Source organism: Galbibacter kalidii (assembly GCF_026241135.1).
Classification (GTDB): Bacteria; Bacteroidota; Bacteroidia; order Flavobacteriales; family Flavobacteriaceae; genus Galbibacter.
The window spans coordinates 1-169,996 of record NZ_JAPFGA010000009.1 but is presented as its reverse complement, the minus strand read 5'-3'; the positions used below and the strand labels follow the sequence as shown (position 1 = coordinate 169,996).

Annotated in this window: 148 protein-coding genes and 2 tRNA genes; 52 read left to right on the top strand and 98 right to left on the bottom strand. The window is 38.6% G+C overall.

The genetic code is table 11. The annotated features are described in order from the left end of the window. The first annotated feature begins 405 nt into the window (after positions 1–405). Complete coding sequence (locus OOZ15_RS11165; RefSeq protein WP_265956490.1) at positions 406–756, top strand: DUF6686 family protein; 351 nt, start codon at positions 406–408, stop codon at positions 754–756. Positions 757–839: 83 nt separating this feature from the next. Here OOZ15_RS11165 and argS read toward each other — a convergent pair whose 3' ends face one another. From argS to OOZ15_RS11135, 6 genes are all read right to left on the bottom strand, one after another. Continuing rightward, complete coding sequence (argS, locus tag OOZ15_RS11160) at positions 840–2,750, bottom strand: arginine--tRNA ligase (protein WP_265956489.1); 1,911 nt, start codon at positions 2,748–2,750, stop codon at positions 840–842. Between the two features lie 115 nt (positions 2,751–2,865). Next, the gene (locus OOZ15_RS11155; protein ID WP_265956488.1) at positions 2,866–3,084 is read right to left on the bottom strand and encodes a hypothetical protein; all 219 of its coding nucleotides are present in this window, start codon (positions 3,082–3,084) and stop codon (positions 2,866–2,868) included. Positions 3,085–3,121: 37 nt separating this feature from the next. Next, on the bottom strand, positions 3,122–3,703 hold the full coding sequence (locus OOZ15_RS11150) for a YdeI/OmpD-associated family protein (protein WP_265956487.1): 582 nt from the start codon (positions 3,701–3,703) through the stop codon (positions 3,122–3,124). A gap of 57 nt (positions 3,704–3,760) precedes the next feature. Next, positions 3,761–5,317: a TlpA family protein disulfide reductase gene (locus OOZ15_RS11145; protein ID WP_265956486.1), complete on the bottom strand. Its 1,557-nt coding sequence runs from the start codon at positions 5,315–5,317 to the stop codon at positions 3,761–3,763. Between the two features lie 170 nt (positions 5,318–5,487). Continuing rightward, positions 5,488–6,054, bottom strand: coding sequence for a hypothetical protein (locus OOZ15_RS11140; protein WP_265956485.1), 567 nt, complete (start codon positions 6,052–6,054; stop codon positions 5,488–5,490). A gap of 59 nt (positions 6,055–6,113) precedes the next feature. Further along, the gene (locus OOZ15_RS11135) at positions 6,114–6,410 is read right to left on the bottom strand and encodes a hypothetical protein (RefSeq protein WP_265956484.1); all 297 of its coding nucleotides are present in this window, start codon (positions 6,408–6,410) and stop codon (positions 6,114–6,116) included. Between the two features lie 286 nt (positions 6,411–6,696). Here OOZ15_RS11135 and OOZ15_RS11130 point away from each other — a divergent pair, with 286 nt between their 5' ends. The 3 genes from OOZ15_RS11130 to OOZ15_RS11120 all read left to right on the top strand — a co-directional run bounded on the left by OOZ15_RS11130 (position 6,697) and on the right by OOZ15_RS11120 (position 9,087). After that, positions 6,697–7,332 (top strand): MOSC domain-containing protein, encoded by a 636-nt coding sequence (locus OOZ15_RS11130; RefSeq protein WP_265956483.1) that lies wholly within the window; start codon positions 6,697–6,699, stop codon positions 7,330–7,332. A 415-nt stretch (positions 7,333–7,747) separates the two neighbouring features. Continuing rightward, a complete protein-coding gene (locus OOZ15_RS11125; RefSeq protein ID WP_265956482.1) occupies positions 7,748–8,143 on the top strand; it encodes a hypothetical protein in 396 nt (131 codons plus the stop codon). A 20-nt stretch (positions 8,144–8,163) separates the two neighbouring features. Further along, positions 8,164–9,087 (top strand): AraC family transcriptional regulator, encoded by a 924-nt coding sequence (locus OOZ15_RS11120; RefSeq protein ID WP_265956481.1) that lies wholly within the window; start codon positions 8,164–8,166, stop codon positions 9,085–9,087. 239 nt (positions 9,088–9,326) lie between these two features. Here OOZ15_RS11120 and OOZ15_RS11115 read toward each other — a convergent pair whose 3' ends face one another. After that, a complete protein-coding gene (locus OOZ15_RS11115) occupies positions 9,327–9,926 on the bottom strand; it encodes a T9SS type A sorting domain-containing protein (RefSeq protein ID WP_265956480.1) in 600 nt (199 codons plus the stop codon). Between the two features lie 231 nt (positions 9,927–10,157). Between OOZ15_RS11115 and OOZ15_RS11110 the strand changes: the two genes are divergently transcribed. Continuing rightward, the gene (locus tag OOZ15_RS11110) at positions 10,158–11,033 is read left to right on the top strand and encodes an AraC family transcriptional regulator (protein ID WP_265956479.1); all 876 of its coding nucleotides are present in this window, start codon (positions 10,158–10,160) and stop codon (positions 11,031–11,033) included. A gap of 5 nt (positions 11,034–11,038) precedes the next feature. Here the strand turns inward: OOZ15_RS11110 and OOZ15_RS11105 are convergent, their stop codons facing one another. Next, positions 11,039–11,809, bottom strand: coding sequence for a S1/P1 nuclease (locus OOZ15_RS11105; RefSeq protein WP_265956478.1), 771 nt, complete (start codon positions 11,807–11,809; stop codon positions 11,039–11,041). 323 nt (positions 11,810–12,132) lie between these two features. Between OOZ15_RS11105 and OOZ15_RS11100 the strand changes: the two genes are divergently transcribed. From OOZ15_RS11100 to OOZ15_RS11065, 8 genes are all read left to right on the top strand, one after another. Further along, a complete protein-coding gene (locus tag OOZ15_RS11100) occupies positions 12,133–13,479 on the top strand; it encodes a serine hydrolase (RefSeq protein WP_265956477.1) in 1,347 nt (448 codons plus the stop codon). 2 nt (positions 13,480–13,481) lie between these two features. Continuing rightward, the gene (locus OOZ15_RS11095) at positions 13,482–14,294 is read left to right on the top strand and encodes an HAD family hydrolase (RefSeq protein ID WP_265956476.1); all 813 of its coding nucleotides are present in this window, start codon (positions 13,482–13,484) and stop codon (positions 14,292–14,294) included. A gap of 61 nt (positions 14,295–14,355) precedes the next feature. Continuing rightward, the gene (locus tag OOZ15_RS11090; protein WP_265956475.1) at positions 14,356–16,209 is read left to right on the top strand and encodes a M61 family metallopeptidase; all 1,854 of its coding nucleotides are present in this window, start codon (positions 14,356–14,358) and stop codon (positions 16,207–16,209) included. Between the two features lie 356 nt (positions 16,210–16,565). Then, positions 16,566–17,429, top strand: a complete 864-nt coding sequence (locus tag OOZ15_RS11085; RefSeq protein ID WP_265956474.1) for a sigma-70 family RNA polymerase sigma factor — start codon at positions 16,566–16,568, stop codon at positions 17,427–17,429. Positions 17,430–18,283: 854 nt separating this feature from the next. Further along, positions 18,284–18,958, top strand: coding sequence for a LytTR family DNA-binding domain-containing protein (locus OOZ15_RS11080; RefSeq protein ID WP_265956473.1), 675 nt, complete (start codon positions 18,284–18,286; stop codon positions 18,956–18,958). A gap of 90 nt (positions 18,959–19,048) precedes the next feature. Then, the gene (locus tag OOZ15_RS11075; protein ID WP_265956472.1) at positions 19,049–20,248 is read left to right on the top strand and encodes an acyltransferase family protein; all 1,200 of its coding nucleotides are present in this window, start codon (positions 19,049–19,051) and stop codon (positions 20,246–20,248) included. Between the two features lie 127 nt (positions 20,249–20,375). Further along, entirely contained in the window at positions 20,376–21,035 is a 660-nt protein-coding gene (rpe, locus tag OOZ15_RS11070) for a ribulose-phosphate 3-epimerase (RefSeq protein WP_265956471.1), read from the top strand. Then, entirely contained in the window at positions 21,035–22,006 is a 972-nt protein-coding gene (locus OOZ15_RS11065; protein WP_265956470.1) for a YpdA family putative bacillithiol disulfide reductase, read from the top strand. Before rpe ends, OOZ15_RS11065 begins: the two co-directional genes overlap by 1 nt. Positions 22,007–22,181: 175 nt before the next feature. Here the strand turns inward: OOZ15_RS11065 and OOZ15_RS11060 are convergent, their stop codons facing one another. The 5 genes from OOZ15_RS11060 to OOZ15_RS11040 form a co-directional block, all read right to left on the bottom strand. Next, the gene (locus tag OOZ15_RS11060; RefSeq protein ID WP_265956469.1) at positions 22,182–22,982 is read right to left on the bottom strand and encodes a zinc-dependent peptidase; all 801 of its coding nucleotides are present in this window, start codon (positions 22,980–22,982) and stop codon (positions 22,182–22,184) included. A 140-nt stretch (positions 22,983–23,122) separates the two neighbouring features. After that, complete coding sequence (locus OOZ15_RS11055; RefSeq protein WP_265956468.1) at positions 23,123–24,085, bottom strand: sugar phosphate isomerase/epimerase family protein; 963 nt, start codon at positions 24,083–24,085, stop codon at positions 23,123–23,125. 148 nt (positions 24,086–24,233) lie between these two features. Beyond that, a complete protein-coding gene (locus OOZ15_RS11050; protein WP_265956467.1) occupies positions 24,234–25,739 on the bottom strand; it encodes a RagB/SusD family nutrient uptake outer membrane protein in 1,506 nt (501 codons plus the stop codon). A gap of 53 nt (positions 25,740–25,792) precedes the next feature. Continuing rightward, positions 25,793–28,918, bottom strand: coding sequence for a SusC/RagA family TonB-linked outer membrane protein (locus tag OOZ15_RS11045; protein ID WP_265956466.1), 3,126 nt, complete (start codon positions 28,916–28,918; stop codon positions 25,793–25,795). Between the two features lie 493 nt (positions 28,919–29,411). Then, positions 29,412–30,554: an MFS transporter gene (locus OOZ15_RS11040; protein ID WP_265956465.1), complete on the bottom strand. Its 1,143-nt coding sequence runs from the start codon at positions 30,552–30,554 to the stop codon at positions 29,412–29,414. 111 nt (positions 30,555–30,665) lie between these two features. Here OOZ15_RS11040 and OOZ15_RS11035 point away from each other — a divergent pair, with 111 nt between their 5' ends. Next, positions 30,666–32,573 (top strand): glycoside hydrolase family 97 protein, encoded by a 1,908-nt coding sequence (locus OOZ15_RS11035; RefSeq protein WP_265956464.1) that lies wholly within the window; start codon positions 30,666–30,668, stop codon positions 32,571–32,573. An 83-nt stretch (positions 32,574–32,656) separates the two neighbouring features. On the opposite strand, the gene OOZ15_RS11030 is transcribed toward OOZ15_RS11035, so the two are convergent. The 13 genes from OOZ15_RS11030 to OOZ15_RS10970 form a co-directional block, all read right to left on the bottom strand. Beyond that, positions 32,657–34,276, bottom strand: a complete 1,620-nt coding sequence (locus OOZ15_RS11030) for a sodium:solute symporter (RefSeq protein ID WP_265956463.1) — start codon at positions 34,274–34,276, stop codon at positions 32,657–32,659. A 4-nt stretch (positions 34,277–34,280) separates the two neighbouring features. Beyond that, positions 34,281–35,471 (bottom strand): aldose epimerase family protein, encoded by a 1,191-nt coding sequence (locus OOZ15_RS11025; RefSeq protein ID WP_265956462.1) that lies wholly within the window; start codon positions 35,469–35,471, stop codon positions 34,281–34,283. A gap of 61 nt (positions 35,472–35,532) precedes the next feature. After that, positions 35,533–37,041 carry an L-arabinose isomerase gene (araA, locus tag OOZ15_RS11020; protein WP_265956461.1) on the bottom strand — a complete coding sequence of 503 codons (1,509 nt, stop codon included), beginning with the start codon at positions 37,039–37,041 and terminating at the stop codon, positions 35,533–35,535. A 250-nt stretch (positions 37,042–37,291) separates the two neighbouring features. Then, entirely contained in the window at positions 37,292–37,993 is a 702-nt protein-coding gene (locus tag OOZ15_RS11015; protein ID WP_265956460.1) for an L-ribulose-5-phosphate 4-epimerase, read from the bottom strand. Between the two features lie 91 nt (positions 37,994–38,084). Beyond that, entirely contained in the window at positions 38,085–39,749 is a 1,665-nt protein-coding gene (locus OOZ15_RS11010; protein ID WP_265956459.1) for a ribulokinase, read from the bottom strand. Between the two features lie 193 nt (positions 39,750–39,942). After that, on the bottom strand, positions 39,943–41,976 hold the full coding sequence (locus OOZ15_RS11005; protein WP_323053882.1) for an alpha-L-arabinofuranosidase C-terminal domain-containing protein: 2,034 nt from the start codon (positions 41,974–41,976) through the stop codon (positions 39,943–39,945). 62 nt (positions 41,977–42,038) lie between these two features. After that, a complete protein-coding gene (locus OOZ15_RS11000; RefSeq protein WP_265956458.1) occupies positions 42,039–44,081 on the bottom strand; it encodes a glycoside hydrolase family 127 protein in 2,043 nt (680 codons plus the stop codon). A 2-nt stretch (positions 44,082–44,083) separates the two neighbouring features. Continuing rightward, entirely contained in the window at positions 44,084–45,082 is a 999-nt protein-coding gene (locus OOZ15_RS10995) for an arabinan endo-1,5-alpha-L-arabinosidase (protein WP_265956457.1), read from the bottom strand. A gap of 11 nt (positions 45,083–45,093) precedes the next feature. Further along, positions 45,094–46,107, bottom strand: coding sequence for a glycoside hydrolase family 43 protein (locus OOZ15_RS10990; protein ID WP_265956456.1), 1,014 nt, complete (start codon positions 46,105–46,107; stop codon positions 45,094–45,096). Positions 46,108–46,155: 48 nt separating this feature from the next. Then, positions 46,156–47,661: an arabinan endo-1,5-alpha-L-arabinosidase gene (locus OOZ15_RS10985; RefSeq protein WP_265956455.1), complete on the bottom strand. Its 1,506-nt coding sequence runs from the start codon at positions 47,659–47,661 to the stop codon at positions 46,156–46,158. Positions 47,662–47,720: 59 nt separating this feature from the next. Continuing rightward, positions 47,721–49,274 carry an alpha-N-arabinofuranosidase gene (locus OOZ15_RS10980; protein ID WP_265956454.1) on the bottom strand — a complete coding sequence of 518 codons (1,554 nt, stop codon included), beginning with the start codon at positions 49,272–49,274 and terminating at the stop codon, positions 47,721–47,723. A gap of 235 nt (positions 49,275–49,509) precedes the next feature. Beyond that, complete coding sequence (locus tag OOZ15_RS10975; RefSeq protein WP_265956453.1) at positions 49,510–51,063, bottom strand: RagB/SusD family nutrient uptake outer membrane protein; 1,554 nt, start codon at positions 51,061–51,063, stop codon at positions 49,510–49,512. A 16-nt stretch (positions 51,064–51,079) separates the two neighbouring features. Beyond that, on the bottom strand, positions 51,080–54,151 hold the full coding sequence (locus OOZ15_RS10970; protein WP_265956452.1) for a SusC/RagA family TonB-linked outer membrane protein: 3,072 nt from the start codon (positions 54,149–54,151) through the stop codon (positions 51,080–51,082). A gap of 422 nt (positions 54,152–54,573) precedes the next feature. Here OOZ15_RS10970 and OOZ15_RS10965 point away from each other — a divergent pair, with 422 nt between their 5' ends. Next, the gene (locus OOZ15_RS10965) at positions 54,574–55,263 is read left to right on the top strand and encodes an NUDIX hydrolase (RefSeq protein ID WP_265956451.1); all 690 of its coding nucleotides are present in this window, start codon (positions 54,574–54,576) and stop codon (positions 55,261–55,263) included. 244 nt (positions 55,264–55,507) lie between these two features. On the opposite strand, the gene OOZ15_RS10960 is transcribed toward OOZ15_RS10965, so the two are convergent. Then, positions 55,508–56,539 carry a LacI family DNA-binding transcriptional regulator gene (locus OOZ15_RS10960; RefSeq protein WP_265956450.1) on the bottom strand — a complete coding sequence of 344 codons (1,032 nt, stop codon included), beginning with the start codon at positions 56,537–56,539 and terminating at the stop codon, positions 55,508–55,510. A 497-nt stretch (positions 56,540–57,036) separates the two neighbouring features. Between OOZ15_RS10960 and OOZ15_RS10955 the strand changes: the two genes are divergently transcribed. Next, entirely contained in the window at positions 57,037–58,206 is a 1,170-nt protein-coding gene (locus OOZ15_RS10955; RefSeq protein ID WP_265956449.1) for a DKNYY domain-containing protein, read from the top strand. Positions 58,207–58,249: 43 nt separating this feature from the next. Beyond that, positions 58,250–59,143, top strand: a complete 894-nt coding sequence (locus OOZ15_RS10950; protein ID WP_265956448.1) for a DKNYY domain-containing protein — start codon at positions 58,250–58,252, stop codon at positions 59,141–59,143. A gap of 1 nt (position 59,144) precedes the next feature. Here OOZ15_RS10950 and OOZ15_RS10945 read toward each other — a convergent pair whose 3' ends face one another. Both OOZ15_RS10945 and OOZ15_RS10940 read right to left on the bottom strand, forming a co-directional pair. Beyond that, positions 59,145–60,062, bottom strand: coding sequence for a polysaccharide deacetylase family protein (locus tag OOZ15_RS10945; protein WP_265956447.1), 918 nt, complete (start codon positions 60,060–60,062; stop codon positions 59,145–59,147). Positions 60,063–60,250: 188 nt separating this feature from the next. Beyond that, on the bottom strand, positions 60,251–62,221 hold the full coding sequence (locus OOZ15_RS10940; RefSeq protein ID WP_265956446.1) for an aconitate hydratase: 1,971 nt from the start codon (positions 62,219–62,221) through the stop codon (positions 60,251–60,253). Between the two features lie 676 nt (positions 62,222–62,897). Here OOZ15_RS10940 and OOZ15_RS10935 point away from each other — a divergent pair. Then, positions 62,898–63,356, top strand: a complete 459-nt coding sequence (locus tag OOZ15_RS10935) for a COG2426 family protein (RefSeq protein ID WP_265956445.1) — start codon at positions 62,898–62,900, stop codon at positions 63,354–63,356. A 31-nt stretch (positions 63,357–63,387) separates the two neighbouring features. On the opposite strand, the gene OOZ15_RS10930 is transcribed toward OOZ15_RS10935, so the two are convergent. The 16 genes from OOZ15_RS10930 to mraZ all read right to left on the bottom strand — a co-directional run bounded on the left by OOZ15_RS10930 (position 63,388) and on the right by mraZ (position 80,580). Further along, positions 63,388–64,272: an IS982 family transposase gene (locus OOZ15_RS10930; protein WP_265956444.1), complete on the bottom strand. Its 885-nt coding sequence runs from the start codon at positions 64,270–64,272 to the stop codon at positions 63,388–63,390. 149 nt (positions 64,273–64,421) lie between these two features. Further along, a tRNA-Arg gene (locus OOZ15_RS10925) sits at positions 64,422–64,498 on the bottom strand. 36 nt (positions 64,499–64,534) lie between these two features. Beyond that, positions 64,535–64,984 carry a GatB/YqeY domain-containing protein gene (locus tag OOZ15_RS10920; protein WP_265956443.1) on the bottom strand — a complete coding sequence of 150 codons (450 nt, stop codon included), beginning with the start codon at positions 64,982–64,984 and terminating at the stop codon, positions 64,535–64,537. 98 nt (positions 64,985–65,082) lie between these two features. Beyond that, entirely contained in the window at positions 65,083–67,041 is a 1,959-nt protein-coding gene (ftsZ, locus tag OOZ15_RS10915) for a cell division protein FtsZ (RefSeq protein ID WP_265956442.1), read from the bottom strand. 59 nt (positions 67,042–67,100) lie between these two features. After that, entirely contained in the window at positions 67,101–68,444 is a 1,344-nt protein-coding gene (gene ftsA, locus OOZ15_RS10910) for a cell division protein FtsA (RefSeq protein WP_265956441.1), read from the bottom strand. Positions 68,445–68,447: 3 nt separating this feature from the next. Next, positions 68,448–69,167 carry a cell division protein FtsQ/DivIB gene (locus OOZ15_RS10905; protein ID WP_265956440.1) on the bottom strand — a complete coding sequence of 240 codons (720 nt, stop codon included), beginning with the start codon at positions 69,165–69,167 and terminating at the stop codon, positions 68,448–68,450. Continuing rightward, the gene (gene murC / locus OOZ15_RS10900) at positions 69,151–70,506 is read right to left on the bottom strand and encodes a UDP-N-acetylmuramate--L-alanine ligase (protein WP_265956439.1); all 1,356 of its coding nucleotides are present in this window, start codon (positions 70,504–70,506) and stop codon (positions 69,151–69,153) included. The genes OOZ15_RS10905 and murC overlap by 17 nt, the downstream gene beginning before the upstream one ends. 7 nt (positions 70,507–70,513) lie before the next feature. Beyond that, on the bottom strand, positions 70,514–71,605 hold the full coding sequence (gene murG, locus OOZ15_RS10895; RefSeq protein WP_265956438.1) for an undecaprenyldiphospho-muramoylpentapeptide beta-N-acetylglucosaminyltransferase: 1,092 nt from the start codon (positions 71,603–71,605) through the stop codon (positions 70,514–70,516). Next, entirely contained in the window at positions 71,592–72,791 is a 1,200-nt protein-coding gene (locus OOZ15_RS10890) for an FtsW/RodA/SpoVE family cell cycle protein (protein ID WP_265956437.1), read from the bottom strand. The genes murG and OOZ15_RS10890 overlap by 14 nt, the downstream gene beginning before the upstream one ends. 12 nt (positions 72,792–72,803) lie before the next feature. After that, a complete protein-coding gene (gene murD, locus OOZ15_RS10885) occupies positions 72,804–74,138 on the bottom strand; it encodes a UDP-N-acetylmuramoyl-L-alanine--D-glutamate ligase (RefSeq protein WP_265956492.1) in 1,335 nt (444 codons plus the stop codon). After that, positions 74,135–75,376 (bottom strand): phospho-N-acetylmuramoyl-pentapeptide-transferase, encoded by a 1,242-nt coding sequence (gene mraY, locus OOZ15_RS10880; protein WP_265956436.1) that lies wholly within the window; start codon positions 75,374–75,376, stop codon positions 74,135–74,137. Before mraY ends, murD begins: the two co-directional genes overlap by 4 nt. Before the next feature lie 32 nt (positions 75,377–75,408). Further along, on the bottom strand, positions 75,409–76,872 hold the full coding sequence (locus OOZ15_RS10875) for a UDP-N-acetylmuramoyl-L-alanyl-D-glutamate--2,6-diaminopimelate ligase (protein ID WP_265956435.1): 1,464 nt from the start codon (positions 76,870–76,872) through the stop codon (positions 75,409–75,411). Then, positions 76,869–78,878 (bottom strand): penicillin-binding protein, encoded by a 2,010-nt coding sequence (locus OOZ15_RS10870; RefSeq protein ID WP_265956434.1) that lies wholly within the window; start codon positions 78,876–78,878, stop codon positions 76,869–76,871. Before OOZ15_RS10870 ends, OOZ15_RS10875 begins: the two co-directional genes overlap by 4 nt. A gap of 3 nt (positions 78,879–78,881) precedes the next feature. Further along, positions 78,882–79,199 carry an FtsL-like putative cell division protein gene (locus OOZ15_RS10865; RefSeq protein WP_265956433.1) on the bottom strand — a complete coding sequence of 106 codons (318 nt, stop codon included), beginning with the start codon at positions 79,197–79,199 and terminating at the stop codon, positions 78,882–78,884. Positions 79,200–79,217: 18 nt separating this feature from the next. Further along, positions 79,218–80,114 carry a 16S rRNA (cytosine(1402)-N(4))-methyltransferase RsmH gene (gene rsmH, locus OOZ15_RS10860; RefSeq protein WP_265956432.1) on the bottom strand — a complete coding sequence of 299 codons (897 nt, stop codon included), beginning with the start codon at positions 80,112–80,114 and terminating at the stop codon, positions 79,218–79,220. After that, entirely contained in the window at positions 80,101–80,580 is a 480-nt protein-coding gene (gene mraZ / locus OOZ15_RS10855) for a division/cell wall cluster transcriptional repressor MraZ (protein ID WP_265956431.1), read from the bottom strand. The genes rsmH and mraZ overlap by 14 nt, the downstream gene beginning before the upstream one ends. Positions 80,581–81,035: 455 nt before the next feature. On the opposite strand from mraZ, the gene OOZ15_RS10850 reads away from it, so the two are divergent. Both OOZ15_RS10850 and yihA read left to right on the top strand, forming a co-directional pair. After that, positions 81,036–81,800, top strand: coding sequence for an alpha/beta fold hydrolase (locus OOZ15_RS10850; protein WP_265956430.1), 765 nt, complete (start codon positions 81,036–81,038; stop codon positions 81,798–81,800). Positions 81,801–81,811: 11 nt separating this feature from the next. Continuing rightward, positions 81,812–82,414 (top strand): ribosome biogenesis GTP-binding protein YihA/YsxC, encoded by a 603-nt coding sequence (yihA, locus tag OOZ15_RS10845; protein WP_265956429.1) that lies wholly within the window; start codon positions 81,812–81,814, stop codon positions 82,412–82,414. Between the two features lie 14 nt (positions 82,415–82,428). On the opposite strand, the gene OOZ15_RS10840 is transcribed toward yihA, so the two are convergent. From OOZ15_RS10840 to gldB, 3 genes are all read right to left on the bottom strand, one after another. Further along, positions 82,429–82,899: a DUF4252 domain-containing protein gene (locus OOZ15_RS10840; protein ID WP_265956428.1), complete on the bottom strand. Its 471-nt coding sequence runs from the start codon at positions 82,897–82,899 to the stop codon at positions 82,429–82,431. 73 nt (positions 82,900–82,972) lie between these two features. After that, positions 82,973–83,308: a gliding motility protein GldC gene (gldC, locus tag OOZ15_RS10835; protein ID WP_265956427.1), complete on the bottom strand. Its 336-nt coding sequence runs from the start codon at positions 83,306–83,308 to the stop codon at positions 82,973–82,975. Beyond that, on the bottom strand, positions 83,308–84,264 hold the full coding sequence (gldB, locus tag OOZ15_RS10830; RefSeq protein ID WP_265956426.1) for a gliding motility lipoprotein GldB: 957 nt from the start codon (positions 84,262–84,264) through the stop codon (positions 83,308–83,310). Before gldB ends, gldC begins: the two co-directional genes overlap by 1 nt. Before the next feature lie 269 nt (positions 84,265–84,533). Here gldB and nadE point away from each other — a divergent pair, with 269 nt between their 5' ends. Both nadE and OOZ15_RS10820 read left to right on the top strand, forming a co-directional pair. Next, complete coding sequence (gene nadE / locus OOZ15_RS10825; RefSeq protein WP_265956425.1) at positions 84,534–85,322, top strand: NAD(+) synthase; 789 nt, start codon at positions 84,534–84,536, stop codon at positions 85,320–85,322. A gap of 162 nt (positions 85,323–85,484) precedes the next feature. Then, the gene (locus OOZ15_RS10820; RefSeq protein WP_265956424.1) at positions 85,485–86,114 is read left to right on the top strand and encodes a response regulator; all 630 of its coding nucleotides are present in this window, start codon (positions 85,485–85,487) and stop codon (positions 86,112–86,114) included. A gap of 32 nt (positions 86,115–86,146) precedes the next feature. Here the strand turns inward: OOZ15_RS10820 and dnaG are convergent, their stop codons facing one another. The 20 genes from dnaG to OOZ15_RS10720 form a co-directional block, all read right to left on the bottom strand. Next, positions 86,147–88,150 carry a DNA primase gene (dnaG, locus tag OOZ15_RS10815; RefSeq protein ID WP_265956423.1) on the bottom strand — a complete coding sequence of 668 codons (2,004 nt, stop codon included), beginning with the start codon at positions 88,148–88,150 and terminating at the stop codon, positions 86,147–86,149. A 79-nt stretch (positions 88,151–88,229) separates the two neighbouring features. Beyond that, positions 88,230–89,207 (bottom strand): polyprenyl synthetase family protein, encoded by a 978-nt coding sequence (locus tag OOZ15_RS10810; RefSeq protein WP_265956422.1) that lies wholly within the window; start codon positions 89,205–89,207, stop codon positions 88,230–88,232. Between the two features lie 193 nt (positions 89,208–89,400). Then, positions 89,401–90,447, bottom strand: coding sequence for a dual-specificity RNA methyltransferase RlmN (gene rlmN, locus OOZ15_RS10805; RefSeq protein ID WP_265956421.1), 1,047 nt, complete (start codon positions 90,445–90,447; stop codon positions 89,401–89,403). Positions 90,448–90,571: 124 nt separating this feature from the next. Beyond that, complete coding sequence (locus OOZ15_RS10800; RefSeq protein ID WP_265956420.1) at positions 90,572–91,834, bottom strand: alginate export family protein; 1,263 nt, start codon at positions 91,832–91,834, stop codon at positions 90,572–90,574. A 43-nt stretch (positions 91,835–91,877) separates the two neighbouring features. Then, complete coding sequence (locus OOZ15_RS10795) at positions 91,878–92,708, bottom strand: ABC transporter ATP-binding protein (protein ID WP_265956419.1); 831 nt, start codon at positions 92,706–92,708, stop codon at positions 91,878–91,880. A 6-nt stretch (positions 92,709–92,714) separates the two neighbouring features. After that, positions 92,715–93,563 (bottom strand): ABC transporter ATP-binding protein, encoded by an 849-nt coding sequence (locus tag OOZ15_RS10790; protein ID WP_265956418.1) that lies wholly within the window; start codon positions 93,561–93,563, stop codon positions 92,715–92,717. A 28-nt stretch (positions 93,564–93,591) separates the two neighbouring features. Further along, positions 93,592–94,698, bottom strand: a complete 1,107-nt coding sequence (locus OOZ15_RS10785) for an ABC transporter permease (RefSeq protein WP_265956417.1) — start codon at positions 94,696–94,698, stop codon at positions 93,592–93,594. Between the two features lie 16 nt (positions 94,699–94,714). Then, positions 94,715–96,100 carry a CmpA/NrtA family ABC transporter substrate-binding protein gene (locus OOZ15_RS10780; RefSeq protein ID WP_265956416.1) on the bottom strand — a complete coding sequence of 462 codons (1,386 nt, stop codon included), beginning with the start codon at positions 96,098–96,100 and terminating at the stop codon, positions 94,715–94,717. A 237-nt stretch (positions 96,101–96,337) separates the two neighbouring features. After that, a complete protein-coding gene (locus tag OOZ15_RS10775; protein WP_265956415.1) occupies positions 96,338–97,099 on the bottom strand; it encodes a Crp/Fnr family transcriptional regulator in 762 nt (253 codons plus the stop codon). A 252-nt stretch (positions 97,100–97,351) separates the two neighbouring features. Continuing rightward, entirely contained in the window at positions 97,352–98,401 is a 1,050-nt protein-coding gene (gene queA, locus OOZ15_RS10770) for a tRNA preQ1(34) S-adenosylmethionine ribosyltransferase-isomerase QueA (protein ID WP_265956414.1), read from the bottom strand. Positions 98,402–98,692: 291 nt separating this feature from the next. Then, positions 98,693–99,922, bottom strand: a complete 1,230-nt coding sequence (locus OOZ15_RS10765; protein WP_265956413.1) for a 3-phosphoshikimate 1-carboxyvinyltransferase — start codon at positions 99,920–99,922, stop codon at positions 98,693–98,695. Between the two features lie 76 nt (positions 99,923–99,998). After that, positions 99,999–100,325, bottom strand: a complete 327-nt coding sequence (locus OOZ15_RS10760) for a nucleotide pyrophosphohydrolase (protein ID WP_265956412.1) — start codon at positions 100,323–100,325, stop codon at positions 99,999–100,001. 1 nt (position 100,326) lies between these two features. Continuing rightward, positions 100,327–102,342 (bottom strand): DUF3858 domain-containing protein, encoded by a 2,016-nt coding sequence (locus tag OOZ15_RS10755; protein ID WP_265956411.1) that lies wholly within the window; start codon positions 102,340–102,342, stop codon positions 100,327–100,329. Between the two features lie 23 nt (positions 102,343–102,365). Beyond that, the gene (locus OOZ15_RS10750) at positions 102,366–104,270 is read right to left on the bottom strand and encodes a DUF3858 domain-containing protein (RefSeq protein WP_265956410.1); all 1,905 of its coding nucleotides are present in this window, start codon (positions 104,268–104,270) and stop codon (positions 102,366–102,368) included. Positions 104,271–104,489: 219 nt separating this feature from the next. Next, positions 104,490–104,942: a D-aminoacyl-tRNA deacylase gene (gene dtd, locus OOZ15_RS10745; protein WP_265956409.1), complete on the bottom strand. Its 453-nt coding sequence runs from the start codon at positions 104,940–104,942 to the stop codon at positions 104,490–104,492. A gap of 114 nt (positions 104,943–105,056) precedes the next feature. Next, a complete protein-coding gene (gene rsgA / locus OOZ15_RS10740; RefSeq protein WP_265956408.1) occupies positions 105,057–106,007 on the bottom strand; it encodes a ribosome small subunit-dependent GTPase A in 951 nt (316 codons plus the stop codon). A 104-nt stretch (positions 106,008–106,111) separates the two neighbouring features. Continuing rightward, on the bottom strand, positions 106,112–107,194 hold the full coding sequence (locus OOZ15_RS10735; protein WP_265956407.1) for a bifunctional 3-deoxy-7-phosphoheptulonate synthase/chorismate mutase type II: 1,083 nt from the start codon (positions 107,192–107,194) through the stop codon (positions 106,112–106,114). Between the two features lie 12 nt (positions 107,195–107,206). Continuing rightward, entirely contained in the window at positions 107,207–108,067 is an 861-nt protein-coding gene (locus OOZ15_RS10730) for a prephenate dehydrogenase (protein ID WP_265956406.1), read from the bottom strand. 1 nt (position 108,068) lies between these two features. Then, on the bottom strand, positions 108,069–109,217 hold the full coding sequence (locus OOZ15_RS10725; RefSeq protein ID WP_265956405.1) for a pyridoxal phosphate-dependent aminotransferase: 1,149 nt from the start codon (positions 109,215–109,217) through the stop codon (positions 108,069–108,071). Continuing rightward, entirely contained in the window at positions 109,214–110,041 is an 828-nt protein-coding gene (locus OOZ15_RS10720) for a prephenate dehydratase (RefSeq protein ID WP_265956404.1), read from the bottom strand. Before OOZ15_RS10720 ends, OOZ15_RS10725 begins: the two co-directional genes overlap by 4 nt. Before the next feature lie 473 nt (positions 110,042–110,514). Between OOZ15_RS10720 and pncB the strand changes: the two genes are divergently transcribed. The 4 genes from pncB to OOZ15_RS10700 all read left to right on the top strand — a co-directional run bounded on the left by pncB (position 110,515) and on the right by OOZ15_RS10700 (position 114,982). Continuing rightward, a complete protein-coding gene (pncB, locus tag OOZ15_RS10715) occupies positions 110,515–111,699 on the top strand; it encodes a nicotinate phosphoribosyltransferase (RefSeq protein WP_265956403.1) in 1,185 nt (394 codons plus the stop codon). A gap of 146 nt (positions 111,700–111,845) precedes the next feature. Continuing rightward, positions 111,846–112,334: a 5-(carboxyamino)imidazole ribonucleotide mutase gene (gene purE, locus OOZ15_RS10710; protein WP_265956402.1), complete on the top strand. Its 489-nt coding sequence runs from the start codon at positions 111,846–111,848 to the stop codon at positions 112,332–112,334. A 90-nt stretch (positions 112,335–112,424) separates the two neighbouring features. After that, positions 112,425–114,461, top strand: a complete 2,037-nt coding sequence (locus OOZ15_RS10705; protein WP_265956401.1) for a M3 family metallopeptidase — start codon at positions 112,425–112,427, stop codon at positions 114,459–114,461. A 74-nt stretch (positions 114,462–114,535) separates the two neighbouring features. Then, a complete protein-coding gene (locus OOZ15_RS10700) occupies positions 114,536–114,982 on the top strand; it encodes a hypothetical protein (RefSeq protein ID WP_265956400.1) in 447 nt (148 codons plus the stop codon). Positions 114,983–115,026: 44 nt separating this feature from the next. Here the strand turns inward: OOZ15_RS10700 and OOZ15_RS10695 are convergent, their stop codons facing one another. From OOZ15_RS10695 to kynU, 3 genes are all read right to left on the bottom strand, one after another. Further along, a complete protein-coding gene (locus OOZ15_RS10695; protein ID WP_265956399.1) occupies positions 115,027–115,398 on the bottom strand; it encodes a rhodanese-like domain-containing protein in 372 nt (123 codons plus the stop codon). A gap of 107 nt (positions 115,399–115,505) precedes the next feature. After that, entirely contained in the window at positions 115,506–116,186 is a 681-nt protein-coding gene (locus tag OOZ15_RS10690; protein ID WP_265956398.1) for a 2'-5' RNA ligase family protein, read from the bottom strand. Between the two features lie 133 nt (positions 116,187–116,319). Continuing rightward, the gene (gene kynU, locus OOZ15_RS10685; protein ID WP_265956397.1) at positions 116,320–117,594 is read right to left on the bottom strand and encodes a kynureninase; all 1,275 of its coding nucleotides are present in this window, start codon (positions 117,592–117,594) and stop codon (positions 116,320–116,322) included. 90 nt (positions 117,595–117,684) lie between these two features. Between kynU and OOZ15_RS10680 the strand changes: the two genes are divergently transcribed. Further along, positions 117,685–118,326: an O-methyltransferase gene (locus tag OOZ15_RS10680; protein ID WP_265956396.1), complete on the top strand. Its 642-nt coding sequence runs from the start codon at positions 117,685–117,687 to the stop codon at positions 118,324–118,326. On the opposite strand, the gene OOZ15_RS10675 is transcribed toward OOZ15_RS10680, so the two are convergent. The 3 genes from OOZ15_RS10675 to gpmI form a co-directional block, all read right to left on the bottom strand. Beyond that, positions 118,319–118,858, bottom strand: a complete 540-nt coding sequence (locus OOZ15_RS10675) for a phosphatase PAP2 family protein (RefSeq protein WP_265956395.1) — start codon at positions 118,856–118,858, stop codon at positions 118,319–118,321. The genes OOZ15_RS10680 and OOZ15_RS10675 overlap by 8 nt on opposite strands. A gap of 2 nt (positions 118,859–118,860) precedes the next feature. Next, entirely contained in the window at positions 118,861–119,133 is a 273-nt protein-coding gene (locus OOZ15_RS10670) for a Sec-independent protein translocase subunit TatA/TatB (protein ID WP_265956394.1), read from the bottom strand. Between the two features lie 304 nt (positions 119,134–119,437). Continuing rightward, positions 119,438–120,952 carry a 2,3-bisphosphoglycerate-independent phosphoglycerate mutase gene (gpmI, locus tag OOZ15_RS10665; protein ID WP_265956393.1) on the bottom strand — a complete coding sequence of 505 codons (1,515 nt, stop codon included), beginning with the start codon at positions 120,950–120,952 and terminating at the stop codon, positions 119,438–119,440. A 575-nt stretch (positions 120,953–121,527) separates the two neighbouring features. Between gpmI and OOZ15_RS10660 the strand changes: the two genes are divergently transcribed. Then, entirely contained in the window at positions 121,528–121,929 is a 402-nt protein-coding gene (locus OOZ15_RS10660; RefSeq protein ID WP_265956392.1) for an ankyrin repeat domain-containing protein, read from the top strand. Between the two features lie 84 nt (positions 121,930–122,013). On the opposite strand, the gene OOZ15_RS10655 is transcribed toward OOZ15_RS10660, so the two are convergent. The 5 genes from OOZ15_RS10655 to OOZ15_RS10635 form a co-directional block, all read right to left on the bottom strand. Beyond that, positions 122,014–122,826 carry an SH3 domain-containing protein gene (locus OOZ15_RS10655; protein WP_265956391.1) on the bottom strand — a complete coding sequence of 271 codons (813 nt, stop codon included), beginning with the start codon at positions 122,824–122,826 and terminating at the stop codon, positions 122,014–122,016. Between the two features lie 43 nt (positions 122,827–122,869). Next, positions 122,870–123,637: a M48 family metalloprotease gene (locus OOZ15_RS10650; RefSeq protein WP_265956390.1), complete on the bottom strand. Its 768-nt coding sequence runs from the start codon at positions 123,635–123,637 to the stop codon at positions 122,870–122,872. Between the two features lie 134 nt (positions 123,638–123,771). Further along, entirely contained in the window at positions 123,772–124,497 is a 726-nt protein-coding gene (locus tag OOZ15_RS10645; RefSeq protein ID WP_265956389.1) for a M15 family metallopeptidase, read from the bottom strand. Beyond that, complete coding sequence (locus tag OOZ15_RS10640; protein WP_265956388.1) at positions 124,494–124,937, bottom strand: GNAT family N-acetyltransferase; 444 nt, start codon at positions 124,935–124,937, stop codon at positions 124,494–124,496. Before OOZ15_RS10640 ends, OOZ15_RS10645 begins: the two co-directional genes overlap by 4 nt. Positions 124,938–124,956: 19 nt before the next feature. Beyond that, positions 124,957–125,244, bottom strand: a complete 288-nt coding sequence (locus tag OOZ15_RS10635) for a GNAT family N-acetyltransferase (RefSeq protein ID WP_265956387.1) — start codon at positions 125,242–125,244, stop codon at positions 124,957–124,959. 526 nt (positions 125,245–125,770) lie between these two features. Here OOZ15_RS10635 and OOZ15_RS10630 point away from each other — a divergent pair. Together OOZ15_RS10630 and rluF are read left to right on the top strand one after the other, a co-directional pair. Beyond that, positions 125,771–125,843, top strand: a tRNA-Gly gene (locus tag OOZ15_RS10630). Between the two features lie 142 nt (positions 125,844–125,985). Next, positions 125,986–126,717 carry a 23S rRNA pseudouridine(2604) synthase RluF gene (gene rluF, locus OOZ15_RS10625; protein WP_265956386.1) on the top strand — a complete coding sequence of 244 codons (732 nt, stop codon included), beginning with the start codon at positions 125,986–125,988 and terminating at the stop codon, positions 126,715–126,717. Positions 126,718–126,719: 2 nt separating this feature from the next. Here rluF and pepE read toward each other — a convergent pair whose 3' ends face one another. Further along, entirely contained in the window at positions 126,720–127,421 is a 702-nt protein-coding gene (gene pepE, locus OOZ15_RS10620) for a dipeptidase PepE (RefSeq protein WP_265956491.1), read from the bottom strand. 115 nt (positions 127,422–127,536) lie between these two features. On the opposite strand from pepE, the gene OOZ15_RS10615 reads away from it, so the two are divergent. The 5 genes from OOZ15_RS10615 (at position 127,537) to OOZ15_RS10595 (ending at position 133,232) form a co-directional block, all read left to right on the top strand. After that, positions 127,537–128,283 carry a carboxypeptidase-like regulatory domain-containing protein gene (locus tag OOZ15_RS10615; protein WP_265956385.1) on the top strand — a complete coding sequence of 249 codons (747 nt, stop codon included), beginning with the start codon at positions 127,537–127,539 and terminating at the stop codon, positions 128,281–128,283. Positions 128,284–128,427: 144 nt separating this feature from the next. Further along, positions 128,428–128,928, top strand: coding sequence for a DUF6702 family protein (locus tag OOZ15_RS10610; protein ID WP_265956384.1), 501 nt, complete (start codon positions 128,428–128,430; stop codon positions 128,926–128,928). Positions 128,929–128,990: 62 nt separating this feature from the next. Then, positions 128,991–131,297: a M1 family metallopeptidase gene (locus OOZ15_RS10605; protein WP_265956383.1), complete on the top strand. Its 2,307-nt coding sequence runs from the start codon at positions 128,991–128,993 to the stop codon at positions 131,295–131,297. 336 nt (positions 131,298–131,633) lie between these two features. Then, positions 131,634–132,455: a type I methionyl aminopeptidase gene (gene map / locus OOZ15_RS10600; RefSeq protein ID WP_265956382.1), complete on the top strand. Its 822-nt coding sequence runs from the start codon at positions 131,634–131,636 to the stop codon at positions 132,453–132,455. A 6-nt stretch (positions 132,456–132,461) separates the two neighbouring features. Then, positions 132,462–133,232: a class I SAM-dependent methyltransferase gene (locus OOZ15_RS10595; protein ID WP_265956381.1), complete on the top strand. Its 771-nt coding sequence runs from the start codon at positions 132,462–132,464 to the stop codon at positions 133,230–133,232. A gap of 6 nt (positions 133,233–133,238) precedes the next feature. Here OOZ15_RS10595 and OOZ15_RS10590 read toward each other — a convergent pair whose 3' ends face one another. Together OOZ15_RS10590 and OOZ15_RS10585 are read right to left on the bottom strand one after the other, a co-directional pair. Then, positions 133,239–134,246 carry an FAD:protein FMN transferase gene (locus OOZ15_RS10590; RefSeq protein ID WP_265956380.1) on the bottom strand — a complete coding sequence of 336 codons (1,008 nt, stop codon included), beginning with the start codon at positions 134,244–134,246 and terminating at the stop codon, positions 133,239–133,241. A 16-nt stretch (positions 134,247–134,262) separates the two neighbouring features. Then, positions 134,263–134,622 (bottom strand): DUF8840 domain-containing protein, encoded by a 360-nt coding sequence (locus tag OOZ15_RS10585; RefSeq protein WP_265956379.1) that lies wholly within the window; start codon positions 134,620–134,622, stop codon positions 134,263–134,265. Positions 134,623–134,832: 210 nt separating this feature from the next. Here OOZ15_RS10585 and OOZ15_RS10580 point away from each other — a divergent pair, with 210 nt between their 5' ends. After that, on the top strand, positions 134,833–136,662 hold the full coding sequence (locus OOZ15_RS10580) for a vWA domain-containing protein (RefSeq protein ID WP_265956378.1): 1,830 nt from the start codon (positions 134,833–134,835) through the stop codon (positions 136,660–136,662). A 110-nt stretch (positions 136,663–136,772) separates the two neighbouring features. On the opposite strand, the gene nqrF is transcribed toward OOZ15_RS10580, so the two are convergent. Genes nqrF through OOZ15_RS10550 form a run of 6 tightly spaced genes read right to left on the bottom strand, consistent with a single transcriptional unit; the run spans position 136,773 to position 142,700 of the window. Further along, on the bottom strand, positions 136,773–138,065 hold the full coding sequence (gene nqrF, locus OOZ15_RS10575; protein ID WP_265956377.1) for an NADH:ubiquinone reductase (Na(+)-transporting) subunit F: 1,293 nt from the start codon (positions 138,063–138,065) through the stop codon (positions 136,773–136,775). Positions 138,066–138,087: 22 nt separating this feature from the next. Continuing rightward, complete coding sequence (gene nqrE / locus OOZ15_RS10570) at positions 138,088–138,702, bottom strand: NADH:ubiquinone reductase (Na(+)-transporting) subunit E (protein ID WP_265956376.1); 615 nt, start codon at positions 138,700–138,702, stop codon at positions 138,088–138,090. Between the two features lie 27 nt (positions 138,703–138,729). Then, on the bottom strand, positions 138,730–139,452 hold the full coding sequence (locus tag OOZ15_RS10565) for an NADH:ubiquinone reductase (Na(+)-transporting) subunit D (RefSeq protein WP_265956375.1): 723 nt from the start codon (positions 139,450–139,452) through the stop codon (positions 138,730–138,732). A gap of 7 nt (positions 139,453–139,459) precedes the next feature. Further along, complete coding sequence (locus OOZ15_RS10560) at positions 139,460–140,185, bottom strand: Na(+)-translocating NADH-quinone reductase subunit C (protein ID WP_265956374.1); 726 nt, start codon at positions 140,183–140,185, stop codon at positions 139,460–139,462. A gap of 2 nt (positions 140,186–140,187) precedes the next feature. Beyond that, positions 140,188–141,345, bottom strand: a complete 1,158-nt coding sequence (locus OOZ15_RS10555) for an NADH:ubiquinone reductase (Na(+)-transporting) subunit B (RefSeq protein WP_265956373.1) — start codon at positions 141,343–141,345, stop codon at positions 140,188–140,190. An 11-nt stretch (positions 141,346–141,356) separates the two neighbouring features. Further along, positions 141,357–142,700, bottom strand: a complete 1,344-nt coding sequence (locus OOZ15_RS10550; protein WP_265956372.1) for a Na(+)-translocating NADH-quinone reductase subunit A — start codon at positions 142,698–142,700, stop codon at positions 141,357–141,359. Positions 142,701–142,860: 160 nt separating this feature from the next. On the opposite strand from OOZ15_RS10550, the gene OOZ15_RS10545 reads away from it, so the two are divergent. The 4 genes from OOZ15_RS10545 to OOZ15_RS10530 all read left to right on the top strand — a co-directional run bounded on the left by OOZ15_RS10545 (position 142,861) and on the right by OOZ15_RS10530 (position 147,028). Further along, positions 142,861–144,117, top strand: a complete 1,257-nt coding sequence (locus OOZ15_RS10545) for a type IX secretion system plug protein (RefSeq protein ID WP_265956371.1) — start codon at positions 142,861–142,863, stop codon at positions 144,115–144,117. A gap of 235 nt (positions 144,118–144,352) precedes the next feature. Next, the gene (gene apaG, locus OOZ15_RS10540; protein ID WP_265956370.1) at positions 144,353–144,739 is read left to right on the top strand and encodes a Co2+/Mg2+ efflux protein ApaG; all 387 of its coding nucleotides are present in this window, start codon (positions 144,353–144,355) and stop codon (positions 144,737–144,739) included. An 89-nt stretch (positions 144,740–144,828) separates the two neighbouring features. After that, positions 144,829–146,454 carry an L-glutamate gamma-semialdehyde dehydrogenase gene (pruA, locus tag OOZ15_RS10535; protein WP_265956369.1) on the top strand — a complete coding sequence of 542 codons (1,626 nt, stop codon included), beginning with the start codon at positions 144,829–144,831 and terminating at the stop codon, positions 146,452–146,454. A gap of 313 nt (positions 146,455–146,767) precedes the next feature. After that, positions 146,768–147,028, top strand: a complete 261-nt coding sequence (locus OOZ15_RS10530; RefSeq protein ID WP_265956368.1) for a hypothetical protein — start codon at positions 146,768–146,770, stop codon at positions 147,026–147,028. On the opposite strand, the gene rsmG is transcribed toward OOZ15_RS10530, so the two are convergent. After that, positions 147,029–147,670, bottom strand: coding sequence for a 16S rRNA (guanine(527)-N(7))-methyltransferase RsmG (gene rsmG, locus OOZ15_RS10525; RefSeq protein ID WP_265956367.1), 642 nt, complete (start codon positions 147,668–147,670; stop codon positions 147,029–147,031). Between the two features lie 157 nt (positions 147,671–147,827). Here rsmG and OOZ15_RS10520 point away from each other — a divergent pair, with 157 nt between their 5' ends. Both OOZ15_RS10520 and OOZ15_RS10515 read left to right on the top strand, forming a co-directional pair. Next, positions 147,828–148,934 carry a fatty acid desaturase family protein gene (locus OOZ15_RS10520; RefSeq protein ID WP_265956366.1) on the top strand — a complete coding sequence of 369 codons (1,107 nt, stop codon included), beginning with the start codon at positions 147,828–147,830 and terminating at the stop codon, positions 148,932–148,934. A gap of 17 nt (positions 148,935–148,951) precedes the next feature. Next, positions 148,952–150,139 (top strand): pyridoxal phosphate-dependent aminotransferase, encoded by a 1,188-nt coding sequence (locus OOZ15_RS10515; RefSeq protein ID WP_265956365.1) that lies wholly within the window; start codon positions 148,952–148,954, stop codon positions 150,137–150,139. A gap of 86 nt (positions 150,140–150,225) precedes the next feature. Here OOZ15_RS10515 and creD read toward each other — a convergent pair whose 3' ends face one another. From creD to OOZ15_RS10490, 5 genes are all read right to left on the bottom strand, one after another. After that, on the bottom strand, positions 150,226–151,575 hold the full coding sequence (gene creD, locus OOZ15_RS10510; protein WP_265956364.1) for a cell envelope integrity protein CreD: 1,350 nt from the start codon (positions 151,573–151,575) through the stop codon (positions 150,226–150,228). 23 nt (positions 151,576–151,598) lie between these two features. Then, positions 151,599–151,922 (bottom strand): hypothetical protein, encoded by a 324-nt coding sequence (locus OOZ15_RS10505; RefSeq protein WP_265956363.1) that lies wholly within the window; start codon positions 151,920–151,922, stop codon positions 151,599–151,601. Then, positions 151,919–152,629 carry a DoxX family protein gene (locus tag OOZ15_RS10500; protein ID WP_265956362.1) on the bottom strand — a complete coding sequence of 237 codons (711 nt, stop codon included), beginning with the start codon at positions 152,627–152,629 and terminating at the stop codon, positions 151,919–151,921. Before OOZ15_RS10500 ends, OOZ15_RS10505 begins: the two co-directional genes overlap by 4 nt. A 121-nt stretch (positions 152,630–152,750) precedes the next feature. Continuing rightward, positions 152,751–153,047: a winged helix-turn-helix domain-containing protein gene (locus tag OOZ15_RS10495; RefSeq protein ID WP_265956361.1), complete on the bottom strand. Its 297-nt coding sequence runs from the start codon at positions 153,045–153,047 to the stop codon at positions 152,751–152,753. Between the two features lie 29 nt (positions 153,048–153,076). After that, positions 153,077–153,688, bottom strand: a complete 612-nt coding sequence (locus tag OOZ15_RS10490) for a hypothetical protein (protein WP_265956360.1) — start codon at positions 153,686–153,688, stop codon at positions 153,077–153,079. A 483-nt stretch (positions 153,689–154,171) separates the two neighbouring features. Here OOZ15_RS10490 and OOZ15_RS10485 point away from each other — a divergent pair, with 483 nt between their 5' ends. Then, positions 154,172–154,342 (top strand): hypothetical protein, encoded by a 171-nt coding sequence (locus OOZ15_RS10485; protein ID WP_265956359.1) that lies wholly within the window; start codon positions 154,172–154,174, stop codon positions 154,340–154,342. A gap of 52 nt (positions 154,343–154,394) precedes the next feature. Here OOZ15_RS10485 and OOZ15_RS10480 read toward each other — a convergent pair whose 3' ends face one another. Beyond that, positions 154,395–156,551 (bottom strand): hypothetical protein, encoded by a 2,157-nt coding sequence (locus tag OOZ15_RS10480; protein ID WP_265956358.1) that lies wholly within the window; start codon positions 156,549–156,551, stop codon positions 154,395–154,397. 450 nt (positions 156,552–157,001) lie between these two features. Continuing rightward, positions 157,002–157,391, bottom strand: coding sequence for a winged helix-turn-helix transcriptional regulator (locus OOZ15_RS10475; RefSeq protein ID WP_265956357.1), 390 nt, complete (start codon positions 157,389–157,391; stop codon positions 157,002–157,004). 93 nt (positions 157,392–157,484) lie between these two features. Here OOZ15_RS10475 and OOZ15_RS10470 point away from each other — a divergent pair, with 93 nt between their 5' ends. The 4 genes from OOZ15_RS10470 (at position 157,485) to porT (ending at position 160,690) form a co-directional block, all read left to right on the top strand. Beyond that, positions 157,485–158,156, top strand: coding sequence for an NAD(P)H-dependent oxidoreductase (locus OOZ15_RS10470; RefSeq protein ID WP_265956356.1), 672 nt, complete (start codon positions 157,485–157,487; stop codon positions 158,154–158,156). Further along, positions 158,143–158,619 carry a DUF1097 domain-containing protein gene (locus OOZ15_RS10465; RefSeq protein WP_265956355.1) on the top strand — a complete coding sequence of 159 codons (477 nt, stop codon included), beginning with the start codon at positions 158,143–158,145 and terminating at the stop codon, positions 158,617–158,619. The genes OOZ15_RS10470 and OOZ15_RS10465 overlap by 14 nt, the downstream gene beginning before the upstream one ends. A 628-nt stretch (positions 158,620–159,247) precedes the next feature. Beyond that, the gene (gene ubiE, locus OOZ15_RS10460) at positions 159,248–159,979 is read left to right on the top strand and encodes a bifunctional demethylmenaquinone methyltransferase/2-methoxy-6-polyprenyl-1,4-benzoquinol methylase UbiE (RefSeq protein ID WP_265956354.1); all 732 of its coding nucleotides are present in this window, start codon (positions 159,248–159,250) and stop codon (positions 159,977–159,979) included. Positions 159,980–160,012: 33 nt separating this feature from the next. Further along, positions 160,013–160,690, top strand: coding sequence for a type IX secretion/gliding motility protein PorT/SprT (gene porT / locus OOZ15_RS10455; RefSeq protein WP_265956353.1), 678 nt, complete (start codon positions 160,013–160,015; stop codon positions 160,688–160,690). Between the two features lie 7 nt (positions 160,691–160,697). On the opposite strand, the gene OOZ15_RS10450 is transcribed toward porT, so the two are convergent. Next, positions 160,698–161,423: a TrmH family RNA methyltransferase gene (locus OOZ15_RS10450; protein WP_265956352.1), complete on the bottom strand. Its 726-nt coding sequence runs from the start codon at positions 161,421–161,423 to the stop codon at positions 160,698–160,700. 43 nt (positions 161,424–161,466) lie between these two features. Here OOZ15_RS10450 and tamL point away from each other — a divergent pair, with 43 nt between their 5' ends. The 3 genes from tamL to accD all read left to right on the top strand — a co-directional run bounded on the left by tamL (position 161,467) and on the right by accD (position 166,062). Next, entirely contained in the window at positions 161,467–164,010 is a 2,544-nt protein-coding gene (tamL, locus tag OOZ15_RS10445) for a translocation and assembly module lipoprotein TamL (RefSeq protein WP_265956351.1), read from the top strand. A 74-nt stretch (positions 164,011–164,084) separates the two neighbouring features. Continuing rightward, complete coding sequence (gene fbaA / locus OOZ15_RS10440; RefSeq protein ID WP_265956350.1) at positions 164,085–165,152, top strand: class II fructose-bisphosphate aldolase; 1,068 nt, start codon at positions 164,085–164,087, stop codon at positions 165,150–165,152. A 52-nt stretch (positions 165,153–165,204) separates the two neighbouring features. After that, positions 165,205–166,062 carry an acetyl-CoA carboxylase, carboxyltransferase subunit beta gene (gene accD, locus OOZ15_RS10435; RefSeq protein ID WP_265956349.1) on the top strand — a complete coding sequence of 286 codons (858 nt, stop codon included), beginning with the start codon at positions 165,205–165,207 and terminating at the stop codon, positions 166,060–166,062. 75 nt (positions 166,063–166,137) lie between these two features. On the opposite strand, the gene OOZ15_RS10430 is transcribed toward accD, so the two are convergent. After that, the gene (locus tag OOZ15_RS10430; RefSeq protein ID WP_265956348.1) at positions 166,138–167,019 is read right to left on the bottom strand and encodes a hypothetical protein; all 882 of its coding nucleotides are present in this window, start codon (positions 167,017–167,019) and stop codon (positions 166,138–166,140) included. Between the two features lie 150 nt (positions 167,020–167,169). On the opposite strand from OOZ15_RS10430, the gene rpsO reads away from it, so the two are divergent. Together rpsO and OOZ15_RS10420 are read left to right on the top strand one after the other, a co-directional pair. After that, a complete protein-coding gene (gene rpsO / locus OOZ15_RS10425) occupies positions 167,170–167,439 on the top strand; it encodes a 30S ribosomal protein S15 (RefSeq protein ID WP_265956347.1) in 270 nt (89 codons plus the stop codon). Positions 167,440–167,644: 205 nt separating this feature from the next. Then, positions 167,645–169,840 carry a polyribonucleotide nucleotidyltransferase gene (locus OOZ15_RS10420; RefSeq protein WP_265956346.1) on the top strand — a complete coding sequence of 732 codons (2,196 nt, stop codon included), beginning with the start codon at positions 167,645–167,647 and terminating at the stop codon, positions 169,838–169,840. Positions 169,841–169,996: the final 156 nt, after the last annotated feature.

Below are 169,996 nucleotides of genomic sequence, written 5' to 3'. Positions count from 1 at the left end.
CGATCGGAGAACTCCAGAAGGTTTTGCCCTTTAAATATGTCCATTTTTTAATATATTTACTATGATTGAAGATACGTATTTAAATACTGACCTCTAAAGTTTTAAACGAGTTCTATATTAACAAAAGAAAGGACGCTTTATTGTAAAGCGTCCTTTCACCACGTGAATTAATAAAGCAACTAATTTATTCAATCAGCTCATGGCTATAGAGCCGATTAAACACTTTCAATCTAAACAGATTGCACACAAATCAAATGTCTCCATCCAATATCTCTTGTTGGTAAAGTGATAGCGGCAACAAAAAATTGCTGTTGATTTTGAACAAATATACAAGTTATTTTTATTCAATCTAAATAAATTTTATATTTTTGTACGAACACAACGAAAACTTAATAAACGATGAGTATGTGCAAGAAACTCCAAATACTGAATCGATCTAAAAATGGTTTGTTGATATACTGTAAGCACAACCAAATGTATCAGTTGTTATACAACAATCTCAATTTTAATTTTACAGAAGATGAATTTGAAAGCTTTCACAAATATCTTTTCAATGTGGAAGTGGAATATTGGGAGGAGGAGTTCAAACATTCCATATATGATAAAAGAATCCCTATCCCCACCATACAGTCCAATTTGTTACTCTTGCTTAACAAACAGGAAGTTACCGAATTAAAATCCTTGATAAAACTGAATCCGTTTATGTATAAAAAACTGGAATTCAGCGATATCAATTATAAATTATTCCCAAACTGAAATTGTTTTTCATGTTTGAGTTTGTTTAGTTAGTTTGATTTAACTGCTTTAAAGAACAAATCTTTAAAGCAGTTTTTTTTGATTTACATCCGTTCAGGAACTTGGATTCCAAGCAGACTTAATGCATCGGCTATCACCTCTCCTACTTTTTTGGATAATTGTACTCGGAAGATGCGTTCCTTATCATCTTCAGTACCGAGGATGGACACATTCTGATAAAAAGAATTAAACGCTTTTACCAGATCATACACATAATTCGCCACCAAAGCCGGACTGTAACTTTCTGCCGCCAATTGAACGACTTCAGGGAAGAGTTGTAATTGTTTGATCAATTCTTTTTCTTTTTCATGAAGTGGATAACCTGTCATTTCCTGATTGTAATCAAAATCGGATTTTCTTAAAATAGACTGTATCCTCGCATAAGTATATTGAATAAAAGGCCCTGTATTCCCCTGAAAATCGATTGATTCTTTGGGATCGAACAAAATACGTTTCTTAGGATCCACTTTCAGGATGTAATATTTTAAAGCACCCAAACCAATCGTTTTATACAATTCCTGTTTTTCTACAGTAGTAAAACCGTCGAGTTTCCCCAATTCTGAAGCAATCTCTCCGGCAGTTTCGGTCATTTCCACAATAAGGTCATCGGCATCGACAACGGTTCCTTCCCTACTCTTCATTTTTCCACTTGGCAGATCGACCATTCCATAGCTTAAATGATACAGGTTTTCTGCCCAGCTGAATCCGAGTTTTTTCAGAATAAGGAACAAAACTTTAAAGTGGTAATCCTGTTCGTTTCCAACTGTGTATACCATTCCGCCTACATCCGGGTGATCTTTCACCCTTTGTATGGCCGTCCCGATATCCTGCGTCATATAAACCGCTGTTCCATCAGCTCTCAATACTATTTTTTCGTCCAGGCCTTCGTCCGTAAGGTCGATCCAAACCGAACCGTCTTCTTTTTTGTAGAAAATCCCACGTTCCAATCCGTCTGCCACCACATCTTTCCCCAACAAATAGGTATCGCTTTCATAATAAAGCTTGTCAAAATCAACCCCCAGGTTTTCATAGGTTTCGCTAAAACCTTTATACACCCAGCCATTCATTTTTTTCCACAGCGTCACCACTTCTTCATCGCCGGCTTCCCATTTTCTCAGCATTTGAAAAGCTTGAGAGCTTAAACTTGTAAACCCGGCTGCAACGGTAAACATAGTTTTTTCTAACTCTTTTGCTTTTTTCAGGGATTCAGCTGTACCCGACTTCAAATTAGATTCAATCTCAGAATTCAAATTCAGAATTGCTTTCTTATTCTGGCTTATTAAATTTTGAGGTAACTCGTTCTTACGAAATTTATCAAAATATAATTTTGCTTCTTTTTTTAATTCTTGGTCAAATTTCACATAATAATTCCCAACCAACTTATCCCCTTTCAATCCGGTAGATTCAGGAGTCTCACCATTGCCAAACTTTTGCCAAGCGAGCATGGATTTACAGATATGGATACCCCGATCGTTGATGATCTGGGTTTTATAGACTTTCTTTCCCGATGCTTTCAAAATCTCCGCTACTGAATAGCCCAAAAGGTTATTCCTGATATGTCCAAGGTGTAAAGGTTTGTTGGTGTTGGGTGAAGAATATTCCACCATCACGGCTTTACCATCTGCTTCGGGTGTTGTAAATCCGTATTTAGATTCTTTTTTTATGTTGTTGAAGAAATCGAGGAAAAAACCATCGGCTATCACTAGGTTCAAAAAGCCTTTGACCACATTGAATTTTTCAATTTCAGCCACATTGGCTGTCAAATAAGCACCAATCTCCTCCCCAATATGCTGCGGATTCCCTTTTACGGTACGCAACATGGGAAACACTACAACGGTAATATCGCCTTCAAACTCCTTTCGGGTGGCCTGTAACTCTACCGTTTCCAGTTCCTTTTCAAAAATTGAACGGACAGCTTCCTGAACTTGGGTCGTAATCGTATTGTGAATGCTCATTTTGTTGAAAAATTTGGGTGCAAAGATAAGGTTTATAGTTCAAGGTTCAATGCTTAAGGTTTGAGGTTTTTTTGGAGTCGGGAGTCGGAGTACAAAGTTAAAAAATCAACTTTATTCAGGGACGCACATACTTCTCCTTTAAATTTTTGTAAACCTCCTCGGCACTTGTACAAGCCTCAACAGGAACATCATTTTGTTTTATAAGAAAAGCCTTTTGCTCTTCCGTCAATTCAAAATCCGTTTCATCTATTTTATACTTGGCACCTATGAGTTCCAAAAATTCCAAGAAGAAAGACATCTTGTTTTCAGGTATAGAAACATTAAAAGTTGTCATTGCAAAACAGTTTATTATCAAAGATAAGGATAAAATTTTACCGATCATTCAACCCCTTCCCTTTGAGGATATGCGGCGCATATTTCTCTACTCTTGCTGCTCGGGTTTTGGATTGTTTGGCTCCGGAAAAGTACAGCAGGTAACCTCTTTTTCGTCCCGGGGTCAGGGCTTCGAAGGCAGCTTTTAGATCGGGGTTTTTATCCAATGCCTGTTGAAACTCCTCAGGAATATCGAATTCCTTAGTCTTTTTCATGGGGACTTGCAGACCGGCTTTTTCCGCCTCAATGGCCTCAAAAACATAGGTTTTGATCGTCTTTTCCAGCTCCACAATCTCTTTAACATCAATAAACCGTATCTGGCGCGCCGCTTGTACATTTTCTGTCTGCTGAACGAGAATGCCCTCAGTGTCCTTTAACAAAGCCCCTTTGTGGAACAACAAAGCACAATAATCTTTGAATCCGTGCATCAAAAGAATGTTGTTTCCTTTATACGTATAACAAGGTTTCCCCCACTTCAATTCTTCGGTGAGTCCGGTGTCGAGGATAATTCTTCGCAATTGTTTATAGGCTTCCTGCCATTTTGTGGCTTTATCAAAAAACCAGTCTACTTTTGGGTTCATGTTGTGGTTTACTTTTTATTAAGACTTATGTAACGGTTAACGGTGTTGGTAACTGGCTTAATGTTCATTCATTAATTTTATCAATTGTTCTTTTGCTCCTCTTCCAGGTCGATTTGCAAATCCATTTATCAAATCTCCATTCGGATTATAAATTAAATAATGTGGTATTGTTTTAATCCCTAAATCTTCAATAACTTTAGAAACATTCCCGTTTTCTATAAAGTAATTCTGACTTTTTAAAATGCCGTCATACTCTATTGCTTTTTTCCAGTTTTCTTTTTTGTCATTTAAACTCATATAAATAAATTCGATGTTTTCATTTTTGAATTCTTTTTTGAGTTTATTTGATTCTGGCATTGCCTTTCGGCAAGGTATACACCAACTTGCCCAAAAATCGATGTATAACCATTTTCCTTTGTTATTTTTTAAAACATTAGAAAAAGCAGTTGTATCGTTTTTTAAGTTGGTTAAAATTAATTTATCAGACTTATCAAAATCTAATTTATAATATTTCTCTAGTCTATTTAGTCGTTCTCTATTTGTTGTGTTTTCCTGTAATTTTATAAAATATTTTTCTTTGTCTTTAACTCTAAAATTTTGAACAATTCCCTTATAAGCATCGAATAATAAATAATTTTTAGCCGTTTGATTAAACCTCTTGTCTTTTAAAATAGAATCAAAGCGAATTCTGGAATCTATATAGGATCCACCTGAATTTCCATTGTTGTTTTCTTCTATGTATCCCAGATTGTATTTCGAAATATTATTTAAATAGTTCCGGAAGAATGAAAATTTCATTAATGAGTCTGTTTTGGATAAATCGAACCCGAAGTTTTGTTCAATGGCTTCTTTATTATTCAAAGCTCTATTTTGTTCTAACCATTTCTCTATATTTTTAAGTTTTTTATGTCTTTCCATTAGCATCTTCAAAGCATCTATTCTGTAATTGTAATTCACCTCTGTAATTATGTTTGAATTGTATAAAGAGTCTAATAGTTGAACTTCTTTTGTATAATCATTATTTGCCTTATTATAATAATCAATGGAATTTTGTTCGTAATTTTTAATGTCATTGTTCAGAAAAAGATTTCCAAAAATTAAGTAATGGCTTGTATACTTGTTCTCGAATAATTTTTTAAGCCTGTAATTATTGTAATTTAGCTCTACACCATTTACTTTTCTATTTGTTATCGCTGCTTTTGGAATATTGTGATTATAGTTAAAAACCACTGTATCTCCATTTTTGACTAAAAATGTTTCTTTTATAGAAGTAAAAAAGTTGTGTGTTGACAATTCAAGATATTCAGTATAGCACTCTATTACGATTGTGTCAGGAATATTTGGCTTTGGCAACCAAGTTTGCTCATTGTTCATATAGTCTAAGTAAGTGAAACCATTTTTATCATATGATGCTTTGGGGCCTAAACTATCTTTTAGTTTTTTACCAACACTGTCCTGTTTTAATATATGAACATATTTTGAAGGTGCATTTACAGAAATCAGAACAACTTTATCTGGCTTGATATCCTTAGTCTCAATATTCTTGTGCTCTTCCTTGCAAGAAAACATTAAAACAATAAGTAGAAATATAAATGTATTTGGATTGAATTTCATTTTTTTTAGCTTGTTGCCAACGGTTAAGTGGTTAAGTATTATCTTCAGTTACAGGTTTTTATGCGTTAATTTTCGGTTTGGTCACTGGTTTTAGCAATTCCGAGTGGATTCTAGCCTGCCCTGAGCTTGTCGAAGGGTAGTCGAATACGCCGTAATTGCGGTTAGCATTATTAGACTTTGTTTTTATATTCTTTTATTATTCTATCATCCCAAACTTGAGCCTCTATGTACCTGTCATATTTTAGTCTTTCTTCAGTCAGACATTTTTCCTCAGAAGGTAGTCCATATTCTCTTATCAAATTATTTATCTCACTCAACAAGAATACTTGTCCGTTGTAGTCCTTTCTATATGTTGCTAGCTTGGGTTCATCATAAAATTGAAATGACACCATGCTGTCGGGATAAGTAAAACTAATATGTTCAGCCTCAAAGTCAGATAATGGTATTTTTATAACACTAGGGTTTACATACCACAATTTTGCCCATTCACATTCGCCTAATGTAAAATAGAAAGGGTCAATTCTGTTCGGTTTACCACCTTTTAGAATAAACTGTTCCCTAATTCTATTTTCTAATGAAAATCTTAAATCAATGTAATTATTAGGTCTTTTACTGTTCAATCCTTCTGAGATTTGGTTTTGAACGGCCACAGCTTTTTCATATCCACATTCGGTAATATTCCGAAATGGACCATTATCAAGTTCGTAATAATGATATAAAAATTTTGGGATGGTCATTTAGTTTGTTATTAATAAAGCCTAGCTAATTTATATACACAATGGCACATATATTCCTTTCAAATATAACCATTTTCTTTAGGTTGATAAAAGAAGTTTTTAGCCAAAAAGGTGTTCCGTTTAGGTTCAATCATGATATTTTTAGGTGAAAAGGTGAAACGTTTAGCTTCCATCGTTAAAGTTTTAGGTGCTGTAGCTAAAATTTTAACCCAAAGACCCAAAGTTTTAGGTTCGGAACCTAAACGTTTAACTAAATAACCTAAAAATATCATGTTTTGACCTAAAAATTTGGGTTCATGACCTAAAAGCTTCGTGAAATAACCGAAAAGGATGACTTCTGGACCTAAAAAGTCCATCAAAAAGCCTAAAGATTTAGCTGATTGACCTAAAAACTTTATTAAATAACGTAAAAGACACCCTTAAAGAGCTACGCTCGCAAACCTCGCAGCAAAATATATTTTGCCGTATTTGCCAGCGCGACAAGCCGGCCCATTCGCTAAATTAGTCCGCAGGACTAATTATTAACGCTCTGTCCTCCTCAAGGGGACAATCGCATATTTTCCCAAAAAAACTTTCACAAAAAGAATCATAAAAAAACACTTGATTTTTTATACACTTCATTTTTAACTGTAATTTTACAGCATGAACGTTACTGCTGTCAATATCGCTAAACCAAGGGTGGTTTCCTGGAAGGGAAAAGAAATAAAAACGGGAATCTACAAATACCCTGTTTCCATCCCTATCCTGCTCGAAGAAACCGATGTAAAAGGCGACACGGTCGTCGATAGAAAATATCACGGTGGAAAAGACATGGCCTGTTATCTTTTTTCGGCCGACCATTATCCATACTGGAAAGAAAACTATCCCGACCTGGATTGGAACTGGGGGATGTTCGGGGAAAATATCACCATAGCGGGTTTTGATGAAACAGCCATCTGTATTGGCGATATCCTGAAAATAGGTAATGCTATAGTACAGGTATCACAGCCCAGACAACCCTGTCTTAAACTCGGGATTCGGTTTAACGACCAAAAAGTGCTAAAAGATTTTATCGCTTATGCCCGTCCGGGGGGTTACCTACGTGTGCTCCAACCGGGAACGGTATCAAAAGATGCTGAAGTGACCATTTTGGAAAAAGACCCCCGACAATTGAGCCTTAGCGAAGTCTTTCAAATGCTCTATAAGCCCACGGACATCAAAACCTTGGAAAACGCTATATTACACCCGCATTTGGCAGAAAGCTGCAAAAATAATCTTCGAAAGATCTTGTCTCGTTAGGTGAAGTAGGATAAAATCACTTCAACTCATGTGTCGCAGTTGTCGCACGCTGGTGTGAGCATCTTGCTCGTACCTTAATTTATAACATAATTAACATGAGCGTGACGCCTGTCTGCCGACAAATACAGGCTCGCATTAGCTGGGAGGTCTCGACTGCGCTCGACCTGACAGTGTTAATTCAGATAACTTATTTTCAATCCAACTGACGTGATTTTTAATTAAGGAACATTTGTAACGCAAAATTTTATATCTTTAAAAAGCAAACCTTCCGGAAAAATAAGTTACACACATGAAACACCCATGATATAGTTTATAAAGCAGACCTAACTATCAACAGAGTCTACCTCAATTACAACTAGGAATTATTGGAAAGGGTGTTCCATGTGACCTGTGGAAAACAAATAAAAAAACACACATGAAACCTTTATTTGAAAAGCTAAAATTGGAAAAACAAAAGGAGATTCTCATTCTGAATGAGCCTGATGGTTTTTCTGAGGAATTGGCCAAGTTGGTCGATATCGACATTATTGAATCGCTTATCCAAGTGAATAAAATTGAGTTCGCTTTGGTTTTTGTGTCCACCATCAAAGAATTTGAACGCCAATCTGCCACCTTACTTCCAAAATTAAAAGATGATGTGGTGTTGTGGATTGCGCATCCGCGGCAAAAATCAAAGACTTTAAAAACAGACATTACCGACGACTATCCGTGGATGCCTTTGATCAAAAACCGATATGATCAAGTGGGAAAACTAAAGATCAACTCCGATTGGGAAGCGCTACGGTTTCGGAAAGTGGAGTATATTAGGTAGTGAGTTTTATACCATCAACAATGCCTTCTTATAAAAAAGAGATCCCAACAGACCATAAAAACAAAATCAACAGGGTTTTTCAATACATCGACGAAAACCTGGATGGTGATCTGTCTTTAAACACGGTATCAAAAATTGCTTTCTTCTCCCCGTTTCATTTTCACAGGATATTCAAAACCATTACCGGGGAAACCTTAAACGAATATGTGACAAGACGGCGAATAGAACGATCGGCCTCTATCCTATTGCACAAAAAGAATATCAGCATTACTGAGCTATCCCTCCGAAACGGATTTACCAACAACGCTTCATTTACCCGGACGTTTAAAAAGTTTTACGGTGTAAGTCCGACAACCTTCAGAAAACAAAATCCGAATAAGTTCAGTAAAATTCGTCAGCTAAAAAGCAAGAATGGTCAAGAATATCCTGATTTTGAAAAATACATTTGTGTCATTAACAATCTTAAAAAATGGATTACAATGAACGCAAAAATCAAAATTGTGGAAATGCCAAAATTAGAACTGGCTTATGTTTCCTGTATCGGACCTCAAAATCTTGGAAATGCTTATGAGAAACTCATGAAATGGGCAACGCCAAAGGGATTGCTTGACGATGAGCAAACCAAAATGGTCACCATCTACCACGACAGTTTTAAAATAACAGCAGCAGACAAAGTAAGGATGAGTGCTTGCATACTCTTAAATGAACCTACGGAAACTGATGGGGAAATCGGACTAAGCTCTATAGACCAAGGAAAATGTATTGTTGGCAGTTTTGAGATCGGCCTTCATGAGTTTGAAAAATCCTGGACGGGATTGTTCCTTTGGATGAATGAAAATGGGTATAAAAAAGCGGAGCGCAATCCTATTGAAATCTATCACAACAATTTTAACGAGCACCCAGAGAAGAAATGTATGGTGGATCTTTGTATTCCTATTCAGTAAGGTGTGTTTTGCCACAGATAATTTTATTGAGTTACACCAGATAGACAACACAAAAACTAATGCTTCTCTGTGGTCTTTGCGACTTCGTCGTCTGAAGCTATGAACACAAGGTAGTAAAACTTAACCCTGCCTTTGCTGGCTGGCAGGCGCAAGGAGCGCTAAGCACCAACAACTGAGACCAATAAAAAAGGGGAGTTCTAACACCTCCCCTTTCAAACTATAAATCTAACTAACTCTGATTACAAACTAACCGTCTTGTAAAATATGTTTCCTTTGTGTTTAACTTCAAATCGGTAGATACCTTTATCTACTCTAGAGAAGTCGAATCTTTTTCCTAAGCTTTTTTTCCCTTGTAATACTTCTTTGTATACCAGTTCACCAGTATTATCGTTGTAGACCTTAATACCTACAGGCGATCCATCTATGCTCAACATGTTCATGCTAAGAAAATTGTTATCGCTTCTGAAATAAGGCTTGTAAGTAACTTTTTCTTCTTTTCTTTTTACAATAGTCTTGTCATCAGTAAAAACTACTGCTACTTTTTCGATCTTAGTTTCGCTTTCTACCACAAAATAGTAAGTCCCTGTTGGCAATCCGCTAAAATTATAACGCTTTACACTTGTCGGTAGTTCTTTATACTTATAGTTGTATAACACCTCTCCTCTCGCATCTACAAAAGAGATACTTAGAGGTTGATCGATCTTTTCTATATGCAAATCAACAGTTCTACTGTCATCACTTTTTACGGAAAGGTAAAAATCGTTGGCTCTTGTGGTCGCTAGAGTTGCAATACTTAGTAAAACAACTAGCATGCTGTTTTTAATAATTTTTCTCATCATTTTGCAATTTTTAAATAGTTAAACAATTAACTTGTAATTACACTACAAAGCTATGGCACAAACCCAAAGCAAACTACATCTGAATTTTCTAGTTTATGTACTATTTTACCATTACTCAAACATTAACATTAAATTCACGTTAAAATAACACATATTTAAGGTAATATTCTATACATTGCGCACCTTTATAAAACGTATATTAATAACACCCACAACTAAATACGTTATAATATGAACATAAAGAAGCCCGCATTAGAAGTCATTAACCCAAGCTTTGGGAGCTCTTTTTCTTTTATCAAATACAAAGAGAATCAGAACCAAAACACATCATATTGGCATTATCATCCGGAAATTGAGCTGGTCTATGTAAAAGGTGGAGCCGGAAAAAGACAGATAGGAAGTCATATTTCTTATTATACTGATGGGGATTTAATATTGATTGGGTCTAATCTGCCACATTGCGGATTTACCGATAAATTCACTGGAAATGAAGATGAAGTCGTGATTCAAATGCTGCCTGATTTTTTAGGTGCTGAATTGATGTCGAAACCCGAAATGAACAATATCAATCTCTTGTTTAAACGCTGTAAAGGTGGATTGGCTTTTACAGGAAAGACCAAAGAGGTGTTGGGAGAACAAATCGAAGCCATGGAGAACATGAACAATTTTGATCGTCTACTCGCTTTTCTTTCCATCCTTAACGAACTGCAACTATCCAAAGAATATCAAATCCTGAATGCTGAAGGTTATTCCCTGCAAGCCGATGTGCAAGACAACGACCGCATCAATGTGGTGTTCAACTATGTAAAAACCCATTTCCAGGAGCAGATCCCGTTAGAGGAAATTGCCAATATTTCCGGAATGACCGTGCCTTCTTTTTGCCGTTATTTCAAACAGATCACCGGAAAGACCTTTACACATTTTGTAAATGAATACAGATTGGTTCACGCTTCTAAACTCTTGGCTGAAAAGCCAATTGGAATTACTGAAATATGTTATGAAAGCGGATTTAACAACTTTTCATATTTCAACAAATCGTTTAAAAAATTCACCGGAAAGTCGCCATCACAATACCGAAACGAGTTAAAAACGGTGATTACGGATTGATAAAACTAAAACAACTCATTTAAAATTTCGGCAAGGCGCAGTCCGCCTTTTTCAAGTTGGCTTCTAACAAGATCAAAATGGTCATACATATAGCGATAACCCAACTTTTCCCCAATTTCTACTGAAGCATAGACTTTTTTGGTTATTTGCCGGGTTTCATCTACCCAATCCAATAAGTCTCCGGAAACTATGGCTTTTTTCTGTGCTTTGGAATATACGGGAAGGTTGGTTGCCAATTCGGTATAGCTCATTCCGTAAAAATCGATCATGTCACTATCCCATAATCGGTGTAGATTAGTACCTTTATTAAACCAACGCACTTGAATATCGTTTCCACCTTTATCTTCTGCCCTTCCCACATGCATGGGCTGGTGTAGATCACCCATAAAATGAACGAGCAACTTCAGGTAGAAAGCCCTGTCTGCTTTTGAAGCCTCTTTATCTTTGATTATGGCGATACACTTTTCTATCGCGACAACAATATCTCCGTATTCACTTGGCGTTTCTTCTCCGTATTTTTTTCCGAAGGGAAAATTCACATAATGCCAAGGTCCGAATTCCTTAAAACGGTCATCAGATTTGATATCGTCTGCATAATTGGCCACCAAAGCCAAGCTTTGCCCGTCCAACAGTTTAGCTATTTTCCGTTGGGTTCTTCTGTTTAAGTGTTGTTCAGCCACTTCGCCAACCACCCTATGACCTGTTTTGCCCCAAAACGGAGTGTTTGCTATAGTTTGTTGAACGCACAAAAGACAAATAATAAGTAAAAATCGCATCGGTTTAATTTTTTTCAAAAGTAAAACACTCCACTTTAAGTTTATGAACTCGTTTAAACTTTTTTCAATTGGCTATACTATGTGTTTCTTATAAATGAAATACGTTATATACACGCTATATATACGGCATATATGCGCTATAAATACGCTATAACTATGCTTAATCCATTGCTTTATACTAGTATACAGGTGTCTTATGATCAAAAATGGCCGATTATCTGTCTCATGAACAACTTTTTTATGTATACAACAGGTTTTTACATAAAAAACCTTATTCTCAATAGTGTTTATTACCTTTGCGTTCTTAAGAATTGAACATCCTAATGAACAGTATTAAACATCCCGCCATCTTTGCGGTATTTATATTCTTTTTTTCTATTGGAACTGCACAAATCCCGAAGGAAGTAAAAAAAGAAATACAATATCGTGTCAAAAACAAAATTAATCCCTCTATTGCTATAGGCCTCTCTGATTCTACCGGGACTCATTTTTATGTACACGGTTATAAAAATCTTGAAACACAAGTAAAAGCCGATGAGAATACGTTGTATGAAATCGGTTCTATTACTAAAACCTTTACCGCTTTATTGTTGGCCAAATATGCTACAGAAGACAGCATTGACATCAATGACGCAGCCAATCTATTTTTACCGGATTCCATAGATCTTACCGATAAAAATGGTGTTGAAGTAAGTTTAAAGAGTCTTTCAACACATTCATCGGGTCTTCCTCGCCTTCCGGGAAACATGGGTACAGCTTCCAATCTTGATCCCTATGTGGATTATACACGCGAAAATATGTTTGCATTTTTAAGTCATTACATCCCCCGTAGTGTCGACAAAAACTTTATGTATTCCAATCTCGGAGCAGCTTTATTGGGCGAAATCCTTTCCATCTATAAAAACAAACCTTATAAAGAACTGCTTCAGGAAGACATATTGACTCCTCTGGATTTACAACATACTTTCCTTACTGTTCCCAACAGTCAAAAATCGAATTTTGCCAAAGGTTATATGGGAGATCAGCAAGTCTCGCATTGGAATTTTAAGGCTATTGCCCCTGCCGGTGCATTGAGAAGTAGTATCAAAGACCTGGTAAAATACGGGAAAAGCTATCTCGATCCTGAAAATCCGTTGCTTGAAGCTCAAAAATTAACTACAAGCCTTCAGTTTAAGGATGAGAAAGGGCTAGAGCACGGGCTCGGATGGTTTATCGAGCAAAACATCATCGCTCACGGAGGTGGTACAGGTGGATTCAGGACTTTCCTGGCAGTCGACCTGAGTGGTAAGCGGGTGATTGCCATTATGACCAATTCGGGCTCCAGTCCGGCAGAAGACATTGCTAAATATATAATCGACCCTAAAAGAAGTCCGCTAGACGTGGCCAAAGAAGAAGTTGCTATCACTCCCGAGGAATTACAGGATTATGAAGGCAAATACATTAACGACGGACTTGGCCTCTCCTATAATTTCACCATAAAAGAAGATGATATGCATGCACAACTTTCCGGACAACCGGAATTCCCCATCTATTATGAAGGGGATTATACCTTCTTTTATAAAGTGGTCAAAGCAAAAATCGTTTTTGAACGCGATGAAAACAACACCGTTGTGGGATTAATGCTACACCAAAACGGACAGGAAATCCCCTTTATAAAAACCAATCTATAAACATGTACAAAATTATTTTTAGTGATATCGACGGGACGCTTTTAAATTCCGATCGGGATATCTCAGTATCAACTATCCAACAGGTTGATCGATTGAAAGAAAAAACCCCATTTATTTTAGTCTCGGCCAGAATGCCCCGACAGATGTACCACCTGCAAGAACGACTGAACATCCTCGGGAGTCCGCTTATTGCCTTCAACGGCGCACTTATTACCCAAGACGACAAGGTGATTCATTCTACTGAAATTCCTATGGAACAGATAGAAACTCTGGTGGATTATAACGAGAACACTTCCGAAGAAAAATTCCATATCGGCCTTTTTCACAACAACGAATGGTATGTTGAAACCATGGACTACTGGGCAAAACGGGAAATGAACAACACCAAGGCCAAGCCTGAGATCATGAGCAATCGCGATGTGGTCCAAAAATGGAAACAAGAACAAAAAGGAGCACACAAAATCATGTGTATGGGCAGTGGCGAAACTGTTGAAAAGGCTTTTCAATATCTGAAAGAAAATTTTAACAATTCGTTACATTTATATCGATCTAAAGACACTTATATTGAGATCGCAAACAAAGAAGTTTCCAAATTAACCGGAATCACTAAACTGTTGGAGCATTTCTATCCGAAAATAAACCTTTCGGAGGTGGTTGCTTTTGGCGATAACTACAACGATGTGGAGATGGTCCGTGCTGTGGGTCACGGAGTCGCTGTTAAAAATGCAAGGGACGAGGTTAAAAAAGTAGCCGATGCCATTACAAATCACCACAAAGAAAATGGTGTCGCCAAATATTTGGAAAAACTGTTTTAAAAGAATTCAACAAAAAAATTAATAATATAAGATGGAAGCCGTCTTAACGAGAAATTCGAATATGAAAAAAATAACCTTTTTAATTTTTGCTGCCATAATTGCAGCCTGTACCCCAAAAGTAAATGATCTGGCAACAGCAACCGCTGTAGATGTAAACATAGATCTTGTAGAAGTAAACAATGATAAAGTACATGTAGTGACGAATCCGGGGCGTTTTACTACTGAAACCGTTAATTTCCACATTCCGAAGACCGTTCCCGGCACATACAGCAACAATAACTACGGAAAGTTTGTTGAAAATGTGACCGCTTATGATTATGACAACAAACCCATGCAGGTTTCTGCTGTGGATGAAAATACGTGGAGCATTGCCAATGCTACGCATTTGGATCGATTGGAATATGACGTCAACGATTCTTTTGATACGGAAACCGAATATGAAGAACCTGTCTTCTCCCCTGCCGGAAGTAACATAGAAGCCAACGAGAATTACTTTTTAAACCTCCATATGTTTGTAGGGTATTTTGACGATCTAAAGGAACGTCCATACCAACTTACTTTCAGTTATCCTGCTGGATTTAAATCTGCTACTTCCTTGGAGAAAGTAGAAACAAAAAAAGAAAACACAGATACTTTTATCGCCAACCGTTATTTTGAAGTGACCGACAATCCGGTGATGTATTCAAGACCCGATTCGCAAAGCTTTACGGTCAACGATATTGAAGTAACACTATCCGTTTACTCTCCGAGCAAGATCTATTCGGCTTCGAGTATCAAAAACGAAATGGAAAAAATGATGAAGGCCCAAAAAACATTTTTAGGAGCCATCAACGCCACAAAAAAATACCACATCCTGTTATTCCTCGGTGATATGGGCGAAGGAGCCCCTACCGGATTTGGCGCTTTAGAGCACCACACCAGTACCACCGTGGTGCTTCCCGAGACCATGCCAAAAGAAGCCTTGGTAGAAACCATGACCGATGTAGTTTCGCATGAGTTCTTTCATATCGTGACCCCGCTGTCGGTTCATTCCGAAGAAATTCAATATTTTGATTACAACGATCCAAAAATGTCACAACACCTGTGGATGTATGAAGGTGTAACCGAATATTTTGCCAATCTGTTTCAAATAAATCAGGGGCTTATCGATCAAAATGAATTTTACAACAGGATCGTTGGCAAGGTTCAAAATTCAAAACGATATGACGACGAGATGTCTTTTACAAACATGAGTAAGAATATCCTTGTAGCGCCTTACAAAGAAAATTACGCCAATGTGTATGAAAAAGGGGCTTTGATCGGGATGTGTCTCGATCTTATCATCCGCGAACAAAGTAATGGTGAAAAAGGGATTTTATGGCTGATGAAACGACTATCTGAAGAATATGGAGTGGACAAACCTTTTAAGGATGAAGAACTGCTGGAAAAAATTGTTGCGCTCACCTATCCTGAAGTGGAAACATTCTTCAACACACATGTCGTGGGAGATACTCCGATTCCATACGAGGATTATTTCAGTAAAGTAGGATTAACGCTAGATAGCGGAATGGCGCCTTGCGGTTTTTTCCTTAACGGACAAATTCCTTTTATTGATGTAAATCCGCAAACCAAGGCTGTTTTTGTCAGAAATACCGAGCTGAACACTTCCATGGAAGAAATCGGACTTCAAACCGGGGACATCATCAAATCGGTTAACGGAAAAGCTTTTACCATAGAGGCAATCCGTGATGTGGTCATCAGTTCCATGGCATGGCAAGCTGATACAGCCCTCAACCTAGTGATAGAAAGAGATGGAGAAGAAATAACCCTTGAAGGAAAAGTTGGGATTCCACAGGTTGAAAAAACACAGCTTATAGAAGTGGAAAGTGCCCCTGATGAGCAAGTGCAATTGCGAAATGTTTGGTTGAAAGGCTAGAAAATTTAAACACTTGTCAGTTCGAGCGCAGTCGAGAACTAATTACCAGTTGAAATCAATAAGGTTTCGACTGCGCTCAACCTGACACTATAATAATTAAAGCAACTTTAGTCCTCCATTTCAAGCCAGACCACACTTTTCACACCTCCCCAAAAAAATTTTTTTACTTTTTTTGTAACATTTCCTCATCATCTTACGTATAATAACTTGTACACCCGATTACTCAAACACCTTGGGGGCATCCCGGTAGTTATCGGGATCACGAGGTATTCAAACAAACCTTAATTCTTTCGATGCAAAGCATCGGGGAATTAAACCCACTTAGTGGGATTAAAAACAGTGAGGAGAGAAAATAGATGAGACAGCTCAAAATTACGAAGCAGGTAACCAATAGGGAGACTGCATCTTTAGACAAGTATCTTCAGGAAATTGGTAAAGTTGACCTTATTACGGCCGACGAAGAGGTAGAACTGGCACAGCGTATCAAAGCCGGTGACCAAATTGCCTTGGAAAAATTGACCAAAGCCAATTTGCGTTTTGTGGTTTCTGTTGCTAAGCAATATCAAAACCAAGGATTAACTTTGCCCGATTTGATCAATGAAGGGAACCTAGGTCTTATTAAAGCTGCGCAACGTTTTGATGAAACACGTGGTTTTAAATTCATTTCCTATGCTGTATGGTGGATTCGTCAATCTATCCTACAGGCTTTGGCAGAACAATCGCGTATTGTACGCCTGCCTTTGAACAAAATCGGTTCGATCAACAAAATTAACAAGACCTACGCCTTTTTGGAGCAGGCACATGAAAGGGTCCCTTCGGCAGCAGAAATTGCCAAAGAACTTGATATGTCTATCAATGATGTAAAGGAATCCATGAAAAACTCAGGACGTCACGTTTCTATGGACGCACCTTTGGTTGAAGGAGAAGATTCTAACCTTTATGACGTATTACGAAGTGGAGAATCACCAAATCCGGACAAAGATCTTTTACACGAATCATTGCGTACCGAAATTGAAAGAGCCCTGGAAACATTAACTCCCCGTGAAGCTGATGTGATCCGTCTTTATTTTGGTTTGGGTGACCAACACCCGATGACGCTGGAAGAAATAGGCGAGACCTTTGATCTAACCCGTGAACGTGTGCGTCAAATTAAAGAAAAGGCTATCAGACGTTTAAAGCATACATCGAGAAGTAAAATCCTAAAAACTTATTTGGGATAATCAACTTTTATTTATTTTTTTGTATTTTACAACTGTAAGAACACAATCAACTGCCTTGGGATAACCCAAGAGGTATATAAAAAAACAAATAAGTCTTAGCCCATTTTATCGGGGAAACTTGCCTAACGGCAGTCAGGTAAAACCCACTTAGTGGGTAAAGACACAAAAATATAGACAGTAACAACAGTTTATCATAACTGTTCGTTTTTTGATTGATGAATAAACTCCGGCTGATTACCGGAGTTTTTTCTTTAACCTGCTAAATGTCTTATCCCCTACCAATTCCGTCTTAAATGAATTTTACCTGTTCATTTTTTCCATTGATAAAAAAACGAACCAAAAAAATCTAGGCTGACGATAAAAACATAAGAAAATACTACGGAATCCCCAGCCACAGATAAAAATAACTCATTCCGCCTCAGGGCGGAACTCAAACAGATTTTTATCTTCTTGCCACCACTGCTTCCTTGATTTTCAATATTTTTATCGTAGACCGAAACCAAACCACATATATTGAAACTTCATCAAAATCTCAACAAACTCAGTATGTTTAAAAAATTTAATAAAAACGTTTTGGACGCTATTGATCTCTAACATATAACTTTGTGAGCTTTCCCGGATATTTCTCTTATTTTTGTAGTTGTCTTTATTACAAAAAAACAATCTATTACTTCACAAGTTTGAAAAATAATATCATCAAATTTTTATTACAGCCCTATCCATTCTACTATGAAGGGAAAAGCTTAAAAATATTAATTGTTCTATTTTTTTTGATGACCTTCCTTTTTAATTATGCCTTCGAACCTTTTAATGTAGAGTATTCAGAGCACAAAATGAACTATTTCTGGGTGTCAATGATTCATTCATTAACTCCAGCTATTGTTCTTTACCTTCTATCTATAGTTGGAAAAGTATTCAGACTAGAGGATAGATGGAACGTTGGGAAAGAAGCAATTTTAATTTTCTTCTTTTTTCTGATTGTAGGCTTAATACAATTTTTGATTCGAGATATTATTTATGATAATGCAAACAATTGGTCTTGGGATTATTTGTTTGAAGAAATTAGAAATACATTTTTAGTAGGTCTCTTATTTATCACAATCTTAATCCCAATAAATTTTGCCAGATTAAACACTAAAAATACTAACAGTGCTAATACTCTGAACAATAACATTAAAAATAATCCTCATGTAATAAAACGGGCAAATAATAATATAAAAATTAACGATTTAGAACTAGACATAAACCAATTTATGTTTGCAAAATCAGAGGGTAACTATTTAGAAATATATCTTTATAAACGAAATCCAAATAAAGTATTGATAAGGACTACATTAAAGAATGTGGAAACTCTTTTAAAAACATACCCAAATATAATTAAAACACATCGTTCTTATCTAGTAAATTATAACTACATAGAAAAAATTAATGGAAATGCTCAGGGTTATCAACTTCATATTAATAAATATATCGTGCCTGTTTCAAGAAATATGATTACAAATTTTAACTTGAGCATGAAACGATTATAACAGGCCTTGTCAACCATCACAAAAGTTTGTCAACCATCACAAACTCTACGTTGTCAATTTTCATGAACTTATCTTCGCCAAAAATAAGGAATGAAAACAACTAGATATTATTACATTGATTCATTAAGAGTACTAGCCATTTTAATGATGTTCGTTTATCATGTTTTTATGGTTTTTGTCGCAGAATGGGGATGGCATATCAAAAATTCCCAGACGAGTAATCTCCTATTGGAAATTAATTATTGGATGGCATCTTTTAGAATGCCTTTATTATTCTTTGTTTCTGGATATATCTCTTATATTCTTATGAAACGATTAAACTGGAAAGTATTTACAATTCAGAGATTTAAACGTTTGATAATCCCAACAATTATTTGGACTTTTATTCTTGTAGCTCCTCAAATATATTTTGAACGAAAATTAGAAGGAATTGACCAAAGTTATTTTGAATTTTATCAGTCGTTTTTAGAATTTAAATGGTGGCCTAATGGAAACTTCCATTGGTTACATTTATGGTTCATCCCCTATTTATTTTGTTACAATATATTGTCCATCCCATTATTTTATGCTTTGCAGAAAAATAATAAGTTTACAAAAACCTTAAGTTCTTTTTTCCGAAGGCCTATTTCAGTATTTATTTTCGTTTTTATAGCCATCCTTCCCTATACATTTTTATCTGTTCATTATGAAACCACATACGATTTAATAAATGATACAGCAAGACATTCATTTTTCATATTCTTTATTATTGCTGGCCTACTATTCTTAAAATTTCAACATGTAATGGAATTACTTCAATCAAAACGGCATCTATTTTTAAGTTTGGCATTTCTGTCTATCCTGTTAATTAACGCCTTACGATGGAATGGTTGGGAACCTTTTGATGTTTGGGAGAATTGGATTGAAAAACCTCAAACCTATTTTTTTATTAGCCTAGTGAATTTTAACTCTTGGATGTGGGTATTTGCCAGCTTGGGATATGGAAAAAGATATTTAAACAAAAGCAGTAGAATACTCAATTACATGAATACAGCAGTATATCCATTTTATATTTTACATCAGACTGTAATTGTTATTATTGCTTATTATGTAGTTGGCACTAAAGATGAAGTTTCATTAAAGCTTTTATTTTTAATAATCGTATGCTTCTCTATTATCGTCACAACCTATCATTTGTTCATTCGCCCATACAATACAATGAGGTTTCTATTTGGAATGAAAAAAAAGTCTATTAAAACAGACATCAAGGAAAGCTCTAAAAACTACACCGTATATAAAATAACTAGTTAGTTGATTAATCAAAGTTTATTCTTATTTTTAATTTTGTTATTATAACTGAAAAGTTTATGCCGCTTTATGAGCTACTTTTCATATAAAAACCGTGAATCAACACAGTTTAATTATATAGCAGCACGATATGAGTAAAAAAATAGTAGCCCCATCACTTTTAGCAGCAGATTTTGCCAATTTACAGCGCGATATCGAAATGGTGAACAACAGTGAAGCCGACTGGTTTCACCTCGATGTGATGGACGGTGTTTTTGTGCCGAATATTTCGTTTGGAATGCCGGTTATAAAAGCAATCGCTAAACATGCCAACAAAATACTGGATACTCATTTGATGATCGTTGACCCTGACAGGTATATAAAAGCATTTGCCGATCTGGGCGTTCACCATCTAACGGTTCATTATGAAGCTTGTACGCATCTGCACCGCACTTTGCAAGCCATAAAAGCTGAAGGCATGAAAGCCGGTGTCGCCCTCAATCCGCATACCCCTGTCAACGTTTTGGAAGATGTTATCAAAGATGTTGACATCGCCTTGATCATGAGTGTAAACCCTGGTTTTGGCGGACAAAGTTTTATCGACAACACTTATAAAAAGGTCAAACAACTGAAAGAGATCATCGTCAAAAACAATGCTTCTACACTTATTGAAATAGACGGTGGTGTAAACATCGACAATGCAAAAAAACTAACTGATGCAGGTGCTGATGTTTTGGTAGCCGGAAGTTTTGTTTTCAGCAGTAAAGATCAGTTAACGACCATCAAAGAATTAAAAGACACGATTTCTTAATGCAACACATAGATTTAATCATTATTGGAGGAGGTCCCATAGGCATAGCCTGTGGTTTGGAAGCCAAGAAGAAAGGAATTGATTATTTGATCATTGAAAAAGGTCCCATTGTAAATTCCCTTTTCAACTACCCCATGAACATGCAGTTTTTCTCTTCTTCGGAAAAATTGGAGATCGATGAGATTCCTTTTATCAGTAAAGAAGCCAAGCCAAAAAGGAACGAAGCCCTGGAATACTATCGTAGGATCGTTACTTCAAACCAGCTCAATATCAACCTTTTTGAAAAAGTGCTTTCGGTTGAAAAAGAAACCGGGAATTTTAAAATCAAAACGGAAAAAGAAACTTACACCTCCCAATATGTCGTTGTGGCTACCGGATTTTATGACATCGCCAATACTATCGAGGTTCCGGGTGAAGATTTGTCTAAAGTTGCACATTACTACAAAGACCCTCACTTCTACTCCATGCAAAAACTGGCTGTGATTGGAGCGAGCAATTCTGCCGTAGATGCTGCTTTGGAATGCTACCGAAAAGGAGCCGATGTCACCATGATCGTGAGAGGCCCAGAAATTGGTCCTCGCGTAAAATATTGGGTAAAACCCGACATTGAAAATAGGATTGACGAGGGAAGCGTCAAGGCTTTTTTCAATACAACGGTAAAAGAGATCAAAGACGACAGTTTGGTTTTAAACACTCATGAAGGCGAAAAAACCATTGAAAATGATTATGTTTTAGCGCTTACAGGCTACAAACCCAATTTTAATTTTCTGAAAAAAATGGGGATTCAATTATCAGAAGACGGGAAATTCTATCCGCAATACAACGAAGAAACTATGGAGACCAATGTCAAAGATTTATACCTGGCCGGAGTTATCTGTGGAGGAATGGACACGCATCTGTGGTTTATTGAAAATTCAAGGGTTCATGCGAAAATGATTCTTAGTGATATTGAAAGTAAAGTGAAAAAATGAACTGAGGCTAAAAAGCCGTTGGTGAATTTGATTTGTCAGTCTGAGCCTGTCGAAGACATATTGAATTTCAGTAAATTATACTTCGACAGGCTTTAGTATGACATCTATATTTGCAGTTTTTTAGATCTCATCAAATTCCAAAAGTATAATTCAACACAAGTAAAGCTTAAAGTGATTAAACTTCAGTCATTTCAAAATTCATCATTTTTTTGATAATCTCGAACAATTCGGGAAATTCCTTTTTGAATTGTGCCGGAGTTTCAATAAAATGCTCTAAACATACCGCAAAGAATTCAAACTCACTCGTATATGCATATCTTCTCAAATAATTGGATTCCCTGATTTTCCCTGTGTAGCTTTTTGTACTGAGCAGGCGTTTTATTTTTTTAATTCCATCAGAAAACAACAAGGAACTGGAATCACTTCGATGTAAGGCACTGTAATTTATAGCATGTGCAAATTCGTGAACCGCTAAGTTGATATTGTCCTTTTCATTCCCCAAACCCTTTAAAAAATCTTCCCAAGAAAATACAATGGCCTTCACCAGAGGATTGAATTCCCCTAAATGAAATTCCTGATTGATCGCTGAAAAATAGGAATTTGGATAAATGATTACTTTTTCTATGGATCTTATGAGATAAGTCCGCATTCCGAAGGACAGCATCACCGAGACCGAAGCCACTAACAATTTCACCTCCCGGGAAACCTTAAAACCTCCGAGGCCTATAAATTCCTTATCGCTGATGAATACCTGCACCCGGTGACCAAAAACCTTTTGCTTATGGTGGCTTAATTTATTGTAAAAAGAAAAATTGGAAGCTATGACCTTAATATCCTCGGGTGCCAGTTTTTTTAGGTAGATATGATCGTGAACAATCAACGGCTTACCGTAGATTCTGGAATAAGCAAGGTCTGTGAGGTTAAAACCCCAATACGTAAAAAGCAAGACTACGGGCAGTCCAAGTAGTAGAGGCACAATCATATTCTGAAAATACTACATTTTTACTGAATATGAAACAGTTAGCCTGTATTTTATCATTTTCAACAGACAAAATACAGGCTATTTTTTTGAGGAACTCCCCACGCCATGCTATCGAATGTTCTGCGCTTAAACGGTCATCCCAATTCTTTTCCTACTTTTATCAAAAGATCCCTGGTAAGTTCAATCCCTTTTTCTTCTGAAGCTTCGTTTCCTTCATACTCAATCCCCACAAATCCGGTGTATCCAGAATCTTTAACCATTTTCATCATTTTGAGGTAATCGGTATGGGTTTCATTTCCTTCAGCATCAAAATCATGGGACTTTGCACTAACCGCCTTTGCATAAGGAAGCATCTCTTTTACCCCTTTATATCGATCGTATTCTTTAAGACATGAATAATCCGGTCCGTGTTCTATGCAGAAGTTACCAAAATCGGGCAATGTCCCACAATTGTCCAATCCCACTTCTTTCATCACACCGCCCAACCAAGCTCCGTTGGACGAAAAACCTCCGTGGTTTTCCACCAAAATATTGATGTCGTGTTGTGAAGCAAACTCAGACAATTTGGAAAGGGAGTCCGCTCCTGCTTTAGAAGCTTCCTCCATCTCTTCTCCGCCAGCCAAATTCACACGAATGGCATGGCATCCCAAATATTTTGCGGCTTCTACCCATTTGTAATGATTTTCTATAGCCTGAATCCTTTTCTTTGTATCTGGATCAGCCAATTGTCCTTCCCCGTCGATCATGATCAGTACATTTTCCATACCTTCAGAAGAGGCGCGATCGTTCATTTGGTCCAAATAAGCTTTGTCTTCAGCTTTATCAGCAAAAAATTGATTTACATATTCCAGACCTTCGCATCCCAAATTCTTGGCTTTCGCTGCAAAATCCAGATTGTCCATAGCTCCTGATTTCAACGCTCTGTGCAATGACCACTGTGCTAGTGAAAGTTTAAAAAACAAGGGGGCATCGGCTTCAATATCAGCTACAATTTCTTCTGTAGTTTTCCTTTTTTGCTCTTTACAAGCCATAACACCCAGAAACGACAATGCCAAGCCGGTTTTGGCTGTTGCGTTTACAAATTGTCTTCTTTTCATATTATTTGAATTGATTAGTTATCTCTTTTACTTAAGACTAAAACTAAGACATTTATCCATAGTGAACAAACCTCCATTTATTTTTGAATCCATAAAACACAAAAGGGCTTTGGATCTTCAAAGCCCTTTTGATAATTACTAACTGCAATTAATATCCGGGATTTTGTGTCAAATTCGGGTTAATATCAATTTGCTCTTGCGGAATGGGCATTAAATCCCTTCCACTAGGTACTGTTACTCCAAACTCCTCTTGCAAATATCTTTCATGTTCTCCAGTTCTTCTGAACAACCACCATAAAGAAAATTCACCCACGAGTTCGTGTCTGTATTCATCGATAATGACATCTATCATATTCCCGCTAGGCTCATCGGTCAATCCTGCTCTATTTCTTACCTGCATCACATAATCCATCGCTGTGGCGTTGTCGCCTAATCTATGGTAACATTCAGCCAAACTCAACAGCACTTCCCCATATCTCATAAAAATAAGGTTTCTACCTCCAAAAATGTTAGGTCCTGACCATCCATCAACCGTAGGGTTTCTCCAGGTTTTCACACCATAATACCCTTCTCTTCCCGGTAAGCCGTCGATTCCCAACCAAGGTTCATCGATAGTCCCGCATGTATTAATCCCGCCGAAATTCTCTTGAATGTTTGGATAATCCGATATATTGATCAATGGATCGGGATGTTCATCTCCAGGGCCGATCACCGTGGCCAATTTTCTTTCATCCCCACTTTCAAAAGAATCGTACAATGCTTTAGCTGCCGCAGAATAACCACCTCCATTGGCAATTTCATTGGGCATGGTAAACGATTGAAGGAAAGTTACATTATCGGTATGTCCCCAACCAAGGTCACCTTCACTATCATACAACTGAATTTCAAAAATAGATTCTTTCCCATTCTGATTATCGTATGCGAAAATGTCCAAAAACTCTTCTTCCAAAGTATAATGACCTTCCAAGGCTTCAAAAGCCTCGATAGCTTTTTCATATTCCCCTAACCACATATAGGCACTTCCCATATAAGCATAGGCAGTTCCTTTGGTAACACGACCTAAATTTTCAGCATCATAGCTCCATGGTAAGACTTTTACAGCCTCTTGCATATCCAAAACTATTTGCTGGAACACTTCATCTTGAGTATTTCTAGGGGCAAATGCATCAACATTTCCTCCTGCCGGTTCCACAACAATGGGAACGCCACCAAAATTTGAAGCCAACAAGCTGTACAAAATACCCCTTATAGCATAACATTCCCCCATAAGCCTGTTTCCAAGTTCGGCATCTATATCACCTCTTTCAACAGCTGGTAAAAGATTATCTAAAGCTGTATTGGCCCTTCCTATACCTTTATAGTTTTGAATCCACATATTATTGAATGCAGGAAAGGTTGTTGGAATTTCAAAAGTCTGAAAGAAGGTATCAGCTCCTATATTTAGAAAATCCTGTGTTAAGAAGTTTGCAGGATAGAATACCGCTTTTGTCAAATATTCTATCGGACTCCCTTGAAAAGTATCATATACTCCTGTTACTGATGCAACAGCTGTTTCTTCTGATGAAAAAATAACTTCGTCACTTAAGCCATCATATTTTTGATCTTGCAAAAATTCTTCAGAACAACCAGAAAGACACAGGATAAACCCTGCCATTAGCATTCTGATTATATTTCTTTTTTTACTTTTTATATACATGACTCTGTTTTTTAAAATTGTAAATTAACACCTAAGGTGAATGATTTTGTAATTGGATATGCTCCAAAGTCTACTCCCCTGGTCTGTACACTGGAGTTTCCGTTAACATCGGCTACTTGACCAATTTCCGGATCCCATCCACTATAATCCGTCCAAGTGATCAGGTTCTGTCCGCTTACATAAATTTTTGCTGAACTCATGCCGATAGCATCAACAACAGTAGATGGCAAATTGTATCCTATCCTAAGATTTCTCAACCTTAAATAAGAACCATCTTCCACAAAATGGTCTGAAACCCTATTGTTTTTATTAGGATCGGATACTACAGCTCTGGCATAAGTACTTGAAGGATTTTCCGGAGTCCATCTGTTGTTGTAATAATCTACCCCGATATTGGTATAGGCATTATCTAGACCATAACCGCCGGCTCTTTCCAGTTCGTTCCTTACGAAATTTAGAATCTCATTCCCATAAGTCCCATAAAAGTCGAGCATCAACTCAAAGTTTTTATAACTACCGGTGAAATTCAAACCTCCATAAAAATCGGGAATCGGACTTCCTATCACCTCTCTGTCATCCCCGTTAACAACACCATCTCCGTTAAGGTCTTTAAACTTCCTATCTCCGGGCGCTGTTTCAGCAGATTGATATACCCCTTCCGGAGCGCTACTGTTCAAAGCATCAATTTCTGCTTGGGTTTGAAAAATCCCATCTACCCTGTATCCGTAGAACGTTCCTACATTACCTCCTACATAAGATCGGGTAAAGCCTAACCAATCATCGACAAAATCAGGAACGAACTCAAACGATTCTGTTTTATATTCCAAGTCTTCTACTAATGCTGTCACCTCGTTATCAACTGTGGTAAAATTTGCAGAGACATCCCACTTGAAATCGCCTTCCATTTTTCTGTAGCCTACCAAAAGCTCCCATCCTTGATTTACTACGTTTCCTCCATTAACTGCTTTGGATGTAAATCCTGTTTGTGAAGGAATAGGCAGGTCGATCAAAAAGTCTTTCGCTTCTCTTCTAAACCAATCGGCCGTGAAATACAAGTGCCTGTCCAACAACTCCCCTTCTACCCCTATATCTGTTTGCACTTGGGTTTCCCATTTTAAATCCGGGTTTGCCAAAGAAACAGGCTGTACTCCTTGCACAGGTGTATTTCCAAACACATATCCTGCATCGTCGGCAGCAGATCCATTGTTATAATAGGCTAAGTATTGAAAAGGAGCGATTCCTAAGAACGATCCGGTTTCTCCCCAGCTTCCACGGAGTTTTAAAACATCAAACGGACTGTCCTGCATAAAACTTTCTTCGTCTATGTTCCAACCCAATGCAAAAGACGGGAACACTCCATATAAATTGTTTTTCCCAAATCTATCTCCGTTTCCATCTCTTCGCACCGTTGCCGTTATATAATATTTCTGATCAAAATTGTAATTCAATCTCGCAAAAGTACTCGCCAGCGTACTTGTCCCCCATGTACCAGATTGGTCTGAAATCGTTTCGGCTTGAGAAAGATCTCTGATATCGTTATTCAAAAACCCCCTACTGTCTACAAACACATTTTTGTATTTATTCTGTTGTGATGAAGCCCCTACCAAAACACCAACAGTATGTTTTCCTATTTCTTTGTTGTACTCTAAGAGTCCTTCCAAAACATATTCGTTGGAGGTGTTTTGACTGATATTGTATTGTGCAGTTGGGTTTTGATCATTGTTACTGCTCCCCCTATCGAAAGTTGGAACAAAATTCCATCCGGCGAAGTTTTGAGAATTGAACCCGAAATTCACTTTAGCGGTAAAATCCTTTATAAAATCATATTCCACACTAAAATTACCCAAAACAACATTTCTTGAATTGTCATTGTCTTGCTGAAGAGCCTGAGCAAGTACATTCACACTCTGACTGATCAAACCTGAATCTGTAAATGCCCCATAATTTCCTTGTCCGTCATACGGCAGGTTAGTTCCTGTTCTATCATCCAAATAAGGCACATTGGCAAACACTTTGTTCAAATTGTAGTATCCTTGTCCCAGATTTTGGTAGCTTTCACTATATGTATATTTAAGATTTGCTTTTGCCCTGAATTTTTCAGACAGATCATAACTAACATTCATGCCGACATTATACCTTTTAAAAGAAGAAGCGACCACAACCCCATCTTCTTCCAGAAGCCCGGCAGAAAATGCAGCTCTTAACTTATCACTTCCTCCCAACACGCTTACACTATGCCCCATTCTGAAAGCATCATTAAAAGCATAGTCTTGCCAATTTACATTGGTCAAGGCATTTGGGTTGCTCCATTCATCCATAATTTCTTTGCCTTGGGAAGTTCCCAATTCTGAAGCAAACTCGGCAAATTGTTGAGCATTTAAAACATCAATATTTTTTGGTGCAGTTCGTATTCCTGTCCACGAATCTACAGATACCGATAGTTTGTTTGGTGTACCTTCTTTTGTCTGGATGATGACCACCCCATTACTTGCCCTCACACCATATAGAGCAGATGCTGAAGCATCTTTCAATACTGATATGGTTTGAATATCGTTTGGGTTTAAAAACGAAATATCCTGAGTAGGAAACCCATCAACAACATATAAAGGTGCAGTATTCCCAAATGAACCTGTTCCCCGTATACTTACAGAAACCGATGCTCCCGGAGCCCCCGAATTTTGTGTTACCTGAACACCACTGGTCTTACCCTGAAGTGCTTGTTCGACATTGTTTGCAGGAAAACTATTGATATCGTCAGATTTTACAATCCCAACAGCTCCTGTTAAATCCTTTTTAGTGGATGTTCCATAAGCAACGACCACTACTTCACCAAGCTGTTCAAAATCCTCTTCCAATACCACATCGATTGTTGATTTTCCTGTAACAGCTACTTCTTTCGATACAAAACCGACAAATGAAAACACCAAAATTGCATCTTCATTTATACTATTAATGGTGTAATTTCCATCAAAATCAGTGCTTGTACCCTGCGCAGTACCTTTAATCAGCACATTCGCACCGGGAATCGGAGCTCCCTCTTGATCAACTACCATACCGGTAACTGTCTTTGTTTGTGCCCAGGCTGATTGTAATAATCCGAAGAATAGTACAATACCAAAAAGTTTAATTTTTGACATACAAATGTTTTTTTAATTAATAAAGTTGATTGATCCTGTGGATTCTAAAAACAAACCCGTTATCTATATAGCTGTGAAAGAAGAAATACCCTAAAAACAACAACAGCAGTAAGTTAAACACTTTCAAAGAGGCATTGCTCTAGCAGCAATACCCCCTCAAAAGTTAAGTGCTAACTTATAAAACAAAGTAAATCATTGTTAGCCGACAGCCTATATAAAAGGGATTCATTTTACAGCTGATAGGCTAACTAATTCAAACTTTAATTATTGCGCTTCAAGAGAGTACGTCTCAAGAAACAGCTATATGAAGCTATTATTCACAAAATGAACAATAACAATTAACTAACAACAAAAGTAGTTTCAGAAAGACCTTATTTTTAATACTATTTTGTCATTCTATTGACAATTTCATAAAATTACTGTGCTGATATTGTGATTTTTGGAATTGGAGGCAGAATTTTTATCGAAAATCTAGAAGAAATTGGTCGTCATATTACAACTCCACATCCTGACGTTTAAAGAAACTTCGTGAAATAGGAATAAGCATCAATCCAGCGATCACAAACACTAAAAAGGCGCGCTGTAATCCAAAACTATGTGAGAGATAGCCTATTAATGGCGGACCGACAAACATGCCTGTGATACCATAAGTAGCTATGATAGATATAGCCATCCCAGGGGAATATTTTTTGGATTGTCCTGCCAACATAAAGGTCATAGGGATCACTGCCGAAGTACCAAAACCTACCAAACAGAACCCAAGCATAGCCGTCCAAAAATACGGAAAGACAATAGCTGTGAGCATTCCGATTGCAATAAGTACGGCACAAATAACATAGGTTTTTTTCAATCCGATTTTTTCAACAAATACGTCGGAAAAAAAACGGGACAAGGCCATACATCCCATAAAAATAAGATAGCCATAAGTGAATACATCGGCTTTCACCACCTCTTTGAAGTAGAGCCCACTCCAATCGAACATCCCACCTTCACATACGGCGGCAAAAAACACCAAAAGCCCTAAAAACAGTATAAAGGTATCAGGTTTTCCGAGAATGAGTTTGTTTCCTGCCGTTGAAATATCGTTTTTCAGCAAAAACCGGAATACCCATAAAGTTACCAGTACGGAACAAACAGCAATAATAAGCATATGGGCGGACAAACTCATGTCCAATTTTATCATTAAAGTTGAAACAGTAACACCCGAAAGGCCTCCTAAACTCCAAAGTCCGTGAAATGAACCTACTACCTTTTTCTTATACAGTTTTTGAAGGTTAATGGATTGTGTATTCATCGCGATATTCACAATACGCATGGAGAAGGAGAAGACGCAAATGCTCAATACAAAAAAGACTATGGAATCTACATAACCAATGCTGAACAATGCCAGACACATCGACAGCAAGGCAAATAACATCGGGATACGGGTCTCAAAACGGGACACCAACCAACTTGAAATCGGTAACCCAGCAAATGAACTCAATGGCATTGCTATCAAAATTGTGCCCAGTTCAGCATCATTAAGATTGTAAAGCTCTTTTAGCGTCGGAATACGCGATGTCCAAGACGCAAAATTGATTCCCGACAGGAAAAAAAATGCACTTAGTGCAATGCGATGTTGAGTGAGTTTGTTCATAGCTATCCAAAAAACAGATTGCAAAAGTAGGAATAATGATTCTTCTTCGGTTTGATTTTTTTAAACTTAACAAATTGATTATATTTATAAGTGTTAACCAAACATTTAAAAATGAAAAAATCACTTTACCTCCTCATTGGGCTATTGATATTGTCCTGTTCCCACAAAAAAAGTGAATATTTAAGCAGCCCAGACAATTCGCTTTCGGTGGAAGTAAACACCAAAGAAAACCACCTGTATTACCGGGTGTTTAAACACGACAGTCTCGTTCTCGACACTTCATCCTTGGGAATTCTGCAAGAAAATGCCGATTTCTACAACGGACTTAAAATCCTGAATATTGCTACGGAAGAATATACAGACAGCTATACCATGCTTCAAGGAAAGCAAAAGAAGATTGATTATCATGCCAATCAGTACACCATAGCGTTGGAAAATGAAAACAATCAGAAAATGAATGTTGTTTTCAACCTTTCAAACGACGGGATCGCCTTTAAATATGTCTTTCCTGAATCATCTTCAAAACTGAAAAAAATTGTTGATGAAAAAACCACGTTCAATTTTACAGCAAATACCAAAAGTTGGCTGCAACCTATGTCCAAAGCCAAAACCGGTTGGCAAAGTACCAATCCGTCCTATGAAGAACATTATCAAATGGGTGTTCCTGTAAACATCACTTCAGAAATTGGCGAAGGTTGGGTCTTTCCTGCCTTGTTTAAAGCTGAAAATACTTGGGTATTGGTTTCAGAAACCGGACTGAAAAATAATTATTGTGCTTCCCACCTAAAATACAACGAAGAAGCACAATCTTTGAAAATAACCTTCCCCCAATCAGAAGAAGCATTACCCAATGGTGCACTAAATCCGGAATCTACTACGCCTTGGGAAACCCCTTGGCGTATTCTTGCCATCGGGGATCTAAAAACCATTACTGAAAGCACTTTAGGCACTGATTTAGCTGAAAAAGCCATCGATATGGACACTTCTTTCATAAAAGGCGGTTTTTCTTCGTGGAGTTGGGTCTTACTGAAAGATGATTTCACCAATTATGAAACCTCAAAAAAATTCATTGAATACGCTGCTGATATGAATTGGCCTTATTGTCTAATTGATGCCGATTGGGATCGAAAAATAGGTTATGACCGAATGAAAGAACTGGTCGATTATGCCAAAACGAAAGACGTAAAAGTATTGGTTTGGTACAATTCCGCCGGAAGTTGGAATACCACACCCTACACCCCAAGAGATAAATTGGTCACTGCTGAAAATCGAGTGTCAGAATTCAAAAAACTGAATGAAATAGGCGTTTCGGGAGTGAAAATCGACTTTTTTGGCGGTGACGGTCAGTCTGTAATTGCCTATTACCACGATATTTTGCAGGATGCTACCAAGCATAAATTGTTAGTGAATTTCCACGGAGCCACCCTCCCCCGAGGCTGGCAACGCACCTATCCCAACCTATTGACCGTGGAAGCCATAAAAGGCGAAGAATTTATCACATTTGAACAAGAAAATGCAGATAAACAAGCCTCACATTCTGCGCTTTTACCCTTTACCCGAAATGTGTTTGACCCGATGGATTTTACCCCGATGGTGTTGGATTCCATTCCGAATATCACAAGAAAGACCACACCAGCTTTTGAATTGGCATTGCCCATTTTGTTCCTGTCCGGAATTCAACATATTGCCGAAATCCCTGAAGGGATGAACAAACAACCCGATTATGTGGTTGACTACCTTAAAGACATTCCTGTGAACTGGGATGAGTCCAGATTCATCACCGGATATCCGGGCAAGGATGTGGTGATGGCAAGACGTTTTAACGACATCTGGTTTGTGATAGGCATCAACGGGGAAAACAAGAAAAAAGAAATCACAATTGACCTGTCTTTTCTAAAAAACAAAAAAGGGTTTTTCATTACCGATTCAGGGGCGGGCTTTAGCAAGCAAGATATTGAAAGTGATTCGATAACTTCCATAACTCTACAACCTCATGGTGGGTTTGTGATGAAGTTTTAGTATTAAAAAACCCTTCAAGATACTTGAAGTATCTTGAAGGGTTAAAATAAATATTCAATCAACTTAAAACTTCTTTTACTTCTTTACTTCCCGTTAAAGAAAATCATCACTGCTATCACAACAGCAACTACCAAAATGGAAATGGTAATGTCTTTCCAGTTGTAACTGCTTCTATTATTGGATTTTTCTTCTTCAGAAATGGTACTGAAAGTCAAATTCTTCACTTTTTCTTCAGAAGGGGCTTGTGTAAGCCAACTCACGGCAACAATCAATATTACACAGAAGAGGAAGAACCACGAACTGAAGGTGAGGAAATTCATATCAGCAAATTGATATACCAAACTGCTTTCAGCAAACGAATCTTTTGTTATCTCCAACACAATACGCACTGCTCCCACAACAAGCCCTGAAACCAAGGTAACAAAGGCACCTGTTCCGTTGATTCGTTTAAAGAAAATTCCCAGTAGGAACACTGCCGTAATCGGAGGCGCAATATAAGACTGCACACTCTGCAAGTATTCATATAGTACTCCTGAGATATTTGCCATAATCGGAATCCAGATTATACCGATAATTACAATAAAAAAGGTGGTGATCTGTCCAGTTTGCACCAATTTCTTTTCGGGTGTGTTGGGTCTTAATTTTTTATAAATATCTACCGTAAACAAGGTAGAACACGAGTTGAACACCGAGGCCAACGAACTCATCAATGCAGCTAATAATCCTGCAGCTACGAGTCCGCGTAAACCGGATGGCAACAAATTACTCATCAGCACCGGAAAGGCTTCATCAGGAGAATCCCACTCCAGTTCGCCACGCATCTTCAATGTCAAGGCGATAATTCCCGGAATCAAGAACAAAAATACCGGAAGTAATTTCAGCAAAGCGCCAAAAATAGTTCCGCGCCTACCTTCTTTTATGTTTTTGGCTGTAAGTACACGTTGAACGATATATTGATCGGTACACCAATACCAAATCCCAACAATGGTACTCGCTGTCAATAGCGGGAACCATGGAAAATTAGGATCGTCCATAGAGCGCCACATATTAAGGTATTCCGGAGTTACGGTCTCAGTCATACTTTCCCATCCGCCTACTTTGTCTAAACCAATGACGGTCAGTACAGCCGCACCAATAACCAGCAAGATGGCTTGGAGTGTTTCGGTATAGACCACGGCTCGCATTCCTCCCAAAATAGTATAAATTCCGGTAAGTATCACGGTTGCTAAAGCTCCTGTCCAAAAGTTAATTCCTAATAAAGCAGAAACCACAATTCCACCTGCATAAATGGTCACCGATATTTTGGTCAATACATAAGCTATGATGGAAAATACGGAAAGTACCCAACGCGAACGTGCATCAAAACGTTTTTCCAAAAATTCGGGCATGGTAAACACTCCGCTGCGAGCATAAAACGGCAGGAATATCCAACCGAGCATCAATACCACCCAGGCTTGGATTTCGTAAATTAGCATCGGTAGTTTATCACCCGCACCTGCTCCGGCAAGACCAACCACGTGTTCTGAACCGATATTGGACGCAAAAATAGATGCGCCAACCACAAACCAGCCCACATTACGTCCGGCAAGGAAATAATCTTCGGTGGTACTGTTTTTCTTTCGGATAACCCACACGGCAATCCCTGCTAGCAAGAGGAAATAGAATCCAATTGCTATCCAATCAAAAGTATCTAATGTCTTCATTTGTTTATTTCACTGAAAATTTAAAAGAGGTTTTGGTTTTATATGTTTCCCCGGGATTTAAAATTACTGTTGGGAAATCTGTTTGGTTAGGCGAATCTGGATAATGTTGTGTTTCCAGACAAAAACCTGTTCGATGTGCATAAGTGCCGCCATTTTTTGCAGGTAAAGTTCCGTCTAAAAAGTTTCCGGTATAAAACTGTATTCCGGGTTCATCTGTATAAACTTCCATAAAACGACCACTTTCCTTGTGATAAGCAGAGGCTGCAAAGCGCATTCCTTTATCTTGATCATTCAACACCCAACAATGGTCATAGCCTTTACCACGCTTAAGTTGTTCGTCTTCAGCATTGATTTCTTTACCAATGGTTTTGGCAGTAATAAAATCAAAAGGCGTATCAGCAACTTTGGTCAATTCCCCGGTAGGGATTAAGGTTTCATCCACAGGTAAAAAAGCATCAGCATTGATAACCACCTCATGATCCAAAATATCTTTTGAGAAATCTCCGGACAGGTTAAAGTAAGAATGCTGTGTTAGATTAACCACTGTCTTTTTATCAGTTTCGGCCTCATAACTCACATTAAGCGTATTGGAATCATCCAAGGTGTACACTACTGTAGTTTTAAGATTCCCCGGATAGCCTTCTTCCATATCCTTGCTCAAATAACTGAGTTGTAATGAAACGGATTCCTCGTTTTTGATTTGAGTGGCTTCCCAAACTACTTTATCAAAGCCTTTTTCTCCACCGTGTAAATGATTTTTCCCATCATTTTGAGCCAATGTATATTCCTTTCCGTCGATAGAGAATTTTCCATTGGCTATCCTGTTTCCATAACGGCCAATCAATGCTCCGAAATATGGGCTGCTCTTCAAATAAGACTCTAAGGAACCATATCCCAATACCACATCTTCAATTTTACCCGATTTATTCGGTATTTTTAAGGCGGTGATAATTCCGCCATAAGTAATGATACTGACCTCCATCCCATTACTGTTTTCCAAGGTGTATTCATCAATCTCTTCCCCGGAAGGTAATTTTCCAAAAGCAGATTTACTTATTTCAAGTGATTCGGCATCAACAACTGATTCCTGATCTTCTTTGCCTTCTTTTTTCTTTGTTTCGTTTTTACACTGAACGCATAAAAACACAAAAGTGATGGCGGCAATACTACCCAGAATTCGTTTTAATGTTTTCATATTTTATGGATTAATTAGTAATGATAAGGCGTAAAATATTGCGCCTGTACTTATATTAAAATTATAATTTATGTTGAAACAAATGATAATATGCTTCATTAGCATTCATTGTATTTTTAAATTCCCTAACAGATGTTTTTTCATCTATTACGAGTAATTCAATACCAGCAATATCGGCAAAATCTTCCATAAATTCAGTGGTCAAGGCTTGGGTATACACCGTGTGATGTGCCCCTCCCGCTAAAATCCACGTGGTAGCGGCTATGTCTAAATTAGGTTTGGCATCCCACAACACGCGGGCTACAGGCAGTTTTGGTAAATCACCCATGGGCTCTACGGCTTCCACTTCGTTTACAATCAATCGGAAGCGGTTGCCCATATCTACCAAAGAGGCGTTGATAGCATTTCCGGCAGGGGCATTGAACACTAAACGTACAGGATCTTTCTTCCCACCAATTCCCAACGGGTGTACTTCGCAAGACGGTTTTGCATCAGCAATAGACGGACAAATTTCCAACATATGCGATCCCAAAACATAGGATTTTTGTGGTGTAAAATGATAAGTATAATCTTCCATGAACGAAGTTCCACCTTCCAACCCGTGTGCCATCACTTTCATTACACGCAGCATTGCTGCTGTTTTCCAATCTCCTTCAGCTCCAAAACCGTAGCCATCGGCCATTAGGCGTTGTGCCGCGATACCGGGCAATTGTTTCAGTTCACCTAAATTTTCAAAGGTATCGGTAAAGGCTTTAAATCCGCCTTCATCCAAAAAGGCACGCAAGCCCAATTCAATTTTAGCAGCTTCAACTAAGGAATCTCGTTTTTCACCGCCTTCTTTTAGGCTATCAGCTAAATTATAATCCGATTCATAAGTTTTTAAAAGTGACCTAAGCTCAGCCTCGCTCACTGCATTTATCTTTTCTACCACATCTGCTGAATCATAACCGTTTACAGACATTCCAAAACGGATTTGCGCCTGCACTTTATCACCTTCGGTTACGGCTACTTCGCGCATATTATCTCCGATACGGGCAACTTTCAGGTTTTTCATTTCGTCCCAACCCAAAGCCACACGCGACCAATTACCTATTTTCTTTTCTACACGCTCTTCCTGCCAATGACCTACCACTACTTTACGTTTTTTGCGCATTCGGGACATCATAAAACCAAATTCCCTATCGCCGTGAGCCGATTGGTTCAAATTCATAAAGTCCATATCGATATTCTCCCAAGGAATTTCAGCATTGAACTGGGTGTGCAAATGACACAAAGGTTTGTTGAGGATACTCAAACCGGAAATCCACATTTTTGCAGGTGAAAAAGTATGCATCCATGCCACAATACCGATACATTTTTTTGATGTATTGGCCGCTTCGCACAATGCTGTAATTTCCGAAGGGGTTTTTACTGTAGGTTTGAATACTATGCTTACAGGGATGTGTTTTGAATTGTTTAACCCTTCAGCAATTTGTTTTGAATTATTCGCTACTTGTTTTAGGGTTTCCTCTCCGTAGAGATGCTGGCTTCCAGTGACGAACCAGATTTCTTTTTGGGATATGTCTATCATGTTTTAAGTTATTCGTTATTGGTGATTAGTTAATTGGTGATTTTTCAGCATATTTAAGTTAGCCGAGACACTCAATCAACTAATTTTTCTTTATCAATTACTCTTTTTTTACTCTTAATTCTATTCAGCCCTCACAGGTTTTCCCGACGTTTCAGTACGGGACAAGTGGAAACCTGTGAGGCTTCCAATAGCGTAAAGCTTTACGCCTCTACTTTTCATTATTAATTATTCATTTTTCACTATACATTCATTACTGTCCGTAATAGGCGTCTTTGCCGTGTTTACGTTCGTAATGTTTTTTTATGAGTGAATCTTTTAATCGCGGGGCTTCAGGATTTATCTGAAGGGTGAGATATGCCATTTCGGCTACCACTTCCAATACTTTGCTGTTGTAAACCGCTTTCGCTGCATTTTTTCCCCAAGCGAAAGGTCCGTGATTGCCCAAAAGCACCATTTCCACTTCTTTATGTGAAATATTTTTGTCTTTAAAACAATTGATGATCTGAATCCCGGTATTGTGTTCGTAATTCCCTTGAATTAAATCGTCGCTCATTGGCGGCGCACAAGGAATATCGGCTGTTAGGTGATCTGCATGCGTGGTTCCGAAAATAGGAATATCGCGTTGTGCCTGTGCCCAAGCCACGGAATAGGTAGCATGTGTATGGGCTATCCCACCAATATCGTCCCAATTCTTATACAAATAGGCATGTGTTTTAGTGTCGGACGACGGACGCATTGTGCCTTCCACAATATTGTTCTCGTAATCCAAAATCACGATATCTTCGGGTTTTAACTTTTCATAGGGGACACCACTGGGTTTGATGGCAAACACGCCATTGTCCCTGTCCGCCGCACTTACATTACCGAAAGTGTAGACTACCAACTCTAAAGCATTAAGCTCCATATTGGCTTCGTAGCACTCTTCTTTTAAGGATTTGTATTTTGTGCTCATATTTTTTTCTTTTTTTTCTTTTTGAGTCCTTACCTAACTTCCCCTAAGAAAAGGGATTTTTCTCCCCTCCTTTGGAGGGGTTGGGGGAGGATCATGTTATACTTTCAACAAAACCTCCCAAAGTTTTATAGGATTCCATCAACGTTTCATACTCCTGAACCTCATCGTATTGCGGGAAATATTCCGCTTCAAACGGACTTCCCATCACTTGGGCGGCTTCTATCACGTTTTTATATATTCCTGCCGCTACGGCCGCATAAATAGCAGCGCCCAAAGCTGGGGCTTGATCAGATTCGGCTACTTTTATGGGGCGGTTCAGCACGTTGGCCAAAGTTTGCATGATAAAAGGTGATTTTCGTGCGACACCACCAATCCCAATAACCGATTCAATTTTCACCCCTTCGTTTTCAAAGCGCTCCACAATCATTTTGGAACCAAAACAAATGGCATTGACCAAGGCCTTAAAAATATGCGGGGCTTTAGTTCCCAATGAAATGCCCGTAAAGGCACTTTTTAATTCCTGATTTGCGTCGGGAGTACGGCGACCGTTCACCCAATCCAAAGCTACAGGAATAGCTTCGGATAGTGGAATTTGTTCTGCTTGTGCCGTTAATTTCCTGATGAAATTCGTATCTATTTCCGTTTGTAATTGCTCTTTTTGTTCTTCGGAAAGCAAGTCTGATTTCATTACCAAATTATCGATAGGCCACGATAGTAAATTCTTAAACCAAGCCAAGACATCACCAAAGGCCGATTGACCGGCTTCCAAACCTATCAGACCGGGAATAACTGATCCATCTACCTGACCGCAAATCCCTTTTACGGTCTTATCACCAAGCACTTGAGGGGATGAAATCATAATATCACAAGTGGATGTTCCCATCACCCGCACTAAGGCATGTTCATCTATTTTTGCACCTACGGCACCGGCATGGGCATCAAAGGTTCCCACGGCGATAACAGTCTGGGTAGTCAAGCCCAGTTTGGCTGCCCATTCTTTATTTAAATGTCCTGCGATATCATCTGAGGTGAACGTATCATCATATAAATTTCCTCGTAATTCCGCCAGATACGGGTCCAATTGCGAAAGGAAATCCTCAGATGGCAATCCGCTCCAGCTTTCGTGCCACATGGCCTTATGACCAGCTGCACAACGGCTACGCTTAAAGGTTTTCAAGTCTTTATGATCCGCCAAGAGATAAGTGATATAATCACAGTGTTCCATCCATGTGTGCGTGGCTTTTTTCACCGCTTTGTCTTCCCTGGCTACGTGTAGGATCTTTGCCCAAAACCACTCCGAAGAATAAATCCCACCTTCATATTTGGTATAGTCTTCCCCTCCCCATGTACGGGCAAGTTCATTAACTTCATTGGCTTCCTTTACTGCGGTATGGTCCTTCCAAAGTACCATCATCGCATTCGGATTTTCCTTAAAATCATCGACCAAAGCCAAAGGCGTTCCATCGGCTGTCAGCGGCATCGGTGACGAACCTGTAGTGTCGATACAAATACCCACCACAGTTTCAGGTTTAACCTCACTCTCTGAAATTACTGATTTTATAGTGTGTTCCAGTCCTTCGATATGGTCTAATGGATGCTGTCGGAATTGGTTTTTGCCCGCATCACAATATTTCTGCTCTTTCCATCGCGGATACCAATAGACTTCTGAGGCCAATTCGCCACCGTTCTGAACATCTATCAACACCGCTCGAACTGAATCAGAACCATAATCTAATCCTATAACGTATTTTTTCATTTTCTTTTTCCTTAATCCCTGTAAGGTTTTGTACAACTACTCCCCTTACACCTAACTTTTTATCTCTTGTTTCTTATTGAAAACAAATATAGTTATTTGCAAGTGTATTCAAAACACTTAATATTATTTTTTATTTAAACTTCATCATTTCACCAGACCCGACAGGTTTTGAAAACCTTTCAGGTCTAAAAAATTAAATTATATTCACCTTAATCACAGTCATCGATTGTGCCGGAAGCGCCAGATTTATCGCCCCATCTTCTGTTTTAAATTCTTCTGACTTCGGACTGATATTTTCAGGAGCTTCGAATGAATTTTCGCTATCCAGGTCTTCGTGATGAAGCGTGATAATCGTTCCTGTGTTTGCTACAGAACCCCCATTAGGCTTCATCTCTACTTTTTGTTCTGATGATGAAGTGTTCACCACTTTAATAATCAATTCGCCTGTATTTTGATCTTTTACTGCGGAAGCGTATAAATTATGTTGACCAGTTAGCGGTTTTCCATCTTCAGTAATGGAAAGTAAATCGGTTCCGGCATTGGTAGCGTATAATTTTTGCACCTGATAATTAGGTGTCCCGACAGATTCCAAATTGTTAAACCAAATCATATCCGGTGTCCACTGCCAACCATCAACATGTGCCATCAAAGGTGCGTAAGAAGTGAGATGAACCACCTCTGCATTCCGTTCCAATCCGGTCATGAAAGCCGCTTCTGATAGAGCAGCATCCCAACTATTTTTGTTTTCAGGACTGGCAATTGCCACAGTTTGAGCGGCATATTCCCCGGCAAATACTTTAGGTCCGTTACGGTCGTAGTCATCATAACGTGTTGCGTTTTCCCTGAACCATTTTGGTGGTTTGTAGTAGTGTTCGTCCACAATCTCGGCCTTCATTTCTTTAAGTTGTTCCCAACCGTATTCAAAATAATCCCCTTCAGGGAAGGGTCCGCTACCGGAAACAATCACGATATTAGGATATTTTTCTTTTATCGCTTTTTCAAACACTTTGTAACGTTCAATATAGACTTCGCCCCATTGCTCGTTTCCAATTCCGATATATTTCATGTTGAATGGCTCAGGATGTCCCATATCGGCACGTACTTTACCCCACGGAGTGGATGTATTTCCGTTAGCAAATTCAATTAAATCCAAAGCGTCTTGCACATAAGGGTCGAGCTCGTCCATCGGCACCAATTCTCCTGTATTGAACTGACAAGCAATTCCGCAACCCAAAATCGGCAATGGCTCGGCTCCCATATCTTCCGACAATTGGAAGTATTCAAAAAATCCAAGTCCGAAGCTTTGATAGTAATCAGGAGTTGGACGGTGAGAAAACTCGGTATTCCAACGGTTAACTAGGATTTCCCTGTCTGCAACAGGACCCACTGTTTTTTTCCATTGATAACGTCTCGCCAAGGTTCGTCCTTCTACAATACACCCACCGGGGAAACGCAAAAATCCTGGGTTCATATCATCCAAGAGTTGTACAAGATCTTTTCGCAAACCATTTTTTCTGCCTTTCCAAGTATCTTCAGGGAAAAGGGAAACCATATCCAAATCGATAGTTCCGGTACCTTCAAAAGTAATCTTCATTTTGGCTTTCATCTCGGTTTTGGTGGCACTGAATTGTTTTTCGTAAGTCTTCCATTCCGAAACATCAGGAGCAACCGTAGTTTCACCAATCACATTGTCTAATGAATCTACCAATTGAAATTTGATGTTTTTAATATCATCTTTACCTTTTTTCGCTTTCAAAGAGAGGTTGTACTTCTCCCCTTCTTTTACCCCCATACCGCGAAACCCTTCGTTGATGAGTACATAACCTTCATCATTTTTTACCGCTACGCGAGCGTAATTACGATTTGTATTTTCTCCAGCATACTGCACAATACTCATTATACCCGATTCATTATTGAATGAATGACGGTTACTTTTGGGTTCCACCCAACCAGTTTTGGGCAAAGTAAATTCAAAAGAGCGGTTTTTGATCATTTCGGCATAGAGACCACCATCAGCAGCAAAATTGATGTCTTCAAAAAAGATTCCGTACATCGTAGGCTGAATCTCGATCCCCGTATCTTTAAGATCGACTACTAACTCGGCTGTTTCCATAGGAACAACTGCTTCCAGATTGTCAGTGTTCTTTTCTGTATTTTCTTTACAACTGTATACCCCTCCTATCAGCAAGACGGCTATCACAGTATATTTTAAAATTGATTTTTTCATCTATTTGGTTTTATTAGTTGATTTTAAACCTTCAAGGTTTTGAAAACCTTGAAGGTTTGGTGTTACTCTTTATCTTCAGGAAGCCATACCTTCATTTTCCCGGTACCGCGATTTGACCAAGCGTAATACGGAATAGCTTTTAGTTTTTTATTTGAAATGGTATTGACACCGTTTAAAATAGTTTCTTCTTGAACTGAAAACGCATCCGACTCTGAAACAGAAATTGCATCAAATTCAGAATTGTCGATTTCTTCTACAGCATAGACCAAGGGCCCATATTCTAAGGCCAATTTGTCTTTATCTTCTGTTACTTTTTCACTGGCTTTTACCGTTCTCACTTCCATTGGGAAATTCAATTTCACTTCATCAGAAGACTTCCATGCTCTATTGACCACAAAATAGCCGTCTTCAATCTTTGCTTCCACTTTCTCACCATTAATGGTCAGTGTGGGTTGTTGTATCATTTCATCAGTATAAGTATACAAATTGCTAGGCAACACTTGGTTACGACTCCATCCCGGAATACGGAATTTCACAGTCATTTCGGTGTCATCTTCCGACGTAATATTCAAAGATATTGCTCCATCCCACGGATAATTAGTTTGTTGGGTAAGCTGAACTTTTTTTCCATTGAAATCAATTTCAGCTTCGCTGGAAGCATATAAATTCACAAAAACGGCCTCATCAGATTTAGAATAGATCAAGCCCGGCATGGAAGGGATAAAACGAATTATATTGGTCGGGCAACACGAGCAATCAAACCAATCTTTTCGGGTGGTAGCTCCCTGATTAAATTTATAAACCCCATCCGATTCCAATGCATTGGGATAGAAAAAATGAGTACCATCCAAAGACAAACCGGAGATCAATCCGTTGTACAATGTGCGTTCGATCACATCAAAATAGGCAATATCCCCGGTAAGGTTGTGTAATCGGTGATTCCAATACACATCACCAATGGAAGCACATGTTTCGTTATATGCCGTCAGGTTGGGTAATTCGTAGTTATCGCCAAAGGCTTCGCCTTCATGTTTGGCACCGATACCTCCGGTGAGGTACATTTTCTTTTCCACCATGTTATCCCAAAGTTTATTTACTGCCCCCAGATATAAACTGTCCTCTTGTAAAGCGGCAACATCGGTCATAGCGGCATACATATACATCGCTCTAACAGCGTGACCTACCACCTCATCTTGTTCAACAACAGGAAGGTGGTCTTGTGAATAAGGACCGAAAAGTTCGTGATTATCAGGATTTCCACGGTTGTCTAAAAAGTATTTAGCAAGTTTCAGATAGTCTTCCTTTTCTGTGATTTGATAAAGTTTGATCAATCCGGTTTCAATAATTTGATGTCCGGGAACAGCAGGTATTTTTCCTTCAGCATCACCAAAAGTTTCTACCATTAAATCGGCATTTTTTAAGGCGATGTCTAAAAAGTTTCGTTTTCCGGTAGCTCTATAATGTACTGCAGCTGCTTCGTATAAATGTCCGGCATTATACAATTCGTGACTCATAAAAAGCGCTTCCCAGCGTTTCCCTTCTTTTACCTCTACCCAAGGTGCTGGTGGTTTGGCGGGATTGATCGTACGCCAGGTTGTCAAATATCCGTCGGCTTCCTGTCCTACTTTTATGATACCGATAAAGGAATCCAACAGTTTTTCCAGGGGTTTATTTGGTGCACTGATAAGTGAGTTGGACGCCCCTTCAATAATTTTATACACATCGGTGTCGTCAAAAGGCATGGCTCCTTTTACTTCACCCTCTAGTTGTCCGCCGGCCATCAGGAAATTCTCAAAACGACCTTCTTCCTCACATTTGGCGATGGCATAATCGATGGTTTTTTCTTGAACACGTTTAATGATAGGCAACCAAAACTCATCGGTTACTTTTACGTGTTGAATGTCCACCGGTTGAATTGAATATCCGGTTTTTTCTTCCGTTTCTGTTTTTGCTATTTCATTTTTATCGGTTTTGCATGATAAAAAACTAAACATCAACAATAAAAACAGCAAAGCTTTTAGGTCTCGACTGCACTTCGACAAGCTCAGTGTAACAAACTCAGTGTGACAATAATTATACGCTATAAGTTTTTTTAATATCTTCATAATCAATCTAATGGTTTTACGGTGGGCCAACCATCCACCCAGGTGATTTCCTTTACTATTAATTTTGGTGCGCCTTTGTCATTGGCATCATAGGCGTGACTGAAATAGTAATCTTTTCCGCCTGCCTGTCCGGTAGGCAGGTTGAAGTGATATACGCTGTTGTGGCCAATGCCATACCAGTTTTCGTTACCTTCAATTACCAAGGTGCCTCCACCTTGATTCAGTTCTTTTCCTTCTTTATCCACATAGGGTCCTGTTGCGGTTTCAGACCTGCCCACGACCACTTTATAGGTACTTTTTTCACGTCTGCAGCACAAATCCCACGACAGGAACTGATAGTAGTATCCATCTTTTTTAAATATAAAAGGGGCTTCAAGGGCTGCGTTTCCGGGATCTTTGTCGTCCAGTTCAAAATCTCTTTCACGACGGGCAATGGTATGCCATTCCTGTGGTTCGGCAACGGATTTTAAATCCGAAGTGAGTTTTACCATTTTCAGACCATCCCAAAACGAACCGAACGCCAACCAAGGCGTATCTTCTTCATCAAAAATCAAATTGGGGTCTATGGCATTCCATAAATCCCTGTTGGGAACAGATTGTATGACGATCCCATGGTCTTCCCATTTATAGTTTTCATCCTTTGGATTCAAAGTTGCGTTGGTAACCAATCCGATGGCCGAGGTATTTTTTGCAAAAGCAGACACCGAATAATACACATAATATTTTCCGTTGTGAAATGCTACATCGGGCGCCCAAATATGATTGTTGAAATCGGGGACTACTTTATCTGTCCATTTTGGTTTTTCAGCAAAAATAGCCGGGGCTTTTTCCCAGTTGATCAAATCTTTTGAAGTATAGGATGCTATTCCCTTTCCTGTACAGAACAGGTAATAGGTGTCATCCTGTTGAATGACCACAGGGTCGTGGACGATAGGTTTGTCTTGTGCAAAAGAATATATCGCACAAAACAAGAAAATGTATGTAATTAAAAACCGCTTCATTATTTATATGGTTAATTCTGAATTCCTTCTGATGTCATTATCACCCTTTTTAGAGTACCGTCCGGATTATAGTATAGACGATCGATACAAACCGATCTTCTAAAGCTTCCTCCGTTGGTTTCTATACTACCGTTGTGATATATGAAATAGTCTTTCCCTTTAAATTCAATAATCGCTTGATGATTGGTGTTACTGTTTCCGGCTACTTCATTGAGTATTCCTTTAAATTCCCAAGGCCCGGTAATCGATTTGCTCATGGCATAGGCTGTTTTTTCCGGAAAGCCGTAAGCATAAGAAAGGTAATACCAATCCCCTTTTTTATGTATCCAGGGAGCTTCGGTGAATTTTGGTAAATCTATCGTTTGTATCGAACCATCGAGTTCTATCATATTATCTTTCAGTTTTGCATAATAGCATTGGGTATTTCCCCAAAACAGATAAGCTTGTCCGTCGTCGTCCATAAAAACCGTAGGATCGATGTCATCCCAACTGATATCGGTATGCTCGGTAGTCATATCGTTGGTAATAAGTGCTTTTCCAAGTGCATCATTAAAAGGTCCGGTTGGGGAATCTGATACGGCCACTCCAATAGCTTTTCCATGTACAGAAGCATGCTCGACCGTAACATACCAATAAAACTTCCCGTCTTTTTCTATGACTTCTGCCGCCCAGGCGTCTCCTTTTACCCATTCAAAATCTGATGGCTTTAGAGGCACGGGGTGTTCTTTCCAATTCACCATATCAGCGGATGAAAAGACCAGCCATTCGTTCATTTTGTAAAAGTTAAAGTCATCCGGTGCTTCATCGTGTCCTGTATAAAGATAGACCGAATCGTTATGCACCAATGCTGCCGGATCGGCTGTAAATTTATCCCGGATCACAGGGTTGTTGTATGAAACCGGTTTGGCATTGGCATTGGTTTCTGTTTCTACGGATACATCCTCTTGTTTTACTTCTTTTTCATTTTTACATGAAAGGAGCAACAATGAAATTACAATCGTGTATTTTATAATATTTTTTTGCACTTTTATTAATTTTAGCAATACTGAGACGCATAATTATGCGTCTGTACATTAATTTATTTTTTTGCCCCAAATGGCAGTTCCGTCATTGTTTAAACCTGATAACAGAATGGTACTTTCCACCTGATTTTCCCAATCCCTGCCTCGTTCTACATGCAATTTATCTGTAAAACCGTTGGCCCAAGCAAGTGTTAGCCAAGGAGCATTGTATGTCCAATTGTTATCACTATTGCCATTGATGGAACCATCGGCATTCAGTTCTAAATTAATTGCCGTTTGAAAATCCGGCGAGGTTTGTTCGTTGTCATATCCAGGCACTACGTTATATCCTAAAATGATCTGTTCGTAATTCCCTATTAAATCTTCATTAGTAATATCGGTTTGTTCCACTCCTGCATAACGCTCAGGAGATACAATAGGCCAGCCGTCTTTCGTCCAGTGCATTTTACGCACGTGCAGCACCATATAAAAGCTATCCTCTCCCGGTCGTCCCTGATGTGACATATAGAATTGTCCGTTGCCATCATCAAAAATCCCCGGGTGCGATACCCCTTGCCAACCCGAATGTCCATTGAATTGATACGGCGCTAAAATCATCGGTCCGTTGTCTTCTTCAATATTGAGGTCATTCCCTGCAAAATCGTAAAAAGGTCCGTCAGGGTTATCACTTCTACCTACGCGCACATTGTATTTTGTCTGTAACCAATCGTAGGCGATAAACAGGTAATATTTGTCAAATTCGGGATTGTAAATAATTTCAGGGCCTTCAATATTTCCGTTAACCGTTTCACCGGTAAAGCCCCGTTGTGCCACCCGCACACCTTTGTCGCCCGAGGTCATGGCCAAACCGGATGAAGGATTCAATTGCAGTTTATAAATTCCGTCCCAAGCAGAACCGTAGTACATCCAATGGTTTCCGGCAGCGTCAACAATTACTGATGGGTCTATAGCATTGGTCTGAACGGTGGCATCGTCTTTTGATGTCACGACCAAGCCCTGCTCTGTCCACGGACCAAGCGGGGATGAGGCCGTTGCCAAACCAATAGTACTCAACCTCGGTGTGGAAGACGACAAGGAATAATACAAACGATATTCTCCATTGACTTCCATAATATAAGGTGCCCAAAGTGCATTAAAAGGTTCGCCCCCATTGTTTTTGATGAAAGTGCTACCCTTTTCAGGCAGGCCATCGAACACCCAACCAACAAATTCCCATTCAATTAAATCATCAGACTTGCGAATTTGCACACCCGGACGTATTTCAGCTCCGTAGGCCACATCAGTATTGTAACAATAATACGTACCTCCAGACTTGATAATCGACGGATCGTGAACATTGTACGGACCCCATTCATATACATTTTCAACCGGAGCCAAATTGGGATACGTATCCGTTATCGAATTGATCTCAAAGCCCACATTTTCTTCCCCGTTGTTTTCGACAGGTTCGATTTCTTCCTCACTATTATTTATCACCGGAGGTGTTTCGTCTTTGGAACACCCCACAAGCAAACAAATAATGGCAATGATCAGGTATGTAAAATTGTATTCATTCATTTTTTCAGATTGTCAACCAATTCAAACCTTCAAGGTCTTGAAGACCTTGGAGGTTTAGATTATTTAGCTTCGAGAACCACTACCGATAAGGGTGGTAATGTCAAACTCAATTTTCCTTTTTTCAGTTTAAAATCCTTAAATTCTGAAGGCGTAATTTTTTCAGGATTATCAAAAGTATTGTGGTCTTGTAACTTATCGGATTTTAATATTAATCCTGAAGCATTTTTGATACCCAGATTTGTTACATCCAACTCTATTGTGTTTTCCTTTTCAGCATCGATATTCGTCAAAGAAATATGTGTTTTCCCCTCTTTTTTTGAAGCAGAGATAGAAACCGCGGGTAAACTTTCACCGTTGAATTCATATTTAGGCGATTCAAACTCCACAGGAATCAAAGTTGCATCCTGATGCACATTATACATTTTCATAACATGATAGGTAGGTGTCAACAGCATTTTGTTGGTTTCGGCATCGGTCAAGATTACGGCCTGCAACACATTAACGGTTTGTGCCAGATTGGCCATTTTTACCCGATCTGCACGATTATTGAAAATATTGAGCGTAACCCCAGCAATCATTGCATCACGCATGGTATTTTGCTGAAACAGTGGAGTTCCGTTAGGTCCTTTATCTGTATCATACCAGCCTCCCCATTCGTCTACTACCAAAGCGATTTTGTTTTCAGGGTCGTATTTGTCCATAATGGCTGTGTGCTTTTCTATCAACTCTTCCATTTTAAGGGCTTCTGTCATAGTCTTGAAATAATGTTCTTCTTCAAAACCTGTCGACGAACTCTTGTTGTTCCAATCAATAACGGAATAATGATGAAGCGCCATCCCTTCTAAAAGATTATGCTTAATGTTCTTCATCAACACTTCAGTCCATTTATAATCCGAACTGGATGCTCCTGAAGCTATACGGAATATACCACTTTCGTTGGACCATCCGGAAAGGAAGGTAGCATACTTCCTATACTCATCTGAGTAGTATTCCGGTGTCATATTTCCGCCACATCCCCAAGCTTCGTTACCTATTCCCCAGTATTTTACATTCCAAGGTTTTTCCCTGCCGTTCTTTTTCCTCAGGTCTGACATCGGACTTTTACCATCATGATTGGTGTACTGCACCCAGTCTATCAGTTCCTGAACCGTACCACTTCCTACGTTACCTGCGAGGTAAGGTTCGGTTTCCAGGACTTCGCACAAGTTTAGAAAATCATGCGTACCAAAACTGTTGTCTTCTGTTACCCCACCCCACCAACGATTGACGATGGTTGGTCGATCTTCTTTTGGTCCTATACCATCTTTCCAGTGATAGGTATCGGCAAAGCAACCGCCCGGCCATCTCAGGTTAGGTATTTTCAAATCTTTTAATGCGACGATAATATCATTCCTAACCCCATTTGTATTGGGAATATCACTGTCTTCACCTACATAAAATCCGCCGTAGATACACCGTCCGAGGTGTTCTGCAAAATGACCATAAATGTGTTTGCTGATTGTTGGAGCCTCTTCGGATGGCTTTAATTCGACTGTGGTTGTTTTTTGCGCAATCGACAGTTGACTGGTCATAAGAGCAACCAACATCGTAACTGTAATTTTTCTCAAATTCATAAGCTGTTGTTTGTGAACAAAGACCGCATTTAATCTGCGGTCTTTGAAATTATAAAAACTATTTGAAACTAAATTAAAATAAATGTTTCATATACACATGATTTGCAAATTTTTAACAATCAATCAATTAAAAATTTAAAATCAATCTATGGAACTCACCATAACAATCTTTATTCACACGTACCTACCTATTAGACAAGGTTTATATAGGTGAAATTTATGGCTCGCTTCATTATCAATACCCAGGGTTTTGCTCTACAGGAAACGGGTTGTTATCTATTTCTCGCTGTGGGATAGGGAAATATTCCCTTCCCTCAACATAGGTTTCAAATTCCGGGTCTCTTGTTTCTAACCATGTCAGTTTGGACGGGTCGTCCAGCCATCCCCATCGACGGATATCGTCAAAACGATGACCTTCCAAACCAAATTCCAAAAAGCGTTCATGTGCTATTTGATCACGCATTTGCTGCTGACTCATATTGGCAAACTCAGTTGTTCGGTCGGGAAGATTTACTCTGTTTCTTACCCGTTGAATATAAGGTGCCGCATCTGCAGTTCGGTCGAGTTCATTAAGCACTTCAGCATACATCAACAATACATCTGCATAACGCATTAAACGTTCATTGATACCTGACCGCCAATCAAACTCATCGGGATATGTACCGTCTGAGTTTTGGTATTTAGCACAAAATAAATCATTTATATCAGCTGGACTGTTTGCATATACAGTTGCAAAATCATGCCCATATAGCATATCGCCACCGTCATAAAAAATAGTAGCATTCAAACGAGGGTCGACATCACCACTCACCGTAGCCTCTTCATGAAACTCGTCAAACAAAACCCAAGTAGGTTGTACATCAACATAACCAAACCCCCTAGGTCCATAAGTAATGGCACGTGCAGTGGTTTTACTCCAACTAGAACCTGGAGCTCCTACCCAACCCAAGTCGAGACCTCCTACATCACGGTCAAACTGAATTTCGAAAACAGATTCCATGTTGTTTTCGTTTTTGTCGGTAAAATTATCGCGATAGTTGGGTACTAAATCGTAAACTCCAAGGTTCATAACCGCTTCAAAAGCTGTCTTCGCCCCTTCGTAATCGTAAGTAAACAATTTGGCTTTGCCCAAATAACCCAAAGCAGCTCCTTTGGTGGCACGCCCTACCTGACCAGCATCTAAACCTGACACATCTGTATAGGATACAGGCAACAATTCGGCCGCAGCTTCAAAATCGGCAATAACCTGCGCCCAACCTTCTGCTTGTGTTTTTTGTTCGTGATATATTTCGGTAGTATTTGGCACCGGCACGTTATTGAACATTTTCACAGCGTGCATCAGAAGCAAACCTCTTAAAAAATAAGCTTGACCCAACACCCTATTTTTTAGGCCCTGATCTTCCATTTCTATATCCGGCACATGCTCCAAGACCTGGTTAGCCCTGTACATGCCAATGTAATAGTCTCTAAAGCCCCAACCGTAAATATCATCCAGCGCTACACTGGAATTAAATTTACCTATATTGGCCATAGCTCCCCACGGGCTATTGCTTCGGGTGTCGTCCGATTTGGTATCAATCATAATCTGGGTACTGCGCAAATAGGTGCCGTCGTAATAAAAAGCTTGGTATACTGCATTGACTCCTTTAAAGGCATCCAGATCTGTTTTCCAGAAATTCCCGGAATCCATCTCATTAGGGTTCAATTGTAACAAGTCGTCTTCCTTAACGCAGCCACATAAAACAAGTACTGCCAGAACAAGACTCATTGAAATTATTTTATTTTTCATTTTAATATTTTTTTTGTTAAAACTTAACTTCTAAACCTAAAGCCAAGGTTCTTGGGTTAGGGAATGATCCGTTATAAAATCCTCTAGAAAAAAGGCCATCACTCATAAAATCAGGGTCGTATCCTTTAAAACCATCGGTAAGCACAAAGAGGTTTTGTCCAGAAACATACACTCGAGCTCCACTGAAAAACTTGGTATTCTCTACTGGGATATTATACCCCAACTGAATATTCTGTAATTTCAGAAAGTCGCCATTCTCTACCCAACGATCAGAATCCCTCTGATTAGAATTAGGATCTCCAATAACTGGTCTTGGAATGTTTGTATTGGTATTCTCCGGTGTCCAGTAATTTAACATATCGGTATGGTGATTAGTATAGTCACCTATCATGACTGCACGGTAGGTAGCATTAAAAATTTTATGCCCCGCAGCTCCTTGAAAGAAAAACGAGAAATCAAAATCCTTGTAATTGGCACTGAAGTTAAGGCCGTAGCTTACTTTAGGAATGGTACCGCCCAAAAAAGTCCGGTCGTCATCGGTAATCAAACCATCATTGTTTAAATCCTTAAATCGAATGTCACCGGGTGCAGCATCAGGCTGATCGGCATGAGTATCAATTTCTTCTTGATTTTGAAAAATACCATCGGTAACATAGCCATAGATTTCACCGGCTGAACGACCTACTGCTGTTCGAGCCGCAGCACCAGGAATGGGTCGTCCATCTTCTCCAATCTTCAGCACTTCGTTTTTAAGCGTACCTACATTGGCAGAAATACTGTATCCGAAATCTTGTTTTTTGTAGTTCCTGTAAGTCAAGGCAAATTCAAGCCCCGTGTTGCGTACTGTTGCAGCATTGGTAGTTACAGAAGGATTAGCCCAGTCTTCCGGATCAATTGCTCCTGTTGAAAAAGGCAAGGGAAAATTAGCCAAGAGGTCTATAGATTTTTTAACAAAATACTCGGCTGAAAACTCAAGTGAATTATTAAAAAAACTGGTTTCTACTGCAACGTTGGTCGATTCGGTATCTTCCCACTTAATATCAGCATCTTTAATTTCCAAGGCCGTGGTTCCCTGCGCAAGTTCGCCACCAAAGGTAGCATGGGCAAACGAGTTTACAGTAGTGTAAAATTGGTACGGGCTAATAGTATTGTTACCCAACTGGCCATACCCCCCTCTTAGCTTTAAAGTATTCCACCATTCGGGCAAGTTGATAAAGTTTTCGTTATGCAGTTTCCAAGCTCCGGAAACAGAAAAATAGTTACCTGTGTTGTTGTTTGGAGCAAACAAAGACGATTTATCCTGACGGAAATTAGCGGTTAAAAAATACCTGTCGTCAAAAGAATAGTTTAAACGGCTAATGTAAGACAAGTACACTTCGGCACTTTCATTTTCAGAGGCATCCCTATTATCGGCATATTGCAGTTTGGGAATGGCCAAGTCTCCATAACCTACACCACGCGAAACGTGATTGTAATAGTCAGACCGCTCTTGCAACCAACCCAACAAAACATCTATATTATGTTTATCTCCCAATACAGTTTGATAAGAAAGTGTATTGTTAACAATGGTACGCTTAAGGTTTCCACTAGTAACATCTAGCGAAGCTTCATCATTTGTAGTACGATGATACCAATCTAAGTAACTAGGTGGTATAAAATAACGAGTCCCCCAATCTAATCTATCAGCACTAACATTAAGTTTATATTTTAACCCTTTTACTATTTCATATTCTCCCCAAACATTTCCTAAGAATCTGTTTCTTAGGTTTTCATTTGTGATTAAATTATTGAATCCTATAACATTCAATGTTATCGCCTTGTGGATAAGTTGGTCAGGACCCCCATAGCCTCCCAAATGCGTTTCGTCATATACTGGAATAGTGGGTATGTTTTGCAATAAATTTATAACTGAAGAAGTTCCTTCATTATACTCATTAAAGTTTTCTTTGTCTGATTGGGTATAAGAAATTTTGGCTCCGTACTTAAATTTACCCTTCTCCCCGCCAAGGTTCAAATTTGTAGAAAGCCTCGTATAAGCTTGAGGGGTTTTAAAGTAACTGGTATTTTTAAAATAATCCATATTTAAGCTATAATTCATAGCCTTTGCCCCACCAGTAAACGTAAGGCTTTGATTTTCTACCATTGCAGTACGAAAAGCAGCATCTTGCCAATCAGTATCTATATTACTAACATAATTCTCGCTAGTAGGATCGTTGGCCGGTGCTATAGCAATACCAGCATTGGTTTCAGCTACATTGGTTATTTCTTGATATTGTTCTCTGTTAACCAATGATAACTTTTTAGGGACATTCTGCATACCAGTCATTGATTTGTACGTAATGCCTATCTTTCCTTCCCTACCTTTTTTAGTAGTAATAATGACTACCCCATTAGCACCTCGAGCACCATATATGGCAGCTGAAGAAGCATCTTTTAATACTTGTATGGATTCGATTTCCCCTGTAGCAAAATCATAAGGATCATCTACAATCACACCATCTATAACGAATAATGGGTTATTATTGGCAAACGAGGTAATCCCTCTAATTTTAATATTCACAAAGCCTCCCGGCTCTCCTGATGATTGTACTGTAACTCCCGGTGCTTGCCCCTGAAGCATTTTGGCCACATCATAGGTCACTGTCTTCTTGGCATCCTCAACATCAACCACACTAACCGATCCGGTCAGGTCTGATTTCCTTTGAGATCCATATCCAATCACAACCACCTCATCCAAAGAAGCAAAATCTTCTTCAAGAGAGACGTTGACTGTCGTTGAGCTCCCAACGGTAGCCTCCAGGGTCTTAAAACCGATATATGAATATACCAGTACATCCCCCTGCGATGCCTGAATGGTGTATTTACCGTCAAAATCGGTTGCTATACCTATGCTTGTCCCCTTTACAATCACGTTTACCCCCGGAAGCGGTTCTCCTGAAGAAGCAGAAGTGACCACTCCTGTAACAGATTGTGATTGCTGAGCTTGTACGCCCACCAAAGGGATGAAGAAAAGAGCCATTATAAAAATCCGAATCCATCGGATTTCTACAAGACTCTTCATTTTCATGAGTTTGTTTGTTCTTTTCATATTAGTTAGATTAAGATTATAAGTGTTGTTTTTACATTTACAATTTTATTAAGATTTATTTAAATAAACAAATATTTTATTAACAATATCTTAATATTTATCTCATAAAATAAACATACGTCAATAACGACGCCACTTTTGCGAGGTGCAAAAAATCTGGTTTTTGGGTGTTCTTTACTGGTTTTTACCCTAAATTTGATTAAAATCACACCTAAAAAAAACTAAAAAACGTCAAATAAGTTAGTTTTTAACACTTATTTTGAATAAAGCTTGATTTTTTCACATCTATTTTCTTTTAACAGAGTTAGCTACCTAATAATCATCATTATGTTCATTTCATCAGTTTGTTTTTATTGTTATTAGGCATTTCATAAAAAATGAGTAAGTTTACATTTCGATATTATTAGATTAAGCTCACCCCTATGTTAAACAGCTACGATAAAGAAGACAAGGTTCTTCTGGCAGTCGATTGTATTATATTCGGATTTGATAAGGAAGACCTTAAAATATTATTAATTAAGCGGGATTTTGAACCGGAAAAAGGAAAGTGGTCCTTAATGGGTGGTTTCTTAAAACGCCATGAGACCCTTGACGATGCTGCCAACAGGATCTTGCATCATTTAACCGGTTTTCACAATATTTACCTGGAACAGCTTTACGGTTTCAGTAAGGTTGACCGTGACCCTGTAGAACGTACAATCTCTGTGGCCTACTACGCTTTGATCAATATCGAGGAACACAACGAAGAACTCATCGAACAATATTCCGCAAAGTGGTTTAGTGTTTCCAAGGCTCCAAAATTGATTTTTGACCATGATAAAATGGTGCATCACGCTATACGAAGATTGCGATACAGGACTTCCAACAAGCCCATAGGGTTTGAACTTTTACCAGAGAAATTCACCATGAGGCAGCTTCAGAAACTATATGAAGCTATTTTGGATGAAGAATTGGATAAGCGTAATTTCATCAATAAAATAAACAGTCTGGACATTCTTATAAAACTGAAGGAAAAAGACATGACCTCTTCCAGAAAAGGCTCTTTCCTCTACAAGTTTGACAAGGAAAAATATGACAAAAAAGTTGAGAACGGATTTACTTTTAAAATATAAGGACCTAATCCTCCTTTAAAAAAACTTGAAATTCTTCTTTTCTGATTTTCAACATACTGAATTTGCTGAGGTTTTGATAAAATTTCAACGTTTGTGGTTTGGTTCGGGCCTACGATAGGACCAAGCGTTAAAAAACATCCAGTGGATGTTTTTAGCGACGGGGGCCAGCCGGCGCGAGGGAATAATGACTCAGGCGGAATGAGTTATTTAGGACAGAATTGGTCAAACACATAATAAATTTAAGCTAAGTATTTATCTGCTTTGAGGACTCCCTGACAATCAAAGAAGACTTTAGTTCAATTTGCTTATTGGTCACTTCTTCTTTTTTATTTTTTATAAGATGAAGTATTAACTCCATAGCCTCTTCAGCCATGGCTTTGGTAGGTTGTGCAACCACTGTTATCGTCGGACTATAGGTTTTGAACAATTCGTTGTCATCGAAAGTGATGATCCCCATCTTATTTATTAGATCGGAAGATTTTTCCTTGATGACCTCTAAACCTGACTGCAATAAATAATTGGTTGCAAACAAAATGGCATCTATATCTGGATTTGTTTTTAAAAAATCTCTAATATATCCCCCACTATTGCCTTTTATAGCATCCTGAAAAGGAATTTGAAGCGTATACTCGGGTAAATTATGCTCTTTTATGGCCAATCTGTATCCTTTCAGACGATCTTCCATTTGTGATTGTGAAACGTCAATGGTGATATAAGCAATATTTTTAAAACCGTTTTCTACAAAATGGCAAACAGCCATATGGCTGGCGTCATTATTATCAGTAATGACATGATTGGCATTCAGTCCGGGAAAATATCGGTCTAACAAAACCACAGGAATATGCTCTTCTATCAGTTGGTTTATAGTGTTTTGAATACCGGGAGAGGAAACCAATATAAAACCGTCTACCTGTCTTATTTTAAACAGGTTGATCAATTCAACCGATTTTTTATCATCATTATCATTGCTACAAAACAGTACTTTATAGCCTTTTTTATAGGCTAAATCTTCAATAAGGCGAGCTAATTGTGCAAAGAAAAGGTTGGAAATGTCCTCAACCATAAAAACCAGAATCTTAGACTCCCCGGTTCGTAAACTTTGGGCGATTTGGTTAGGCGTGTAATTTACCTTTTTTACATGTGCTAAGACCTTTCCGATGAGCTCTTTAGAGATGTGTTTTTCTTCTGCCTTGCCGTTTAAAACAAATGAAACGGTTGTTACAGAAATATTAAGATCGGACGCAATGTCCTTTATAGATACTCTTTTCTTTTTCATTATCTTTTTAGTATATGAAGGTGCTTACATCAGACTGGAGAAGGTTATGCAGCTGTACCTCTTTTATAGGGATCGGCTAAATATAGCAATTTTTCATTAATATCATAAGATCTGTTATACCAAGTGAGTATTATACTCTTTGAAGTGTGATTGAAGGCTTTTTTGAGTTGCATCCGCCTCAGGCGGACGGAAGGAGAACCTGCCTGCCGGCAGGCAGGAAAGACAAAAAGCAGGATCAAAAGAGCAATTTTATAGTCAATTAAGGAAAGTTTAAATCACATTCTTTAACCTGCATTTCAATAGCCAACTTAGTGGGATTAAGAAAATATTTGTAATTTCACTGCCAAGGAAAAAGGAAAACCCAGTTTTAGGGTTTTATTTTTCTACATATATACTTCTTAAAGCGTCTATAAAGAGTAATATCTTCTTTTATAACATCCCCCCTCCGCTTATAGATGTAGATTTTTATTGTAAAATCTAAACCATTATTGCTTGTGATGAATTTCATAACAAATCATCCCTATTTATCTATAACTGTAATTGTACTTATCATGAATTTTACCATTAAAAAATTAACCCGATCCAAACATTCCCCTCTCGTCTATCTATTATTATTTCCATTTACCGTGATAACCCAGGCTTGCAGTCCGTTCTCGGGACCGGTAGACGAGTCTGTTTCCGATTCCTATTATTATTCAAAAAACAAAAAAGAAATCTATTACTGTCAGATGGGCAACTGGTTTGAATTGGGCGAAACAAAACTAAATGCCGATGCTGAAACTTTTAAGGTGCTAGCCCTAGATTTTGGAAAAGACAAAAACCATTTATACTTCAAAGAAAATGTCATAGACGAAGAAGTGGATGTTGCTTCATTTTCCGTGGTAGAAACCATTGGTTACTGTATCGACAAAGAGCATGTCTATATTCCATATGATTATACTCCTTACAAATATGAATACGGAAATAGACGGGATAAGCATTTATGGAAAATTGAAAAAGCCAACCCTAAAACCTTTGAAAAAATAGACAGTGATTGGTCAAAAGACGATAAGCATTACTATTATGATTATCATCTCATTAATGTTGATTACAGCTCTTTTGAGGTTTTGAATAAAAGCTTTGCCAAAGACAAGGACACGGTTTATCAGTTAAAAAATCCCACATTGCTCCCTACCCCTGCCATAGACCCAGCCACCGCCAAGACATTGAACGATCGCTATATTAGCGATAAAAACAACATCTATGATTTTCAGGAATATGTCGACGGAGAAAGAGTAGACTCACTAACCGCTTTTTCTTATAAAAATCTTGACGGTCTCAAAATCTTAAAAGATGAATATCTTGTGTTGGATGACAAAGTGATTTACGACGGGTTTGAAATCGGCACGGTTGACATCCCTTCTTTTCAAGTTGTTCATGAATCTTATGCCAAAGACAAGGAACGTGTTTTTTACCTGGGAAAAATGATTGAAAATGCAGATCCCAACACTTTTGAAATATTTGAAACCCCATATTTTTCCAAAGATAAAAATCATGTCTATGTCGACGGAAAAATCTTAAAAGAGGCTGATGTGGAAACTTTTGGACCTGCAGAAGGCAAATATTCTCTTGTATATCGAGACAAAAACCATAAGTATGGTAGAGGAGGAATAATCAATTACAACTAAATCCCTAGCATAAAATCACCAACCTTAATGTTTAATTCATAAAATGAAATTCTTAACCGATCATCCCTACTTATTACTAATCTTAATCATTATTGTTGTGAATTATATCATAAAAAAAATAATTCGGGACAAACATTCTCCCCTCGTCAGTGTTTTTTTGTTTTTTATTGCTGTGATGACCCAGGCATGCGATCAGTTTTCAAATCGGGTAGACAAATCTGTTTCTGTTTGCTATTACTATTCAAAATCGGGAAATGACATCTGTTTTAGACGTCAGGGGAATTGGTTTGAGGATCTCCCAATCCCAAAAATAAAATTAAATGCTGATGTTGAAAGTTTTAAGGTGATAGACCTACACTTCGGCAAGGACAAAAACTATTGGTACTTCAAAGAAAACAAAATTATAGACAAGGAAGTAGATTTCCCTTCGTTTACCGTGGCAGTAGGTGAACGTTTCTGTTATGACAAGAACAATGTATATGTCCCTCTTGACTATCTAGATTACAAGAGTCACCTCACCCGTCTTAGGGAAAAACGATTGGTCAATATTAAAGCCAACCCTAAAACCTTTAAAAAAATAGACCGTTATTGGGCAAAAGATGACAAACATTATTTCTATGATTTTTATCGTGTGCAAGCTGATTACGATTCCTTTGAGATTTTGAACAAAACCTATGCAAAAGACAAAGAATATGTTTTTATCTTTTCAGGGTTCCATTATTTTGGGAAAATCATTGAAAATGCAGATCCTAATACCTTTGAGATATTTGAAGATTCAGGTTATTCCAAAGACAAAAGTCATGTTTTTTACTGGGGGAAAATTTTAAAGGAAGCCGACCCAGCTACTTTTGGGCCTTCAGAAGGCAAAAACACTTCACTCTTCTATCAAGATAAAAACCACAAATATATTGAAGCAGAAATTATAGACGAAGAATGAGCTATTCCTTCAATAATTTGTCTTTGATTTCTTTCCAGCTTATCAGTTTTATATTTTCTTCTTCAAGGATTGTTTTACACTGATCACTGGTAAAAAAGTCAAAATCATCTTGTCTCCATTTAGCCCCCCAATACTTATTGTTGATGGTTATTTGTTGCATTTCACTGTCATTGTATGCCGTATGAATAATGAGCGCTCCTACGCTGGGCTTCAATTCCCTTATAATAGTTTTATATCGTTTGGCAAGTCCGCCTTCCTCATCAAAATCTTGGGGACTAGCACCATAAACATTATCCAAAACAATGTCTTTTTCTGTAATTTGTGCCTCATATTCGGGAGCTAGCCCTCTTGAAGTGACCATAACGGGAATATTATACTCCCTTCCTAATTGCAGATACAGCTTAAAGTATTTTAATTCGGAAAAAACCAGGCATCCCATGTGAATATCCAAATGGGAAGGGGCAATCCCGTTTGCTATGGACAAATCTATTTGAGCACGCAACTCTTTTTCAACATCTTCATAGGTAGCGTTATTCCCCAAATCATCACAATTATCATAAAAATATCCATTGGAATCCACCAAACTTGGAGCTTCTGTAACAGGTCTCCACTTGTAGTTGTCCCACTCACTGGTTAGGGCGAGATGTATCCCAATATCTGTTTCTGGATGTGTTCTCTTATATTCGGCAACTTCCAAAAACCAAGGTGAAGGGACGATTAAACTTGCAGAACTCACCAAACCATTTTCCATTGCCGTAAAACTTGCATGATTTTCAGAATGGGACACGCCCAGATCATCGGCATGGATGATAAGCAGTTTATCGTCTTTTGAATAGCCTAACCGTTCTGCTAGTGTAGAGGTTTGAGAAAACCCCAATAAAGGAATCAGAAATAAAAATAGAAAGATTGGTGGTTTCATGATTGGTTGATTTTAATGATGATTTAAAGTTACACAATTCATTTTTTAAAGGATTTGGAAAGTATAGCAACAATAGAATATTAGCAGTTTTTTCAGGATTGTTTTTGAATAAACTGTTTGCACTGCTTTATATAGTTTTTCCGTGGAGGTTAAAGATCAAGTATGAATTCTGTTATAATTAAATATGTTTAGCGGTTTAATTTTTCTTTAAAATCCCTAATAATCCCCCCTTTTAGAAGGATTTCTATCTGTCGATCACTCATAGTATGCCTGGCTTTAAATTCAAACAGGCTCCCTGATGCACTACTTACGTTTATAAGGATGTTATTTCTGTTTTTTATATAAGTCCTTAAATTTTTAAAACCTAGCATATTTCCTTGTTCTATTTTATTATAATCTTCCTCATTCACAAATTCAAGGGGAAGTATGCCAAAGTTTATCAGGTTTTGCCATGCAATTCTTGCGTATGATTTGGCTATTACACATACCTGCCCCAGGTATTTTGGGGCTAAAGCTGCATGTTCCCTGCTCGAACCTTGTGCATAATTTTCTCCTGCAATTACAACATGCCCCCCATGTGCCGGTTTAGACTTAATTGCTCTTTCATAAAAAGTAGTATCTATAACCGAATATGTATACTTGCTAATTTCCGGAATATTGCTCCTAAATGGTAAAACATCTGCTCCTGCTTTTAGAATTTCATCTGTAGAAATATTATCTCCCATTTTTAATAATACAGGTATGTCATATTCATCCGCTATAGGCGAAAAATCAGGTAATTCCTTTATATTAGGGCCTTTCTTCAACTGTACTTCAGACCCGTCTTCAAGAGGTGCTACCAAAAGATCAGTATTTATGATTTCTCTTTCCGGGCTTGTATATTTAGAATATTGTATATTCAATAATTTCCCTAGATCCCTAGGGTCGGTGATCTTCCCTGTTAATGCTGATGCAGCTGCTGTTTCAGGACTGCACAAATATACTTGATCATTTTCAGTTCCCGATCTGCTTGGGAAATTCCTTGGCATTGTCCTTAAACTTATAGTATTTGAAGATGGAGCCTGTCCCATCCCGATACACCCCATACATCCCGATTGGTGAAATCTAGCTCCTGCTTTAATTAAATTTGCAAAACTACGGTTCTTGATCATATTTTGAATAAGCTGCCTCGATGTCGGGTTGATATCAAATGACACCTCATTATTAACTGTTCTGTCTTTTACTATATACCCGGCTATCCAAAAGTCCCGTAGTCCGGGGTTGGCAGATGATCCTATTACTACCTGGTTAACAGGTCTTCCGGACACCTCTTTTACAGGGACCACATTTCCCGGGCTGGAGGGTAGCGCAATTAAAGGTTCTAACTCATCCAGGACAATTTCTTCATTATGGTCATATTTACAATCCTTATCTGAAATAATTTCAACCCAGTCTTCAGACCTTCCCTGGGCCTTTAAAAAGCGATATGTTTCATCATCACTGGGAAAAACTGTACTGGTAGCACCTAATTCTGCTCCCATATTAGCAACAACATGCCTATCCATGGCACTAAGATTTTTTAATCCGTCACCATAATATTCTATAATCTTGCCAACACCTCCCTTAACTCCATGTCTCCGTAGCATTTCGAGAACGATGTCCTTGGCGCTTACCCACTCGGGAAGATTCCCTGTAAGTTTCACTCCCATAATTTCCGGCATTTTTACATAATAAGGTTCTCCGGCAATAACCGAGGCTACATCCAACCCGCCTGTGCCTATGGCAAGCATTCCAAGGGATCCGGCAGCACAACTATGACTATCAGAGCCCACCAACGTTTTACCGGGGATTCCGAAGCGCTCCATGTGGACAGGGTGGCTTACGCCATTGCCGGGACGGCTATACCATAAACCAAACCGTTGAGCCGCCGTAAAAAGAAATAAATGGTCGTCGGCATTCTTATGGTCGGTTTGTAATAAGTTATGGTCTACATATTGAACTGCTATTTCTGTTTTAGCCCTTTTTAGACCCATGGCTTCTAGCTCAAGCTGAACCAAGGTTCCTGTTGCATCCTGTAAAAGAGCTTGATCTATCCTTATCCCTATTTCCTTTCCGGGGATGAGTTCACCCTCAATAAGATGTGCGTTAATCAGTTTCTGGGTTACATTGAATGGATACATGGTTTTCTGTTATTTTTAACTGAATGAAAAATCAGGAAATTTCTTTCTTATACTGTTCCGTAAACGTAATGAGGATATTAAAATTAGGCTGGGGAGTTCCTTTTAAAGTTAAGAAAATTATCTGGATATTTTTTGTTTCTGTTGAATAATTCATCAAACAAATCATTCTCTAATGAATTATTATGCTAGTGTTATTGACGCTTTTTTAAACTAAAGCAATCCGTAATAAAAGAATATCAGGAAATATATAACACTATTTGTGTAAAGGTTTTTAATTTTGTTTTACATATCAGCTTATAATTGAAGCTGCTTAACTTGACCTAACGAAGCTTTTTGCAATTGGCATCCGATCTGGACAATAATATTCTAATTATTCATAACAGTCAATGAAATCATGGCTATAATACATACGATTAACAGCTATTTACATAAAGAAAAAAAGAGGCCAAATCTCAAAAATTGAAAAAGAAAACACTCTTATTTTAGGATATAAAACAATTAAAGAATTTGAAATAAATATGTATAATCAGAAACTGGCAGCCTGGCCCCTCAACTAATTGTCCAATTTTTTGTTGCAAGTCCGTGTGGCCTTCCCTGAAAATGTTAAATAACACATAAATGATATTGTCGCTAACAGACGGATATTTTTAATTCCTATTTTTGCAAAAAAATCACTTTGATAGCAGAAATATTAATTGCCGCTTTATGGAGTATTTCTCCTTTAGGAGAGGCAAAAGTTGGAATTCCATACGCTATTTTTAATAATGTAAATATTTATATTTCATTTATAGTTTGTTTTTTAGCCAATGTGTTGGTATACCCCGTTATGACATTTTTTTTAGACCATTTAAATCATTCTCTGTTAAAATGGAAATTTTATAAAAAGGGGGCTATTAAAGTGGCTCAACGGGTTAAGGCTAGGGCAGGTTCCAACATTACCAAATTCGGCTTTTGGGGAATTTTAATTTTTGTAATGCTGCCAATACCTGGAACTGGAGTATATGCGGGCACTATCGCTTCTTCCTTATTCAAGATGCCTTACCAAAAAGCTTTTTGGGCTAATACTATTGGAATTTTTTTATCATGTATCATTGTTTGGGGAATGGCTCTAGCAACGTATCGCGGTATAAGTTAACGTGAGTTCGATTTAAGCCACGATTCTTTGATCAATGATTTCCAAGGTTTAAGGAAGGTTTTTTATCAAAGAACGAATAGGCTATTAATCCAGAAAGCAGGTTGGTGATAAAATTTTCAAAGCTCCTGTGTCTTGTGTGTTCCACTTGACACTGATTTTTGATCTCATCGTTTACGGTTTCAATCAAGGCTTGCTTCTTGAGCATGATCTTGTCCTGTAAAAGCATTAGGCAGTTTTTCATATTCTTTCTGATCTTGGTTACTAAATGTACTCCATCTACAAAGAGTTGCTCAAACAAATCCTTTCCTATATAACCTTTGTCGCCATATATTTTCCCAAAGACCCTCTTATGGAAATTGAGGTTCTTCAGTGGTTCCCTGTCATCTACGTTTCCTTGAGTGAGCATAAAATCCAGGATCTCCCCTTTGTCATTGACAATCAAGTGCAGCTTAAACCCAAAAAACCAACCTATGGAACACTGTCCCTTAGTAGCCATGCCCTTAAAGGTCTTGTGCTGCTTCTCCCTTTTAATATGGCAGGCCCGTAAAGGGGTAGAATCTATGAAGGAGATCCCTGTACAACGTCCCAAACAACAAGTTTTTAGAAAAATGGCTATAGGAAGCACTACTTTTTGCTGTAACTCTACAAAACGGTTATAGGATACGGTTTGTGGAAATTCCCCTTTCATATGAACCCTCACGTAATATAGGTAAAAGCGTTTTAGGTTCCTAAACTGCTTATGGTGAAACAGATCCATAATGGTCATAACTTCACTATCGGACAGTTTTGCTTTGCGGTTTCTCTTTTTGGTTTGTCTATCCCGTTGAAGGGCAGATTTATGGGTCGCTTTTTCAAATTCTTTGCAAAATTCATCGATAAGATAAAAAATTTCGGTAATTTTATCAGTAGAAATCATACGCAGAAAGTTTAGTTATAAAATTGAAAATCAGTACTTTAATTTACTAAATTTTCTGCTTTTTCTTCCTGAATATCTCTCTTTTTTATCTCGAACTCACGTTAAAAATAAAAAAGAGGACAATTCCCTGAAAATGGACTTGTCCTCGATGGTGACCCCGGCAGGATTCAAACCTGCAACCCTCAGAGCCGAAATCTGATGCGCTATTCAGTTGCGCCACGGGGCCTTATTCCTGCGGTGATAGCAGGAATCTATTTATCGTTTATGAAAGTCGTTGTTTTACAACCGTAGAGATCGTTTTTCCATCCGCTCTTCCGGCCAATTCTTTGGAAGCCATTCCCATCACTTTCCCCATGTCTTTCATGCTTTCTGCTCCGGTTTTGGAAATAATTTTGTCTACGATCTTGCCTATTTCATCTTCACTGAGTTGTTCCGGCAGGAATTTCTCAATAACAGCTGCTTGTGCCAATTCCGGTTCGGCCAAATCAGCTCTACCTTGTTCTTGAAAAATCCCGGCACTATCTTTTCTTTGCTTTACAAGTTTTTGCAACAATTTGATCTCCTCTTCTTCAGACAAGCCGTCTTTAGTAGCCGCATTGGTCTTAGCAAGTAAAAGCTCAGACTTCACTGCTCTCAATGCCTCTAAAGCCACAGAATCTTTTGTCTTCATTGCCTCTTTCATGGCTGTCATTATTGTATCTTGTAAACCCATAACTGTATCCTTGTTATAATACTGTGCGAAGATAAAAAAATAACCCGAAACCTTTTTAAAAAGATTCCGGGTTTTCTCAGCTATTATTACAAATGCTATTAATCTACATTGTCATGGAGAAAAGAATTATTACTTCTCAATTGTGTTTCTTCATTACTGTCTGAGCCTACACTCATTCTCGAAGATTGATCCGCATCATTTTTATCTTCCAAGTCTATCCCCATTCTTTTATATGCGGGTTGCTTTTCAATTTCTTCGATTTTCGAAGCATTGTTGTGAAACTTGTAGTTGAAATCCTTCAATTTTTTCCTGCGTTCCTCCGCCCTACTTTTTAAGTTCTCTTCAATAGAACTGTTCATAGGGTCTATTTCTTCAGACTGCGGTTTTTCTGAAGGCTTTTCTTCTACCACTTTCTTTTCAAAAGCCAATTCTTCTTCTACCTCTTCCTCTTCTTGTTTGGCCTTGGGTTTTGCATTGGTCAACTGATCTTCCATCTCCATATAATCGTCAAGGCTGTAACGCTTGGTTCCACCTTCTGAAACCTCGGTTATCGGAACAACTTCCACCGGATCTTTCACTTCATAATCGTCTACCTTATCGGTAAGATCGAATGTCACCGTTCGTTCTTCTTCCTCTTCTTCTTCATTGGTGTTCAACGGCATATCAAAAGATAAAGTGGTCTGTTTTTTATCCTTTGGTTTCAATATTTCCGGATCTACCACATCGATATCCTTGATCTTTGCTGTGGTGTCGATGATGACAAAATCATCTTCTTCAACAGAAATTTCATCATACACCACGTTGATATTCTTGATCAATTCTGAAGTTGGTATCAACTCCATTTTATTTCCCTCCTCCTCTTCGGGCTCTTCAACCAAAGTGTGTTTAATTACTTTTTCCTGTTTATGCTCTTTTTTTGCAACAGGCTTTGGTTCTTCATCATTACTGATATTCGATATAGGTTTTGAAGCATTTTTAGGAGTTAAATCGTGAACAGCTTTTTGTTCATCTTCCAAGGTGTGGATAATTTTTTTGGCTTCGGTATTAACTATTTCATGTTGCTGCTCTGGGTTAAATCCCGTTGCAATAACCGTTACGGCAATAGCTTCTCCTAAGCTTTCATCTTCACCAACACCCATGATGATGTTTGCATTATAACCGGCTTCAGTCTGAATATGATCGTTGATATCTCCTATTTCGTCCAGGGTAATTTCTTCAGCTCCCGAAACAATTAGTAGCAGTACATTTTGGGCGCCTGAAATTTTGTTATCATTTAGTAGTGGAGAGTCCAACGCTTTCATAATGGCTTCAGGGGCACGGTTGGATCCTGTGGCAGTGGCCGATCCCATAATGGCAGTCCCACTGTTGGAAAGTACCGTTTTTGCATCCCTCAAGTCAATATTCTGGGTATAGTGGTGGGTAATTACTTCTGCAATACCTCTTGCGGCTGTTGCCAACACTTCATCAGCCTTAGAGAAACCGGCTTTAAAACCGAGGTTTCCATACACTTCCCTTAGTTTGTTGTTGTTGATCATAATAAGCGAATCCACATGGGAACGCAATTTTTCAACCCCTCTTTGTGCTTGTTCATTACGCATTTTCCCTTCAAACTGAAAAGGGATGGTCACAATACCCACAGTGAGTATGTTCATGTCTTTAGCAAGTTTGGCTATAACAGGTGCCGCTCCGGTTCCTGTTCCACCTCCCATACCTGCTGTAATGAAAAGCATTTTGGTATTGGTGTCCAACATGGCCTGTAATTCTTCTAAGCTTTCAATAGCTGCTTTCTCCCCTACCTCCGGGTTGGCTCCTGCGCCAAGTCCTTCGGTAAGCGATACCCCCAACTGTACTTTGTTGGGAACGCCACTGTTTTGCAACGCTTGTGAATCGGTGTTACAAACCACAAAGTCTACTCCGTTTATTCCTTGTTGAAACATGTAATTGATCGCGTTACTACCGCCACCGCCAACGCCAATAACCTTGATCACATTACTTTGGTTCTTCGGTAAGTCGAATGAGATGTCTCCCATATCTTTCTTATCTTTCTTGCTACTCATAATAATACTTTTTACCCTGTTTATGCTATTTAATACTTACACTTTCCCGGAAAGAGCCATTATTCGGCATTATCCAAGAAATCTTTTAACTTCTCTGACCATTTCTCAAGAAAGCTTTTACGCTCTCTTGGCGGTTCAGTTGTTTGGGGCGTTGATTCGTTATCTTCGGTTTGTTCTTGCTGTGTTTCTTTTTTCGCTTCCTTCTTTTCGGTTTTAATGGAAGGACTCGGATTGTTTTTCTTCTGCTGCTCAATAGCATTGATAACCAATCCCACTGCAGTGGCATATACCGGGCTGGCCACTTCAGTATCGGAATCACCGGCCAGGTGTTCATTCGGATATCCTATTCTGGTATCCATTCCGGTGATGTATTCCACTAACTGCTTTAAATGATTGAGCTGACTCCCTCCTCCTGTCAACACAATACCGGCAATCAGTTTTTTCTTTTGTTCTTCATGCCCGTAATTTTTGATTTCCATATACACCTGTTCGATAATCTCTACCACTCTGGCATGAATGATCTTCGACAGGTTTTTCAGTGTTATTTCTTTAGGCTCCCTCCCTCTCAATCCGGGGATGGAAACAATCTCGTTGTCTTTGTTTTCTCCCGGCCAGGCTGAACCGAATTTCACCTTCAGGAGCTCTGCTTGTTTTTCTATGATAGAGCAACCTTCTTTGATGTCTTCGGTAACCACATTTCCGCCAAAAGGAATCACTGCCGTATGCCTGATGATCCCGTCTTTGAAAATAGCTAAATCGGTTGTTCCTCCTCCTATATCGATCAAAGCCACACCGGCTTCTTTTTCTTCCTGACTCAACACCGCATTGGCAGCGGCAAGAGGCTCTAATGTGATCCCTGCCAGATCCAAACCTGAGCTTTTCACACATCTTCCGATATTCCTGATGGAAGAAACCTGCCCTACAACCACATGAAAATTGGCTTCCAAACGTCCACCATACATCCCAATGGGTTCTTTGATCTCTGCTTGTCCGTCTACCTTATATTCCTGTGGCAACACGTGGATGATCTCTTCTCCCGGCAACATCACCAACTTATAAACTTGATTACATAATTTATCCAAGTCTTCTTCATTGATCACTTCTTCAGAATCTGATCTGGTGATATAATCACTGTGCTGTAAACTTCTGATGTGCTGTCCGGCAATACCCACCACACAATCCTCTATTTTAAGTCCGGAAACACTTTCTGCTTCCTGAACCGCTTGTTGTATCGATTGAATGGTTTGTGTAATATTGTTTACCACACCTCTGTGTACCCCTAAACTTTTGGATTTGCCGACACCCAATATCTCAAGTTTACCATAATCATTCTCACGGCCAATCATCGCCACTATCTTAGTGGTCCCTATGTCTAATCCTACAGCGTATCTAGTAACTTCCATAATTTATTTTTTGGTACACACAACCTGATTCTCAAAATTGAGGTTTACAACCTTATACTGATCTAGCGTTTTATCGTGTAATCCCTTCTGATAAAATGCTTTGAAATTATTGAATTTAGATTCCAGATTGTCAACCTTCCCTACTTTCAAAATAAAGCCTTCGGTTCGCATTTTCAATTCAAAGCGATCTCCCTCTTGGTGAATCCCGATAACATTCTTCTTCAAAAATTCATCGCCTCTTATGAATTTTGCCAGTTCGTACAATTCAGACAAGTTCTTTTTTATTCCGGAACCGGTTACCAAAGGCACTCTGGCTGAATATACAGGAGACAATGACATCTCTTTGCCTTGACTGTCTACGTAAAACGATTGTTGTCCTTCAACCCTCACTATAGGCGTGCGCTGAAGTATTTTTGCTCCAACTTCCCCATTTATAGATACATACACATCTGCCTTCCGAACCATCTCGTTGGCATTGAGTGTTTTCTCCATTTTATTCAAAGCTAATTTTTCTTTGGATACGCTCGAAGTGGTGTCTTCATTTTGTATCAACAATTTATTAACTGAATTTCTGGTGATAAACAAACCACCATCATCCAGATATTCAATCTGACAACTCTTGCTCGACATGCGTTTATCATTCCTCTTGTTTGAAAAGGAATATAAGAATCCCAACAGGAGGAAAACTGCCAATAATTTTATGTAACTACTGTATTTTCTCACTTAACGTCTTTTTTATGGAATTAACTTCTTGTCCAATATCTCCCGCGCCAATACTCAAAAAAACCTGTGAAGTACTTTTTTTCAATACTTCCGGAAGTTCTTCTTTGGTCACCTTCTGTTTGTCGGGATGTTTTATCATCCCAAGCAACCAGTCGGATGTGACTCCTTCCATAGGTTCTTCTCTGGCAGGGTAAATGTCCAGTAAAATAATTTCATCAAAACAAGCTAAGCTCTTTGAAAATTCAGGGGCAAAATCTTTTGTTCTCGAAAACAGATGTGGCTGAAAAATAGCCGTTACCCTTTTGTTGGGGTGTGCACTTCTAACGGCTTCATGAACAGCGTCAATTTCTGTAGGATGATGTGCATAATCATCGATATAAACCAGGTTTTTCTCATTGATCTGATAAGAAAACCTTCTTTTTATTCCTTTAAAACTAGATAGCGCGTCGGCAAGGCGGCTTAGGGGGGTACCTATAGTTGCCGCCATCGCCAATGCTGCTAATGCGTTCAACAAGTTGTGTTTTCCAGGCTTGTTAAACCGAACTCCTTCAATGAATTCTGTAGGAGTTTTTAAATCAAAATGGTAGGTTGAGTCAGTTATCTTTATATTGTTGATTGTATAATCTGATTTGTCTTCTATTCCGTAGGTGATTCCGTCAATCGGAAGTCCGCTTTTCACAAAAAGCTTCCCTTTGGACTTTAGTTTTTTAGTGAATTCAACAAAGGCCTCTTTTATACCAACTTCATCACCGTAAACATCCAAATGATCGGCATCCATAGTAGTGATACATGCCACAGTTGGCGATAGGTGTAAAAACGAACGGTCAAATTCGTCGGCTTCTACAACGGTATATTTATTCCCTTCAATAATAAAATTGGTGTTAAAATTTTCTGAAACACCTCCTAAAAAGGCTGTTATGGGAGTGCCGGTCTCTTTCAAAATATGGGCTAAAATGGCACTCGTTGTTGTTTTTCCGTGAGTTCCTGCCACTGCAAAGCAATAGGTGTCTTTGGTGATCAAACCTAAAACCGCAGCTCTTTTTTGAATCGTAAAGCTGTTTTCAGAAAAATAAACATACTCCTTATGTGTTTTGGGTACAGCAGGAGTATAAACAACTAAGGTGTTTTCTTTATTTGTAAAAACTTCAGATATTTTCTCGATGTCTTCTTCAAAATGAACGTCTATCCCAATCGCTTGCAGCCCGTCTGTTATATCGGTAGCGTTGCGGTCGTAGCCGGCAACATTTTTTCCAATGAATTTAAAATAACGCGCCAAAGCAGACATACCAATGCCTCCTATGCCTAAAAAATAAACGTTATTTATCTTGTTTAAATTCATCTTTCCTTTATTCCTTTATTAATTTTTCAATGGCATCCACAATATCTTTTGTGGCATTTGGCAAAGCCATTTTTTTGAAATTCGCTCCCAACTCCTTTTGTTTTTCTTCAGAAGTCAATACTGACAAAAATTGAGATTCGAATACCGAATCAAGCTCGTTTTCTTTTATCAAAATTGCGGCCTGATGATCGACCACTGCCTGCGCATTTTTGGTTTGATGGTCTTCCGCAACATTGGGTGACGGAATGAAAATAACCGGTTTCCCTACAATGGCGAGTTCAGAAACCGAACTGGCCCCAGCACGGGAAATGATCATATCTGCCGATGCATATGCCAAATTCATATCGTTGATAAAAGCTTTTACTTTTATTGATTTGCTATCGTATTTTTTGTACTCTTCGTAATACAGTTTCCCGCATTGCCATATAAGTTGTACGTTCTTTTTCTTAAAAAAGTTCAGCTTTTTTTCGACCAATTCGTTAATTTTTCGAGCGCCCAAACTTCCACCCATGACAAACAGTGTTTTACGATTGTCATCCAACTCAAAAAATTTTAACCCTTCTTCTTTTTTATCCGTTATTTCCAACAGATCTTGACGGACCGGATTTCCTGTTTTCACGATTTTATCCGCCGGAAAAAAACGCTCCAAACCATCATAGGCCACAAAAATCTTCTTCACATCCTTTGCCAACCACTTGTTGGTAATTCCAGGGAAGGAATTTTGCTCTTGCAACACACAAGGCACTCCTTTTCCCGCAGCGGCTTTCAATAGTGGACCACTTGCATAACCCCCTGTTCCTATGGCGATATCAGGCTTGAATTTCTTCACTATTTTTTTGGCCTTCCATATACTGCTGATCAGTTTAAAAGGAAACATCAAATTCTTCAGCGTAAGCTTTCGCTGGATTCCGGAAATCCACAAGCCTATGATCTCATAACCGGCTTGCGGGACTTTCTCCATCTCCATTCTATCCCGGGCTCCCACAAACAAAAACGAAGCCTCCGGATAGCGAAACTTAAGCTCGTTTGCTATTGCAATGGCCGGGTATATATGTCCCCCGGTTCCTCCTCCCGATATGATAAACCTATAATTGCTCACTTAAAATATCCAACGGATTTTGACTGTTCAACTCTTCTTTAATTTCCTTTTCCTCCTGCCTTTTTGCACTTACACTTAAGACGATTCCTATGGCAAGACAAGTCATCCAAATAGACGTTCCCCCGCTACTTATCAAGGGGAGTGTTTGGCCGGTCACCGGAAACAACTCCACCGCAACAGCCATATTGATAAATGCCTGTATAACTATGGGCAAGCCAACGGCTATGACCAGCAGTTTCCCAAAGGTAGATTCTGATTTATGGGCTACAATCACAAGCCTAAACAACAAAAGCAGGTATATCAGCACCAAAATCAAGCCTCCTACGAGTCCATATTCTTCGATGATAATCGCATAAATAAAGTCGGACGAACTTTGGGGCAGGAAATTCTTCATAACACTTTTTCCGGCACCAACACCTACAACCCCTCCGGTTGCAATGGCAATTTTGGCTCTTTCTATTTGATAATCGGCTTCTGTATCTTCAGCATCTGTAAAATTTTCAATCCTGCTAATCCATGTATCTACCCTGTTTGGAAACAATCCCGGAAAGGCTTTTGCCGTCAACACAAACATAGTGAGTGCCAATAAGCCTGCACCAACAATCCCCAATATATATTTCCACGGATAGCCTCCAACAAAACACAACAAAAGCACCATAAAAAAGATAATAGCTGTGGTCGATAAGTTCGCAGGAAGGATCAAAATCAACACCAAAAAAACCGGTAGCCACAACGGTACAATGGTTTCCTTAAACCCAACTTTAGTGTCTTTTATTTTTGAAAGGTATCTCGCTACATGGACCAGCAGAACGATTGATGCCAAAGTGGATGTCTGGAAAGTAATCCCTACAAGCGGCACTTGAATCCATCTACTCGCATTGGCCCCTCCTATGGTAGTGCCCTGAGCAAGGGTGATAATCAATAACAGAATTACGATAGGCATCGCTATAATGGACAGTCCTTTAAAATATCGATACGGAATTTTATGAACGGCATAGATAATCCCCAATCCGAGGAACAACAGCATGGCGTGTTTCAACAAATATCCAAAGGTAGTTCCGTTACCGACCACATACACCAAATTGGTACTGGCGCTGTAAACCGGCAAAAAGGAAAACAGGGCCAACAAGCCTACAACGGCCCAAATGGCTTTATCACCTTTAATATTTTTGAATAATTCCTTCACTTTCTTTTGTTTCTATAGATTTCGAATTGCTTCTTTAAACTGATTTCCCCGGTCTTCATAATTTTTAAAAAGATCAAAAGAAGCACATGCCGGAGACAGCAACACCGTATCACCTCTTTCAGCAACTTCACTACTGATCTTCACAGCATCATGCATCGATGTAGTTTCTACAACAAAATCGACTACACTTCCAAAAGTCTCAATGATCTTGGCATTATCAAGTCCTAAACAAACAATAGCCTTTACTTTTTCTCTTACCAACGGCATCAAAGGCAAGTAGTCGTTCCCTTTGTCTTGCCCCCCAACAACCCATATGGTAGGTGTATTCATGCTGTCTAATGCATAAAAAGTCGCATTGACATTGGTCGCTTTGGAATCGTTGATATATTCAACATTTTGAATTTTCAACACCTTTTCCAATCGGTGTTCTGCACCTTGAAAATTCTCCAAACTTTCCCTGATGGTCGCTTTTCTTATTTTAAGTAATTGCGCCGTCGTTGAAGCCGCCATTGCGTTCTTCAAGTTGTGCTTTCCTTCTAATGTTAAAGTATCTGTCGACATTTCTATTTGCTGTTTATCTATGTTAATTATAATCTTGCCTTTTTCTATATATGCACCGTTTTCAATCTTTTTATTAAGAGAAAACGGCAATAATCTTGATTTCACGGGATGCTCTTCCAACCATTTTGTGATCACCTCGTCATCGGCGTCATAAATAAGGTAATCGGCTTCCGTTTGGTTCATTGCTATCCTGAATTTGGAGGCGATATAATGTTCAAATTGGTAATCATATCGATCCAAATGATCGGGCGTAATATTGGTGATCACTGCAATGTGGGGTTTGAACGTTTCAATACCATCCAACTGAAAACTACTGATCTCAAGCACATAAAAATCCTTATCCTCTTCTGCCACCATTTGTGCAAAGCTGTCGCCTATATTTCCTGCCATTCCTACATTCAATCCGCCTTGCTTCAAAATATGGTGGGTCAACATGGTGGTTGTGGTTTTTCCGTTACTTCCTGTAATCCCCACGATGGTTGCATCGGTATAAAGTGATGCAAATTCAATTTCAGAAATAACCCTCACGCCTTTTTCCCTGAGTTTTTTCACCAAGGGAACACTATCGGGTATTCCGGGGCTTTTCATCACCAGATCTGCATTCAGAATTTTATCTTCTGTATGCATTTCTTCTTCCCAATCAATCTCAAAATTTTTAAGAACGTCCTTATACTTTTCTTTTATTTTTCCTTTATCTGAAAGGAAAACTTCAAACCCTTTTTTCTTCCCCAGTACGGCTGTTCCTATGCCGCTTTCTCCGCCGCCTAAAACTATCAAGCGCATCATCTCACTTTTAAGGTTACAATGGTAACTACCGCCAAGAGGATTCCGATAATCCAAAAACGGGTTACTATTTTACTTTCGTGATATCCTTTCTTCTGATAATGGTGATGCAGGGGCGACATCAGGAAAATTCTTCTTCCTTCGCCAAATTTCTTTTTGGTGTATTTGAAATAGCCCACTTGTAAAACCACAGATAGGTTTTCAGCCAGAAATATTCCGCAGAGAATAGGAATCAACCATTCTTTTCTGATGGCAATGGCTATAACCGCAATAATCCCGCCTATAGTCAAACTTCCCGTATCTCCCATAAATACTTGTGCCGGAAAGGTATTATACCACAGAAATCCGACCAATGCTCCCACAAAAGCGGCAATATAAATCGTAATTTCACCAGCTCTTGGGATATACATAATGTTTAAATAGTCTGAAAAGATAATGTTACCCGAAACCCATGCAAAAATCCCCAGCGTGAGCACGATAATCGCCGATGTTCCTCCTGCCAATCCGTCGATTCCATCAGTGAGATTGGCTCCGTTTGATACTGCGGCGATGATAAAAATCACGATCGGAATAAAGATCAACCAAGCATAGTCCTTATAATCATCTCCCATCCATGCCAGCAACTCGGAATAATCAAATTCATTATCCTTGACAAACGGGATGGTGGTTTTGGTTGATTTTTGTTCTTCGCCATAGGTGGCTTGTGCTGCTGCAATGTTTGTGTTTTCTGTGATCACCTCAATATCAGGCGATTTCAACTCTTCTTTTATGGTTACTTCCGGATGGAAATACAAGGTTACTCCCACAATAATCCCGATACCGATTTGTCCCAGAATCTTAAATCTTCCTTTTAAACCCTCCTTGTCTTTTTTAAATATCTTGATGTAATCGTCTACAAATCCAATGAGTCCCATCCAAATGGTGGTAATGATCAACACAATGATGTAGATATTGTCCAGCTTGGCAAAGAGCAATACAGGAATCAAAGTAGACATGATAATAATGATCCCTCCCATGGTTGGGGTACCTGCTTTTTGAGCCTGACCTTCGAGCCCTAATTCCCTTACACTTTCCCCTATTTGTTTTCTTCTCAAGAAATTGATGATCCTTTTACCATAGATCGTCGAAATCAACAGTGACAGAAGAACAGCAGCAGAAGCCCTGAACGTGATAAACTGAAACAGTCCCGCTCCCGGCAGATCATAATTCTTATCTAAAAATTCAAACAAATAGTATAACATATCAAGTTTTTATTGATCCGCCCGAGGCGGCATCATTTTTTAATATGTGTTAATAATTCTTTTACAATCTTCATATCGTCAAAATCCTTTCGAACTCCGTTTACCTCCTGATAGGTTTCATGCCCTTTTCCGGCAATCAGGATAATATCGTTGGTCTGCGCAAACTGGCAGGCGGTCTTTATGGCTTGTTTTCTATTTGTGATAGAAACTGTCTTTTTAAAATTCTGAGGTTCTACACCCTGCTCCATTTCTTCGATGATCTTCTCGGGATCTTCCGTCCTCGGATTATCTGAAGTAAAAATGGCCTTTGTACTCAAGGTCGAAGCGATATTCCCCATCACCGGACGCTTTGTCTTGTCGCGATCACCACCACAACCCACTACTGTGATCAAACTTTCATTTCCGGTGCGGATGGCATTGATGGTCTCCAAAACATTTTTCAACGCATCAGGCGTATGTGCATAATCCACAATGGCAGTTATCTTGTTTTCTGAAATAAAATATTGAAACCGTCCACCCACACTTTCCAACTCACTTATATATTGAAGTGTTTCCAGGGTTTTGAGCTCAAAAAGATCTGCCACTGCATAGATTGCCAACAAATTGTAGGCATTAAAACTTCCGATTAATTTCGACCAAACTTCATTTTCATCAATTTTCAGCAACAACCCTGTAAACTCATTCTCCAAAATCTGCGCTTTATAATCCGCATACGATTTCAAGGCATAGGTTATTTTTTTAGCCTTGGTGTTTTGTAACATAACCAGGCCATTCTTATCATCAATATTCACTAATGCGAATGCCGAACCCGATAATTCATCAAAAAATCTTTTCTTGGTATCCCTGTATTCAGCAAAAGTGTTGTGATAGTCTAAATGATCATGTGTCAAGTTGGTAAAAACCCCCCCCGAAAAATGCAATCCGGCTGTACGTTCCTGATGAATTCCATGCGAACTCACCTCCATAAAGCAATATTCGACACCGGTATCGTTCATCAGGCTTAAATAATTGTTGATGGTGATAGAATCCGGCGTGGTGTGTGTGGCTTTATACTCCTTTCCGTCCACCAATACTTTTACTGTTGAAAGCAATCCTACTTTATATCCTGCTTTTTTAAACAATTCATAAAGCAAGGTCGCTACTGTGGTTTTACCGTTGGTTCCTGTTATTCCGACCAACTTTAGGTTCTGCGACGGGTTCTTATAAAAATTGGCCGCCATTATAGCCAAGGCCCTATGCGAATTTTCAACCTCAACATAGGTCACTCCATTGACCAATTGTTCCGGTAATTTTTCACAAATAACAGCTATGGCTCCCGCCTCTACAGCCTTGGTTATATAATCATGTCCGTCTGAAACAGTTCCATGTATTGCTACAAAAACATCGTCTAAAGACACTTTTCTCGAATCAAAATGAATATCATTAACGTGGGTTGCCGTATTCCCGACCACCGCATTGATATTCACCTTATACAATATGTCTTTCAACAACATCATGATAATTGTAATACAATTGTTTGATTCGACTTTATACTTTCTCCGCTTTTAACGGATTGGCTTTTTACTTTTCCGGCACCCTCGCCTTCAACTTTTACTCTCAACCCCATGTTCTCTAGAAGGGAAACTGCATCCATTCCACTCATTCCTTCTACATTTGGCATTTCCTTATACTGCTTTCTCAGCTTGGCATAATAGGCTTCGTAATCTTTTTCAACTTCATCTCGTTCTTTATCCAACTCCTCGATGGTATCTATCAAAGGTGAGTTGGTATATATTTTTTGTGCGATGCTTTTAAATACAGGTCCGGAAACATCGGCTCCGTAATACCCCACACTTTTATCCGGTTCGTGGATCACCACAATACATGAATATTTCGGATTGTCGGCAGGGAAATAACCTGCAAAACTCGAGATGTAGTTCAACTTGCTTTTATCCCTGTAATCTTTCTGACAAGTACCGGTTTTTCCAGCCATGGAAAAATTGGGCGAATACAGGCCGTGACCTGTTCCGTGTTCACTCTCCACCACATTTTCAAGCATTGCCTTTACTTTTCTAATGGTTTCCTTGGAACATATCGACGGATTGAGCACTTCTTTATCAAACTCATAAATAACCTTATCCCACTCCCTAACTTCTTTGATCAAACGCGGTTTTACCATTTCACCATCATTCGCTACCGCATTGTAAAAAGCAAGCGTTTGTAGAGGCGTAAAGGAAACCCCATAACCATAGGCCATCCACTGTAACGCAATACCACTCCACCTACTTTTATCATTAGGATGCGGAATAATAGGTGTTCCTTCCCCTTTAATTGGTAAACCCAGCTCTTCGTCAAGCCCCATATTGTAAAGACGGTTAACGAATTTTTCAGGTTGATTTCTATAATAGCCATCTATGATTTTCACCATCCCAACATTGGAAGATTTTTCCAGCACTTCAGAAACTGAAATTTTCCCGTAACCACCATGCTTTGAATCGCGTACTTTTTTCCCATAAAAAGAAATCACTCCTTTTTCAGTATCGATCACATCACTTGTGTCTACTGCATTATCTTCCAAAGCAGCGATCATAGACATCAACTTAAAGGTAGAACCCGGCTCATGCGATTCTCCAATCGCATAATTCAAGCGTTCGTAATATTTTCCACTTTTTGTCCTCCCAAGATTTGATATGGCCTTTATCTCTCCGGTTGCCACTTCCATCACCACCACTGAGCCGTGGTCGGCCTTATATTTCTCTAACTGACTCAACAAAGCATGATGTGCTATATCCTGAATATTCACATTGATGGTGGAAACCACATCATAACCGTCTTTAGGTTCAACCTCATTATAATCTGTAATGGGTTTCCACTGTCCTTTTGCGATTTTCTGTTTTAGCCTGTGGCCTTCTTTTCCTCTTAAATAATCCCCAAAAGCACCTTCCAATCCAACACGGGTGTAATACCCTTGGTCATCCACACGCTCGTAGCCCACACTGCGGTGTGCCATTCCTCCCAACGGATATTCACGTTTGGTTTCCTGCTCTACGATAATCCCCCCTTTATACGGACCTAAATTGAAAAGCGGAAAATTCTTTACCCTGATATAATCGGTATATCCGAGATCACGTGCAATCAGCAAATACCTGTTTTTATTGGTTCTGGAAATACGTAAAAGGTTTTGGTAATAAGAAGACGGTCTTCCAAGCACTTTCGACAAAGAATCTGATAAGGGTTTGATGTGCTCTTCAAAAACTTTGTGTTGCGGTGTCACCGCATCAAAACGAATATCGTATTTGGTCACCGAAGTTGCCAACAGACTCCCGTTATCAGAATACAGATTCCCCCTTTTGGGTTCGATTGTGAAGTTTTTAATGGTACGTTGTTCTGCCAGATCCCTATATTTTTCTCCATCTGCCACTTGAATGGTAATCAGTTTTACCACCACAGCCAAAGCGAAGAAAAACATACATCCGGCTACAAAATACAATCGGCTTAATATGTTTTTATCGGTAATTGGCATTTTCTATTTTTTATCGGCTACCATTATTTTTTTCGGCGGAACCAACGAAGGTTTTAAACCCGATGCTGATACTCTCGCCCCTACATTTGATTCTAATTTTACTTGCTGTACTTTGGTTCTGACATCTACAAACTCACTTCTGAGCTCCAGCACCTCATCATTCAATTTTGCCAGTTCATGCACTTTCTTGTCGGCCCGGTGTGCACTGGATATCATAACCACAGCCAACACAGACACAAAAAGCATAAAGCGCCAATTCTTAACAGAATCTTCGCTTACCAAAAATTTTCCTTTCAATAAATCCAATATCCCTTTCTTCATATCGCTGCTTTTTCTTTTCTACAATCTTTCTGCAATCCTCAGTTTTGCACTTCGTGCCCTGTTGTTTTCTTTTATTTCTTCTTGGTTTGGCGTTATCAGTTTCCCTACTTTTTTAAAAGGAACATCTATATTCCCGTAAAAATCCTTTTCAGGCTCCCCTTCGAATTCCCCACTCCTTATAAATCGTTTTACCAACCGATCTTCCAGTGAATGGTAGCTTATCAAACTCAGCCGACCTCCTTTTTTCAACATTTCCGGTGTTTGCAATAAAAACTCTTTCAACGCCTCCACCTCTTGATTTACCTCGATCCGTATCGCTTGATAAATTTGCGCCAGAATCTTATGTTCTTTGTGTTTTGGCAAAAATCTACGCAACACACTTTTCAACTCTTCTGATGTTTTTATTGGCTGCTCCGTTCTTTTCTCAGCTATGGTTTTGGCAATTGCCCCGGCATTTCTCAACTCTCCATACAAACCCAACACGCTTCTCAGATCAGCTTCTTCATAATCATTGACCACTTCTAAAGCTGAGATTGGGTTCTTTTTACTCATCCTCATATCGAGCCCAGCATCAAACCGTGTTGAAAAGCCCCGTTCTGCTACATCAAACTGATGTGAAGAAACCCCGAAGTCACCTAAAATTCCATCGACCTCTGTGACCTTATAAAACTTCAAAAAACGCTTCAAGAACCTGAAATTCTGTCCGATCAATACAAACCGCTCATCATCTATCGCGTTCTCCGCCGCATCTTCATCCTGATCAAAAGCGAACAGTCTTCCATGTTCTCCAAGTCTTTTCAAAATCTCCCTGGAGTGTCCGCCACCCCCAAAAGTGACATCCACATACACCCCATCTTCTTTTATATTCAAACCATCGACCGTCTCTTTCAGTAATACCGGATTATGATACTCCATCTTCATTTTCATTTACATCAAATCCGCCCATTACATCCTCCGCCAAATCGGAGAAAGAATCTGCTCCCGCATCAAGCACATCATAATATTGTTGCTTATCCCAAATCTCAATTCTGTCTATCGATTCAGAGAGCACTACTCCTTTTTCAATACCAGCATAGACCATCAAGTTCTTCGGAATAGAAAGCCTTCCACTCCCATCGATCTCAACCACTCTCACCCCAGCAGTAAACTGACGTATGAAATCGTTGTTTTTCTTGATAAAGCGATTTAATTTTCCAACCTGCTTCATTTCCTTTTCCCAAGCTGCCATGGTGTACACCTCAAGACATTTTTGAAAAATAGAGCGTTTTAACACCAATCCATCTTGAAGAATGGGCGCTAATTTGGCACGCAAAGAAGACGGCACCATGATGCGCCCTTTGCTATCTGCCTTACACTCATATTCTTCTGAAAAATGGATCACTAACGGCTTTGTTTTAATGTTAACTTTCCAAATATAGAGAATTATTTACCACTTTTTACCACTTTTTGTCACTTTTTACCACTTTGTTGATAAATTCCATGGTTTTATAGATAAACTGCCGTAAATCCAATAGTTATAAAATTGTTAATAACCCTTTTCACTATGCTCAAATGGTAAAAAATCATACTTTTACGATTTTCAACGAAGTATGTTTTTCAGGCAACAATCAACTGTTTCGGGGCATCCCAATAGTTATCGGGACAAGAGGTAATCAAACAAATTTACTTTGGCTCATATCAACATGACCCCGACGGTTCGGGGGGAGAAAACTTGCCTGGTGCCTGCCAGCCAGCAAAGACAGGGCTGTCAGGTTAAACCTACTTAGTGAGATTGAAATAGTTTATTATAAGTTCGAAATACCTATATTTGTTTCGAAGAAATGTAACTAACCCTTAATGATACACGATTTAAAGAAGGAAGGTAAATACACTTATCTGGAGGTTGGAGAGGGAACCCCCATTATTGTATTGCACGGCTTAATGGGTGGATTGAGCAATTTTGATGCTGTTGCCGATCATTTTTCGGCTAACGGGTATAAGGTATTGATCCCGGAATTGCCTATTTACAGCATGCCTCTACTTAAAACTAATGTTAAGAATTTCGCTAATTTTTTAGAGGAATTTATTGAATATAAAAACCTACATCAGGTTATTCTCCTCGGGAATTCCCTTGGAGGTCATATCGGACTTCTACATACAAAGCTTTTTCCACAGAAGGTAAAAGCGCTTGTTATCACCGGAAGCTCTGGCTTGTATGAAAACGCCATGGGAGATGGCTACCCCAAAAAAGGCGATTATGAATTTATCAAGAAAAAAAGTGAGGATGTTTTTTACGATCCTGCTGTAGCTACCAAAGAGATTGTCGATGAAGTTTTTGAAACCGTAAACGACAGGAAAAAATTGGTCAAAACACTTGCCATTGCCAAAAGTGCCATTAGACACAACATGGCCAAGGATCTGCCACATATGCATACTCCGACATGTATTATATGGGGGGAAAACGACAACGTAACCCCACCGAGTGTTGCTGAAGAATTTCACGAACTCCTACCCGATTCCGATCTTTATTGGATTGATAAATGCGGACATGCACCAATGATGGAACATCCAAACGATTTCAATACAATCCTCAATGGTTGGTTGAAGGAAAGAAAATTTTAAAAAAACGACCTATGCAGATCAAGTCCGCTACTTTTGTCATAAGTAATTCGGATGTAAAAAAGTGTCCCAATGAGCCTATTCCCGAATATGCTTTTATTGGCAGGTCGAATGTTGGAAAATCTTCGCTCATTAATATGCTTACCGAGCGGAAGCACTTAGCAAAAACGTCGGGGAAACCCGGAAAAACACAGCTTATCAATCATTTTAAGATCAATGAGCGTTGGTATCTAGTCGATTTACCGGGCTATGGCTATGCGAAGGTTTCTAAAAAACTAAAAAATACATTTCAGAAATTTATCACTCAATATTTTGAACACCGTCAGCAGTTGGTTTCAGCATTTGTACTAATCGACATCCGTCACGAACCTCAAAAAATTGATATGGAATTCATGCAGTGGTTGGGAGAAAATCAAATTCCGTTTTCCATTATTTTTACCAAAGTTGATAAATTGAAACCAAAGGCTATCGAACGTCAGGTTCAGCAATATTTAGAAGTAATGACTGCAGAAATTTGGGAAGAAGCGCCTAATTGTTTTGTCACCTCCTCATCTACCGGGTTGGGACGTGAAGAAGTACTAAATTATATCGATCAGATCAATCAAGAAATAAAATAAGCTGTCGATAAAAATCAGTGTGCGTCTACCACTGCTCGATTTACCAATCGGTCTATATCCTTAAATTTAATATTTCCTTCAGCACTGATAATCACAAAATCATCACTTCCACCAACTTTAAAAATAAGCTCACGAACCTTATTTCTCTTTTTGTAAAAATACAGATTTATGGTTTCCCCTTTATCGTTAATGTAAAAAAGCGACTCATAGCCTTTTCTTTTGACAAACCGTTTAAAATCCGCATCCAGTTCAGCTGCATTTTCTTCATTTCCGACCAAAATCCTGTATTTGGAAATTCCTCCTACAACTTGTTTCAGCTCTTTCATATCTTCTTTATCAACAAAAAAACTAGCCAAAAAATTGGAAGCACTTAAAGAAAAAGCAATTGCTTCTTTATTTTCTTTTCTAAAAGAATCATAGGGCGTAGAAGCACCACAGGACACTAGAAAAATACAGGCAAACGCAAGGAAAGTTAATTTTTTCATCACAAAAATGTTACGGGTTACAATTTTATGACGAATGTGTCGGCGTTTTGTTACACAGCCTTAAAAATCAATATTATTTCTTCAACTCCAGCTTTTCAGCAAAATAATCACAAAAATCCCTCATCGTAGCCGTCATTTTTTCATCCTGTGTCGCTCTATAGTAGGTATCACTCAACGACACCAGAGTTTGATGAAGAAAGACTTTCATTTCATCGACCGGCATATCTTTAGTCCAAAGATCGATTTTCAGGGTTTCCTGCTGCTTGCTATCCCAAACTGAAAGTAGAAACGCTTTAGCAGCTTCATTTTCCACACCTCCATCTTGGGCTGTCCAATGCAGTTTTTCAGGGATTTTATTTTCGTCGAGTTCAACAGAAAGTTTTATATCAGATTTATGTGTTTTAGCCATTATTTTTCTGGTTTGTATTTCGAATTATTAAAAATTTCTTCAGCCGGGGTATTCAACATTTGCTGCAAAGATACTTCATTATTTTCCATATATGCATTCACGATCTGCCAACCTATAAATTGTCCCAATCGCCCCGGTGATTCATTGTCGAGCTGTAAATAAAACTTGGAAAATGGCGCCGGATGAATAAAGCGTTCCGACAGTTTGGAATCGGTAGAAAAGAGCAATTCCCGCTCTACAAAATACCGCCATATGTAGTTTTCGTTGGTCAAGACCCATTGATATTCCCCTTCCGTATAGCCTATTTTATTTTCATTAGGTAAATGAGGGACAAACAAATCGACCACATAATATAACTTACCGTAATATATCATCTGGGCGAGAAAAGTTCGACTCCCCGGTGGGCGCACTTTACTTTTGGCTATAGTCTTCGATATATCAACAGGGATTTGATCTGCGATAAAATTTTTCTTGATATAGTTTTGTATCCCGTCATAGAATCGGTGTTCGGCTCCTAAATAATTATCCAAGCCCAACAACAGCAAATTGTCTGCATAAATAACCCTATTCTTATAATCTACATCAGAAATAACGGTAACAATCTTAGGCGGATCAAAATCGGGGAAGTAATATTTTATATGCTGAAAAACAGACTTGTATTCACTTTTATCATCTTCAAAACCGGAAAATACCTTGTTGATTTCCGTAGATATTTCCTGCTGAAGTGTATCCTTCATTCGGTTGACCCACACACTGTCAGGATACTGTTCAGGAAACAAATAGGGATATGTGTTTTTTAATTCCGGGAGATTTGATGGCGTTGCCCTGGCAAATGCCTCATCAAATCTGTCTATCTGCACATCGACATCAATTTTTGCGATTTCGCTCTCCACTCTGCCTTTTCCAGTACATGCCATTAGCAAAACTGCAATAAATAAGCCCAAAATTTTCCTCATATACATAAATTTAAAACCTTTGATATTTTCGCTTTTTATAAATTTCAAAATCTGTTATATTTCCCCTGAAATAAATAATTTGAACATAAGAAACCCAGCATAATTTTTTTATTGCATTTATGTATATTTACAACGACTGAATTATGCCGAATTGCTTGCAAAGTTAATCGAATCTGAAAATTATAAACGATTATATTGTCATTTCTGAATTTGAAACCGTAAGCCTTCAAAAAGCAACTTCATATTCAGAAACCTAAAAAAACGAATACATGAAAACAGAACAGGTTATAGATCACATTGTAGATTGGTTAAAAAGTTATGCTGAAAAAGCTAATATGAATGGATTTATCATAGGGGTTTCCGGTGGAATCGACTCGGCGGTCACTTCTACCCTATGCGCCAAAACGGGCTTGGACTTGTTATGTTTAAAAATGCCTATTCATCAGGCAGAAAATCAAGTCAGCAGAGCCAATAATCACATCCAGTGGTTACAAAATAATTTCCCAAACGTTTCCACTACACAAGTAAACCTCACTCCTGTTTTCGATAGTTTGGTCGAGGCTTTTCCTGCGGTTGACAACGAAGAGGATCGATTTATGGCACTTGCCAATACCAGGGCAAGACTCAGGATGACCTCACTATATTACTTTGCGGCTCTTCACAAGTATTTGGTAGCCGGAACAGGTAATAAAGTTGAAGATTTTGGTGTTGGTTTCTACACCAAATACGGTGATGGTGGTGTAGACCTGAGCCCCATTGCTGATCTCTTAAAAACAGAAATCTACGAAATAGCCCGCATATTGGATGTAAACGAAGAAATTCAAAAAGCAGCACCTACAGATGGACTTTGGGGTGATAACCGAACCGATGAAGACCAAATTGGGGCTTCTTATCCGGAACTGGAGTGGGCTATGAAAATGGCCGATGAAGACAAAAAATCCTCTGATTTTGAGGGTCGTAAAAAGGAAGTATTCGACATTTACACAAGATTCAACAACAACAATAAGCATAAAATGATCCCTATTCCAGTATGTGAAATCCCCGTTCACATGAAATAATGAACAGATACTCGAAAGTTCGTACTTAATTTTTGGTTAATCGCTATTTTTATATACATTTAGCCAGTTAACCCTAAAAGACATACTTACCAAACTCAAGAGGGCATTTTACATGCCAGCCCCTGTTATGGCTTACTCATAATTAATTTTAAAACAGTCATTATGGTTAAAGTTCTTGTGGCTGACAACCACCCAATAGTAAGAATAGGTCTTGAAACAACTCTAAACGAAAGTAATGAAGTTGAGGTAATCGCTAGTGTAAGCACAACGTCTGAATTGTTTTCCATACTCTCTATAAAACAGCCTGATATCATCCTGCTTGAAATGGATATACCAGAGGTGAATGGTATCACTGCATTAAGAAAGTTGAAAAAAGATTTTCCAAACAGCAATGTGTTGATTTTTAGCGCACAGGCTGAAGATGTTTATGCACTTAGCACTTTACGTGCAGGTGCTTCTGGCTATGTTTCTAAAACAGCATCGATAGACACATTATTGAGCGCTATCAAAAAAGTAGCCGGTGGCGGAATGTTCATCACCAACGAACTGGCACAACGCCTTGCTTTTGATGAAAGCACCAACAAACCCAGAAAATTATTCAGGAAATTATCGACTCGGGAAGTGGAAGTACTCAAGCTCTTGTCACTTGGAAAACGCAACAAACAAGTTGCAGAAGAACTTGGACTTAATGAGAAAACTGTAAGCACATACAAAGCGCGTTTGATGCGAAAACTGAATGTTGATAATATGGTTGATATGCTGCAACAAGCAAAAGCCCTTGAGCTATACTAATATCTCCCTCCACCACACATCCAAAGAAAGACCTAATTGTAAAAGGTAGTATTGGTGACCAATCCAAATTTGTAGGATAGCACTTTCCTTAATTCCCAGTAATTTTTTACTTCCTCAAGTTGATCTGCTCCGGCATTGTTATTTACACCAATCGCTTCTTGAATATCATCCACCAACATATTTAGTAATTTCAGTCGTAGCATAGAGATGGTTTGAAAAACCCACAATCTGACAGACATATCTTTTTGTTTTACCAAAATGTCTTTGCTTTCCCAGTCTGATAATGCATATTTTTCCTCATTCATAAGGATATCGACAACAACGGCATTTTGTTCTTGTGTTAGTTTCTGAAGGAAATCATCCATTTTTAAAACACCCCCTACATTCAATATCTCGATCAAGATGCGATAAATATCCCTGAAATTCTCATTAGCAAATTCAGTTTCATCGGCCTGCAAATCCAAAAATATTTTTTCATAAACCTTCATCTCAACCTCGACTTCTTTTTCGACCATGTTGCCTTCTTCATCCTCTTCCAGCAAAACATCGTTAAAAGATTCTGTTTTGTCTCCGTGAAACAACAGGATAGCTATAATGGACTTTTCGAGTTCATCAAGCTGATTTACCTTTTCTGCAACAGTCTCCCCACTGTGTTTTACCACATTTAGCGCATTCTTTTTGCGTTCCTGTCGGTGTTTTTTATTGGCATCAGCAAGTTCTTTCTTCCCCATTTGTGCCAAGGTGTTATACAGAACCTCTTCAGAAATATCCATGATACGGGAACATTCCTGAATATACACCTCCCGCTGTATACGATCGGGAATTTTAAAGATGCTGTTGACCATCTCGCGAATGGTTTCTGCCTTTTTTATCGGATCGTTTTTAGCCTCATTGGCCAACAGCGACGCCTTGAAACTAATGAAATCCGTTGCATTTTCCTCCAAATACCCCACCAACTCCTCATGATCGTGTTCACGGGCAAAACTATCAGGGTCATGTCCCTCGGGGAAAGTGCAGACTTTAACGTTCATTCCTTGTTCAAGGATAAGGTCTACACCACGTAAAGAAGCCCTTAATCCGGCCGCATCACCATCAAAAAGAACTGTTATGTTTTTTGTAAGCCTGTTGACCAAACGGATCTGATCAGGTGTTAAGGCTGTTCCACTGGAAGCTACTACGTTTTCAATCCCAGTTTGATGAAACTGAATAACATCGGTATATCCTTCCACTAAATAACAATTATCCTGTTTGGCAATAGCCTGTTTTGCATGATAAATGCCGTAAAGCACCTTACTCTTGTGGTAAATATCACTTTCGGGGGAATTCAGGTATTTGGCTGCTTTTTTATACGAAGTCAATATACGTCCGCCAAAACCTAACACGCGTCCGCTCATGGAGTGAATGGGAAACATTACCCGTCCTTTAAAACGGTCGAACATTTTTTTATCGGCTCCCGGAGCACCTTCCTTGACAATGGTCAACCCTGTTTTTTCCAAAAACTCCAGTTGATAACCTTTTCCCAGCGCTTCCTTGGTAAAAACATCCCACTGGTCCAGGGAATACCCCAACTTAAATTTCTCGATGGTTTCCTTTGTAAAGCCTCTTTCCTTGAAATAAGTACCCCCAATGGCTTTTCCAGATTCTGTATTCAGTAAAGTATTGTGGAAATATCCCTGAGCATATTCAGAAACCAAAAACATGCTTTCGCGCTCACTGGCTTTTACTTTGTCTTCATCGGTCTGCTCGGTTTCCTCGACTTCAATATTGTATTTTTTAGCGAGGTATTTTATGGCTTCTGGATAGGTATAATGTTCGTGTTCCATTAAAAAAGCCACAACATTGCCTCCTTTTCCACTACTGAAATCTTTCCATATCTGTTTTACCGGGGACACCATAAAACTCGGTGTGCGCTCATCAGTAAACGGACTCAAACCTTTAAAATTAGAACCCGATTTTTTTAATTGCACAAAATCACCAATCACCTCTTCTACACGAGAAGCGTCAAACACTTTATCTATGGTTGATTTTGATATCAAAAGAGTACAGTTTTAGGTTATAAAAATACAGATTTGTTTTTTCTTCTCATGAAAGAGAAACCTATAAAATACAATGTGATTACTTTTTGCGTTCGATCACATAATCCACCATCAATTCCAAGGCTTCTTTATAGGGAGAATCGGGATATGTTTTTAAAATATCCAAAGCTTCTTGCTTAAAAGCCATCATTTTTTGGGTGGCATATTCCAATCCGCCGCTTTCTTTCACAAAAGCGATCACTTCTTTTACCCGCTTTTTGTTTTTATTGTGTGTTTTTACTGAATTGATCAACCAATCCCGTTCTTTCTTAGCCACTATGTTTAAAGTATAGATAAGCGGCAAGGTCATTTTTTGTTCTTTGATATCGATACCTGTCGGTTTTCCGATCGGACCATTAGTATAATCAAAAAGGTCATCTTTTATCTGAAAAGCCATTCCGATCAACTCTCCGAATTTCCGCATTTGCTCCACTTGTTCGGAGTCCGGATGAACAGAACAAGCACCAAGACTACAGCAAGCTGCAATCAAAGTGGCTGTTTTTTGACGAATGATCTCATAATATACCTCTTCAGTAATATCCAGCTTACGCGCTTTTTCAATTTGCAACAATTCTCCTTCACTCATTTCACGAACGGCTACGGATATGATTTTCAACAAATCGAAATCTTCATTGTCGATGGAAAGCAATAGACCTTTAGAAAGTAAATAATCACCGACCAAAACTGCAATTTTGTTTTTCCAAAGAGCATTGATGGAGAAAAAGCCCCTACGGCGATTACTGTCGTCAACAACATCATCATGCACCAAAGTAGCTGTATGAATCAGCTCGATAACACTGGCACCACGGTATGTACGTTCGTTTACTTTTCCTTCAGCCACCATTTTGGCTACCAAAAAAACAAACATGGGCCGCATTTGTTTCCCCTTTCGGTTAACAATGTAGTAGGTAATACGATTGAGTAAGGCTACTTTTGAAGACATGGACTCGTGGAACTTTTTCTCAAAAAGCTCCATTTCCAGGCGTATAGGTTCTTTGATTTGCTCTACTATCTTCATTGAAGGCGTAAAGATAGTATTTATCTGTTATTTGTGAATAGTAAATTCAGAATTGAGTAGAAAAGCACAGGTTGTTTATGGTTTATGCTGATTAGATTCCTGCCCTACCTACGGCAGGCAAGTTGCATAGGAATTATTTCTCTCACTGTGGAAGGAAACATTGATATTCCTGCTTTCGCAGGAGTTCAGGAATTTATGACTTGTTTGCTAATTGTCCGCAGGCGGCATCGATATCCTTCCCTCTGGAACGGCGCACAGTAACCGTAATACCATTTCTCTCCAAGAGCTCTTGATACATATCGATTGCTTTGCTATCGGCTTGTTTGAAGTGGTCATCACCTATGGGGTTGTATTCGATTATATTGACTTTGGAAGGTGCAAACCTGCAGAACTTCACCAAGGCTTCCACATCCTTCTGCTTATCATTAATCCCCCTCCACACTACATATTCATAGGTGATTCGGCTTTTGGTCTTGTTGTACCAATATTCCAAAGCTTCCCTAAGATCTTTCAGCGGAAAAGTAGCATTAAAAGGCATGATGGAAGTACGCACCTCATCAATAGCAGAGTGCAATGAAACCGCCAATTTGAATTTTACTTTACTGTCGGCCAGTTTTTTGATCATTTTCGGCACTCCGGAAGTAGACACTGTGATTCGTTTAGGAGACATCCCCAATCCGCCGGGAGGCGGAGAAGTGATTTTATCAATAGCAGCCAACACATTTTTGTAGTTCATCAATGGCTCGCCCATTCCCATAAAAACGATATTGGACAAAGGTTTGTCAAAATACAAACGGCTTTCGTTATCAATCGCTACCACTTGGTCATAGATCTCATCCGGATTTAAGTTTCGCATACGCTTTAACCTTGCTGTTGCGCAAAATTTGCAATCCAAACTACAGCCCACCTGACTGGAAACACAAGCAGTTGTTCGTGTGGGCGTGGGTATCAAAACCGATTCTACAATAAGGTCATCATGTAATCGTACGGCATTTTTTATCGTTCCATCGTTACTGCGCTGCATTTGATCGACCCTGATGTTGTTGATCACAAAATTATCCTCTAGCATTTGGCGGGTTTCTTTTGAGATATTGGTCATTTCATCAAAAGAATAGGTCGCTTTTCCCCACAACCATTCATACACCTGATTTCCACGAAAGGCTTTATCCCCTTGAGCGACGAAAAAGTCTCTAAGTTGTTCCTTGGTTAGTGCGCGAATGTCCTTTTTTGTTGTTTGCATGGGTGCAAAGATACGGTTTCTTCTAATTAAGAATTAAATACTTTAGCCTAAAAGAATCCTGCCCCCCAACCCCTCTGAGGGGAGACGATTACCTCGCCTCCCCTTTGAGATAATTGGTCTTGTACTAATTTAAAAACTTAGGTTTCACAACCAACATGACCCAAGCCCAATTTTGTGGATCGGCAGCGGCTTCTTCGGTTATTCCTTTCAACTCATACATACCATCAGTTGCAAACATTTGAGAATAGCCTAAGGCCAAACTATAATTTTTAAACTTCTTCTTATACACTACATCTACCTCTGTGCCTAAAGATTTTTTACCGCTTGACAGTTCTTGTTCTCCGCTAAAATTTAAAGCTTTTACAAGAAGATTTGACGTCTCATTTAATGTAATATTAGTACTTAGATGAACATCGAATAAGCCAATGCTGTTTGCATGGTTCCCCACATAAAAATAATCCATGAACCCATTGAATTTATGATTTGTTCCGTACAGAGGAAAAAAGGCCCCTGTTTTACCGGCATCGGCATCATTCCCGCTGATAATTTCCAGTCCACCGCCTAATGCTATTTTTTCTGAAGCTTTGTATGATACATCCAAGCTTAAAAGGTAGGCGCCTTCCACATCGATTTCCCCTTGTCTTTTTCCAGTCTGAATAAAAGCATTTGCAGCCATCCCCAAACGACCTGTTTTATAATTTAAATGTGTCCCCATAGTTTGTAAATTGCTAACGCCGTCTTCTTCTTGAAAACCATTATTCAAGAACAACAAACTGCCCGAAAAGTTTTCCCAAGCTTTTTTCAAGTATAGGTATTGCATGGTTTTATATGAAAAAAATCCAGTGGTATTATAAGTCGTTCCGCTATTGACAAAACCTGTCGGATGAGAATAATCTTGGTTGAATGCCAGCCCTAAATCCAACATGAATTTTTCTTTTTTATATCGAATCAATGCGGCATCATGATTTCGTCCTTGTTGAGCCCAGTTTAATCCGCCAAAAATACGTTGGTCATCATAAGAAATGACTTGACGCCCCAATTTAGTAGAAAACCCTTCTCCTAAGGTTATTTCTGCCCATGCTTGAAAGACGGCAAAAGAATTATTCTGATCATAAGGCAATATCTGTCTGTTTTCACCCCACACCATTACATCTTGCAGGCTCAGGTAAAATTTATAAGCCCCTATGTCATAGCCTGCATTTAAGCGTATTCGGGTTGACACACCAAAACCTGCATCGGTAGAATCAGCTATAATATTACCAAAACCATGGCGGTATTCTGTTCTTGGGCGAAATTCGCCATCTAAGGTAAATTGTGCTTGTGTTAATTGTAAACACCCTAATAATAAAAGGCATAGAACGGCATATTGTTTTTTCATTTTTTTCATTTTTCTGTTTTTTTAAGGTTGGATTAATTTGTTTTTGTAGTAATTAATGTTCTAAAAAGTCGATGAGATGTTTTCTGTATTTGTAGTAATTATCGTGTTCTAAAATTGCTTTTCGTGTTCTTGGGCGTTCAAAATCAATGTTAAGCGTATCTCCTATTTTGGCTTCAGGTCCGCTAGTCATCATCACTACCCTGTCGGCCAAAAAGATGGCTTCATCCACATCGTGGGTAATCATTACTGCCGTGATTTTTTCTTTGTTCCAAATTTCAATGAGAATGTCCTGAAGCTCACCTCTGGTTAATGAATCCAACATTCCAAAGGGTTCATCCAGCAATAATACTTTTGGTTTTATGGCAAAAGCCCTGGCAATCCCAACTCTTTGTTGCATCCCTTGGGAAAGCTCTGAAGCCTTTTTATGAAAAGCGCTTTCCAGTCCAACTTTTTGAAGATAGTATTTTGCAATATCCGTACGTTGCGTCTTGGTAGCATGCGGAAATACTTGATTTACACCCAATAATACATTTTGAAGCGAAGTCATCCAGGGCATTAAACTTGGGGATTGAAAAATAACACCTCTATCGGGTCCCGGACCCTTAATTTGCTTTCCTAATACAGATATATTTCCGCCGGAAATCGCATTAAGGCCTGCAATCATTGAGAGCATGGTTGTTTTACCACAACCCGAATGTCCAATAATAGTAACAAACTCGCCTTTCATTACTTGAAGGTTTAAATCTTTCAGTACAACATAATCCCCTTTAGGCGTAGGATATACCTTTTTAAGGTCAACTAAATCCAGCATAATCTTGGAGGGGTACACAATACCATTCTCGGCGCTGATACCTATATTGTTATTTATTGTTTTTGTATGCATTTGTTCTTATTTAAAGTGTCCTACAAAATTTTTAGGGCTTAAGTCCGGTAATTCATATTCCTTTTCAGATTCTGATTTCCGCTGGTTCCCTATATCCATTAAATATTCAATCACAGCATTTCTGGTTCGCTTAAAATCGGGGTTATCGTTCAGCCCTGTTTTATCCCTTGGCCGGTCAATATTTATTTTAAATTCTGGACCTAAAGTAGCGTTTGGTCCCGGGCGTAATGGTATAATCCGGTCTGCCATATAAATTCCTTCATCCACATCATTGGTAATGAGTAAAGCCGTACACTTTTCTTTTTCCCAGATATTTAAAATTTCATCTTGCAAATTCCCACGTGTCAAGGCATCAAGAGCCCCTAAAGGTTCGTCCATAACAATCATTTCAGGTTTCATGGCCAATGCCCGGGCTACTGCCACCCGTTGACGCATACCCCCGGACAATTCTGCGGGACGTTTGTTCAGGGCAGGAGTCAAATTGACCATCTCAACATATTTGCTCACGATTTTGTTCAGGGTTGATTTTTTCTCCTTCGGAAAAGACTCTTTTACAGCCATGTACACATTTTGTCCTACCGTTAACCATGGAAGCAATGAGTAATTTTGAAAAATAACACCCCGTTCATGACTTGTTCCTACTACGGCTTGACCTTTAAAGAGTACTTCTCCTTTTGTAGGTTGCAGAAGTCCATTGACGAGATTTACCAGCGTTGTTTTTCCGCTACCTGTAAAACCAACTATCGCAACAAACTCTCCTTCTTCAATAGATAAATTAATATTGGAAAGTACTTCGGTGGCACTATTGCCCTGTCCATAAGTTTTTGATAAATTATTTAGTTCTAAGTATGCCATTTCTGATTGTTGTTAAGCAGTGAAGTCATTAAACCCCATCATTTTTATTAAAAGACACCATATTTTGAATAGTCAACATCATTCGGTCCAAAAGAAAACCGATACCGCCAATCACGAACATGGCAACAATGATTTTTGAATTTGAATCTATAGCTCCATTTTGAAATTCTTCCCAAACAAAAGATCCCAAGCCCGGACTTTGTGCCAACAGTTCTATAGCAATAAGTACCATCCAGGAGACAGAAAGCGTAATTCTTAAACCGGTAAAAATCAAAGGCAATGAAGAAGGTAATATTACTTGATAGACCTTTTTAAAAGTGCCCAACTTCAATACTTTAGCCACGTTTATATAATCTTTGTCTACCGAAGCTACCCCCATGGCGGTATTGACCAATGTTGGCCACATAGCACACAAACCAACACTTATAAAAGAAATGATAAACGCGCTGTCGGATTGTGAATCTTTGGTTAATGTTTTAACAATCATAAAAACCAAGAGCAACCAAACTACGGGTGACACAGGCTTGAATATCTGAATTAACCAATTGGCCGAACTCCTTAAGGTTTTGCTAAGCCCTATAACTATTCCTATTGGAACGGCTATAATAAAGGCTAAAAGAAATCCTGCAAAAACGGTTTTTAAACTTGTTAGTATTTGATCGACAAACGAAGGTCTTCCCGTATAAGTGATAGGATTTTTCCCCTCGGCTAATCGTTCTGCATTGATCGTTGCCGTTTTTTCCTTAAACGCTTTTTTATTGGCTCTAATAGCATAATGGTCTTGCAGCAAAGTTTTATAAGAAGCCCAAACCTGAGCAGGTGATGGTAACGTATTTGGCTGGCAACTGACATCGCCCGACGCAATACAGGCTTTCATGGCATCAGCGGCTTGTTGTCCTTGTTCGCTTAATGCTTTCTCAATTTTATAATTGGCTTCAATAGTGTATAAAGATTTGGCTCCCATGTGCCACAACCCTATAAATATGAGTATAGAAGCTATAGGCACCATTACTTTTCTCAAGAAGTTTTTAAAATCTTCTTTTTCGATCTTTCCTGTAAATATCGATTTTAATGTTCCCAAAAAACCTGATCCCATAAACTTGGTCAGTTTTCCTAATGCTATGCTTTGCTTCATCTTTCCGTTGGTTTTATTATTTATCTTTATTTCCTATGGAAAAGCTGTTAATATATCCTATGGGGTCTTTGCCATCGTAAGCATTGCCGTCAATAAAATGGGTAGTTGCAGGTTTGTAACCATTGGTATTTGGAATATCTTTGGCTTCGATATGCCCCTCTTCCACTAATAGATCGGCTGCTTTTTTCCATATATCAGGTCGATAAATATCTTTAATCGTTTCATCGTACCACGCTTTGGGTTTGGCTTCCGGAATTTGTCCCCAGCGACGCATTTGCGTTAAAAACCAAATACCATCAGAATAGAAAGGATAGGTTGCGTGATGTTTGTAGAACACATTAAAATCGGGCATTTCTCGTTTATCCCCTTTTTCATATTCAAAAGTCCCTGTCATAGAATTGGCCAGCACCACTTCGTCTGCTCCAACATATTGGGACATGGATAATATTTTTACGGCCTCTGCCCTGTTTTTAGGATTGTCTAACCATTTACCTGCACGAATCAATGCTTTAGTAACCGCAATAGCCGTATTTGGATTTTCCTCAACAAACTTTTTGGTCATGACAAATACTTTTTCCGGATTATTCTGCCAGATATCGTAGTTTGTAACCACCGGTACTCCAATACCTTTAAAAACGGCTTGTTGGTTCCAAGGTTCCCCTACGCAATATCCATAGATAGTTCCTGCCTCAAGAGTTGCAGGCATTTGTGGTGGTGGTGTTACCGATAACAATACATCGGCATCAATTTGTCCTTGTACATGATCAGAAGTGTACATTCCGGGATGAATTCCTGCAGCTGCTAACCAATATCTTATTTCATAATTGTGGGTCGATACCGGAAATACCATTCCCATTTTGAAGGCTTTTCCATTGCTCCTGTATTCATCAATTACGGGTTTTAATGCATCGGCTTTTATAGGATGTATTCGCTTTCCGTCAGCATCTTTTTGAACATTAGGTTTCATTTTAGACCAAACATCATTCGATACGGTAATGGCATTTCCATTTAAATCCATTGAAAAAGGAGTTACCAAAGCTGCTTGCCTTCCAAACCCGGCTCCAGCTGCAATAGGTTGTCCGGCCAGCATATGAGATCCATCTAATTGACCATCGATAACGCGATCTAAAACATTTTTCCAATTGGATTGTGCTTCAACAGACACAAATAAGCCCTCGTCTTCAAAAAAACCTTTTTCTTTGGCTATGGCCAAGGGTGCCATGTCGGTTAATTTAATAAACCCGAAAGTCAATTGAGGTTTTTCAATCTCTAAAGTTTTAGTAGCTGAAGTTTCTATAACTTCTTTTTCAGAGGTTGTTTTTTTAGACCCTTTTCCGCCGCAAGAAAATAATAGTAATACAACGGACAATAATAATGTTGATTTTGTGATTGGTGAGTTCATATGTTTACTTTTTTAAGTATTAATACTTATTTGAAGCAAAAGTATAAGTAGAAACTCTCCTATTCAATGATAATAACCATGTAAACACCTCTTTTTACAACATAAAAAAAGCTGCCATAAAACATGTTTTTAAAATAAAGTACTGATTATTAATTTCTTATGATTTGTTAGGAAATAAAAATTGATACGTACAGATACGTACTATGAGTAAGGAGACAAGATAAAAACCAGTGTTTATCAACTATCTAGAAAATAGTTGTGTTCACTAATTTCATTTTTAAGAAGTTGAAGATCAGTAATCCCAATTTTTTTGCCTTTGGCCATCAGAAGGTTTTCTTTTTTTAAAACCGATATTACCCTAATGACTTGTTCTTCGGTCGTGCCTGCATAATCAGCATATTCTTTTCGGCTTAAGGTAAGATTGAGAAAACCGTTGGTAACACCAAACTTTCTATGTAAATACAAAACACTATCTATGACCCGCTCTCGAACCGTCATCTGTGATATGGTTTTCACTTTATTCTCGCTTCTGTTGAGTTCATTGGCGTAAAAAAGCATCAGGTCGTAAGCAAATTTCGAATGGCTCAATAAGGTTTGTTGTAGATTATCTTTAGAAAAATAGCATAATTCTGAGTCCTCTAAAGCAATGGCTCCAATGGAGTAGTATTCCTCTGTCCCAAATCCTCTATGTCCTATGATCTCACCGGCTTTAGCAAGCCTGACGATTTGCTCCCTTCCATTAATACCTGTCCTGAATACTTTTACACATCCTTTGAAAAGGAAAAACAAACCGTTTACGGGAGCGCGTTCTATAATGAATTGTTGTCCCTTCTTACATCGAATATTATTCTTTTTACTTATCAGATCACAACCTTCTAAAGCACTTAAGTTTCGTTTGATTAAGCATTCATGGTTTTCACAATTATGGCAAGATGTATTATTCAAGACACGTTGCTTTCTTTTGGGAAGCGTAATTGTATTTATTGATTCCTTTTCCACTTATCAATATTTTAAACCTTGAATACCAGTTTTCTAAAAACAAATATAAGTATTGATACTTAGAATCAGATGAAAGGCACGTATTTTTAAGGCATCCTTGATTTAGGAGATAAAATTGATGAAATTCAGAATTATGAACTCCTATTTTTAAAAAAGTACAAACGAAGTGATTACGATAGTAGTTGTTCAATAAATAAAAAACCTGCCTACTAATATAGACAGGTCTCATTATTTAACTTAATAATATAGTTTTTATAAAATAAGCATGGCGTCTCCATAAGAGTAGAACTTATACTCTTTTTTGATGGCTTCTTTGTATGCTTTCATTACAAAATCATGGTCTGCAAAAGCAGAGATCATCATCAACAATGTTGATTTTGGAGTATGGAAATTGGTCACCATACAATTGGCGATGCTAAACTCGTAAGGAGGGAAAATAAATTTGTTGGTCCACCCTTCATACGGATTCAATGTCAAGTCTGATGACACAGAACTTTCTAAAGCCCGCATAGCCGTGGTTCCTATAGCACAAACTTTCCTTTTGCTTTTCTTGGCATTGTTAACCTTGGCTGCTGCCTTTTCATCAATAAACAACTCTTCGCTATCCATTTTATGTTTAGACAGATCCTCTACCTCTACCGGGTTGAATGTCCCAAGACCGACATGCAAAGTAACTTCAGCAAAATCGATCCCTTTTATCTCCAACCTTTTCAGTAAATGTTTAGAAAAGTGAAGTCCGGCCGTTGGCGCTGCTACTGCACCTTCTTTTTTGGCATAGATGGTTTGATAACGCTCTTCGTCATCCGGTTCAACATCCCTTTTTATATATTTTGGAAGTGGTGTTTCTCCAAGTTCATTCAGTTTTTTTCTGAATTCTTCATAAGAGCCATCGTATAGAAAACGAAGTGTTCTCCCTCTTGAAGTAGTGTTATCGATCACCTCAGCGACCAAACTCTCGTCTTCTCCAAAATATAATTTATTTCCAATTCTAATCTTTCTCGCTGGGTCTACCAAAACATCCCATAGACGCTGATCTTCATTCAATTCCCTCAACAAGAATACCTCAATCCGAGCTCCGGTCTTTTCTTTGTTACCAAACAAACGAGCGGGAAAAACCTTAGTATTATTAAGCACCATAACATCTCCTTCATCAAAATAATCAATAAGGTCCTTGAACAATTTGTGCTCAATCTTTTGTTCTTTCCTATGCAATACCATTAACCGTGCTTCGTCACGGTGTTCAGATGGATATTCAGCTAACAATTCTTTTGGAAGATCAAAACTAAAATGTGATAATTTCATGTGTTTATATTCATTTGTTTTCAACAATCCGTATGCACAAATAAAAAACCGATATTCTAAAAATCGTTTGTGATCTTAGAAAAATCGGCAACTATTTTGCACTGGTACTGTTTGGATTCAAATCTGTTATAAATAATTAATGCAGGCACTTACAAATGAAACTACCTACACTTGTATTTTTTACGAATTGCAAATATACAATATGGAAATAGGGGTTGTCAAGGAAAACAACAATTATTTATAAAATTGTTGCAGATAACGCTTTGAAAATCAATTCTAATATTGGGTATTCTACAAATTCTCAACTGTTATCTCCAAGGCCTCCATATCTTTCCAAAAATCGGGATAGGATTTTGATACTACTTCAGCATCGTTGATAACAATAGGCGCCCTTAAAGCCAAAGGAGCAAAAGCCATCGCCATTCTATGGTCGTTATAAGTATCGATGCCTACTTTTTCATTGATGGTTTTCGAGGGTTCTAAAAATAATTCTTTATCGGTTACTTTAATATCTGCCCCCAATTTTGAAAGTTCGGTTTTTAAGGCTTCCAAGCGGTCGGTTTCCTTGATTTTCAAGGTATGCAAGCCTGAGAGCTCACATTTTAACCCCAAACCAAAACAGCTCACTGAAATTGTCTGTGCAATATCGGGAGCATTGGCCAAGTCAATCTTTATGGTTTTGTTTAAGTCTGCTTCAGCCGTTTTTTTCAAGCTAATCGTATGTCCGTCGAAGCTGGTTTCCACACCAAACTGTTTATAAATCTCCTGTAAAACACTATCCCCCTGTAAACTGTTTTCCTTGTAGCTGGACAAACTGATTTCCGAACCTACATCGCACAAGGCCACAATACTGTAAAAATAGGAAGCCGAACTCCAATCTGATTCCACTACAATGGTTTTCTTCGGATTTTCGGTCATTGGGGCTACCGTGATTACATTGCCTTCAAAACGGGTCTGCACCCCTATTTCATTCAGTAAAGCCAAGGTCATTTTTATATACGGGACTGAAGTGATTTTCCCTTCCAAGGTGAGTTCTAAGCCATTTTCCAAAGTTGGCGCCACCAACAACAAGGCTGAAATATATTGACTGCTCACATTGGCTGCCAACGACACTTTGTGTTTTGTTATTTTTTTCCCTTTGATATTTAAAGGCGGATAACCTTCGTTCAATTCATATTCCACATCTGCTCCTAACTGACGTAAAGCCTCCACCAAAATCTTTACCGGACGTTCTTTCATACGTTTCGAGCCTGTTAACGTCACTTCCCGTCCCGCTTGTGTAGCAAAAAAAGCAGTGAGAAAACGCATGGCTGTTCCCGCATGGTGGATATCCACTTCCCCCTGCTCTACCTTCAATCCTTCTTCCATGACCCGGGAATCATCAGAGTTTGAAAGGTTCTCAATGCTGATATTTGGATACAATGCTTGGAGTAATAACGCTCGGTTACTCTCACTTTTTGAACCTGTGATTTTTATATTTTGGGACAGTTTTGTTGTTGAAGATTGAAGGTGTAAATCCACTTACTTTGTTTTTAAATGAAACGAAGGTGTAAATTTAAAAAAGATTCCCGCAAAAGCGGGAATCAGAACATAACATTTATTTAAGCTTTTCGTTATTGTGGTGCCTGTCGTGGTCGCGTTTTGCTTTTTCATCCATTTTTTTTTCAAAAGCAGCTTGCAGATCGATCCCGGTTTGATTGGCCAAGCACAAGACTACAAAAACCACATCGGCCAGTTCTTCGCCCAAATCTTTGTCCTTGTCGCTTTCTTTTTCACTCTGCTCACCATACCGACGGGCTATAATTCGGGCCACTTCACCTACTTCTTCTGTAAGCTGTGCCATATTGGTCAACTCGTTAAAATAACGAACGCCGTGTTCTTTTATCCATTTATCAACTTCCAGTTGTGCGTTTTCAATGTTCATTTTATATCTGACTGAGTACTATTTTTTCTGTTTCCTTTTCAACCACTGTGCTAAAGTACTGCTTTATTGTCTCATAATAAAGTGATGGAACGATTGCAGTATTAATTTCAAAATCCACGAGCAATTGTATTACTCCGGCACTTTCAGCCACATGATACAAGAAATTTCCTATGTTGTCCGGCAGGGCCAACTTAACAGGTTCGGGCATCGATTCTATTTTATACCCCTCAGGTATTTTCACATTGATCCTTAATTGATCTTTTGTAGGGTATGAAAAATCTATTGGGAATTCCCTTTTTTCCAATTTAAAGGGATTCTCTTCTTCCGTATAAAAAAGCAGTGGCGAAAGATACATTTTATCCCCAATCATATCACAGGCGCTCTCTTTATAAAAACCAAATTGCTCTACTACCGGTTTTTGAATGTCTAATTTGTTGTCAACTTTATAATCATTCACTTCTATTCCACCCAATTTGTTCTCCAATGATTCCAAATATTCTTCTCCATCAATATGATTGTTCCTTGCTCTAAAATTAAACGCATTATGATCAAAATACTGACGTCTTATCTTACCCTCTACATCACCTTCTTCTGAAAGATTCACATTCATAAACACCAAACGTTTGGACACATGCTTGGGAGTAAGGTCTATCTGCATGGAGTTCCCGTCTTTTCTAATTATTCTCCCCATCCAATTCAATGCACGCTCAGGCAATATATTTGGAGATGCATATTTATCAGTAGCATCCATGGTCACCCAAGCATCATTTATTTTTGCCACTGCTATCACATAATTAAATCCGTCTTGAGTTGGAAACAGTGGAATTCCATGAGAACGTGTACTCACCAACACAGGATAGGCTTCAACTCCGGCATAATTCAGCATAGATGTGAGCATCAAATTGATATCAGCTACATTGCCAGTACTTTCTTTATATGCTTTTCTAACTCCGTTGTCACAAGTAAAACCATTGTTCTTGTTCCATGCCATTTTATTTTTAACAAAAGTATAGATCAATCCTATTTTCTCACTTGTATTACTTGCTTTGGCCATCAAGGCATCTATAGCGCTTTCATAATATCTCGTTTTTTTCAATTCATCACCAAAGCCATCATACTCATATATCTTTTTTGCAACAGCTTCCCAAGTAGTGGAATAATATTCAGTAGATTCATTCGGAAACTTGACATAGGAAAGCTCAAAATCTATACTCGCTCTGTAGTTGTCGATATTGTTGACATAGGGTTCATCTTTCAATGCTGGGACATCTTCTACGGAAATGCTATTCACATTAATTATATAGGATACCTTATTATTGCTAAAACTGGTAGGTCCAGAAGACCATCCCGATGGCTGTCTGTTTTTGGTCGTAAAATTAATAGATCCGTTCTTAGCACTTTTATCAACCTTAAAAAGATAAAATCCTTTTACCTGGGGTTTAAAGTAAAAATATTCGGGGAACTCAAATTTCGCATCCAGTTTATCAACCGGAATTTCACGCTGAATCTGAACTTCACGAACATTGGTAAGGAAAGGGGATATGATTTTGTATTCATATTCTATCACGCTCCCTTCTTTCAAATTAGGAAACGTAAATGTTTCACTGTTCCAATACTGAGATTCTTCATTTTCAAAGATTCCGTCTTTTGACAATTTGGTATCCTTGACCTTGCCTTTTTCTAAATTATAGGTATATCCTTTTATAGAAGAAATTTTTTCCTTATCGCTATCTCCGTTATACAAAAACACCTTGTCTGTTCCATAACCAAATCCTTTTTCATCATATATCTTGATTCTTTTATGAACTGTAGTAATCAACATGAATCCCTGATTTTGGAAATATTCAACATAAGAGCGATGATCTTCATATAAAACAGATGCAACAGCTGAAGAATCTTTCTTATGGACTTTGGACTCAAGCTCTTCTTTGGATACCTTTCCAAACTTATAATTCTGTGCGACAATGACATTTACTGTTAAAAGACAGAACAATAGTAGTATGATCGTTTTTTTCATTTTAGGTAGTAGTTTAGGTTGTTTTAAGATTGTTGTTTTATCAAGACAATTTTTTGATTTTCCAGTTTAGCGGTTTTTCTTCTGAACGTCCTATATGAATCGTAATCTCCTTTTGAGTAACTCCCTTTTCTCAATAAGAACTGTTTACGGTATAGAAGTTCATTATCGTTCATTTTACTGATCTCGTATTCGTATGTACCAAACTCATTTTCTATCTTTTCCCCTTCAGACATGGCTTCAATAGTGTAACCTTTGGGAAGTTTGATAGTAATACTATCTTTATACATATACCCTCTTTGTATCTCGAATGGGGTTGTCCTGTTTCGGTATCGATCCGGAACATAAGAATTGCGATCGAAGGCGTTTATATTAAAAATAATGCGGTCTCCTGAAATAGAAGCGTATTTTTCCGCAGAGAATTTTACATTTTCTGAAAATGAAATCGAATCCTTATCATTTTCAAATTCAAAAGACGCTATCGACATATTGTTGATGTAGTTCCAATATTGCTTATAGAACTTATCAATGTCTTCTTGTGATCTTGTTTCCAGATAAAAATGGTTGTCATAAAGCACCCCTTTTGTCAAGATATCCACCTCTGCATCTATGGATCCGTCTTCATTCAATTGAAACATACCCTGATTGACCATGAGGTTATCTTCATTCAGATAGGAAGCGGTTTTTACGATTTCACCTCCCTCTGGTTTCATCACCAAAACATTCCTGTTATCAGTAAAATCACCTATGAAATTAAACGGAAGCAGCCTCGAAGTACAATCTATCCAACAATAATTATCGTTGTATGGAATGGCCAATATCGCATGATTCCCTTGTTCAAGGGAAGCAAATTCCGTTTCAAAATCCACAATTTCGCTTCCGGCTTCCACATGAGTGTAATAAGACTCAATCCCTACTTCGGCCAACAAAGATCTGGTATAATTGGTAAGTCCTTTACAGTCACCATATTTTACCCTATCCACTTCTTCAGCAGTTATGGGTTGTATTCCTCCAATACCCACTTGCACACTTATATAGCGGGTTTGTTCTTGAACAAATTCGTATATCTTCTTCGCTTTTAAATACGGATCGTCAATGTCTTTTACCAGTGCTTTTGCTTTGGCTACTGTACTTTCAGGAAGTTGATCCCTGTTGATCAGTATTTTATCATACATCCATTTTCCCAGTTCGCTCCAATTGCCTGCATACCCTTCTACTCCGTCAATATTAAAATGATTTGAAGTAATTTGTAGTTTTGGGGCAATTTTCGGGAATTCCGGAGCCAATTCTTCACTTTTTATGGCTGGCAAGGATCTTGCTTTGTATATAATACTGTTGGTTGTTATCTCTTTTTCAATATCATAAGCTTCAAGGTTGTCTTCTTTCAGTAAGAGTTCCATATCAGACTCATTATAGACGATGTGGAGATCACTCTTTTCGACACTCAAATTATATCCGCTGATAAAATACCAATTTGGAATGAAAACTGTGTTTGCAGTCTTTACTGTGCTTACAAATTTTATAGTGTACGGATAGAAAGTCGGTGTGTAATCGTAATATAAAACCCTCGAATCTGAATACAGCGTACCGTTAGAAACTGCACTTCGGTCTTTGAAATCCCTCTTTTTTATTCTTTTTACAACATTCCCTATTCGGTCATAGACCACAGCCTCAATAGATTTTATCGACCGTTCTTTGTCATAGCCTTCACCAATTCTAACATACCTATTTCCTGCTTTGTTAAAAACAGTAATCACATATTCTTTAGTGATTTCCATGTCTTTATATGAAGAAATCTCTATGTGCATACTATCCTGTCTAACGATAGCATCTGCATCTTTTTTCAGTTCGTCTTTAAATAAAATAGACTGATATTCCGAATCCTGTGAAAAGGAATAACTCACGACGGCTATATAGCAAACTATAGCCATGAAATATTTAAGAAGCATTCAGGTTAGGTATTGTTTAGGTTTTAAAAATAAACAAATTTTCCTAAATAAAAAGAAAATAGGTGTTAACTATCTATCAACTCCCTCGGGTCAAGCCTGTCTGCCGACAAAGGCAGGCCCACAAATTATTAAAACAAAAAAACCTTATTTCTTCTCGATGCAGTCCCGATGGTTCAGGTAAATTAAACCCACTTAGTGGGATTAATGCCGATTTTTTGTATCAATTATTATGGTTACAGGACCATCATTCAGCAGGGATACTTTCATATCTGCCCCAAATTCTCCCGTGCCTACTTTTTTTCCAAGCCCTGTTTCCATTTCTTGAACAAAAGCTTCATAAAGTGGAATAGCAATATCCGGTTTTGCAGCTTTGATATACGATGGCCGGTTCCCCTTTTTAGTAGAGGCATGCAAAGTAAACTGACTCACCACGATAACATCCCCATCAACATCTTTTACAGAGTGATTCATCACTCCATTCCCGTCGTTGAAAATCCGTAATCCGCATATTTTCTTCACCAACCAGGTGATGTCTTCTTGACCATCTGCATTTTCAATTCCGAGTAGGATAAGTAATCCCTTATCAATAACTGATCTTTCTTTTCCGTTTATGGTGACACTGGCCTGACTTACCCGTTGTATAACTGCACGCATTTGTTGTGTTAAATGTTTATGATCCCCTCCCAACCTCCCGCCTGAGGCGGGGAGGAGTTAGGGCAAATTAGTTTTTATAATCTCCCTCCCTTCGGGAGGGGTTAGGGGAGGGCTTTAATTCTCTCCGTAAATATCAGTTCTGTAATTTTCGTCTTCCCCTTCCAGTATTTGCAAATAACTCTTGTATCTGCTCCATGCGATCTCATTGTTTTCAAGCGCCGCTTTCACGGCACATTTCGGCTCATCTATATGCAGGCAATTGTTGAATTTACACGCGCTCTTACGCTCAAAAAATTCCGGGAAATAATCACCAATCTCATATCGTTCCATGTTGACGATTCCAAAACCTTTTATTCCCGGTGTATCGATAATGCGAGCATCGAAGCTAAGATCATACATCTCTGCAAAGGTCGTGGTGTGAAGTCCTTGTTTGTGTTGTTCGGATATTTCGGCCGTCTTCAATTTCAGAGTCGGCTCCAAACAATTGATCAAAGTAGATTTTCCTACTCCGGAATGCCCCGAAAAAATGCTTGTCTGCCCTATCATCAATTCTTTTACCTGATCCAAATTCTTTCCTGTTTTTGCTGAAACCCCTATGCAGGTATAACCAATGTTTCTATAAACTTCTGTCAGGTATTTTACATCGGAAAGTTCTTCTTCAGTATATGTGTCAATTTTGTTAAAAAGCAAGACCGGTCTAACATCATAAGCTTCTATAGTCACTAAAAAACGATCGATAAAATCAGTAAAGGTCACCGGATCTTTTAAGGTAATCATCAAGAATGCAATATCAATATTTGCAGCAATGATATGTGTGCGTTTGGAAAGGTTGACCGATTTCCGGATAATATAATTTCTCCGGTCGTGAATGTCTGTAATGACCCCCCGCGTTTCATCGCCCACAGTTTCCAGATTGAATTCCACCACATCACCCACTGCAATCGGATTGGTACTTTTTATCCCTTGCATCCTGAACTTCCCCTTTATCCTACATTGATAAAAAGTGCCCTCTTCAGCTTTTACATTATACCAACTTCCGGTTGATTTATATACGATTCCTGTCATTTATGATGTATAATCATTTGCTGTTGCAAATTAACAACTTTCTGCTGTATAAATTAAAAAAGGCAACTCAAAGAGCTGCCTTTAACATAATCTGTGCTTTTATTTTAAGCATTAATAATCTTCTCCTGATGATTGATTGATTCCTGATGGATGGCTTTGAAAATACGCAAGATAAATTCTTCGCTCAAGCCCTTTTCTTCACCTTCAAGAATCATTTTTCCTAAGATTTCATTCCATCGTTGCGATTGTAATACCGCTACGTTTTTTCTCTTTTTCAACTGTCCGATCTCATCGGCAATCTTCATACGTTTGCCCATGTTCTCCACCAAACCGTTATCGATCACATCGATCTGAGCTCGTAGATTGCTCAATTTGCTTTTATATTCAGCTTCTTCATTGGTTTCTTTTCTGATTTTCAAGTCTCTCATGATACCTTTCAAAGCCGTTGGTGTTACTTGTTGAGCCGCATCACTCCACGCATTGTCCGGATCAAAATGGGTTTCTATCATCAAACCGTCATAATTCAGGTCCAAAGCTGCTTGTGACACGTCAAAGATCATATCCCTTTTTCCGGTAATGTGTGAAGGATCACAAACCAAAGGCAAATCAGGGAATTTGTTCTGCAATTCGATCGCTAACTGCCATTCCGGAATGTTACGGTATTTTGTTTTCTCATAAGTAGAGAATCCTCTGTGAATTACCCCAAGTTTTTTGATATTTTTCTTATACAAACGCTCGATACCACCCAACCACAAAGAAAGATCCGGGTTAACTGGGTTTTTAACCAATACGATCTTATCGGTTCCTTCCAAAGCATCAGCAATCTCCTGAACAATAAACGGACTCACCGTAGAACGCGCTCCGATCCACAACAAATCTACATCGTGCTCCAATGCCAGTTCGACATGGTTTCTGTTTGCCACCTCGGTAGCTGTTTTAAGTCCGGTTTCTTCTTTTACTTTCTGAAGCCATTTTAATCCTATTGAGCCTACGCCTTCAAAATTCCCCGGTCTGGTCCTCGGTTTCCATATTCCCGCTCGGTAGTAATTTACGTCGCTATCTTTGAGCTCGTGTGCGATTTTTAAAACCTGTTCTTCCGTTTCTGCGCTACATGGGCCCGCTATAACCAACGGATGGTCTAAGTTCATCTCGTCTAACCATGTTCTAAGTGCTGCTGAATTTTCCATTTTTTAATTTACTTATGAAGTTTTGATTGAAATTCCTTTTAATATTTCCTTAATTCTGTTTGTATCTGCCATTTCCTTATAAATGGCATCAAAGTTGCCTGCCTCCATCAACTCTTTGAATTTTTGAAGGTTGGCGATATATTCATCTAATGTTTCTATTACATTTTCTTTATTGTGTTCAAAAATAGGCTGCCACATTTCGGGCGAACTTTTTGCCAGACGCACCGTACTTTCAAATCCACTACCGGCCATATCAAAAATATCCCTTTCGTTTTTTTCCTTTTCAATAACCGTTTTCCCCAGCATAAACGAACTTATGTGTGATAAATGCGACACATAAGCGATGTGCTTGTCGTGCGATTTAGGTTCCATATAGCAAATGCGCATCCCCAAATCATTAAAAATCCCAAATGCTTTTTCCTGAAGTTTGAAAGCGGTTTTTTCCACTTCACAAACAATATTGGTCTTTCCCCGGAATAACCCCTCGACAGCTGCTTCGGGACCTGAAAACTCGGTTCCTGCAATCGGGTGGGTAGCTAAAAAATTTCGTCGTTTTTCGTGGCCTTCCAAGGCTTTGCAAATAAGTGATTTAGTCGAGCCCACATCAAAAACCAAAGCATTGTCTTTTACTTTGTCCAATAATCCGGGAATCAGTTTTACAGATGCATTTACCGGAATGGAAACAATCACAACATCAGCTTTGCTCACATCCTCAGGAGATGCTTTTTCGTCTATGAATCCGATCTCCAAAGCCCGATTCATATGCGCTTCGTTTGCATCAAACCCCATAATGTGTGCTTTCTTGTTGGACTGTTTGATGTCCAATGCCATCGAACCTCCTATAAGTCCCAATCCAATTACAAATACGTTCATTTTATTTAAATCTACTTATTGCTTCTTTTATTTGCTTTTCCTTTACACACAAAGAAAATCGTATATATCCCGATCCATTGCTTCCGAAAATAGTTCCCGGGGTTATAAAAATATCTTTGTCGTAAAGTACTTCGTCTATAAATTCCTCTGCGGATGGTGCTCCTTCAGGCAATTTTGCCCACACAAACATCCCGGAGGCGTTCTTGTCGTATGTACAACCTAATTTTTCTGCCAACTCATAAATCAAAGCCCTTCTTAGCGCATATACCTCATTCAAATTTGAATACCATTCTGCGGAAGATGCCAAAGCTTTTATAGCACCTTTTTGCAAGCCGTAGAACATACCGCTATCCATATTGCTTTTCACTTTAAGGACTGCATCCAAGTGTGCTTTACTTCCATAGACAAAACCTACACGCCATCCGGCCATATTAAAGGTTTTACTCAGGGAATTCAATTCCAACGCCACCTCTTTTGCTCCCGGAACGGCAAGTATGCTCAATTGGTTTTCATTGAGTACAAAGCTGTATGGATTATCATTCACTAACAGAATGTTATTCCGCTTGGCGAAAGCGATCAATTTTTCAAATAATTCTACATTGGCTTTTGCCCCTGTAGGCATATGCGGATAACCAAGCCACATCAGTTTTACCTTTGAGAGGTCCATTGCTTCCAAAGCTTCAACATTGGGCAGCCAGTCACTACCTTCCGTCAGATCATAATACACCGGAACAGCTTCTACCAATTTGGTCACTGAACTATAAGTAGGATATCCCGGATTGGGAATTAGCACCTCGTCCCCCTCATTCAAAAATGCCATGCTTATGTGCATAATCCCTTCCTTAGAACCCATCAAGGGCAATACTTCACTATCGGAATCGAGGTTTACACTGAAATGCTCCTTATAAAAATCAACTGCTGCCTTTCTCAACTCCGGTAAGCCTTGATAACTTTGATACTGATGGGCTTTATCTTCGCGAAGCGAAGCGATCAGAGCTTGTAAAACTTCTTCTGAAGGCGTCATATCGGGGCTTCCAATCCCCATATTGATCACAGGTTTACCACTGGCCACAAGTGCTCTTACCTCTCTTAATTTTTTTGAGAAGTAGTATTCTTCAACACTGTGTAAACGATGCGCTGTTTGTATCATTTTTTAGCATTTTTATATTCCCCGTGTACTTTAAAATGTGAAGCCATAATCGCCAATACCGATTTCGCTTTTGCAAAATCTTCATATTGCTCGAAAGTAACATCCACAAAAAATGAATATTTCCACGGTGTTTCGATCTTCGGGAGTGACTGGATCTTTGTTAAATTCAGTTTACAATCGCTCATCACATTCAAAACCGTTGCCAAACTCCCTCTTTTATTTCCCAATTCAAACATTACCGATGCTTTGTTGATCTCTTCTTCCGAAATTGCTGAATTCTTTGTCTGTACGATCACAAAACGCGTTGAATTGTTCTTGATGGTTTGGATCTCTTCAGCCAATATTTCCAAATCAAAAATCTCGGCCGCCGTTTTTCCGGCAATAGCCCCCACTCCTTTCAATTGCCCTTGGTGTATTCTTCTCGCTACCTCAGCGGTATCTGCATCTTCAATCAATTTTATATGCGGATACTGTTTAAAAAAGACCTTACATTGCAATAAGGCCATCGGATGTGAATACACTTCTTTAATATCAGATATCGATTGTCCGGTCAGCGCCAATAGATTATGATGCACATTGATGTAATGTTCCCCTATAATATGCAGCTCATTATCATTGATCAAAGCGTAGTTCGGTATGATAGACCCAGCAATAGAATTTTCAATGGCCATAACAGCCGCTCCACTAGTTTTATCTAACAGGCTATCTACCACAGCATCAAAAGAAAGACATTCTGCTAAAGCAACATCCTTCCCAAAATACTCTTCTGCCACCTGATGGTGAAAAGAGCCTAAAATTCCTTGTATCGCAATCTTACAGTCCATTTAAAATTTCGCATAAAAAAAGTCCCGAAAAAATTCCGGGACCATGTATATTTTACTTTGACAATAACCTATATCCGTCCCGTTCTTTCATTAAAAAAATAAAAGAAGAAAAAATAAAAGTTCCAGATATATGTGTTTGCCAACATACTTTCTTTTTGTTTGAAGGTGCTAATGTAATTATTAATTTGGAATAAGAAATAATCGAAACGTATTTTTTTTGAAAAATTATATTTTCATAACTTTTTTTGAAGATATAATTTCAAAAATCACGTTTTTTTGATAATATGAAATGTACATAAGCAAAGTTTCCCAACCTTTAGATGATTATGAAGACGATATTATTATTTAAATATTCTATCTATCTAACAGTTTATCTACCAAAGACAAAGGTTTCTTTTTTTCTTCATTGATGTTTTCATATAAGTACAATGGAAAATTTTATGTACTTTTCAACATAAAAATTGAAGACTTCCATGCTTAAGGATAATTTTAAGGTATTCAACTCCATACTCGACAACGATTTTTATAAATTCACCATGCAATGTGCCGTGGTCAAGCTCTTCCCCAATGTAAAATCGAAATACAAATTCATCAATCGTGGAGAGCATAAATTTCCGGAGGGATTTGAAAATGCTTTGCGATCGGCAGTCAACAATATGGCCACACTACAGCTGACCAAGGACGAAAAACAGTTCCTGATTGAACATTGTCCGTATCTAAATCCGGCTTATATCGATTTTCTTGAAGGATATCGATATGATCCTTCTGAAGTCAACATCGTTCAAGACGGTGAGGACCTTGAAGTGACTATTTCGGGGTATTGGTATCGTACCATTTTATGGGAAGTTCCGCTGCTCTCCCTGATCAGCGAACTCTACTATATACTCACCGAGCAAGAACCCTGGAGCAAAGAAAAGATCGTTGAGAAAACACTGGATAAGATCAAACTATACAACGAACTGGGGGTTACGGTTGCTGAATTTGGCACCCGCCGAAGACATTCATACCGCACACATCGCGAGGTGATGCACGCACTTTATGCTTTTAAAGGAAAGAGTTTTGCCGGTTCCAGCAATGTACATATGGCCATGCTCTATAATGTAAAACCCATCGGAACACATGCCCATGAATGGTTTATGTTCCACGCTGCTGAATTCGGATTTAAAATGGCCAACGCCATGTCTCTAGAACATTGGGTGGATGTTTATCGCGGGGATTTAGGTGTAGCTTTGTCTGATACTTATACCACGGATGTATTTTTTAAACAGTTTGACACCAAATTTGCCAAATTGTTTGACGGCGTTCGTCACGATAGTGGTAATCCTATTGAGTTTGCTAAAAAAACCATTGCTCATTATAAAAGTCACGGCATCAATCCACTTTATAAATACATTATTTTTTCAGACGGATTGAACCCGGAGAAGGTAGAATCAATAACCAAAGCTTGTAAAGGCAAAATTGGCATTTCCTTCGGAATTGGCACCAACCTGACCAATGATGTGGGACTCAGACCCATGAATATCGTTATCAAATTGACTGATGTTTTAACCAGTGATCAAGAATGGTTGCCCACCGTCAAACTTTCTGATGAGCCCAACAAACATACCGGTGATCCGGAAATGATCACATTAGCGAAGGATTTGCTTCGGATCGAGTAAATCAATGGGCAGTAGTGATGCTCAACGTTTAAGATTTCAGGTTCAAGGTTTTTGGGTATTGGAATTTCTCAGAAGAAGTTATTTATCTTTCTAACTTATTACTTTCAAACTTCTTAACTTTGGGTCTTTAATTCAACATATACAAAATGGCAAAAGTAGCGATCATTATGGGAAGTACGAGTGACCTCCCTGTTATGCAAGACGCAATAGACGTTTTAAAAGAACTGAAAATTGAAGTGGAAGTCGATATTGTTTCTGCCCACAGAACCCCCGAAAAAATGTATGATTTTGGTAAAAATGCCCATACAAAAGGTATTTCCGTAATAATCGCGGGTGCCGGAGGTGCTGCACATCTACCGGGTATGGTAGCTTCGCTATCGCCTCTACCCGTTATTGGAGTTCCCGTAAAAAGTAGTAATTCCATAGACGGATGGGATTCGGTGCTTTCTATTCTTCAAATGCCGGGTGGTGTTCCCGTAGCTACCGTAGCGCTTAACGGTGCAAAAAACGCCGGTATTCTGGCTGCCCAGATTATTGGAAGTAGCAATTCCGAAGTACAAAAAGCTATTTTGAATTATAAAGAAAACCTGAAAGCTAAGGTGATCGAAGGTGCTAAAAGTGTGAAGAAAAGTTAGCCCCTATTCACACAGACAACCCTTCGACTATGCTCAGGAGGGACATGCACAATACAAAACATAAGGACTGCAAAAAAATTAAAACAACTGATGAACATTTTAAATCAAGCATTTAAAACCCCATATACCACTGCCCCATTTTCTCAAATAAATAACGAAGATTTTCTTCCGGCAGTTAAAGCGGAAATCCAAAAAACAAAAGCTGAGATCGATGCAATTACTTCCAATCCGGAAGCCGTTGATTTTGAAAACACCATTGAAGCCTTGGAATTTTCAGGGGAACATCTAGACAGGGTTACGTCGATATTTTTCAACCTGAACAGCGCCGAAACCAATGAGCAAATTCAAAAATTGGCTCAGGAGATTTCGCCTTTGCTTTCAGAATTCGGAAACGACGTCCGTTTGAATGAAGCGCTTTTCAAAAGGGTAAAAACCGTTTGGGAAGAGAAAGACCAGCTTTCGTTAAATCCCGAACAAAAAATGCTTTTGGATAAAACCTATAAGAATTTTTCCAGAAATGGAGCCAATTTACCCGAGGACAAAAAAGCCACATTGAGAAATATCGATATGGAATTATCGAAGTTGAGCCTGAAATTCGGGGAAAATGTTTTGGCTGAAACCAATAGTTTTGAGCTTCATATTACGGATGAAAACGAACTAAAAGGTCTTCCTGAAAGTGCTTTGGAAGCCGCAACTGATGAAGCCAAATCGAGAAAAAAAGAAGGTTGGGTGTTTACTTTGAATTACCCGAGTTATATCCCTTTGATGACCTATGCTGAAAACAGGGGACTGAGAAAGAAAATGTCATTGGCTTTTGGCAGTAAGGCTTTCCACGGCAATGAATTTGATAACCGCGAGATCATAAAACAGATTGTCAACCTGCGTCAGCAGCGGGCAGAATTGCTCGGTTATAAAACTCATGCCCACTTTGTTCTTGAAGAACGAATGGCCAAAACTGCGGAAAAAGTCAACAGTTTTTTAGCGGAATTACTGGAAAAAGCTAAACCAGCCGCCAAACGCGAGTTTTCACAACTGGAAAGCTTCGCCAAAGAGACTGACGGTATTGATAGACTCGAAAAATGGGACGGCGCTTTTTATACGGAAAAGCTCAAGCAAAAACTTTTTGATCTGGATGATGAAAAACTCAAGCCCTATTTCAAGCTTGAGAATGTTATCCAAGGGGTTTTTACAGTAGCCAAGCGCCTGTACGGACTCACTTTTGAAGAAACCAAAGACATCGACAAATACCATGAGGATGTCAAAACCTACAAGGTGCTTGACGAAAATAAGAAACTCACCGCTATTTTTTATGCTGATTTCCATCCGCGTGCGGGCAAGAGAAACGGTGCTTGGATGACGATTTACAAGAATCAATACAAAAGAAACGAGGAAAACTCAAGACCTCATGTTTCCATTGTTTGTAATTTCACCAAACCCACCTCTTCCAAGCCATCATTGCTTACGTTTAACGAGGTGACTACCCTGTTTCACGAATTCGGACATGCCCTCCACGGCATGTTGGCCAACACCACCTATCCGAGCTTGAGCGGTACGAGTGTGTACTGGGATTTTGTTGAGCTGCCAAGTCAGGTGCTGGAAAATTGGTGTTATGAAAAAGAAGCTTTGGAGATTTTTGCCAGACATTATGAAACCGATGAAGTCATTCCGATGGAATATGTAAAAAAGATCAAAGAGTCGGCTACTTTTATGGAAGGCATGCAAACGCTTCGTCAGTTAAGTTTTGGGATGCTGGACATGAGTTGGCACGGAGCCAACCCAAAAGACATTACCGATGTAAAAGAACACGAAACAAACGCTTTTAAATCCACACAACTGTATCCTGAAACCTCGGAAACCTGTATGAGTCCGGCATTTTCACATATTTTTCAAGGCGGATATTCTGCCGGGTATTACAGCTACAAATGGGCCGAAGTACTCGATGCGGATGCTTTTGAACTTTTCAAGGAAAAAGGAATCTTCAATAAAGAGGTCGCTGATAAATTTAAAGAAAACGTCCTTTCCAAAGGAGGAACGGAAAACCCGATGGAATTGTACAAACGCTTTAGGGGAAAAGAACCACAGCCGGATGCGCTGCTAAGAAGAGCGGGGTTGATTGGAAGTAAATGATAAATATATAGACCTTCTAGGTTTTTGAAACCTAGAAGGTCTTTTAAAAGCTATGCCTTAGTAAAGGAAATCGTATGAAAATTAAACTTTTAGTCATAAATCTAATTTTATTTACAGCATTTGCTTACGGACAAAAAGAAAATGAAAGACTAACTAATATACCCGAAATGAATTTAAAAGAGAACCTCGAAATCAAAAAAATATCTGAAGATTTAAAAATAGGAATGATTGAGTTTATTGAACCTGGAGAAACCGAATACACAATATCCGATGTTGAAAAGTGTATGGAGTTAATCAACAGCTTTCTTGCTGAAATCTCAATATCAAACTCAAAAGAAAGTGGAATGTTAAGTGTTAAAAATGTTGTTTTTGAACTAAATGATTTGAATGAAAAGTGTGGACATGAATTAATTGAAACAGGTCAAAGAGAACAAATTGCTGAGATTATTATTTTAGCTGGACATTTAAAAGGCTATAATGACAAAGATGAAGACATCACTGAGGATTGGCGAGAGTGGTAAAACCAAAATCATCGACCCCCGAAGTGTTAGACTTACAATCAGTATTATTCCTCCACATAATCCCTTCCAGCTTCTTTCCAAGCCGTAAATCCGCCGTCTAAATTATAGACATGTTTAAAGCCCAAAGAATCTAAAATTTTTGAAGCCTTCAAACTTCTTCCTCCGCTTTGGCAATAGAGATAAACGTTTTTGTTTTTATCAATTTGTTCTACTTTTTCCACAAAATCATCACTTTTCACATCGATATTGACCGCTTTTTCAATATAACCTTTACTATATTCTTCCGGTGTACGCACATCGATAAGCACTTCGTTTTCTGACAATTCCCCATCAAAATCGGTGATGGATTGTGTTTTTGAAGTGCATGCGGTTTGCGCTAGGAATATCAGCAATAAAAAAATCAGGTATGGCTTCATTGTATATCTTAATTATTTCAGGTTAATCGTTTTTTTGTATGGCTCGTTCCTGGAAACCCTCACGGATTTTCAGCTTCAAATCAACAACAAGCCTATAGCCTACGTTTCTATATTTCAAATTCGTATAGTTTCTTCACAAATCCCTTTCTTTGATACCAATCGTTATAAACAAATTCTAATTTTTTCACTTCAAAAGAGCCAAAATCATGATTAGAATATTTGTCTATTATTTTTAAGAAATCACCTTTTTGTTCAAAACGTTTTCTAAACCGTACAATTGTTGAATGTGCTGTTTGAATAGGGTATCTTTTATCTAAACTTTGTTCGAGTCTAGAATTTTTAAATTCAACCCTCAATTTGTTTCTGATTTCGTTCAATACATCATTATCCATAAATCCTTGTAGCATAATACAAGAATCAGAAGCTGTCAAACCCTTAAATTGGATATTCAAATTTTGATTGGCCGGCAAGCACTTTTTAATTAATTCAATGTATTTTGGTAATTCGATTTTTTTAATATCAAAACCTTCATAACAGGATATTATAGACATAATTGTGATATGAATATCAGAATTTAGGTAATAATATTGATTAGGCTCAACTGTTTTTAGTTCGTTAAGTAGTTTTTGAATGTTCTCTTTTATTTCATCTGATGGCCTGATAAGAAGAGTTATTCCAAATCTTTGGTCAAATTTTGAGTCTATTAAATTATCAATTTCATATTTGTCAGATGAGATTTTGTTAATTGACTCGTTATATAGTTTTCTATAATGTTCCTTTAGATTCATTAATTAAACTTTTTTTTGATTCGGGATCCAAATGTAGCCTAACTGCTTAATAAGAGGTCAATCATTATTTCACGCAAAGGGTGCAAAGATTTTCGCAAAGCACACAAAGAAAAGTATCCTTCAAGATATTGTTTTAAGCTTCTAATATCCCCCGCTTCAAAACCTGACCGAACTCATACATTTCTTCAAAGGAATTGTAAAAAGGTGTTGGTGCCAGGCGTATCACATTGGGCTCGCGCCAATCAGTTACCGCTCCATTTTCCATCAGGTAATCGAACAGGGCTTTTCCGTGCCCGTGTAAAAACACCGATAATTGGCAACCTCTGTCTTCAGGAGTTATGATTTCAAATACGTTTTCTTCTCCTATTTCCTTATCAATTTCGCGGAGCACAAACTCCAGATATGCTGTAAGCAGCTTACTCTTTTCAATCAAAGCATCCATCCCCACCTCATCAAACAAGGTCAGGGAAGCCAAATAAGGTGCCACCGACATCACCGGAATATTACTCACTTGCCAAGCCTCAGCATTCGGCATAGGGTCAAATTCAGGTTCCATCAAAAACCGGGTTTTTTTTTTTGTTCCCCACCAGCCTTCAAATCGGGGGATATCTTTCCTATTCAAATGTTTTTCATTTACAAAAATACCCGATGCATTTCCGGGACCACTATTCATGTATTTATAACTGCACCAAGCCGCAAAATCGGCATCCCAATCATGCAATTCCAGTTTTACATTACCAACGGCATGTGCCAAATCCCAACCCACAAAAGCACCGGTTTCTTTGCCTTTTTGGGTGATGGCTTTCATGTCAAGTACCTGTCCGTTGTAATAATTAACACCTCCCATCAACACCAAGGCCAGTTCATCGCCAACCTCATCAATTTTAGCAAGAATGTCCTCCGTTCGCCAAAAATGCTCCCCTTCCCGTTTTTTCACCTCCACAATAGCATCTTTTGGATCATATCCGTGGAACTTTACCTGACTCGCCAGCATATATTGATCTGACGGAAAGGCTTTTTCTTCACAAAGAATCTTATAACGTTTTCCGGAAGGGCGGTAAAAAGAAACCATCAACAAATGCAGGTTCACCGTCAAAGTGTTCATCACCGTTACTTCTTGAGCTTGTGCCCCTACTACTTTCGACAAGGGTTCAGCCAATTGCTCATGATAATCCCACCAAGGTTTTTTTGCCTTGAAATGCCCTTCAACGGCAAGTTCGCCCCAATCGTTCATCACCTCACCAACATACTCTTTTGTTCGTTTCGGTTGCAGTCCTAAAGAATTTCCGGTAAAATAAATGACTTCCTTCCCATTGATTTTCGGAAAGATAAACTCGTTTTTATACGACCTCAATCGGTCTTGCTTATCAAGGTTGAAAGCAAAATCCCTTGTGTTTTTGAATTGCATGTACTGAATGGTTTTCAGCAAAAATACAATTTGACTAGCAATATCATACAGGCTTGCTTATTTTTGTAAAACATCTCAAAATCATAACCTATGCATTTTTTGTCTGAAGTTATCGAAGATTACGTTACCCGTCATTCCGAAGACGAACCGGAAATACTTAAGGAACTCTCCAGGGAAACCCATTTGAAGGTATTGCAACCACGAATGTTGAGCGGACATTTTCAAGGTAGGGTGCTGAGTCTCTTGTCAAAAATCACTTCCCCTAAAGCTATTTTGGAAATTGGAACTTATACCGGGTATTCTGCACTTTGTATGGCAGAAGGGCTTTCCAAAAATGGCGTTTTGCACACTATTGATATCAATGAAGAACTTCACGACTTGCAACGACGTTATTTCGACAAAAGTGGATACGGCGATCAAATTATCCAACACACCGGAAATGCCTTAAAGATCATCCCAAAAATCGACCTAAAATTCGACCTCGTTTTTATCGATGCCGACAAGAGTAATTACAGCAACTATTTTGATATAATCATTGAAAAAATGAATCCCGGAGGTCTTATTTTATCTGATAATGTGTTGTGGAGCGGAAAAGTTGTTGAAGAAATAAAGGAAAACGATGTGGATACGCAGGAGTTGATCAAATACAATAAAAAATTAAAAGAAGATCCTCGTGTGGAAACCGTGTTACTCCCCATCCGTGATGGGTTGACTTTGTCCAGGGTTATTTAAGCTTTACGATTTTATAATACAAAACCGCGATCAAAACCCCGACAAATGCGCCTGCTAGAATATCCGAAGGATAATGTACTCCGAAATACATTCTACTGAAAGAGAAAAGCAAGGGCCAGATGTAAAATAGCGATGCCCATTTATACTTTTTTCTGATAATCAAAACCACAAATGTGGTCAGGGCAAAGGAACTGGACGCATGTCCTGAAAAAAAGCTGAAGGAAGTCGGTTCGATTAAAACCCTTAACGAATCGGAAAGGGATTCATTCCAAATAGGCCTCGGTCGGCGGACAACAGTTTTAATAAGTTCGGTTACTATCCATGTGGTGAAAGAAACCAAGACAGTAAACAAGAGTTTTTTATAAACCTGCTGATTTTTATATGTTTTGTAGATCAGAAAAGCAAATAGGAGAAAAAGTGGTATCCAGACTTGTATTTGGGTAACGAACTTCCAGAAATTGTCGTAATCTGCACTCCCTAAGTGATTGAAGAAAACAAGTAAATCCCGGTCGTATTCCAGGAGTTTGTCCATTATTACAATTTACGTTTTACAGAACCACCAAACTCTTCGATCTCGTCTTTTACTTTCCCAACCTCATCTTTTATATCCTTGGTGATATCTGTATCGATTCCGTTTTTTGTTGCCGTTTTTTGTATCTCGGATTTAACTTCTTCGGTTGCATCCTTAAGTTGACGCATACCTTTCCCTAATCCTCTCGCTATTTCAGGAAGTCTATCCGCACCAAAAACCATCACTACTATAAATAGGATGAATACAATCTCTACTCCGCTAATAAATAAAAACATAATTTCTTCCCTTTTTCATCCCTTTACATTAAGCCAATGCTTAGGCAATAGGATTATACAAATATAATGAAGTTTCCCACCAAAAAAGAAAAAGATTTTTCGGTTTTAACACATTGTTGGAATGACCTTAAACCAAAATGAGGCTATCTAAAAAGCCCTTAACGTATTCGATTTGTCAGTCTGAGCCTGCCTACCGTCAGGCAGGCCTGTCGAAGACAATTTAATTTTCATTACACTACACTTCGACAGGATCAGTGTGACAAAGGCTTTTAAGATTTTTTAGATGCCTCCTTTATACTCAGCACTATACCAATGTATGTCTGGTCATGGCTTCAGGTTGTTCAATGCCCATCAAATTTAAAATCGTAGGAGCAATATCACCCAAAATTCCATCTTTGATTTTTTTGATGTCCTCATCAACCAAAATCAAAGGCACCGGATTGGTGGTATGTGCCGTATTCGGACTTCCATCCGGGTTGATCATGGTGTCGCAATTTCCGTGATCGGCAATCACAATCGTAGTATAGCCATGTTCTGAAGCTGTTGTGATCACATCTTTGGCACATTCATCTACCACTTCACATGCCTTAACAGCTGCTTCCATAACCCCTGTGTGCCCAACCATATCCGGATTGGCAAAATTCAAACACACAAAGCCTACCTCTTCTTTTTCAAGTTCGGAGATAATAGCATCACGAATATCATATGCGCTCATCTCCGGTTGCAGATCATAGGTCGCCACTTTTGGCGATGGACACAACAATCGTTTTTCACCATCAAACGGTTCTTCACGCCCCCCGTTAAAGAAAAAGGTAACATGTGGATATTTTTCCGTTTCCGCGATACGAATTTGTTGTTTGCCCGCTTTGGAAATTACTTCACCTAAAGTATCAATGATATTATCTTTCTTATACACCACATGCACTCCTTGGAAAGATTCGTCATAATTGGTCATGGTCACATAATACAGATTAAGCTTATGCATGTTCTGTTCATGAAAATCTTCCTGGGATAATGCTTGTGTTAATTGACGCCCTCTATCTGTTCTGAAGTTGAAAAATATCACTACATCGTCGTCTTCAATTTTGGCAATAGGGTTACCATTTTCTTCCAATACAACCGGCTTAATGAATTCATCGGTAACTCCGTCGTCATAACTATCTTGAACAGCCTGTGCTGCATCAGTATATTTTGCTCCCTGTCCGTTTACAACAAGATCATAGGCCAGTTTAACACGTTCCCAGCGTTTATCCCTATCCATCGCATAATATCTCCCGATGACAGAAGCCAATTTCGCATTTGTCTTTTCACAATGTTTCTGAATGTCTTCAATAAAGCCTTTACCACTTTTCGGATCCACATCACGACCATCGGTAAACGCGTGCACATATACTTTATCGAGATCATAAGCATGAGAAGCATCCAACAAACCTTTTATGTGGTTGATATGTGAATGTACCCCTCCGTCACTCAACAAGCCTAGAAAATGTACTTTTTTATCATTCGCCTTGGCGTATTCAAAAGCTTTTTTGAGCTCCTCTTCATCAGCAAGGGTTTTATTTTCCACAGCCATATTGATCTTGGCCAAATCTTGGTAAACAATCCTACCGGCGCCCAAATTCATGTGGCCTACCTCACTGTTTCCCATTTGCCCTTCCGGAAGTCCGACATTCATCCCGTCGGTCAACAAATCGGCATTGGGATATTTTTTATACAAGGAATCTATAAAAGGTGTACTTGCTTTTTCAATTGCAGAAATTTTTGGATCCGGCGATTTTCCCCAACCGTCCAAAATCATCAGTATAACTTTTTTGTTCATTTTGTTTAATTTTTTTGCAATGGTCAAAATGTGCAATCCCAAAGTTTCGGGATGTTGCACATGTGGAACCGCTGCGCTCCTGTCTATGCCGGCAGGCAGGCTCACATAAATTTTATTAATGAACTCATCTTGACTTCTCCTAATTGGTTAAAAAAATGTTCTTTTTGCCCCATATTTGTCTTTTTCTCTCCACGTAGCTATGGCTATGCGGCTCAAAAAAGCCTTCATATGGAACAAAAATTATCATCTTTCACTTCAATCATAAAAGTCAAGATGAGTTCAATCATATATGCACAAAAAACAAATGATTAAAAAATTCATATTCGTTTCATATGCTCTGTATTCTAGGTCAAAGATAATACTATAAATTTTCATAGTAAAAGGGAATCAGAGGTTTGTGAGAAGCTTCACAAATCTTCAATTTGGTAACCCAAAAACAAACTAAATATGACCTATCATTAACAAATAGACTAAAATTCACACCTAGAAGTTAAATATTCGTTAAACCGAAAAAAATACTGAAACATTCCTCAAAATAGGGCGTCTTCTTAATAGGAACCAAAAATTAAATTTTTATGAAAAAATTAGCATTTTTAACCGCATTACTCCTAACTGTAGGAGTTACATTTGCGAACACATCAAAAAACGAAAAAGCACTTGAAACATCATCAAATGTTTCAACATTTACAGTTCCAGCAAACATCTCGCCTTTCTGTATGTCTATCGTAAAGGGAGATCTTGAAACCGTAAAAAAACTTATCGAGCTTGGCGCTGATGTAAATGAAAAATCAAACGGATTAACACCAGCCATGTATGCGGCAAAATTCAACCGGGTGGACATTTTAAAGCTGTTGATCGACAAGGGAGCCGATTTAAAGGCTAAAAGTACAAAACAAGGTTTTACAGCCGTAAAGTATGCCGAATTGTCCAACGCTACCGATGCCAAAGCAATTTTGGAAAAAGCATTAAATTCATGATCAAATGATCTCAGAATTTAATTATTTGGTTTAGCCACCAAAAAAAATCCCGCTCAAGGCGGGATTTTTAATTTAATATACTTTTTACAATCTATCTTCGTCCTCCTTCGGCACGATTTCTCCGTTCTCCCACCGTAATTGTCGATAGGTTGTACGTTGATTATACCATGTTTCTTCTTCATCCGACTCCCATACACTTTTGTTGTAAATGATCTTTCCTTTTACCCCTTCTTTATCTGAAGGAAAAGTCAAAGTTTCAACAAACGAGTACACTCCGGCATCACCCACCTGTGTTACTCTAAAAACCTCTTTCAGTTCTTTGTCCAACCGAAAATAATAGATGCCGCCACCATCTACACCACAAGCTTCTGCCATATAGCTCACGTACATAATATTTTTAATCCCCTCAACGCCCCTGTTGTCGTACAATTCAATTGAAAACTGATGATCGGTGTACAGTTCAGAAACAGTTTCTGTGTATTCTCCTTTTTCATCAACATGACGAATGAGGAGAAAAGGCCGGGTATTGCCTTTTTCTTTCTTATATGCAAAAAGATAAGTGGAATTCCCCAAAATTTTCTTTTCCAACGAAATCAGACCTCCCAAAATATAACCTTCTTTACCATTATATTTCACTTTATAAAAAGGTGAGTCTATCCCGTTATATTTTAACAACTCGTCAGTCTTTTCCAGTATTTCCACTTCTTCACCAATTTTAAGTAAGCTAATCACTTCAGAATCTGTAGAAGGAAGTGTTCTGAATTTTATATCATTGCCATAAAGGGAATAGGTTTTGCCTATTTCAAAAGCTGAATGCCCCTCATAAAGACTGTGGTATATCCGTTCTTGACCATAAACAACCGTTGTAAACAAAAAAATGAGTAGTAGTGTTCGCATAGTTATAGGTTTAAATTAGATGTTGGGAGTGAATAAAAACTTTTTATTGATATTTTGCAATGGCTTCTTTTATTTTTTGAATTCGATTTTCCGGATCGGGATGCGTACTTTGAAACTCGGGAACCCTGTTTGGCCCGGCTGCTGCCTTGAGGATTTGCATCACCCCTATCATTTCCTGCGGATTGTAAGCCGATTTTACCATAAGCCTCACCCCCAGATCATCACTTTCCAATTCATCCTCGCGACCGTATTTCATATTGATCACATTAGCGATTACCGCAGCCATTTGTATAGCAGCTTGGCTTTCACTTCCTACAGCCACTCCACTCAATATCCCTTGAGTAAGTCCTTGTTGTGAAATCTGATTGGCTGAATGCCTTCCGATGACATGCCCTATTTCATGCCCCAACACCCCTGCCAGCTGATCTTCATTTTCCAACTTAGAAAACAAGGCATAAGTAATAAATACTTGTCCACCGGGAAGCGCAAAAGCATTGATAACCTCCGGATCGGCCAACAAGTGAAAATCAAATTGATATGGTGTTTGTGACGCAACACTGTTTCGAACTAATTTCTCGCCAACAGCATCGACAAAAGCCTGATATTTACTATCGGGATGCAAGCCCCCGTGCTGTTGTGCCATTTGTGGCGCACTCTGTAAACCTATGGCTATCTCTTCATCGGGAGTTAATGAAATGTGTTGTTCTTTTCCCGTGTACGGATTGGTTTCCTTGGAAGAACAATATTTGAAAACTGCGAATAACGCAATGGCTATACCAATGAACAGCCGGATTCTACTTTTGCCTAACATGATCTTATTTATGACGTCCTAAATTTACAAAAAAACTCAATGAACTCATTTAAACTTTCTCCAATTGGCTGCGAAATGATCTTTTCTCCCCAGATGAAGGCTTTTTTGTTTCAATCAAAAAAATTTAAACGATTTCAATCTTTTAACTCCGGATTGATATCCAGAATATTGTTTTTGATATAAGCCTCCATAAATTCGGAAGAAAGATGTTCGCTTCCCAAGAGTTGCTCTCCTACCAAAATACTTTTAACATCCAATTTTTTATAGGCTCTTAACATCGGTTTGGAAATAGGGGCATAGCTATAGTGCCAGGGTTCGTACTTAAACCCTTTTCGATCCGGGGCATCGGTATACACGATATAGAAGCCGAAGCTATTGGCGTGTTCCTCCAGCCATTCCCTTAACTCACAAAACGGTCCGTTCCCTACAAATTTATCGGGATCCAACACATTTTTATTTATCCCGGCTGCGTTATCAATAATATCGATATCTGTTCCCCAATGATGTCTGGAAGTCCCCGGAATGGTTGAATATTCGACAATTTTATCAATAGCAGCTTCCGGGGACAATCCGTCAGCGGTATATCGCTTATATTTTCGTTCAAAAATCGCTTTTTGCCGATTGAAATTCCTGTATCCCGAGACCACTTTTATTTCGATTCCTTCTTTTTTTGCCGCCGCTCTCATTTTCAGAAAAGCGTCATAGGCTTCTTTTTGCAAACCTATACCTTCCCCATGTAAATCAGGCGTACCTTTTCCTATTAAAATCGCTTCGGAATAGGTTTCTTGTGCTACTACATTTCCTGCGGAAAAGCACAACAGACAAAGCACTACACCAAACAAAAACCTTTTATATATCATAAATTTAAATTTTTAAACATTAAAAAATGTAGACCGATTCCCGGTACCATAAACTCATCTCCGCTTATTTCATAACCCATTTTTTTATAAAACCCTAAAGCTACTTCGCGGGCATTCAACCAAATTAAAGTTCCTCCTTTTTCGAGTACCATTTCTTCGGCTTTTTGTACAATCATCTCCCCCAGGCCTTTGCGCTGGTGTTCATGAAGGATTGCCATTCCCCTTAACTGATAGGCATTTTCAGCTTCCAATTGGGAATTGTTTTTTCTGATCATACTCATGGTTCCTACCGGCTTCCCGTCATTTAAAATCCCCACGTGAAACGTTCCATCTAAAACATCCTCGGGAAATATGGCTGTTTCAAAAGGTTTTCCCGGCCGTAACACCGGATGTCTTACCACATGGGCTTCTTCGGAAGTGATTTCTTTTACGTTATACAAAAGGAAAGAAGTTTATTCGTTAGACCAATACATCAGCATATTCAGGATGCTTATCAAACTGTGACTTTGCAAACGGACACAGCGGAAGGATTTTTATATTGTTTTCCCGGGCATCATCTACCGCTTGTTTTACCATTTGCTGCCCCACTCCTTTTCCGCGTAAGGAATCATCCACATCGGTATGATCGATAATAATCTTATCGCTACCGGCAACCGAATAGGTCATTTCTGCCAATATTTTTCCTTTTTCTTCCACAAAATAGCGGCCTTTGCTTGCTGAAGCCTCCTGTTGAACCTGAATTGCCATCTCTCTATGTTTATCACGATAAAGGTAGAACAAATCTTTAAAAAGTCATATGTTCATTTTTTTATTCACCTCTTTTTATTGTTTTATAGGTGTTCATGATTGCTGTGCAATTCATTGATGAAAAAACCCTTCGGCTACGCTCAGGATAAACCAAGCCAAAAAAATCTAGGCTGACGATAAAAACATAAGAAAACGTTTTGGGCACTATTAGTTGATAATAATTAAAATTGGCATTTTATTTGGAAAGAAAATAAGAGTTTAATTATATTTGCCTCCACTAATAAAAAAAACGCGGGAGTAGCTCATCCCGATAGCCATCGGGAGGTAGCCTGAGGCGGATCCAAGCTGAAAACACCGCGAGTTTTATTGAAAAAAAATAATTCAAAATTCACAAGTCCGGATTTTGGATAATATGCGGGAGTAGCTCAGTTGGTAGTCCGCCTCGGGCGGATCCAAGCTGAAAACACTGTGAGTTTTATTGAAAAAAAATAATTCAAAATTCACAAGTCTGGATTTTGGATAATATGCGGGAGTAGCTCAGTTGGTAGAGCGTCAGCCTTCCAAGCTGAATGTCGCGAGTTCGAACCTCGCCTCCCGCTCTTTAAAAGCCTAACCATATTTCGTTAGGCTTTTTTTTGCCTCACCCAGAACTGCCGAAAATGGCAGTTCTGATCCGCCTAAGGCGGAAGAGGTAAATAGGAAATTCTATGATTTACTTATCTTTGACGGGGATTACAAGCCATGGAAAAGCAATTAACAAGAATCAATAAATACCTGAGTGAAGCGGGCTACTGTTCCCGCAGGGAAGCTGACAAACTTATCCAACAAAAACGGGTGACCATCAACGGGGAAATTCCGGAAATGGGTACAAAAATAAGTGCTGATGATGAAGTCCGTGTGGACGGTAAACTCATCTCAGAACCCAAAGATGATTTTGTTTATTTGGCTTTTAACAAACCCGTGGGCATTGTTTGTACCACCGATACCCGTGTGGAGAAAAACAATATCATCGATTTTATCAACTATCCCAAGCGCATTTTCCCTATCGGACGCTTGGACAAACCCAGTGAAGGACTTATTTTTTTGACCAACGACGGGGATATCGTGAACAAGATCCTTCGTGCGCGCAACAATCACGAAAAAGAATATATCGTCACGGTAAACAAAACCGTCACTCCTGATTTTGTAAAACGCATGGGCAACGGCATCCCTATTTTGGATACTGTCACTCGAAAATGCCATGTTGAAAAAATAGGGGCTAACACCTTCAAAATCATCCTTACCCAAGGTTTGAACAGGCAAATCCGAAGGATGTGTGAGTATTTGGGATATAAAGTTGTCAAACTGAAACGCATCCGGATCATGAACATCTCCCTCGATGTTCCTGTGGGACAATGGCGTTATATCACTGAAAAAGAATTAAAGGATTTGAACCGTTTGACGGCTTCGTCTACCAAAGTGTATAAAGGTTGAGATTACAACTCCACCACACTCCCCCTCACTATTTCATAAGGCACTTTGTTTTGTTCGAAGACACGGGCTTTATAGGTTCCTTTTAAAACGATTCGATCGCCGGTTACTTCCAGCCAGCTTCCTTCACGGAGTCCGATAACAGGCTCAGTGTTGATTTTATGAAATTCCTTGATACGGGTTTCCCGGGTTTCACCCATATGTTTCGCCCCTTCAACAGGGTCGATATAATGCGGATTGATATTAAAAGGTACTGCTCCCAGGGTTTTAAAGCTCGGTGGATAAACAATAGGCATATCGTTGGTGGTCTGCATGGTCAATCCGGTAATATTGGCACCTGCACTGGTTCCGAAATAACGCATTCCTTCATAAATTCGTTCACGCAACACAGGCATCAACTTTAGTTTATACAGTTGTGTGACCAGCAAAAAGGTGTTTCCACCTCCGGTAAATACAGCCTCAGCTTTTTTTAAAGCCTTTTCAGGATCTTTAAAAGTATGCAACCCTACTATTTTCTTATTGATTCTGGCAAACCCCTTTTGTGCAATGGCAGTATATTCATCATGAGAAATTCCACCCGGACGGGCATAAGGGATGAAAACAACTTCTTCAACTTCTTGAAAAAAGTTTTCCAACTCCGGCAAAATGTATTCCAAATACCCACTGCCGTAAACCGTAGAAGTACTCGCAATTATTAATTTTCTCATCATTTTTTTTGTAAATTTAATAATTACACTGAACTTGTTTTAACAAAAGTTTACCAACCGTTCCCTTTTTAATGTCGGTACATTGTAATTTCTTTAACCACAAGAAACAAAATATATGCGAATATCTGCTTTTATATTACTTTTTATCATGGTACTACCAATGGCCATGAATGCCCAAGACACAGACCCCGTACTTTTGAGAGGTAAAGTTTTGTATCGAAATTCCAATGTACCCAACCAAAATGTGATCAATCTCAATACGGAGCGTGCTACTGTCACTAACGATGATGGCGAATTTGAAATTTTGGTGAATGAAGGCGACGAACTCGTTTTTACCTCCTTGAACTACCAACTCAGAACTGTGGAAATCACCCAGGAAATACTGACTAACAACCGCTTGGTGGTTGAAGTGAATGAAAAAGTAACCGAGCTGGACGAAGTAGTGGTTTCACCAGAAAACGAAGAAGCCTTTATCAAACTCAAGGAAGAAGAGTTTAAAGAGGTGGTATATGAAAAGGACAAAGCTACCCCGGTGGTCAATTATGCGTTACCGGAATACCAGCAAGGCATGCAATACGGGGTTAATTTTGTCAATATTTTCAAAGCACTTTTTAAATCTAAAAAAGAAAAAGACAACACTATCGAACTACGCCCCAGCCAAGTACTCCGGCAAGTTTATGATGATGAATTTTTTGTCGTGGATCTTAAGATTCCACAAGAACAAATTGATGAATTCCTTTATTATCTGGACGATCGTCTGCCTTCACAAACCTTACTGAAGAAGGACCGTGAATTTGAACTGATCGATTTTTTGGTCAATGAAAGCAAAAATTATAAAGTCCAAAAAACAACCAGGAACTAACTTTTTATAGTTCCTTCCCCATTCTTTTTATATTTTTGGACAACTGATTCAGCCATAAATTCAAGATCAACACACCTTAGAAATTTTACAATTTCTTGAAACAAAAAGCGAGGAGTTTCGAACCATAAACGAATTGGAAAATCAATGAAAAAATATATTTTAATTCTTTTTATCGTTTCACTGTTCAGTTTTACACACGTTCATAAATTTTATGTGAGCGTTACTGATATGGTTTATTCTGAAAAACATCATTCCATACAGATCACATCGCGTTATTTTATAGATGATTTTGAAAAGCTGTTGAAAGAACGCTATGCAATCGATCCGCAGTTAATGACAGAAAAAGAACTGAAAAATGTCGATTTCTACATTGAAAAATATTTGAACGACAAGTTTATCATTACTATCAATGGTGAACAGGCAACATTCAACTTTATTGGAAAAGAATATGACGTTGATGTCATGAAATGTTATTTGGAGATTCAGAATGTCGATTCCGAAGCCCTGAAAAAGATAAGCATTCAGAACAAAGTTTTATTTGAAATATTCCCCGAACAGCAAAATGTAGTCCACACCAACATCAATGGGAAAAAAAGAAGTTTCATGTTGATCCGGGAAAATGATAAAGCTTTGTTAAATTTGTAACTTTCAAGCGATGAAACATACATTTTATTTATTTTTCAAACCTAATTCATTTCTAAACAAATATGCATAAGTTAAACTACCTATTGGCAGCCTTTTGCCTCCTTTCTTTTAGTGTTTTCGCTCAGGAAAACCAAGAGGAAGAACGTGAGCAGGGCCACGTCAACACAAACAAATTCAGGCAACTCTATGACGAGTTTGCAACTCCGAACATGTATCGTACAGCTTCAGGAGCTCCCGGAGCGGCTTATTATCAACAGCAAGCTGATTATAAAATGGACATTGAGTTGGACGACAAAACACAAAAACTCTACGGAGAAGAAACCATTACCTATACAAATAATTCCCCCGACAAATTGGAATTCTTGTGGGTACAACTGGATCAAAATGTAAGGACAAAAGACTCCAAAGCTCCATTAAGGAATGGAAATGGGGTGCCCCCTGCTGAAGAAGTGGGGCGTTTTGCCAGTAAATACTATAAACAACCTTTCGACGGTGGTTTTAATATCGAATATGTAAAAGACAACAAAGGAAACGACATTCCTTATATTATCAACCAGACCATGATGCGTGTGAATATCCCGAAGCCTTTGGAGTCGGGAGAAAAATATTCTTTCAAAATCAAATGGTGGTATAATGTAAACAATCACATTGTGGACAGGGCCCGTAGTGGTTATGAGCACTTTGAAGAAAACGGAAACAATAATTATGTCATCGCACAATTCTTCCCTCGTATGGCGGTATACAACGATGTTGAAGGATGGCAAAACCACCAGTTTTGGGGAAGCGGTGAATTTGCATTGCCTTTTGGAAATTACGAAGTAAACATCACTGTACCGGCCGATCACATTTTGGACGGAACCGGGGTACTTCAAAATCCGAAAGATGTGCTTTCTAAAGAAATGATGGAACGTTATGAAGAAGCCAAAACTTCGTTCGATAAACCTGTTTTTATCGTTACTGAAGAAGAAGCCAGGGAAAATGAAAAAGAGATTGACGAAGAAAAAAAAACATGGACGCTAAAAGCGGAAAACGTTCGTGACTTTGCGTTTACCACTTCCAGAAAATATATTTGGGAAATGCAGGCCGTGAAAACAAGTGCAAACAAAACCGTGATGGCCGTTTCCATATATTCGAAAGAAGGGAATCCGCTTTGGGAAGAATACTCCACAAAAGCGGTGGTTCAAACATTAAAAACCTATTCAAAGCACACTTTCCCTTATCCTTATCCGAAGGCGATTTCCGTACACGCCAGGAATCAAGGGATGGAATATCCTATGATCTGTTGGAACTACGGCCGTCCGAATGAGGATGGAACGTACAGCGACAGAACCAAATACGGTATGATCAGTGTGATTATCCACGAAGTGGGACACAACTATTTCCCGATGATCGTGAACTCAGACGAGCGTCAATGGGGATGGATGGACGAAGGGATTAATACCTTCTGCCAATATTTAACTGAACAGGAATTTGCCAAAACATATCCGCAAGCGGTTGGTCCTGACGGAAAATATCCTTCCAGAAGAGGTGAGCCTTCAAAAATTGTAGATTATATGAAAGGGAAGCAAGATTTTATTGCTCCTATCATGTCCAATCCTGAAAATGTTTACCAATTGGGTGCCAATGCCTACGGAAAACCGGCAACCGCATTAAACATTCTAAGAGAAACCGTGATGGGACCTGAGTTGTTCGACCACGCTTTCCAAACCTATGCACAACGTTGGATGTTCAAACACCCAACCCCAGAAGACTTCTTCAGAACTATGGAAGATGCTTCTGCAGTAGATCTGGATTGGTATTGGAGAGGTTGGTTCTATACTACAGACTATGTGGATATAGGTGTGAAAAACGTGCGAAGATACCACGTTTCTTCAACACCAAACGCACGTGTTAAACAGATGATGGAAGAACGCGGAATGACAGAAGCCGATCTTCCTCCTTTGGTTTACCTTGTAGCTGAAGACAGCGAAGAGTACACCAGCGATATTGCTAAAAAATCTGAAGAGGAGAATTTTAAATCACTTAACGAGTATTTAATGGATAATTTCACTCCTGCGGAACGCGCCAATTTGAAAACTCCTAAATACTTCTATGAAGTTACTTTCAGCAAACCGGGTGGAATTCCGATGCCACTTATTGTAGAATATACCTACAAAGACGGTTCTAAAGAAACGATCACCTATCCTGTTGAAATATGGAGAAAGAACGATGCTGAAGTGAAGAGAGTGATCGCTTCCGATAAAGAAATTACAGAAATTGCTGTTGACCCAAAAGCAGAAACAGCAGATATCGATACCTCAAACAATGTGTGGCCTGAGAAAAAAGGTGAATCAGACTTTGAGAAATTCAAGGAAAAAGTTCAAGAGTAATTTTTTAAGTGAGAACAATTACTAAAAAGCCGATTCAAATTTTGAATCGGCTTTTTTAATGGATAAAAATTTTAGCTCCCCTCTTCAGACGAAGAGGGGAATGAATCCGCCTTTGGCGGAGAAAGGGGTGTTTTGACAAACCCAAGTTTTTGATTTAAAAACAAAACGTTTATTTTTCACCAATGGTTTGGGATTTCTGAACCCTCCGTCTTCCTCCGCTATAGCTTCGGAATCCACCTCCTTCATCACAAGGGAGGAGCCACATACAAAACCTGAATTTACACTAAGAGTAAAAAATAATACTTACTTTTGCAATCTGTTATAAAAAGGCATGTCATGATCATTACAAAAACACTCGAAGAAATTGAATTGATGAGAGAAAGCGCCCTTATTGTTTCCAAAACATTAGGGATGCTGGCCAATGAGGTAAAGCCGGGTGTGACTACCAAACATTTGGATAAGATCGCGGAGGAATTTATAAGGGATCACCAAGCCGAACCGGGTTTTCTCGGTCTGTATGGCTGTCCGTCCACTTTGTTGACGAGTACCAATTCGGCCGTTGTACACGGTTTACCAATCGATGCACCTCTTGAGGAAGGTGATATTGTTTCCATTGATTGTGGTGCTTTAAAGAACGGGTTTTATGGAGATCACGCCTATACTTTTGAGATAGGGGAAATAGATCCTGAAACAAAAAAACTACTCGACGTCACCAAAGAATCCCTCTACATAGGTATACGTGAGTTCAAAAAAGGAAATCGCGTAGGTGATGTGGGCTATGCCATTCAGAATTATTGTGAAGGCTTTGGTTATGGTGTGGTAAGAGAACTTGTAGGTCATGGCGTTGGAAAGGAAATGCACGAGGACCCAGAAATGCCTAACTACGGTAAAAGAGGACGCGGTAAGAAATTTATCGAAGGCATGGTCGTTGCCATAGAGCCCATGATCAATATGGGAACACACCGCATCAAGCAATTGCAAGACGGCTGGACCATCGTTACTGCCGACGGAAAACCAAGTGCTCACTTTGAACACGATGTTGCCCTTATCGACGGAAAACCTGAAATACTTTCAACCTTTAAATATATCTACGACGCTTTGGGGATTGAAAGTAATGAAGAAGATGAATTTAAAAATCATGTAACTGTAAACGGTTAATTTTTCTTGAAAAAACTCTTTAAATTTATTTTAAACACAGTCCCAAGACCTCTTTTAATACGATTGAGCTATTGGGCCCGTCCGCTTTTGATCCTCTTTTACAAAGGCAATACCTATACCGACCCTATTGACGGGAAGAGTTACCGTTCTTTTTTACCCTACGGATATGGAAAACAGCGAAACAATGTGCTCGCTCCCGGAACATTTTCTTTGGAGCGCCATCGTTTGTTATGGCTCTATCTGAAAAACGAAACGGATTTCTTCAGCAAACCCTTGAAGTTACTTCATTTTGCCCCGGAACAGGCTTTTTACAAGCGTTTCAAAAAATTGAAAAATCTTAATTATACCACCACAGATATCGAATCTCCTTTGGCCGATGTAAAAGCTGATATTTGTGCGCTGCCTTTTGAAGATAATAGTTATGATGTTATTCTCTGTAATCATGTCTTGGAACACATCAAAGACGATAAAAAAGCCATGCAGGAGCTCTTTCGTGTACTGAAACCCGGGGGCTGGGGTGTTTTTCAGATTCCTCAGGATATCAACAGAAAGGAAACCTTTGAAGATGACAGTATTACTGACCGGAAAAAACGCGCTGAGATTTTCGGGCAATACGATCATGTGCGCGTATATGGCATGGATTATTTCAACCGACTAAGAAGTGTTGGTTTTGACGTAAAAGAAGCACACTACCCTGCTCAACTTTCAGAAGAAGAAGTAAAAAGATATGCTTTAAATCCCAATGAAATTATTCCGGTGTGTTTTAAGCCTGAATAAACCTCATTAATCAATCAACAATTCCTGAAAGCCTTTGGTACGGTATTCTATCAAATCCCCGTCTTTGTCGGCACTGATGATATAAGCCTCTATCTCGGGTGTGTTTTTCAATAGTTTCTTGGCAGCATCAAGAGGCATTACCATTAAAGCTGTGGCATAAGCATCAGCCACCATACAAATATCAGCAACAACAGACACGCTTAACACATTACTCTTTTGGGGATATCCGGTAAGTGGATTTATAATATGAACATAGTGTTCTCCCGTTTCTTCATCAACCCTGAATTTACGGTAATTCCCACTCGTAGCCATCGCTTTGTCTTTGAGTTGTATTTTAGCAATCAGCACCCGTTGTTCTTTCTCTTCTTGCAAGGGACTGTCAATAGCCACTACCCAATTCTTCACTTTATTTGTCCTGGGGCTATTCCCTTTAGTTAGGATCTCCCCGCCCAATTCGATCAAGTAATTCTCAACCCCTTTTTCATCAAACATCCTCCCGATCAGGTCGATGGTGTATCCTTTTGCCAAGGCGTTAAAATCAATAAACGTATTCTTGTTTTCCTTGATAATTCGGTAATCATCAGACATAAACACTTTATTGAATCCGGTGAATTCAAGCAGGCTATCCACTTCTTCTTCATCCATATCTTTGATAGCCGATTCCGGACCAAAACCCCAAGCGTTAATCAATGCACCTACAGTGGGATCGAAAAACCCATCTGTTTTTCGCCAAACATCCTTCGCTTTTAAATAAACTTCACGGAAATATTCATCAACAACAACGGTAGAATCACCACGATTGATCGCTGAAATATCGGAGGTTGGCAAATAGGTGGACATCGATTTATTAACCACCTCAAAAACAGCTTCAATGTCTTTTTTTAGGCTTACGGTATCCCCAGAGACTTCATATTTAATACTATAGGTCGTTCCCAAAGCATAACCTTGTTCTACTTTGAAATTAACATCTTCTTTTGAGTCACAACCCGACAATAAAACTGTAGTTGTGATCAATAACAATAGGGACTTTTTAAATTTCGATAATACCATTATAATTGACAATATATTTTTCTCCTTTTACAACCGGGGATTCATAATTTTTTGCATTGGCTATTCCCACACCTGCATAATACGTTCTGGCTTCAAATTTCAAAGCGTGTTCTTTGACCGTTTCCATATAGGTAACATTATAGGTTTCGGGGTTTTGAGGATATAAAACTGCTTTTACAACAACAAAATGCAGTTTTTTGTCTTTTAAGCATACAAATTGCGGATCTTTTTTCAACTGACTGTTCACCGACATAAACTCAAACCCTCTCTTCTCCAGGTCTTCCCCTACCACATTCATGGCCATATTGTGAAGTTCTTGTTCGGTAAATTCTTGTGACATTGTTTTTAAATGTACTGTTGATCTATCCATTTTCGAAAGCTGAACCATAAATGAAGTTGGTTCAATTTTAAGGCACAAAAATACATAAATCTTTCTGAAGATAACCTACAAAAGGTCAACCGTTGCTATTTTAAAGATAAACTGTAATTATACATCACAAAGATTGGCATAAAAATTGTTTCATTATAAAAAACTATAAATCACCACCTTATGAAGATCCATATTTTTTTTCTATTAGCGACCCTTAGTTTCGCTTTAAACGCTCAAACAAGAACCATTAGCGGACAAGTAACCAGTGCCGAAGATGGCAATGGTCTTCCGGGAGTTAACATAGCTTTAAAAAACACAAAAACTACCACTACAACCAATTTTGACGGTTTCTACAGCATCAAGGCTCAAACAGGGGATATCCTTGTTTTTTCTTTTGTCGGAATGAAGACAAAGGAAGTCAAAATAAAAGCTTCGGACAAAACCATCAATGTGGCTTTAAAGCCCGATTCAAACGCACTAGAAGAAGTCATTGTGGCTAATGGTGTCCAGATATCCAAGGAGGTTATCGGTTATGCCCAAAAACGGCATCCCGGGATTATACCGCCCCATCATCCTTATCCCATTCCGAAGAACACAGAATCATATGCAGGAATTGATGAAAACAGTTTTCATCAAGTGAATTACAAACCGCTTTCTACCTTTTCCATCGATGTTGATAAAGCCTCGTATAGTAATATGAGAAGAATGATCAACAACGGGGAAAAGATCCCCAAAGATGCTATTAAGATCGAAGAACTGATCAACTATTTCAAATATGATTATCCGCAGCCAAAAGACGAGCACCCTTTTTCCATAACAACCACATTAAACAAAACTCCGTGGAATGATAAACATGAGTTGATCAAAATAGGATTACAGGGGAAAGAAGTTCCTTTGGACAATATTCCGGCATCCAATTTGGTGTTTTTGATCGATGTTTCCGGTTCGATGCGAGCCCAAAATAAGCTTCCGCTGTTAAAATCAGCATTCAAACTGCTGGTCAACCAACTACGCGCAAAAGACAAAGTTTCCATCGTTGTCTATGCCGGAGCAGCCGGTTTGGTGTTGCCCCCAACTTCAGGAAAACACAAGAACAAGATTCTGGAAGCCTTAGGCAATTTACAAGCCGGTGGTTCTACTGCCGGAAGTGCCGGATTGCAACTTGCCTATGAAACGGCTCAGGAGCATTTCAAAAAAAATGGAAACAACAGGGTTATTCTGGCCACAGACGGCGATTTTAATGTTGGTCTCTCCAGCGACTCCGAAATGGAAGACCTGATCGAAGAGAAACGTAAAAGTGGTGTATTTCTCACTTGCTTAGGTTTTGGTATGGGAAATTACAAAGATTCAAAACTGGAAACCCTGGCCGATAAAGGAAATGGAAATCACGCCTATATCGACACCATGCAGGAAGCACAACGTGTTTTAGGAACAGAATTTGGTGGAACGCTGTATACCATCGCCAAAGATGTGAAGATCCAAGTGGAATTCAATCCCGAAAAAATACAGGCATATAGATTAATCGGTTATGAAAACCGCCTGTTGAACGATGAAGATTTTAAAGACGATACCAAAGACGCCGGGGAATTAGGGAGCGGACATACAGTTACTGCGCTCTACGAACTTATTCCCACCGGGATTGATAGTAAATACCTCAAGGAAATCGATTCTTTGAAATACACAAAAACACAAGCTTCGGAGCAGTTTAATAACGAACTCCTCACGGTGCGGTTCCGATATAAAAAACCTAATGGCGACAAAAGCAAAGAAATTGTTCATGCAGTAAAAGACAAACAAAACATAACCTCTTCTGATTTTAATTTTGCTGCAGCTGTAGCCATGTGGGGTATGTATTTAAGAGGTTCTGAATATTTAAACGATGCTACAAAAAAAAAGATCATCAACTTGACTCAAAAAAACAAGGGAAAGGATGATGAAGGTTACAGGGCAGAATTTGTACGGCTGATGGAAAGTTATAGTCATAGTCCTTCAGAAGAAGCATCGAAATAGAAGCCCAGCCCTAACCCCTCCCTCAAGGGAGGGGAATAATAAAAGTAAAAGACCTGTCAGGTTTTGGAAACCTGACAGGTCTAAATATATTATAAAAACTGATTTAGTTCTTATCCTCCAAAGTCGTCGAAACGAACATTTTCCGGTGGGACACCAAAGTCGTCACACATTTTTTCAACGGCTTTGTTCATCAACGGTGGTCCACAGAAATAGAACTCTATGTCTTCCGGAGCTTCGTGGTGGTTCAGATAGTTATCGATCACCACTTGATGAACAAATCCAACAAAACCATCACCTTCCCCATCAAGTCCGTCTTTCACTTTCCAGTTATCTTCTTCTAAAGGTTCAGAAAGTGCGATATAGAACTTAAAGTTAGGGAAATCGCGTTCCAGTTCCCTAAAGTGTTCCATATAGAAAAGTTCACGCTTAGAACGTCCACCATACCAATAAGTCACTTTTCTTCCCGTTTTAAGGGTTTTGAACAAGTGGTAAAGGTGCGAACGCATCGGTGCCATTCCTGCTCCACCACCTACATAAAGCATTTCTGCTTCACTGTGGTTGATAAAGAACTCACCATAAGGTCCTGAAATAACCACCTTATCTCCTGGTTTTCTTGAGAAAATATAGGAAGAAGCAATCCCTGGATTCACTTCCATCCATCCGTTTTTATTTCTATCCCATGGTGGAGTAGCAACACGAACGTTCAACATAATATCCCTCCCTTCCGCAGGGTAAGAAGCCATGGAGTATGCTCTTTCTACAGTCTCACTATTTTTCATTACCAACGGCCACAAGTTGAATTTATCCCATTCCAATTGGAATTTATTCGGATCATCGTGTTCTTCAGGGTGAGCTGAAATATCGAAATCTTCATATTTGATCTCGCAAGGTGGGATCTCAATCTGAATATATCCACCCGCTTTATAATTCATATCTTCAGGGATACGCACTACAAATTCTTTGATAAAAGAGGCCACGTTCCAGTTACGAACCACTTCAGCTTCCCATTTTTTGATCCCGAATACCTCTTCAGGTACTTGGATCACCATATCTTGTTTTACTTTCACCTGACATCCAAGTCGCCAACCTTCGGCTACTTCTTTACGGGTAAAGTGTGGTGCTTCCGTAGGCAAAATTTCTCCACCTCCTTCTTTGACAACACATTTACACTGAATACAGGTTCCACCACCACCACAAGCTGATGGCAAGAATATTTTATTGTTTCCCAAGGTAGAAAGCAAGGTTCCCCCTGAAGAAACTTCTACATCTTTTTCTCCGTTAATCATTAAGGTTACAGGACCGGAAGGCAAAAGTTTAGCTTTAGCCAATAAAAGTATGACTACCAAAACAAGAATTAATGATAGAAAGACAACTAAACTCGCTACGATTACTGAATAATCCATATGCTTTTACTAATAATAAGATTTATAATTTAATACCCATAAAACTCATGAATCCAAGCGCCATAAGTCCTGTTATAATGAACGTAATTCCCAAGCCTCGCAATGGAGCGGGAACATTTGAATAAGCAATTTTTTCCCTGATGGCAGCAATGGCCAAAATAGCCAAGAACCAACCTACTCCGGAACCTAATCCATAAGTGAGCGCTTCAGAAACATCACCAAAATCTTTTTGCTGCATAAACAAAGAGCCGCCTAATATCGCACAGTTTACAGCGATAAGTGGCAAGAAAATCCCAAGTGCTCCATAAAGTGCCGGTGCAAATCGCTCTACAATCATCTCAACCAGTTGTACCATGGAAGCGATCACCGCAATAAACATGATAAAACTCAAGAAACTCAAGTCCATACTGGCATATTCTTCCCCTAACCAAGATAAAGCTCCCGGTTTCAACAAATAGTTATCCAACAAGAAGTTGATAGGAACCGTTATACTCAATACAAAAATAACAGCAGCTCCCAATCCCACTGCAGTTTTTACGGTTTTAGAAACCGCAAGGTACGAACACATCCCTAGGAAATAAGCAAAGATCATGTTCTCTATAAAAATACTCTTAACAAAAAGGTTTACGTAGTCCATCTTAATATATTTTGATAAGCGTAATGCTTAATGTTTTTCTATTAGTTGTCTGTTTCTTGAACGTTGTACCCAAATAATCACACCTACTACCAACAATGCGGCAGGCGACAACAGCATCAATCCGTTGTTTTCATATCCAAGTGCGTACAATCCAGTAGATTCTGCCAGCGTTGCACCTTTGTGTCCCAGTACTTCAAAACCGAATAATTTTCCGGATCCGAGCAATTCACGGAAAAAAGCCACAATCACAAGTATCAAACCATATCCGGCGGCATTCCCTATACCGTCCAAGAACGATTTCCATGGTCCGTTACCCAAAGCAAAGGCTTCCAGACGTCCCATCACAATACAGTTGGTAATGATAAGCCCTACAAAGACAGACAGTTCCTTACTGACATCATAGGCAAAAGCCTTTAATACCTCATTCACCAAAATTACCAAGGAGGCTACAACCACCAACTGAACGATAATCCTGATTCGATTGGGTATCAAGTTTCTTAATAAAGACACAATCACGTTACTACATGCCATAACAACAATTACTGCAATAGCCATCACGATGGACGGTTTGAGCTGCACCGTAATAGCCAGCGCCGAGCAAATCCCCAACACCTGAACTGTAATCGGATTGTTATCGTCTAAAGGATCTGATAATAACTTTCTGTTCTTCTTAGAGAAAAGCGGTTCTTTTTCTTCAGCAACAAAAAGTACTACCGGTGATTTCTCTTTTTTATTTTTAGTATCAGCCATCATATTTTTATTTTAAAGCGACTTTAGAATTTTGTTCCTTAAGGTATGACAGGTAATATTCCAACCTATCTTTAATCATTGCCGTTACACCGTCACCGGTAATTGTAGCTCCGGAAATGGCATCTACGGCATTGTCATCCTTATCATTACCTCCGGAATATCCTTTCTGAACGGTTACACCCACAAAGTTTCCGGAAGTATCATATATCTTTTCATTTTCAAATCGCTCTTGGAACCAAGCTTGTGTAATTTCAGCACCAAGCCCAGGAGTCTCTCCTTTGTGATCAAAAACAGCACCCTTAACGGTACTCACATCATTTTCCAAAGCGATATATCCCCAAATAGCATCCCAAAGTCCAGCTCCGCGAAGCGGAATTACATAATATTTTTTTCCTTCTATATCAGCGACATACAACGGAAACCGTTGTTGCTCTTCGTCTTTTTTCACTTCTTTGGCAAGGTCTATCTTAAAGGCTTCTTCTCCTTCTACCACTATCTCACCATTATTATCTAATGCAAGTTCTTCTGTGATATACTTCTCATAGGTTTCTTGTGCTTCCTCTTTTGAAGCTTCAATCCCTATGGTCGACAGAATATTTTGCATTTTTTCAATTCTTACATTCTCATCTTGCCTAGGCTTCAATGATGTTGCTGCAAAGGCCAAGGTCGTTGCAACAATAACTACCATAATGGCAGCGAAAATAAATGTATATGCGTTACTATCTCTGTTCATAATTAAACTGATTTAGCCGTTGTGGCAGATAAACGTTTCTTTCTTCTTTTCACATTTGCCTGGATCACATAATGATCGATCGTAGGAGCAAAAACATTCATCAATAAAATAGCGAGCATCACTCCTTCAGGATAAGCCGGGTTAAATACTCGAATCATAATACTGAATATCCCTATCAAAATTCCGTAGATCCATTTTCCTTTCAAGGTCTGTGCTGCAGAAACTGGGTCGGTGGCCATAAATACCAATCCGAATGCAAAACCTCCCACCAACAGTTGTTCTATCCAAGGGAAAGTCATCAAACTGTTTGCTCCCCATAAATTGAACAAGAAGGCCATAAAAGCTCCTCCAATAAGTCCACCAGCCATAATTCTCCAGCTTCCTACACCTGTCAAGATCAAAATTGCAGCTCCTACTAATATCCATAACGTAGAAGTTTCTGCAATAGATCCCGGAATAGCTCCGGAGAACATCGTCCAGCTATCATAAGCCACTTCCTTACCTGCTGCCAGTGTTCCTAAAATGGTTTCACCCGAAACAGCATCTACTGTTGAAGCATCAGAAACCCATACTTTGTTCCCCGACATATATGTTGGATAAGCAAAGAACGCAAATGCCCTTGCTGTCAAGGCCGGGTTTAAAATGTTCATTCCTGTTCCACCGAAGGCTTCTTTTCCGATAAGTACCGCAAAAGCAACCGATACAGCTACCATCCACAATGGGATATCAACAGGCATAATCATCGGAATCAGCAATCCTGTTACCAGAAATCCTTCATTTACTTCATGTCCTCTGTATATTGCAAAAATGAATTCTACTCCCAATCCCACGATATAGGAAACAGCTACCATTGGCAACACTTTCCACGCACCATGTGCAAAAGCATCCATAGTTGTAAACGCTTCCCCTAATTGGGATAAATGCTGATAACCTGCGTTGTAAATACCATAAATCAAAGCCGGTAACAAAGCGATCACCACAGTGATCATGGTCCTTTTTAAATCTACCGCATCGCGAATGTGCGCTCCTTTTTTGGTTGTATGGTTAGGAACAAACAAAAAAGTATCAAATGCGTTGAATGCAGGAGCAAATTTCTCCAACTTTTCCCCTTTATTAAAAGGTTTCTTTAGTTGATCTATTTTTTTTCTTAAAGAGCTCATATCTTATTTTTTTAACCAACTTCTTTAATCATTATATCCAATGCCTCTCTTACGATTGCTTGCGCTTCCACTTTTGAGGTATTCACATAGTCTACCAACGCAAAATCTTCGGGAGCTACTTCGTAAATCCCCAAGTTTTCCATTTTTTCTATGTTTTGCACCATACACTCTTTTAGAAGTTGCATAGGGTATATATCCATTGGCATCACTTTCTCCATTTCGCCTGTAACAACCAAGGCTCTCTCCTCACCGTTCAAGTTGGTATCGACCTTGTATTTTTTATCGGGGAATAACCAAGACAATGATGTTTTGGACATACTCGGGATATTATTGTCTTTAAAAGGCAACCATCCAAGCATTCTATATGTATTCCCTTCAGGAATCAATGAAATGGTATTGTGATAAAAACCTAGAAAACCATCATGACCTATATTATCTCCGGTAAGCACATCGCCACTGATAATACGAACATCTGTGGATACTTCTCCGATAACATCTTTTACATCGGTTCCAAGCTTCAACCTGAAATATTGTGCTTTGGGCGCCTCTGTTCCTACTACGGCTACAACACGTGTGGCATCAAATTTCCCGGTTTTAAAAAGCGATCCAATAATCGCAACATCTTCCGGATTGATCACCCAAACACGTTCACCTGCATTAACAGGATCGATATGGTGAATCTGAACTCCTACGTTTCCTGCCGGATGCGGCCCTGAAACTTTGTGAAGCTCTACTCCTTTTGTATCGGTTAAAAAAGATGCAGACCTTTTATCTACGGAAAGATGAGTCTTTCCTTCAGTCAATTTTGAAATTACATCGACACCCAACTGAAAGTCTTCTTTTCTTTTCTCCAAGAGGAATTCTATATCTGCAGCCAAAGGTGCAGTTGCCATTCCTGAAATAAAGATTGCTTTTGGAGTATCATCCGGATTTGCAATGATATCGTAAGGCCTTTGCTTCACAAAAGACCAACATCCGCTTCCCAGCATATGCTCCTTGATTGCTTCGGCAGACATCCCTTCAACATCCTTTGCCCCAAAATCTTTGTAAGTATCGGTTGAATCGGCTTCAATAATAACTTCTAAAATTCTTCGTTTGGCACCTCTTTTTATTTCCTTCAATGTACCGCTTACAGGAGAAACAAACTTCACCTTGTCACTGTACTTGGAATAAAAAATAGTATCTCCGGCTTTAACAGATTCGCCTTCCTTGACAACCATCTTTGGTATAACACCATGAAAATCGGTGGGCTTAATAGCGAAGTTTTTAGATCTTGGCGCATCAGAAATTATTTTTTCAGCTTCGCCTTTCAGCTTAATATTTAAGCCTTTTCTAATCTTAATGTCGTTTGACATGCTATCTATCTAATGAAATTAGTTAACTCAAAAATTCGTGCAAATTTAATAATTAAAACAATGTTCCCATAATAAAAACCTATATTTTTCCATGCTTTAGACCCTCTTGTTCATCAGGCACGGATTTTGCTTATCTTTAGCCAAAAATTTTTAACACTTGATGAATTTCCACTACAAGGTTTTCGCTTTTTTATTGTTCGTAAACGGACTCACATTTGGTCAAAGTAAACAAGAGGTTGCTCCACCTGAAAATATCAAGTCTATTGTTTTCAGATCGAGTTCCGAAGGGGATCAATTTCCCATTATCACATTAGGAGAATCTGTTTTCCTTTCTTTTGACGACCTTTATGCCGATGAAAAAGATTACTACTACACCATAGAGCACTGCAATTTTGACTGGACACCTTCCAAATTGCTAAAATCACAATATTTGAAAGGAATAGACGGACAACGAATCACTAATTACGACAATTCATTGGCGACCATTCAGCCTTATACCAATTATCAATTAAGGTTGCCCAACAAACAAACACAGCTTCGCATTACGGGAAATTACATCCTGAACGTAACAGACAATGCCGGGGACATTGTTTTTTCCAAACGATTTGTGGTGTACAAAAACGCAGTCAATGTAGGTGTGACTGTAAAACGGTCTAGAGATTTAAATGCAATCGATAAAATGCAACGCATTCAATTTGTGATTAGCACTGCCGATTTTGATCTGATAAACCCTCAGCAAGAAGTAAAGACATCCATTATCCAAAACGGTAATTTCAATCATGTTATTAATGGTATAAAACCACAATTTATTTCGGGAAATCAACTCCTATATAAATATGACAAGGAAACTTCTTTTGAAGGAGGGAACGAATATTTTTGGTTCGACACCAAAGAAATCCGTGTTTCCAACAACAGCATCGCCCGCGTCAACCTAACCAATAGATACAACCATTATTTATTCACCAATGAAATAAGAAGCGACAAACCCTACACCTACAATCCCGATATCAATGGCGATTTTTATATCCGCACGGTAGATGGCGCCAACCAAAACGACCATCGCGAAGCCGATTATTCCTTTGTCCGTTTTAGTCTTCCATACAATAATACCATCGGTCTTGATAAAATTTATGTGTATGGCAAGTTTAATAACTATCGATTTACAGATGAAAACCTGCTTAAATTCAATCCTGAAACAAAAACACTGAATGCCGCCATCCTGTTAAAACAAGGGTTTTACAACTATAAATTTGTGAAAGTGAGCGACGACGGAAAAGTGGACTACAATTTTGTAAGCGGAAGTCATTGGCAAACTGAAAACAACTATACCGTTCTTGTTTATTACAGGGAATTCGGAAATGTATACGACAGTGTTATTGGCGTAGGAAGCACCTCTTCTATCAATATTTCAAACTAACAAATACTGTCTCTTTTTTAAAAAGTGCTTTTCTTTTCATTTTCCACAAAACACATCATTTTAATAGACTATTCAACTTAAAAAACGCCTATCCTTTCAGTATAAAGCATTTGCAAGCAAAGGACACTTCAAAAACTATTGTTAATTTTTGTAGATTTGAACATAAAATTTTTTATTTTAGCAGCAGCATTATGCATTCATTACCATTGAATTAGGTGACACCACTTATTTTATTATGATTACACAAATTACCAAAGGCATAAAAATCTCCGTTAAAACCAGTTTTGAAGGTACTTTCTTCAAGAACTACAAAACGCATTTTGCTTTTGGTTACAGAATCACTATTGAAAATCAAAGTAAGGATTCTGTTCAGCTTACTTCAAGACATTGGCAGATATTCGACGCTTTAAACCAGGTTGAAATTGTTGATGGCGATGGTGTTATCGGCAAAAAACCGGTTATCAAGCCCGGTGAATCACACACCTACAGCTCAGGTTGTTTGCTCACTTCCCCTATCGGAGCCATGAGAGGGCACTACAACATGGTAAACTTCACCTCAACAAGGCGTTTCAGGGTTATTATCCCTACTTTTAAATTACATGCACCATTTGCTTTAAACTAAAGCATTTCTTTTTACCCAATTTCGCTTTTTAAACCCTGTTACATTTATTACCTTTGAAGTAATATTTGTAATATTTAAAACTTAATAATATGGGAAAAGGCTTTTTTCATGTTCCGACGGCTATTAACGAACCCGTGAAGTCGTATGCGCCTGGATCTCCGGAGAGAGATACTGTACTGAAACAGTATGATGAATATTTCAACAGTAAAGTTGATATACCGCTTTATATTGGAAGCGAAGAAGTTGCCACCGGCAATACCAAACCCTTGTCGCCACCACATGACCACAAGCATATTGTGGGACATTATCATTTGGCTGAGAAAGAGCATGTAGAAAAAGCTATTTCCAATAATTTGGAAGCCAGGAAAAAATGGGCAGCCTTGCGTTGGGAACAACGTGCAGCTGTCTTTTTGAAAGCAGCAGACCTCATCGCCGGTCCTTACCGGGATAAAATAAATGCTGCCACCATGATAGCACAATCAAAGAACATCCATCAGGCAGAAATTGATTCCGCTTGTGAGCTCATTGATTTCTTGCGGTTTAACGTAGAATACATGTCCCAAATATACGACGACCAACCAGAGTCTTCTGAGGGCATATGGAATCGTGTGGAATACAGACCTTTGGAAGGTTTTGTGTACGCTATCACCCCTTTCAATTTTACTGCAATTGCCGGAAACCTGCCATCCAGTGCAGCTATGATGGGTAATGTGGTGCTTTGGAAACCCAGTGACAGTCAGATTTATTCTGCAAAAGTAATCATCGATATTTTCAAAGAAGCCGGACTGCCGGACGGGGTGATCAATGTTGTTTATGGCGACCCAGTGATGATTACCGATACGGTGTTGGCCAGTCCTGATTTTGCCGGTATTCACTTCACCGGATCGACCAAAGTATTCAAAGGCATATGGAAAAAGATAGGAGACAACATCGATAGCTATAAAACATATCCGAGGATTGTAGGGGAAACAGGTGGAAAAGATTTTATCATCGCTCATCCTTCGTCAAACCCAAAACAAGTAGCTACAGCTATTACTAGAGGGGCTTTTGAGTTTCAAGGGCAAAAATGTAGCGCTGCTTCTAGGGTTTATTTACCAAAATCCATTGCTAATGAAATCCTGGACTTTGTCAAGGAAGATCTAAACTCGTTTAAGATCGGTCCTCCAAACAACATGGAGAATTTTATTACGGCCGTAATTCACGAAGGCTCATTTGACAAACTAGCAAGCTATATTGATCAAGCCAAAGCTGATAAGGAAGCTGAAATAGTTATCGGTGGTAAATACGACAAATCCAAAGGCTATTTTGTTCACCCAACGGTGATCGTTACCACAGATCCGCAGTATAAAACCATGACAACAGAACTTTTCGGACCTGTTGTTACTGTTTATATTTATGAAGATGATAAATGGAGTGAAGCACTTCAGTTGGTTGATAACACTTCTGAATATGGATTGACCGGAGCTGTATTTTCAGCAGACCGATATACCATTGAAGAAGCTACCACTGCACTGCAAAACTGCGCCGGAAACTTCTACATCAACGACAAACCGACTGGTGCCGTTGTGGGTCAGCAACCATTTGGCGGAGCAAGAAACTCCGGAACCAACGACAAAGCAGGTTCTGCACAAAACCTATTACGTTGGGTATCACCAAGGCTGGTTAAAGAAACCTTTGTTTCACCAACAGATTACAGGTATCCGTTTTTAGGATAAAAAAATTATTTTACCTTACCCAGAACTGTCAAAAATAGCAGTTCTGATCTGCCTAAGGCGGAAGAGGTGAATAGGATACCCCGATGCAAGCCTGTCTACCGATAGACAAGCATTCGGGGAATTTATAAGATTAAGTAGTTAATTTTTAGATAAATAAGGCTGTCTGAACATTTTTCAGGCAGCTTTTTTATTTTATTTATATTATTGATTATCAATAACTTAATGCTTTTAATGTTAATTTAATGTTATGTAATTGTAACATTAGTGTAAATTTTTCGTTATATTTGTATGTAACCCTAAAATCTAATGAGCGATGAAAAATGAAGAAAAACGTTGTATTTTAAGTGTTAAATACTCTATTTTAGACACTTCTGAAGGGACAAAACAAGAGAAGACTGAAATAGAAAGGGTATTTATTGCTAAAAGTAAAGCGACATTAATGAAGAAGATAAAAGATTTTGAAGCCAGGCTTCAGAAAAAACCAAGACCCGGTTTTATTGCCCGGAAAATGCAGTATGTCCAACATTTTATAAACAGCTGGAGATACACCCATAAATCTATGTTAAGGATATAACTATTTTTTACCACTGTATTTCAACGGTAAATGCACCACCTTTTTAGTCTCGAAGAAGTCTTCTTCAAAATAATCGGAGAGTTCAAACAGTTGAACTGTTTTATAAACCGCCAACTCCTCTGAAAGATCACCCCCTTTTAGATACAAAATCCCGTTTTTGAGTTCGTGAACCGATTGTTTTTTTACTTTTCCTTTTACCCATTTTACAAAATCGGGCATATTGGTCACGGCCCTGCTCACGATAAAATCGAACTCCTGTTTTACCTTTTCGGCTCGGATCTGTTCGGCTTTTACGTTCTTTAAATTTAGTGCGGAGGCTACTTCATTAACTACCTTTATTTTCTTTCCGATGGCGTCTATCAGATAAAAATCAACCTCAGGAAATAAAATAGCCAGAGGTATTCCCGGAAAACCACCTCCGGTCCCTACATCGAGGATAGAAGCTCCTTCTTTAAAAGCTTGTACCTTGGCAACTCCCAAAGAATGTAAGACGTGCCGTAAGTACAATTCATCTATATCTTTCCTACTGATGACATTTATTTTACTATTCCAATCTTTATACAGCACTTCCAATTGAGAAAACTGAACTAATTGACTTTCAGTTATAGAGGGAAAATACCTTTGAATACTTGCTACGGACATCCTTTATGAAAATTTTAAGCAAAAATAGTCATTTGATTTGGCACTTTTATACTTTTTAAATCGTTAAACCCTTTAAATATGTCTATTTTTGTAAACTTAGGTCTCTTGCACATTCCATAGGTTTTGGAAGAGAAGAGATAAATGCATTAACTATATTATGAAAAGAAACAAAACAATTCGGTTCTCTAGAAAAGATCCAACAAAATTTTTCAAAACCCTGAATTCGAGGGTAAATAACTATTTCAAAGAGAACAACATAAAAAAGACGGGGAACTGGAAACTTTACCTTAAAACAGCCGTGATGTTTTCCATCTTTGTGGCCCCTTATATTTTAATTCTAACCATAAATATGAACCAGTGGATACAGTTATTGCTCACCATTGTTATTGGCGTTGGAATGGCGGGTGTCGGCATGAATGTAATGCACGACGGAAACCACGGTTCGTATTCATCCAAAAGTTGGATCAACAAGGTCATGGGAGCCAGTATTTATATCCTAGCGGGAAATGTATACAACTGGAAAGTGCAACACAACGTTTTGCACCACACCTACACCAACATTCCCGGACATGATGAAGATTTGGATGCAGGAAGGATCATCCGGTTCAGCAAACACTCAAAATGGAGGCGTTTTCACAAGTTCCAACATTACTATTCGGTTTTTCTCTACGGATTACTCACGCTTAATTGGGCTATTACGACCGATTTCAAACAAATGAGATCTTATATGAAAAGAAAGCTTTCGTATGGAAAATTCCCCAATCCTGCTAAAGAATGGAGTGTACTTATCATTACTAAAGTTATCTATCTAACCATATGGGTCTTGGTTCCGATGCTCTTCATCGACATTGCTTGGTGGAAAGTATTGATAGGCTTCTTCGTAATGCATTACACCGCCGGACTTATACTTAGTATTGTCTTCCAGTTAGCTCATATCGTTGAAGATACAGCTACGGTTCTTCCCGACGAGACCGGTACCATAAAAAACACATGGGCAATTCACCAATTGTTCACCACAACCAATTTTTCAACAAAAAACAAGATTGTAAATTGGTTTACCGGAGGATTGAATCATCAGGTTGAACATCATATGTTCCCCAACATCAGCCATGTACATTACACAAAAATTGCTAAAATTGTTAGAGAAACAGCAAAGGAGTTTAATTTGCCATATTACGAGTATAAAACTACAAGAAAAGCTATAATTTCGCATTTCAGACATTTAAAATCACTCGGGAAAAAACCTGAATATGTTTACAACTAAACAATTATTATCATTATATGGCAAAACAACTATCTGAAAGAGTTTTAAACATGGCTACCTCTGCCACCTTAGCAATGGCAGCAAAAGCGAGAGAATTAAGAGCCGAAGGAAAAGATATTATCGGATTGAGTCTGGGTGAACCCGACTTTAACACTCCGGATTTTATAAAGGATGCAGCCAAAAAAGCTATCGACCAAAACTACAACAGTTATTCTCCGGTAGATGGCTATGCGGATCTTAAAGAGGCTATCATCAACAAATTTAAAAGAGACAATCAATTATCCTATACTCCGAGCCAAATTGTGGTGTCTACAGGAGCCAAACAATCCTTGGCCAATGTTGCACTGGCTGTTTTAAACCCCGGAGACGAGGTGATTTTACCTGCTCCTTATTGGGTGAGCTATTCGGAGATCGTTAAACTTGCTGAAGGTGTTCCTGTAGAAGTTCGAACTTCCATAGAAACCGATTTTAAAATGACTGCCGAGCAGTTGGAAGCAGCCATCACACCCAAAACCAAAATGTTGTGGTACAGTTCTCCTTGTAACCCAAGTGGATCGGTATACAACCAGAAAGAGTTAGAAGCAATAGCAGAAGTTTTAAAGAAACATCCGCAAATTGTTGTTGTTTCTGATGAAATATACGAACACATCAACTTTAGAGGCGGACATGTAAGTATCGGTTCTATTGATGGGATGTACGACAGAACGGTTACCGTAAACGGAGTTTCAAAAGCATTTGCCATGACCGGATGGAGAATCGGGTACATTGGTGCACCGGAATGGATCGCCAGGGCTTGCAACAAGATACAAGGACAAATAACCAGCGGTGCCAATTGTATTGCTCAACGCGCTACCATTACGGCATTAGATGCACAGGTGAGCAAAATACAATACATGATCGATAAATTTCACCAAAGAAGGGATCTCGTTTTAAAACTTTTAGGTGAAATCGACGGTTTTCAGCTGAATGTTCCTGAAGGAGCCTTTTATGTATTCCCGGATATTTCAAGCTTTTTTGGTAAGACCATAGGAGGGAAAAAGATAGAGAATGCCTCTGATTTTTCATTATTCCTGCTCGAAGAAGCCAATGTTGCCACCGTTACCGGTGAAGCGTTCGGAGATCCGAATTGTATCAGGATTTCTTATGCGGCTTCCGAGTCTGAGCTCAGGGAAGCGATTAGAAGAATCAAAGAAGTGCTTTCGTAAAAAGTCATTTCAATATAAGAAATATAATAGGCTGCCCAAAAATGAAGGCAGCCTATTTTTTACATATCACTCAAAAAACGATATCCTTATCCGTTATTCCAATCGATTTTCCTCGAGACATACATCACGATTGCCAAAATGATGAACAACCCGATGCTGCCAACCAACAAGGCATAATTTTCCAATTGTATAATCACATAAATAAAAGTGTAAAGTGCCGTTAAGGAAACCCCTATGAAAATCGGGAACTTTATGTTTTTCAGTATGGATTTGGAATACAGACTTATTAAAACAACTACCGAAACCCCTGCTATCAAATAAGCCCTTAAAAAATTACTGTGCTCTGAAATGGAAACCAACAAGGTATAAAACATCGTGAGTGCCAAACCAATCATTAAATACTGAAAAGGATGTATGTTGATTTTGCTAAGCGACTGTATAAGGAAAAACACTAAAAATGTAAGACCAATGACCAAGAATCCGTATTTGGCCGAACGCTCACTTTTTTGATATTCATCTACCGGAATCATAAAATTAACGCCAAAAGAAAATTCCCTTAAATCGGGTAAATAGCTAAAGTGTTGTTGTGAAAACGGGCGGTTAATGTCCAATATTTTCCATTTGGCATCAAAACCATCATCAGAGATTTTGTCTTCGTTGTATGGCAAAAACTCACCGAAAAAGTTGGCTGTTTTCCAGTTGGAGGTTACATACGCCTCAGTAGTTTTTCCGATGGGAACAAAACGAATTTGTTCACTTCCCTTTACATCCAGCGCAAGTTGATAGTTTAATGCAATATTTTTATTTAAATCCTCAATATTAAGATTTCCCGTTTCCAAAGTGTACAAACCTTGTTTGGTTGTGTTGTCATACTTTGAGGTCAAGGTGTGTTCCTTATCACCCAGTTTTAAGTTGATCTGATTCACACCCTTTACGTTAGAGAGTTGCACTACCATTTTAGCTTTATCCCATAACACGTCCTCAGACTCCACCTCTACCTCCTTGAAGTTTGGTTGGATAAATTTTCCTTCAGCAGTAATATTACTTTGATAGACCGCCGTGGTGTATATACCACGTTTTTTTTCTTCCGGATCTATATTGGATTTAACATTAAGTGATTCCGGAAAGAAATAGGCATATTCAATCTCTTCTATGCTTTCTGTGTAGGTCTTCTTGGTCTTTTGATCCATCACGACCTTTTCTGAAAAGGTTTTATAAGGTACTTTCAGAATTGGACCATAAAAAAGGACTTCGCTGCCCCACTTTTCGTTGATTTCGGTGACCACTTCCTGCTGACGTGTTGCACGTTCGCGGATAAGTTCTTCAATAAGTGCAAGTGGAATGAGTAACACCAAGGTTAAAAATCCTACCATTATCATCCTTGCAGTAATGGATGTCTTGATCCAATGTATAAATTTATTTGTATTTGTTTCCATGAGTTAAAAAAATTAAGGTGGAGTTAAAAATTATTTATCGTTTCAATAAGGTCGGACATGTAGCCTTCGGCATAGGCACCAACAGCCAGGGTCACCCATATGACAAGGAGTCCAATAATGATTTTTGCGATGTTAGGGATTAAAAAACCCAGTTTTCTTTTAATAAATGCATTTACCGGCGGAAAGTAAATGAATGATAACAAAAGAAGTCCGATGCCAAAATCACGGTCGTTTCCAACCAGTATATTCAGCACTCCGTGTGCAAAAATGTACATCCCGAATAACCAGCCGAGGGTGTTCAACAAACCCTTGGTTCTTTTTGAATCTTGTTTGATTTCTGTTTTCATAATTTACTTTTCGTGAATTCTTCTAAACATTTTTCGAGTGATTTGCCTTCGTTATGGATACAATTGCAAAAATTATAACAATCTATATCGTTCTCCTCATTACATTGTTTCCGGCAGTCATTAAGCGTATTTCTTGGCATTATTGTGTAAAATATCCTGGTATGAAACACTACTAAGGTTATAACAACAAAAACTCCTGTAAAAAACTTAAATGGAAAATTTTTGATCAATTCATTTTTTTGAGGTAGTACAGATTTAGAATCGGAATGATTGAAAGGAAATATATTCCTGAATTTATGATAGTCCCAACACAACAGATACAAAACTGCACATACCATTAAGGGTGAAGTAATTTGAGAACCATCAAATCTTACTGCAAGTGATAAAATGCAAATGTTTAGAATTATTGGAAGATAGATAAATGCTCCAATCGTTACAGTCCTTGGGATAAGTAACAGAATTGCTGCCAACACTTGCATTACTCCAACAAAGGTGTAGTAATAACCTGTGTGGTAAAACGCTTCCAAAAAATTTCCCATTGGATGGTTCACGGCTAAAACTGTAAATCTTTCGCCAAGAACTTTCTGCATTCCTGAAGGAACAAAACCTGCTGCGAGTGCTATTCGACAAAATATCACAAAATATCCGAGCCATTTATTTTTTCTGGCTCTAAAATGTAATTTGTCAAGTTTTGTTCCTATTCCCATTTCAGTTTCTCAAATTGCTTACAACTAAGGATATTGAGTAATGTCATACCTATTCTTGGGTTTGTTTCCTTAATTTATGTTTTTAAAGCACTTTGAATTTCAAAGTTTGTGGTTAAAAAAATTATTCTGAACTTTTTATTAGTTGTTCCAAGGCTTCAATATGTTTTTGAAAGGCAATACGCCCTAGTTTGGTCGCAATATAACGCGTATTGGGTTTTTTACCGATAAACTGCTTCTCTATCGTGATGTATTCGGCTTTTTCAAGAGCTTTGGCATGACTGGCCAGATTGCCGTCGGTAACATCGAGCAATTCCTTTAAGGCAGTGAAATTGGCATATTCATTAACCATCAGCACACTCATGATACCTAGCCGAATCCTATGATCAAAAACTTTATTTATGTTGTTTATTATACTCATACCCTATTCCTGCGAAGGCAGGAATCTTTTTATTTCTTCCTGTCAAATTTAAAGTACATCACTGTTCCATACACAATATGCATCACCCCAAATCCTAAAACCCAAAACCAAAATCCGTAACCGGGAAGAAGCGCGCAAATCAGTCCTAAAACAATTTCGATAATCCCGAGATACTGGATATCCCCTATACTGTATTTGGATGCATTGACCAGTGCCAATCCATAAAAAATAAGCATCATCGCAGCGGTAAACCCATATTTTTGTTGATTGAGGATAATAAGGATATACAAACCGCCCGCAACCAATGGAATTAAAAAATTAAAAAGAAGTCGCTTGGTGGTAACATCCCATATTTTGTTGTTGTTTTTCCGCGCTTTTTTTACAGCCAGGAAAATTGCAGTCACGATACTAAAAAAGGCTATGAGGAACAAATCAAGTATTACCAACCGGAAAATTCGCCCGTCCAATATAAGATACTCTCTACCCGAGTTGCTCACCAGCCAATAGGCTATACCCGCACCAATCAACGCATACACCCCTGCCAACACCCCCGACAGCCCACTCAATGAAATAAAACGCGACGAGCGATTCATCATATCTTTGATCTCGCTTATGTCTTTTAAGTAATCTTTTGAGTCCATTTCTATTAACTTTGAAATTCAAAGTACTTTAAAAAAATAAACAAATACAAGTAAAACAGGAAAATTTTTTCATCGATGAACAATAATGTCCAAAATATTTTTTTTGATGTAGGGCTTAAGACCATTGCCAGGCGTCTGGTCAGGAAGTTGGGGCACAAACTGCCACTGTAGACTCGGGCTATCGGGGCAAAAACAGGCAGGGGGTACCCACGCACAACTTTTTGACGATTACCATACGAAAGGATTAGGTTTTGATAATGAAATGATTTAAATCCTGTATAAAATGATTCGTAAATTGTTCTGTAAAGGCTACTAAGGAAAAGAGCAATCAGAAATGGTTGCTCTTTTTTTTGTTCTTAAAAGGTTTGCGACAAAAAAATCATTGAATGGTTTAAAAATATAGGCACCATTTCAGGTGTTAAAGAAGAAGGTTACACAATTAACAAAGCGAAGGGTGCTAATTTTAAAAATAAAATCTTAGAATTGTTAAAAGCAGCTGATTTAGAAATTCAGGATATTCAAGTAGAAATGTTAGACTTGGATAAACTTCCTAGCGATATGCCTAAGGAGTTAAAGGAATTCGTTATAAAACAATCCGAGGAAGATGAAGGAACTGAATTTATTTCTGATGTACTTACTTCTCAGGGAGTGTAAAGTGAACTGTGTCACACCCCGCACTGTCAATCATGATTTAAAGATATTAAACTCAGTTGCAATTTGAATTCTCTAAATCCTCTTTTGTTGGGTTTAACAGATTATTTCCAACCCCATAAGACCCGCTGTAAGATGTATTTTGAAAGAAAGAGGTTAACGAACAAAAATCTGACAAAGATGCATTGTTATAAATCTCTAATTTATCTCCAATTCTTGTAACCGGTTCCAACCCATTTAGGCTGCTTAGAGAGGGATTCATTCTTAGTACTAATCTGGATTCAATCGTTGAAAGCTTGCCTACCCCTTCCAGAGAAATAATATTGTTATTATAGTTAATATCAATTTTATCAGCGAATACTAAATTATTCAGTCCACTCAGATCCGTTATATTGTCACATCTTTCTATTAATAAAATATCTTCTACCCTTTCGAGGTTTTCCAAGCCTGCAAGGCTTTGAAGGTTTGAGGATTGCAACCGAATAGTCTCTATGGATTTTAAGTTCTCAAGACCACTTAAATCGATTAAAGCCTGGTCAGTGGAGATTACGAAATAGTTTAGCTGATTTATGTTTACAAAATCAGGTAAATGCGACAGGGCAATGTTTCCTTCCATATGGAATCCATCTAACAGTTCCAGACCTGAAATCGAGTTTATATTTTGTAATACCTGATTATGAGATAGATTAAATGTCTTTTCAATTGTTCTCAAAGATTCTAAGCCATTAAAGTTAGGAAGGGCGTTGTTCTCTGTAACACCAAATGATCCTCTTATATGGGTTAATTTATCCAGGCCGTTAAAACTTAAAAGATTATCATTTCCAGAAATTCCAATTCCCGAGTAATAACTCCCATCTCCAACCGACCTTAAATTGCTCAGTCCGTTAAAGTCTGTCAAATTCACACAGGAGCGGACATCGAAACTATAAGTAACCTCTTCAAGGTTAGTCAAACCCACAAAACTTTGAATATTGGATTGATTAAGTTTTAATGTCCCCATTGATTTTATATTTTCAAGCCCGGTTAAATTCACAAGAGCGCCTCCCCAGCTTACTTCCAGTGCTTGAATACTGGTAATATTTTGAAAGCTTGGCAACTGCGTTAAGCTTTCATTCCCGCCAAGTTCTAGAAATTTTAAACTCATGCAGTTTTTGATTCCATCAATATTAGATAATTGAGGGTTCCGACTAATATTTAACGTCTCAATATTTTCCAGAGAATGAAGACCGTCAATATTCTGCAGGGAATTATTACTGTCTATACTTATACGATGCGGCACGAAATTAAGATTTCCCAGCGCATTTATTTCAGTAAGTTTTGGATTGTTTTCAATACTCAAACCATCTCCGATAAATTCTAATTTATCCAATCCCGTTAAACTGTTGAGATTTTCACAGTCGGTGATATACATATTACCGGCACTCGCTGCAAAAAAAGAATCTAAACCTTCAAAATTTATCAGACTCGGGTTATTTATGACATAAAATTCTCCCCTTGTTATCTCTAAACTTTCAAGACCTAAAAAACTTGTCAGCGCCTGATTGTTCATAATCCTGAAACTATTGGGAAATAAAATCCCTGTCTTTTTTAAATTTTCCAGTCCTTTAAAGTTTTCCAAGTTAGTAGTATTGGTTACGGAGAACCCGGTATTAACTGCAAATAAGTCCTTTAAAGGTGATAAATCATTTACTGTCCCTTTTATACTCAAACTACCATCTATAGTATTGTATTTTCCATTCCCAAATTCGACCACTTCTTCCTGAGTCGAAAGAACAACTCCTCCGTGATATGTTTTATTTCCCAAGGTTGTCAATTGAACTTCATTGCCATAACCTACTCCCTGCTCATTAATTGCATAAGCCCTGATGTAATAGGAAGTAACTTCCTCCGGTAAACTCTCTACAATGGTTATATATACACCCTCCGTATTCTCTACTAGGGTGAATTTTGTGAAATTATCATCTATTGTAGGGTTGGATGACTCTCCAATCACCAATCCTACCTCGGTCACCTCTGAAGCCCCGGGGCTTACAATTTCCGCTCCCATTTTAACAGAATACACGGTGATCTGTGAAACTTCATGAGTTTTAACTTCGGGTACTTTTATTACCTCCTGCTCAACCGGTAGTTCTTCAATAGCATCATCCTTATCACAGGATATAAAAATTGAAAAAATGACCACAGTAAATAAAACGAATAATTTTTTTGCCATAAATGCTTGACTTTTTATTTTTCTTCTCTAACATCCAACCCTGCCCCTAAGATGAAAGATTTTGTTAATGCTTTAACTGATATGGAACGACACCAAGTCAAATACATCATCGATAAATTATCCAGAGTTGTTTTGAATAAATTAGGTTCAAACAGATCAACTTATTATAATCTAAAAAGCAATATACAATTATTAGAAAATATAAAAAGGATTTTAAAATAATTATCCATTAATTCTCCAAAAACTCATAATTACATTCACTACTGTCCGGTTAAAAAATAACCGGACAGTAGTGATAAAAAATGAAAAAAAATAGTACACTAACAAGAGCCTAACATATTATTTAAGATTATTGGTGGGGATATAAAGAATAAAAACTTGTGCATAGCTCCTAAATTTTCGGGATAGACTAAGGAAATGTTCGGGGGTGTAAACGGGTTGGTGGTAACGTTATAAATCGCCGTCCAAATATTGAACATTACTTTCCTGAATCTCACGATGATTGTTTCCCCAAATATCCAACCTGTCCCAAATAGAAACCAAATCACGAGTGCTTGATGTTAATGTGTATTCTACTCTCGGTGGAACTTCCGCAAATACATTTCGTTCAACTAGACCATCCCGTTCCATTTCCTTCAAATGCAAAGAAAGCATTCTATCCGAAATATTCGGAATACACTCTTTCAATTCCGTAAAACGCAAACCTTTTTTTGACAATTTGTGCAGTATAGTCATTTTCCACCTTCCAGAAAGCAATGTCAATGCATACATCGTTCCACATTCATTTTTCAAATAATCCCTGTTTATGGTATTGGTGCTTGTGATCTTTCTTTTTCCCATTTCTAACAAAATTGTGAGTTACTAACAACTTTCTGCTCTATTGCAAAGGTACCAAAACCATAATAGTTTTGTCCTCAACAAATTTATAAAGAAATGAAAATATTAATTGTTTTAGCGCATCCGGAGCCAAAGAGTTTTAATTATGCAATGTATCTAACAGCTATAAAAACTTTAAAAGAAAACGGACATGAAGTAAAAACAACAAATCTGTATGCAATAAATTTTAACCCTGTTTATGACAGAAGCAACTTTACAACAGTTAAAAATCCTGATTTTTTAAAACTTCAAATTGAAGAAATACACGCTGCTGAAATGAACAATAGTTATGTTGCTGAAACGAAAATAGAACAGGAAAAAGTAGAATGGTGCGACTTAATGATTTGGCAGTTTCCGCTATGGCGTTTTGCACCGCCTGCAATTTTAAAAGGTTGGACAGATAGGATTTTTACTTCGGGAAGATTTTTCAAAGACGGTGGTTATTATGAAAATGGAACATTGCGAGGCAAAAAAGCATTATTGTCCGTTACTACAGGAAGTCCTGCTAAAACCTATACCAAAGACGGCTATCATGGAGACATCTATGGAGTGTTAAGACCCGTAAACAGAGGTATTTTAGAATGTGTAGGTTTTTCGGTTTTAGAACCCGAAGTGAATTATTCCGTTGCACATTTAACAGACGAAGATCGAAAAACGGTATTAAAAAAATGGAGCAATCGATTGAAAAACATTTTTAATGAAAACAAAATAAACGTTGGGAAATACTAAGCAAATAAAATCATTTTTACAGTCACTAACACTCGGAGCATTGGCTTCATCTGCAACTTTATTTACGTTTACCACGAGCTTGCCGACTTGGGTTTTGTTTTTGGGCTGGACAAGTTATTTCCTGTTGGGTAAAAACGTAAAATCTTCTTTATTGGTTTTTATCCAACAACTTTTGGGTATATTGTTAGCCATTCTTATTATCGCTTTTGGAAATTTTTTGGTTGAAAAATTAGGTGCAATTTGGTTTCATCTTTCCGTAGCAATCATATTGACGGCTGTATTTTATGTAACAAAACTGAAAACGCTAAACGTACTTCCCGCCTACTTTTTAGGAATGATAATTTGGTTTGGCTTAAACACGACCCCGACTTGGGAAGAAACCACAAAAGCAGGCATTGCACTTTTTGCAGGATTTGTTTTTGGGTGGATAAACGATAATCTAAACAAAAAATTGACACGCTGAATGTTGGATAAAAACACTACCGCTAGTCGAGTAGGTAAAGAGGAATCTCACCCCTAAACCTCATATCCGCCCGAGGCGGACGCTGGTTCGAGTCCAGTCCCCCTCGCTCGCTTCAAGCTTTTTGAGTCCTTGATAGTGCAAGAAGTGATTTTTCAGCTAAGAAAAACTTATGCATAAAAAAATGCGAAGCTTTCACTTCGCATTTTTATTCCCTCAAACTTTCATCATTGCCGTTATATGATCAATGACAAAGACTGTAGCAAATATGAGAAAAAGCTTTGTTTCTAATAAGGGGAAAAATCCCCTTTTTGCAATTTGTGCTAGAAATTTAGCCTTTTTTTCACAATAAGGAAGAATAAAATTTCTTGAGACCGACTATTCATGAGGTATAACCGTAGCTATATTTCACCAATTCCATTTTAATCTTAGCTCCAAAGAAACCGAAATTTTATTTTTTACCCCCACCCAGAATTGCCGAAAATAGCAGTTCTGACCTCTCCCAAGGAGAGGTAGATAAAATACAAACAAAGTGAACTGGTGAGGTATACCTCTGCATGTACGGAGAATTTTAAGTTTCAATACTACAAAGAGTTCACACCTAAATAGTATATTTGCCAAAATTTATGGAATGCCAAAAAAAGTAACGCCTTATAAAGATTCTGAGCTGGGGAAAAAACAGCAAGTCACAAAGATGTTTGATACCATCTCAGGGAAATATGACGGTCTGAACAGAGTTATTTCGTTTGGAATCGATGTAAAATGGCGAAAAAAAGTGGTCGCTATGGTAAAAGATGCCCAAGCCAAAACAGTATTGGACATTGCAACCGGAACCGGGGATTTGGCCATTAATTTGGCGTTTAATGCCAATGTTGAAAAAGTAACAGGCCTTGACATCTCTCCGGGCATGTTGGAAGTGGGGAAACAAAAAGTGGCTCAAAAAAACCTTGCCGATACCATAGATATGGTGATAGGCGACAGTGAAGCCTTGCCGTTTGAAGACAATTCTTTTGATGCCATTACCGTTGCTTTTGGTGTTAGAAATTTTGAAAATCTGGAAAAAGGCCTTTCTGAAATCCACAGGGTGTTGAAAAAAGATGGCGTATTTGTAGTATTGGAAACCTCGGTTCCAACCAAATTCCCATACAAACAAGGGTATAATTTTTACACCAAAAACATTCTCCCGATTATTGGAAAACTCTTCTCTAAAGACCGGTCGGCCTATGCATATTTATCAGAATCTGCTTCTGTTTTTCCTTTTGGAGAGGATTTCAACAATATTTTACGAAAAATCGGGTTTAATAATGTGGAAGATCGGCCGCAAACTTTTGGGGTGGCGACCATTTATAAAGCATTCAAATAAATATGCTAACCTATAAATAACCTAACCTGCGAAATGAAAAAATACCTTTTTTTAATATTGGTTATGTTTTGCCTTTGCCAAAACACATTTTCTCAATTTAATGAAGACCCCGTGTTGAATTTGGAGAACGAAGATAAAAAGCTGTTGAACTGGGGTTATTATTTAGGCTTTAACCAATACGATTTCAAATTTGATTATATAAACGATATGGGAAACGAGGTCGATGATATCCTCGTTGCAAAATCACTTGGATTTAATGTCGGGCTTATCGGTGAACTCCGTATCAATGATTATTTTGATATCCGGTTTGAACCGGGCTTATATTACAACCAAAGAGACTTGGGGATAAGAGGTCAAGATATACTGGAAGTAAAATCGACTTATATACATCTTCCTTTATTGATCAAAGCCAGTACGAAACGTCTGGGAAACTTCAAACCCTATGTTGTAGGCGGGGTTTCCACTTCCTTCAACTTAAGCAGTAACGAGGATAATTTGGAAGGAGTTTCCAGCGGAAATTTCCGTATGAAAACCAACAATTATTATTACGAAGTAGGCTTCGGAATCGATTTTTATATGTATTATTTCAAATTCTCTCCTTCCATCAGGGGTGTTTTTGCGCTATCAGACGAATTGGTACCTGACCCGGATATCACCAATGTCAACAACATGTATTCAAGAGCCATTTTTATCAATTTCACTTTTGAATGATGATCTATTATCTGCGTTTAAATTCGCTTAACAAAATAGCCGTAGCCGTAGCCACATTGAGACTTTCTGTCTCCTGAATTTCCCCGAAACGAGGGATACTCACTTCATTTTTTACCAACGACAACACCGAATCGGAAATTCCATTCGCCTCATTACCCATAACCAAAATCGCATTTTGAGGCACATCAGTTTTATAAATATTTTTCCCGCCCATGGTCGCACAAAAAATATCGCTTTGTGTATTTCGCAAATAGTTTTCCAAATCCAGATAAGTAACATCGACCCTTGCCAAGGATCCCATACTGGCCTGCACTACCTTCGGATTGTAACAATCAACCGTATTTTCACTACAAACCAAGCTGGAAACACCAAACCAATCACATAAACGGATGATGGTTCCCAAATTTCCTGGATCGCGCACATCGTCGAGCGCCACCTCCAAACCTTCTTCTGCTATTTTTGTTTCCGGTTTAGTATGGAAAACAGCTAAGACGACATTTGGCGTTTTTAGGCTGCTCATCTTTTTCAGTTCCCCATCACTCACCACATTGATTTCTTCTGATGTAATCTCCGGAAAATCGATATGGGTAGCGTAAATTTTATAAAGGGAAAAATCGGACTTCAACAGTTCTTTAACCACCTTGATTCCTTCAGCCACAAAAAGTCTGTGCTTATTTCTGTACTTTTTTTGTTGTAAGCTCGTTATAAGTTTTATTTCGCTTTTGCTAACCATACAAATAATGTATTTTTGACTACAAATTTAATTCTTTACCCGCTTGAAACATTTTTTTGTAAAAATAACGGTATTATTTTTTGTAATACTACTTATAAGCTCTTGTAATGCTGTTAAGAGGGTAGGAAACGACCAATTATTATTGAGCAAGAACAACATTTATGTCAATAATGAAAAAATAAACGACGAGGAAGTTGAAGGACTGATCTCGCAAAAACCCAACAATTCGGGACGATTGGCACTTTATAACTTCGCAAAGGAGAATCCCGATTCTTTTTATATTGCCAAACTCGATTCTACTTTAAAAGACATCAGTTTTTTTGAACGTATGATCTCAAAAAAGCAACTGATACAAATTGCAGACTACAAAATCAACTTCCACAATTGGTTGAGGAAAACAGGAGAGGCTCCTGTGATCATCGACGAATCCAAAACCAAACAATCGGCTGAACGTTTAAAACAGTATTACGACACCAAGGGGTTTTTCAACAACAACGTGAACTATGAAGTAGACACTACCGATCAAAAAGAAAAAAGAGCAGCCATCAATTATAAACTGGAAACAGGTCCGGCTTATTTTTTGGATTCCATCACTACAAACATCCCTTCCAAAGATCTTGATTCTATTTACAATAGGGTCAAAAGATTTTCGAGGGTAAGAAAAGGACAACGTTTTAACCTCTCTAATTTTGAAGCCGAAAAAGAACGCTTAAACAGTATTTTTATCAATTCCGGTATTTATAAGTTTCAACCCAGCTCTATCAATTTTTATATCAAAAGGGACACCACAACCAATGCTCAAAGCCGTGATATGCCGATTGAATTGAATATCGAAAATGTTTCTGAGCGGGCAGGAGATTCTACAAATCAAATTGAATACAAGGTTCACCACGTTAAACACGTAAACATTTTTGCTGATTATTCATTTAATACCGATCCTGATTCCCTACAAACAACCGAATATGATGGATATACTATTTTTTACAAGGATAAACTGAAATACCGACCAAAAGCACTCACGGATGTTGTGGCCATTCTTCCCGGAAATGTTTATAAGGAATCTGAAAGGGCTTTGACCGCAAAACAGATCAGTAACCTAAAAATTTTTAAGTACCCGAACATTAACTATTTTTATGAAGAAAATACGGACGATCAATTGAGAGCTAATGTGTATCTGTCGCCCAGACCAAGGTTTTCTTTAGGGTTCAGTTCAGACCTGCTGCATTCAAACATCCAGGATATTGGGATTTCCTTCAGTACCTCACTGGTAAGCAGAAACATCTTCAGGGGTGCAGAAACCCTTGATATTGCATTCAGGGGAACTGTAGGCTCTTCTTCCGATTTTAAAAATAGCAGTAGTAGTTTTTTTAATCTGGCTGAATTTGGAGGCGATATTGGGTTGAACTTTCCGCGGATTTTCTTTCCGCTCAACACCGATAAATTAATCCCCAAATCGATGGCTCCCGAAACACGTTTTTCTCTGGGAACTACATTACAGAAGAATATCGGACTTGACAAGCAGACTTTCAATGGAATTTTACGTTACAAATGGGATCCCAACAGAAGACGAAAGAATTTCCTTGAATTGATTAACATCCAATATGTAAGAAACCTAAATACCGACCGCTATTACAATGTTTACGATAACAGTTATAGTGACTTAAATGAAATTGCATCAGCATATACACAAACAGCCGACACTTCATATTACAACGAAAACGGCAATCTTATTGTTCCTGAAGGAACTTCAGGTTTTACCGATGATGTACTAAGCGGAACCATCAATGCGACTGCTGCCGAAATTGACGAGGTAAACAGGCTCGAAGATCGTAGGGATAGGCTCACCGCTAACAATCTGATCTTTGCGAGTAATTATACCTACTATATAAACAGCCGAAGCAATTTTAACGACAACAACTTTTTTCAGTTCAGGGGAAAAATCGAATTGGCTGGAAATTTATTGTCAGGCCTTTCAAGCATCATTAATTTAGAACAAAATGACAACGGAAAAAACCTGGTTTTTGGAGTTCCGTATTCACAATACGTTAAAACAGAGTTAGATTATATAAAATACTGGCGTCTGTCCCGGAACAACGTGCTTGCGTTCAGGAGTTTTCTCGGTATGGCCATTCCCTACGGAAATGCGGACAACATCCCTTTCATCCGAAGTTATTTTGCAGGGGGATCCAACGACAACAGAGCCTGGCAGCCCTATTCATTAGGTCCCGGGAGAACGCGCAACCAGAATGATTTTAACGAAGCTAACCTCAAATTAGCCTTCAATTTGGAATACCGCTTCAGTTTGATCGGGGATTTTAAAGGCGCTTTATTTGCCGATGCCGGTAACATTTGGAATTTTATGGACGATGTTGAAAATGAAGAAGCTGTATTTGAAGACTTAGGCTCTTTAAAAGAATTGGCTTTGGGAACCGGATTTGGGGTACGATATGATTTTAATTTCTTTGTTTTGCGTTTCGATATAGGTTTTAAAACCTTCGATCCTTCTTACGAAAAAGGTAAAAGGTGGTTTAATGATTACAATTTCAGCAATGCTGTATACAATATTGGTATTAATTATCCTTTCTAAGCCATCTAAATTTATTATTTTTGCAAACGCATTAAAACAAAACAACTAAATAAAAATTTTGAAACTTAAAATTTATGAGTCACAACATTAAACCAGGTGTAGCCACAGGAGATGAAGTACAAAACATTTTCAACTATGCCAAAGAGAAAGGATTTGCACTTCCGGCGGTAAACGTAATTGGTTCCAGTAGCATTAACGCAGTTTTAGAAACTGCCGCTTCATTAAATTCACCAGTTATCATTCAGTTTTCTAATGGTGGCGCCCAGTTTAATGCAGGAAAAGGGCTTTCCAACGAAAGCCAACAATCGGCTGTGGCAGGTGCTGTGGCAGGTGCGAAACACGTACATGAACTTGCTGCTAAATATGGTGTTCCGGTAATTTTACATACCGACCACTGTGCGAAAAAATTGCTGCCATGGATAGATGGTATGCTTGATGCCAGTGAAAAACACTATAAAGAAACCGGAAAATCTTTGTTCAGTTCTCATATGATCGACCTTTCTGAAGAACCGATTGAAGAAAACATAGAGATTTGCAAAGAATACCTTTCCCGTATGAGTAAAGTGGGAATGACTCTTGAAATAGAATTAGGTATTACTGGAGGGGAAGAAGACGGTGTAGACAATACTGATATTGACGACTCAAAACTGTACACACAGCCCGAAGAAGTTGCTTATGCCTACGAAGAACTTCTAAAAATAAGTCCGAGATTTACCATCGCTGCTGCTTTTGGTAACGTACATGGTGTATACAAACCCGGAAATGTAAAACTTACTCCTAAGATTTTGAAGAATTCTCAAGAGTATATCTCAAAAAATTACGGAGTTCCTCACAACACGATCGACTTTGTTTTCCACGGAGGTTCAGGTTCTACTGTTGAAGAAATTAGAGAAGCTATTGGTTATGGTGTAATCAAAATGAATATTGACACCGACCTACAATACGCATACTTAGAAGGAATCAGGGATTATATGGCTGGTAAAGCTGATTATTTACAAGCGCAGATAGGAAACCCTGAAGGTTCAGATGCACCTAACAAAAAGTTCTATGATCCAAGAGTTTGGGTTCGTGAAGGAGAGAAAACCTTTAGTACCCGACTCAAAAAGGCGTTTGAAGACTTGAACAATGTAAACACCTTATAAAAACAAACTTCAGGAAATTTTTTTTCTGAAGAGACAAACGACAACTACGAATATGGCTTGGTTTAAAAGAAAAGAAAAAGGAATACAGACCGCTACCGAGGAGAAAAAAGACACCCCAAAAGGGCTTTGGTATAAATCGCCTACCGGAAAAATCGTTGAAGCCGATGAACTCGCTAAAAACTTTTATGTAAGTCCGGAAGACGATTATCACGTTCGAATTGGTAGTAAAGAATATTTTTCAATTCTGTTTGATAACAATAAATTCAAAGAGCTTGATCCCGACATGGAATCAAAAGACCCTTTGCATTTTGAGGATACCAAGAAATATTCCGATAGGTTAAAACAAGCCAAGGAAAAAACCAAACTGAAAGATGCTGTAAGAACAGCTATTGGAAAGTCTAAAGGTAAAGATCTGGTCATTGCCTGTATGGATTTTTCATTCATTGGAGGATCTATGGGAAGTGTTGTTGGAGAAAAGATCGCGAGAGCCATAGATCATTCCATCAAAAATAAGATCCCATTTCTGATGATCTCAAAATCCGGTGGAGCCCGTATGATGGAAGCAGCCCTATCGCTTATGCAATTAGCAAAAACATCCGCAAAATTGGCACAACTTTCCGATCTTGGTATTCCGTACATTTCATTATGTACAGATCCAACTACAGGAGGAACAACAGCATCTTATGCCATGTTGGGAGATATTAATATTGCCGAGCCCGGTGCTTTGATCGGTTTTGCAGGACCAAGGGTAGTGAAAGAAGCTACCGGAAAAGACCTTCCGGAAAACTTCCAAACATCGGAGTTTTTGCTCGAGCACGGTTTCCTTGACTTTATTACACACCGAAAGAATTTGAAGAATAAGATCAACCACTATATTGATCTTATCCAAAATAAACCGATAAGGGATTAATAACCCTGATATCAAAAAATTAAAAACCCTGAAGAAAATTCTTCAGGGTTTTTTTAATTATATTTTTAATCTGATTTAGTCTTTCTCCCAGCCTTTTTCTAGGGTAATTTCAACAGTTTCTCCATCCGGACCGGTATACATGGCTTTATCGTCACAAGTACCGTCGCCAAAATCAACTTCAGCGGTTTCCCCATTCCTGGAATAGGTCAATACACCACTCACGATATAGTGGCAAGAAAATTCAGCACGCAAAGGTGTGATAATTTCACTGGTAAAAGTCCCTCCATCCCTTCGGGTTACTGAGGCGTTTCCGGTAATCAGGAAAGCACTTTCATTCCAGGCAGCCCCGGTGTGGAAACCTTCTACCCATTCACGGGTTTTTTCAGAACTAATTGTAAAGGAAGTATCATCCTCCCATGTCATTTGAATATCAGTAACCGCAACCGTCATAGGATTCTCACCTTCAGTAAAACTGTGTTCAAAAGATTTGGTTCCGTTTACCGTAACAGAATCTACTGCAAAATTATCGAATGTTACCGTAGAATTCCTGTTAAAAGTCATTGTTTCAGAGTCGTTTACTGTAGTATATAAAACGGTAAAACTACCACTGAAAACCTTTCCGTGGTGCATCTCACAACCTTCCCCAAAATCCATTGTAACGGTAAAACCTTCGCCTGTAGCTTCACTGGTTACCGTTAAACATTCAGGCATCCACCATCCGCGATTGGCTGTTGTTTCATCTTTACTGGCTGTATTCAAAAAATCATCGCTCACCATTAAATCTATGACATTATCGAGTTCGTTTGATAGATCTTCGGCTTGCATGCTAGCCCGGACTTCTTCCGGTGTAATGGCAGACTCACCGCTTTTGATTTCATCGGAATCATCATTACAAGAAACAATTAATGCAGTAGCAGGTAGTATAAACATCAAAAAATTTCTCAAAAAAGATTTCATAAGGCATAAATTAAAGATTAATAATAAATAAGGGGTAATTCAGATTAATAAATATAAACAAAAACGGCGAGAGTTTAAAAATATTGTTATCTTTGCGCCCGTGATAGAAGGTCTATCGAATACATAAGAATCATTTAAATAAATATTGGCATGTATTTAACTAAAGAAAAAAAAGCAGACCTGTTCAAGAAACATGGCGGTGATGCAAAAAACACCGGGTCTGCAGAAGGACAAATTGCTTTGTTCACTCACAGAATTAACCATCTAACTGGGCACTTGAAAAAGAATCGTAAAGATTTCAACACAGAACGCTCACTAGTTAGTTTAGTAGGTAAAAGAAGAAGCCTACTTGATTATTTGAAGAAAAAAGATATTGAAAGATATCGTGCAATCGTCAAAGAATTAGGATTAAGAAAGTAGAAATACAGAGGGAGCAATTTGCTCCCTTTTTTATTGATTTTAATTGCTTCTAGAAGCGGTTTAAATATAATTGTAAGTGTTTTTTAAGCGAGCATTTACAATAAAAAAAGCTTAAATCAGAGTTTTTCATTGGGTCACAACAACTACAACAACACAACACCCTTTGTTTAACGTTCCCGCAATAGCGGGATAATAAAAATATTATATGATTCCTGAAGTAAAACAAGAAATTATTGACTTGGGAGATGGGAGAACCATCACCCTTGAAACGGGAAAATTAGCAAAACAAGCAGACGGATCTGTTGTAGTTAGAATGGGAGATGCCATGCTACTTGCTACCGTTGTTTCTGCAAGAAATGCCAAAGAAGGTATTGATTTTTTACCCTTAACTGTTGATTACCGCGAAAAATTTGCGGCAGCAGGTCGTTTCCCCGGTGGATTCTTTAAGCGTGAAGCCAGACCGAGTGATACCGAAGTGCTTACCATGCGTTTAGTAGACCGCGTTTTAAGACCTTTATTCCCTAAAGATTATCACGCAGAAACACAGGTGATGATCCAATTAATGTCTCACGACGAAAACGTAATGCCCGATGCTTTAGCCGGTTTTGCCGCTTCAGCATGTATTCAACTTTCCGATATCCCTTTTGAATATCCAATTTCTGAAGTACGAGTAGCAAGAGTTGATGGTGAGTTTATCATCAACCCGAGCAAAGCTCAATTGGAAAAAGCTGATATTGATATGATGGTAGGAGCCTCTGAAGACTCTGTAGCCATGGTAGAAGGTGAAATGCACGAAATTTCTGAAGAAGAAATGGCCGATGCCATTAAATTTGCCCATGAAGCCATCAAAGTTCAGTGTCAAGCACAAGTGAAATTGGCAGAGCAAGTAGGTAAGAAAGAAGTACGTGAATATGACGGGGAAGATGAAGATGAAGAATTGGAAGCTAAAATTCACGAATTGGCATACGACAAATGCTATGCTATTGCCAAAGAAGATACTTCAAAACAAGAAAGAGGCGAAAAGTTTGCTGAAGTAAAAGAAGAATGTGAAGCTTTATTTACAGAAGAAGAACTGGAAGAAAAAACTGATCTTGTCAGCAAATATTTTGCAAAAACGCAAAAAGAAGCAGTTAGAAATCTTATTCTGGATGAAAACATTCGTTTGGACGGTAGAAAACCAGATGAGATCAGACCTATTTGGTGTGAGGTAGATTATTTACCTTCAACACACGGTTCTTCAATATTTACAAGAGGGGAAACTCAAGCACTTGCTACGGTTACACTCGGTACTTCAAAACAGGCTAATGTGATCGACTTACCAACAGAGCAATCTGAAGAAAGATTTTACCTGCATTATAACTTCCCTCCTTTCTCAACAGGAGAGGCAAGACCTATAAGAGGTACTTCCAGAAGAGAGGTTGGACATGGTAATTTGGCGCAACGTGCATTGAAAAACATGATCCCTGAAGATTGCCCTTATACGGTGAGAGTGGTTTCAGAAGTATTGGAATCCAACGGATCTTCATCTATGGCAACTGTTTGTGCAGGAACTATGTCACTTATGGACGCAGGGGTGAAATTAAAAAAACCGGTATCTGGAATCGCCATGGGACTTATTACCGACGGCGAAAAGTATGCTGTACTGTCTGACATCCTTGGTGATGAAGACCACCTTGGCGATATGGACTTTAAAGTGACAGGTACTGAAGAAGGTATCACGGCTTGCCAAATGGATATCAAAATAAAAGGGCTTTCTTATGAGATCTTGGAAAAAGCCTTAAATCAGGCTAAAGAAGGAAGAATACATATTCTAGGTAAACTTACCGACACCATTGCCGAACCAAACGCTACAGTGAAATCACACGCACCAAAAATGGTTTCTGTGGTTATTCCAGGAGATTATATCGGAGCGCTTATTGGTCCTGGCGGAAAAGTTATCCAAGAACTTCAAAAAGAAACCAATACCGAGATTGTTATCGAAGAAGTGGACGAACAAGGTGTTGTTGAAATCTTAGGTACAGACCAAGACGGAATCGACAAAGTTCTTGCTAAAATCGATTCTATCACTTTCAAACCTGAAAAAGGAGAAGTTTACGAAGTAAAAGTAATCAAACTCCTTGATTTTGGAGCAGTTGTAGAATATATAGAAGCACCGGGTAATGAAGTTTTATTACACATTTCTGAACTTGCTTGGGAACGCACCGATAATGTTACTGACGTGGTTAATATGGGTGATGTCTTTGAAGTGAAATACTTCGGAGTCGATCCAAGAACACGAAAAGAAAAAGTATCCAGAAAAGCGCTTTTGCCAAAGCCTGAAGGCTATAAAGAAAGAGCCCCAAGAGGAAGAGACAATCGCGATAACAAATCAAGAGGAGACAGAAAACCTCGAAGAGATTAATCATTTATTTAATTTTCAAAAGTGTTAAAAAGTCCGGCCTTGGTGCCGGACTTTTTTGTTGGTAGCATCTCATAAACTGTGTAAATAGAAAATATCGGGGGTCATGACCCCCGATATTTTTTTATTAATTTTAAATTTTACACAGTATGAAGAAAG

Excerpts from the sequence above, each read along its gene's own strand:
- OOZ15_RS11165 (WP_265956490.1), top strand. The coding sequence starts at position 406 with ATGTGCAAGAAACTCCAAATACTGAATCGATCTAAAAATGGTTTGTTG.
- argS (WP_265956489.1), bottom strand. The coding sequence starts at position 2,750 with ATGAGCATTCACAATACGATTACGACCCAAGTTCAGGAAGCTGTCCGT.
- OOZ15_RS11155 (WP_265956488.1), bottom strand. The coding sequence starts at position 3,084 with ATGACAACTTTTAATGTTTCTATACCTGAAAACAAGATGTCTTTCTTC.
- OOZ15_RS11150 (WP_265956487.1), bottom strand. The coding sequence starts at position 3,703 with ATGAACCCAAAAGTAGACTGGTTTTTTGATAAAGCCACAAAATGGCAG.
- OOZ15_RS11145 (WP_265956486.1), bottom strand. The coding sequence starts at position 5,317 with ATGAAATTCAATCCAAATACATTTATATTTCTACTTATTGTTTTAATG.
- OOZ15_RS11140 (WP_265956485.1), bottom strand. The coding sequence starts at position 6,054 with ATGACCATCCCAAAATTTTTATATCATTATTACGAACTTGATAATGGT.
- OOZ15_RS11135 (WP_265956484.1), bottom strand. The coding sequence starts at position 6,410 with ATGGACTTTTTAGGTCCAGAAGTCATCCTTTTCGGTTATTTCACGAAG.
- OOZ15_RS11130 (WP_265956483.1), top strand. The coding sequence starts at position 6,697 with ATGAACGTTACTGCTGTCAATATCGCTAAACCAAGGGTGGTTTCCTGG.
- OOZ15_RS11125 (WP_265956482.1), top strand. The coding sequence starts at position 7,748 with ATGAAACCTTTATTTGAAAAGCTAAAATTGGAAAAACAAAAGGAGATT.
- OOZ15_RS11120 (WP_265956481.1), top strand. The coding sequence starts at position 8,164 with ATGCCTTCTTATAAAAAAGAGATCCCAACAGACCATAAAAACAAAATC.
- OOZ15_RS11115 (WP_265956480.1), bottom strand. The coding sequence starts at position 9,926 with ATGATGAGAAAAATTATTAAAAACAGCATGCTAGTTGTTTTACTAAGT.
- OOZ15_RS11110 (WP_265956479.1), top strand. The coding sequence starts at position 10,158 with ATGAACATAAAGAAGCCCGCATTAGAAGTCATTAACCCAAGCTTTGGG.
- OOZ15_RS11105 (WP_265956478.1), bottom strand. The coding sequence starts at position 11,809 with ATGCGATTTTTACTTATTATTTGTCTTTTGTGCGTTCAACAAACTATA.
- OOZ15_RS11100 (WP_265956477.1), top strand. The coding sequence starts at position 12,133 with ATGAACAGTATTAAACATCCCGCCATCTTTGCGGTATTTATATTCTTT.
- OOZ15_RS11095 (WP_265956476.1), top strand. The coding sequence starts at position 13,482 with ATGTACAAAATTATTTTTAGTGATATCGACGGGACGCTTTTAAATTCC.
- OOZ15_RS11090 (WP_265956475.1), top strand. The coding sequence starts at position 14,356 with ATGAAAAAAATAACCTTTTTAATTTTTGCTGCCATAATTGCAGCCTGT.
- OOZ15_RS11085 (WP_265956474.1), top strand. The coding sequence starts at position 16,566 with ATGAGACAGCTCAAAATTACGAAGCAGGTAACCAATAGGGAGACTGCA.
- OOZ15_RS11080 (WP_265956473.1), top strand. The coding sequence starts at position 18,284 with ATGATTCATTCATTAACTCCAGCTATTGTTCTTTACCTTCTATCTATA.
- OOZ15_RS11075 (WP_265956472.1), top strand. The coding sequence starts at position 19,049 with ATGAAAACAACTAGATATTATTACATTGATTCATTAAGAGTACTAGCC.
- rpe (WP_265956471.1), top strand. The coding sequence starts at position 20,376 with ATGAGTAAAAAAATAGTAGCCCCATCACTTTTAGCAGCAGATTTTGCC.
- OOZ15_RS11065 (WP_265956470.1), top strand. The coding sequence starts at position 21,035 with ATGCAACACATAGATTTAATCATTATTGGAGGAGGTCCCATAGGCATA.
- OOZ15_RS11055 (WP_265956468.1), bottom strand. The coding sequence starts at position 24,085 with ATGAAAAGAAGACAATTTGTAAACGCAACAGCCAAAACCGGCTTGGCA.
- OOZ15_RS11050 (WP_265956467.1), bottom strand. The coding sequence starts at position 25,739 with ATGGCAGGGTTTATCCTGTGTCTTTCTGGTTGTTCTGAAGAATTTTTG.
- OOZ15_RS11045 (WP_265956466.1), bottom strand. The coding sequence starts at position 28,918 with ATGTCAAAAATTAAACTTTTTGGTATTGTACTATTCTTCGGATTATTA.
- OOZ15_RS11040 (WP_265956465.1), bottom strand. The coding sequence starts at position 30,554 with ATGAACAAACTCACTCAACATCGCATTGCACTAAGTGCATTTTTTTTC.
- OOZ15_RS11035 (WP_265956464.1), top strand. The coding sequence starts at position 30,666 with ATGAAAAAATCACTTTACCTCCTCATTGGGCTATTGATATTGTCCTGT.
- OOZ15_RS11030 (WP_265956463.1), bottom strand. The coding sequence starts at position 34,276 with ATGAAGACATTAGATACTTTTGATTGGATAGCAATTGGATTCTATTTC.
- OOZ15_RS11025 (WP_265956462.1), bottom strand. The coding sequence starts at position 35,471 with ATGAAAACATTAAAACGAATTCTGGGTAGTATTGCCGCCATCACTTTT.
- araA (WP_265956461.1), bottom strand. The coding sequence starts at position 37,041 with ATGATAGACATATCCCAAAAAGAAATCTGGTTCGTCACTGGAAGCCAG.
- OOZ15_RS11015 (WP_265956460.1), bottom strand. The coding sequence starts at position 37,993 with ATGAGCACAAAATACAAATCCTTAAAAGAAGAGTGCTACGAAGCCAAT.
- OOZ15_RS11010 (WP_265956459.1), bottom strand. The coding sequence starts at position 39,749 with ATGAAAAAATACGTTATAGGATTAGATTATGGTTCTGATTCAGTTCGA.
- OOZ15_RS11005 (WP_323053882.1), bottom strand. The coding sequence starts at position 41,976 with ATGAAAAAATCAATTTTAAAATATACTGTGATAGCCGTCTTGCTGATA.
- OOZ15_RS11000 (WP_265956458.1), bottom strand. The coding sequence starts at position 44,081 with ATGAAGATATTAAAAAAACTTATAGCGTATAATTATTGTCACACTGAG.
- OOZ15_RS10995 (WP_265956457.1), bottom strand. The coding sequence starts at position 45,082 with ATGAAGCGGTTTTTAATTACATACATTTTCTTGTTTTGTGCGATATAT.
- OOZ15_RS10985 (WP_265956455.1), bottom strand. The coding sequence starts at position 47,661 with ATGAATGAATACAATTTTACATACCTGATCATTGCCATTATTTGTTTG.
- OOZ15_RS10980 (WP_265956454.1), bottom strand. The coding sequence starts at position 49,274 with ATGAATTTGAGAAAAATTACAGTTACGATGTTGGTTGCTCTTATGACC.
- OOZ15_RS10975 (WP_265956453.1), bottom strand. The coding sequence starts at position 51,063 with ATGAAAAATAAAATAATTTCAATGAGTCTTGTTCTGGCAGTACTTGTT.
- OOZ15_RS10970 (WP_265956452.1), bottom strand. The coding sequence starts at position 54,151 with ATGAAAAGAACAAACAAACTCATGAAAATGAAGAGTCTTGTAGAAATC.
- OOZ15_RS10965 (WP_265956451.1), top strand. The coding sequence starts at position 54,574 with ATGTTAAACAGCTACGATAAAGAAGACAAGGTTCTTCTGGCAGTCGAT.
- OOZ15_RS10960 (WP_265956450.1), bottom strand. The coding sequence starts at position 56,539 with ATGAAAAAGAAAAGAGTATCTATAAAGGACATTGCGTCCGATCTTAAT.
- OOZ15_RS10955 (WP_265956449.1), top strand. The coding sequence starts at position 57,037 with ATGAATTTCATAACAAATCATCCCTATTTATCTATAACTGTAATTGTA.
- OOZ15_RS10950 (WP_265956448.1), top strand. The coding sequence starts at position 58,250 with ATGAAATTCTTAACCGATCATCCCTACTTATTACTAATCTTAATCATT.
- OOZ15_RS10945 (WP_265956447.1), bottom strand. The coding sequence starts at position 60,062 with ATGAAACCACCAATCTTTCTATTTTTATTTCTGATTCCTTTATTGGGG.
- OOZ15_RS10940 (WP_265956446.1), bottom strand. The coding sequence starts at position 62,221 with ATGTATCCATTCAATGTAACCCAGAAACTGATTAACGCACATCTTATT.
- OOZ15_RS10930 (WP_265956444.1), bottom strand. The coding sequence starts at position 64,272 with ATGATTTCTACTGATAAAATTACCGAAATTTTTTATCTTATCGATGAA.
- OOZ15_RS10920 (WP_265956443.1), bottom strand. The coding sequence starts at position 64,984 with ATGGGTTTACAAGATACAATAATGACAGCCATGAAAGAGGCAATGAAG.
- ftsZ (WP_265956442.1), bottom strand. The coding sequence starts at position 67,041 with ATGAGTAGCAAGAAAGATAAGAAAGATATGGGAGACATCTCATTCGAC.
- ftsA (WP_265956441.1), bottom strand. The coding sequence starts at position 68,444 with ATGGAAGTTACTAGATACGCTGTAGGATTAGACATAGGGACCACTAAG.
- murC (WP_265956439.1), bottom strand. The coding sequence starts at position 70,506 with ATGAATTTAAACAAGATAAATAACGTTTATTTTTTAGGCATAGGAGGC.
- murD (WP_265956492.1), bottom strand. The coding sequence starts at position 74,138 with ATGATGCGCTTGATAGTTTTAGGCGGCGGAGAAAGCGGCATAGGAACA.
- mraY (WP_265956436.1), bottom strand. The coding sequence starts at position 75,376 with ATGTTATACTATTTGTTTGAATTTTTAGATAAGAATTATGATCTGCCG.
- OOZ15_RS10875 (WP_265956435.1), bottom strand. The coding sequence starts at position 76,872 with ATGATGTTGTTGAAAGACATATTGTATAAGGTGAATATCAATGCGGTG.
- OOZ15_RS10870 (WP_265956434.1), bottom strand. The coding sequence starts at position 78,878 with ATGCCAATTACCGATAAAAACATATTAAGCCGATTGTATTTTGTAGCC.
- OOZ15_RS10865 (WP_265956433.1), bottom strand. The coding sequence starts at position 79,199 with ATGAAGAAAGGGATATTGGATTTATTGAAAGGAAAATTTTTGGTAAGC.
- rsmH (WP_265956432.1), bottom strand. The coding sequence starts at position 80,114 with ATGGAGTATCATAATCCGGTATTACTGAAAGAGACGGTCGATGGTTTG.
- OOZ15_RS10850 (WP_265956430.1), top strand. The coding sequence starts at position 81,036 with ATGATACACGATTTAAAGAAGGAAGGTAAATACACTTATCTGGAGGTT.
- yihA (WP_265956429.1), top strand. The coding sequence starts at position 81,812 with ATGCAGATCAAGTCCGCTACTTTTGTCATAAGTAATTCGGATGTAAAA.
- OOZ15_RS10840 (WP_265956428.1), bottom strand. The coding sequence starts at position 82,899 with ATGAAAAAATTAACTTTCCTTGCGTTTGCCTGTATTTTTCTAGTGTCC.
- gldC (WP_265956427.1), bottom strand. The coding sequence starts at position 83,308 with ATGGCTAAAACACATAAATCTGATATAAAACTTTCTGTTGAACTCGAC.
- gldB (WP_265956426.1), bottom strand. The coding sequence starts at position 84,264 with ATGAGGAAAATTTTGGGCTTATTTATTGCAGTTTTGCTAATGGCATGT.
- nadE (WP_265956425.1), top strand. The coding sequence starts at position 84,534 with ATGAAAACAGAACAGGTTATAGATCACATTGTAGATTGGTTAAAAAGT.
- OOZ15_RS10820 (WP_265956424.1), top strand. The coding sequence starts at position 85,485 with ATGGTTAAAGTTCTTGTGGCTGACAACCACCCAATAGTAAGAATAGGT.
- OOZ15_RS10810 (WP_265956422.1), bottom strand. The coding sequence starts at position 89,207 with ATGAAGATAGTAGAGCAAATCAAAGAACCTATACGCCTGGAAATGGAG.
- rlmN (WP_265956421.1), bottom strand. The coding sequence starts at position 90,447 with ATGCAAACAACAAAAAAGGACATTCGCGCACTAACCAAGGAACAACTT.
- OOZ15_RS10800 (WP_265956420.1), bottom strand. The coding sequence starts at position 91,834 with ATGAAAAAAATGAAAAAACAATATGCCGTTCTATGCCTTTTATTATTA.
- OOZ15_RS10795 (WP_265956419.1), bottom strand. The coding sequence starts at position 92,708 with ATGCATACAAAAACAATAAATAACAATATAGGTATCAGCGCCGAGAAT.
- OOZ15_RS10790 (WP_265956418.1), bottom strand. The coding sequence starts at position 93,563 with ATGGCATACTTAGAACTAAATAATTTATCAAAAACTTATGGACAGGGC.
- OOZ15_RS10785 (WP_265956417.1), bottom strand. The coding sequence starts at position 94,698 with ATGAAGCAAAGCATAGCATTAGGAAAACTGACCAAGTTTATGGGATCA.
- OOZ15_RS10780 (WP_265956416.1), bottom strand. The coding sequence starts at position 96,100 with ATGAACTCACCAATCACAAAATCAACATTATTATTGTCCGTTGTATTA.
- queA (WP_265956414.1), bottom strand. The coding sequence starts at position 98,401 with ATGAAATTATCACATTTTAGTTTTGATCTTCCAAAAGAATTGTTAGCT.
- OOZ15_RS10760 (WP_265956412.1), bottom strand. The coding sequence starts at position 100,325 with ATGAACATTGAAAACGCACAACTGGAAGTTGATAAATGGATAAAAGAA.
- OOZ15_RS10755 (WP_265956411.1), bottom strand. The coding sequence starts at position 102,342 with ATGAAAAAAACGATCATACTACTATTGTTCTGTCTTTTAACAGTAAAT.
- OOZ15_RS10750 (WP_265956410.1), bottom strand. The coding sequence starts at position 104,270 with ATGGCTATAGTTTGCTATATAGCCGTCGTGAGTTATTCCTTTTCACAG.
- dtd (WP_265956409.1), bottom strand. The coding sequence starts at position 104,942 with ATGCGTGCAGTTATACAACGGGTAAGTCAGGCCAGTGTCACCATAAAC.
- rsgA (WP_265956408.1), bottom strand. The coding sequence starts at position 106,007 with ATGACAGGAATCGTATATAAATCAACCGGAAGTTGGTATAATGTAAAA.
- OOZ15_RS10735 (WP_265956407.1), bottom strand. The coding sequence starts at position 107,194 with ATGGAAAATTCAGCAGCACTTAGAACATGGTTAGACGAGATGAACTTA.
- OOZ15_RS10730 (WP_265956406.1), bottom strand. The coding sequence starts at position 108,067 with ATGAACGTATTTGTAATTGGATTGGGACTTATAGGAGGTTCGATGGCA.
- OOZ15_RS10725 (WP_265956405.1), bottom strand. The coding sequence starts at position 109,217 with ATGATACAAACAGCGCATCGTTTACACAGTGTTGAAGAATACTACTTC.
- OOZ15_RS10720 (WP_265956404.1), bottom strand. The coding sequence starts at position 110,041 with ATGGACTGTAAGATTGCGATACAAGGAATTTTAGGCTCTTTTCACCAT.
- pncB (WP_265956403.1), top strand. The coding sequence starts at position 110,515 with ATGCTTAAGGATAATTTTAAGGTATTCAACTCCATACTCGACAACGAT.
- purE (WP_265956402.1), top strand. The coding sequence starts at position 111,846 with ATGGCAAAAGTAGCGATCATTATGGGAAGTACGAGTGACCTCCCTGTT.
- OOZ15_RS10705 (WP_265956401.1), top strand. The coding sequence starts at position 112,425 with ATGAACATTTTAAATCAAGCATTTAAAACCCCATATACCACTGCCCCA.
- OOZ15_RS10700 (WP_265956400.1), top strand. The coding sequence starts at position 114,536 with ATGAAAATTAAACTTTTAGTCATAAATCTAATTTTATTTACAGCATTT.
- OOZ15_RS10695 (WP_265956399.1), bottom strand. The coding sequence starts at position 115,398 with ATGAAGCCATACCTGATTTTTTTATTGCTGATATTCCTAGCGCAAACC.
- OOZ15_RS10690 (WP_265956398.1), bottom strand. The coding sequence starts at position 116,186 with ATGAATCTAAAGGAACATTATAGAAAACTATATAACGAGTCAATTAAC.
- kynU (WP_265956397.1), bottom strand. The coding sequence starts at position 117,594 with ATGCAATTCAAAAACACAAGGGATTTTGCTTTCAACCTTGATAAGCAA.
- OOZ15_RS10680 (WP_265956396.1), top strand. The coding sequence starts at position 117,685 with ATGCATTTTTTGTCTGAAGTTATCGAAGATTACGTTACCCGTCATTCC.
- OOZ15_RS10675 (WP_265956395.1), bottom strand. The coding sequence starts at position 118,858 with ATGGACAAACTCCTGGAATACGACCGGGATTTACTTGTTTTCTTCAAT.
- OOZ15_RS10670 (WP_265956394.1), bottom strand. The coding sequence starts at position 119,133 with ATGTTTTTATTTATTAGCGGAGTAGAGATTGTATTCATCCTATTTATA.
- gpmI (WP_265956393.1), bottom strand. The coding sequence starts at position 120,952 with ATGAACAAAAAAGTTATACTGATGATTTTGGACGGTTGGGGAAAATCG.
- OOZ15_RS10660 (WP_265956392.1), top strand. The coding sequence starts at position 121,528 with ATGAAAAAATTAGCATTTTTAACCGCATTACTCCTAACTGTAGGAGTT.
- OOZ15_RS10655 (WP_265956391.1), bottom strand. The coding sequence starts at position 122,826 with ATGCGAACACTACTACTCATTTTTTTGTTTACAACGGTTGTTTATGGT.
- OOZ15_RS10650 (WP_265956390.1), bottom strand. The coding sequence starts at position 123,637 with ATGTTAGGCAAAAGTAGAATCCGGCTGTTCATTGGTATAGCCATTGCG.
- OOZ15_RS10645 (WP_265956389.1), bottom strand. The coding sequence starts at position 124,497 with ATGATATATAAAAGGTTTTTGTTTGGTGTAGTGCTTTGTCTGTTGTGC.
- OOZ15_RS10635 (WP_265956387.1), bottom strand. The coding sequence starts at position 125,244 with ATGGCAATTCAGGTTCAACAGGAGGCTTCAGCAAGCAAAGGCCGCTAT.
- rluF (WP_265956386.1), top strand. The coding sequence starts at position 125,986 with ATGGAAAAGCAATTAACAAGAATCAATAAATACCTGAGTGAAGCGGGC.
- pepE (WP_265956491.1), bottom strand. The coding sequence starts at position 127,421 with ATGAGAAAATTAATAATTGCGAGTACTTCTACGGTTTACGGCAGTGGG.
- OOZ15_RS10615 (WP_265956385.1), top strand. The coding sequence starts at position 127,537 with ATGCGAATATCTGCTTTTATATTACTTTTTATCATGGTACTACCAATG.
- OOZ15_RS10610 (WP_265956384.1), top strand. The coding sequence starts at position 128,428 with ATGAAAAAATATATTTTAATTCTTTTTATCGTTTCACTGTTCAGTTTT.
- OOZ15_RS10605 (WP_265956383.1), top strand. The coding sequence starts at position 128,991 with ATGCATAAGTTAAACTACCTATTGGCAGCCTTTTGCCTCCTTTCTTTT.
- map (WP_265956382.1), top strand. The coding sequence starts at position 131,634 with ATGATCATTACAAAAACACTCGAAGAAATTGAATTGATGAGAGAAAGC.
- OOZ15_RS10585 (WP_265956379.1), bottom strand. The coding sequence starts at position 134,622 with ATGTCACAAGAATTTACCGAACAAGAACTTCACAATATGGCCATGAAT.
- OOZ15_RS10580 (WP_265956378.1), top strand. The coding sequence starts at position 134,833 with ATGAAGATCCATATTTTTTTTCTATTAGCGACCCTTAGTTTCGCTTTA.
- nqrF (WP_265956377.1), bottom strand. The coding sequence starts at position 138,065 with ATGGATTATTCAGTAATCGTAGCGAGTTTAGTTGTCTTTCTATCATTA.
- nqrE (WP_265956376.1), bottom strand. The coding sequence starts at position 138,702 with ATGGACTACGTAAACCTTTTTGTTAAGAGTATTTTTATAGAGAACATG.
- OOZ15_RS10565 (WP_265956375.1), bottom strand. The coding sequence starts at position 139,452 with ATGGCTGATACTAAAAATAAAAAAGAGAAATCACCGGTAGTACTTTTT.
- OOZ15_RS10560 (WP_265956374.1), bottom strand. The coding sequence starts at position 140,185 with ATGAACAGAGATAGTAACGCATATACATTTATTTTCGCTGCCATTATG.
- OOZ15_RS10555 (WP_265956373.1), bottom strand. The coding sequence starts at position 141,345 with ATGAGCTCTTTAAGAAAAAAAATAGATCAACTAAAGAAACCTTTTAAT.
- OOZ15_RS10550 (WP_265956372.1), bottom strand. The coding sequence starts at position 142,700 with ATGTCAAACGACATTAAGATTAGAAAAGGCTTAAATATTAAGCTGAAA.
- OOZ15_RS10545 (WP_265956371.1), top strand. The coding sequence starts at position 142,861 with ATGAATTTCCACTACAAGGTTTTCGCTTTTTTATTGTTCGTAAACGGA.
- apaG (WP_265956370.1), top strand. The coding sequence starts at position 144,353 with ATGATTACACAAATTACCAAAGGCATAAAAATCTCCGTTAAAACCAGT.
- pruA (WP_265956369.1), top strand. The coding sequence starts at position 144,829 with ATGGGAAAAGGCTTTTTTCATGTTCCGACGGCTATTAACGAACCCGTG.
- OOZ15_RS10530 (WP_265956368.1), top strand. The coding sequence starts at position 146,768 with ATGAAAAATGAAGAAAAACGTTGTATTTTAAGTGTTAAATACTCTATT.
- rsmG (WP_265956367.1), bottom strand. The coding sequence starts at position 147,670 with ATGTCCGTAGCAAGTATTCAAAGGTATTTTCCCTCTATAACTGAAAGT.
- OOZ15_RS10520 (WP_265956366.1), top strand. The coding sequence starts at position 147,828 with ATGAAAAGAAACAAAACAATTCGGTTCTCTAGAAAAGATCCAACAAAA.
- OOZ15_RS10515 (WP_265956365.1), top strand. The coding sequence starts at position 148,952 with ATGGCAAAACAACTATCTGAAAGAGTTTTAAACATGGCTACCTCTGCC.
- creD (WP_265956364.1), bottom strand. The coding sequence starts at position 151,575 with ATGGAAACAAATACAAATAAATTTATACATTGGATCAAGACATCCATT.
- OOZ15_RS10505 (WP_265956363.1), bottom strand. The coding sequence starts at position 151,922 with ATGAAAACAGAAATCAAACAAGATTCAAAAAGAACCAAGGGTTTGTTG.
- OOZ15_RS10500 (WP_265956362.1), bottom strand. The coding sequence starts at position 152,629 with ATGGGAATAGGAACAAAACTTGACAAATTACATTTTAGAGCCAGAAAA.
- OOZ15_RS10495 (WP_265956361.1), bottom strand. The coding sequence starts at position 153,047 with ATGAGTATAATAAACAACATAAATAAAGTTTTTGATCATAGGATTCGG.
- OOZ15_RS10490 (WP_265956360.1), bottom strand. The coding sequence starts at position 153,688 with ATGGACTCAAAAGATTACTTAAAAGACATAAGCGAGATCAAAGATATG.
- OOZ15_RS10480 (WP_265956358.1), bottom strand. The coding sequence starts at position 156,551 with ATGGCAAAAAAATTATTCGTTTTATTTACTGTGGTCATTTTTTCAATT.
- OOZ15_RS10475 (WP_265956357.1), bottom strand. The coding sequence starts at position 157,391 with ATGGGAAAAAGAAAGATCACAAGCACCAATACCATAAACAGGGATTAT.
- OOZ15_RS10470 (WP_265956356.1), top strand. The coding sequence starts at position 157,485 with ATGAAAATATTAATTGTTTTAGCGCATCCGGAGCCAAAGAGTTTTAAT.
- ubiE (WP_265956354.1), top strand. The coding sequence starts at position 159,248 with ATGCCAAAAAAAGTAACGCCTTATAAAGATTCTGAGCTGGGGAAAAAA.
- porT (WP_265956353.1), top strand. The coding sequence starts at position 160,013 with ATGAAAAAATACCTTTTTTTAATATTGGTTATGTTTTGCCTTTGCCAA.
- OOZ15_RS10450 (WP_265956352.1), bottom strand. The coding sequence starts at position 161,423 with ATGGTTAGCAAAAGCGAAATAAAACTTATAACGAGCTTACAACAAAAA.
- fbaA (WP_265956350.1), top strand. The coding sequence starts at position 164,085 with ATGAGTCACAACATTAAACCAGGTGTAGCCACAGGAGATGAAGTACAA.
- accD (WP_265956349.1), top strand. The coding sequence starts at position 165,205 with ATGGCTTGGTTTAAAAGAAAAGAAAAAGGAATACAGACCGCTACCGAG.
- OOZ15_RS10430 (WP_265956348.1), bottom strand. The coding sequence starts at position 167,019 with ATGAAATCTTTTTTGAGAAATTTTTTGATGTTTATACTACCTGCTACT.
- rpsO (WP_265956347.1), top strand. The coding sequence starts at position 167,170 with ATGTATTTAACTAAAGAAAAAAAAGCAGACCTGTTCAAGAAACATGGC.
- OOZ15_RS10420 (WP_265956346.1), top strand. The coding sequence starts at position 167,645 with ATGATTCCTGAAGTAAAACAAGAAATTATTGACTTGGGAGATGGGAGA.